This window comes from Paenibacillus amylolyticus (genome assembly GCF_050990605.1).
GTDB classification, from domain to species: Bacteria; Bacillota; Bacilli; order Paenibacillales; family Paenibacillaceae; genus Paenibacillus; species Paenibacillus amylolyticus_H.
The window spans coordinates 4,321,117-4,551,802 of record NZ_CP158832.1 but is presented as its reverse complement, the minus strand read 5'-3'; the positions used below and the strand labels follow the sequence as shown (position 1 = coordinate 4,551,802).

Sequence of the window (230,686 nt, the reverse complement as noted above, 5' to 3'; positions counted from 1 at the left end):
TATGTTCAATCATGTTGCCGACCGGACACTTCGGATTCGGATGTTTGTGAAAGTTAAACAATTCCCCATCCTCCACCACCTCAAGCGCTCGATATACATCAAGCAGGGTAATGTTCGCCGGATCTTTCAACAAGGAAGCACCGCCTACACCGGGTCTGACGTCAATCAGACCAGCCTGTTTCAGCTTGGACATAATCCGCCGAATAATCACGGGATTTGTATTCACACTCTGCGCGATCATATCTCCGGTGCATTCATTGGGCATAACAGCGATCAGGGACAGGGTATGAACCGCAATGGAAAAGCGACTGCTGATTTGTCTCATGGGATAATCACCACCGTTGTAACTATAATAGTTACAAAGTGATCGGAAGTCAATTCTTTTTATGTCATATGTTAATTGATAGTTGCTATTATCCTGTAATTGTAGATGATCAAACAGATGATAATTGAACTATCGCTTTTGTCAAATAAATGAGTTGTGGTTCTTTTGAAGCGTTAAAAAAGAAGTAGAATTCAAACCGTTTAATGTAATATTAGGGCTAAATTCCTATTATTTTCAAGTTAAATGGAACTATATGGTTTTCTTGTTTGCGTACAGAAGAATAAAAATGACAAAAGCTTCGACATGCTAGAAAATTATGTATGAATTGACAAATGTAAAAGCGATTATATAATGTGTGTATCTACAAGATTGTACATTTAGTTACAAATGATTCCAAATAACAAACGGCGGGAGTGGGACAGGCATGTGGTTTTTGGTTCTATGGTTGTTAGGTCTAATTTCAGGGGGAGTACACCTATATGTGTTAGGTTTTCCTGGAGAAATGAGCGAGATTAGCAGAGTATTGCTGCTTCATCAGTTTGTGGTTACGTTTGGATTGGTTGGAGTGATTGGTTATGTTGTCAACATTGCCAGAGCGGATCAGACAGCCAAAATGTTAGGATGGCCTGGTGGACCATTTCAGGTTAAATACGGTTTTTCCCAGGTAGGGCTTGGAGTTATGGGGATTATGGCCATCTGGTTCCAGGGGAACTTTTGGGTTGGTGTATTGGTAACGATGTACATATACGGATTAAGTGGTCTTTGGTCACATACTTATGTCATGATTAAAAATCGCAAGGCAGATGGAGACAGTATCGGGAATCTCATTATGGATGTGGTGTATCAAACGTTTATCACGGTTCTCTCCGTATTGGCTGGTGGAATCTGGGTAATGCACTAAGCTGTAACTGATTTTTTGCCTTACACAGCTTGAATCTCAATTAAACGATGAGGTGTGGTCGTGATGGTACAAAAAACCGTTGAACTTTCCGAAACACAAAAGGGAATCTATTTTGATTGTCAGGTGAATGATCCCACTTCGTATAACATCTCAGCTTCAATACAATTTGATTATCTTCAAATGGAGATATTTCGCCGGGCCATCGAATTGCTTATGTATGAGCAAGTGGTGCTGCGTACTCGGATTGAGATCCAAAATGATGTACCCGTGTTATCCGTTCATGAAGATATGGATTATTCACTTGTCTTGTGGGACCTAAGTAGCGAGAATCAGGAGAATTCAAAGGAACAACAGTTAGAAGCACTGGTGGATGAATGCATCGGGACATCTTTTGAGCTGGAGAAAGGTCCTCTGTTCCGTATAATGATTGTTCAAATGGATAAATACCGATATATTCTAACCTTATGTATACATCATTTAATATGTGATGGGATATCGCTTGAACTGATGAGAAACAAACTTATCCAGTCATATACGTGTCTTCTTGAAGATCAGCCTGTGGATGTCATGCTGGATGAAGGATTCATCTCTTATGTTGAGGCAGAGAACAAGAAACTACACGAAAACAAGTACTCCAGAGAGCGGGTTTACTGGTTAAACAAAATGAAGGGAGCGGAACCTCTTTCTCTGAAGCACGACTTTCCAGCAGGTTCTGTACAAGAAGGAATTGGTCATGAACTGCGATTTGATATTTCGGAATCGTTAATGGCTGATATTACACAGGTGTCCAAAGAAAATGAAGTAACCGTTTTTATGTTCTTTATGGGTGCCTTTGGCATTCTTATGAGTAAATATGTCGGTACAGACGATATCACCTTTGCCTCCCCATATTCTCATCGTCCCGGTATGGACTTGGAAGAAACAATTGGGTGTTTTGTCCATATGCTGCCCATGCGATTCCATATTGACCTCGAATCAACTCTAAAACCTCTGCTGCAACAAGTAGCCACAACCTGGATGGATACGTACAGGAACATCGGATATCCCAATAACCTCATTGTCAGAGACAGCGTGTTACAGGCTCAACCCGGATCACCATCGTTGTTTGATATCTCCTTTGTTTATGATTCCTATGAGGAAGATATGCTCGGAACTCGTATTCTGGATCAGGATAAGGTTACGTTTCCAGGAGATCTAATGGTGGTGTTGAGTCGTTTACCGCAAGGTGCTCAGTTGAAGCTGCAATATAAACCGAGCTTGTTCCGTGAAGATTCAATGGAACGAATGGGCCAACGATTTCTATACTTGCTGAATCAACTAGTAACCAATTCTGATCAAAAAATCAGTGAGTTCAGCCTCCTGATGCAGGATGAGAAAGAAAACCTACTGTATCGATTCAATCAAACTTCTTATTTTCCCTACACTCCACAACATATTATGGATATATTTCACGATAAAGTAGCACGTTTCCCGGAGCGGGTAGCTCTAATGGAAGGCAAGCAGCATCAAACCTATGCGCAGGTCAACGCAAAAGCGAATCAATTGGCTAGACAGATCGTTGCGAGTAAAAAAAGTGATAACGCGGCAGTTGGCTTGCAGATGCCACGTTCCTTGGATATGGTCATTGCCCTATTGGCTGTATTAAAAGCCGGATGTGCTTTTGTGCCTGTAGACCCTTCCTATCCTTTATCCAGAAAGGCCTATATTATATCGGATGCAGACATATCCATAGTGCTGGCTATACAGCCCGAAAAAGATGACGAGACGCTGGATGTCCAGTACATCTACGTTGAGGGAGATCAGGCCTATACGGGGGATGCCTCAAATCTCGAAGAGGCGCTGAATCCGCATAGCCTTGCCTATATCATGTACACATCCGGATCAACAGGCAAGCCAAAAGGAGTCATGATTGAAAATCATAGCGTAGTCAATACACTGCTTGATCTGGAGCGTCGTTTTCCAATGCAGGCTCAGGATGTTTACTTGCTGAAAACAGCATATACCTTTGATGTGTCGGCCACGGAACTTTTCGGTTGGTTCATGGGTGAAGGCGCACTAAGTATTCTTGAGCCTGGAGCAGAAAAAGACCCTTCTCGTATTGTGTCTACGGTGGCATCACATAAGGTTACGCACATCAACTTTGTTCCAACGTTATTCCGTCTTTTTCTGGAAACGATGGAGCTTCGCTCCGATCTGTCAGCATTGGACACGCTGAAATGGATGTTTGTTGGCGGAGAGGCAGTCACGCCAGACATCATTGAGAAATTTAACAGGTTAGGCATGAGAGCAAGTCTTGAAAATGTATATGGTCCAACCGAATGCACCATATGGGTTTCTCATTATCCGTTAAGCCATTACGAAGGCTTGGGCAATGTACCGATTGGCTACCCGCTCAATGAGTCCAGATGGTATGTCGTTGGAAATCATGATGAGCTTCAGCCATTAGGTATTCCAGGGGAGCTTTGTCTTAGCGGTGTTGGGCTTGCACGTGGATATTTGAATCTGGAACAGATGACCCGAGAGAAGTTTGTCCCTAATCCTTTCTTTCAAGAAGGACAGGACGCAGAGCATTTCAGGTACATGTACCGCACAGGTGATCTGGTGCGTTCACTCCCAAGCGGCACGATCGAATATCTGGGACGCATTGACTTCCAGGTTAAAATTCAGGGAGCCAGACTGGAGACAGGCGAGATCGAGAATACCCTGTCATCCTATCCGGGTGTCATTCAGACCGTGGTAGTGATGAAATCATTTGAAGGTAGGTCCGGCTTGTTGTATGCCTACTATCTGTCAGAGCAGGAGCTTCCTTCTGTCGAATTGAGAGAGCATCTGTCTCGTTTGTTACCGGCATATATGATACCATCCGTTTTTGTACATAAATCCGAATTTCCATTGAATAGCAGTGGAAAGATTGACCGGAAGGCACTCATGGCAGATATTACGCATGCTCACGCTTCCAGTACGTTCTATACCGCCCCGTCTTCTGAGCTTGAGAAGGTTATAGCCGAAGTGTGGGCCGAAGTGCTCGGTGTTGAGAGAGTAGGGCGCGATGACCATTTCTTTGAATTGGGCGGAAATTCATTTTCTGTCATTCAGGCTCACAATAAACTAAAACATTATACCGATGTGGAGTTCCCTGTTCCTCGTTTTTTCGAATGCCCGACATTGCGTCAATTTGCCGCGCTGGGTCCGAAAGATGAGAGACTTCCGATACCGACTGAACGGGAAAAATTGTTTCAACGAAAAGACGGCATTATGCGTGAGGACATTGCAATTGTGGGCATGGCGGTGAATGTGCCGGGCGCTGAGGATATAAGGGAGTTTTGGAGTAACCTTGTTGAACGGCGGGAAAGCATTCACTTTTATAGTGATGATGAATTGAGGGAGATTGGCGTGGAGGAGTCGCTGCTGCGTTCACCTCGTTATGTTAAGGCAAAAGGACGTGCCAACGGCATCGATGAGTTTGACGCAGGGTTCTTTGACTATACTCCCGGTGAAGCCAAAATGATGTCTCCCCAATTCAGACTTTTGTACCAGGGAATATGGGAAGCGCTGGAGGATGCAGGCTGCAGACCCGATGAAGCGGGTAAAGTGGGTGTGTTCCTTGGCGGGTCCGATGACTTCGAATGGTACCGTCAAGTGCTTTTTAACGATGCTAACTATAGCAGTAAATACGAAGCATTTACCCTCAGCACCAATCATTTTCTCGCTACCCGAATGGCTTATAAGCTGAACTTAAAAGGGCCGGCCTATACCGCTCTGACGGGATGTTCTACTTCATTGGTTACACCTCATCTGGCATGTCAATCCTTGATCGTTGGAGAATGTGATGTGGCCGTGGCTGGGGGGATCACCGTGGAGTTACCCAATGAAGGGGGGTACATATTTGAAGATGGCATGATGTTTTCCACAGATGGTCACTGTCGTCCATTTGATGCGGCAGCCAGTGGAACCGTCTTCTCCAATGGTATGGGAATTGTGGTGCTGAAGCGGGTAACCGATGCTCTGCGGGACGGAGATCATATCTACGGGGTCATCAAAGGCTCAGCAATTAACAATGACGGACAAGAGAAACTCAGTTTTCTTGCTCCAAGCGTAAGCGGACAGGCTGAAGTCATTCAGGATGCTTATAAGGTAGCCGGAGTAGACCCGGAAACGGTGAGTTATATCGAAGCACATGGTACGGGAACGTTGCTTGGTGATCCAATTGAAGTAAACTCGTTAACTCGTGCCTTTGCTTCCGACCAAAAGCAATTTTGCTATCTGGGTTCGGTCAAGGGCAATGTGGGACATATGGATACAGCCGCAGGTGTGGTTGGTTTAATCAAGGTAGCGCTCAGTCTTGGACAAGGTTATATCCCTGGAACAGCGAATTATGAGCAGCCTAATCCCAAAATTGATTTTTTGAGTACCCCATTTAAAGTCAATGCACAAGGGGTGGACTGGAAACAGGGCAATGTTGGAGTCATGCGCGCAGGAATCAATTCATTTGGTGTGGGGGGCACGAATGCTCACATGGTATTGGAGGAGGCTCCCGAGATGGAGAAGTGCAGTCCGGATGATGACGTAAATATATTGCTTTTTTCCGCCAAAACAGAGTACTCGCTGAACCGCACCGCTGAACGGATTATGGAACTTCTGACTCAACATCCGGAGCAATCTGTGTCGAACGCAGCGTGGACCTTGCAATCAGGTAGATCTGTTTTTGCGTATCGTAAGGCTCTCATTCTGGATAAGACATGGAAGGATGATCCGGACAAGCTGATACAGCAGGTGGGGAAAGCACGCGTATATCATTCAGCTCAAGGCACCCGTCCCGTATACTTTATGTTCCCCGGACAAGGCAGTCAGTATCAGGGAATGGGTGCAGAACTATACAGATCTACAGAGCAAGCAGGCCTAGCTCCAATCTTCAGAAGTTATATTCAGGAAATATTGGACCTTCTGCCTGCGGAAGAACGAGAAGATATGCTGTCCGTTGTATACGGGGATCAGCAGCCTGAGCGAATAAACCAGACGGAGTACAGCCAATTCGCACTGTTCATGACCAGTTATGCGCTGGCCAAGTCGCTGCTGGATCTGGGCATCAAGCCAGATGGCATGATCGGGCACAGCATTGGTGAATTGGCGGCCGCAGCGGTAGCGGGTGTATTCGAACTCGGAGACGCTGTCAGGTTGGTTCGACTTCGCGGACGTCTGATGCAGCAGCAACAACCCGGGGTCATGCTTGCCATTATGGCGGATGTACAGCAGGTGAAGTCACAACTGGAAGAAGACATGTGGCTTGCCCTGGTGAATACTACAGGTTCCAGCGTGATTGGTGGGACAGCTGAAGCCATTTCACGAATGGAAGCCAAGGCTGAAGGACTGGGCTGGAAGTGCATTCGTGTGAAGACTTCCCATGCATTCCATACGCCAATGATGAATCAGGCCGCTGAGGAATTTAGATGTTATTTAGCAGAGCATTCACTTCATACGCCACAGATCCCATTACTGTCCAACACCAGTGGAACATGGGCGCTTGGAGATGAAATCACACAACCTGACTATTGGTCCCGTCATATTTTACAACCGGTGTTGTTTGAATCAAACCTGGCTGAAGTGTTAAAGGATGAGCGGGCTGTATTAATTGAAGTAGGTGCAGGACGAACGCTAAGCTCCTTTGCCAGACAGCACAGTCAATCAAGAGATTCCCAGACGGTACTGAATATGCTGCGTCACGTAAGGGAAACGGAGCAGGATAGTATCTATGTGAACCGCAGACTTGCGGAGTTATGGTGCGAAGGCATTGAACCGGACTGGAAGGTACTCAAAGGGCAGACGGTACGACGCAAATGCTCTCTGCCTACTTATGTTTTCAACAAACAATCCTATCCTGTCAGTGTTTCTCTTTCTGGCTTATCAGCAGCGGAAGGTATGGGTCCCGGGGATAATAGGCAGCATGCAGAGCAGGGTAAGGGAAGTGGCTCTACTCTAGTAAAAGGGACAGTTTATACAGGTGGTTCCGATCAACTGAAACAGATTGTCCTGGACGCATATCGAACGATTTTTGGCATCGATGATCTGGAGGAAGAGGTTAATTTCTTTGCGGTCGGAGGAGATTCTCTCAAAGCAGTCAGCTTGTCTGCATGGATCCGGTCTCATTTAGGAATTCAGCCTGAGGTAGCAGATATTTTCAATCATTCAACGCCTATTCAACTGGCGGAGCATCTGTATGTCACGGCGAAACCAAAAGTGGACCAACAGACGATTCAATCTGCACCCACTATGGATGCGTATCCAATCTCTTCTGCACAGATGCGTATGTTCACACAAGCGATGCTTGATCCAGGCAATACGGCCTACAACCTACCGTCTGCAACCATTATTGAAGGCGAATTGGACCGTATAAGAGTTGAGGCTGCTTTGCAGCAGTTGATGCAGCATCATGAGGCGCTCAGAACATCGTTTGAGATACGGGGTGGTCAGATCGTTCAGATCATCCAACCTTCGGTTCGCTTAAGTATGGGCTATGCAGAGCAGCATGTGGCAGATGACCAACAGTTGCCTGCGATGATCGAGACATTGATTCGTCCTTTTGATCTGGGGAGTGCTCCGCTTATGCGGGTTGAACTGATTAAGATAGGCGAGCGCAAGCATCTGCTATTCTTTGATATTCACCATATTATCGCAGATGGTACATCTGTCGAAATCATCACACGTGACTTCAATGATTTATATTTTGGCAAAGAGCATGCAGTTCGATTGCAGTACAAAGATTACGCGGTATGGCAGCAGCAGCGTCTCGCTTCACAGGAATACAATGCACATCAAACGTACTGGCTGGACCAACTTGGCCCTTCTTTACCTGTGCTGCAGCTTCCACTTGACCATGAGCGTCCATCACAGCGATCTATGCAAGGGGGACGTCTACATTTCACGTTAAATCGTTCGTTGACACAACACTTGCACGAGCTGGCTTCCTCATCGGAAGCATCCATGTATATGGTAATGCTAAGTGTGTGGAATCTTCTTCTCGCTCACCGCTCAGGTCAGCAGGATATTGTAGTGGGAACGCCTGTTGCAGGAAGGATGCAAGAGGAGTGGAAAGAGACGGTAGGCATGTTTGTCAATATGATTGCGATGCGAAATTTTCCAACGTTTGATCGTACGTACACTGATTTTTTACGCGAACTCAAACAGCATACACTGGATGCTTTTGCGTATCAGGAGTATCCGTTTAATGAGCTTGTGGCACAACTGGGCGTGACTCGTGAGTTGAACCGTAATCCGGTATTTGATGTTTGTTTCGATTATCAGAATATGGATTTGCATGGACTTGAACTTCATGGTTTGCAATTCAGTTCTTTTCCGGTGGAGACGGGTACGTCTACTTATGATCTGTTAATGACCTGTCAAGAAAACAGGGAGAAGCAGGTGATTGAAGGATATATCGAGTACTCGCTGGATCTGTTCCGTCGGGACACAGTTGAAGATTTCATGCAGGAGTTTATCGGACTGTGCCAAGAAGTTGTTCAACAGCCCAATCTGTCTCTGAGCGAACTGTTTGAGAGTAACGGACGTTCTCATGAGCACCCAGTCCATCGACTTGCTGGTCCACGTCTGGATTACAATCCTGCGGGTGGTCTGCATCGGCTGTTCGAGCTGCAGGCAGAGCAAACACCAGACAAGAAAGCTCTCCTTGTATCATCCGGAGCCGCTTTTACCTACAGGCAGCTTAATGAGAAAGCTAATACGCTGGCTTGGAAGTTGATTGATCAAGGTGTGCGCCGAGATGAGCCTGTGGGCATATTATCCAGACGAGATGAATCGTTGATCATTATGCTATTGGCGGTGCTGAAAGCTGGGGCGGCTTATGTGCCTCTGGACCCTGCCTTTCCGCCGCAGCGTATCCTGAATATGATCGAAGACAGCCGGATGAACGTATTGCTGTGTACCCCTGAGGAAGAAGATACAGTGACTTTTAGCGGAGAGCGATTCGTGTATGATCCAACTGCCCAGGATGTGCGCTCATCCGTTAACCCGGACATAAGCTTCCTGTCTTCGGACCTGTCCTGTGTGATTTTTACCTCAGGATCGACGGGGCGTCCCAAAGGGGTCATGATTACTCATGAGGCGATGGTCAATTTTGTTGAGGACATCAGGCACCGACATATTTTTGCACATGAGACAGATCGCATCATCAGTGTAACGACCATATCTTTTGATATTTTCGGATTTGAAGTGTGGACACCATTATGCACCGGATATTCGCTGTATCTCGCCAGTGAGCAGGAGCAGCTTGACCCGGCTCTTGCATCACGTCGAATACGTGAACATGGTGTTACACACATTCTTAGCACGGTCTCACGCATTAAGGCATTTGTCGAAAATCCGGAATTCGCTCAGGCGCTGGGCAATCTGCGGTGTGTGCTTACCGGAGGGGAAAATGTCCCTGTGGGACTCCTCACCGATCTGAAGCGGCTTACGCCTGCTCGAGTCTTTAACATGTATGGACCCACGGAAACTACGATCTGGTCAACGACCAAAGAATTGAATGACACAGCCGCGATTACCATTGGCAAGCCCATTACCAATACAGAGATTTATATTCTGAATGATGAAGGTGAAATACTGCCACCTGGCAGCTATGGAGAGCTGTGCATTGCAGGAAAAGGATTATCCCGCGGTTATCTGCACAATGCAGCTGAGACGGATGCCCGATTCATGGCAAACTCCAATGTTTTGGGAGGCCGTTTGTACCGAACTGGCGATCTGGCCCGTATACTGCCGGATGGGGATGTTGAGTTGATGGGACGGTTGGATCAGCAGGTGAAGATTCGTGGCTACCGGATTGAACTGAACGAGATTGAGCAGGCAGCGATGAACCATGAACGAGTAAGAGAGGCTGTCGTTAAGGTAGAAGGGGCCGAGCCACATTCATTGCAATTAATCCTTTTCTACAGTCTGAAGCCTGGGATTGGGCCGTCCGTTATGGAAGATGAAGATGTACAGCTTCGGACCTGGTTAAAGCAGCGGCTCCCACAGTACATGATGCCTTCTCGCTTGATTCGTCTGGAAAATCTGCCTGTGCTGCCTAATGGCAAACTGAATCGCAATGCCCTTCGTCTGGCTGATTTTGAAACGGGAGAGAAGGCTAATCCGGCTATGGTTTATGGCTCATCGATTCAAGGAATGGAGCGGGCAAAAGTTGATCTGGAGCAGATGCTCATTGCAACGTGGAAGGAAATATTGAATCTGGATACAGTTACTATCCATGATCACTTTTTTGACATCGGAGGCAACTCGCTGGGGCTTATCTTGATCAATAATCGGCTGAATGCCTATCTGGATAAAAGCGTTCCGCTGGTGCAATTGTTCGAGCACTCCTCCATTGCATCACTGGTCAATCATCTGGTGGCTGAGCAGATGCTGCCGACAGTTATCCAACAGGTACGAGAGGAGAGCGGGCATATCGCTTCGGCTGGATATCCTGTTACGAACCCGGACCTGACAACAGCTCCAAAAGAGTATGTGATGAGCACAGTTGAACACAGCAAAGTGGAGCAGAGCAGACCAGAACAGAGTATCTCGTTGGCTTCAGAACACAGTAGCAGAATTTCTTCTTCGTCGGATATCGCAGTCATTGGCATGGCAGGGCATTTTCCCGGTTCAAAAAATATTGATGAGTTCTGGGATAACCTAATGGCAGGTAAGGACGGTATCACCCGTCTGAATGAGGAGGATCTAACCGCTGCGGGTGTACGACCGGAAGACTTCAAACATCCCGATTATGTACGAGCCAAAGGTGTACTGCAAGATACGGAGTATTTTGACTCCGGATTTTTCGAATATCCGCATCAGGAATCCAACATGATGGATCCGCAAATACGGCTGCTGCATCAGTGCTCATGGGAGGCGCTTGAGCATGCCGGGTGTGACCCTTACAGTTATGAGGGATCTATAGGATTGTTTGCCGGAAGTGGACTGAGCTTACCATGGATGGTGCAATTTCTCGGTCGTTCCGGTAATTTGCTACAGGCTTTTGAAGCCATGACTTTAAATGAAAAGGACTATATTACAACCCGAGTATCTCACAAATTAAATCTGAGAGGGCCGAGTATGGCCGTACAGACCGCATGTTCGACTTCTTTGGTCGCTATCCACCAAGCTGCTGAATCGCTGATTCGGGGAGAGTGTGATGTGGCACTTGCGGGAGGTGTCTCTATCTCCTATCCGCTCAAAGAAGGTTATCACTGGCATGAAGGCATGATTTATTCAAAGGATGGTCATTGCAGACCGTTCGATGAGCAGGCATCTGGTACGGTGTCTGGTAATGGATGCGGAATGGTTGTGCTCAAGTCACTTCGCGACGCGCAGAGAGATGGAGATCATATCTATGCAGTCATTAAAGGTTCAGCGATTAATAATGATGGCATGGACAAAATTGGATATACGGCACCGAGTGTGGCCGGGCAGGTCAAGGTTATTCAATCTGCCCTGCATCGTTCGGGAGTGTCTCCAAAAGAGATCTCCTATCTGGAGGCGCATGGAACAGGAACCAAACTGGGGGACCCGATTGAAATCGAAGCGCTCAGGCAGTCATGGGGAACAGATCGTAGAAATTATTGTGCTTTAGGTTCTGTGAAAGCCAATATTGGGCATCTTGATGCGGCAGCAGGTGTTGCCGGTTTTATTAAAACCGTATTGACGCTTTATCACCGGGTGGTTCCGCCACAGATTCACATGAATCGGACGAATCCAATGTTGGAGCTGGAGCATAGTCCCTTCTATATCAACAAGGAGCCACAGTCATTAGAAGACGCGAAGCATATCCTGCGAGCAGGTGTCAGTTCGTTTGGGATCGGGGGGACCAATGCTCACGTCATTCTGGAGCAGCCGCCCGTCCAAGAGAGCCAAGCCAATTATGAATCTTTGCTTCTGCTGCCTTTCTCGGCCAAGAGTGAATCTGCGCTGGAACGCACGTACGATTCAGTCCTACAGGCGATTCATGTATTGCCGGAGCAGTTGCCCAATGCTGCGTGGACTCTGCAAAAGGGAAGAAGCAGATTCATTCATCGTAAAGCACTAATCGTTGTGGACGGTTATATTCCGCCAAGCGAGCAGTCTGTAGAGTTTGAGACACAGGCAAGTGTGATGAATGGGAAGCCTAAGGTCATGTTTTACCTTAGCGGGAATGCAAGTTGGGAAGCGCGCAAGATTCGGGAACTATATGCTTCTGTGTATCGCAGCCAGGTCTCAGAGATATTCAAACAGCACTTTGAAGAGATACTGAACCTCTTTGAGTCCAAGGAACAGTATGCCATTCGCCAAGGCATAGGGCGATCGTTAACCGATTCAAGGCTTGGGCGCATGCAGTGCTTTGTTGTGCAATATGCTCTTTATAAAACCGTGATGCAGCTTGGTATCAAGCCGGATGCTGTCTGTGGACAGGGCGTTGGCGAACTGGTGGGGTTGGTTATTAGTGATGCACTTGATTCAGTACATGCCGTGGGGCTTTTATACAATCTGGAGGATTGGTCACTAGAAGAAGGAGCATTGTCAGATGCATTGACAGGAAGGATGACAGATGCAACTGTAACAGACCATGCGTCGAGTATTGCACCACTGTTATCTCCAAATCTCTTGTTTACCTTGCTAAATCGCAAGACTCTTTCTGAATCTGCTGGGTATACGCTGTGGATCGTTTCGAATCAGCTGCAGGATACAGAACAAATAGCCCCGGATTCATTTTCAGACCCAAACATCATTGCTCTTACTGGAGATCGTCAGAGCTTGCTTGAGGCAGATGTCTATTTAATGAAAGTACTTGCTTTTTGCTGGTGCTCTGGCATGGAGCTGGATTGGGAACAATTAAACGGAACGGGGCGTAGGCAAAAAATCTCCCTGCCGACGTATTCCTTTGATCCCATTGTCCATCAACATGATGTTGCGTTGTATCAGCTTGCAGGTATGTCGCAGGTTGCGGCGGGTTCTAACGCAGTATTAGAGCAATCTCCATCCGGGAAAGTCAGGGTTCAACGGACTGGTGAGGAGATAAGGCATGTATTGTCGCAATTGTGGCAGGAGTTGCTTGGTAATGGGGCAGTCAGCCTTGAAGATGATTTCTTTGAGCTTGGGGGTCATTCATTAAAAGCGATTTCCTTGGCGTCGAGGATTAAAGAAATGTTTGGATTAAATTTGGGGCTGGAAGAGGTTTTTGATCATTCTGTGTTTGAACACATGGTCCAATGGATTGTTGAACATCAGGCTACAAGTGACTCTGATTCAGTGAACCCAATCTTGCCCGTAACTAAGAAAGAGAAATATAAGACCACTTCTGCACAGCGAAGAATGTATGTGGTGCATGAGTGGATGAAAGGTGAGAGTACGGCGTACAATCTCGCCAGTTCCTATAGGGTAAGGGGGAAACTTGACCCTGCCCAATTCAGAGTAATAATGGATGCACTGGTAGAGAGACATGAAGCATTCCGTACCAGGTTTGAAATGATTGACGGTGAGCTTTTCCAAATTGTGGAGGATCAGGTTCCAAGCGTTGTGGAGTTGCTGGAATTAGAAACAGCAGGGTTAGAGCAGGTCATGGAATGGATCAAGCCTTTTGATCTGACCAGCGCACCATTGGTTCGTGTTAAGCTCATTCGCCTTTCTCAAGAGGAACACATCTTATTCATCGACATGCACCATATCATTTCGGATCAGAGTTCCATTGCGATCCTGATGCAGGATTTTGCACGCATGTACAGAGGAGAAACATTGCAATCTCTTGACATTCAGTATAAGGATTATGCGGAATGGCGTGATGAAGCTGCGTCACATGGACAATCTGTTGAAGACGCCGAGTTTTGGATACGGGAATTCGAGGACATGCCTGCACCGGTTGAATTGCTTACAGACTTCCCAAGACATGGTGCGTCATCCTACAGGGGAGACAGACTTTCCATTGAACTTGATGAGTCGTTAAGCACACAGATCAATGATTTCTGCACTCAACAAGGGCTTACACCCTACATGTTGTTCATGGCAACTTTGAATCTATTAATCTGGAAGTATACGGGTCAAGACGACTTGGTTGTTGGTACAGCGGTTGCTGGGCGTGAGAAACCAGAACTCGATAACGTTATGGGGATGTTCGTGAACATGCTCGCCATTCGCACCAGCATGGACAGAGAATGGTCCACAGAGGCGTATTTGAATGAGATGCGTGGCAAGCTGTTATCCTGTTATAAGCATCAGCATTATCCTTATGAAGCACTGGTGGAACAACTCGGTCTATTCGGTGATTTAAGCCGCAACCCCCTATTCGATGTGGTGCTAAATTACATTAATATGGGGACCGATGATCCTGAAGCCGGGGAAATGATACTTGAACCATGGGTGGAAGGTAAGGTGGATGCCAAATTTGATCTGACTTGGACACTGGTCGAGCATAAGCAATGTTACACGGTTGAACTTGACTATCGCTCGGATTTGTTTAAAGCGGAGTCCATGGAACGGATGCTGGATAAATTCCGGTATATCCTGTCTCAGATCATAACAGGGGATAATGAACGAATTGGACAGATTAAGCTCACTACACCGGAGGAAGAGAAATGGCTGCTGTACGGAGTCAATGATAATGCCGCTCAGTATCCGCGAGATGCGACCATTTCCCAATTATTCGAGGAACAAGTTCATGTACATGCACAGAAGACAGCATTGGTCTGGGAAGACGGTGAATGGAACTATGCGGATCTGTATGAACGTGTTCAGTGGCTGGCGTTCAGGTTGCTTGGACAAGGGGTAAAATCAGGCTCCAGTATTGCTCTCATTCTGGACCGTGGACCGATCCAGATGATCAGTATTCTTGCTACACTCAAAGTGGGTTGCAGTTATGTCCCGATCGACCCGGCTTCGCCGCCATCGAGAGTTGAATTTATTTTGCAAGATTGCGATGCGGCTGTGTTATTGACTGAAACTGCTTACGTCTCGACATGGCAATCTGTAGTTCCTTGTATCGTACCGGCAGATGAACTGGCAGCATTTGATTCAGGAGACATGCAGGAGCCCGTTGAACATATGAACAAGACTGCTCTTGACCCGGCTTACATCATTTATACATCAGGGTCAACAGGAACCCCGAAAGGGACTGTGATGAGTCATCGCAATGTGACCAAAGTCATGAAAAATAGTAATTTTGTCACCGTCGTGCCGGAAGATCGTATCCTGCAAATTTCTAACTATGCGTTTGACGGTTCCATTTTCGATATTTTTGCTTCATTTATGAATGGAGCTACTCTTGTATTAATCTCGAAAGAGACCATTTTGGATATGGCTCGTTTGGCTGATGTCATCCGACAGCAACGGATTTCAGTATTTTATATTCCAACATCCTTGTTTAATATGCTGGTGGATTGGGATGCTGAATGTTTGAAGAATGTGCGTAGAGTGATGTTTGGTGGTGAAGCTGCATCGGTGAGTCATGCCAACAAAGCGCTTGCATGTGTGGGGCCGGGCAGGTTATTAAATGGATATGGACCAACGGAAGCAACCTTTTTTGCCTCCTACCACTTATTAGAGCAAACAGAGCCTTATACTGGATCATTGCCTATAGGTTTTCCCCTGTCCAACACAGCCTTGTATGTTCTGGATAATGAGCTGAAGCCTGTGCCACCCAACGTTCCAGGTGAACTGTATATCAGTGGAGATGCGGTGGGTATTGGATATCTTAACCGTGAGGATCTTACCCGAAAACACTTTCTTGATGATCCCTTCCGCAAGGGAGAACGAATGTATCGGACAGGTGATATCGTCAAACGTCTGATTGACGGCAGTCTGATTTTTATTGAACGTTCGGATTTCCAGGTCAAGATTAGAGGTTTTCGCATTGAGTTATCAGAGATTGGCAATTGCTTGGAGCGTCTTTCGGGAGTTCGTGATGCCTATGTCATGACGGCTACAGAAACATCAGGAAGTCTATACATTGCCGCGTTTTATACAAGCAACACTGGGGCAGATGCTGAGTTTATTCGAAGAGAACTTCACCAGCAACTGCCGGAGTATATGGTGCCTGCACGAATTATTCGAATGGATCATCTTCCGATTAATGCCAATGGTAAAGTGGACCGAAGAGCATTGTCCGAGAGTTTGGTTGAAGAGCAGCAGAGGTCTCTGGAAGTGAGTTCACCTCGGACAAAAACGGAGCGTGTCATTCTTGCAGCCATGCGACAGATACTCGGTAATCCAGGCATTGGTGTGGAAGATCACTTTTTTCAAAATGGGGGGCATTCACTTAGAGCAATTGCATTCACTCAAATTTTGTCAAAAGAAGGAATTGCCATCAATGTGAACGAATTATTCCAATATCCGACAGTTAGAGGGCTTGCCAAATTGGTAGACATTACTCCTCCGGCGTCAGTTTGGTCAGATGATAGCCTGCATATTCAGTCCCCGATAGTCATACCACAGGACATAACACTTCATGAGAAACAACTGGACAGCCTGGTCCTGCACGTTTTAAACAGCTGCAATCAGGTTTCATCTTTTATGGCGGGCATGACCCCTATGGGGCGATTCCCCCTATCTCCAATTCAGCAAGCACATGCTTCTACGACTTCACGAGCAAGCGGATTTACAACAACGCTGGAAGGCGAATTAAATGAACAAGCTGTAAAACACCTGATCCTTGGGGTTATATCCCGGCATCAGTTGCTGCACAGCATGATATATGAGGAAGAACAATTGTATTGGCATCCATGTGATATGTCGTTAGCGGCGGACATGCTGCAACAGCTTATCCCATATCTTGATATTCGTCATTATGCTTCGGCTACAATGGAGCAGCTGGAGTACAAACTGGTTCAGTCTTTGCTACACAAAACGTATAAGTTGAAGGAACTGCCTTGGCGTCTTTGTATTTTGCGTACAGGAGCCACAGAGCATAAGCTGATTTGGAGTTTTGATCACCTTGCGTTTGATGGGATGAGTGCCCAAATCATCAAACAGCAACTTGAGTCGAAGGCATTATACAGACAGCAAGGTGTAGAGATCGAGGGCGATCTTCTGTACCAAGTACGAAATTATGAGGATTATGTAAGTTTTCTGTCTCAAGGCCCCATAGGGGTATCTGAAGATGAAATGAAGAAACAATTTTCACTTCAGGCATGGCATAGATGTAACACCACCGTCATGAACAAGTTGAAGGAAATGGAAACATTGTCGCCTTCAGCGATGACTGTGGAGTTGTCCCTTGCAGGGAAGGAGCCTGCAGATGTTTGGTGGACATGCTTTGAAACTTTTGCCAACATCATTGCGGCTTATCTGAACATAAGCGAATTGCCAATAGCCCTGGTTCATTACGGAAGGGAGTATGGCGAAGAGACCTACTATGATTATGTGGGAGAATTCCTTGATCTGATTCCAGTTCTGGTAGACAGTGAATTCACACAGGATGATCTGTTGAAACGTCTGGAGCTTACGAAGCGACACTGCATTAACTTTATGGCACTTACACATGATTCTTCCCTCTCGGCACAATATGATGGCATACAGGAACCATTGGGAACTGCCTACAGGCAAGCAGAACAGGAGCCGCGTCAGATGATTCTGTTTAATTATCAAGGCTTCATCTCCAGCAGAGAGGTGATCCCAGTGTCGTCTCAGTCGTCGGATGACCAAGATTCGAATTCGGGACTCGCCCAATTTGAATGGGTTATTCACTACGACGAAGAGTGTCTGTACGTACAGCTGGACTGTCAGGCTGGTCTGGATATCAATCGTATGAAACAGCTGATTGATGACAAGCTTGGTAGCGATGTGAAAGTGGTAGTTCACAATGAGGCAATGGAGGTGCAACATGTCCAGTAAATCCATACAGCGAGGACCCGAGCTGATTGTGCCAGAGCATTATTCAACAGTGGCTGAGATGCTAATCTACATTGCAGATACTCATCCAGAAAAGGGAATGACCTATATCAGCTCTTCAGGTGATGAACAGTTTGAATCTTATCCTGAATTACTGATGCAGGCGCGCAAGTACCTGCAGTCTCTTCAGGAGCAAGGCATTCAACAAGGACAGGTCGTTATTTTGGAGATTGACCAGTCACAGGAATTTTACCGGACATTTTGGGCTTGTATGCTGGGGGGCATTATTGTCGCCCCGGTTAGTCCTCCGGCTGCCTGGGAACCAGGCTCAGCCGGTCTGGAGAAATTCACGAAAGTGTGGGATGTACTCGGGTGTCCGGTAGTGATCGTCGAGGAAGCCTACATGCCCAAGTATAAGCAGCTTGCGGAAAGTCCGGTATTCAAAGGTCTTAGGTTGATTAGCGTGAACCAGCTTCAAGCAGGCCAGCAGATGGCTGATCTATGCCCAACCTCTCCTGATGACATTGTGTTCCTACAGTTCTCATCAGGAAGCACGGGAATTCCCAAAGGCGTGCAGTTAACAAATCACAATATTATCGCCAACAGTATTGCATGCAAGACTTTTCTTGGAGCCGAAGAAGGAGATAATGTGTTTACCTGGTTGCCGCATACGCATGATATGGGGATATTTGGACAGCACCTGACACCCGTCCTGAGTGGAGCCAACATCATGGTGATGTCACCTTATACTTTCGTACGGTCGCCTTATCTGTTCTTGCGCAAGATTACGGAGCATCAGGGAAAATGGTTTTGCTGTACCAATTTCGGTTTCGAATGGATGGTTCAGAAGATCCCGGATTCCAAGCTCTCAACGCTTGATCTGTCTTCACTGCGTATGACCTTGAATGGTGCAGAGCCTATATCAACGTCTGTTATCGAGCGATTTGTCAAAAAATTCAGCTCTTGTGGCTATCGTCCCAATATGATGTTTCCTGCGTATGGCATGGCCGAGGCCACAGTAGGTGTATGTACCTCCAGACTGGGGGAAGAGCCGCGAATTGAACGTATTTCGCGTTCGCGGCTGGTGCAGGAAGGACTGGCTGTGCCAGTCCAGCTGCCTGGCAGTGATAGCCATACTTCGGATGTGATCGAATTTGTCCATGAAGGATATCCCATGACAGGAATTCAAATCCGGATTGCGGATGAACAGGGTGAAGTGCTGGATGAGCGGGTCGTCGGCGAAATCCAGATCCGTGGAGAATCGGTAACCTCCGGATATTACAGTCTTCCGGAGATAAATCGTGAAATGTATGTGGATGGGTGGCTTCGCACTGGAGACTTGGGTTATATGGCTGATGGCTCCCTGGTTGTAAGCGGACGAATCAAGGACATCGTGTTTATTCGGGGACAGAACTATTATGCACATGATCTTGAAGAAATTTTGTACCAGAATAGCAGCATTCCGAGAGGAAATCTGACGGTAGTCGGGCACTTTAACAGCCTCAAACAAGTAGAGGAGCTGCTTGTATTTGTTAAATACAAATCGGGCACTCCACAGTTTCTGGATGTACGACAGGATCTGATCCAACGTATGAGGGCTGGATTGGGTATTGAGATCAACCATGTTCTCCCAATCAAGGTTATTCCCAAAACCACGAGTGGCAAGGTCCAGCGATTCATGCTGAGAAACGAATATGAGCGTGGAGTATTTAACAAAGACATCGAGGCCATTGAAGAGCTGATTCGCGAAAACACACAACAGCAACGACACGAGACGGTTTCCGCATCGTCTTTGGAGCATACCGTACGTAAAGCCTGGGCTGAAATTCTTCAATTGCCCGCAGGAAAGATTGAGATGGATACTTCTTTTCTTGCACTAGGCGGCAATTCCATACTCTCCTATCAATTACTCGACAAGCTGTCTGCACATATCGGGCGTGAGTTAGGACAAGAATTACTTGTTTTTTGCAGTACAGTACGTGAGATGGTGGAATATCTGCAGGAACTTCCAGCAGAGACGAAGCACTTTGAACAAGCTGTAACAACAGATAATCACCTGAATGTACATCGTGCTATTGCTATTACCGGACTGTCTCTGCGTCTGCCTGATGCTGACACCCAAGAGCAGTTCTGGAGCAATTTGGTTAACGGGTTAGATAGTGTTGACCGGGTTAGCTTAGAGCGTGCAACACGTTCCAAGGAACCCGATTGGGATGACTGGATTGGGGAACTGAAGCAACCGGATACGTTTGATCATGAGTTCTTTGAAATCCCGTCTGAACAAGCTGCATTTATGGATCCGCAGCATCGCAAGCTGCTGGAAGTTGCTCATGAGGCGCTGGAGGATGCGGGGATGCTCGTGGACCATGACGATAAGCGTGATGTGGGTGTGTATGTAGGAATTAACCCAAGCACATACTTCGATCTGGTTGTTGATTATATGAACCGGAGTGTTGGAAAGGCTGTTCATTCTCACGCTATGGTAGGCAATATGTCCAATATTGCAGCGGCCTCCATTTCACACATGTACAATTTTACAGGGCCGGCACTGTCCATAGATACGGCATGTTCTTCTTTTCTGGTAGCACTGACGCAAGCTGTGGCGGCCATTCAGGACAAGCGTATCTCTGGGGCAGTTGTAGGTGGAGCGAACATTTTGGCTACACCGCATGTTCATCAACTATCACGCAATGCTGGAATCTGTTCTTCCACTCAACATACGAAGGTATTTGACAGGGAAGCAGATGGTTCAGTCCTGGGGGAAGGTGCTGTTGTGGTATATCTGGAGCCGCTAACAGAGGCAGTTCGCAACAATAAGCATATTTATGGTGTGATTCGCGGGACAGCGGTGAATAACGACGGATATTCCTTGGGCATTATGGCACCCAACCCTCAGGGGCAATATGAGGTACTCCGTGCCGCTTATCGCGATGCCAACCTAAACCCGAGCGAGGTCTCTTATATTGAAGCACATGGATCGGGGACAAGAATTGGAGATCCAATTGAGGTGAATGCCTTGCTCCGACTGTTCCGGGAAAAGGGATATCCAAGCGACAATTCGATTGGATTAGGTTCAGTCAAAACCAATATTGGACATTTATTTGCAGCCTCCAGTGGAGCCAGTCTTGCCAAGGTTCTGCTCAGTATGCAGCATGGGGAACTGGCACCAAGTCTGCATATGGATAATCCGAATCCGGCCCTCCGACTGGACCAATCGCCGTTCCATATCGTTAGCGAGCATAGATCGTGGGATGTACCTGAAGGGAAAACGCGGAAGGCAGGCATCAGTTCATTTGGCCTGGGAGGTACGAATGCCCACATTGTGCTGGAAGAATGGAAAGCCCCTGTCCGTGCAGATGCCCCGGCACGCGGTCAGTTGTTAACGTTCTCTGCCAAATCAGAGCAGGCTTTAAAAAAGCTGATTGATAACACGGAGCAATATGTGAAGAAACATGCGGACCTGGCACCAGAGGATCTTTGTTTTACCCGGAACAGATATAGAAAACATTATCGGTATCGTGCAGCAGTAACTGTCAGCTCAACCGGAGAGTGGAACATTGAAGAGATGGAATTTGGCTTCAAGCCTAGAAACCGAGCTGCTCGTGTCAGTATTGTGGTTGGGGGGCATGAGATTCGCCGAGAAGATGAAGCTCATGCACGTCAAGTAATCAGGCCAGACGATTCTAATGAAGATATGGTAGCAACCTTGAACTACTGGGTGACCTTGCTTGAGACACTTGTACGTCTGGTGCCTTCCATTCAGGAGATTCGAGGAATAGCTGCAGGAGAGGAACTGGTATCCAGCTTACATCTGGATGACGAGGAACATCACAGCGCTCATACAAGCCAATCCATTCCAGTGAACAACAGAGTGACGTTAGACAGTCTGCAAGTCACACCTGGCAAGATGGCAAACGCCGACATTGTAATTATGATTGCTGCAGATCAGACAGTGCAGCAGCTTGAATACAGTGGCAAGGAGAGCTTCATCCGTCTGTCTGCCAAGCCGACACTTGCCATGGAGGATCAGCTTGCTTTATTGCTGGGACAGCTTTATGTACGTGGTGCTGCGCTGGATTGGGAACAGTTACATCCGAATGGCTCTGGCCAGATTGTACATCTGCCAGCACATCCATTCGAGCCGTATGTTCATTGGATAGATGTGAATCAGGGAACGGAGGTCATGATATGACAAAAGAAGAAATTGAGCTTTTTCTCAAAAGCGAGATTGCTGCAGCGTTGAATCAGGAGCCAGAGGATATCGATGAAGAGATGAATTTTTTGAAAATAGGTGTCTCATCTGTACAGGCGCTCAAGATCATTAACCGTGCGCGTAAGCATCTTCAAGTTGACATCAGTCCGGTTGCGTTGTTTGAATACAAAACAATTGCCGAGTTTGCTGCCTATCTCAATGAATCTCTTCTTCAAGAGGGGGTTGCCGAATGATTGAAGTGGATAAGGAGCAAGAGATTATTCATGAAGCTGAATTGTTTGCTGCCCGTGAGATTCGTCCTTATGCTCAACAGATTCAGGAGCAGCAAGCCATTCCCAGAACATTGATCCGTGCCATGGCTGAAAAAGGTTACTTGGCTGCCTCGATCCCGGCTGAATATGGCGGCATGGGTCTCGGTCCTAAGGCGTACGGGCTGTTGACTGAAGTATTTGGCAAGGCTCTTCCAGCCGTTCGCAGCTTGTTAACGGTACATACTTCACTTGTAAGTGAAACTTTGGTACGTTTCGGAACGCCTGAGCAAAAATCGTCCTGGCTGCCCAAGTTGGTGAAGGGAGAATGGATTGCTGCCTTTGGCCTGACTGAACCGGAAGTTGGTTCGGATGCCAAAAGTGTAAAGACCGAGTGGAGAGAAGAATCGGACTGTTATGTTTTGAATGGAAAAAAGAAGTGGATCACGTTTGGACATCTGGCAGATGTATTTATCATTATTGCCTCGAATCAGGGACGAAGCACTGCTTTTTGGGTCGAACGCCAGTTTGAGGGTGTACAGACCAAACCTATTGAAGGTGTCATGGTTGCCGGAGAGACAGGTATAGCTGAGATTGATCTCCATGAGGTGCGTGTACCAAAGAGTCACATTATTGGACGTCTGAATGAAGGTTTTGAGTACATCGTAACCGGAGCACTGGACCAGGGCAGATATAGCATAGCCTGGGCAGGGCTGGCGATTGCGCAGGAAGCGCTGGATGCCATGGTGACTTACTCAAGGAAGCGGAAGCAATTTGATCAGAAGCTGAGTCATTTTCAACTGATTCGCGGCATGATTGGAGATGCGGTGACAAAAGTCCATGCAGCACGAGCATTATGTTTACGGGCAGCCGAGCTGAGAGAAGCCAAGGACCCGCAAGCCGCCATGGAGACAACGATCGCCAAATATTTTACGTCCAAAGTTGCTGTTGAAGTTGCAAGCGATGCACTACAGGTGCATGGTGCGAACGGAATTAGTAACCAATATCCTGTTGCCAGGCTGTATAAGGAAGCCAAAATTCTGGAGATTATTGAAGGTTCTTCTCAGATGCAGCAGGAGATGATCTCGCATTACGGATTAAAAGCCTATAACAAGCGTGGCGGTGGCGTATGACGTTCTGTGCACTATTTCCCGGCCAGGGAAGCCAGTATATCAGAATGTGCAGCGAGTTGTTGGACAGTGAGCCGGAGGCGAATCAGATCTTTGCGGAAGCGAGCGAGGTGATCGGATTTGATTTGAAGGCACTGGTTATGGAAGGGACCCTGGATCAATTGACGGTCTCTGAATATGCTCAACCTGCTGTACTGACAGCAAGCTACGTTCTATTTGACTCATTTGTTCGCAGGACAGGAATGACTCCAGATTATGCAGTAGGTCATAGTTTGGGGGAGATTTCGGCTTTAGTAGCGGCGGGAGCATTGCGATTTGCTGATGGAATCCGTTTTACAGCTCAGCGTGGTGCGTTGATGCATCGCTCCATTCAGGAGCAAAAAGGAAGAGCGGGTATTGTTGTTGATATAACCCAAGAAGCGCTTGAAGAACTAGTCGAGAATATTCGTCAGAACCAGTATGTAACGATCTCCGGTTATAATTCACCGGGACAGTTTGTCGTCGCAGGTACTGCGAAGGGTCTTCAACTGCTGGATGATCAGGTGGATGGCTACGGTGGGGAGTTCATTCCTTTTCGCATGATGCCAATGAAGGCAGATGCACCTTATCATAGCGAGTTGATGCAATTCATTCAGCCTGAGCTTGAAGAGATGCTTGCAGGAATTTCCTTCTCTGCACCGGTGTTTCCCATATGCTCTACAGTACATGGTGAGTTCATTCGCGGAGCCGAGGACATTCCTCAGCTGCTGAGCAGCCAGCTTTTGCAACCTATTCGCTGGAATCAGGCATTGGCACGAGTTCAAAATCTAGGAGCGACGGTATGGATCGATATCGGTCCAGGCCAGAGCGTAAGAAATATGCTGGCTGAGAATAAGACCTTGCCTGCAGCCTATTCGCTGGATGATCCGCAAGATCGGTTCAGGTTATTGGAGCGATATGAAGCAGTAAACCAGACAAGTGGGGGAGGCGATAAGGGATGACCACGGAGATGATGCAGTACAATCAGCGGGTGAAACAATGGCTGCCTGGAGGTGTGCACTATAATTTTCACCTTCCTTGGGAAGAGACGCCGCTCCATTTCAAGCATGCTTCCCGAAGCAGAGTGACGGACATGAACGGCAACGAGTATTTGGATCTATATGCCCGCTTTGGGGCCCTCATTGTTGGTCACGGCAACGAGGAGTATAACGAGTGTCTGAAGGAGACCATTGACCGTGTTCTTTCCGTAAGTCATTGCGATCTGGATGCAGAGGCTCTGGAACTGATCCATCAATATGTACCTTCAGCAGAGATGATTCGTTTTGGATTATCAGGCACGGAGATTGTCCAGAATGCACTTCGTCTTGCCCGGGCGTGGACAGGCAAAAATCGCTTTGTACGTTTTGAAGGCCATTATCATGGCAATGCGGACAATATTATGGGTGGCAAGACTGCACGTACAGGTCCGCCTGTACCTTCAGACTATCCTGGTGACATGAAAGGAACAAAGGGGAGGGCAAGGGATGCCATGGAATCTCAATCCTACCTCTTGCCATGGAATGACTCAGCCTGTCTGGAGGAACTATTTCGCCAGCATGGAGACGACATTGCAGCAGTAATCATGGAGCCGGTTTGTGTAAATGGAGGCGGAGTCATGCCTGCTCCGGGTTATCTGCAAAAAGTCAGACAGTTATGTGATCAGTACCAGATCGTGCTCATTTTTGATGAAATTATAACAGGATTCCGGATGGGACTGGGGGGTGCCCAACAGTTATTCGGTGTAACGCCCGATCTGACTACACTTGGGAAGGCAATCGCCGGGGGCGGAGTTCCGGTGTCAGCCCTGGTTGGCCGAGCGGATATCATGAAGTTGCTTGTAGACAAAAAAGTAATTCATGCGGGTACGTTTAATGGCTATCCATTAGGTACAGCTGCTGTAAAAGCTACGCTGGAAATGTTGGGCCGCAATGGGGGACAGGCGATGAACAGCATGAACCGCCATGCTGAGATGATGCATGACATACTCTGCCAGGAAGCAGTGAAGGTAGGTCTGCCTTTAATTGTTCAGGGTCCGTCTGGCTGTGCTTCTTATCACTGTTGCACGGAGCCGCTTACGGATACGGCTGATTATACGTTTGAATTGATGTCTTTTGATATTTTGTTAAATAGCAAGCTTGCTGAGCACGGTGTTCTGGTATCTACGCTCTCGCGGATGTATCCGAATATCCTGCTCGATATGCAGGATGTTGCCTGGTTCAGTGAGCGTGTCCCAGCAGCACTTGCCGAAATGAAAGAGCTCTACGACGAGCTGATCTGATGGTAGCTCAATAAGGAGGTGATTAGGTATGCATAATCGACTCATTGCAATCATTGGCGCAGGGGTGATGGGATGTGCCACAGCACTGGATGTCGCGAGGGCTGGCTATCGTGTAATTTTGCAGGATATTTCGGCGTCGGTCATCGAACATGCCCCTGATGTTATACGTCGTGAATATCGTTCAGCTTGCTTTCTGAAGCAAGGGTACGGTCAGGTGCCTCTGGATCAGATCATGGAACGAATCTCATTTCAGACACAAGATGAAGGTGTGGAAGAGGCAAGTGTCATTATTGAAAATGTAACCGAGAACCTGGAGTTGAAAAAGGAAGTTTACGCACGACTATACCACAAGGCTCGTCCGGATGCTTTATTTGCGCTAAATACAAGCTGTATTTCCGTGACAAAGCTCGCTTCATTTTTGCCTGACCCAGGTCGAGTCATTGGGGTGCATCTGATGAATCCGGTTCCCGTTAAATCCATGGTGGAGGTGATCAAAGGACATCATACAACGGAGGATACGGAACATGAGATGGTAGCGTTTTTGGAAACCCTTGGTAAAAGTCCGATTGTCATAGAGGATTTGCCCGGGTTTGTCTCTAATCGCCTCTCGCACTTGTTAATGAATGAAGCGGCGTACATTGTACAGGATGGAATCGCTACACCCGAGCAGGTGGACGCCATTATGAAGAAGGGCTTCAATTATCAGATGGGGCCGCTGGAGACGGCGGATCTGATTGGTCTGGATACGGTCGTGCATTCATTAAAAGTATTGTACGACAGCTATCAGGACCCCAAATTCCGATGCTGTCCGATGTTGCAGAAAATGGTTGATGCAGGACAGTGGGGGCGGAAGACGGGTCGAGGATTCTATGCCTACTAAGATGAAAGGTGGCATGACCATGGAAAAGCTCAAGGATATCAAGTGTATCGTTTGGGATCTGGACCACACCATATGGGATGGAGTTTTGCTTGAATCTGCAGATGTTCAACTGAAGCCGGGCTTAAAGGAGGTGATTGAAAAACTGGACCAGCGAGGTATTTTGCATTCTGTTGCCAGTAAAAATGATGCAGAGCTGGCTTGGACGAAACTAAACGAACTGGGCATCGCCGAATATTTTCTGTATCCCGAAATCCATTGGGATGCGAAGTCCGTCTCTGTTCAGCGGATTCAGCAGAACATTAATATTGGCATGGATGCCATTCTGTTTGTGGATGATCAACCTTTTGAACTGGAGGAAGTCCAAAGTGTACATGCTGACATCCAGGTACTTCATGCGGATCAATATGAAGCCATGCTTGATGACCCAAGGCTGATGCCCCGATTCATTACAGCTGACTCTGCGTGCAGAAGGCAGATGTATCAGGCGGATACACTCCGTAAACAGGCTGAGGAGCAGTATGAAGGACCTTCAGAACAATTTCTGGCTACACTCGGCATGAAATTTTCCATCTACGAGGCTACTGAGGATGACCTTCAACGTGCAGAGGAACTTACCGTCCGCACCAATCAGCTAAACGCAACGGGAATTACCTACAATTACGAGGAGCTGCATCAACTGATGACCTCGCAGGACCATTTGTTATTGGTGTGTGAACTCGAAGACAAATACGGGACGTATGGCAAAATTGGGCTCGCACTTATTCACATGCAGCAGAAGGTATGGCGGCTAAACATGCTTCTGATGTCTTGCAGAGTGATGTCCAGAGGAGCAGGGAGTGTACTGCTAACGTATATCATGCGTGAAGCTCAGAAGCAGGGCAAACAGATGCTTGCCGACTTCAGGGATACCGGAAGAAACCGGATGATGAATATCAGCTATCGCTTTGCCGGTTTCAAGCAGCAATCTGCAGATCAGGAAGGAAGAGTACTGTTTTATCATGATTTACAGCAGGCTGTAGCGTTTCCAGATTACATTGAGGTTTTAGTGCCCGAGGGGCAACATCAATAACAAGGGGGAAGGGCAGTGGATTATCGTCAGGAAATTCGGGAGTTTATCGGGAACAACCTCACCATGGATCATGAGGACACTCAAATTAATGATAATGACAATTATTTTGAGCAGCGGTTCGTCAATTCGCTCTTTGCTATGCGTTTGGTGGACTTTGTAGAGCGTAGATTCCAGATTGAGATAGCGAATGAAGATCTGGATTTGGCTAATTTCTGCACGATTAACCGTTTGCATGATCTTATTGAGAGAAAGTTGACTGAGAAGGAGGCGGCACTATGATTACAGCTAATCAGGCATCCATTCGTCCAGTCACAAGTCCGGCAACCAGCCCGTCCAACAAATATATGTATTTGTTTTTGGGAATTTCCTTTGGCACATGTTATGGAATCGCAAGTTTGTTCATGTTCTTTGCGGATTTTATTGTACCCATAACAGGTGAGTTAACCTTGATGCATCCACTTGCGATCGTTGCTCTGTATTCACCTTCCATTGCCGGATTAATTACATGTTATGTGATGGGCGGCACGGAAGCATTAAAAGGAATGTTTATGAAGCTGGTTCCGCGCAGACAGGATCTGTTCTGGATACCGCTCATTATTGGTATTTCCATCATCTTCGCATCAACAATGCACTTTGGTTCCTTGTTATTCGGCATACCGGTCCCTGAGTTGACATATAGTGTACCTGAAATGATCTGGTTGGGGATTGTGAATCTGATCAAGGAGACGGGGCTGATTGGTGGGCTGTTTGGCTGGATCGGATTTTTGCTTCCATTCTTGCAAGGGAAGTTAAAAAATAATATAACAAGTGGTCTGCTTACCGGCCTGTTGTTCGGATTATGGGTGCTTCCGGGGTACTTGATTTCCTCTTTTGGCACCTCAACCACGTACATATACTACGTTGTTCAGCTTATGGCATTTATCGTGTTCCAAAGTTATATCTTCAATGCAACCAAAGGTACACTTCTGTTTTATCTGCTTGCATTCTGGCTTGTAGCCACAGGAAGTCAAATTGATTTGTACTACTTTAATCCGCAAGTTCAAATTATGCAATTCTTCTTTTTTGTAATATCGGCTATTGTCATACATGTCATCTTCAAGCGTAAAAATGTGGATACTTCACTTCAGACATTCCCTGCATATGTTCTGGAAAGAAAGTAAGCCTGGTTATGGTGGTGGATAAGTGATGGAACCGATCTATTTGGAGCAGCTACAAAAGGGGGAGGGGAACAGACAAATGGTCTGTTTTCCTTATCTCGGTGGCAACTCCAACAGTTTTCAGCCCCTAGTGCCGTACCTTCCTGACACGGAAATTTGGGCGTTTACGCCCCCGGGTCATGGTCTGAACACCGAAACTCCCCTGGAGCATATGCAGCAACTCGTAGAACTGTATACCAGCAAACTGCTGGATGTTATACAGCCGGGCAGTCTGTTATTTGGACATAGTCTGGGAGGGATTACAGCCTACTTCGTTGCGCAGCGCTTATGTCAGGAACGTCCAGATGTGGCTAAAACGCTACGGCTTGTGTTATCTGCCTGCAACACGCCTGACGAATGCGGGATGCAGAATTATGATCGGATGTCAGACGAAAATCTGATTGATCATCTGTTCTCCTATGAAGGTCTTCCGCAAGAATTGATACATGAAAAAGAATTGTTGAATTATTTTCTGCCCGTCATCCGGGCGGATTTCAGGATGCTGGAATCTGCAGCAACGCTTGAATATGAGCCGCTCTCATTGCCGGTGTTGTATCTGTGGGGAGAACGAGATCGTACCGTTACCCTTCAATCAGCGTTGAGATGGGGCCGATATTTTGACACACCCTTGAAGCTTCAAACCATCAAAGAGGGTACTCACATGTTCATGATGCATCAACCTTCAACGGTGGCGCATTGTCTGACAAGCTTTATGACTCCAGATAAATAGGAACAACTTGTAGATGAGAGGAGCCATGTTCGTTTATGCTGCTACGAATGCTGAGAAACGATATAACGAGAAAAAAAGGGATTACGGCTGCGTTATTTATTTTTGTACTGCTGGCCGCCTTGCTGGTATCTTCGGGGTCAAGAATGATTATGGAACTGACGAGTTCCATTCAATATCTATTTTCTGAATCCAAAACACCACACTTTGTGCAAATGCATGCCGGAGAACTCGATCAGGCCAAAGTGAACACGTGGGCTGAAGAAAATGCCATGGTCCAGCAGCATCAGATTGTGGAAATGGTCAATATTGACGGCTCTAATCTGTTTCTCGGAGCAGAGTCCGAGAAGAACAGCGTTATGGACATTGACTTTGTTACACAGAATCAGGGTTTCGACTATTTGTTGAATCTGGATAGTGAGATTATTCAGGTTAACGATGGCGAGATCGCGGTTCCGGTATATTACATGCAGCAAAATAAATTGAGTGTGGGCGACCAGGTTCGGATCGATAATGGTCAATTTGAGCGTTCTTACACCATCGTTGATTTTGTCCGTGATGCTCAGATGAATCCATCGGTTGTGCATTCCAAACGTTTTATTGTGAGTGATGGGAATTTGCAGGAACTGAAGCAGAGTATCGGAGAGATGGAGTATCTCATTGAATTCCGGTTGACGGATCCCGGACTGACGAGTGGATTTACCCAGGCTTACCAAAATGCCGGACTTCCCGACGCGGGTCCCGTCGTAACCTATGGGCTGTTCCAGGTACTGAATGCCATGACCGACGGAGTTATTGCAGCCGTTATTATTTTGGTCAGTCTTGTGCTGATTCTGATCGCGATGCTCTGCATCCGATTCACGATGCTTGCGACCATCGAAGAGGATTATCGTGAGATTAGTGTCATGAAAGCGATAGGGATCGCAGAGAAGGATATTAAGAGACTGTATCTGATGAAGTATGTATTTATGGCGGGATTCGCATCCGTGCTTGGTTACATTGCATCACTGGGCGTTAACAGACTATTTGTTTCCAACATCATGTTGTATATGGGAAAAGCACCTGCAACCCTGTTGCATTTCGCGATTCCGTTATTAGCCGCTGGAATAATATTTGCCATGGTTGTTCTGTTCTGTCGAACGGTACTGCGGCGTTTTCGTTCCATCTCCGCGGTGGATGCTCTCCGTACCGGGAGCCTGGGAGATACACAGATCATTCGAAATCGGCTCAGTTTGTCCCGCAATCGCTGGTCCTCCGTACCTGTCTTTCTTGGTCTGAAGGAAGTCATACAGCGAATCAAGATGTTCCGATTATTGTTATTTGTCTTTGTAGTCAGTTCATTTATCATGATTGTGCCGGTCAACTTCCTGAACACTTTGCAGGCGCCAAGTTTTATTTCTTATATGGGTGTTGGACAAAGTGATATTCGCATTGACTTGAGGCACACAGACGATGTGGAGCAGCGTTATGACAATCTGGTTGCCCAGATCCAAAATGATAAAGACATCAAAACGTATTCCCCATTGGTAACAAGCCAGTTCAAGATTAAAAATGCGGAAGGCAGTTACGACAATCTGAGTGTAGAAACTGGAGATTTCAGTATTTTCCCATTGTCTTATGTTAGTGGTAATGCGCCAACAACCGAGAAGGAAATTGCGTTATCTGATGCAAACAGTAGCGAGCTTCGCCTGAAGACTGGTGAACAACTTACCTTGCTGGTTAATGGCAAGGATCAGATAATGACGGTCAGCGGAATATACCAGGACGTTACGAATGGTGGGAAAACGGCGAAAGCCTTATTGCCCTACAACAAGGATAGTGTGTTGTGGTATGTGGTCAGTTTGGATCTGAATAATCGCGGGGACATGGCTGCCAAAATTGCTGAATATGAGGCGGCTTTCTCGCCAGCTAAAGTAACCGATCTTCAAGGTTATCTGGATCAGACGTTAGGCGGAACCATCCAACAATTGAAATTGGTGACGATGCTGGCCTTGGTCATCGGTGTATTCATATCTATTTTAATTACAGCACTGTTCCTTCAGATGTTAGTAGCCAAGGACAACAACGACATTGCTGTACTAAGAAGCCTTGGGTTTGCCTTGTCTAAAATCAAGTTCAAGTATGTCGTGATGTCACTTGTCATATTAATCTTAGGGGTTGTTACTGGAACGATATTGTCCAATACGTTGGGTCCGTTGCTGGTTAGTGCCATTATGTCGACGTTTGGAGCTTCCAATATTGTTTTTGTTGTTAACCCGTTACAGGCATATATTTTGTGTCCATTGTTACTTGCGGGCACGATTGTACTGACAGCATGGATTAGTATCCAATCAATCAAGGAAACGAGCATATCCAAAATGATTGTCGAATAGGGAGGAACAACGATGACAACTATACTTGAGGCTAAAGACGTGAATAAATCCGTAGCGATCGGCGAGAATGAAGAACATAACATCTTGAAAGATATCAACCTTCAATTAAAGAAGGGAGAATTTGTTTCCATCATGGGGCCATCTGGCTCAGGCAAGTCTACCTTGCTGTACAACATAAGTGGTATGGATCAGATTAGTGCTGGAAGTGTCTATTTTAATGGCAAAAAAATATCGGCATTTCAGGAGAGGGACCTGGCAACTCTACGTTTGACCAAAATGGGGTTCATCTTTCAAAATATTCATCTGCTCAAGAATCTGAATCTGTTAGACAATATCGTACTTTCCGCGTATCTGGCCAAGAATAGCAGCAGAGAAACGATTAATACAAGGGCGATGTCATTAATGAAAAAAATGGGGATTGATGAGCTGGCTGGGCATAACATCACCCAAGCCTCAGGCGGACAGCTTCAACGGATTGCCATCTGCCGTGCGCTGATTAATAATCCAGATATTTTATTCGGTGATGAACCAACGGGGGCGCTGAATTCCAAATCAACGTATGAGATCATGGATATTCTGGGCGATATTAATAGAGCGGGTACAACCATTCTGCTGGTGACCCATGATGTGAAAGTCGCTGCCAGATCGGAACGTGTACTGTTTATGATGGACGGCAAGCTGGTTGCAGACAGAAATATTGGAAAATATGCAAGAGAGCGTCAGGATCTAAAAACAAGGGAAAGCCATTTGGCGCAATGGTTGACTGAAATGGGGTTCTAAAAAAAGAATTCCATGATTACAATAGACCGACAGTCGGTCGAACGTATCGGAGGCCAGGATATGAGACTGATAAAAAACCCGGAAGAACGCAGGAACGAGATTTTGGATGCCGCCGAGATTCTGTTCGTGACAAAAGGATATACCAAAGCTACGGTCATGGATATCCTTCAGGCGTGCAACATAGCCAAGGGTACATTTTATTATTATTTTCAGTCCAAGGAAGAGGTTATGAACGCCATCGTTATGCGTTTTATTCTGAGCGGGGAGGCATCGGCCAGGAACGTGGTGTCCGACCCCAAACTGAACGCCCATGACAAAATTTTTCGCATCATGATGGCGCAGAATCAGCCAGACGGCAGAAAACATGATCTCATCGAGCAATTACACAGCGTTCATAATGTGGAGATGCACCAAAAGAGTCTGGTAGAGACGGTAATTCGATTAAGTCCCATCTTGGCCGAGGTGGTAGAGCAGGGAATTCAGGAGGGGGTATTTCATACGCCTAACCCAAAGGAATCCATCGAATTCCTGCTCGTATCTTCACAATTTTTGCTGGATCGAGGCATCTTTCAATGGGAGGAGGAAGAACTCCAAAAAAAGGTTGAAGCATTCACACTTATTTTGGAACGTGTGCTGGGAGCAGAAAAAGGAAGCTTCGCCTACGTCACTCGTCTTTATTTTCCGAATCAAGCTTAGCCGAGAAGGGAGTAACATCCATGGAACATACCGTTCAAAAATCATTTAAAAAGTTTCTGGTAGTATGGTTTGGTCAGCTCATCTCCATGATTGGGATTGGACTTACAGCCTTCTCCCTGGGGGTGTATGCCTTCGAAAAAACGAATACGGCAACAAGTGTTGCATTGATTACCTTATTCACGTTTCTGCCGAATATCCTGCTTCGACCTATTGGAGGTGTACTCGCCGACCGATTCGACCGTCGAACGATGATGATTATCGGCGACCTGGGGTCGGCAGCCGGTTTGATTTTCATTCTCTCCATTATGCTCACAGGTGATATCCAATTATGGCATATCTATGTGGGAGTGGCCTTTAGTTCGGTGTTTTCCGCGTTGCAGAGCCCGGCATATAAGGCCTCTGCTACGGACCTGCTGGATAAGGATCAATTCTCGAAGGGAAGCGGTCTTGTACAACTGGCTGAATCCTCGAAGTTTCTGTTTTCACCCATCATTGCGGGCATTCTGCTTAGTATAACAACCATTGAAGTCATTCTGGTCATTAATATTCTGACATTCCTGGTTGCCATTCTGGCTGTGCTGGTTATTCGTAAGAGCATGAAGGTGGAGCGAGAGGATCAAGAAGACAAAAACTGGATCACCGATATGCAAGAGGGCTGGAGGGAAGTTGTAACCAACAAGGGAGTACTGTTGCTGGTGGTGATTATTTCGCTGGTCACCTTTTATCTGGGATTCCTGGAGACACTCATTGGTCCGATGCTTCTGTCATTCACGGATGCAAAGACACTTGGAACGTTTCAGTCTGTTAGCGCTATCGGTATGCTGATTAGCAGCTTATGCATCGGCATATTTACAATAACAAAGAGATACGCAAGTGTGCTTGTGATGGGTCTGATTTTATGCGGCTTGTCCTTTTCACTTCTGGGGATCTCCACCAACATTTATTTTATTATCTTCGCAGGTTTTCTGTTCCTGTCATCGCTGCCGTTTGTCAACATGAGCGCAGATGTGCTGGTGCGAAACAATATCGCGAACGAAAAGCAGGGCAGGGTATGGGGAATCATTGGTATTCTGTCACAACTCGGGTTCATTATTGCATATAGTTTGGCTGGATTTCTGGCCGACCATGTGTTTAATCCGCTGCTGATGGAGGGGGGAGCACTGGCTTCGTCCGTTGGTCAAATTATTGGAACCGGGCCAGGCAGAGGTATTGCCTTTCTGTTTATCATCGCGGGTCTGTTTGTTATTCTGATCGCAATAATCACATCCCGTTTGAAAATGATCAAATCTCTGGAGCAGAGCCCAGATATAAAGGCTCCATCCGATGTTGGCGGGTTGGCGCACGATTAATTCGAGTTCAATAGCGTAAGCCCTTGTCCGCAGCAGCGTGCGATACTTCTTCTGTACAAAGAAGTTATTCACATGATGAGCAGACAAAGGCTTTTTTTGTGCTGAGGAGTCAGCAGATGTAACTTAGACAAGATGTGTTTGTGAATTTGGATTGTCGGTGGGCTTATCCTTTAACCGCCCCTGAAGTTAGTCCTCCTACTATATACTTTTGCCCAATGAGGAACACAATCAACACAGGCAATGACGTGAGCACGATATCGGCACTGACCAGATTCCACTGGGCACTGAATTGTCCAAAGAAGTTATATACAGCCAGTGTCATCGGCCACATCTCCACTGTATTCAGCATATAGAGTGGGGCAGTAAACTCATTCCAGACACTCAGGAAATTAAGAACAAATACCGTTACCAGCACCGAGGTTAACAAAGGTACAATGATTCTCAGGAACAGTTTGATCCCATTACATCCGTCCATGATCGCGGCTTCATCCAGCTCCTTCGGGATGTTAGACACAAACGCATACGTAATGAACAGCGAGATCGGAATGCCCATGGCCGTATAGAGCAGAATCATGCCGACATGTGAATTGATCATGCCCATCGACTTCATGACTTCCATCAGCGGAATGTAGTTGAGAGGAAGTGTAATACCAAGGATCAGGAAGAAGTACAGGAACTTGCTGAGCTTTGAATGATTACGGGATAACGTGAAAGCCGAGAAGGCCACAACAAATACCAGTAGCAGGGAAGAAGCCCCGGAGTGAAGCAGACTGTTGAAAAAGGAACCTCCCAAGTGTCCTTGTTCATAGACAATTTTGTAATTTTCGAAGATAAACTTCTCGGGCAGCGTCAGTTTAAGCACTTTGGCCTCGGCGTCGGATTTGAAGGAATTCAATACAATGACGACAAAAGGAATCAAGACCACCAGGCTAAGCAGCCAGGCGAGTACATTTAACCCGATCGAAGCCAATCTTTTTCTCAATCGCATGTCAGTATTCCACCTTTCGGTTCATCAAACGAATGATGAAAAAGGAGATGATCGCCATGATGACAAACAGAATGGTAGATAGCGCACTCCCCAGTCCCCAATACCCTTTGGCAAAAGAGGAATAGACCGCCGTGTTAATCACATCTGTCGCGTTACCGGGGCCACCATTGGTTAATACGTATACGGCATCGAATACTCTCAGCCCGTATGTAATATTGAGTACTGTGGCGATAGTAATGGTAGGCATCAGCATCGGAATCGTGATTCGGAACAGCTTCTGCCCGAAGCCGGCGCCATCAATGGATGCTGCCTCGTAATAATCGCGGGGGATGGCGAGCAGTCCGGCGATGAACAGCACCATGATGTACCCCATGCCTTTCCACGTGTCCACTGCCATAATGGATGGCATGGCCCAGGTCAGGGAGCCCAGCCAATTCTGGGCGAGAACGTCCAGTCCTAATGAACGCAGGGTCACGTTAACGAACCCGTTGTTGGGATCAAGCAGACTTTTGAACACAAGCCCAACAATCAGGAACGACAGTACCTGCGGGGAGAAAATGATCATCCGATGCAGATTGGCGGCCTTTACACCGCTGACCAGGAGCAGAGCCAGGAACAATCCCAGAACAGTCTTGGCGATGGACGTAACGAGGGTGAACAGGACTGTGTTTTTGATAAAAAGAAGATATGTAGGATCACCCGCCAGAATGGTACGGAAATGCTCCAGACCGATAAAGTTCTTCTCCGAACTATAACTGTTCCAGTCGGTGAAGGAATAATAGATGCCCAGCAGAGCGGGGGCAACGATGAACAGCAGATATAACACAATCGCTCCAGATGAGAAATACCAGGGATAGATTTTGTTCGCATTCATAACCGTTAACACCTTTCCTTCCTGCCAAAACAAAATACATGAGCGGGCAAATGCCCGCTGCATGTAAAGCTGATCAGCATGTATGTTTATCTGCAATTTGTGCTATTACTGCCACTTCTCATCTTTCAGCACTTTGGCTTGTTCAGCACGGCGTTTATCAATGTTTTGCAGAATCTGATCCGGTGTCATTGCACCGGCGAACATACCTGATAAGTCTTTGCCAATATCCATCCATTGTGGATCGATATATTTCACAGCGGCCTGCATGACCGTACCTTTTTCATGATTTTTCTCATAATCAATATAATCCTGTGTCAGCTTGGGTTCGATTTCCGGCCAGCAGATCGTCAGGTTACCTTCACCTTCATCGAACACACGTTGCAGATGATCATGCTCGGTAATCCAGCGGAAGAATTTCAGCACTTCTTCAGGATGTTTACTGTTTTTGTTACCGAACATCGCAGCAGAACCACCCGGATTCACACCAATCGTCTGATTATCTCCCCACGGCATCACGAAGAACCCCATATTATCTTTCATTGCCGGATACGCTTCGGAGACTTCCTTTTCCGTCCCTGGAACCCGCAGCAGCATAGCCGCTTTCTCTTGGCCAAATGCTTCAATTCCCGCCTCTACCGTATTGGACAAGAAGTCTTTGCCGAAATAGCCGAGATCCGCAAATTCCTTCAATTGTTCAATGACCGTCTTAAGCTGCGTCATATCTGCGACTTTCATCTCATTGTTGTTTAATTTCTCGTAGGTTCCCGCTGTGGTTTGCTCATAGTTAGGCCCTGTTTCGAATAAAGGCAGAACCTGATACCACCCGCTGGCAGGTGCCTGATAGAACGGAATGATGTCTTTATCCTTAATTTTCTGGCTGATTGCCTTGAATTCGGCATAGGATGTAGGAGGCTCTATGCCGAGTTCTTGGAAGATCCGTTTGTTATAGTACACATACCAGATTTTCGTTGGCGCAAAAGAAACCCCGTACACCTTGTCATTGTGACTGACAGTTGGCAAAATTTCTTCGGACATCCGACCTGTGAATTCCTCATTGGTCAGGTCAATGGCATTTTCCTCCGGTCTTACGTTGGCCGGCATGCTTAGTGGGTCCACATCGACATTGAAAATGTCAGGAGCTTCGCCTGAGGCCAGCTTCACCTTGATCAGGTCACGCCACTGTGCGTCAGGTACGACCTGAAAGTCAATTTTGACGCCGGTCTCCTGCTCATATTCCTTGGCCATCGTCTGCATGATGCCTGTACGCGGAATACCGGATTGGCTTGTTCCAAACGTGAGTGTCACCTTACCTGAGCCTTCCGTACTTTTCCCTGAGTTGCACCCGGCAAGCAGCAGAGTGGAGAGCAGGAGCACACTTGCAAGCGAAAATAGAAACCGTTTTCTCATCATTGAACCTCCCGGAATATAAAGAAAATTGTCACTTGCCGAAACGCTTAATGTAAGCGTATTCTTATGTGGATAACTTTACTGTGAACAGCGAATACGCTCAATAGACAAAAGCGTTCTGTTGGGTGGACATTTTCGAATGGTGTAACAGATATCATCATAGGACGAGGTGCGTGGGGATTGAGGTATCGATTTGGAACGCTTCAGCAAAGTCTGTTTGCCTATTACTCTGCGGTATTTATTATCTTTTCGCTGATTGTGGCGGGGCTCCTGTATGTTTTTCTTGCGAGTGACATCCGTCATCGAAGTGAAGAACAGCAGAGACAACTGGGGGTATCGATCGTCAGTAATCTGGATCAGGAAGTGGTGAAAATGAACAACTTTTCCATGAACATTGTGTACTCCAATCTGGTCAAAGAACACTTCAGTCACTACTTGGCACCAGCGGAGGATAGCGAGCAGACAATGACGAGTGATCCGGCATTGTATAAGGATACAACCACACTGATTGATGTCATTCTCGCGATTATCAGCAGCTCCAATACAGCCAAGCAGGCCAATATCTATGATGTGAACGGCAAGATGCTGGGAGCGGGTGCATTCAACGGTCAACTGTCGGTGGACCTGACTCAGCGACCGTGGTACAAGGAAACCTGGGAGCGGAGTGGCTGGCGGGTGATTCAACTGTTAGAGGGGGGAGCTTTGCCCATGCCAACAGGGGAGGGGAAGTCAGATCAACCCTACATTTCCCTTACCCGGGTATACAAAGATGGCAATTATGTCAGCCAGGGCGTCGTTGAGATTTTGCAGGATGCCGGAACTCTGTTCCAGCATTTGAATGATTTGCAGGCGAGTAACGAGGATCTTCGCATCTATGTGATGGATGAACATAATACACGGTTGTATCCACTTTCTGCGGTTGATGATGCTTCTCAAACAGGCCACTTCAATGTTGTGGATTTGATTCAAAATCTTTCATATCCACCTGATACGATGCAGGAGATCACCGATCCTTTGAGTCATTCCAAACAAATGATGACGTACATGACGTCACAGGAGACGGGATGGACCGTTGTTGTCATGCAGTCCAAGCAGTCCCTTTTCGCGAGTCTCAACCGGATGGCTGTGATGTTTATCGGTGCCACGTTAGCTACGTTGATGCTGATTCTGGTTCTCTCGTATCTGATTTCCAAAAGGGTCACTTTGCCACTACATCGCTTGCAGCGCATTATTCAGAAAACAGGTGAGAACGATCTGGTATCAGGTCAGGATTCGGCGCATTTGTTCAAGCTGGAGCATCCGGGATCCATCCGGGAGATGGATGAGCTGAATGATACGTTTATCCGGCTGAATCAGCAGCTTGTGCAATCTTTTCAGGACAGACTCGCGATGAAATCCCAGGAGACAGAGGCAAGATTACTCGCGTTGCAGTCCCAGATGAACCCGCATTTTCTCTACAACAACATCACGAATATCAGCATCATGGCGGAAGAAGGCATGAATGAGCAGATTGTCGCGTTCTGCGGTCATATCGCGTCTATGCTGCGTTATATTTCTACTCCCGGCAAAAACGGGGTACCACTGTCCCAAGAACTGGATTATTGTGAGCGATATCTGGATTGTATGAAGATTCGGTTTGAAGATGATCTGCACTACGAGTTTCATATTCCGGAAGAGATGCAGCATATCCAGGTCCCGATGCTGATGGTACAACCACTACTCGAAAATGCCATGAAATATGGACTGGGTGATACCCCGCCATGGAAACTGAATATTACTGGAAATATGGATGAAGTACAGCAGACCTGGCAGATCCATGTGGAAGACAACGGGCCTGGCATGGAACCCGAAGCACTTGCCAAGATCATGCATTACATCGAACAATCACAGGAGTGGGAGCGTATGCCTGACCTTGAAATTAACGGCATGGGACTCAAGAATATATGGGTCCGATTGAAATTATGGTATGGCACGGCAGCCCACATGCAGATTACGAACAAGCCTTCCGGCGGTGTCCAGATTACAATAGGTGGTTCCATTGGAAAGGAGCATGACTAAACCGATGACAATCAAATATAGAACGATTATTGTGGAAGATGAGGCCCTGATTCGCCGGAATGTCTCGCGCAAATTCAGAGAGCTCGGCACCCGGTTTGAGGTGATTGGTGAAGCGCGGAATGGTCAGGAAGCGTTACAGCTCATTGAACATTCCGTCCCTGATCTGGTTGTAACCGATATTCAGATGCCGGTGATGAACGGATTGGAACTGGCCAAATATCTGTATTTTGCCTATCCGCATGTGAAGATTGTGATTCTGAGTGGTTACCATGAATTTGAATATGCACGACAGGCGATCAGTTACAAGGTGGAGGATTATCTGCTCAAACCATTATCGGAAGAGCAGCTTCGCACGCTGCTGGATGCGATGGAATTGAAGCTAGGGAGCGCTGTGGATTCGCTAGCCCATGTCAGTGCTGGGCTGGATGAGCAGGTGAAACCGGAGGATATCGCAGAAGCTGTTAAGCTGTATTTGAAGCAGAATTACATGCATGAGATTACACTTCAGGACATGGCGGGACAGATGCATTTTAGTGTGGACTATCTGGGAAAGTGTTTTAAGAAAGTAACGGGGGAGACTCCGCTGAAATATATGACAGGTCTGCGGATCAATGAAGCGAAACGTATGCTTGTCACCCATGAGAATATGGATATCAAGACGATTGGTGGAGCGGTAGGGTATAGTGATTCCCACTATTTCAGCCGGATCTTCAAAAACAAAACGGGCATGTATCCTAGTGAGTACCGACTGCAATTGCAGGAACGAAAAAAAGCCCTGTCCATGGATGATGAGAACCATGTTGACCTGAGCTGATTACTGGGCCAGAGCTTCTTCGGTTATTTTGCGGATATCAAACGGGGAGCGAATGCCTTCTTCAATCATGTCGGGGAGAATCTGTTCCAGAAAATACTGCACACAGTGGAGGTCGATATTTTTGATTTTGACCAAGGCATAACGGTACATGACGATAAATTCTTTCTCCGTATTGCCACGCTGGAGTTCGGCAAAGGCTTCATATACCTGATCCATCTTGTCTGCGACTTCGAGAATCAGTCCTTCAACCGATTGGTCTTTGCCCTCACGTAGCTGTCTGCGAAAAATAGGCTGGAACTCTTCAGGAATATTTTCATTAATAAAATGTTCAACCATGCCTTCTTCCACCTTTTGCAGCATCGAACGCAGCTCCAGTGAATAATGTTTGACTGGTGTTTTGATATCACCGATGAAGATTTCACCATAATCATGACTGCTCGTAATTTCGTATAACTTTTTCCAATCAATGGTGACCCCATGCTGTTCCTCAATATCTGCGAGCGTTTTGGCGTACTGTACCACTTTCCAGGAATGAGCGGATACGCTGTGTTCTTCGAATTTGAATTTGCCAGGTGTACGAATAATACGTTCAAGATCATTCAGTGACCTGAAGTACGTATGGATTCCCATATAAGCGATCATCCTTTGCTGATTGAGTATAAGTGTGAGTATCCATCGACTATACGCCAGTTATGTCAACTGTGGATTAACGCGGATAGCAACGAAGGTAAAATGAAGCTATAAAAGGACGAGAGGAAGAAAGGGAGATGTAGGAAAAAGTACGCAGCTTATCGACAAACAATAAAAAACCACGATGTGTGACTGAACGTGAGTTCAGCATCCATCGTGGCAGTTGAATCAAGGATTATGATTTTTTACGTACCGGTGAAGTATACCAGTAAGCCATTCCGACAAAGAGGGCACCGCCGATGATATTACCAAGCGTCACCGGGATCATGTTATGAAACCAGCCTGCCAGAGTGATGGTATCTGGGTGGTTTGGCAACAACCAGGACAAGGACAGCAAAGTCATATTGGCAACACTGTGCTCATACCCACTTGCAATAAAGGCGTACAGACACCACCAGATGAGAGCAATTTTAGCGATATCCTCTTTTGTGCGAGCAGCCATCCAGATCGCCAGACAGACAAGCCAGTTACAGAGAATGCCACGGAAGAACAACTCCGATACGGGAGCGGCCATCTTTTTAGCAGAAGCGACGAATAAAAGATGTTCGGGTGCAGCCATTTTGAATAGGCCGCTGCCTACAATAAGCAGGCTGAGCAGGATCGCACCTAGCAGGTTGCCGAGGAAGACGAGCCCCCAGTTTTTCAGTGTATCTTTAACTGTGGTCCGGCCTGCGAGCGTGCTCATGGTGAAAAACATGTTGTTACCTGTAAACAGTTCTGATCCGGCAAAAATGACTAGCGTGAGAGCGAGTCCGAAGGACATGCCCATCAACATGGTTTGCAGTGGTGACTGTGCCGCAAGGAGCGGGGCACCAATACTGAAGATCAGTACGATGCCAAGTCCAACATAGGCACCCGCCATTAAGGCAGCAACCATGTAGCGTGAAAGATTTGAGTTCATCTGATCCCGTTTTTTAACCGCAGCTTCAATAATTCCCTCAACACTTGGTGTATACATCACGGTTTCCCCCATTATTTTGCATCAATCTTTGAACGTTTTGATGGAGCTATATTTCAATCCAGACCTGGCCATTCTCTACCTTCACCGGATACATCTGCACCTGACCATTGTCCGGTGCTTGCACAAGACCGGTCGTCAGGTCGATTTTCCAATCATACAGTGGATCGTACAGATAATGTCCGGACACGATGCCTTCTGCCAGCGGCCCACCCTTAGGGTGGGGGGTTTGATTATCCGCAGCGAAGATGGTACCATCCGATGCAAGAAAGACTGCAAGCTGGTGATTCTGAATCTCAACTACTCTTCCGATTCGTGGCAGGAATTCTTCAACTCCTCCGGCAGGGAAGTAGGTGCCTGATTGTTTTGTCGTCATCTTAAACCACTCCTTTTATCTATTTAACGTTCCGCATTTGTTGATCTTGCGAGCTTGCTTATGGACGAGCCGATACTTCGATGCCGTGGAACATTTTGCTTTGGCCTTCCTCATTACGAATCGCTTTTTGCCATGGTTCTTCCACATGCTCAAGTGCAAATTCAATCCGCTCCATCAAAGCTTTACGTTCTTCAAGGTTATCCACGACAACCGAGCGAATATGTTCCAGACCCATGCGTTCCACCCACTCGGACGTCCGTTCCAGATAGTTACCTGTCTCGCGGTAATATTGCATGATGGCTCCGCACAGTTCAATCAACTCTTCATCTGTTTTCACTTTGCATAAGGAATCAGCCAGTCGTGCTTTAATACCGCCGTTACCGCCGATGAAGATTTCCCAGCCTCCGTCGTTACCAACGATACCGATATCTTTTGTACATGCCTCTGCACAGTTTCGTGGACAACCGTTGACGGCATATTTAAACTTGGCTGGCAGGTCCAGACGTTCGAATTTACGTTCAATCCGAGCGCCCATGGCCATGGAATCCTGTGTACCGAATCGGCAGAATTGGGAGCCGACACATGTTTTGACCGTACGCAGCGATTTGGCATATGCATAACCTGAAGGCATATCCAGTTCCGCCCAGACTTTAGTCAGATCTTCTTTTTTAACACCAATCAAGTCGAGACGCTGACCGCCGGTCACTTTGACTGCTTTCACATCATATTTGACGGAAACGTCAGCGATACGTTTGAGGTCCGCTGGTGTAGTCACCCCGCCATACATCCGAGGTACAACCGTATACGTTCCATCCTTTTGAATATTCGCGTTCATACGTTCGTTAACAAAACGGGATTCTTTCTCGTCTTCGTGCGTATCCGGTGCAATCATGCCAAGGTAATAGTTGATCGCCGGACGACATTTGGAACAACCTTCAGGTTGACTCCAGCCCAGTACATTCATGACTTCTTTGGTCGTTTGTAATCCTTTTGTACGAATCTCGGCTACGATCTCATCCCGTCCCATGGAAGTACATCCGCATATTCCCTGTTTGGCTCCACTGCTGAAGCCGTCTCCCAGCACATATTGCAGAATCTGTTCCACAACCGGTTTACATCCACCGCAAGAGCGGGTTGCACCGGTACAAGCTTTAATTTCATCTACAGTGGTCAGGCCCTGATTGGTAATGACCTCAACAATGGTTCCTTTGGTTACACCGTTACATCCGCAGACAATCTCGTCCTCGGGCATCGTTTCAACAGAGGTTACTTTCTTATGACCACCGCAGCCTGTACCCATGAGTGAACCATACAATTCTTCGGTCATTTCGGTCTGATTTTTAATCAGTTTTTGCAATTCGGCAGAATCCGTAATGTCACCGAAGAGAACGGCGCCGACCATTTTATTATCACGAAGCAGAATTTTTTTGTAGGTCCGTTTCCAGTCATCTTTGTGCGAAATGACGGTGTGCTCTGGGCTGTCGATGAATTCACCAGTTGAAAACACATCTACACCCGAAATTTTCAATTTCGTGGATACTACAGAACCTTCATATGGAGCCGTTTCGACACCACAGATATGTTTTGCGAGAATCATGCCTTGCTCGAACAATGGGGCAACGAGGCCGTAACATACCCCGCGATGCTCTGTACATTCACCGACTGAATATACATTCTCAAGTGAAGTCTGCATGTAGTCATCCACAACAATACCCCGATTTACTTCCATACCGCTTTCGCGGGCTACAGCCGTATTGGGTTTAATGCCCACAGCCATGACAACAAAATCAACATTGAGTACGGAATCATCGGCAAAACGAATTCCTTCAACCCGTTTGCCGCCCAGCAGCTCGGCAGTTTGCGCACCCATCTTGAACCGGATACCCTGACGTTCGAGTTCCGCCTTCAACATGGCTGAAGCTTGCGGATCAAGCTGACGCTCCATCAGATCTTCCATCAGATGCACTACGGTAACTTCCATGCCAAGTTGTACCAAACCTTTGGCAGCTTCAAGACCAAGCAGTCCGCCCCCGATGACAGCTGCTCTTTTGTACTGTTTAGCAGCGTCAAGCATGACGTTACAATCGGCGATATCGCGGAAACCGACAACACCCTCTTTGTCATGTCCCGGTACGGGAAGAATGAAGGAGTTGGAGCCGGTTGCAATGATAATTTTGTCATAAGGAACGCGAGTTCCATCTTCAGTCACAACTTCTTGTGTCTCGGCATCAATTCTTGTAACCGTTGTGCCGGTGTGTAGCGTAATACCGTAATCTTCATACCAGTGAAGGTCGTTCAGCACGATATCGTCCAGTGTTTTGCTTCCTTCCAGCACATAAGACAACATAATGCGGTTGTAGTTAGGATAGGGCTCTGTGCCAAAAACAGTAATATCAAAACGCGTAGTTAATTTCAAAATTTGCTCAACAGTACTGATTCCTGCCATACCGTTACCAATGATAATGAGATTCTCTTTTTTTCCGTTCATGTGTGTATGCCTCCTTGGATAGACGCTGTACATTACCTGCAATTTTAGTGGTTTATATTTGAAATTATACAAGGTGTTGCGGACAATTTATGTGATTTAATTCACTAATAAAGATAGAAGAGTGATAAATTTAATAGTGTGAGCCCCATCACAGAAAGTGATATTTATTTTCATATAAATAAGAAATACGAACTATTGTTCTTGTTTTGGTTTCGTTGTACTATCAAAAGTGGGCTATGTATGTTCCCGATTTCTTCGAAAGGACGTTTTTGCATCATGATGGGAAGATCCCACCTTATTATCGGGACAGGCGTATCGCTATCTGTACTTCAGTTGGCCGGTATGCCGGTGACTGCGCCGGCAGTTACGGTTGCTCTGATTGGTTCGTTATTGCCTGACATCGATGAGCCGAATTCGCTGCTGGTATCCAGAGCTTTGCCTAACAGTCTGATCAGGTTGTTACAGACGATTCTGTTGCCCACAGCTGTATTCGTGTATTTCTATGTTCATGCCAAACCATGGAACCTGTTGCTTGCGATCCTCATTGCGCTCGTGTCTTTCCTGCCTTCGCGTTCGCTTCGCAAAGTGTTGATGTTTGCGATTGGAGTCGGGCTGGTGTTTTACGGTCATGCATTTGCCCCGTGGAATCTGATTGCAGGTAGCCTGCTTATGCTGTGCACCACACTAACTCATAGGGGATTGACGCATACCCTGTACGGAACCGCAATATGGGCGGGCTTGTTGTACAGCACGACCCAGCAGCAGGGACCGGAGATCTGGGTAGCGGGAGGTACGGCGTATGCGATGCACCTGTTGGCCGATTCATTAACCAATCGGGGCATTCGTCCATTACCACCGCTCAAGTGGCGTATACGGGTGAATCTGATGAGTACAGGGACCAAGCGTGGATTCGTTGTAGAGAACGTCTGCATTGTGCTTACTCTTATTTTGGCCTGGATTGCATTTTCACCGCTATTTCTATAGCCATGCAAAAACGCCAGCTCGCATATTTCGGGCTGGCGTTTACAGGTATGCATTTTCATAATGAATGGATCGTAATAACCTAGCCAATTCAGGACTGAGAAGGAGAATCAGTCAGATCGTCAATATCGGAAGAACCGAATACAAATAAAACAACAAGAATGACAATGATCAGTAGCTCAGCGAACCCATTTCCGTCAAAGTTAGACATCACTTCAACCTCATTTCTTGGCGTTTAGGAATTGATTCTCTGTTGGAAAGCCCCTATAACGTCATTCAACGTCATATCGCCACCGATTTCATCCAGGAATTGCACCAGTTTGTCTTGATTCGATGGTGTAATATTTTGTAACGTTTTATACTGCCCGACCAGTTCAACGACCAGTGTAGCTTCTCGAAACAAAGTGACTGCATCCACTCTTAACTTCCCGCTTACCAGTAATGCTGCAACGATAAGTTCCAGATTTCTTCCTTTAAGGTTGCCATTGAGAAGGGTGTTTGCGGCATTTGTTTTTTTGGAACTTTTATTCGATTTTCCATTCCTTCTCACTGCCATAACAGGTCCCCCGCTGCTTGGTGTGTTATTCATCTTTCGTTATTGTATCTTATGTGTAATCCTCTATAATGTTCGGCCTATTCATTTATTGGGGGATACCAAAAAGAGACATCCCAATAAAGTCAGGACATCTCTTGTTTTGGAACATTAATTCCGATGTTAGGCGTTATTAATTAAGGTATTCATCGTTGTCCGATCAAGACCCTTGACCAGTTTCACGATCAGTTCTTTGGCCGCATCGTAGTCATCCGTATGAATGATGGAAGAAGAGGTGTGGATATAACGTGCGCAGATACCAATCACTGTGGATGGCACACCAATTCCACTCAGGTGAACTTGACCTGCATCGGTACCGCCTGGTGAGATGAAGTACTGCATTTTAATCTGATTGGATGAAGCCGTATCTTGAACATATTCCACCATTCCGCGATGGGTGAACATACCCGGGTCAAAAATACGAAGCAATGCGCCTTCTCCGATATGTCCAAATGACTGTTTGTCACCAGTCATATCATTCGCCGCGCTACAGTCAAGTGCGAAGAAGATGTCCGGTTGAATCAGATTGGCCGCTGTACGTGCACCGCGAAGCCCCAGTTCTTCCTGAACCGTTGCTCCAGCATAGAGTATGTTAGGCAGTTTTTCCTTGTGAAGCGCTTCAACCAGTTCAAGTGCAAGTCCTACGCCGTAACGATTATCCCAAGCTTTAGCCATAATTTTCTTTGGATTGGCCATAGGTGTGAATTCACAGACCGGCACGATCTGCATCCCTGGATGAATGCCCCAGGATTCTGCTTCTGCACGGTTGTCTGCTCCAATATCGAGATACATGGAATTTAGATCAACAGGTTTGTTCCGCTGGGACTCGTCCAGCAAGTGCGTAGGTGTAGAACCTACAACTCCGATAATCCGGTGATCTGGTGCGATGATTTCCAGTCGTTGAGACAGTACAGCCTGACTCCACCATCCACCCAGTGGACGGAATTTGATCATACCTGTTTCGGTAATGCCTGTAGTCATGAAACCCACTTCGTCAAAGTGTCCGGCTACCATAACTTTAGGACCGGATTCCTCCCCGCGTAATACACCAAATAGACTCCCCAGGCGATCCTGGACGAACTCATCGGTATAAGCGGAAAGCTTATCTTTCATCCAGCCGCGAAGCTCACGTTCAAAACCGGATGCGGAAGGAAATTCCGTCAACGTGCGAAACATATCCATCGTTTTTTCATTCATGTGTCAACAACTCCTCTGGTGGTATGTATTTCAGGTCACAGTAGAACGGCTACCCGCCTGTTGTCCTTTAAATGTAGTTTAAAAAGTCTTTTATCTTCATCCCATCTTCTCGGTACTGAAAACGAGACTTTTTGAACATGCACACTAATATGCTGAGGACTTGTTATTTAACCACTGGTCACATTACAGTATGAACCTTGCGCAAGTGATTGTCCATGTTTATGTCACGTATTTAAGGCATGTTTTGGGAGATTACCGTGTCCAAGTTTTATGACTCTATCCGCTGTAGTCGCAGTCCTGATGTCACTTCAATGAATATGAATATATGGAGAGATGTCATCATTTTGTGATGTGCCTTATGTTCAATATTTGTTTGTCTGTTTACAGGAAGGAGCTATATATCCAATGAAGCCTCCAGAAGAGGGCACGGAAAAAGTACTGTTTATCGTTCTTTTTATCTTGCTCGTGATTGTTCTTCTTTATTTATAGAACTTATCTAAAAGTCTTCAGGTCCGGCGTAATCCATCCTGCTTCCACAACATGATCTTGTTGGAAACATATACTGTCTGTCGTCGGATACATAACCTTCCGATGATTAACAAACAATGAATATAGGATTACACACATTGGCATTCAGCCGTAGCTTTGAACCATTTTCACATAGAGGAGGTCTTGTATCTTGCCAGCTCAATCTGCATCCGGAAGCGAAAAAAAATCGTCGTCCCTGTCCATGGATGAAAAGGAGTACAAAAAAGTCGCAAAAAAACATGAGCCGCCTCGTCCAATCCTGAAAAACTGCCTCAAAGCATTTCTGGTTGGGGGTACCGTCTGTTTGATTGGACAGGCCATTCAAGAGGCTTTTATGGCCGGTTTTGACATGACATCAAAGGAAGCTTCCAGTCCTACGGTGGCGGTCATGATTCTCATATCGGTTATTCTAACTTGTCTCGGCGTATACGATAAGATGGCTCAGTGGGCAGGAGCAGGTACTGCAGTGCCGGTTACCGGATTTGCCAATTCCATGTGCTCTGCTGCATTAGAACATCGTGCTGAAGGACTGGTACTCGGTGTTGGTGCCAACATGTTCAAGCTTGCTGGCTCCGTTATCGTGTTCGGTGTCGTGGCGGCATTTATCGTGGGAGTCGTGTATGCCTTTTTGGGATTCGGAGGTGGGCATTTATGAAGCGATTGGGTCGACAGACGTGGCAGTTTGAGAATCGTCCGCGAATCATCGGTAAAGCTGCAGTTGTAGGACCAGAAGAAGGTGAGGGTCCATTGTTATCTGATTTCGATTATGTCTATGACAATCTTGAGATCGGCGAGAAGACGTGGGAAAAGGGAGAACGAAAACTGCTCGAACAGGCCTCTCAGCTGGCTTTGGTCAATGCAAATATCACCAAGGAGGAGCTTCAATTTTTTGTTGGTGGAGATCTGATGAATCAGATTATCAGTAGTTCCTTTTCAGCACGAAAACTGGGCGTGCCTTACCTCGGTGTCTTTGGCGCCTGTTCCACATCCATGGAAACCCTAGCACTTGCCTCCATGATTGTTGATTCCGGAGCTGGCGATTATGTCCTTGCAGGAACAGTTAGCCACAATTGTACGGTTGAGAAACAGTTTCGTTATCCGACCGAATATGGCTCCCAGAAGCCGCCTTATGCGCAATATACCGTTACGGGTTCAGGGTGTGGCGTGGTGTCCCGCACGGGTGAAGGCCCTGTAGTTACCAAAGCCACCATTGGACGAATCATGGATTTGGGTATCAAAGATCCCTTTAATATGGGTTCAGCGATGGCACCGGCAGCAGCCGACACCCTGATCTCGCATTTCAGAGATACGGGGCTTGAACCTGGTTATTACGATCTCATTGTAACTGGGGATCTGGCGTCCGTCGGTCTGCCAATTACGAAAGAACTTCTGCAAAAAGAAGGCATTTCCATGGAACAGACGGTATTCAATGATTGCGGTCTGATGATCTATGATCGGGAGAAACAGCCTTATGTTGTTGCCGGAGGGAGTGGCTGCGGATGTTCTGCCACCGTGACCTATGGTCACATTTTGAATCGGATGCAGAAGGGTGATCTTAAGCGGGTGCTGGTTGTTGCTACTGGGGCGCTCTTGTCTCCGCTCTCGTACCAGCAGGGTGAAAGTATTCCCTGTATTGCACATGCCGTAGCTATAGAAAAGGAGGGATAAATCGAATGCAGTTCTTATGGGCATTTATCGTTGGCGGTTTAATCTGTGTTGTCGGACAGCTTCTAATGGATGGTGTCAAACTGACACCGGCACATACCATGAGTACATTAGTTGTGGCGGGGGCGGTTGCTGATGCATTTGGCGTGTATGACCCCCTGGTTAAATTCGCAGGTGCGGGTGCTACCATCCCCATCACAAGTTTCGGTAATTCCTTGGTGCATGGGGCGTTGACCGAACTGGAGAAAGAGGGATGGCTGGGTGTCATTACAGGGATCTTCGACCTGACTGCGGCGGGGATTTCATCAGCGATCATCTTTTCTTTTCTCGCGGCATTGGTGGTTAAGCCAAAAGGCTAGTATAGCATGGAAGTTCTACTTGAACATATGCGATTCAGTAAAGGCTTCGGATTACTTCTATCCGGGCCTTTTTTGTCGTATTCATGCGAGAACTGCGGTGAATCTGACGGGCTGGAAACAAATTGTGAGTTCCTTCGAGTGTACTCGTGACTCTGGATCATGTACAATAAAAGGAAATCTGTATGCTTTTTTAGGAGGTTAGACCACATGCCTGTGCGCAAAGAGTCGATCCAAATCATATCCGCAGTTCGTTCGAATCTGGAATCCTGCATTATGGGGAAATCCTTTGAAATTCAACTTTTACTTACAGCTTTGCTTGCAGGCGGGCACGTTCTGATTGAAGACGTACCTGGAACTGGAAAAACACAATTGATTAAGGCACTGTCGAAATCCATGCGTGGGGAGTACCGACGCATTCAATGTAATCCTGATATTTTACCTAGTGATATTACGGGCGTATCTGTGTTCCATCCGAAGGATGAGCGTTTTTATTTCCGGCCAGGTCCTGTTATGACCAACATATTGCTCGCTGATGAAATTAATCGGGCCACAACAAAAACCCAATCGGCTCTGCTCGAAGTGATGGAAGAGCGCAGCGTGACCGTTGATGGCGATACGTATGATCTGCCCCATCCGTTCATGCTCTGTGCAACCCAGAATCCGATTGATTTTGAAGGTACGTATACCTTGCCGGAAGCACAACTGGACCGGTTTATGTTGAAAATAAGTCTCGGTTATCCCGATAAGGAAATTGAGAAAATTCTGTTGAAACAGCATCAGCTGGGTCAGCCTGTAGATCGCCTTGAATCCGTGACTCATATGGACCAGATCTCGGCAATCCAGCAGGAGATTAAAGAGGTCTTTATCGGTGATCCGGTTATGGACTATCTGCTGGATGTTGTTCGTCAAACCCGCTCCCACCCATCTGTATTGCTGGGTGCCAGCCCACGGGCAGCCATATCGTTCATGATGGCCGTAAAAGCTTTTGCTTTCTTGCAGGAACGTGATTATGTGCTTCCCGATGATGTCAAAACGATGGCGCCTTATGTGATCTCTCATCGTATTGTGCTTCGTCCCGAATCGAGACTGGACAGTATGAGTTCCGAGGCCGTTTTGAATGCCGTACTCCAGCAAGTACGCGTGCCCGTCTCCATGGGGCAATAGTTCATGAAGCCGCTTTTGAGAACAGTCAATAGAGGGTTACGTCACCCACGCGTATGGAGCATCGCAATGGTGTGGATGTGCTGTCTGGCTTATGTTTTGTTTCAGGGCGGGAAGACATCCCTTATGCTGCTGTCGATGGTGACCCTGCTCTGTGTATACCTTGCCATTGCTGGATTTAGCGGGGTAAGACGTGCTCAAGGAGTGCGCAAGTTATCTTCTGGCCCGGACCACGAAGAATTACTGCATGCGGGTGACCAGGTTCAAGTACAGCTGCGTCTGACGATTCCGGGATTCCTCCCGCTTCCCTATGTGGTTGTACGTGAAATGCTGCATCGGCATAATGGAGAATCGTGGTCGTTCAAGGAAAGCTTGATTCCGAATATGCGAGGTAATGGCGAGTTGTCTTTCCAGACACCGCCACTTGAGCGGGGAAAGTATGTTTTTTCAGAAACGGAATGTGCCAGTGAGGACATATTTGGACTGATTGAACATCGAGGAAAGTTTAAGGCCAGAGGTGAGTTTCGCGTACTGCCAAGAACGGTATTTATCCCATATTGGCAGCTCTACGACCGTAAATCACGGTTATCCGGTCCTCAGACGGCGTTAACCCGTTCACGGAGAGAGACCACTCAGATCAATGGTGTGCGTGACTACGTATACGGAGATCGACTTTCCCGCATTCACTGGAATGCAACGGCAAAGACAGGGAACTGGAAGTCCAAGGAGTTTGAACATGAGTCTGTGCCCAAAACCATTCTGGTTCTGGATGCGCTGGCATCAAGTTATGAACATGGGGATGCTTTTGAAATTGCCGTTTCCACGGCTGCTTCTCTGCTGGAGTATGGTGTCAGGGAACGAATGGGAATGGGGTTGTTGACATTGTCAGACCAGACATCCTTCATGGCCCCCAGTGAAAGTCTGATGGAACGACAGAAGATGATGCATCATCTGGTGGATATTCAATATAACGGTCAGGACACCCATCTGTTGCCCGGCGTGGAAAGAATCACACGTCTACTGCCTCAGGGAGCTTACTTTGTCGTGATTTCTCCCCAGAAGGATGAAAAAATAATGGAACTGTTGCGCTGGGCCGATACGCGGGGCATGACGCCATGTCATATTCTGATCGATACCAGTGAATCCCGCCGGAGTGCGGAGTGGAATGCCATGTTGCGCGGAAGAGGCACGAGGTCATTCACGGTTTCTCACTTGCAGGAGCTTCCAACGGTGATGGGGGGAGGTTCTGTATGAGTACAAAAGGAAATGAAAGTGTTGCAGGCAAACGATCCTGGTATCATGCAGCGTCATTGCTATGGATTTTCCTGATTGGAATGCAGTGGATTTCATTTACGCAGGAATCGTGGTACACGGAGACCACTTCTCTGGTGTTATGGACACTTGCAGCGGTCAGTGTGCTGGAGGTCATTCTGCCCTTCAAAACGATGTATCGGGCGATCATCAAGGCGGTTGTCGTAGGTTACATTTTGCATAAAACGCTAATTGATTATACGGTGTACATCCCTTATGGCTCTTTAACGGACCGAGCGGAGCAATTCATACTGCATATGACGCCGTACATCTGGTTCTCCCTGTGTGCATGGGTGATGCTTGAAGCTGCGCTTCGACTTGTGACCACAACACGTCGCATTCTTGTTTTTCTGGGTGTCAACATCATTTCCATGGGGATTCTCGATTCTTTCACCCAGATTCCACTCTGGATTGAAATCGCATGGGTGATGTTTGCGGGGATGGGATGGCTCGTATGTCAGCATTTCCGTAACTATCAGCTGCAGTATCCACAAGGTTGGAAACGAATCATCCGGTATCCTTATAAAGTCCTGGCCAATATTGCCATTATCTTTTCTTTGATTATTGTAGCCAGCGTCAATATGCCGGAGATTCCACCCACCTTGACGGATCCATACACAGCTTGGCGTAACTATACCGGAACTTCCACAAGTCAGGCTGGTAACGGAAACCTTGATATTCCGGCGGCTACCGAATCGGGATACAGCAGGGAAGACAATCAGCTTGGTGGAGGATTTAACTTCGACTATACCCCTGTCATGTCTGTCACCACCAATGAGCGCAGTTACTGGCGCGGTGAGACACGTGCAGAGTATACAGGCACAGGCTGGGATGACCGTGGACGGGGTGCGACAGAGAATGTTGAAGCCGGACAGCCTTTGGAGAACCAAGAATCCGGTAATGTGAATACTAAACAAGTGACTCAGAACGTAACGATGCTGAATGACAATGTCTATCCGATTCTGTTCGGTGCTTATTCGATCTCGGAAGTGAGCTCGATTAATGGTGAAGACAGAACGGAACGGATGTTGTGGAATGCCGAGCAGGCCGAACTGCATGTGGTGACAGACCGTCAGCAACCACAGTATCCCAAGACGTACACGATCGTATCGGAAGCCCCTGTGATTGTGGAAGATGAGCTTCGTACAAAGTCATTTGAAGATCTCTATAACAGTAATCCGGCAGATGATATGTACTTGCAATTACCATCCCGTTTCCCTGACCGGGTCTCGAATCTGGCAGCCGAGATAACGGCATCTGCGAATACTCCGTATGAAAAAGTCGCATTACTGCAAAACTATTTACAAACTAATTTTGAATACACGAACAATCCGGACTTATCTCGAAAAGTAAGCAGCGACTTTGTGGAAGGTTTCCTGTTCGATATCATGGAAGGCTACTGTGACTACTTCTCCACTGCGCTGGTGATGATGGCGCGCTCGGAGGGCATTCCTGCAAGATGGGTTAAAGGTTATGCGCCTGGACAACTGTCCCTGAATTCGGACATGCAGGCTCCACGTCAACCTGGCGCGGAGATTGAGACGACTTACACCGTTACCAATGCAGATGCGCACTCCTGGGCAGAGGTGTACTTTGGTGAGTATGGCTGGATTCCTGTTGAAGCAACGCCGGGCTTTGATATGCCGCTGCTGACGGAACAGCCTGATGTACAGCCTGTAGATGAGCCTGAAGAAGAGACAGAAGAGGAGCCGGTCCAAGAGGAAGAGCAGACCCCTGCACCTGAGCAGACATCGTCTGCCATCCCTACTTTTGTTATCTGGGCTGCAGGAGCCATTATTGTATTGTGGGTAGCATATATGTTCTGGCGTAATCGTTTCTCCATGCGCTTCTTCCTGCTTCGTTTACGGACAGGTGGACCGCTCACCCCTGAACAGAAGGTAGTGGCTGAGACCGAGCGTTGGATTCAGTATGTGAAACGCAAAGGGTTGACCCGGAGCGGAGACGAGACACTTCGTGAATCGGTAGCCCGCTGGAGCCAGGCAAAACCTGCTGCAGAAGCTACATTGTATGAGCTTCTCACGAAGTTTGAACAGACTCGTTACAGTCCGGCGTCCGTAACTGCCGACGACTGGAAGGGCGTCTATCAGACCGCCTTGAAGCTGCGGAAGGAACTGAAAGCGGAACGGGCATAGTTGTTGCCCGTCCCGTTTTTCCTTTTTTCCTATGCCATCAGGCGCTGTATGCATTTTCAGGAAAGACGGATTTGTGATATAGTGTGTCGTATGAAACTGAGGTGACTTCTTTGTTTAAAATGTTAATGCCCAAGCTGCGTGTAGACACGGTTTTTGACATTAATCTGGAAGAGCTGTACGCTCAAGGCTACCGTGGAATTATAACTGATCTGGATAACACACTCGTTGGAGCCAAAGCCCCTGACGCTACGCCTGAACTGATTGAATGGTTTGCGCGTGTGAAAGAGGCCGGTTTCAAGCTGATGATTGTGTCCAATAACAATTTGAATCGTGTATCCCTGTTTGCGACCCCGCTGGATATCCAGTTTGTGCATAGTGCACGCAAACCATCGAATGTACCGTTTCGTAGAGCAATGAAAATGATGGAGTTAACTCCTGAAAAAACGATTGTAGTAGGTGATCAGATGCTTACGGACGTCTATGGAGGGAACCGACTGGGACTATATACCGTTCTGGTACTGCCAATCTCCATTGGGGACGAAGGCTTTATGACACGCTTCAATCGACGCGTGGAACGGATTGCTCTAACGAGTTTACGCAGGAAAGGCTTATGGCTTGAGGAGGAAAAGAAGAAATGACAGAAACGCATAACGGCAATCTTGCCGTAAGGTGCAGTGGATGCGGCGTGCATCTGCAAACGGAAAATTCGGAATTACCCGGGTATATCCCCGAGAAGGCACTGGATCGTGAACCGGTTATATGCCAGCGCTGTTTCCGCATCAAAAACTACAATGAGTCATCATCCGTTACGGTGGATCAGGACGAATTCCTGGCGCTGCTTAGCAAAATCGGGGATAAGGATGCACTTGTCATCCATATCGTTGATTTGTTTGACTTTGATGGCAGCATTATCTCCGGTCTGCAACGTTTTGTAGGCAACAATCCGGTATTGCTTGCTGTGAACAAAACGGACTTGCTTCCAAAAGTAACCAACTGGAACAAGGTTCGCAACTGGGTACAAAAGCAAGCCAAAGAACAAGGTTTGCGCACCGTGGATGTCGTCTTGTGCAGTGCCAAGCAGAATCAGGGCTTCGACCGATTGCTTGAGCTAGTGGGAACGTATCGCGAAGATCGTGATGTATACGTGGTTGGCGGTACCAATGTGGGTAAATCCACACTGATTAACCGTCTGATCCGTGATTACAGCGATCTGGAGCAGGAACTGACCACATCCCGTTATCCGGGAACAACGCTGGATATGGTGAACATTCCACTGGATGATGGGAAATATATTATTGATACGCCCGGAATCGTATACCCATGGCGTTTCAGCGAGATTGTTTCACGTAAGGATCTCGCTGCCATCATGCCTGAAAAGCCGCTTAAACCGGCTGTGTATCAGTTGAATTCCGGTCAGACGCTGTTCTTCGGCGGCATGGCTCGATTCGACTTTGTGGAAGGTGATCGCCAGTCGTTCACTTGTTTTATCAGCACGGCGCTTGATATTCACCGGACGAAGCTGGAGCGTGCAGATGATCTTTACCGCGACCACCTGGGAGAATTGTTATCTCCGCCAACCCGGGAGAATGCAGCAGAGATGGCTGAATGGACCAGACATGAATTCCGCATCAAACGCGGCAGTCAATCGGATGTATTCATCTCGGGTCTGGGCTGGATTAAGGTTAATGGCGATATTGGAGCGCTGGTTGCGGTTCATGCTCCAAAAGGCATTCGTGTACAGATCCGTCCATCGTTGATCTAATCAATTCTCAGAATCTGTACATCAGATGGATCGGAGGCGGACCTATGTCTGAGCAGAAAAAGTTCAATTCTTCACTTCCCGTGTTGCTTGGCGTCATGGGTGATCCGATTGCTCACTCCAAGTCTCCGGCAATGCACAATGCGGCTCTGCAGGCTGCAGGAGTGAATGGAATGTATATGCCACTGCATGTTCATCCGGATCAACTGGAAGCAGCAGTTCGGGGGATTGTGGCACTTGGCTATCGTGGTGTCAATGTTACCATCCCGCACAAAGAGCAGGTCATGCAGTATCTGGATGTGATCGATGAAAGTGCTCGCCTGATTGGTGCGGTGAATACCATTGTCAATGAAGGTGGAACACTGACAGGGTACAATACGGATGGTATTGGCTATGTCCGATCCCTGAAGGAAGAGGCAGTGCCTAAGCTTGCGGGTAAACGTATTGCTGTACTGGGAGCAGGTGGAGCAGCGAGAGGTGTCATATATGCACTTGCACTGGAGAAGCCTGAACGGATCCATATCCTAAACCGTACAGCGGACAGGGCTATTGCACTTGCTTCGGATTTGCGGGGCCATGGCTTGGGAGAAATCTCGGGTAGTGGCATGGAAGAAACTGCAACGGTACTGGCTACGGCTGATATTGTGATTAACACAACGGCTGCCGGAATGCATCCACATGTTGATGACGTACCGGTTGACCCTTCATTGATCCGTGAAGGAGCAGCGGTAAGTGATCTGATCTACAATCCGATGGAGACCCGTCTGCTTCGGGAGTCGCGGATGCGAGGATGCACGGTGCACGGTGGTCTGGGGATGTTTGTATACCAGGGCGCAGTGGCCTTTGAGCATTGGCTTGGCATCCCGGCTCCAGTGGAGACGATGAGACGAGCGGTGTTAGAAAGTTTTGAAATGTGAATGATAAAGGGATCAGAAAAATCTGGGGATAACAGCGATCGGAAGATGGTACTGCAATCGGAGTCACCTTGTGTACTCAGTGATCATTTTCACCAGTGAAAAATAATAATTGAACGGTCAGGTCCGGGCAGTCTTTGCGCTGTCGATCAGGGCCTGCTCAATATAAGGAGTATGGAGTATTCATGTTAAACGGTAAACAAAAGCGCTTTTTGCGGTCGCAGGCACATCACCTGACCCCTGTATTTCAGATTGGTAAAGGTGGAACGAATGAGCACCTGTTCCGTCACATCGAAGATGCGATTGAGAAGCGCGAATTGATGAAAGTGCAAGTGTTGAACAACAATGACGAGGACAGAAAAGAGATGGCTGAAGAAGTTGCCCGTGAAACGGGTAGTGAGCTTGTACAACTCATCGGTAACACAATCATCCTGTACAAAGAATCGCGAGATAACAAACAAATCGAACTACCTAGATAAGGGAGCGTGACGCGGGTGAAGATCGGCATCATGGGTGGTACGTTTGATCCGATCCACATGGGACACCTCCTGGCAGCTGAAGCAGCAAGGGATTCACATGCATTGGATGAGATCTGGTTCATGCCTTCCCATGTTCCACCTCACAAACGCGGAGCCGGAGCTTCAGGACAGCAACGTCTCGATATGACGGAAGCGGCTGTGAAGGGTGTGCAGCAATATGAGGTGCTGGGTATCGAGATGGAACTGGGCGGAGTGTCTTATACAATCGATACGATGAAGGAACTGTGGCGTCGCTATCCGGAACATGAATTTTATTTCATTATCGGAGCGGACATGGTGAACTATCTTCCCAAATGGGAGCAGATTGAAGAACTTGCCGAACGGCTAACCTTTATCGGGGTTGGTCGGCCAGGCTTTCAGTTACATCTGGATGATCTTCCAGACGAGTTACAGGATCGGGTCCTGCTGGCCGAAATGCCCTTGGTGGATATTTCATCGACAGCCGTCCGCAGACGTCTTGCCAAAGGACATTCGGTACGCTTTATGATCCCTGATGAGGTGCACCAATACATTGTAAGGAGCGGTTTATATGGCACTAAGCCGTGATGAACTGATTGAAGCCGTATCCGGACAAATGCCGGAAAAACGCTGGAAGCATACACTGGGCGTGATGGAATCGGCCGTGATGTTGGCTGAAAAATATGGTGCTGATCCTGTAAAAGCAGATTTGGCAGCGATATTGCATGATGTGGCAAAATACTGGCCCGTAGCGGAGATGGAAGCAGTCATCCGCGATAACGGATTAAACCAGGAACTTCTGCAGCATGACAAGCAGCTCTGGCATTCGGAAGTCGGTGCTTTTGTAGCCGAGCGTGATTACGGTGTAGAGGATTCCGAAGTTATTCATGCCATCCGGTGGCATACCTCAGGTCGGGTAGGCATGAGCTTACTGGACAAAGTGGTATGTCTTGCCGATTACATTGAGCCGGGACGAGATTTCCCGGGAGTGAATCACATTCGCGAACAGGCTGAACGTAGTCTGGAGGAAGGTTTAATTGCCGGATTCGATTCTACGATCAGCTTGCTGATCTCGCAACGACGTGTCATTTATCCTTTGACCATGCTGTCGCGGAATGACTTGATTGCACAATTATAGAGGTTGTTCAAAAAGTCCACTTTTGATTACGAAGGATCTTTTTGAACACACAATTACAGATTATGGAGGTTGGTTCATGACAGTATCATCGAAAGAACTTATGAATATGGCGGTTGCTGCCGCTGACGACAAAAAGGCATCCAATATTGTAGCGTTGGATCTGATTAATGTTTCCTTGGTGGCGGACTATTTTGTTATTTGTCACGGGAATTCCGATACACAGGTACAGGCCATTGCCACAGAAATTCGCAAACAGGCTCATGCAGCCGGAGCGACGATCAAAGGTATCGAAGGTATGGATTCCGCACGTTGGGTACTGATGGACATGGGCGATGTTGTTGTTCATATCTTCCACCGCGACGAGCGTGAATACTACAACATTGAACGTCTATGGTCTGATGCCAAAGTGGTGGAAACGGTATGAGTTTGATTGCTGGAACAGTCGTCTCTTTGCCGGTTTCACGTGAAGTGTCTCCATTTGGCTTCTTTTTGACGACAGGATCGGAAGATGTACTGCTTCACTATACCGAGTTAACGCGGGATATTAAGATTGGTGAGACGCTTGAGGTATTTGTATTCTTTGATACCGAAGATCGTCTGGCCGTAACGATGAAGAAGCCTTATCTCATGCTCGGCGAAATGGCACGACTGGTTGTGGCTGATGTTCACCCACGACTGGGCTGTTTCCTGGAAATGGGACTTGGACGGCAATTGCTGCTTCCTATTCGTGAACTGCCTGAACTGGAAGAACTGCGTCCTCAAGTGGGGGATGAAGTCTTTGTAATCATGGAACATGACAAGCAGGGACGTCTGCGTGCCAAATTGGCCGGGGAACGTGAACTTTCACCATTGTCTTTCCATGCGCCAAGTTCATGGTTAAACGAGTGGGTTGAAGCGACGGTATACAAGCCACTGCAGATGGGTACTTTTGTACTTGTAGAAGGCGGTGTACTGGGCTTTGGCGCGATTGGCATGATTCATTCATCTGAACGTAGTCATATGCTGCGTCTTGGTGAGAAAGTGAAATGTCGGGTGACACTGGTTCGTGAAGACGGACGTGTGAATCTGGCCATGACTCAACTCAAACAAGTTGGACGTAACGAAGATGCAGACAAGCTGCTCGCTTTTATGAAAGAACGTCCTATGGGCGGCATGCCTTATTCTGATGCAACTCCGCCGGATATCATCAAGCAGCGCTTTGGCATCAGCAAGTCTGCGTTCAAGCGTGCCTTGGGCAAATTGATGAAAGACGGATTGGTGGTCCAAAAGGAAAGCTGGACGTATCTGTCCGAATCTGCTCCTGCGGATCAAAGTGAAAACAAGTAATCTTCCTGATTAAATAGTTGTAATATGGAACTCGGATAAGGCAGGGATAGGCTGGGTAACACCGGATGCCCCTGTCTTTACTTTTGTTATATAAATTGAACTAAACATTTACACGAAACGGAGAGGACAGAAAGAACCTGAAGAAGTGTAGCTACAAGCTTTCTATGGAAAGCTACTTCGTAAGCATAAACCCGCCTTTATCCCCGGATTTAATCCTTTATAAAAGGAATCAAAAAAAATCTAGGGATAACAGCGATCGGAAGGTTGTTCTGTCATTGGAGTGTCCAGTGTAAATACTCTTTAGTTCAACTTATATAGACAAGGATTGGAAAATGAAATTGAAAGTGCGGTGCCTGACATGTCTTACCGGAAATTTGCCTATGTGTATGATGAATTAATGGAAGATATGCCTTATCCGGACTGGATAAGGTTTGCAAGAACAGCATGGGAAAAGCATGGAATGCCCAAAAGTGTCGCTGAACTTGGCTGTGGAACGGGCTCCATTACGATCCCGCTCGTGAACTCCGGTTTCGAAGTTATCGGCATTGACCTCTCATCAGATATGCTGTCGGTTGCGCGAAGCAAGATGGAGGCTACGCCTCAGGGTCATCGCTTGTATCGCGAGGGCAGTGTTCGTTGGGTGCAGCAGGATATGCGGGAATGGCGAGTTCCGGAACCCGTGGATTCGGTGATATCTTTCTGTGATTGCGTCAATTATCTGCTTGAACAAGAAGATGTTGTTCGAACATTCCAGCGGACATATGAGATGTTGAAGCCTGATGGAACGTTTTTGTTTGATGTGCATCATCCCAATACCCTTATCCGTTATGATGAAGAGCAGCCTTTTGTACTGGATGAGCGCTCCGTATCTTATATTTGGACTTGTGATCTGGACCAGGATCGCTGTGAGATCGAACATCATCTCAGTATTTTTTCGCGTGTGGATGATGGTAGCAAGGATATGTACCAGCGTTTTGAAGAAGTTCATGTCCAGCGTGCATATAACCCGGACTGGATGAAGCTGGAGTTGTCCAAGGCAGGTTTTAGAGATGTGAAGGTATACGCGGATTTTGAATGGAAAGAGGCCGGAGACAGCGCACAACGCTTGTTCTACGTTGCTGTGAAATAAGAGCAAATCACGAGAACTGTCCTTATGTTCGGTACATAAGGACAGTTTGTTTTGTTTTATTTTCCATAAAGAAAGATGGACAATGTTACTGTAATCGGGCAAACCAAATGTTGGGAGAAACTTACGAGAGTGACAAAAAGTATTGCCAGTTAAAGTAAAGGAGGTGATAATAGTCGGATAGAAAGCGTTTTCTGAGGAAAATCCATAGTCGAGGTGAGGTGTAGAAGTGGAAAGTACATATAAAACAAGACTCTCGTCAGAACAACTGAATGCCATCATAGAGCAGCATTTCTCTGAAAGTATACAGGACTACAAGGAAATGGTGGATGGCTGGGCCAATCATGCATATCTCATTACACTCAGTGACACACAGCGAGTGGTACTCAAAATTGCTCCTTCAGCTTCGACAAATCTGATGCGCTGTGAACAGGATCTGATGATCGCCGAGGTTGAGGCACTGCGCCTCATCAGCGAGTTGCAGGATGTTCCCGTACCCCAAGTACTGGTTTATGATGATTCGTTAACTATGGCTTCAGCGCGTTATTTTATCATGGAGTACATGTCTGGAACACCCTATAATCAGGTTAAGGATCAGTATACTACGGAAGAACAGGAAGCCGTTGAACAACAACTGGGGCGTTACAATCGTCGAATTAATGAAATCAAGGGCGAGAAGTTTGGATATTTCACGGAGCAAAAACAGCGATATTCCACATGGAAAGAAGCATTTATGAATCTGATGGATGACATTCTTGCGGATGGGGAAGAGGCCGGGATTACATTTTCGATGGATTACCCAGAATTGAGACGTTTGATTGATGAAAAATCGGATGTGCTGGACGATGTAAAACAACCTGTTCTTGTCAGTTGGGATCTGTGGGATGGCAATGTTCTAGTAGACAAAGGTCGCATTACAGCGATGATTGATTTTGAACGTTCACTGTGGGCAGACCCTCTGATGGAGCATTATTTTAGTCATTTTAACTATACACCTGGTTTTGTGAAAGGGTATGGGCATGCGATTACGACTGAAAATGAGCTGAAAAGAAGAAGTCTCTATGACTTGTACTTTGATCTGGTGCTGCGCATAGAGTGCGCTTATCGTCAATATGATCATCAGGAACATGTGAATTGGACCATTCATAATCTGGAGGAAGGCATCGAGCGCTTTCGTTTAATCTGACAGCAACCAGCGTTATGAACGGTTCGGGCCGTATACTTCAAGATGGCGATTATAATGTGTAATATTGACTTTAGGCTTGCTTTTTTATATAATGGTCGCTATATTGTATACATATTTCGATGATAAGGATTAGTAGTAATTCCTGTTCATAACAGAGAGCCGGCGGTTGGTGCAAGCCGGTTGACAGTAATTTGCGAACTCGCCTTGGAGAAATGCGGTGATTACACCATTCTGTTTAACTTGCTTGTATAAAGCTTGGATCAGGAATGGAAATCCGCATCGGTTAACCGCCGTTACAGGTCCAAAGGGAGTGGATGACGAAGCACGTTCGTCCGCTAACTAGGGTGGTACCACGGGAATTCAACCTCTCGTCCCTAGCGCTGCAAACGCTACGGGATGCTGAGGTTTTTTTGTTGCAATTAAAGCTAAAACGAATAACCTGAAGGAGGAACAATAGATGAGTGAGAATAACCAGCCAAAACACGGCTATCAGCCACAAGTCATGGAAAAAAGTTGGCAGCAATACTGGGATGCAAATAAAACGTTTAAAACGGGTGAGGACCCTGCCAAACCGAAATTTTATGCACTGGATATGTTCCCGTATCCATCCGGTTCAGGTCTGCACGTAGGTCACCCGGAAGGATATACGGCAACGGATATCGTTTCCCGTTACAAGCGTATGCGCGGTTACAACGTATTACACCCCATGGGTTGGGATGCTTTCGGTCTGCCTGCTGAGCAGCATGCACTGGATACAGGTGAACATCCACGGGATATTACATTCCGTAATATCGACAATTTCCGTCGCCAGATCAAATCGCTCGGTTTCTCCTATGACTGGGATCGTGAGATCAGCACAACGGACCCTGAGTATTATAAATGGACACAATGGATCTTTATCCAGTTGTACAATAAGGGCCTCGCTTATGTGGATGAAGTCGCAGTTAACTGGTGCGAAGCACTTGGAACGGTACTGGCTAATGAAGAGGTTATTGATGGCAAGAGTGAACGTGGTGGACATCCGGTAGTACGTAAACCGATGCGTCAGTGGGTCCTGAGAATTACCGAGTATGCAGAGCGTCTGTTGGAAGACCTGGAAGAGCTGGATTGGTCTGAAAGCATCAAAGATATGCAACGTAACTGGATCGGTAAATCGACAGGTGCGGAAGTGGTATTTGCCATTGAAGGTCGCGAGGAAGTTATCAAGGTGTTCACTACCCGTGCGGACACATTGTTCGGTGCGAGCTTTGCAGTACTTGCTCCGGAACATGAATTGGTAGAAGTAATTACAACCGATGATCAACGTGAAGCGATTCAGGCTTATCAGGAGCAGGCTTCTCGTAAGAGTGATCTGGAACGTACGGATCTGGCCAAAGACAAAACAGGTGTATTCACTGGCGCTTATGCAATCAATCCTGTTAATGGTGCAAAACTGCCGATCTGGATTGCTGATTACGTTCTTGCAGGTTACGGTACAGGTGCGGTTATGGCTGTTCCGGGTCATGATGCACGTGACTGGGAATTTGCGAAGCAGTTTGGTCTGGATATCATCGAGGTTATTCAAGGTGGAGACGTTACACAAGAGGCATATTCCGGTGATGGTGCGCATGTGAATTCAGATTTCCTGAACGGACTGAACAATGAAGAAGCGGTTGCCAAGATGATTGCTTGGCTGGAAGAGAACGGTAAGGGGCAAGGGAAAGTAACTTACCGTCTGCGTGATTGGCTGTTCAGCCGTCAGCGCTACTGGGGTGAGCCAATCCCGATTCTGCATCTGGAAGACGGAACGATGAAGACCGTACCTGAAGATCAACTTCCACTGCTGCTGCCTGATATCGACCAGATCAAACCTTCGGGTACCGGAGAATCACCACTGGCGAATGTTACGGAGTGGGTGAATACGGTAGATCCGGAAACAGGAATGAAGGCACGTCGTGAAACCAACACCATGCCACAATGGGCAGGTAGCTGCTGGTATTACCTGCGCTTTATCGATCCACACAATGACAAGGAATTGATCTCCAAGGATAAACAGCAGCAGTGGCTGCCGGTGGATCTGTACATTGGCGGAGCAGAGCATGCGGTGCTTCACTTGCTGTACGCTCGTTTCTGGCACAAAGTGTTGTATGATCTGGGTGTTGTGGAAACCAAAGAGCCTTTCTACAAACTGGTGAACCAAGGTATGATCCTGGGTACCAACAATGAGAAAATGAGTAAATCCCGTGGTAATGTCATTAACCCGGATGAAATCGTAAATGAATTCGGTGCAGACACATTACGTCTTTACGAGATGTTCATGGGACCATTGGAAGCAACAAAACCGTGGAATGCAAACGGGGTTGAAGGCATGCACCGCTTCCTGTCACGAGTATGGCGTCTCTTCATTAACGAAGACACAGGAGCCATCAATGACAAGATTACGGTGGATGGTGGAACGGACGAGTTCAAGCGGACTGCTCACAAAACGATCAAAAAAGTTACGGAAGATCTGGAACATCTGCGCTTTAATACATCCATCAGTCAGCTGATGATCTTCATCAACGATGCATACAAAGCCGATACGCTGCCTCGTGAAGCGATGGAGAACTTTGTGCAGCTGTTGTCACCACTGGCACCACATATGGCGGAAGAACTGTGGAGCCGTTTGGGTCATGAAGGTGGAATCTCTTACGTGGCTTGGCCTGAATATGATGAGTCCATGACAGTGGATGCGGAAGTAGAAATCGTTGTTCAGGTAAACGGCAAAATCGTAACTCGTGCTACGATCGCGAAGGATCTGGATGCACAGGGGATGCAGGACTTCACGATGGAGCTGGCACCTGTTAAGCAGGCGCTGGAAGGCAAGACCATTCGCAAGGTCATTGCCGTTCCAGGCAAACTTGTTAATATTGTTGCCGGTTAATCTCGCCGGCTCGGAATAGTTCATCCAGCTTTAACAAATCTTCATCATATTTGTCATGTGTCGTGTGGATCAGGCTGTCGAAAACACCGTCGAGGCTAACCTTCAGCAGTGCAAGTGCCTGAGCGGTAATACCGCCAGGTACAGCCACACGAGCCTGAAGCTCTTGCGGTGTGTATCCTCCTTCGGTGAGCAGCTTGCCTGTTCCCAAGAGCATTTCGCCAGCCAGAGCGCAGGCATCTGCCCTTTTGATGCCTGTCAGCTTCACTGCGCTTTCGATCCACTGTTCCAAAAAGAACGATATAAATGCAGGTCCGCAGCTGGAGAAGTCGGATGTAATTCGTGTACAGGCTTCATCCACTTGGAACGGCCTGCCTATATGACTAAGCAGACTTTCCAAGACAGCGCGGTCCTCACTGGTCATTCGTTCGCCGTGTATACACAGGGACGCGCCGCTGCCAACCTGGTGTGTGACGCTGGGAATAACCTTGGAGACTTTGCAAGGAAGTGAAGATTCCAGATGGCGCAGCTGCACGGGACTGGTGATCGAGACAATTATATGATTGGGATTCACGACAGGCAGGATGTCGTCAATGACATGTTTGAATTCAAGCGGCTTCACGCACAGGAAGATGATATTACTTCGGATCACCGTTTCCCGATTGCTCTGGGATTCATGCAGACCGGGGTAACGGAGGGATAACTGCCGTACTTTGGACGGGGTTCGATTACTGGCGGCGATCTGCCGCGGTTCGAGTGCACCCGATTGGATCAGGGCATAGATCAGCAGGCTGCCCATGCTGCCGGTTCCGATAAATCCAACCTTCATTGTTTCAGGCCTCCTTTCATGCTTTACGGTACTGGCGCAGTTCATTCCCTCTATTCTATGCGTGAGGACCTGTTTCACATGACATGAAAAATACACAACTTGTTTGATCAGGGAAGTTCAACGGTTCGGAAGCACCGCCCGTGTTCGAAATGAATGATTTTGAATTCAGGGAGAGGTGTGGAAGAAATGAGATGGAACAAAGGAATGACCATTGCTGCTGCGGTGGTTGGAAGTATACTTATATTATGGTCGGGCAAAAGTGAACAACCACCTAGTGGCTGGGAACCCTTGCAGCTCGGCACCGAGAAGCCGACGATAGAGCAGGAACTTCCTGCTGTACAGTCGGCTACTTCGGTTCTGGGCAATACAGGAACATCTTCAGGAACGGATGCAAGTGGGATGCAGACTGGGAATGATGCAAAGGCAGATGAGTCTAAAGAGCTTGTGAGCGTTGGGGTTGAAGGTGATTCAGTTGTTCAAACTACAAGTCAGACGAATGATAATCCACCGGACACCTCAAATTCGATTGAACCAGTTGCGCAAAGTACGAATTCGAATCCTTCGGTTACCTCCGAGACGGCATCAAGCAGTAATCTATCTGTAGTTCGTGAGGAAGCTAGCGACAATGGTAAGATTGATGTGAATACGGCACCTGTCTCCAAGCTTACGGAGCTTCCCGGTATTGGAGAGAAGAAAGCTCAGGCTATTGTGGACTATCGAAATGCACATGGTCCTTTTGCGAAAGTTAGTGATCTGACAAAGGTCAAGGGAATCGGCATGAAGATGCTGGAGAAGATGGCACCGTATGTGCAGATCCGGTAATATTAGAATAAAAATTGTGTTGAGCGGGAGGAAAGCAGCATGAGTACAGTAGAGGTACGCAAGGACTGGGATACGTATTTTATGGACATCGCGTATATGGTTTCCACCCGTTCCCGCTGTTCGCGTCGTCACGTAGGTGCCGTTCTTGTTCAGGGAAAAAAACTGCTGGGAACAGCCTATAATGGCGCACCCACCGGTGTTCCGGATTGTTCTGAAGCAGGTTGCATGATATCGGAAGAGTATGAGTTGGTCGTGACCGATGGACAAGAAGAAATGGTCAAAAAGCAACGCTGCATTCGCACAATCCATGCGGAGCAAAATTTGCTTTTATTCACAGATCGAATCGACCGCGAAGGCTCGTCCGTGTATGTGACCGACGAACCGTGCTGGACATGTGCCAATATGTTGGCAAATAGCGGGATTACAGAAATCGTGTTTCATCGTTCTTATCCTAAAGATACCGGCAAGGTTACGAATATGATGCAACAGAAGGGCATAACGTTCCGCAGGCTGGAGAATTACCAGCCCCCGCGGGAAACGATGATGACCGTGAGCAATTAATGTGAATATGGTTGAATACGTGAGGGAGAACCTCCGGCAAGCCTGAATTGGCTTTCCGGGGGTTTTTCTGCGTTCAACGGGTGAAATGAAGGAGGGGTAGAAATGAAAGGCAGACCGTTACTAAGTTTTACGATTTGTTGGCTGTGCGGGAGCGGGATAGCATGCGCGTTAACAGGCTGGACGTTAATCTGGGGGTTAATTGGAGCTCTGGCATGTCTGCCACTTTTACTTCGTTTTATTAATGTACGTGGATGGTCTGTTTTATTTTTACTCGCTGCCTTTATTGGAGGTGCTGCACATTGGGAGTGGAATGACGCACGCAATCATAGCAGTCTGCCGGAGACCATGAATGTTGCTGCTGATGAGACGGACGGTATGGCAGCCGAAATTCAGGGTGAGCTGGTGTCAGATGTACGCATTGATGGAGATCGGGCTGAATTTAAGATTCAGATGTCTTCAATATTACCAATATCGAATTCATCAACAGATACAGATCTGGCAGCATCATCTGCATCCAAAATTGATGAACAATTGATGGTACAAGTCAGACTGTTGGAGGAAGAAGAACAACAGGTAGCAGCGGGCTGGAAGAGGGGCGATTTGATTACGCTTAATGGTTCTTTTGTCCTTCCTGGTGAAGCCAGGAACTTTGGCGGGTTTGATTATCGCAGTTATTTGCGAGCCCTGCATATCCACTGGTTGTTCAAAGTGAAGGGAGCTAGCTCAGTCACAGCTACGCCTCCTGAGGGGCTTGGACAATTCAATGTACTACGGTGGACAGATTGGACAAGGAATAGGTTAGCTTCAGCGGTCGAGCAGTTATTTCCCGAGCCTCATGCAGGATATATGAAGGGTCTTATTATCGGGATGGCTACTGATATCGATCCTGGCACCTATGGTCAGTTTTCACAACTGGGTCTAACACATATCCTGGCAATCTCAGGAACCCATGTCGCTGTATATGTAGCTTCTCTTCTCCTTATTCTATCCTGGTTAAGGCTTACCAGAGAGACGGCACTCACGATTGCTCTGATCCTGGTGCCAGCTTATGTACTGTTGTCCGGTGGTTCACCTTCAGTGATTCGGGCAGGAATGATGTCCATGATTGGGTTGTACATGGCACGTCGTGGCCTCGCCAGAGACGGTCTTCAGATGATTAGTGCAGCAGCATTGCTAATGATGTGGTGGAACCCGTACTTTTTGCTAAGCGTGAGCTTCCAGTTATCCTTTCTCGTGACCGCAGGTTTGATGATCTATATGCCACTGATTAACCGACTGTTTAGCAGTTGGCCGAAATCTCTGGCAGCAACAGCATCGGTTACAGTGACCGCTCAGCTGATTTCGTTCCCGGTAACCATTCTCTATTTCAATCAGTTCTCATTACTCTCATTTGTGGCCAACTTCCTGCTTGTTTCTTTGATTAGCGCCATTGTATTACCCCTGGGGACGGTCACCATGCTGTTATCATTTATATGGATTCCCTTGGCGAAACCCCTCGCATGGATAGCGATGCAACTGAATCAACTGACATTTGTAAGTGTGGAGTGGATGAACAGCCTGCCAGGTTTTGTGTTGATCTGGGCAACACCTTCCTTGTTGTGGATAGCCGCATATTATGCAGTGTTGTATGCCTTACTCTATCTGTTGCATCGTGGCAATGGTGCGCAGCAAGAAACAGCGTTTGTTGAGGAAGAGACGGCTCCTCTTGTGAGGCAACAACCTGATAAGAACCGTGTAGATGGAAAAGAAACTTCATTAACGACTTTAGGAGCCAGTATCGCATGGCCGGAGTATACAAGTGCATTTACTGCACGAGGTGCAGGTTATTATACGCATCAACGAATGAGTAAATTTCAGAGATGGTTGTGCGGGTTGCTCGCGCTCAGCTTTATTGCTGGACTGTGGTGGGCATATCAGACTCCGCAGCCCGCTGGAACCGGCATTGTGCAGTTTTTGGATATTGGTCAGGGAGACAGCACATTGATTACTACACCGGAAGGCAAACACATTTTGGTGGATGGCGGAGGCACGGTGAGCTTTGGGAACACCGAACAATCTTGGAAAACAAGACGTGATCCGTATGAGGTGGGAGCCAAGGTCGTTGTTCCTCTATTGAAAAAGAGAGGCATCCATCGACTGGAAGCTGTAATTGTAACACATGCTGACCAGGATCATTTTGGAGGACTGCAGGCAGTTCTGGAACAGATTCCGGTTAAACGTTTCATGTTTAATGGCACAACCAGTGGTAAGGATAACTTTGATAAATTATTGGACACAGCCATGGAACGGAAAATTCCTCTGTACGCCATTCAGCAGGGGATGTCCTATAAGGCTGATAAAGAGACAAGTTTACATTTTATGGCTCCAGATCTGGCACATATGGATGTAAATATATCGGGCAATTTGCCTGTATCTGAACATCAGAATCATGATTCCGTTGTCTTTTTGCTGGACATGGCCGGGGCTTCCATGTTGTTCACCGGAGATATGGATGCAGCAGCTGAGCAGGATCTGCTCTATATGATTCAGGATGGCGCACTATCTGCCCAGTTTGAGCAGAAAGGTGCAGATATTGGAGTTACAGAGGGAGTTGTACAACGTGTACTTACACATCCGTTGCAGGATAATTCAAATGATGTTTCAGCATCTATATCCATTGACGTGTTAAAAGTCGCTCATCATGGTAGTAAAACGTCGTCAACCGAAGCTTGGCTCCAATACTGGAACGCCAAAACCGCCGTAATATCTGCTGGTATTAACAATACATACGGGCATCCCAATCCGGGAGTCATGGAACGTCTGGAGGCTACCGGATCAGATATTTATCGGACAGATCAGATGGGTGAGGTCCAGATGAGAGTGAAGGATGGAAAGATTGATATCAGGTACAAGTTGGTTGCAGTTGAGTGACGGCACGCGATCTATTTATCGGTGTGAAGATAAGTGAAAAAAGCTCCGATTTAATACCAACTGTAAGGCAAAAAAAACAAGAGAGCTTACAATAATGTGGATAGTCTGAGCAGAAAAAGTAATGAAGTTAAGTGTAAATATCGAGTAGATGACCCCACCTATGAAGCCTAATAGACCATATGCCGCAATAGCAACGAGCAATCTCATATACGTTTTATCTTTTTTTCTGTATAAAAGTAGTCCATCCACCAATATGGAAAGTGGCATAATTAAGAAAAGTAAAATAGCGAGGTTAATCAATAATCCAACCGCAAATGTATATCCGAATGAATAATAATGAGTATTCTCTATTCTTTCATCCAAGGGAACGTAGTGATATAACCCCATTACAAGTGAAATTACAATTGCAGTTAATATAGCTGCAAGTATTTTTCCGCGCGGTCTATGGATTCTATACGATTTTGTCATGACGGGCTTTAACCTCCATTCTGAACATCTATTTTTTAACAACAGATCGACTAAGCAGTTACTATATTTTAACATATACAGGTTGAGGAAAAAGTGGGAAATAGAGAAAGAGAGTACTTCATTGACCGCAGAAGAAAAGAGTCGTTTCGTTGCGAACGACTTTTTTTCTTGAATTGCATGATAGTGACATTTTTCAATGTCTATGCAATTTAAGGACTTCTCGACTGTTACTTAGAGGAGTTGACTAAGAATATGTTACTTTCTTGCTTTTAAAATACTAATCGGCAAACTAATTATAATTGCGCTGAAGAAGTTGAGTATGTGATCAATTTGATCGCAACTTTTATGCCCTATTATCATATTAAATGCAACAAGTAACACACTAGAGAGTAGAAAGATTCCCAAATTTAGTTACGAATACGTTCATATGTTCCATTTTAAATGAGTGAATAGAATTATTTGTATGTTGTTCGTTAATCATATGTAAAAATATGGCTTTGATTGCGTTTTTATTAGTGTTAAGTAATTTTCGTTGCAGGATTATGGTTATTTTTACCGAATAATAGTTAGGCCCACCTTAGAGGGGGATAGAGATACTTAGTGATCGTAGCACTATACATAATAATGAGGGGATCAAGAAAATGGAACTTGTAAAAATGGCACAAAGTAAAAGTAACAGTAATGCGACTCAGAACTTTAGAGTGAAATGGATAAGAAAAGCGATAGCCCTATGGATTGGACTTTTAGTTGTCGGTTTGATCGCAGGACAGTCCTCTGCTTTGGCATCATCTGGATCGGGTAACTCCATCACTTCAGTTCTTGACCGAAATGACTATTTGCTGGACGATGGTACACTTTGGTCTAAAGGGATGACAAGTGGAGTATGGACACAAAATCGAAAACTGATTGGTATCTCAAAATCAGACGACCATTCCATCTATGGTTGGACTGCCGATGGCCAAGTCATTCGGTGGGATAAGGACAATGCACATATACCAGTATCGAGACAATTCAATGGAGTGATTAAGGTATATGGCCATGGTTGGGTTCAGCTTCAGGATGGAAATCTTTATAATTTTGATGATCAGGCTAAGGTTTTGGATTCGATTATCGATGTGGATTCTTATCGCGATAGTTCTGGAAGAGATTCTTCTTATAGCGCATTATCTTCATCAGGAGATGTATATTATGAGAAATACAACAAAATACGTAAAGCGGGAAATGTAGTTGGTGGTAAAGCAATTGCAACGAATGGTGTTTACGCAGCAGTGCTTAAAAATGATGGCTCGGTAGTGATTGTAAGTATGCTGTATGAGGATGACCAGATCACGGTTGCGAATAATGTGCAATCTTTGATTTGGTGGGGGAGTACGCATAAGCTGCTCACGGTGAAGCAGGATGGAACCGTCTGGAGCTACGATCGAACTGCCAAATATAAGGGCGAGCAACTGCCGGGTTTAAGTAACGTATCGCGGATGGTGTATGCGCCTAATCTGGATGAACTATATGCACAGTTACAGGATGGATCATGGGCTACATATGATAATGGGAAGTTAACTCCTCTATCAGCTCCCGCGTTAAATCAAGTGACACTCACGGCATCTTCCAAGGACGCTAATATTGGGGATACGATCACCCTTACCGTTCAGGAGAATTATAGTAATGGTTTCAAGAACAAACGTACGCCATTGCCTGAAGAGCTTATAGTGGAGCAGCCCCAAGTTGCACAGATTCAGCCAGGAGGCAAACTAAAGGTTACGGGCATGGGAACAACCAAAGTGACGTTGAAGATAGGAGATTTGGCTTCAAGTCTTCAACTGAACGTTGATTCACAGCAAAAGTTAACAGGCGCCACATTGTTGGATGGAACTGTATACTTGCCAGTTCAGTCGGTGTTCAAAACTTTGGGAGCCAAAATTGATGTGAAGGGCTCATCTTTTGAAATTCAATTTGGAGATGACAGTATTGCTTTGCAAAAAGGGAGTGCTGTTGCGCGATTAAACAACAAAGAGCTGAAGTTGAAAGGGAAAGTACAAACCATTGGAGAACAGACGGTATTTCCTGCGGACTTGTTAAGACAGGCTGCGGGTATTCAGGTTCGATGGGATGCTGAGCTAAAGCAGGCCAAGGTGCTGGTTGGAAATTCTTCTATTCTGGTGGAATCGAAGGATACACTTGCACTGATCAAGAAAAAAGAGTTGGGGAATCTTGCTCGCTTCATTGGCAAGTCCTACTGGATCAACAGTGATACGAGTTTAGGGCAACGTTTCAGTAAAGTGACCATATCAGATATCAGAATGGAAAAGAGTAAATACGGTGATCGAAGTTACTCTATTGTCTTCCGCAATGCAAAAGGAAAAACCGTTTCTGCTTACGCAGGAGGTGCGCCTTCCAGTGTGACGGAGATGCTTGCCGATTCCAACCAATTCTTCTCCTCTGATCCGCATAAAAAATACAATTGGTCCAAGTCTACTTGGAATAAAATTATTGCCGGAGAAGTAGCTCTAGGAATGAACATAACGCAGGTGCGCTTTGCGTGGGGAGATCCATCGAGTATTTCGTATGAAACGAGTTCAAAAGGCAAAATCGAAGTTTGGGTGTATGGCAGCTCAGCAGGCATAAGAGCTTTAGGGTTTCTCAATGGCAAACTGATCGTGATTTACTGATGAATACACCAATTCATCACTTCATTTGATTGCAAGTCACAGTACAAAAAAGCCCGCTTTCCGTTACACTCCACGAGGGAGAATATCGGAAAACGGGCCATTTTTTCAAAATGTAGAAGAGATATAAGAACTATTCAACGCCGTCCTTAAAATGTTTGTTCCAGTGTTTGTCGCCTTTGTGCAGCAGATCTTCTACCGTTTTCTCAAGAGTCATCAACAGCTGTGCTCTGACATCAAGTACGGTTTCTCTGTACAAGCGTTCTTCCGATCCAACGATTTTATCGCCGTATAATGCCTGTGCAGCTACGTACTTCCGATGTTCCTCGACTAGAGTATCAATGGATTCCAATGCATGTTCCACAAAGTGGGAAATGCTTTGATATTCTTTGGGCATTTGTTCTTTTAAAGCTTGAATTTTCGCTAGAGCTGGCATGCTCATCACCTCGTGTTTATGAATGTAAATTTACAATACACTATTTTCATGAAAATTGCATTAAAATCAGCTTAAATTTGGACAAATTTCGACTTTTTTTATTTTCAGAGCCAAAAAAGTGCTTATCTATAATGTATGCCATTGCATTTGAATTGAGTCGTGTAAGTAATGGAATCCCTTTTGGATACGTTTGGTGACTCGTTATGCAATTTCTGTTATTCTAAGAGAAGATTTCAGCGGCCCTAATACATACGCCGTTATTTTGTTATGGCAAATTAAAAAAATACTTAACTTTGCAACAATTTTATTGATGATCACGTCTGTAAGGTTGCAGGGAGAGGGGGATCCTTTGTGGTAGAGCCGGAACTCATCAGAGCCGCTCAATCGGGCGATCGCGACGCTCTAATTACCCTATTGCGGGAGATTGAACAACACGTCTATCGGACCGCATATTACATTCTAAATAATGAACAGGACGCTTTGGATGCTGCTCAGGAAGCGTTGATCCGAATTTACACCAAAATCAACTCATACGAAGAAAAGGCCCAATTTAAAACATGGGTACAACGCATCGTCACAAACATCTGTATTGATAAATTCAGAAGAACCAAACCATCTGTCTCCATTGACGAACATGACATGGTTTTTCAGGATAATCAGGATGTGGAGTACGAGGTCATGTCTACATATGTGGCCCAAGACATTCAGGATGCGATCAACAAGCTTCCCGAGCATCATCGTACCGTTATTGTTCTAAGATATTTGCAGGACTTATCCTACAATGAAATTGCGGATTGTCTCGATCTTCCGTTGAATACGGTGAAATCTTATTTATTTAGAGCCAGACAGCAATTACAGAATCTACTACAGGAATATCAGAAAGGTGGTGTGACAGGATGAAATGCGAAGAGGTGGTGGAATGGATGCACCGCTATCTGGATCATGATCTGGGCGAGGCGGAAACTGCGCAGATGCTACAACATGTGGCGAAGTGTCCGGAGTGTGCCGAGAATTTTAGTTTACTCAGAGCTCTTTCCAGAGAACTGGAAGAATTACCGCAAGTAAGCCCGAGATTCAGTCTGGTTGATGCGATTATGCCACAACTTGATGCCATTGACGAAGCGCGGAAAGAACAAAGTAGCACCATACAGGAAATGAATCCTGTCCCCGCTACATTTGAGAATTTGCAACGTTCAAGTGAGCGGAAAACGAAGCAAAAATGGCTCAACTCGATGGCAGGACGTATGTCCATGGGTGCAGCGGCTGCAGCAGTTATATTGGGATTCGCCATCTGGGGAAATCCGCCTGAACAGATTGAGAATGCCGATTCCATGCTGATGAGCTCTGGAGCTTCTCAAGAGAGCGGTAATGTGGATGAGAATCCATTGAGCAAGAATATTGAGAATAATGATCCAGCAGCTTCTTCCACACCAAGCACCAATGATGTTTTTGTGGATCAATCAAATGCTTCACCAACTGAACCGGATAACCAGGGGGGAGAAACAACTCCTGAAGAGAACGGTGGAGAAAAGGTGCAGGAGCCTGAGGTTAGGTCAGATCCGACTCCTCAAACACCGGCTACTGAATCAACGCCTTCTTCAAATAAAGGAACACAAGACAATTCGTCCAAAACACCTACGACCGATAATCAGAGGAATGAGGTTCAGAACCAAGATGCTGAGCAGCGAAATCAAGAATCAGAAGATGCTCCCAAATCTCCTGCAGATGCGGAAGAGAATGGAGCAACAGAAACAGAAAATGGAGATACCTTCACTTCTCAGACAATCGTACCAAATGTAAATGAAGATGCTCCGGTGGAAGGCAATTCTGCTCCTGATTCCGGTGCAGGTACTGACGCCTCTGGAGGAAACAAAGGTTTTGCAGCAGGACAGGATCAGGAAATGACAACAACAGCAGCACCAAAAGAATGGAAATCCCCTGACGGCTCTTATGTAGTTATGCTTATTGGTGATCAAATCAGCATATACTCCAAACCTGTGGGCGAACCGGATGTTCTAAATTTGGTTGAACAACGCAGTATAGAGGGGACACTGAAGTCAGCGAGTTGGTCAAAGGATGGTACTCTGTTTAATTACGAAACGGACAAGGACGGAGCAACGGCGAAGAACTCGTTTAATGTAACAGCTGTTTCAGGTGGAGCTCCTGCGAAATAATTAAAATGGGGAGAGCGCTTCTCTAAACAAAAGAACATTTTCAGTATGACAAGCATATAGTGGAAGTAACAAACCGTCCTATCTCAGTTCAAACAACTGACGTCGTATGACCGCGCACCGGCTTTTTCTAGAACTGCTGGTGTATGCGTTTATATAGATGTAGGACAGGGGACCTTCATCCGTAACTGGATGTAAGGTCCCTTTGTTGTCTTGCGCTTTTTCTGGTAGGATAAGAGGGATAAGGAGGCGCCGTGAATGGATGTAAAAAGTGCAACAAAGGCAATACGGAATGGAGAAACGGCACCGATCTATGTGCTGTACGGAACGGAGAAGTACCAGATACAGCAATTTACGGATATGTTAAAAGAACAGGTTATTGAAGAAGAGCATCGTGATTTTGCGATTATTCCATATGATTTGTCTGAAACGGCTGTGGAGGTTGTTATTGAAGAAGCAGAGACCGTACCTTTTCTGGTTCCTCGCAAATTAATTATTGTAAGGGACGCGAGCCTGTTCACCGCAGGTAAAGAATCCAAGATTGAACATCAGGTTGATCGTCTGCTTACATATATGGAAAATCCGGCAGATTACAGTACGATTGTTTTCCTGGCCCAAGGGGATAAGCTTGATGAGCGTAAGAAACTGGTGAAGGCTGTCAAGAAACAGGCAGTCGTTCTTGCTTTTGCTCCACTCAGTGGAGATGAGTTATTGAATTGGATCGTGAAACTGGCGAAGCAGCGGGATGTTTCCTTGGAGACGGGAGCGGCGGAAACGTTGATCAGCTATGCAGGAACAGGTCTTCAGACGCTGTCTGCTGAAGTAGACAAGTTATGTTTGTTTGCGGGGAATGGGGGGACAATCAAGCGTACTGATATCGAGTCGCTGGTTGCCCGTAGTACAGAGCAGAATGTATTTTCATTGGTGGAAGAACTCGCTAATTTGCGACTGGAGAAGGCATTGGCTCTGTTCTATGAGTTGCTGAAGCAGCGGGAAGAACCGATTAAAATTGCGGCTTTAATCGCACGCCAGTTTCGGATCATGATCCAGGTGAAAGAGTTGGGCCAACAAAGTTACTCCCAACAGCAGATTGCCAGTCAGCTTGGTCTGCATCCATATGCTGTTAAGATTGCAGGTGAACAAGCGCGTAAATTTCAGCCGGAACGTCTGAGAATGATTTTGAGTCACCTCAGCGAACTGGATTACCAGATGAAAACAGGAGCGGTGGATAAAGTACTTGGTCTGGAGCTGTTCTTATTAAGACTTGGTGCGTGAATGGATACGTAAACGTAATAGATTACTGGTGTGAATAACAAACAAAGCGACCTTTGCTCCATGATCGTTAAATCATTGGAATAAAGGTCGCTTATGTTTGTGTCTTATACTTATCGAATCAGATACTAAAAAATCCTGAAAGCCTATGCTGTTCAGGATTTTTCCATTGGATCGTATAAGTAACGCTTCTTACGCTTGTGCGGAAAGAGCGTTCAGTTTTTTCGCCAAGCGAGACTTTTTGCGTGCTGCAGCATTTTTATGAACCAGACCTTTAGTTACAGCCTTGTCCAGCTTTTTGGAAGCAGCTTGAATCGCAGCTTTTGCAGTATCAACTTCGTTACTTACCAGAGCAGCATCAGCAGCTTTAACAGCTGTACGGAGTGCAGACTTCTGGGAAGCGTTGAGTGCGCGGCGCTTGTCGCTCGTTTTTACGCGTTTAACAGCGGATTTGATGTTTGGCATTACATTCACCTCCTGTAAGGCATTTGCATGAATACAAACGTTTCACAACTTAAAATATTCTATCACGCTAGCATGTAAAATGCAACAGATATTCCTACGATGTTCGACATGCTGTATAAAGAAACCCTTTTTCCCACACAATATGCTCAAATGCGGTAAGGGAGGCAGGGACAGAATGACACTGGATTTGCAAAACTATACAGTTCGTACCGATTTGGCAATTGACTCCAAGGAAATGGCGCAAGGTGGACAGCAACAGACGATTCCCGGACTACGGGAAGATGTAGAGAAAAAAGAGGGTATTACGATTACACGGATTGACGTCCTGAATGAAGAAGCAGCCAATGCCATTGGACGGGTGAAAGGTCATTATGTCACTTTGGAGGTACCTTCACTCCGGAATGGTGATACCGAATTACAGGAGCGAGTTGCCGCTGAGTTCACACGTGAGATGGAAGATTTTATGGTGAAGGCCGGAATCAACAAAACATCCAAAGTTTTGATTGTGGGTCTCGGTAACTTGCATGTCACGCCGGATTCACTTGGTCCACTTGTTGTGGATAATCTGATGGTGACCCGTCAGTATTTCGAATTGGTGCCAGATCAGGTTGCCCCAGGGTATCGGGAAGTCAGCGCGATTGCTCCCGGCGTGCTCGGTACAACGGGCATTGAATCCAGTGACATTGTACAGGGGATTGTAGACCGCACCAAGCCGGATGCCATTATTGCGATTGATGCCCTGGCCTCCCGTTCCTTGGAACGTGTAAATACAACGATTCAGGTGGCGGACATTGGTATTCACCCGGGTTCCGGTATTGGAAACAAACGACGTGGCCTGACTCGTGAGATATTAGGTGTGCCCTGCATCGCCATCGGAGTACCAACCGTATGTTATGCGTCCACCATCGTGAATAATGTGATTGAGATGATGCGCTCACACTTCCGCGAGGAAACGGATCAGACCAAACAGATCATGGGCATGCTGGACGACATCGGTGAGCAAGATCGCTTGAGTCTGGTGAAAGAGGTACTGGAGCCACTAGGTCATGACCTCATTGTTACCCCAAAGGAAATCGATGAGTTTATCGAAGGCATTGCCAATGTTATCGCTACAGGGCTTAACGCCGCACTCCATGATGCCGTGAATCCGGATAACGTTGCTGCCTATACACATTAAAACTTAAAACTGCTCAGAAGAAGGTCCGAATCTATCGGACTTTCTTTTTTTTGTTTCTGGAATCTTTCATTTACCTGTTCTATCAAATTGGGCCGGCTCATAGAGTTGAAGTATAAGAGTTGTCCAGCAGGGAAGGAGACAGCAGAATGAACAAGATATTGGCCTGGAATATTGGAAAGTGGAAAAAAAGATGTCTGCACGTGCTGGCCATGGGCCGTACGTTGTTGTTGCTTATGATCATATCTGCCTTGTTTTTTGTCGTACTGGGCCTGGGGGGCATGGCGGAGAAGCGTTTAAACAATTCCCCCGTTTCTTCCATGAAAGGATTTGCGAGCGCCGTCTCAAGCCGGTTTTTTGTCGATATGTTAGGCATGGAGATGCCTCACCTCACCCAGAAGGAACAGACCTCTGCCATATCCGGTGAAAATCTCACCTCTTTTGTTTTCAAATTGCTGACGAATGTAAATCCTCAAGATCCGAAGAGCCTGATTGCGAGAGAAATGCCGGGCATGGGCTCGAACCAACCTGTTCTGCTCCGTCCTGGCTCTGGTAACGAAAAAGCCGAAGCTCCCGAAGATTATCAGCCCGGTCCCGGTCTTACGGATACGGCTTCCGCAGGTGGAGGGAAACCCGGTAGTGAGCTGCATGTTCCACCAGGTCAGGACAATACGGATCCACCTGATTCGAGCGAATCTGGAGATGGAAAAGGTAAGGAAGATCCACCAGCGAAGAATGGCGAGAAAGATAATTCAGGCACACCGACAATAGGCAAAAAATCAATTCTTATCTATCATTCCCATCCACGGGAAGGCTACAACCCATTACTAGGTACGAAAAGTGATAATCCATCATCAGGCAAATCAACAGGCAATGTGTTTCAAGTGGGAACCTATCTCTCAGACAGTCTGGAGAAGCTCGGAATCGGCGTAGAACACGCCAAGGATGATTATCCAACCAAAGTAAAGGACTATAACTGGAACTATTCCTATAAATACTCCCGTCAAACGGTAAAAGCGGCACTCGCTCAAAATGACGATCTGACGTATCTCATCGACATTCATCGCGATTCACAGCGTCACGGCAAAACAACAACGACCATTAATGACCTGGGCTATGCCAAAGTGTATTTCATTATTGGACATGAAAATCCGAATTGGAGGCAGAATGAAGCCTTTGCAGCGAAAATTCATAAGAAACTGGAAGCCAAGTATCCAGGTGTATCCCGAGGTGTCTGGGGCAAGGACGGCGGAGGAGCTAATAACGGAGAGTATAACCAAACCCTTTCACCCAACAGCATTTTGATTGAGATTGGCGGGATTGACAACACAGGAGCTGAGTTACAACGGACATCGAAGATTCTAGCAGACATGATTGCCGAAGTGTATTGGGAAGATCAGAAGGTGGACAAAGCCAGTGCGGAAACATCGTCGCAGGGTGGATAGGAACCATATATGTACGAAGAAAAAATAGTAGAGATTGACAGGAGGCAATACACATGTCCAGATTCGGTAAAAGACTGTTATCCATCGCTGTATTAATGATGCTGGGTGTTCTGTTTGGAATGCAGCTGGCTGGTAGCAACTTTCATATGGGCAATCCATCAGGAGGCACGCCAACCGTGGTGACAACTGAGCCAACTTCCTCGGTTACCGAATCTGTTCCAGCTGCACCTGTGCAAAAGGAAATCAAAGAACGACCATTTGTACCTGTTCAGTCACCAAGCCAAGTGCTTGGGGCAGATCAAAATAAGGCTCCGGTTGATGTTTTGGCAGACAAAACGGCTGGACTATTGCAAAATCTCTCACATAGTGGAATCAAGTGGGTGGTCTCTCTTTTTAGCGGCGTTGCTGAATAAAATACCATGATTTAAAGGTACAATATAACCTCTGGGAGTGCATGATAACACTTTATTATAAAGTTGAGACATCACGGGATTGATGCACTGTGCTTCAACTGTTATAATGAAGTGATTGACACTAGGCTGTTTCTGGGGGTAAGGAATGACTGACATTCGGGCAAGACAACGTAAAATTCGTAACTTTTCTATTATTGCACATATAGATCACGGCAAATCAACACTTGCGGACCGGATCTTGGAGCACACAGGTGCGCTCACTTCACGTGAAATGCAGGAACAAGTTCTGGATAAGATGGATCTTGAACGCGAACGTGGAATAACGATCAAGCTACAAGCAGTAGCCTTGACTTACAAAGCGGATGACGGTGAAGAGTATTTATTGAATCTGATTGATACACCGGGACACGTAGACTTCACGTACGAAGTATCACGCAGTCTTGCTGCATGTGAAGGTGCTTTGCTGGTTGTGGATGCGGCTCAGGGAATTGAAGCCCAAACACTTGCCAACGTGTATCTGGCATTGGATAACAATCTTGAAATTTTACCGGTTATCAACAAAATTGACCTTCCGAGCGCTGATCCTGAACGGGTGAAGCAGGAAGTGGAAGATGTTATTGGTTTGGACACAAGTCATGCGGTTTTGGCTTCGGCCAAGTCGGGTATCGGGATCAAAGAGATTCTGGAGCAAGTGGTGCAAAGTGTTCCGGCACCGACTGGTGATCCTGACCAGCCTTTGAAAGCGCTGATTTTTGACTCGCACTATGACCCGTACAAAGGTGTAATCGTATATGTACGTGTTGTGGATGGCAAAATCAAATCCGGTTCCAAAATCAAAATGATGGCAACAGGTAAATCATTTGAAGTCATTGAAGTTGGAGCGTTCAAACCTCGCATGACCATCGTGGACGAGCTGAACGTCGGGGATGTTGGATTTATCGTTGCAGGTATCCGGCATGTTGGCGATACACAAGTCGGGGATACGGTAACGGATGCCAAAAATCCAACACCGGAACCTCTGCCGGGTTATCGTAAAATTAACCCAATGGTGTATTGCGGTCTCTATCCGATCGAAACATCGGACTATGTTGATCTGCGTGAAGCGTTGGAGAAATTGCAGTTGAACGATGCGTCTCTGAGCTTTGAACCGGAAACATCCAGTGCACTCGGTTTTGGATTCCGTTGCGGATTCCTTGGACTGCTTCACATGGACGTGATCCAGGAGCGAATCGAGCGGGAGTTCAACATTCCGTTGATCACAACGGCACCAAGTGTAATCTACCACGTCACGTTAACGAATGGTGAAGTGATGAAAATCGACAACCCATCCAACTATCCTGAGGTGGGACGGATTGATTACGTCGAGGAACCATACGTCAAGGCAGATATTATCGTACCGAATGATTATGTAGGTACCATTATGGAGTTGTGTCAGAATAAACGCGGTGAATATGTGAATATGGAATATCTGGACACGACCCGGGTTACCATTACCTATGAGATTCCGTTGTCCGAGATTGTATATGACTTCTTCGACCAGTTGAAATCAGGTACCAAAGGATATGCATCCCTGGATTATGAGCTGTCCGGTTACCGGCAGTCCAATCTGGCGAAAATGGATATTGTACTCAATGGGGAACAAGTGGATGCTCTGTCCTTCATCGTTCACCGTGACCGTGCCTATAACCGCGGACGCATTGTCTGTGAGAAACTGCGCGAGCTGATTCCACGGCAAATGTTCGAGGTGCCAATTCAGGCATCTGTAGGAACCAAGGTCGTTGCTCGTGAGACGGTAAAAGCCATGCGTAAAAACGTACTTGCCAAGTGTTATGGTGGTGACATCTCGCGGAAACGGAAACTGCTTGAGAAGCAGAAAGAAGGTAAGAAGCGGATGAAGCAGGTTGGTAACGTTGAGGTGCCACAAGAGGCATTCATGGCGGTACTGAAAATTGATGATTAAAAACGCAATCTCCGGGTACATCAAGGTTTTGTGTATCGGAGAATGCGTCTAAACAATCTAATTTGAGGTACAGCACAGAATGTGTGTATTCAAATTAGATTAAAGAAAATTCAAAGCTGAAAGGGAAGCCGGATGGCTTTCCTTTTTTCAAATAGAGGGGGACTTGCCATGACATTGGCAGCACACAGCCGGAAGACAGGTGCGCCCCAAGCGGTGTATCTTCACATTCCCTTTTGCACGAATAAATGTTTTTATTGCGACTTTAACTCCTACGTTCTGAAAGATCAGCCCGTGATGCAATATCTCGAAGCGCTGGAACGGGAGATGGAACATACAGTCAAGGCCAATCCACCGGGTGAGATCAAGACCATATTTGTAGGTGGGGGTACGCCAACAGCTCTGAAACCGGATGAAATGGCAGTATTTCTTCGTTCCGTGAAGACATATTTTCCAAATTGGGCGGACGATATTGAATTTTCAATGGAAGCCAACCCGGGAACAACGGATGCGGAGAAGCTCGCTGCGATGAAAGAAGGCGGCGTCAACCGTGTTAGTTTTGGCGTGCAGGCTTTTCAGAATGATCTGCTGACAGGCATTGGCCGTATTCATAATACAGATGATGTGTATCGAAGTCTGGAGAACGCTCGAAAAGCGGGACTGAATAACCTGTCCATTGACCTGATGTTTGGGTTGCCGAACCAGACCGTCGAAATGTTGAATGAGAGCATCGACAAAGCGCTGGAACTGGATTTGCCGCATTACTCCATCTACAGCCTGAAAGTGGAAGAGAATACCCTTTTCCATACACTGTATCAGAAGAACCAGTTACCTCTTCCTCATGAAGATGATGAGCTAGAGATGTATCTTCTATTAATGAGACGTATGAAAGAAGCAGGCTATGGACAATACGAGATCAGCAACTTTGCCAAACCGGGCTTCGAGAGTCGTCACAATATTACGTACTGGCGTAATGAGGACTACTATGGTTTGGGTGCAGGTGCACATGGATATGTGGGCCGTGAACGGCATATGAATATTAAAGGTATAAATCCTTATGTTGAAGCTTCGCGAGCAGGACTGCCTCGTCTGGATCATTTTGAGATCGCTCGCCCGGAGGCTATGGAAGATTATCTGATGGTGGGACTGAGAATGTTGGAGGGGGCTTCGGCCTCACGGTTTAGCGAACAGTTCGGAGAGTCCATGGAAGAAGTGTTTGCGAAGCCTTTGGGCAAAATGTTGAACGCAGGGTTGCTTGAGCGTACGGCAGACGGCTTCCGCCTGAGCGAGCAGGGTATCCTGTTCGGAAATGACGTTTTTGCGGAGTTTATCGGGTCCATATCGCTGAATTCGTAGCTTGAAATTCTATACGCTCTGTTGTATATTTATTCATATTGATTTTACAGAGCGTGTTAATTTAACAACTACGAAGTCAGCTTTCCTCTGGAAAGCTTGGTAATAGGAGGAGAGCAGGATGTCGGTAATATGCAGAAAAGCCGTGCCGGAAGATGTTGAACCACTGTATGAAATGATTAAGGGCTATGCAGAGCGTGGGATCATGCTTCCGCGATCACGGGAAATACTGCACCGGCAGCTGGAGCACTTTGTTGTAGCGGAAGTTGATGGTGAAGTGGTGGGTTGCGGATCGCTTTGTCGTCTGGGGAATGATTTGGTGGAAGTCAGATCACTCGGTATCTCGGAAGGCCACAAAGGGCTTGGTATTGGCTCCCGATTGCTGGACCGACTGGTAGAAGAGGCGGAGAAACAACAGATCCCCAAGGTTATGGCGTTGACATATGAAGTATCCTTCTTTCTCAAAAATGGCTTTGCTGTGGTGGAAAAAGAGATTTTCCCCGAGAAAGTATGGACCGACTGTGTTCATTGCAGTAAGCAGGATTGTTGCGATGAGATCGCGGTATTAAAAGAGCTTAATGTTTCAGCTTAACAACTGAATGGACTGCATGGATCGAGCCGAGTCAGCCTCTGCCCTACATGCAGTCCTTTTTACTTTAAAAGATGTACAATAAAGTTGTTAGGACTCGTTGACATTGGTCTATACTATAAATAGATGAACCCACTCATCAAACTCACTTGACAATCTTCACGTCAGTTTGGTATTTTTGTATTACCGCTTAGCACTCATCTAACTGGAGTGCTAACGACATGGGACAGTACAGTCAGAAGGAGGGAATACTCACCATGTTAACAGAGCGTCAACGAATGATTCTGAACGCTATAGTGGATGACTATATCCGTTCAGCTGAGCCCGTAGGGTCCCGGAGCATTTCCAAAAGGGGAGATGTTGGATACAGTCCGGCGACGATCCGTAATGAAATGGCGGACCTTGAAGATATGGGTTTCCTGGAACAGCCACATACATCGGCAGGACGCATTCCTTCCCATAAAGGCTATCGATATTATGTCGATCATTTGGTTCCCTGGAATCAGGTGGAGCCTCAAGAGTTGGATGATCTGAAGTCGTTCTTCGCCGAAAAACTGAACGTCATGGAACAAGTTATTCAGCATGCATCCAATATTTTGTCACATATGACGAATTATACTTCGATCCTGCTCGGACCTGAAGTATTCCATACTTCCCTTCGTCACTTCCAATTGCTTCCGCTAAATGAGAGTGAAGCTGTGGCAATCATCGTGACCAATACAGGTCAGGTGGAGAACAAGACAGTCCAGATTCCACCTGAAATCTCGGTAGCCGAGATGGAAAATGTGGTTCGCTTGTTAAATACCAAGCTTGTGGGCGTACCCATCTACAAATTGAAATCCCGTCTTTATACCGAACTTGGGCAAGAGATGGAGCGGCATATTACACGTTACGAGGAAGTTATGCAGGTACTGAACAGTGCCTTTGACAACGAACATGACAATCGTCTGTTCCTCAGTGGTGCCACTAATATGTTGACTCAACCGGAGTTTAAAGATATCGAAAAGGTAAAAGATATTCTTGACCTGCTGGAAGAGACACCAACACTCATGAAATTGATGATGCCCGTGCCCGGTGGATCTGGTATTCAAGTGCGAATCGGCACTGAGAATGATCATGAAGCCTTTGCTAACTGCAGCCTGATTACAGCCTCCTATTCATTGGACGGTGAGGCTTTGGGTTCGATCGGTATTCTGGGACCCACTCGGATGGATTATGCACGTGTCATTCATATTCTAAATACACTATCCCGTGACTTGACGGCGATGCTGACGCATCGTTTCAAATAAAAGATTCGGGAATGAACCATTTCATTCGTATAAGGAGGTGAACATCTTGAAAGAGGAGCAATCATTTACAGAAGAACAAGAGGTAACAGCAGCTGAGCAGGAGCCTGTTAATGAAGCTGGCGCTGCAGAAGCACAAGCTGAAGAGATCGCTGATCAGGAGCAGGATGAGCTTGCGCGTCTGAAGGCAGAAGCTGAGGAGCAACAGCAGCGTTATGTCCGTGCACAAGCTGATTTTGATAACTTCCGTCGTCGTACGCAGAAGGAAAAAGAAGAATTGGCTAAATACGCTTCGATGAAGCTGGTCACCGAACTGGTACCGGTTATTGATAACTTCGAGCGCGCCATGGCTACTGTACCGGAAGGAGCAGAGGTCGAATCTTTCTCCAAGGGCATGCAAATGATCTTCCGTCAATTGGAAACGGTGATGAATAACGAAGGTCTGACGGCTATGGAATCGGTAGGACAACCGTTTAATCCTGAATTCCACCAAGCCATTATGCAAGTGGAGAGCGACGAGTACGAAGAAGGTATCGTTGTTGAGGAAGTCCAAAAAGGCTACATGCTGAAAGATAAAGTGCTTCGTCCAGCTATGGTTAAAGTCAGCTCATAATTTCCTTATAGGAAGGGACGAGTCGATTCCTTTGGTTGAACAATGTGGGCGAAGTTTAATATAAAGATTTGTACACATAGAGCACGATTAGCAACATGAACATCGAATAAGGGTCAGATTGATCCATTCATTTTAAATTGTTGAGGAGGAAATTTTCGGATGAGCAAAGTAATCGGTATTGACTTAGGAACAACAAACTCATGCGTAGCAGTAATGGAAGGCGGCGAGGCTGTCGTAATTCCAAATCCGGAGGGCGCACGTACAACCCCATCCGTAGTCGGTTTCAAAAAAGATGGAGAGCGCGTTGTTGGTGAAACAGCAAAACGTCAAGCGATTACCAATCCGGATCGTACGATCATGTCGATCAAACGTCACATGGGTACTTCCCACAAGGAAACAATCGATGGCAAAGACTACTCTGCACAAGAGATCTCTGCAATCATCCTGCAAAAATTGAAATCCGATGCTGAAGCTTATCTGGGTCAAACGGTAACTCAAGCCGTTATCACGGTACCAGCTTACTTCAACGACAGTCAGCGTCAAGCGACTAAAGATGCGGGTAAAATTGCAGGTTTGGAAGTTCTGCGTATCGTCAACGAGCCTACAGCAGCAGCTTTGGCATACGGTATGGAGAAATCCGAAGACCAAACGATTCTCGTATATGACCTGGGTGGTGGTACGTTCGACGTATCCATTCTTGAACTGGGTGACGGCTTCTTCGAAGTTAAAGCAACTAGCGGGGACAACCAACTGGGTGGCGATGACTTTGACCAAGTGATCATTGATTATCTCGTAAGTGAATTCAAAAAAGATCAAGGCATTGACTTGAGTAAAGATAAAGCGGCGGTTCAACGTTTGAAAGATGCAGCGGAAAAAGCGAAAAAAGAACTTTCCGGCGTATTGACTACAACGATCTCCTTGCCGTTCATCACGGTAGCTGATGGCGTTCCTCAGCATTTGGAGTTGAACCTGAGCCGTGCGAAATTCGAAGAAATCTCTGCAGGTCTGGTTGAGCGTACGCTTGAACCAACTCGTCGTGCATTGAGCGATGCGGGTATGACAGCTAACGATATCGACAAGATCGTATTGGTTGGTGGTTCCACACGTATTCCTGCAGTACAAGAAGCGATCAAAAAACTCACTGGTAAAGAGCCTCACAAAGGCGTTAACCCGGATGAGGTTGTAGCCTTGGGTGCCGCTGTACAAGCGGGCGTACTGACAGGTGACGTGAAAGACGTTGTATTGCTCGACGTAACTCCATTGTCCCTGGGTATCGAAACAGCAGGCGGCGTGTTCACGAAAATGATTGAGCGTAACACAACGATCCCTACAAGCAAATCTCAAGTATTCTCCACGTATGCAGACAATCAACCAAGTGTTGAGATTCATGTTCTGCAAGGTGAGCGTGAGATGGCAGCGGGTAACAAATCGCTTGGACGTTTCATGTTGGGTGATATTCCACCAGCTCCACGTGGCGTTCCACAGATCGAAGTTAGCTTTGATATTGATGCCAACGGTATCGTTAACGTATCTGCAACAGATAAAGGTACGAACAAAACTCAAAAAATCACAATCACTTCTTCCAGCGGTTTGAGCGATGAAGAAGTTGAGCAAATGATGAAAGATGCTGAGTTGCACGCTGAAGAAGATAAAAAACGCAGAGAACTCGTTGAAGCGAAAAACAGTGCAGATCAACTGATCTACTCTGTTGACAAAACGATCAAAGATCTTGGCGAAAAAGCAGATGCTGGCGAAGTTGAAAAAGCGAATGCGGCCAAAGAAAAACTGCAAGGTGTTCTGGCTTCCGACAACCTGGAAGATATCAAAGCTGCTACAGAAGAACTGACAGAGATCGTTCAACAACTGTCCGTGAAACTGTATGAGCAAGCTCAGGCGCAAGAGCAAGAAGCGCAAGGTGCTGAAGAGCAACAAGGTTCCGCTAAACGTGATAACGTCGTAGACGCTGATTACGAAGTTGTGGATGAAGATAAAAAACAAAACTAATTCGTAGTTCTACGCGAATTAAACATCGGTGACGTTCGAATTAGAGGGAAAGTCATAGCCGGGGCTCCCGCGCTTTGGCTTTCCTTTTGTCACGATGTGCGATATGGTGAATGATATGGGGGTGGAAGAGTGGCTGAAAAGCGTGATTATTATGAGGTGCTTGGCGTTAGTAAAACGGCTAACGACGATGAAATTAAAAAGGCTTACCGTAAGCTTGCCCGTCAGTATCACCCTGACGTAAACAAGGCTGCTGATGCGGAAGCTAAATTTAAAGAAGTTAAAGAAGCTTATGATGTAGTGAGTGACAGCCAGAAGCGTGCACAGTATGATCAATATGGTCATGTCGATCCGAATCAAGGTGGATTCGGTGGTGGCGGTGATTTTGGCGGCGGCGGATTTGGCGACATCTTCGACATGTTCTTTGGCGGCGGTGGCGGTGGACGACGTGATCCCAATGCTCCGCAACGGGGGAATGATCTGCAGTACACGATGACGATTGAGTTCAAGGAAGCGGTATTCGGTAAAGAAACCGATATTACGATTCCGCGTACTGAAGGCTGTGACACCTGTCATGGCTCAGGTGCCAAACCTGGAACGAAACCGGAAACCTGCTCGGTCTGCCACGGTAGCGGGCAGCAGGAAGTCGTGCAAAATACACCGTTTGGTCGTATGGTGAATCGTCGTGCATGTTCGAACTGTAGCGGTTCGGGCCAAATTATCAAAGAAAAATGTACAACGTGCAGTGGCAGCGGTAAGGTCCGCAAGCAACGCAAAATTCATGTTCGCATTCCAGCGGGTGTGGATGACGGTGCGCAACTGCGTATGACAGGTGAGGGCGAGGGAGGTCTGCGTGGCGGACCAGCCGGAGATCTGTATATTGTCATTCGCGTCAAGACCCATGATTTCTTCGAGCGTGAAGGCGATGATATTTATTGCGAAATCCCACTTACCTTTGCTCAGGCAGCTCTGGGAGATGAAGTTGAGATCCCAACGTTGACGGAGAAAGTGAAGTTGAAAGTACCAGCTGGTACACAAACGGGAACGTATTTCCGCCTCAAAGGCAAAGGCGTACCACGTCTGCGTGGAATGGGGCAAGGGGATCAGCATGTGAAAGTGGTTGTCGTTACACCTAGTAAGCTGAATGACGAGCAGAAAGATCTGCTTCGCCAAATTGCTGCGCTGGATGGAGAGCAGACACATGAGCATGAACAATCTTTTTTTGATCGAGTGAAACGCGCCTTCCGCGGCGACTGAGAATAAAATAAAGCAAACCCAAAGGACACCACAGCGGTTTTCACCGCAAGGTGTCCTTTTTTGTACGCCTTTTTTAGTGGTTTTTGCAAAATCCATGAATGTTGGATACGAGGGCAGCAGCAAATTGTGGGAGCATTTCGGTATATTCTGAGCAAACTTGCGGAAAGATAGCATGGCGAGAATGATATGCATAGCTGATATGCGAGAAATTAGGAAAGCAGGTGAAGCGGATGACCGAGAAAAATATTTTGGCGTACTTTCACAGCCCGGAGCAGGCTCAAGGGGCAGCCAAAAAACTGGAGGCATTGCGAGTGGAGGACCTGTCCATTAATCGATTCAGCCGATATGCGGGTGTAGGACCAAGCGGGGCTTCCTACAAGCCGGGCGTTTCCGGCAGTTTTTCATCATGGGTGCCCGATTCGATGCAAACCAATGCCAGTGCTGGCATCATGGCTGCGGCGGACCCTTCTGCAAGCGGCATGAGTGATGGTGGACAGGGTGGACCTACAGGCAGGGATGTATTACTCACCGTCATCGTAGATGAATCGGTACATCACCGCGCGATGTCCATTATCGAACAAGCCGGTGGAATGATCTAGTTTCAAGAAATCTATATTTAGATCACAATATAAGATTCAATTTAAACATTTACACAATAACGGAGAGGACAGAAAAAACTGAAGAAGCGAAGCGTTCGCCTAAAAGCTTTCGTAAGAAAGCTACTTCGGAAGCATACGCTATCCCCGGATTTTCCCTTTGGAAGAAGGGAATTAAAAAAATCTGGGGATAACAGCGATCGGAAGGTTGTTCTGTCATCGAAGTGTCAGTGTAACTACGATTAGTTGAACTTATACAATATGAAGGAGGAGCATTACAATGGCAGAACATGAACGTCCAGGCAAGATTCTAACCAAAACGGAAAAGATGAAACGCATGCAATCCGCGAAAAATGAGGACGTGGAATTCAGCGCTGAAGCTGCGGATCATGAAGATATAGAAGCATTACGCCGCAGTGAAGCGGCTGATCGACGTCAGGGACGGGAGCTTCATGACTGAAGATCGCTCGGCAGTGACCCTCGAAGCTGTTTTTACAAGCTGGACTGAGGCAGAATCTGCACGCAGAGCCCTGGAGTTGTTGCACCCGAACCAATTGAGTATTGAGAGCCTTGGCAATGAAGCGTCTGCATTGGATTCAAACGATGTTAAGGGCTTCGATAATTCCCCTACAGCCGTCGTTGGAGGATTTAGTGGAGAACTGAATGTACTTGCCCTGATTAGTGATGAAACGGAAATGTTGTCCAATGGTCAGGTGTATGATACACCCGAAGAGGATTCGGCAAACAGGCTAAAACAAGAAATTTTGCTGACCGTGTCCGTATCCAACGATTCGCTCCCGCAAGCCGCTGAGATGATCACACAGAATGGTGGACGTTTTTGCTAAGTGGGATTCAAATTATGCAAAATGTTGAAGTAAATGAAACTGATATGTATGAATAGATGACAGGATATTCGAGCAGTCAGGCTGCGGATATCCTGTTTTGTTTTTCTTTTACTGATGCGGCTTTGTACTCGGACTCGCTTGTGTAGTACAATAGTTGGGATGTTTGAAAAATGAGGAGGAAAAACCAAGTATGTTATGGCATGAACTAACAATACATACCACAGAAGAAGCTGTGGAGATGATTTCAAATTTTTTACATGAAGCGGGTGCTGGAGGGGTTTCGATCGAAGAGTCCGGTACTTTAAATAAAAAACGGGACACCACATATGGTGAGTTATACGACGTTCCTTTGAATGATATTCCGGAAGGGTTCGCGGTCATCAAAGGGTACTTCTCCGAAGGTACAGATATGGTTGCATTGCAGTCAGAAGTTCATCCCAGAATTGAGGAACTCTCTGAATTCGGAATTGATACAGGTGAGGTTCGTTATGAGACACGTACAGTGGATGAAAATGACTGGGCAACAGCCTGGAAGCAATATTTCAAGCCAGTACGTGTATCGGAGCGTCTGACCATTAAACCAACGTGGGAAGAGTATACGCCAGAAAGTCCGGATGAGAAAATTATTGAGCTTGACCCAGGCATGGCTTTTGGTACAGGAACACATCCAACGACCTCCCTCTGCTTGCGCACACTGGAAACGGTTATTCAGGGCGGCGAGGAAGTCATTGACGTAGGTACAGGTTCGGGTATTTTGGCTATTGGCGCGATTAAGCTTGGGGCAAAACATGTACTGGCGCTTGATCTTGATCCGGTTGCGGTAATCAGTGCCAGGGAGAATGTGGAGCTGAATGGGCTGGAGCAACAAATTACGGTTAAAGAGAGTGATCTGTTGTCCGTCCTTGGGAGTGAGGACCCTGCACTGGGTGTACAACTACCAGTTAAGGTTGTCGTCGCGAACATTCTGGCTGAGATCATTTTGTTGTTCGTAGACGATGTCTATCATGCGCTTGAGTCTGGTGGGACCTATATTGTATCAGGCATTTGGAAGAACAAAGAGCAGGTTGTCCATGATGCACTGGTAGCCTCCGGGTTTGAAGTGAGTGCGATCCATCGTGATGAGGATTGGCTTGCGTATGTAGCCAGAAAGGGGTAACGTATGGACTTTTGGAATTCGTTCTTTCGTTATCCGATCGATCAGCTTCCGTTTTTCCTGCTGACGATCCTGATCGCATTTACGGTGCATGAATTCTCGCATGCGTATTTTGCCAATAAATTCGGTGATCCGACAGCCAAGCTGTTGGGTCGGGTTACGCTGAATCCGGTTGTACACTTTGACTTGTTTGGTGTGCTGTTGCTCATTATTGCCGGCTTTGGTTGGGCACGTCCGGTCCCGGTTAATCGGGCTAATTTCGACAAGCCGAGATTGATGGGCATCATCGTATCCGCAGCAGGGCCTCTGAGCAATCTGTTGCTCGCGATTATCGGGACAATCATCTATGCTTCACTGGTTGGTTCGGGAGCACTCGGCGGTATAGATAATGAACGGTTGCTGACAGCAATCACAACGTTCTTCGCTATTTTTAACTTAACCAACTTTTTCCTGTTCCTGTTTAACTTGATTCCGTTGCCCCCGCTTGATGGTTATCGGATTCTGGAAGATGTAGTGCCACCTTCAATCAGCCGCAAGCTGCAAGGGGTGGAGCAATGGTCCATTTTTATCTTCCTATTGATTCTTGTTATACCTCCGTTGCAAAATGTAACGATTCAACCTTTGTATGAGTTTGCGCAAACGATGTATGTGGATCTGGCAAAACTGGTTATTGAGTTATATCGCTAAAAGCAATCTGGTATTGGACCGGAATACTGGTCAGAAACACGTAAAAGTTGTATGATCATCTGTGGCGATTGGATTCACGCCTGTCATTAGGCGGGGTGAATTCCAGTCATAACAGGACAGAATGGGTGGATTGACTAATGCAGCGATATTTTGTATCTGCAGAGCAGTTTAATGAACACGCTGTGATCATCACAGGTGATGATGCACGCCATATCGGCAAGGTCATGCGTGGTAAACCTGGAGATAAACTGATTGTCAGTGACGGAAACGCCAGAGAAGCACTCGTGGAAATTGAGACCATTGAAGCGGGTCAAGTGACAGCCAATATTGTAGAGCCCCTAATTATGGACCATGAAGCACGGATTCGTGTAACTGTGGCACAGAGTTTGCCCAAGGGCGACAAGATGGAAACAGTTATCCAGAGATGTACTGAGATTGGGGCGGTATCATTTATACCCTTCCTATCAGAGCGTACAATTGTGCAATATGATGCCAAAAAAGAAGGCAAACGACTGGAGCGATGGCGGAAAATTGCCAAGGAAGCTGCCGAGCAGAGTCACCGGAATCGCATTCCATCCGTGGAGCAGCCGCTTTCCTGGAAAGGGCTGTTATCTTCTTTTGAGGGCTATAACCTGGTATGTTATTGTTATGAGAAAGAAAACGGTAAACAGCTGAGAGATGCGCTGAAGCCGTTTGTGGAGCAGCTTGCACCTGGTGCAAGTGCAGAAGTACTGATTGTTGTTGGACCGGAAGGTGGATTTTCTGAGAAGGAGACGGCAGAGGCTGATCAGGCAGGTGCTGTATCTGTTGGACTGGGCAAACGCATATTGCGTGCTGAGACAGCTGGAATGGCAGCACTAACTTGCGTGTTATATGAATCCGGAGAAATGGGAGGAATGTAATTATGCCATCCGTGGCGTTTTACACCTTAGGCTGCAAAGTTAATTTCTATGATACAGAGGCGATTTGGCAATTGTTCAAAAACGAAGGTTACGATCAAGTGGACTTTGATGAACAGACAGCGGATGTATACTTGATTAATACTTGTACAGTAACCAATACCGGCGACAAAAAGAGCCGTCAAATTATTCGTCGTGCCATTCGGCGCAATCCGGAGGCGATCGTGGCTGTTACAGGCTGCTATGCGCAGACTTCTCCGGCAGAGATTCTGGACATTCCTGGGGTGGATCTGGTTATCGGTACACAGGACCGTGACAAGATTTTGCCATATGTTCATGAAATTCAGGAGTCCCGTCAACCCGTTAACGCGGTGCGTAATATTATGAAGACCCGTGTATTTGAAGAAATGGACGTACCGGATTTTGCTGACCGTACCCGCGCATTCCTGAAGATTCAGGATGGTTGCAATAACTTCTGTACATTCTGCATTATTCCGTGGTCTCGTGGTCTCTCACGCAGCCGTGAGGCGAACAGCATTATTCAACAGGCGCATCAACTCGTACACGCCGGATACAAGGAGATTGTTCTGACTGGTATTCATACAGGTGGGTATGGCGATGACATGGAAAATTACGATCTGACCGATCTGCTGTGGGATTTGGACAAGGTAGAAGGTTTGGAGCGTATTCGAATCAGCTCGATTGAAGCCAGCCAGATCGATGACCGCATGCTAGACGTGATCCAACGTTCGGATAAACTCGTTCGACACTTCCATATTCCGCTGCAAGCGGGCGATGATACGGTGTTGAAACGCATGCGCCGCAAATATACGACAGAAGAGTTCTACAATAAGATGCTTCGCATTCGGGAAGCGATGCCGGATGTAGCGATTACGACAGATATTATTGTTGGATTTCCGGGTGAGACCGATGAGATGTATCGTAATGGGTATGAATTGATGCGGAAGATCGGTTTTTCCGAAATGCACGTATTCCCTTATTCCAAGCGTACAGGTACGCCAGCAGCGCGAATGGAAGACCAGGTGGACGAAGAGGTCAAAAATGCACGTGTGCATGAACTGATTGAATTGTCTGAGCAGATGCAGCTGGAGTACGCTAAGCAGTTTGTCGGACAGGTACTGGATGTTATTCCTGAAGGTGAAGCGAAGGGCCGCGAGGGAAGTGGCAAGCTGCACGGTTATAGCGACAACTACATTCAACTGGTCTTTGACGGAACCATGGATATGGTCGGTAAAGTGTGCCGAGTTAAAGTGGTTGAAGCTGGTGTCAACGAGAGTCAGGCTACACTGGTACGTGTGTTGGAAGAGAATCTGAAGTCCGCCGCGATGTGATCGAGGCGACAGAAACAAGGATTTCATTTCCTTGGGGAGCTTACCCGGGGAGATGAGGTCCTTCTTTTGCAAAAAATAAGATAAAGATATTGAAGTCGATGGGGGAGAGCACGATGAACAAAAAAGAAATTTCAGCAGGCGGAGTTGTTTATAGAACAGGGGAAGACGGACATCTTCAAATTCAGCTTATCGTAGATCGTTATGGTAAAACAACTCTCGCCAAGGGCAAAATGGAAGATGGAGAAACAATCGAACAGACGGCACTGCGCGAGATCTTGGAAGAGACAGGTATGGTGGGCCGCATTGTAGAGCCCGTTGATATCATTGCTTATACGTACCAACATGCAGATTTTGGCCCGGTGGACAAGGAAGTTCATTATTATCTCGTTGAAGCCAAGAGTGGAGATCTGCAGCCTCAGATTGAAGAAATCAAGGGTGTGGATTGGTATGCTCCGGAAGAAGCATGGTCCAGACAGCAGCAGAGCGGATATGATAATAACGATGATATCTTGCGTGTAGCCCTGAACAAGTTAGGCATTAACGTATAACGCAGTATAGTTCTAGTCTTGGTCAGTTAGCCGCGCGTTCAGTGGGCCTGGATAGGAGATCATCAAGCCACGGGTGACTTCGCCGCGGGGGCGTGGACCGGTGGTTTTTTGTGCCAGATTGGCAAGTAACAGAACGGCAAAGCAAGCAGTGAACTGGTGATGTTAAAAAGGGTCTGGGCATGAGCAATCTGTGCCCCATTGTCCGCTGACAGCCAGGCCGAAGCTGCATGCAGCTGGCCGATCAGCGGCATGAACAGCAGTGCTCCCGCAATGTTTAATACCACATGGGATGCTGCGACAAATTTGCCTGCGGATGCTCCGCCCGCGGCAGCAATCACAGCGGTGATGCAGGTTCCCACGTTGGACCCGATCACAATGGCGATGCCGATCTCCACAGGTAACACCCCTGTGGCTGCGAGCGTAATCGCCATGCTAATGACAGCGGCACTGCTGTGAATGAGCGCTGTCAGACAGGCGCCTGCCAGAAAGCCCCACCACAGGCTGTCGGCCGAACGGTCGAGAAACCATTGAAATACGCCCATGCTCCGCAAGGGTAAGGCAATGGATTGCATCACCTGAATGCCTGTCATAACAAGTGCAAATCCCGCAGCTGCGAGGAAGCTGTACTGGATGTTAAACAGAGTTCGGCGCGTCCGCTCAGGAGCGGCCAGATTACGTTCACCAAGTACAACAAACATGGCCCAGCCCGTCAGCGACAGGACAAGCAGCGGCAGGGAAGCGCGTCCGATCTGTAGTCCCACCAGCTCCGTCGTCAGACATGTCCCGATGTTGGTGCCAAGGATGATGCCGAGTGTGCGTCCATAGGTAATTAATCTGGCATTAGCCAGTCCAATGGTGAGTACGGTGACCGCAGTACTGCTCTGTAACAGGGCCGTCGCGCCTGCACTGAAGGCCATGCCTTTCCATGGAGCAGAGGTGGCGCGATTGAGCCAACCTCCCAACATGGGCCCTGCCATGCGCTGCAAGGCCGTTTCCATCAGCTTCATGCCACCAAAAAAGATAATAAGCCCGTAGAGTAGGGGCAATATCACATCTCTAAACATAGAAACATCATTCCTTCCGTCCGGTTCCTTAACTCATCCTATGAGTAAATAGAGACAACCATGACAAGCCTAAAGGAATTCAGAGGAAGCGAACCTCCCTCAATTCAAGTATTTTAATTGCCGCACCCCAATTCGAAAGATACGGTGATTCGTGCAAACGTAGTGGAGAGGACGAAATCGAATCTGAAGAAGCGAAGCGTGCGCCTAAAAGCTTTCTGAAAGAAAGCTACATCGGAAGCATATGCTGTGTCCGGATTTTCCCTTTTAAAAAGGGAATCAAAAAAATCTGGAGACAGCAGCGATCGGAAGATCGATTCGTAACCGAAACGCCACCTAATTGCTGCACCCCAATTCAAATGATACGGTGATTCGTGCAAACGCAGCGAAGAAGACGAAATTGTTACCGAAGAAGCGAAGCGCTCGCCTTTATCCCCGGATTTTCCCTTTTAGAAAGGGAGTCAAAAAAATCTGGGGATAACAGCGATCAGAGGAACAATTCGTCGCCGTAGCGTCTCCTTTGCACCAAACCTATCTTTTGAACTATTAAATTAAAGGAAGTGAATCTACCTTGCCATCAGTTACACTCGAACGCAGTCGCAAAAAGCGGCTTGAACATGCACATCCATGGATATTTAACAATGAAATTGCCTCGGTTGACGGAAACCCGGAGCCGGGAGATCTGGTCAATGTATTGAATCATCAAGGTCGCTATCTGGCGACAGGGTATTACAATCCCGCATCTCAGATCACGGTAAGGGTTGTAGCTTATCAACCCTTGGAGTCCGAACAGATGGATACGGCATTCTTTGCATCGCGTTTCCGCGATTGCCTGCGTCATCGGGAACGTTTTATCCAGGATGGAGAGGCGTACCGTCTCGTTTATGGCGAAGCTGATTTTCTGCCAGGATTAATTGTTGACCGATTTGGCAGCATCCTCGTTGTACAGTTGCTTACACTTGGCATGGATCGTTGCCGTGAAGCCATCGTACAGGCACTCATTGAAGTGATGCAGCCTGAAGGCATATATGAGCGCAGTGATGTCTCGATTCGTGAACTGGAAGGTTTGGAGCAGACCAAAGGTCCATTGTACGGAGATTGCCCGCGACATGTCACCGTTACCGAGAATGGACTACTCATTAAAGTGGACATCGTGGAAGGTCAGAAGACAGGTTACTTCTTCGACCAACGTGAGAATCGTGCAGCGATCGAACCGCTCATGAAGGGTTGGGGTTACAAGAGTGGCATCACACTTCAAACGACCGAGCAGGATGGCACAGAGCAGCTGTTACCTGTGAATAAAAGCGGTAAGGTAGTTACATTCCCTTATTGGGATGGTGCCACCGTACTGGAGTGTTTCTCACACACAGGCAGCTTCACGTTGAATGCCTGCAAGTATGGAGCCAAGAAAGTGACTTGTCTTGATATTTCGGAACATGCCATTGAGAGTGCACGAACAAATGTGGAGCTGAACGGTTTCACTGACCGGGTCGAGTTCGTAGTTGCTGATGCATTCCAGTACTTGCGTGAACAAGTGAAAGGGCTGGATGAACGTACCGCACGTGCACGTGCAGGCGAACAAAAAGTGGATACATCCAAAGCGCTTGCAGGTGGCGGTAAAACGTTTGATGTAGTGATCCTCGATCCCCCAGCGTTTGCCAAAACGAAATCAGCAGTCAAAGGTGCATGCCGTGGATATAAGGATATCAATCTGCAAGGAATGAAACTGGTCAATGAGGGCGGATATCTGGTAACAGCTAGCTGTTCATATCACATGCGTCCAGACCTGTTCCTGGATACAATTGCGGATGCAGCGGAAGATGCAGGCAAAGTGCTGCGTCTGATCGACTGGAAGGCAGCAGGTAAGGACCACCCGCAAATTTTGGGCGTGGATGAAGGACATTATCTGAAGTTTGCTATTTTCGAAGTGCGCAGTAAAAAGAATTAGAAGAGTCTCTGTTCACTTTTTTAATCTCTTGTGAGATAAAGTGAACGTTTATATGAATGATACTTTCGGTCAAAAGTCCACAGTGTGAACAACTGCGGGCTTTTTGCCGTGTTAACGGAGAGAATCTCCGGTTTTACCGGATAGTGGCAAACGTATGTTCCGAACCAAGTCAGATATGTTATACTGGGAATTAAAATCTTGTACGTGTGGTTTGGAGGATTAGACATGTCCGTTCGTTTTGTTATTGGCCGGGCAGGCAGCGGTAAAAGCTCGCTGATTACCCGGGAAATTACATCTTTGCTTCAAAAGGAACCGCAAGGCAAACCTTTAATTTTACTTGTACCCGAACAGAGTTCTTTTCGAACAGAGCAGGCATTGGTGTCTTCTGGAGCAATCAAAGGTACCATGCGTGCAGAAGTGCTCGGCTTTCGACGTCTAGCCTATCGTATAATGCAGGAAGCAGGCGGTTCTGCTCGTATTCCAATCGGAGCCGAAGGCAAAAAGATGCTGCTCTACAAAGTCATCCAGCGCCGTAAGGAAGAATTGAAGCTGTTTGGTGCATCCGGCAGCCAGCTGGGTTTTATAGGTGAATTAAATGACTTATATAGTGAATTTAAACGTTATGAAGTAGATCCATCATTGCTGGAAGAAGGGCTGACTGGAGGGTATACCTCATCCTCTTCACCAATTCTGGAGGACAAGCTGCATGACTTGAATCTGATATATCGTGACTATGAACAGGAACTAACCAATCTATATATTGATGATGAAGACACGTTGACCGAACTGACAGAGCGTTTGTCGGAAAGTACATTGCTGCAGGATGCCCAGATCTGGATTGATGGTTTTCAGGGATTCACACCACAGGAGATGAGTGTGATCGGCCGGCTGATGTTGCAGTCGTCTTCCGTGACGATTGCACTGACCTTGGATCGTCCTTATGATCATGGAGCGCTGCCTGGAGAACTGGAACTGTTCTATCCTACGGCGAGTGCCTATGCGCGTCTCAAAGGGATGGCTGAAGAGCTGGGTGTACCGAGTGATATCACCGTGCTGGATTCAGAGATTCCACCGAGATACAAGGATCGTCCGGGACTTGCTCATCTGGAGGCTGGGTTCGACCGCCGAATCCGGTGGAAAGGTGAGGGTCTTGATTCCGGAATTCGTCTGATTGCAGCGGAGAACCGACGAGCTGAGATGGAGGGAGCACTGCGTGAGATGCGGCGCCTGGCGCAAGACGAAGGTGCACGTTATCGGGATATGGCGGTACTTGTCCGCCAGTTGGATACTTACGCTGATATAGCCGAACCGCTATTCAGGGATTATGGTGTACCTGTCTTTTTGGACCGCAGAAGAAATGAACTGCATCATCCATTATCCGAGTTTATCCGTTCCGCATTGGATATTGTTCGTCGCCACTGGCGTTACGAGGATGTATTTCGGTGTGTCAAAACGGATCTGCTGCTTCCGCGTGATGGTTCCATCACCCGTGAAGATATGGACCAGCTTGAGAATTATGTACTGGCTTGTGGTATTCATGGATATCGCTGGACTGACGGCAAACCGTGGAAATATGTACCCAGCCTGTCGCTTGAAGACAATGGTCAGGATGGACGTAGTCGAGGACGGGACCAAATGCTTTCTTTAATGGAGCGTTGTCGAGCGGTCATTACAGATTCCATGGGTGCGTTTGAGAAACGGATGAAAAAGGCAAAGACAGCCAAAGCCCAATGCGAGGCACTGTACAGATTGCTGGAAGAGGCTGAAGTCCCAGGGAAGTTGGAACATATGTCTGCTGAAGCTAAGGCGCAAGGTGACCCCGAACGATCGAGAGAACATCGGCAGATGTGGGGAGCTGTGCTGGATCTATTGGATCAGATGGTCGATATGATGGGCAATGAACTGCTGGATATCACGCTGTTTGCCGGAATGATTGAGACCGGATTGACGGAACTGAAGCTGGGTCTGGTACCGCCAGCACTGGATCAGGTTTTGGTTGGTTCCATGGACCGTACACGTCTTCAAGACATCAAATACGTATTTATCCTGGGTGCAGTTGATGGTGAATTGCCCGCCGTACCTCAGGATGATGGTGTATTAACGGAACTGGAGAGAGCGTTACTGACGGAACGAGGCGTGGCGCTTGGACCGGGTGCAACGAGGCAAATGCTGGATGAACGTTTTCTGATCTATACGGCACTTACAGCGGCAAGCAGCCAGTTGTGGCTGAGTTACCCGGTTGCTGATGATGAGGGAAAAGCACTGCATCCTTCCGAGATTGTCCGCCATGTACGGAAAATGTTTGGTCTGCAAGAACAGCCATTGCTCGCTCAACCACCGGTTGTGAACTCGGAAGAAGTGCATTGGTCCTATGTCACCCATCCAGGTCAGAGTCTGTCTGCGCTGATTGGACAATTGCGCAAATGGCGACGCGGAGAAGACATCCCTGAAATGTGGTGGGCGGTCTACAATTGGCATGTATCTCGGGAGACAAGCAGACCTCAGCTGGAGCGGTTACTGGGATCGATCTTTTATCGTAATCGGGCATTGCCACTACGGACAGCCACCAGTCGCAGATTGTATGGCACAGAGGTGAGGACGAGTGTTTCGCGAATGGAGCGGTTCGTAGCTTGTCCGTTCTCCCATTTTGCTTCGCACGGGCTGCGTCTCAAAGAACGGCAATTGTACCGCCTTCAGGCTCCTGATATCGGACAACTGTTTCATGCTGCACTGAGCCAGCTGGCTATGCGGTTGCGTGAAGAAAATCGTAGTTGGGGCAGCTTGACCCCAGACCAATGCCGCAAGGAAGCCGAGCAAACGGTGGAGCAGATTGCACCACAGCTGCAAGGGGAGATTTTGCTAAGCACCAAGCGATACGGTTATATTTTCCGCAAATTGAAGGACATTGTTAGCCGGGCATCCGTTATTCTTGGGGAACAGTCCAGACGTGGAAGTTTTGAACCGATTGGGTTGGAGCTTGATTTTGGACCGGATAAAACGCTGCCCCCACTTCGTTTTGAACTGGAGAACGGCTGTGTGATGGAAATTGTGGGTCGGATTGACCGTGTGGATGTGGCAGAAGGAGAGAATGGTCTGCTCCTTCGTGTAATTGACTATAAATCAAGCCAGACGGACCTCAAGCTTCATGAAGTGTATTATGGTCTGTCATTGCAGATGCTCACCTATCTGGAGGTGCTGCTTAGTGCTGCCGAGGAATGGCTTGGGGAAACGGCGATGCCGGGAGGAACGTTGTATTTCCATGTGCATAACCCGCTATTGCAATCTGCAAATGGTATGACATCGGAGCAAGCCGGACAAGAACTGCTGAAACGGTTCAAAATGAAAGGTTTGCTGCTGGCGGACCGGGATGCTATCGCGCAAATGGACAACACCCTGGATAAGGGATATTCAGCCATTATTCCGGTTGCCCTTAAGGCAGATGGCAGCTTTTATAGCAGTGCTGCTGTAGCTACGCCAGAGCAATGGGATACGCTGCTTGCTTCGGTTCGCAGTAATATTCGTGAGATTGGTACCCGGATTACGGATGGGGATGTGGCTATTGAGCCTTATCGCATTCAGCAGGAAGTGGCATGCACGTTTTGTCCTTATAAGTCCGTTTGTCAATTTGATGAGAATATAGAAGGAAATGAATACAATCTGCTTGCCAAACCTGGCAAACAGCAAATCTGGGATATGTTATCTCACACCAAAGGAGGGGAAACATCATGACGAATATGCCCAAACCGGAAGGAAGCTTCTGGAGTGACGACCAGTGGAGTGCGATCTCGGAAAGTGGAGAAGACATTCTGGTTGCCGCTGCGGCGGGATCGGGAAAAACAGCCGTATTGGTTGAACGTATTATTCGCAAGATCGCAGATCCCTCCCAAGGATTCAGTGTGGATCGGTTGCTTGTAGCTACGTTTACCAAAGCGGCTGCCGCCGAGATGAAACAACGGATTCGGGAAGCGCTGGAACGTGCGCTGGAAGAACAGCCTGGAGAAGAACATTTGCGTAAGCAGCTGTCCCTGCTTGGACGGGCATCCATTACAACATTGCATTCATTCTGTATGGAAGTCATTCGCCGGTACTATCAGCAAATTCCGTTGAACCCGGCTTTCCGTATCCTGAATGAAAATGAAGCGGAAATCATGCGGCAGGAACTGCTCGAAGAACTCTTTGAGGAAAAGTATGGCGAAGAAGATGAAGGCAGTACATTCCGCGAATTGGTGGACTGGTTCAGTGGAGAGCGAAACGATGATGCGATGCATCGACTGGTACAACGGTTGTATGATTTCTCCCGCAGTCATTCCTGGCCGGATCATTGGCTCTCAGAGATGGCATCCGCTTTTCAGGTGGAAAGTGTGGAGGAACTGGGACATTCAGCTTGGGTCCAGAGTATTTTGCGTGATGCGGCTCTTGCTCTAAGTGGTGCAGCAGGACTGCTTCGTCAAGGGATTCATATTTCCATGCAGCCTGAAGGCCCGGCACCTTATGCAGATACGTTAAAAGAAGATCTGGTGATGGTGGAAGAGCTGCTGTCTGCGGTCCAGGTTATGCCATGGGAGAGGTTGCCTGAAGTGTTTCAACCCGCTGCATTTGGCAAACTGAAACCCTGCAAAAAGGATCAAACGGATCCGGCTTTACAGGATCAGGTGAAGGAACTTCGTGAGGCTGCGAAAAAAGCAGTTACCGATCTGAAAGGCTCATTGTTTGGAAGAAGTGCGTTTTCGTTCTGGCAGGAGCTGGAGCAGGCGGCACCACTTATGCAGGAGTTGTCGAGGATGGTTAGTACATTTGGTGAACGTTATCGGCAGGCCAAACAGGAACGTGGGCAAGTTGACTTCAGTGATCTGGAGCATTATTGCCTTCACATTTTGCGACATGAGGATTCAACGCCTGAACTGTCGATGCCTTCCGATGCGGCTATGGAATACCGTTCGCGATTCGATGAAGTGTTGCTTGACGAATATCAGGATACCAATACGGTTCAGGAAGATATCGTGAAACTGATCTCCAGGGAAAACCCGGGTAACCGATTCATGGTAGGTGATGTCAAACAGAGTATCTACCGTTTCCGGTTGGCCGAGCCAGGTCTGTTTATGAACAAGTATCGTCAGTATGGAGCGAGCACACGTAATGATGACTTGGTTGGAAATCGTACAGGTCAACGTATTGATCTTGCGCGAAATTTCCGCAGTCGTGCGGAAGTCGTGCATTCGGTCAATATGATATTCCGGCAACTCATGAATGAAGGTGTTGCAGAGATTGCTTACGATGAACGTGCTCAACTGGCATATGGGGCTACGTTCCCGTCAGAAACGCTTGGCGATGAGGCGTATACACCTGAACTCATCCTGATCGATCGTCAGGGCGGTGGGCCTGATCTAACAGAGAATACGGATGAGAACGGAGATGCAGCGGTCTCCGCAGAACTGGAGAGTGCCGAACTTGAAACAGCCCAGTTGGAAGCACGGGCGATCGCAAGGCGTATTCGTGAGATAGTTGGAGATACGGACAAACCTGCCCTCCATGTATATGACAAAGCCCTGCAAACGATGCGCCCGGCACGTTACGGTGACATGGTCATCTTGCTCCGTTCAACCTTGATGTGGGCTCCGCTCATGATTGAGGAATTCAGACAGCAGGGAATTCCTGCTGGCGGAGAACAGAGCAAGGGCTATTTTCAGGCTACGGAAGTGGAAATCATGATGTCTCTGCTTCAGCTTGTTGATAATCCAAGGCAGGATATTCCGCTCGCTTCCGTGCTTCGTTCCCCGATTGTTGGACTGGATGAAGAAGAACTGGCACAGATTCGGCTCGGTGACAAAAGACAGTCTTTCTACGATGCAGTTATAACAGCTGCTGGAGAATGGGGCAATTCCTCCACTAATGCCGTACAACAATCCGGGCAGGAGAATCATCCTGATTCCAATATCGTCCAGCGGCAGTGGCCGGAAGCCTGGTCAGAGATGGAGCAGGGACAGCGGGAGACAGCAGCTTCAGTCGAGGCAGAGATCCTGGATGATGTCTATGAATTCGATGTGCATACAGATGGAATTCAAGATGCTGGTGTTGATGGACATGCAAGCGAGGATATGGGCGTTACGGAGATTTCAGGCTCGGAGTTGCAGCAGAAGTTAATTCGCTTTATGCGTCAATTGGAGCAGTGGAGACTTGAAGCAAGACAAGGCAGTCTAAGTGAACTGATCTGGCGTATGTATCGGGAAACCGGTTATTTAGACTGGGTTGGGGGTCTTCCCGGAGGACTGCAACGTCAAAGTAATCTTAAGGCATTGTACGATCGCGCAAGACAATATGAGGAATCAACTGCGAATCGCGGCTTGTTCCGCTTCCTGACCTATGTTTCCAGACTGCGGGAAAACGGGGGAGACCTCGGGACTGTAGCAAGTAGTTCTGGTGAGCAGGACAACGCCGTACGGATCATGACGATTCACCGGAGTAAAGGTTTGGAGTTTCCAATTGTCTTTGTCGGTGGCATATCCAAGATGTTTAATCAGCAGGATCTGAACGCACCCTTCTTAATGCATAAGGAACTGGGATTTGGTCCGAGGTTTGTGGATCGTGAGAACAGGGTTGCCTATCCTACATTAGCCAATCTGGCGATTCGCCGTCGTGCGCAATTTGAACTGCTTGCTGAAGAGATGCGTGTGCTGTATGTTGCGTTGACCCGTCCCAAAGAGAAAATGATACTGCTGGGTACCGTAAAAGATGTCGCGAAAAAAGCGCTCGCGTGGTCTCAGGTCAAGGACAGCCCTGAATTGGCATTGCCAGATTATCTTCTCGCTGCGGGACGGAGTTACCTGGACTGGATTGGGCCATCCCTGATGAGGCATCCAGATGCGGCCGTGCTGCGTGAACTTGCAGGAAGCAATGATTCGTTCTCGACCTGTCTTGCAGATGATGAATCACGATGGGCGATTTCTATTATTTCCGCCGATCAGGTATCCCGTGATCATGTGTTGGATCAGACACTCGGGGAAGAAGACGGGATGACAGAGGTGCGGAAAGAACGAATTGCTGCACTAAAGGCGGTTCAGCCTGTGGAGCTGATTCCATCCTCAACTGTAGAAGAACTGACGAAGAGTGCACAAGATACGGCTAACCATAACATTCAAGATGCAGGTGCAGTTCCAGAATCCTCTCAAGAAGAGCAGACACGTCTGATTCGCGAGGTTGATCAGCGGCTTTCGTGGACGTACCCCTATGAAGCAGCAACTCAAGTGGCAGCCAGTACATCTGTCACGGATTTGAAAACGTTACTTGCGATGCAGGATATCCAGTCCGTAGAGGTGATGGAGGAACTGGGAGAACAATCCGAGACATTATTGGATCACAACACGTCAGGAATCAATTACACCAAAGATGAATCAGGCCAGGCACTACGCGGCTTATCCGGTGAGTTGAACGAGCATGAGACTGGATCAGGGTCAGATTCAAACGGTATGGTGAACGTTTTGGATGTGGGGGCTGCGAGTACATCTTTCAAATTGCATCTGCGTCGTCCCAAATTTATGGGAGAGAACCAACTGACAGGAGCAGAACGGGGGAACGTGTATCATACGTTGATGCAGCATCTTCCTATAGATGGATCGGCCATTGATTTACAGCTTGTTGAGCAGACCATTCAGCGACTGGTGGAGCTCCAGATTTTGCTGTCCCATCACACGGAGGTGATCGAACCGGAAGAGCTGGTCGGATTTTTTGATACAGAACCAGGGAAAGAGCTGTTGCGTGTAGCGTGGGTGAAAAGGGAGATTCCGTTTGTGTATGGACTTCCGGCACATCAGTCCCCTGCGGAGTGGTTACATGAACGGGCAGCGAACTCAACAATTGAAAATGAAACCGTGCTTGTACAGGGGATTATCGATTGTCTGTATGAGGTTGATGGTGAGCTTGTCCTGCTCGATTACAAGACGGATCGGGTGTTGGAGCATCGTGGTGGTTTGGATGAACTCACCAAAAATTATCGCTTCCAGCTGGATCTGTATGGACGGGCTATCGAAGATATATTAGGTCGGAAAGTGGACCGGAAATGGCTGTACTTTTTTGATGGTGGACATGCAGTGAAATTATAAAAGACTGAAATTTTAAACGAATTGGATCGGAATTTAAAGCCATGGATTTCATATGGGAGAGGGGTGGAACGGACGATGCGTATTTTGCATACAGGGGACTGGCATTTGGGAAAAACGCTGGAAGGACGAAGCCGACTGCGTGAACAGGAAGATTTCGTGGATGAACTCGTCAGACTGGCGGATGAGCAGCAGGCGGATGCCATATTGATGGCCGGGGATGTGTATGATTCGGTGAATCCTCCCGCAGCAGCGGAGCAGCTTTTTTACGAGGCGGCAGCGCGTTTGACAGCAAATGGAAGACCTCTTGTGGTGATTGCAGGAAATCATGATCAGCCGGAGCGTGTAGCTTCTGTCACTCCACTTGTGAACAGGCAGGGCATTACACTCGTAGGTATGCCTACTTCAGAAGCAGTGACCATCCATGCAAAGCGGACCGGAGAGACTGGACAGATTGCCGCATTACCTTATCCTTCTGAAGCCAGATTGAATGAATTGCTGACAATGGATGGGGATGAAAATGTGCTCCGTCAGGCATACAGTCAACGGGTGGGTATGTTAATGCAGCGGCTGGCCGCTTCTTTTCGCCCGGATACCGTGAACTTGGCCATGAGTCATATCTATGTGCTTGGCGGACTTGAGAGTGATTCGGAACGCCCGATTCAGATCGGTGGGGCTTACACGGTGGACCCTTCATCTCTATCGACTGGTGCGCAATACACGGCGCTTGGGCATCTTCATCGTTCACAGGCTGTTAAAGGAGACGGTGTGATTCGATATAGCGGTTCTCCTCTCGCCTACAGCTTCTCGGAAGCAGGACAGAGCAAGTCTGTCACGATGGTTGATCTCGCACCGGGCGGAGCAGCACAGGTAGAAGAAGTTTTGTTGACGTCCGGGCGTCCGCTTGTTCGCTGGAAGGCACGTGGCGGTCTGGCAGAAGTATATCGCTGGCTGGAAGAGGGACGTGATCCGCAGGCTTTTATTGACATGGAAGTATGGCTGGACGAGGCAATGTCCCTGAAGGAGATTCAACAGCTGCGAAAATCACATGAAGGGATCATTCATATTCGTCCGGTGTATCCCGAGATGGCTGCAGCAGGGCTTATGGAGCAACGATCCGAGCTACCGGTCCACGAACTATTCCGCAAATTCTATCAGCGTCAGACGGGTGGTGCACAACCGGAAGACAGCCTGGTGAAGCTTTTCCTGGAACTTGTGGATGAAGACGAGCCGGGTGTGCGTGAGGAGGTCGAGGAAAGATGAAGCCAATTCTATTAAAAGTTGCCGGACTGCAAAGCTATCGGGAGATGCAGGAGATTGATTTTACCGTGCTGACGGAGACGGGGCTATTTGGTATTTTTGGTCCAACGGGTAGCGGTAAATCTTCCTTGCTCGATGCCATCACCCTCGCCATGTACGGAAAAGTGGAACGTGCGGTGAACGGGACGCAAGGCATTATGAATCATGCAGAGGACTCGTTGTCGGTTGCTTTTACATTCGAACTGATGTCGGCGGAAGGCACTCGAAGGTTCCGGGTAGAGCGACGTTTCAAACGAAATAATGAAGTGTCGGTGAGTAACACGATCAGCAAATTCATAGAGACGGTCCATGGCGAAGAGCAGGTACTTGCCGACAAATTGGCAGATGTGAATCGTTGCGTTGAAGATGTGATCGGTTTGAAGATGGATGATTTTACACGGGCAGTTGTGCTTCCTCAAGGGAAGTTTGCCGAGTTTTTGTCACTCAAGGGCAGTGAACGTCGCCAGATGTTGCAACGATTATTCCATCTGGAGAAGTATGGGGACCAGTTGGCTATCAAATTAAGTCGGCGGGTCAAGGATAATGATATGGTTCACCAATCTCTTGCTGCGGAGCAACAGGGACTTGGCAATGCCAGCAAGGAGACGCTGGATGAAACGAAACGTCTTCTTCAATCTGCTGTTCAGCAGTCTGAATTATCCCGCAAAGTGCTGGATGAAGCTACAAAGGAAGCCGAACAGCTTGGTAGAATACGTGAGCTAAGTAATGAACGGCAGGTCCGTATGGATGAACAGCAGAAACTGAAAGCACTGGAGCCACAGGTGGAAGCAGGTGAACAACGGCTGAAACAATCCGTTGCGGCAGATGCCATACTGCCTGCGTTGCAGACGGTTCGAGATGCTATGGCTACGCAGAAGCAGCGGCAGATTGCCGCCGAGACAGCTCATTCGCAAGCACTGGAACACGAACGTCTGGCGGTTCTTGAAGCAGAGAAAGCTGAGACGGCGAGTAAGCAGGTGACTGAGGAAGAACCAAAACTTTTGCTGCGACTGGAACAACTTGAACAAGCGAAAGAGCTGCAACGGGAACGGGACGGGCTTCAAGCCGATTGCTCACGCCTTGCGCAGCTTTTGGAACAGGGGCAAGGTGAACAGACTGCGCTGGGTCAGCAGCTTGAGAAAGAAAAGGAGTTGCAGCAGCGCGGGCGTAAACGGCGTGAGGAACTACAGGAGAGCCTCAAGCCAAATGAGGTGAAGTCAGAGGAACGCAGGCAACTTCAGGCTGCGCTTGAGCTGAAGCATCGTGTGGATACTGCTGCGGAGCAGTTGCAGCAAAACAAAGCTGACATGCAAGCCTATAAGCAGTCGGCAGAACAGGGAGCCGATAAGCTGAAGGCGGCGGCTGAAGAAGAAAGACGCCTGAGTGATCAGCGTCAGCATCTGGTAGAACAGGCGTCAGCAGGTCTTGAGGCCTTGCTTGCCTGTGAGCAGGACCTCAGCCGCGAACAGAGCCTGCTGGCCCTTGCGGAGGAACAGTTGCGTGGCACGATGCGCGAGCAGGAGCTGCACCGGCTGTCCTCCGCCTTGCGCGCCGAGCTGCGCGATGGCGAGCCATGCCCGGTGTGCGGCTCGCCGCATCACCCGCTCCCGGCTGCGCCGCCGGGAGAAGGTCCGCACGCAGGCGATGCGGACCTGGAACTGCTGCGCAGCCTGCACGCGGAGCTGCAGGAGCTGCGCTTTGGGCTGCGCCAGCAGCTGCACGAACGTCGCAGCCTGCTGACGCAGCTTGGCGCTGCGGCCGGCGAAGCTCCTGCCGCAGCCGAGGCCGCGCCTGCGGCAGCGGAGCCCGAGCCCGCCGGGTCGCCCGAGCACGGGCGCTCCCCGGCAGGCTGGGCATCGCGTGCCGCTGCGCTGCGCGAAGCCGCGCAGGCGCTGGCTGCCGCAGCAGCGCCGCTCCAGGCCGAAGCCGCCGCTATTTAGGTTAGCAGGCGGCTGTGGGCGCGCAGCAGCGCCGCATGGAAGCGGCAGCTGCGCAGGAGGCCGGCCTTGCCGGGCTCGCCCAAGCGGAGCGCAAGCTGGCCGAGAGCGAGGCTGCAGCGGCTGCCTGGCAGGGCCGCTGGGCCGCGGAACTGCCAGGCATCGCTCAGGAGGAGGCCAAGGCCCTCTATCAGGCGATGCAGGAGCGCGATGCGCGCGCCGAAGACATCAAGGAACGTCTGAACAAAAGCGTGACGTTCCTTGAGGAAAAAGACCAGACCATCCAATCTCTCCAGCAGAAGCTGGTGGAATTGGACAAACAACTGATCCAGTGGCAGACGCAGTGGCAGGGCAATAGCAAACAGCTGGCTGAGAAGGAGGAACGCCTGCGTCAGTGGGTTGGGGAGCAGCGGGTAGAAGACCTGATTGCTGCGGCTCAGGGTCGTCTGGATGGATTGCGGAAAGCAGCTACGGATTCTGCGCAACGCTTCAAAGAAGCGGACACGCTGAAACAGGAGTCAGCCAAGAAAGATGTCATGGCTCAGCAGGTAGCCGCCTCGGCCGCAGAACATCTGCAACAGGCACAGGAACGCTGGCGGCAATTGCTGGAACAATCCCCGTTTGACTCGGATGATGCTGTTGTATCCGCCGCGATTCCTTCCCAGGAAGCCGAACGTCTGGCAGGGGAAATCCAGCAGCACCGTGAACGTGAGCGTGAACTGGCATCCCAGTTGCGCGAACTGGAACAGAAGCTGGGTGGTGCTGTTGTATCGGAGGAACAGTGGTTAGCCTGCACCGAACGTTTGCAGCAGGTCCGAATTGAGGACGAGGCTGCCCTTCGTGCCAAAGCACGTGCAGAACGTGATCTGGAGGATGTGGAGCAGCGACATGTTCGCTGGACCGAACTGGAGAACAAGCGGGTGGAGGTAAGCCGTCAAGGCGAACTGCTCAGCAAACTGCAATCCGCGTTCAGAGGCAATGCTTTTGTGGAGTATATTGCCGAAGAACAACTGATGCAGGTTAGTCATGCGGCATCTCAGCGTCTGCGTTTCCTGACCAAACAGCGTTATTCACTGGAGGTGGATTCCGGCGGTGGTTTTGTAATCTGTGATGATGCCAACGGGGGAGTCAAACGACCGGTATCAACGTTGTCAGGTGGCGAGACGTTTTTGACTTCGTTGTCACTGGCCTTGGCACTGTCGGCCCAGATTCAGCTGCGAGGTCAGTACCCGCTTCAATTCTTCTTCCTGGATGAAGGGTTTGGTACCCTTGACCCTGAGCTGTTGGATACCGTCATTACGTCTCTGGAAAAATTGCATGACGACCGATTGGCTGTTGGTGTCATCAGTCACGTGCCTGAACTGCGTGCACGTTTGCCGCGCAAACTTGTGGTGATCCCGGCAGGTGAAGCCGGTAACGGCTCACGTGTGGTCTTGGAGACCTTGTAGAGGGAAACGTGTATGATGTATGTTTGTCTGCTGGAGGAGTGCCCTGTTACCGCTTATAAAGCAACTGAATATTGCCCGAATTGATATTGTAAATATATTTCTTTTCTTGCTTTTATAACATAGCGGAGTGAGTTACATCACAGATACAGGTTCATCCAGCTGTTATACTACAGTTAAGCCGACAAACTTTATTTAAGTACCCCGGCGGACATCTGATCAGGACGTTTCCTGAATAGATGTCCGCGCAGCAGCCTTCCAAGGAAGCCGCTCACGGGGTGCTTCTTTTTTTTGTGTTTTCTCGTCAGTAGTGTCAATTCGCCCAGTTCTGAATACCATGAAAAGGTGATCAAGAGCAGAATCAGGGAGGCGTTGGCAAGTGGAAAAAGTGGAAGCGAAGAAATTATGCAAGGAACACATGCACCGTTATGTATGTGTACAGATGAATGACGGTATGCACTATGATGGCATTATGGAAAATGTGGATGACGAAATGATCTACCTGGCTGTTCCCGTTGGACCGGAAGCCATGGTGAATCATGCGAACTGGGCTCCAAATGCAATGCCTGGAGCGAACTATCCGATAGGTCATACTCGCGGATTTTATCCTGGATACGGCTACCCTGCTCCTTATCCGTATTATGGTTATGGCCGTAGACGTTTTAACCGACTGGTGCTCCCGTTATTTGCGCTTACAGCGTTAACCCTTTTACCGTACTATTGAAATTGAAAAAAACAGGCATAACTACAGTGATTCATTCTCATGCTTCTTATGAAAAATTTTGAAAATAACAAGCTGAGGATGGATGTGTTTCATTTAAGATACCGTACATCATGAATAGGGAAGTCTTATCAGATAAATGTGGAGTCTCAGTCTGATGTATAGCGACAGTCCTTGCAATATAACGGGCAACATACCGAACATCCAAAAGGTCATGCCTGTGCAGAAGCGAACTTCTGTAAGGCATGACCTTTTTTTGAACCTGATTAGTGTAAGATCGAAGATGAATGGGTGCCAGCATCGACTTCAAAACGCCCTTAACTTAATGCAGATTTCAGATCCTCAAGTAAATCTTCAACATCGTTGATCCCAACGGAGATCGAATCAAACCATCCGTGGTCCCTTCTGATGTGGGTGTGTTCACGACCAAAGCTCCGAGGGCGTTCATCAATTGCTGCTTCTCGATGCTGAACTTCTGAGGTACCGTGAAAATGACCTTTAAATTCAGGCCTATAGCCGCCATTGCAAGACCAATTCCTGTATTGCCTGGGGTAGCTTCAATCACAGTTCCATTTGGCTTAACATCTCCTCGTGCCAAGGCCTGCTCCAATAAAAACTTTCCGATCCGGTCTTTCACACTCCCTCCAGGATTCATGAATTCCAGTTTGGCGAACAGGCGGATTCCTTCCGGTAATGGATAACGAGTTAATTCAAGCAGAGGTGTACTACCTACAAGTTCCTGTACATGTTGATAAACGGTCAAATTAACCAATCTCCTATTTTTGAATTCATTAACCATACATATTTGTTTAATTGGAAAAAGTGCGTGATAAAACCATATTCGATAAAATGGGTAGTAATATATCCAATGTCGTATAGTGGTCGGCTTGATGATAGATGGACAGTTGACCCTGGATTACCTGGTTATGTGTCTAGAGATTGGACGTAGGTTTTTACTTCTAGTATGATAGAAGGGAATACATACATTGGAATACAAAGGAGGGTATGAACTATGGATTGCTTATTTTGCAAAATTGTAGAGGGCAGCATTCCCTCCAATAAAGTACTGGAGAATGACCATGTTATCGTTTTTCATGACATCCAGCCCGCTGCACCGACACATGTTCTTGTCATTCCGAAGAAACATATTGCTTCCATGAATGAAGTTACTGCAGAAGATCTGCCATTGATCGGCGAGATTCATCTGGCTGCTCAAGAAGCGGCGAAGCGTCTTGGCGTGGAGGAAAAAGGATATCGCTTAATCAACAATTGTGGTAAGGATGGAGAACAAACCGTTCATCATCTGCATTACCATTTGTTGGGTGGTACCAGACTTGGCGCGTTGACAAGTCTGTCCGATTCTCACAAATAAACGAGCTGACGGGTACTAATATTGAGGATTTAGTCATAACATTAAATCCACGAATATGTGACCAAATGCTTATATAATGAATTCATTTCATAATACCTTTGAGTTATAAAATGGATTCAAATAAGTGATCATTACATTGAGGTTGACACCTTTATTACCTTTCGCCTATAATGAAAGATGATGAACCGTGTTATTGCTCTTGGACGGTCTGGTCGGAGGGAGGGAAAACTGGTGTCTGAAACTAAAGTTCGCAAAAACGAGACTATTGATGCTGCACTTCGTCGTTTTAAACGCTCCATCGCTAAAGATGGCGTATTGGCTGAGGTGAAGAAACGTAAGCATTATGAGAAGCCAAGCGTAAAGCGCAAGAAAAAGTCCGAGGCTGCTCGTAAGAGAAAGTTTTAGGAGGATTTTAACTACATGAATCTTAGCGAACGATTGAACGAAGATATGAAGCAAGCGATGAAGAGTAAGGACAAGTTCAGACTCTCCAACATTCGGTTGATTCGTTCGACGATCAAGAATCTTGAAATAGATTTGAAAAGAGATTTGGATGACAACGAAGTGCTTGATATCCTGAGTCGTGAAATCAAACAGCGCAAAGATGCCCTCCAAGAATTTGACAAAGCGGGCCGTGAAGATCTCGCGGCAAATGCAAAAGCGGAAATTGAAGTACTCATCCAGTACCTTCCCACACAGCTTACCGAAGAAGAAATTAAAGTTATTGTACAGCAGACCATCCAGGAAACCGGTGCTTCTTCGAAAGCCGAGATGGGGAAAGTCATGGCTGCCCTTATGCCGAAAGTTAAAGGCAAAGCGGACGGCAAACTGGTAAATCAAGCAGTTCAACAATTTCTGCAATAAAGCAAATCAATAAACACCTCCTGACCTTTCAGGAGGTGTTTTTTCCATTTATCAGAAGGCAGGATATGTCCTTGGGATAACTAAATTTCTTTTTAATGGTTAATATATATTATTATGGTTTTTTATTCTTGCGTTTGATCGAGTTTTCAAATATAATTTTAAGATTTTGAAACGAAATGTTGCATTGCACGTAATAAATACCATAAGCTGGACAGTATAACGTTAATGGAAAAGGGGGGACTATTGTGAAGGGAAAGCGCCGGAAGAAGCTTACGGGGCCATTGATGCTCTTAATGCTGCTGACGCTGTTGCTTCCTGTCTGGATTGGATCACCGTCAGCGCATGCAGCTGAGAAGAGTGGCGCCGTATATATTATTCCGGTTGACAAACCAATCGAGCAGGGACTTGGCAAGTTCATGGAACGCGGGTTCAAGGAAGCGGAAAAGATGAACGCTGGCCTGATCGTTCTTGATATCAATACGCCGGGAGGCCGTGTCGACACTGCGGAAGCATTGGGTACCCTGATTAAGGAAAGTCCGATTGAGACTGTTGCATTTGTTCGTGGAGATGCTGCTTCAGCCGGGAGTTTTCTGGCTCTGAATGCAGATAAGATCGTAATGTCACCAGGCAGTATGATTGGTGCGGCAGCAATGGTGGACAGTACGGGTAAACATGTGGATGATCCAAAGCTTGTTGCATTCTGGAAAAGCAAAATGCAGGGAGCAGCTGAGATTAGTGGTCGTGATGGCAAGATCGCAGCTGGAATGACGGATGTTAACATCGTTGTTGAAATGCCAGAGATCAATAAAACCAAGCAAAAAGGTGAAATTATTGCTCTCTCGGCTGAAGAAGCACTGAAAGTTGGTTATGCCGACCATATCAGTAACACACCTGAAGAAGCGGCAGCTTGGCTTGGTTACAGTCAGGGTGATGTATTTAAGGTAGAACGGACGACAGCAGAGAATATCTCATCCTTTCTTACCAATCCGGTTGTCATGACCGTATTGTTGTTCCTCGGAATCGCGGGTGTAGCCATTGAACTGATCGTTCCTGGGTTCGGAGTGCCTGGTATTGTCGGTATTGTTTGTTTTGTCCTGTACTTTTCAGGAAATTACGTTGCCGGTTTTGCAGGAGCAGAGACGTGGGTATTATTCACTGTCGGACTCATCTTGATGATTCTGGAGATGTTTATACCAAGCATGGGTATTTTGGGTATTCTGGGATCAATTGCGCTTGTAGCAGGTGTTGTAAGGGCTGCTTATGATACGAGTGATGCATTTGTATCTCTGGGTATCGCTTTTGGAGCAGCATTGGTAGTGATTGCGATTATCGCAGTACTGTTTAAAGATCGAGGCATATGGAATCGATTCATATTGAGTGACAGTTTGTCTGCGGAACGTGGCTATTCATCCGCTACCGAACGTAAAGAGTTGATTGGAATGCAAGGCATCAGTCTGACACCGCTTCGCCCTTCTGGCACAGCGATGTTTGAAGGGGAACGAATTGACGTTGTGGCCGATGGAGATTTTATTCCCGTCGATACTCCGATTATTGTGATTAAAGCGGAAGGTACCCGGATTGTGGTTCAGCAAGCTTTGCCGGTGTAACTCGCTCTGTTGTCGAGGTGTTAACACTTCGACAATGTACATAGTCCTTATGCGAAGTTGCTAGCAGAAGGGTACCAATTTTTAACTCAGCAACAGAATCTCAAAATGTCTATTATGATATAATTCACAAATCAAAGCGAAAATGGAGGAATTTTTATTATGGAACCAACCATGATTACGGTTTTGCTCATTGCGGTAGTTGCTATTATCGTATTGAGTGTATTCTTCAGCTTTTTCCCGGTCATGCTCTGGATCTCGGCAATTGCATCCGGTGTGCGTGTTAGTATTATTACGCTGGTCGCGATGAGGCTCAGACGTGTAACACCTAGCCGAATCGTAAATCCAATGATCAAAGCAACCAAAGCAGGTCTTCAATTGTCCATGAATCAACTAGAGAGTCACTTTCTGGCGGGTGGTAACGTTGACCGTGTAGTTAATGCTTTGATCGCTGCGCAACGTGCAAACATTCCACTAGAGTTTGAACGTGCTGCTGCGATTGACCTTGCTGGTCGTGACGTATTGCAGGCGGTTCAAATGAGTGTTAACCCACGTGTTATCGAAACGCCTGTTGTATCTGCGGTGGCAAAAGATGGTATCGAAGTCAATGTTCGAGCAAGAATTACAGTTCGTGCGAATATCGATCGACTCGTCGGTGGTGCTGGTGAAGAGACAATCATTGCCCGTGTCGGTGAGGGGATCGTAAGTACCAATGGTTCAGCAGAAACGCATAAAGTGGTGTTGGAAAATCCGGATCTGATCTCTCGTACAGTCTTGTCCAAAGGACTGGATTCTGGAACTGCCTTTGAGATCCTGTCCATTGATATTGCGGACGTGGATATCGGTAAAAATATTGGTGCATTCCTGCAAACGGAGCAGGCAGAAGCTGACAAACGAATTGCTCAGGCGAAAGCAGAAGAGCGTCGTGCGATGGCTGTAGCCCAGGAACAAGAGATGAAAGCGCGCGTTGTGGAAATGAGAGCGCGTGTTGTTGAGTCTGAGTCCGAAGTGCCGCTCGCCATGGCTGAGGCTTTACGTAGTGGTAAGATCGGTGTTATGGATTACATGAACCTGAAAAATATTGAAGCGGATACTCAAATGCGTAATACACTGGGAAAACCTGTTGAAGGTTCGAGTTCCAACGATCAGGGTGATTCCAAAAACGGAAGATAGGCGGTGAGTGCATATGGGCCTATTTGAATGGATTTTTGATAATTTGTATATTGTAGCCGTTATCGGCTTTATGCTTTTCTCCTTTTTGGGGAAAGCGGCCAAATCGGCTGATCCGAACAAAAAGCGCCCTGCCAACGGGATGCCTACGTTCGGAGGCGGCGGTGATTCAGACCGGGAAGAACGCTCAAGAGACAATTCATCTCCGCAGCAGTCTTCCGGACATACTGATCCCCGTTATGATGAACAGTATGACGATCGGTACGAGGACGAACAATATCAGAATCAGTATGGTCAGCCATATTCGGAGCCTGCTCCTTCTTCTCCGTCCGCAAGTGACTATAGAAGTGAGAACTCTTTGAGTGGCATGGAAAGCTCGCTTGATCAACAAAAGAAAGACCTGGAACGACAGGAACGATTGATTCAAGAGCGATTAAATCGCTTCTCTTCTGCAAATAAACCTGTTGTGTCTGATTCCAGTTGGGATATACCCGACACAGGTGAACAAGTGTCTCCACTTCGACCTGAAGATATTCGTACAGGTGTCCTATGGGCAGAAGTACTGGGTTCCCCGCGTTCCAAGCAACCGTTTGGTACAAGAGGGAAGCTGTAAATAAGTTAAGTTGTTGAACGGAAATAGAGCCGTCTCTGGTGAGCAGAAAGTCGCCGGAGACGGCTTTTTCTGTGTTCTTTCCTTTTTTCTAAACATTCGTCCCTAACACGCCCCGGAATTTTCATAAATTCATGAATCTGCGCATAAGTTGAACTGTAGAGGAAGGGGGAAGACCTTCGAATGACCCGGATCAGCCGCAAGCTGCGCAGATGGACCAGTGAAGTGTTGGATCTGCCGCAGGATGTGCTTTATGATATGCCACGGTTAACCCTGATCGGCAGTAAGCAACTGTATATAGAGAATCATCGCGGTGTCATCCATTTCACCCCGGATCGCATCGTGTTGGCTCTTTCCCAAGGTCAATTGGAGATCAGAGGAAATGCCTTGGTGATAAGAAACATTTTGCCGGATGAAGTAGCTGTTGAAGGAACGATTCTGGATATTCATATGAATGGAGTGGAGGGGAACGGATGAAGCAGCCCAGTCTGTACAAACTGCGGGGAGCAGTCCGAATCACGGTCACTGGGGGAGACATTGAAACATTGATCAACACGGTGGCAGAGCAGGGACTGGAAGTGTGGAACCTGCGTGCTCACGATGGACGCGTGGCAGAGATGAACATTCTGCTGCCGCATTTTTTCAGGTTGCGTCCTGTGTTGAAACGGACAGGCTGCAGGGTGAAAGTAACCCATCGCAGCGGTTTCCCTTTTTTTGCGGCCCGATTATTGCGGAGGAAGTTCTTTCTTGGGGGGATGCTGTTTTTTGTAGCAGCTTTGTTTGCGTTGTCGTCCATGGTATGGAGTGTGGAGGTTAAGGGTAACGTCACCATTCCCACCGACGAGGTGCTTGCAGCTGCGAAGAAAGAGGGCATATATCCTTTCCAATGGGGGTTCCGCTTACAAAGCCAAGACAAGCTCTCCAGGCAGCTTGCACTTGCTCTCCCGGATGTAACCTGGATTGGCGTGAGCAAAGAGGGGACAACCATTACCATTCAGGTCGTGGAATCAGCGCAACCAAAGCGCGAACCATTACTGAATCCCAGACATCTGATCAGCAAAGCAGATGCTGTCGTTACTCAAATCTACGCAGAGCAGGGACGTCCTGTTGTTCAGAAGGACATGCGTGTCAAAAAGGGGCAGGTATTGATCTCGGGGATTCTCGGGGATGAGGAGAACACCAAAACCATCGTTGCCAAAGGCGAAGTTCGTGGTCTGGTATGGCGTGAGTATCAGGTAGAGGTTCCGCTGGTGCAAAAACATAACACAATGACAGGTGAGAGCAAAGAACGTTTTTACATGGTGCTGGGGAATTGGGCGATCCAACTGTGGGGGTACGGAAGTACTCCATTCAGTTCATTTGATACCGAGAGTAATCACAAACCATTGACGTGGCGATCCTTTACACTTCCTATGGGGTGGCTGACAGAAAAAGATCTGGAGACTCGAGAGCATGAGCAACAACAGACGATAGAATGGGCCAGAACGAAGGGATTGGAAGGAGCAAGGAACGATATTATCGCCAAAAACGGCAAAGGAACAAAAATTATAAGTGAAAAAATTTTGCATGAGAAGAAAGAGAATGGTAAAGTTTATATGAAAGTCTTATTTGAAGTAGAAGAAAGCATTGCGGAAGAACTTCCGCTAGTCCATAGTCAAGGAGAATGAGGATATTTGTCAGAGCAAACACGCAGCATACAAATCTCCCTCCAGAGTGCGGGAGAGGGCCAATCTCTTTTTGGACCCCAAGATACTTTTCTTAAACTGATTGAATCCGAGATTCCCGCCCAGATTGCATCCCGTGAAGCGGAGATTGTGATTTTTGGCAACGCACAGCAGGTGGAATCGCTTGAACAATTATTTGATGTGTTACTGCAATTGATACGCAATGGATATGTGTTAACCGAGAGAGATGTGAAGTATGCGATTGAACTTGCCAAGGATATGCGGGCAGACCAGTTATTGGATCTGTTCAAGGGCGAGATTACAACGACATACCGAGGTAAACCAATCCGTGTTAAAACCATTGGACAGAAGCACTATGTAACTACAATTAAAAAACGTGATATTGTATTTGGCATTGGTCCTGCCGGTACGGGTAAAACCTACCTTGCTGTTGTACTGGCTGTTGCCGCAATTAAAGAAGGCAGCGTCAAACGCATTGTACTCACTCGGCCTGCTGTTGAAGCGGGAGAGAGTCTTGGATTTTTGCCAGGTGATCTTCAGGAGAAGGTAGACCCTTATCTGAGACCGCTGTACGATGCCCTGTATGACGTTATGGGACAAGAACAGACCGCTAAGGCACTGGAGCGTGGGTTAATCGAAATTGCACCACTTGCCTACATGCGGGGGCGTACCTTGGATGACTCCTTCATCATTCTCGATGAAGCACAGAACACAACGCCGGAACAGATGAAGATGTTTCTGACCCGTCTTGGTTTTGGCTCCAAAATGGTCATTACCGGAGACGTGACGCAGATTGATTTACCGCGTGGTAAGAAATCCGGGCTTGTGGAAGCGAATACGATCTTGAACGAAGTTAACGAGATTGGATTTGTCTATTTTGCCGAGCAAGATGTTGTACGGCATTCTCTCGTCCAGAAAATTATCGTGGCTTACAACCACGCCGCAGAAAATCAAGCATAGAAAGGGATTGTCTAAAGTGACCTCGAAGGAACCGTCAAAAGGCAAATCTTTTCAGAATAAGGCTACAGGATGGAAGTATAGCGTGTGGGCACGCTATCTTCTGTTTTTGTTTCTGGTGATTCTTTTCTACGTGAGTCTGGCTTCCAAGTTGCTCCCTGAGCGCTATGATATCCAGGAAGGGACACGGAGTGAGGTGGACATTGCTGCGCCCATGCAGATTCCGAATAACAAGGCCACACTCAAAGCACAGGAAGAAGCTGCTGAACGGGTACAGCCGATATTTCAGATTGTCCAGTTGCGAAACGAAAATTTGATGACTACCCTGCTTGACCGTGTAGATCGACTAAATCAGGATGATCAGATTTCAAGTCAGGACAAGATTGATATTTATCGGGATGAAATTCCGCAGCGCCAGAAGGACTTTGTGACCAACTATATCAATAATAATCGGAAAGCCGGTACATACTCCGAGACTCTGCTGGAAGAGATCAGAAATGTGGTACAGGAGCAAAGCTACCGTATTCCCGAAGAAACCTACATCAAAATCTCACGTCTGACATCGGACGATATCCAGGAGATGAAACCCGTTGCGAGGGATATTGTTGTCCGGTTAATGACGGATCAGATCAGTGATGCAACCACTGCCCGTGCCAAAGTAGCCGAAATGGTGAGTGTCAGCTCTCTTAGTAAGCGTACGCAACGTGAGGTCGTGCAGGAGCTTGCTCGCCTCGTGGTGACCGCTAACCGCTTCTACGATGAAGAGGGAACCAAGGAAGCGAAAGTCCAGGCGCGTGAGAACACGCAAACCGTCTTTATCAAGCAAGGGGACACATTAGTTGCCAAGGGTGAGATGATCACCCCGGAGATGTATACTTTGCTGGATGAGAATGATTTGCTGAAAAATGAAGTGAACTACTGGCCACAGCTTGGTCTTCTTATGTTTTCCTGCCTGTTGTCAGCAGCAATTCTGATGTATATTCAGCAATGCAGCGGAACGCATTTCAAATATAATAATGCGCAGCTGTTGATGCTTGTTCTCATTTTTATTATTACGATTGTGGTTATGCATGTGACGGCGATTATCCAAACCAATGAGAGGTCTTATGTGGGCTTCCTTGCACCTGTTGCGGTTGGGGCGATGTTAATTGCGCTGTTGCTGGATACGTCGCTTGCCTTTGTATGTTCGATATTGATCGGTATGTTGTCCAGCATCATTTTGAACACGCATCAGGGTCAGCTTTTTGATTTCGAACTCGGGTTCTTCGCCGTGGTAGTTTCGTTTGTTGCCATCTTTGCAACTCATCGGGCTAGCCAGCGATCAACAATCCTGAAAGGGGCCATAATGGTCTGCCTGTTCGGATCGATAGCCGTCTTCACCCTGGCGTTGATTGACTCGGGAGATTGGAATCGAACCACAACACTGTACGGTGTTGGGTTTGCATTTGCGGGTGGTGTACTAACTGCGATTCTGGTTATTGGACTGATGCCATTTTTCGAAACTTCATTTGGCATTTTGTCAGCGCTCAAACTGGTTGAACTGTCCAATCCGAACCATCCGCTTCTGCGCAAGTTGCTCACGGAGACACCGGGTACCTATCATCACAGCGTTATGGTAGGGAATCTGTCCGAAGCAGCAGCAGAAGCCATAGGAGCTAACGGATTGCTCTGCCGAGTGGGTTCGTATTATCATGATATTGGCAAGACGAAGCGCCCCATCTATTTTATTGAAAATCAGAACAATATGGAGAATCCGCATGATTCAATTGATCCAAAACTGAGCAAATCCATTATCGTTGCTCATGCGCGCGATGGGGTGGAAATGCAGAAGGATTACAAGCTGCCCAGACCTATTCGGGATATTGCGGAACAGCATCACGGCACGACATTTCTCCACTACTTCTATCACAAAGCACTGCGCCAGGCTGAAGAAGCAGGCGTTGAGCCTGATTTCACGGAAGAAGATTTCCGTTACCCTGGGCCGAAGGCTCAGTCCAAGGAATCGGCTATTGTTGGCATTGCTGATAGTGTGGAGGCTGCTGTGAGATCTTTGCGCAAACCGACAGTGGAGCAAGTGGAATCCATGATTGAGAAGATTATTAAAGGACGATTGGACGATCATCAATTCAATGATTGTGACCTTACGATGCGTGAACTGGATATCGTCGCCAGAACATTGAAGGAAACGGTGATGGGTATCTTCCACTCCCGGATAGAATATCCGGAGGAGATTAAGAAACCAAAGCCGACTTCACCTGAAGCGGGTTGATTTCACTTTTTGAACAACCTCTAATATGAGCAGACAGGAGTTATGAAAGAATGAGTCTTAATCTGGCATGGAATAATGAACAACAGGATAAAGAAATTACAGAACCGATGATTGCGATGCTGGAACAGTTGCTGAATCTCGCCGGAGAAGCGGAAGGTGTTGCAGATGGGGAAGTGGCTCTGACTTTTGTGAACGATGAGCAGATCCATGAGTTGAACCGTGATTATCGCGGCATTGACCGTCCTACGGATGTACTGTCTTTTGCAATGCACGAAACGGTAGATGAAGAGCTCGATATTATTTATGAGCTTGACGACGATGAAGAAATGGAAGAAATGCCAGATGTTCTTGGAGACATCATCATTTCCGTACCACGGACCATCCTGCAAAGTGAGGAGTATGGACACTCATTTGAACGTGAACTTGGTTTTCTGTTTGTCCATGGTTTCTTACACCTGCTCGGATACGACCATCAGGATGAGGCAAGTGAGGCTGAAATGATGGGCAAACAAGAAGCGGTATTGGCCCAGGCCGGGTTGACACGATAATGAAAAGGCGCTCCTGGGGTCTGGTATTCCGCAATGCTGCGGAAGGAATCGCATATGGGTTGCGGACTCAGCGTAATGTGAGAGTTCACACGGGAGTGGCTATTTTGATGTGTGTAGCCGGCTTTTTTTTCAGAATTTCAAGAACGGATTGGATGTTTGTGCTGACCGCTGTCTTTTTGGTCCTCGTGACTGAATTGATGAACACGGCTGTAGAGGCAGCGGTTGACTTGGCACACCCCCATATCCATCCGCTGGCAAAAGCGGCGAAGGATACCGCGGCCGGTGCAGTTCTTCTGGCTGCGGTATTCGCCGTAATCATCGGTTGTATCGTTTTCATTAAGCCGGTGATGAGCTGGCTGGGTTTTACTGATGTTGTTTTAACTTTGTTTTAATTCGTTTCGATTTGCTTTGCTTTTAAATACTACACACTAATATAAAGTTGGATCTTTTTTAAGTTGAACTTTTGATTTACGCGATAACGTAGAGGCCAGAAATAACTTGTAGAAGCGCAGCGTTCGCCTTTATCCCCGGATTTTCACTTTAAAAAAGTGAATCAAAAAATCTGGGGATAACAGCGATCAAAAAGTTATTCTGGACGCGGAGTGGCCAGTGTAAATGATCTTTAGTTGAACTTAACTTATAGAGCGCAGCTTTATATTGCACCCTAAGGGAGAGAATATGATGGATAATGGTTTGCTAATGCAAGAAGCAATTAAGGCACGTACGAAGGCGTATACGCCTTACTCCCATTTTGGTGTAGGTGCAGCTTTGCTTGACAGTGAAGGACATGTGCATCATGGTTGTAATATTGAGAATGCTGCGTATACTCCAGGTAACTGTGCTGAGCGTACAGCGATGTTCAGCGCCATTGCAGGTGGGCAGAAGCCTCGAAGCTTCAAAGCGATTGCCATTGTGGGAGACACGGATGGTCCGATTGCTCCGTGTGGCGTATGTCGTCAGGTCATGTACGAACTGTGTGAACCCGATATGAAAGTCATCTTGGGGAACATGAAAGGTGATCTGCAAGAGACTACCGTTGCTGAACTGTTACCTTGGGCTTTTGGGCCTTCTGATCTGAACTCTGCCAAAAAATAAACCAATATTCCAGGCCTAGGCGCCTGAGGAGGAACATATGAAAAAACAAGCATTTAAATCCGGTTTTGTAGCCATTATTGGACGTCCAAACGTAGGTAAATCCACACTGATGAACCAGGTGATCGGACAGAAAATTGCGATCATGTCGGACAAGCCACAAACCACACGTAATAAAATTCATGGTGTGTACACATCCGAACATCAGCAAATCGTATTCCTGGACACACCGGGGATTCACAAGCGACAATCCAAACTTGGCGATTACATGAACCAAACAGCTCTGAACACACTTGGAGAAGTAGAGGCAGCGCTGTTCCTTATTGACGCTTCGGAAGGTATGGGTGGCGGTGACCGTTACATTGCGGAACAGTTGAAAAATATTCGTACACCTGTCATTCTTGTCATGAATAAAATTGACAAAATCGAGCCGGAAGCGCTGCTTCCTCTTATTGAGGAGTATCGTAAGTTACATGATTTCGCTGAAATCGTGCCTGTTTCTGCCATGCTCGGCAGTAATGTAAGTACCTTATTGGAACAGCTCGGCAAGTATTTGCCAGAAGGTCCACAGTACTATCCAGATGACCAGGTTACTGATCATCCAGAGCAGTTTGTATGTGCGGAATTGATCCGTGAGAAAATTTTACAGATGACTCGTGAAGAAGTACCGCACTCCATTGCCGTAACGATTGAGGATATGAAAGTACAAGATAACGGTGTCGTTTATATCTCAGCTGTCATTTTTGTGGAACGTGATTCGCAAAAAGGGATCATCATCGGGAAGCAGGGTGCCCTTCTGAAAGAAGTAGGCAAACGAGCTCGACATGACATTCAGAACCTGCTTGGCTCCAAAATTTTCATGGACTTGTGGGTTAAAGTGAAAAAAGACTGGAGAAATCAGGATCGGGTTCTGCGTGACCTTGGCTTTGGTCGCGAATAATCCATCGGGATTGTATCCAGTAATTGCAACACATAGTTTACCTTGCAAGACTCCATCCTATTTGGTAGATGCAGACGTCATTTCCGAAGAGAGGATGAAATTCCGATGCGAGATTTTTCGTGGAAGGTTTTTGCGATGACGGGGGATGTGGAGTCCTATTTGTTATATACCGAGGCATGTAACTCGTTAGGGCAGGAGTCGGATCATGCAAGGGAAGTGATTGAAGATGAAGAAGCCGAAGGATAATTGGCTAATTCGGGAATGGTTAGGTGACGAGGCATGCTATACAGGGTGGAAGGGATTGTCATCCGCAGCATGGACTACGGCGAAGGGAACAAAATCATTACGCTTTGCACCGAAAGCGGCGGGAAAGTAGGTGTACTCGTCCGCGGTGCCAAAAAGCCCAAGAGCCGACATGCTGCACTGGTGCAGCCGTTTACGTATGGTCAATATGTATATTTTCGCAATACAGGTCTAGGCACACTGAACGCTGGAGAAATTGTTGAATCCTATCATGAGTTGCGTGAAGATCTGGTCAAGGCCTCTTATGCCTCTTATGCCTGTGAACTATTGGATCGTGTGCTTCAGGATGAAGAGACAGGTACGTTTTGGTTCAAACAATTGAAGGCTTGTTTGCAGGCGTTAAAAGAGGACAAAGATCCGGTTGTTATTACAAGTCTGTACGAAATGAAAATATTACAGGCGTCGGGTTATGGTCCACAGTTCGATGAGTGTATCTCTTGTAACCAGGGGCGACCGGATGAGCAGTTGTTTGTAAGCCCCAGACTTGGTGGCGTCTTGTGTCGTGCATGCAAACATTTCGATCCTCCGGCGATGTCAGTCAGTCCGAAGGCTCTAAAGTTGTTACGTTTGTTCGCACAGTTGGATCTGCAGCGCCTGGGAAATATATCAGTGAGTGACTCTACCCGTGATGAGATCAAAAAGCTGATGCGTGCTTTTATGGATCAGCAGCTTGGTCTGAATCTTAAATCCCGTTCTTTCCTCGATCAGATGGAGAAGTACGGGATTTGAGGCGTTTACGTGAATGTGAAACTATATCTTGACTTCATACTAGATTTTATATATTATGAAATATAATTTCTCTTTATGAGACATGCATTGAACGAGAAAGTAAAAGACTGGATTTATTACATTGGTGGGGACAAGTTGTTGTATAACACTTGTGAATCATGAATGAGCGAGCCGGGGATGGTGGGAGCCTGGTTGAATCGGTCTTTGAAACGGCACTCGGGAGCATGAATGGACACGGAAAAAGTGGGCTGGAACGGACAGGATCATCCTGTTTGATCCAAGCCAAGTAGGGTGGAACCGCGGGAATAGCTCTCGTCCCTACGTCTGTACAACAGGCGTAGGACGGGGGCTATTTATTGTTGTCTTCACCGTTCTAAGCTTGCTAATAAACCATCGAAAAGGAGCATGATTATGAATTTTCAGCAGATGATTCTAACGCTGCAACAATTCTGGGCCGAGCATAACTGTATTATTGTTCAGCCATATGATACGGAAAAAGGGGCAGGTACGATGAACCCGATGACCTTTTTACGTTCGCTTGGACCCGAACCTTGGAAAGTGGCCTATGTGGAGCCTTCCCGTCGTCCTTCGGACGGACGTTATGGTGAGAACCCGAACCGGCTGTACCAGCATCATCAGTTCCAGGTAATCATCAAACCTTCGCCGGACAATATTCAGGAAATTTACCTGGAAAGTCTGAAGCGTCTGGGTATTGATCCGCTCAAGCATGATATTCGGTTTGTTGAAGATAACTGGGAGAATCCTTCTCTTGGTTGTGCAGGTCTTGGTTGGGAAGTATGGTTGGACGGAATGGAAATTACGCAATTTACGTATTTCCAACAGGTTGGCGGAATCGAGACAAATCCGGTAGCTGTTGAGATTACGTATGGTATGGAGCGTTTGGCTTCTTACATTCAGGAAAAAGAAAATGTGTTTGATTTGGAATGGGTGGAAGGTATCACTTATGGTGATGTATTCCGTCAGCCAGAATTCGAACACTCTAAATATACGTTTGAAGTATCTGATGTCAAAATGCTGTTTACACTTTTCAACATGCATGAAGAAGAAGCAAACAAGGCCATGGCGCAGCATCTGGTATTCCCGGCATATGACTATGTGCTGAAATGTTCCCACACATTCAACCTGTTGGATGCACGTGGAGCCATCAGTGTAACGGAACGTACGGGTTACATCACACGTGTCCGTAATCTGGCTCGCCAAGTCGCTGCAACATATATGGAAGAGCGTGAGAAGCTGGGCTTCCCGCTGATCAAGAAAGGGGGAGCCGAGCATGTCTAAGGATCTGTTGTTTGAAATCGGACTGGAAGAAGTACCTGCACGTTTCATGCGCGCAGCGATCGCACAACTGCAAGAGCGTGTCGTGAAATGGCTTGATGCATCCCGCATTGCCTATGGTGAAGTGAATGCGTATGCCACACCGCGCAGACTGGCTGTTTTGATCCAGAACGTGGCTGAAAAGCAAGAAGATATAGAGGAAGAAGTAAAAGGTCCTTCACGCAAAATTGCCCTGGACGACAGTGGAAATTGGAGCAAGGCTGCACTCGGATTCGCCCGCAGTCAAGGTGTTGAACCGGACCAATTCACATTCAAGGAACTGAACGGTGTCGAATATATCTATGCAATGAAGTCCAGCAAAGGTGTGGAGACGGCTTCTGTGATTGGCGAAGGATTACTTTCTGTATTACATGCCATGACGTTCCCCAAATTTATGCGTTGGGCTTCCTATGATTTCAAATTTGTCCGTCCAATCCGCTGGATTGTGGCTATGCTTGGCAGTGATGTCATTGATCTGGAAGTGACAGGTGTTAAGTCGGGTAATGTAACTCGCGGACATCGTTTCCTTGGTAAGGAGGCCGTGATCTCCACTCCGTCTTCATACGTGGAAGTATTGCGTTCCGAACATGTCATTGCAGATATCCAGGAACGTGAACAGATGATTGTATCCCAGATTCAGGCACTGGCTGCTGAGAAAAAATGGGATATTGCGATTAAGGAAGATTTGCTGGAGGAAGTCCTGTTCCTGGTCGAAACACCTACCGTATTGTTCGGGACATTTGACTCTTCATTTTTGAATATTCCACAAGAAGTATTGATTACTTCCATGCGTGAGCATCAGCGTTATTTCCCTGTATTGGACAATGAAGGACAATTGTTACCATTCTTCGTGACGGTACGCAACGGTGGAAGTGATTCACTGGATGTTATTGCAAAAGGGAATGAAAAAGTACTGCGTGCACGTCTGTCTGATGCCAAGTTCTTCTATGAGGAAGACCAGAAACTTCAGATTAAGGATGCATTGTCGAAACTGGAAAGTATCGTCTTCCAAGAAGAGCTGGGAACGGTTGGAGATAAAGTACGCCGTATTCGCAAAATTGCTGATGGACTTGCTGCCAAACTGCAAGTATCCGGTGATGTTGCCGAATCCGTTAGCCGCTCAGCAGATATCTGCAAATTCGATCTGGTGACATTGATGGTGGGTGAATTCCCGGAACTGCAAGGTGTGATGGGTGAGGATTACGCTCGTAAAGCCGGCGAAAAAGAAGAAGTGGCTAAAGCGGTATTTGAACACTATCAGCCACGTTTCGCTGGAGATCAATCCCCTGCTTCTCTGGTTGGTGCGATTGTGAGTGCTGCGGACAAAATGGATACAATCGTGGGTTGTTTCTCAATCAACATTATTCCAACGGGCTCTCAAGATCCGTACGCGCTGCGCCGTCAGGCTGCAGGTATTGTACAGATTTTGCTAGATCACAAGCTTCCATTGACATTGTCAGACGTGTTCGGAGTAGCACTTCAAGTGCATGCCCAGATGAACTTGTTGAAACGTGCAGACGAAGAGGTTCGTAAAGACCTCCAAGACTTCTTTGGTCTTCGTGTGAAAAAATTGTTGTCCGAAACCGTTCGCTACGACGTAGTGGATGCCGTAATTTCTTCCGGATTCGATGATATCAGCGCTGTGGTTCCAAAAGGTGAAGCGTTGATGGCAGCTGTTCTGACAGGAGACGCATTTAAAACAACGGTTGAATCGTTCAACCGTGTTGGTAATCTGGCTGCCAAAGCATCCAATGCTTCGGTACATCCTGAACTGTTCACAGAAGATGGAGAGCGTCAGCTACACGAGTCATGGAGCAGAACGAATGCAGAATATCGTCAGGCGTTGACTCAGCATCATGCTGCTGAAGCTCTGGCTATTGCATCTGCTTGGAAAGATGGTATTACTTCTTTCTTCGATTCGGTCATGGTTATGGCTGAAGATGAGGCTGTTCGGGCGAATCGACTTGCGTTGCTTGCGGCTATTGATCGTGACTTGAAAGGATTTGCTGATTTTTCCAAGTTGGTTTGGTAAATCGGGCATATTTCATGAGTCCTTTTCCACAGACTTGGAGTAAAGCTAAAATTCAGTATTAAAGAAGGATATATGAGGGTATAAATATACGGAACGGGTTGTGAAATGTATTTTTGACAACCGCTCCGTATTTTAGCCTTTGATTTCCCTCGTTCCGGCAGAAGGATTTTGCCTGGCCGGGGTCGTATATTACAATATGCAGCTATTTTATGAAACCGGGTGGTCTGGGTTTGAGTGAGTTAAATATACGTCATATTGTTGTGGATGGTGATGCTTGCCCGGTCAAAACCGAGATTGCGCAAACCGCTCGCCTTTTCAACATCCCTGTACTGTTAGTCTCTTCATTTGATCATTTGCTTCAAGGAGGAGAAGGGGTGCGTACCGTGCAAGTGGATCGCAGCGATCAGAGCGCAGACCTCTATATTGCTAATCATATTAAGCCATACGATGTGGTTATCACTCAGGACTATGGACTTGCGGCACTTGCGCTCGGCAAACGTTGTTATGTTTTATCCTTTCGTGGTCGTGAGTTCAACGATCGTGACATTGATTTCATGTTGGACTCTCGTCATACTGCGGCCAAAGCACGAAAAAGAGGCCATTACGGGAAAGGCCCAAAGCCTTTCACAGAGCAGGATCGAGAAATGTTTCAACATAAACTGACAAAACTTTTAAAAGATTTGCAGGAGAATGTGTAAGTTTATCGAATTATATTTACGTGTTGAAGAGATGAAGGTGGCCAGAGATGAGTACCGGACAAGGCGGTATACCCGAAAGTATTATTGAATCGGTGTTACAGCAGAATGATATTGTCGATACGGTGAGCCGATTTGTGCATCTGACCAAGCAGGGGAAGTATATGAAAGGCCTCTGTCCTTTTCATTCCGAGAAGACGCCTTCGTTCACCGTTACACCTGAGAAACAAATTTTCTACTGCTACGGTTGCGGCACGGGTGGAAATGCCATCAAATTCAGGATGGAAATCGAAGGGTTATCCTTTCCCGAGGCTGTCAAGACGATGGCGGAAGAAAGTCACATCTCTATGGGGGACTGGCAAGGGCGTGAATCTGCTCATGTGAATCCAGAGACTGAACGTCTGTTGGAGGCTTATGAGCTTACCGCGAAGCTGTATCATTTTTTGTTGAAAAATACAGAGCACGGCAAGTTAGCCATGGAGTATTTACGCTCAAGAGGTTTTGGCGACAAGTTGATCGACCAGTTCCAGATTGGTTTCGCGCCAAATCGTTGGGACACGCTGGTACAATTTCTTGAAAAACGTAACTATTCGCTCGAAGAAATGGAAAAGGGTGGACTTCTGTCACCGCGAAATGAAGGTCAAGGATATGTGGATCGATTCCGAGACCGGATTATGTTCCCGATTAATGGCAGGAGCGGTAAGCCAATTGCATTTGCAGGACGCATATTGGGAGATGGGCAACCGAAGTATCTAAATTCACCGGAAACCCGGTTATTTAACAAAAGCCGTGTTCTCTACAATCTGCATCAGGCCAAAAATGCAATTCGCAAACAAAGACAAGCCATTTTGTTCGAGGGATATGGTGATGTCCTCTCCGCATGGGATCAGGATATTCAGAATGGTGTAGCGGCAATGGGTACTGCGCTAACCGAGAATCAGGCACTGATGCTCAAAGGGATGTGCGACGAAGTCATCATATGTTATGACGGCGACAAAGCAGGACAGGCTGCTGCACTCAAAAACTTTCCTATTCTTGAGGAAGCTGGATTGCAGGTCAAAGTGGCTCTCATTCCCGAGGGACTTGACCCGGATGATTTTATCCGGAAGCATGGTGGTGAACGGTTCCGAAACCAGATTGTGGATGGTGCCGTGACAACTACAAAATTTAAACTTATAAACTTAAAAAAAAGCCATATACTGCTAGAGGGTGGCGGACAAATCGCCTATTCAAAAGAAGCAGTAAAATTGATTGCCCCCATACCTTCTCCAACAGAGAGGGAAGTGTATCTTCGTGAACTGGCTGCAGAAGTGGACGTATCGTTTGAAACATTGAAGCAGGAGTGTAATGAAGAACGGGAGGCAATGAAAAATAACCTCCAGTATGGGGATAATAACCCGAAAAGGTGGAATAATGGTAGGCAACAAAATAGGCAGGTGCCTACACCTAATCTGTTGCCGGCTTATCACGCTGCCGAACGCAAACTGATTGCCTGGATGTTGCAGGATGATGAGGCTGCCCAGTACGTGAATGAGCATCTTGGTGAAGCTTTTAACTTGGATGATCATGCAGCTATTGCTGCTTATCTATATGCCTACTATGCGCAAGGCAAACCGTCGGATACAAGCCGTTTTATGTCTTCACTGCATGACGATCGCTTGGAAAAAACGGTCAGTTCAATCTCGATGATGGATGGTCCAGGTGAATGGAGTGTTCAAATGCTCGATGATTGCATCAGGGAAGTGCTGAAGTATCCGCGCAAGAAAGAGTACGATTTGAAAAAAGAAGAAATGATTGCTGCAGAGCGGGCAGGTGATTCTGTACGCGCGGCACAGATTGCAATTGAAATGATTGCCCTAGAGAGACAGTGAACGTCTGATGATTAGATGTTTCTAGGGAGGAGGGAGTCGAGTTATGGCGAATGATCAGCATACTGAACTAGAAACAGAATTGACACTGGATCAGGTTAAAGATCAATTGATTGAATCAGGTAAGAAAAGAGCTTCGCTGAATTACAAGGAAATTATAGAGAAACTCTCTCCTTTTGAGCAGGATGCAGAGCAAATGGATGAATTCTATGAGCAACTGAGCGATCTGGGTATCGATGTAGTGAATGAAAATGATGAAGAGGTTACACTTCGTCCTAGTGAAGATTCCGAGAACAACACCAGAGAGGGAGAGGACGAATTCCACTTTGATGATGATCTGAGCTTGCCGCCAGGTATCAAAATCAATGACCCTGTCCGTATGTATCTCAAGGAAATTGGTCGTGTGCCACTGTTGTCGGCAGATGATGAAGTACAACTGGCCAAACGGATTGAGAACGGGGATGAAGAAGCCAAGCGTCGTCTGGCTGAAGCGAACCTTCGACTCGTAGTCAGTATCGCCAAGCGTTACGTTGGACGTGGAATGTTGTTCCTTGATTTGATTCAGGAAGGTAATATGGGTCTGATCAAAGCGGTAGAGAAGTTCGACCACAAAAAAGGATACAAGTTCAGTACGTATGCTACTTGGTGGATTCGCCAAGCGATCACTCGTGCTATTGCTGACCAGGCGCGTACAATTCGTATCCCTGTGCATATGGTGGAGACGATTAATAAGCTGATCCGGGTATCCCGTCAGCTGTTGCAGGAACTTGGGCGTGAACCAACACCGGAAGAAATCGCTGCGGAGATGGATCTGAGTGTAGAGAAAGTTCGTGAAATCACGAAGATTGCACAGGAACCGGTTTCTCTGGAAACACCGATTGGTGAGGAAGATGATTCCCATCTGGGTGACTTCATTGAGGATCAGGAAGCACTCGCTCCGGCTGATGCGGCTGCGTATGAGTTGCTGAAAGAACAGCTAGAAGATGTATTGGATACACTAACTGAACGTGAAGAGAACGTGCTTCGTTTACGTTTTGGTCTGGACGATGGACGGACGAGAACGCTGGAGGAAGTCGGCAAGGTATTTGGTGTTACGCGTGAGCGTATTCGTCAGATCGAAGCCAAAGCTCTTCGTAAATTGCGTCACCCGAGTCGTAGTAAACGACTCAAGGATTTCCTCGAATAATCGAACTATGGAGACTTTCCGCAAGACGCTTTAGCGGCGGCGGGGTCTCCTTTATTTTTAATTTAAACGTCTTGATTTCTTGGTTTTGGAAATTCATCCTTGAAATGTTTTATTGGATTTTATTTTATCGCTTTTCCTTGTTCAATGCAAATCAATAAATTAAATGAATGGTGTAGGTGCTTCATGAAACTTTCGAATCGATTACAGCGAATACATGATCAAATTCCCGATGGCAGCCGCATGGCTGATATCGGTTCAGACCACGCTTTGCTGCCAGTAGCCGCAATCCGCAGTGGGAAAGCTGCAAGTGCAGTAGCCGGGGAAGTCAATCCTGGCCCTTATGATGCTGCATGCAAACAAGTCAGCGATGCTGGTCTGAAAGAAAAAATAACGGTACGCCGTGGAGACGGATTGGATGTAATCTCTGCAGGAGAAGTGGATGTCATCACCATTGCAGGCATGGGTGGCGCCCTGATTGCCTCTATCTTGGACCGAGGTTTATCCAAACTGGAAGGAGTCCAGTTACTTATTTTGCAACCAAATGTGGGAGAGGATATCCTAAGACGCTGGTTGCTGGAGCATCACTGGGTTGTTGTAGCAGAACAGTTGCTCGAAGAAGATGGCAAGATTTATGAGATTATAACGGCGATGCCACAATCCGTAAGCCCGATTGCAAATGTTGAGGTCTATCGTGCACGTCCGCTTCAAGGCGGGGCAGAATTGACTGAAGATTTGTTGCTGCGGATGGGGCCATATTTGGTGGATCGTCCAACGGATGTATTCTTTACCAAATGGGAAAGTGAGATCATCAAACTGCAAGGGGTTGTAAACTCCATCTCCAAATCCGATCAGGATTCTTCCCGGGACAAGGCGATTGAGGTAGAGCGTCTTATCGCAAACTTGAAGGAGGTTTTGGCATGTTTGCCAAAGGTCAAACTGTAATTCAACTGATGGAGCAACTGGCTCCGAAACATCTGGCTGTACCGGATGACCGCATTGGTCTGCAGCTCGGCAGTTTGCAAAAAGAAATCAGTCATGTGTTAGTTGCTTTGGATGTGACGGATGAAGTGGTGGACGAAGCGATTCGCATCGGAGCCAATCTGATTATCGCTCATCATGCTATCATTTTCCGTCCGGTTAAGTCACTGAGTACAGATACACCTATGGGTAAATTGTATGAAAAGCTGATTAAGCATGATATTGCTGTCTATATCAGTCATACAAACCTGGATGTGGCCGAAGGTGGTATGAATGACTGGATGGCCGAGGCACTTGGCATCGAGAGTAAAGAATCGCTGGAAGATGTACACACAGATCATCTGTTCAAGCTGGCTGTGTTTGTGCCTCGTACCCATCATGAACAGGTTCTTCAGGCCATTCTGGAAGCCGGAGCGGGGAGTATCGGTCAATACAACAAGTGCAGTTTTAACACGGAAGGTACAGGAACGTTTGTACCTGGTGAAGGGACTCAACCGTTTATCGGTACCCAAGGGCAGATGGAACGTGTGGAAGAAATGCGGATTGAGACCATCGTACCCCAAAGTCTGAGAAGTAAGGTCGTTCAGGCGATGCTTAAGGCACATCCGTATGAGGAAGTGGCCTATGACCTCTATGCAATGGATTTAAAGGGCCGTACGCTCGGTTTGGGACGCTTGGGACCCCTTAGGGAGCCTAAGTCATTAGGTGAGCTAGTGGAGGTCGTGAAGACCCGATTCAATGTGCCTCATGTACGTGTTGTAGGAGATCTGAACAAGCAGATCAAAAAAGCAGCGGTTCTTGGCGGCTCTGGCAGCCGTTACGCGCTCACTGCCCGCTTCAAAGGTGCAGATGTTATTGTGACCGGAGATATTGATTATCACACGGCTCATGATGCGTTAATGGCTGGTATGTGTATTATTGACCCAGGGCATAATTCCGAAAAGATTATGAAACCGAAAACGGCCGATTGGCTTCGCTCCCGTCTGGAAGAGAAACGATATGATACGCAAGTTACAGCTTCAGAGGTCAATACAGAGGTATTCCAGTTTGTCTAAAAAGACAGTGGATGTGAGATTTCCAGTAATATTAAGCTTGTCTGGGAAACCAAATGCCTGTATACTATGTAATGTTGTTCGGAAAGTTTGACAGACAATCGCTGGTGGCCTTTGTTGCCACGAGAGGAAAGTCCGGGCTCCACAGGGCAGGATGCTGGATAACGTCCAGTCAGCGCGAGTTGAAGGATAGTGCCACAGAAATGGACCGCCGATGGCCGGATTTTCCGGCACAGGCAAGGATGGAACCGAGGTGTAAGAGACCCCGAGGAACGCTGGTGACTTCGTTCCTGGTAAACCCCATCTGGAGCAAGACCTAATGGGACACAGTCCCCTCTTCGGAGGAGGCAGCCTTAGCCCGAGGTGTGTCTAGGTTGGTCGCTTGAGCTGTGCAGCAATGCATGGCCTAGATAGATGATTGTCGCTTCTGGTGGGAGGGTAGTTCCCGTATGAACCACGAAGAGCACAGAACCCGGCTTACGGTAAGCTTTCCTAACTGCAACAACAGCATTCAGAGTAGTCCACCTATCAGTCGAGGACAATCCGTGTCATTCACCGATGGCCTGACTGATCAGAAGGACCCATGCATATCTAAAAAAATATAATTCCTGTGGATACAGGTTCTATACTATAAAAAAGGCGGCAGTTCCGATATTATCGGGTCTGCCGCCTTTTTTGTTTCTCATATCAAGTTTGGACATGTCTGGTGTTTTCAGACACGTCCTAGTCAATCTCATACGCTAAAATATCGCGCAACGTTTATGACAGTTCATTACAGTGTAACAACACTGTCGGAAGTGAACGAAGCATGCCAACGTTGGATGGCGCGATCCATTCGTTCCACGGCTTCCGGAAGAAGCTCAGGGTCCGTATGAGTAAAGTTAATTCGCATGCGGTTCAACTCCGGTGTACCTGCATAGAAGGAATCCCCCGGAACAATGCACACCTTCTCCTGGATACCATAAGTGAACAGATTGCTTGCCAGCATGCCTTCAGGCAGTTGCAGCCACAAGAACATGCCACCTTGTGGTGAATTCCACGAGATGCCTTCCCAAGCTTTGGCTGCCATAAGAGTAGTCAGTGTTTTCATGCGTTTTTCGTAATCCTCTGAAATATGGCGGATATGCGCATCCAGATCGAAGGATTCAAGCAGTGCATGAAGCGCTCTTTGGTCGATGCTGCTGGAATGCAAGTCGGCACCTTGTTTGGCTCGTGCTGCCATTTTGACAATATCGGGAGCAGCCAGTATCCAGCCCGTACGAAGGCCAGGTGCTACCGTTTTGGAGAATGTACTGGTGTAGATAACATTGGAAGGGCCGTCATAGGAAACAGCATCCAGTTCTGCGAGAGCAGGGACATCCAATTGCTCCGGATTGAACCGGATTTCACCATAGGGGTCATCTTCCAAAATGAGCACACCGTACTTGCGGCACAAATCCACTGCCTGTTGTCTTCTTTCTCTCGACCACACTTTTCCCGTAGGATTGGAGAACGTGGGATTAATATACACAAGTTTTGGACGATTCAACTGGAGCTGTTCCTCCAGAGATTCAGGCAACATGCCGTGATCATCACAGGCTACGCCGTGAGATTCAGCCTGATAGGAATGAATGACTTGCAGAGCAGCGAGGTAGGTTGGTGATTCAACCAATACGCGGTCGCCCGGGTCGAGAAGGATGCGGCAAACCAAGTCAATGGATTGCTGTGAACCCGTAGTGAGAAGCATGTGATCGGGTGAAGCAGGAATGCCCTTGGATTCAAGGCGTTCGGCGATTTTGGCGCGAAGAGGACGGTAACCCTCAGTTTCCGCATATTGAAGAGCGGCTGCTCCGCTCATAAATACTTTTTCATATGCAACGCGGATGGCTTCCAGCGGGAATGAAGTCTGGGCTGGTAATCCACCGGCTAGAGAGATCATTCCAGGTGCCTGAGCGGCCTGGAGCATGTCGCGAACGACAGAGGACGGGGTGTTTTGTGCCATTTTGGACCAAGGGATACTCATGTTATTCTCATCTCCTGTTATTCACTGTTATACTGATATTATAAACTATAATAGACGGACTACACTATAACAGTAAAATGAAGATCATAACAGTTGGGGGAGCAACCATGCATATTGAATTAAAGCGGGGAAGCAGTACCAAATTGTACGTGCAGATTGCGCTAACGATTGCCGATCGCATCAGATCAGGACTCATTGAACCCGGAACCCGACTTCCTTCTGTTCGTAAAATGACCGCGGATTTGGGTGTCAGCCTGGTCACTGTATCCAAAGCGTATGCTGAACTTGAAGCGATTCAACTGATCACCTGCTCCCAGGGGAAAGGTTGTTATGTGAGAGGGACATTGAACGTGGATCAGATGGAGGATGTGGACCGAACGCAGCGAAACCATGTCAACAGTGAATCCAGTACGTCATGGAATTGGCAGATGGCACTGGTGGATTATTTACCGCGAGCCCAGCTCTGGAGACATTTTGATACGTCACCTCAAGTGCGGTATGAACTTCATATGTCAGCAATTCAGCCTGAACTGTTGCCTACACGCGAGATTATCGACAGCGCCTACCGACTCTCCTCTGATCATACAGAGCGCATGGCGGCGTACGGATCTTTTCAAGGAGATCGGGAGCTTAGACAGATCTTTGCCGAACATTTTGCCGAGCGGGGACTACAGGCTGCACCTGAACGCATGTTAATTACAAGTGGTGCTCAGCAGGGAATTGATCTTGTGGCACGGACTTTTGTCGGACCTGGGGATGTTGTATACATGGAGGCACCAAGCTATACCGGAGCCATTGATGTATTTACGAGTAGAGGTGCAAAGATCATTACGGTCCCGATGGATGACGAAGGCATGCGTATTGATCTCTTGACCCGATTATGTGATACCTATCCGCCCAAGCTGATCTATACGATCCCGACCTATCACAATCCAACAGGTATCACGATGAGTGCAAGAAGGCGAGCCCAACTTCTGAATCTCGCGCAAAGCTACCACTGCCTCATTCTGGAGGATGATCCGTTTGCAGATCTTTATTTTCGGGACCCTCCCCCGGCGTCCATTAAATCGATGGATGGGACAGGTCATGTCGTATATATCAAAAGCTTCAGCAAGGTGCTCTCTCCCGGTTGCCGTATAGCCTGTGCCATCGCAGACGGAAGTGTATTGACCCGGCTTGTGGCTGCGAAATCTACGGCAGATTTGGGCAGTCCGCTGCTTACACAAAAGGCATTGCAATCTTTTATTCAGAATCAGTACGGTGCGTATGTATCCCGATTGAGGGATGAGTTATATTCTCGCTTGTGCGCAGCATCCGAAGTGCTGGAACAGCTTGCTCCTACGGGTATGCAATGGCGCTTGCCAGAGGGAGGACTCAATCTGTGGCTTCAACTTCCGAGTAACTTGGATATGCGTGAGTTGCATCATCAGTCACTGGCTGCAGGGGTTTCTTTCCTTCCAGGTTCCGCCTGTTATGTAGGAGAGATGGATACACCAAGTCTGCGTATCTGCTTCACGGTAACAAACGTTGGGCTTTTGTGTGAAGGCCTTCGTGTACTGTGCAGAGTCATTGACAGAGTAACACCTGGGCAGGGTGGGACAGTGGCGGACAGGCTACCGCTCATATAATTTTTCGGAGTATGGACATACATCCAATCCACTTTCGATTTGTTGCAATAGGTTATAGTATCACCAGAAAGGGAGTTGGTTTTGAAATGAACCATTACTGTCCACCGCTCTGCCCGATTGTCTGTGACCCGATCCAGGTTGTTGAGGATTATTACATCCCACAAATCGTGCCTGTAATCCACCCGATTGAAGTGATCAAAAAACATCACTGTGTTCCGATTCATCACCACATGTATCCTGTTGTTGTCAAAGAAGAAGACCCTTGCTATGTATCCAGCCATAATCCGAAGAAAAAATCCGTGAAAAAATCAAGTAAAGCCCGCACATCTTCTCGCAAGCGCTAAGCGCAGCGGGTGCCCCGGGGAATTGGATATAAACCAAAAGAGCAGCGTACGCCCCGGGGCGCAGCTGCTTTTGTATTTTTACGGAGTAGAGTTATTACGATTAATGAGTATACTTTTTCATCGTATTATCCATTTGTTGTCTGACATGTTGCGGCCAGAACTGCAAAGGAGCGCTGTTGCCTGATGCGGCTTGCAGTGCCTTATAGACATCGATTTGCCCATAGCCAAAATACTTATCGTGACCCGGATCACCGAGGTCAATAACACTTTGACGCATCAAATCCATTACTTCCGTGTTGGTCAAGTCCGGGTTCAACGAACGAATCAAACCTGCAAGTGCCGCTACATGAGGGCTAGCCATGGACGTTCCAGACAAGGCCGCATACTGATTGTTTGGATAGGTACTGGCGATGCTGGACCCCGGGGCCATCACATCCACATAATCCCCGTAGTTGGAATAGGAAGCTTTGCTCATATTCGGGTCCGTAGCAGATACGGCAAATACTTCCGGATAAGCAGCAGGGTATCCTGGACGCTCTGTATTATCGTTCCCCGTGGCTGCAATCAGGACGATATCCCGGTCAAAAGCGTATTTAATGGCATCATGAAGAAATTGCGCATCAGCATAATTGCCGAGACTCATGTTGATCACTTTGGCTCCATGATCGGCTGCCCAGATAATGCCTTCGGCAACGGCATACGTGGTACCAGAACCTGAGTTGTCGAGTACTTTAACCGGTAGTACCTTGTTATACCAGCTCATGCCTGCCACGCCTTCGTTATTGTTGACAATAGCGCCGATAATGCCTGCGACGTGTGTCCCATGTCCCACATCATCCATTGGTTGGCTTCCCGGCTCGACCACATTATAACCCTCAAGGAGCTTGCCCTTCAGGTCAGGATGATTCATATCAACCCCCGTATCAACCACCGCAACGATGACATCTTTGTTTCCCTTGGTAATATTCCAACCTCTGTTTGTCTCAATGGCGGGCAGGTTCCACTGATAATCGGAGAACAAAATATCATTGGGTATCGTTACATCTGTTTGTTCAGTTACGGTATCATTGGTTAAATACATATAGTGGGGTTCCATATAGAGTGGATTCCATTTGCTTTCGAAATAGGTATGCAATTGCTTGTAACTCATGTGTTCTGACCGGAAAACATACGTGTATCCCAGCTTGCGCGCAGATTGCGCTCTCAGATCAGATTTAATGATGCGCATATCACGTTCACCGGGATCCTGGCGAAAACGGATGACGATTTCATTTTCATAAAAATGACTTGCATTTGCATTATCGTGTCCGGTTTTCACTGTGATTTCGTTAAGCGTATCTGGGTGAACAGACTCAATTTTGAATTTACCCTCACGCGGATAAGGGATCATGCGCAGATTTTTGCGCTGATGTTGTTCAACAGCATTTAATACGTTCTGGCTGAACAAGGCAATCACAGCTCTTTTGCCATCTTTGGAGGGTTGCCCCATAACAAAATATTTTTCTTTTCCTAAAGGAAAAGAAGAAGATTCAAAACTTTGACGTTTGTTTACCGCTTTTTTGGCAAGGTTGAGCGAATGTTGAAGCTTCTGTTGTTCCAATTTGCTTCCTTGTGTGGAGGACTGATCAAAGGGCTTGTTAAAAGACCCATTGGTATTCATGAGATGAATGGATCTGATATGTTCATGTGAACTTTGGAGATCATTCACATATCGGCTAACCTGCGCAGCATTCATTGTAGCGGTTTTCTCCAGCATGATACTGAGATGTTGCTTGGCATCCATACGGGTCAGAAGATCGGTGGCTTTGACATCCTGTACTTTCAGACGCTGCTTACTCGTGTGCTCTTCATGAGCAGAGTCAGACAGGGCACCTGGCTTAGGTTCGGGACGATTGGATGTTGGAAGCAGGAGCGTCAGGGCGAGTGCACCCGCACCAGCTGCAAGAGCCCAGTTAATCCATTTCGGTCTGGACATGGTGGATGGAACCTCCTTCGTTCATTTTGGACAATCATTAACAGTGCTTCATCGTTGTCACTGGTTATATCTATCGTTAGAAAAAGCGGATATTTTTATGCAGGCGAGTTCCAGTCTGACTGCGTATAATAGGCATGTTTAACGGCAGAAGCGGAAAGCATGATTAAGGGATACCGCTCGTCATCTTTTTATGGTAGGATTATAGCTGAGAATTCAAAGGTCAGGGGAAAACCACCGTTGGCCGACCTATATGTAAGGACTTATTTAAGGGGGAGCTACCTTTATGTCAGCAGCCAATGTACAGAAAACATGTGAGTCAACTAGGGAAAAGTTAAAACCGGCTATCGATCGGATTGAAAAATTTTTGAATGAGAATGCTTTGCCTGAACTGGATCAGAATCAGACGGAAGAATCAACTGCCTTCTACAAAGGATTTCTTTCAGATCTCCGTCATTTGCTCGTTTTTTCTGAAGTTTCTTACGAAAAACTTGGCGTTGTGCTGCGTCGTGCCAACTTTGATGTCGATTTTGCCGAAAAGGCTCTTTATAATACGTATCACCAATGCGTAAACAGCTTTTTCTATCCCAAAAATGAATGTTATTCCGAAGACGGAAGATACGCTTACACAGGACAAGATGCCATTCGTTTCCGTGACAAGCCAATCCGTGCAGTACGGGATGTCATTCTGGAGGTTTCCAAAACGTACGAAGAATTGCGCGATGATCTGGCATATTATGAAAGTGATTACCTGACTCAGCGCCGTATGCAAAATCAACGGAATCACGCCTAATTAACGTTTAAACCTGAATATGAAATTGGACGAAACCGCCCTTGTGGCGGTTTTTTTTTGTATTTTTATTGCAAAGTAAAATGAGGTGTGATCATGTCATCATCTGGCATTTTGGCGGAGAATATCGGGTTTGTGGCGGGGAGACAATAGTAGTCGAGGTGATAAAAAATGAGCCAAGACAAACCAATTGTCAAATGCAGCGTCTCCAACTGCAACTTTTGGGGAGAGAACAACTTCTGCCAAGCTGATGCCATCATGATTGACATTGACCAACATGCCACCCGTCGTTTGCATGAGGAATTTGCCGGTGAGACATTTGACTCCGATCACCATGATCATGCACGCACATCCTCTGCAACATGCTGTCACACGTTCAAACCCAAGTGAGCAGTCATCCCTATTCATAATGGAGGTGCTTCCAAATGAAAAATGACGATAATAATTTTAATTCTCAGGATCGTCCTAAAATCAATGTTGACGGTGAAAAACAACGTATGCGTGTCGACTATCCAAGAAAAGTACATCGCGAAGAGTATGGTGCAGAGGTCGCTCCTCCGACTGTTGTAAGAACTGGAGGTACCGAACGTTCAGAACCTGTGCCTGAGAAGCATGAGGCAGATCGTGTCATGGAGTCAACAGGCAAGGTCGCAGGTTATATGGGGCTGGCCTTCGGCATCGCGTCCTTGTTCATGTGGTCAATCGTACTTGGACCAGCGGCAGCCGTTCTGGGTTACTATGCGTATGTCAATGGTCGGAAAACAGCGGGAGCCTGGTCCATTGGACTGGGTATTGTAGCAACGCTGAGTTATTTTTTCATGATTCCATTTGCTCGCTAGAGTATAAAATGGTCATCCAAAAGCCTTCTGTTCTCACCCAGATGTGGTGAACTACAGAAGGTTTTTTTCGTATATGCGCAGGTTATGTGGAGAGATTCAACTATTTTCATGAAAACAATGGAACCTTGTTGTAAAACGATGTAGAATAAGGTCATAATACGCTTAATTATACGGGAGTGGGTATAACTCATGCAGATTGATCCAAGCGGATCGCGGCAGTTGTTGGAACTGCAATTGTCCAATGTGAATAATCAAATCAGTGGATCACAATCAGATGCTGGTTCAACAGTGGATTTCGCCAATGTGATGGACGGGCTGTTAGCTACGGGTGCCGATTCGACGAGCAATAGAGATTCCACCGCTACGGTCTCCAAAAGATCCAGTGATGGTTTGTTGTGGTTACAACTTGGAAGCACGTACAACCCGGATATAAGTACATCAGGATTATCCTCTGCCTCCAATAATATTGTTGAGTCTTTGTTATCTGTATCCAATAAAGGGATTTTGGATTCCGGGGCCTCTGTACCTACGGATTATGAATCTTTGATTGCCGAGGCAAGTGCCAAATACGGTGTTCCTGAATCATTGATCAAGGCCGTCATTGACACAGAGTCCAATTTTAACCCAAATGTCGTGTCGTCTGCGGGTGCTAAGGGGCTTATGCAATTAATGGATGGCACAGCTGCAGGGCTGGGTGTGCGTAATTCATTTGATCCTGCCCAGAATATTGATGCGGGTACGAAGTATCTTTCCCTTCAGCTCCAGCGTTTCGGTGGAGAAGTGAAGATGGCGCTTGCCGCGTATAATGCAGGACCGGGCCGTGTTTCACGTCTGGGCGTGTCTAGTGACAGCGAACTGATGAGTGTACTTAACCGTTTGCCTTCAGAAACACAGAATTATATCTCCAAGGTGGAGAAGGCGCAGTCGAAATATGTGATCTAAACTCACAGATAGACATTTGCGATAACCATCATATGCAGGATGAGATCAAATGTGGGAGCAGTAGCGCTTGAAACGCCTGTTCCCGGTTGGTCTTTTTGTGTTGTATGGGTATCGTGTTACAATGCTCACTGTAGGTTCATGAACGAAGAGATAAAGGGAGGTCTAACCTCATTTGAAATATTTTGATTATGCTGCAACTACACCTCCCCATCCCGATGTGATTCGTACGATGGCCGAAATTATGGAGACACAATTCGGTAATCCGTCCTCCATTCATGGATATGGAGAGCGTGCCGATCAGTTGCTGCGTCGTGCTCGATCCGGATGTGCTGCGGCAATCGGCGTTAAGCCGGAAGAGATTGTATTTACTTCCGGTGCGACCGAGAGCAATAATCTCGCGATAAAAGGTGCGGCATTACGTTATCAGTCACGAGGCAGACACATCATCACAACAGCTACCGAGCATGCCTCGGTGTACGAAAGTTTTATGCAATTGCAGCAGTGGGGATGGGAAGTGACATTAATTCCCGTGAATTCCGATGGAGTGGTCAACGCTCAGCAGGTTGTAGACGCGATCAGGCCCGACACGGTGCTTGTGAGTCTGATGCATGTAAACAATGAAACAGGCGCCATCCATCCGATTGCAGAGATTGGCAATCAGCTCAAAAAGAAAGCACCACGGGTGCTTTTCCATGTAGATGGTGTTCAGGGTTTTGGGAAAATGGAGGTGACACCTGCCGATTGGGGTGCAGATCTGTACAGTCTGTCTGCTCACAAGATTCGTGGACCGAAGGGAGCAGGTCTACTGTATGTGCGAAGTGGAGTGGAGCTTACGCCACTATTGTCAGGAGGATCACAGGAGCAAGGCCTAAGAGCAGGCACAGAAAACGTGGCCCTGCTGGTAGGAATGGCAAAGGCCATGCGAATGGCAGCAGAAGATCAGGTTAATTTTGCCCGGCGTACAACAGTGCTCCGTGATCGATTGATGGAAACGATACATGTTATTCCTGAATTTGAATTGAACAGTCGCACAGAGGGTGCGCCTCATATTGTGCACTTCTCCTATCCCGGGATGAAGGCAGAAGTGGCGCTGCACACTTTGGAGCAACTTGGCGTAACCATTTCGACCCAATCTGCCTGTTCTTCGCGTTCCGCTGAACCGAGTCGGGCTCTACTTGCGATGGGCAGAGATGCAGCTTGTGCTGGTGGCGGATTACGTATTAGTCTTGGAGATGAACATACAGAAGAAGATGTAGCCTTGCTTGAACGGGCTTTACATCAGATGGTGGCGCAGTTGCGGCCCCTCGAAAGGCGGATGTAATGGATATGAAATATGATATGCTGCTTCTCCGTTTCGGAGAGTTTATGTTAAAGGGGAAAAATCGGGCCCGATTTGAAAAAACGATCATTACACAGGTGAAAGCTTTGCTTAAACCTTATCCAGGAGCGAGCCTTCGCAAAGAATATGGCCGTGTCTATGTGGATCTTGGCGGTGAATCACATACTGAACTGATTAAGGTGCTAAAGCGGGTATTCGGTGTGATGTCGATTAGTCCGGTTAAAGTTACTCCATCCGAGCTTGATGAGATTGTGAAAACGGCAGTTGCTTTTATGGACGAAAGGGAAGACGAATTTAAGGAAGGCACCACATTCAAGGTAAATGTAAGGCGGGTATGGAAGGAGTTCCCGAACTCTTCACATGAAATGAATCATTTGGTTGGTTCCCCGATTCTTCGGAAGTTCCAGCAATTGAGTGTTGATGTTCGCGAACCTGATATTGAATTGCGAGTGGAAATTCGGGATCAAGGCACGTATATTTTCAATGAAACTATTCCTGCAGTGGGTGGGTTTCCGCTGGGGACGAATGGCAAAGCAATGGTACTGCTATCAGGTGGGATAGATAGCCCTGTTGCTGCCTGGTCTTCCATGCGTCGTGGACTGGAAGTGGAATGTGTACATTTTTACAGTTATCCGTTCACAAGCCAGCGGGCCAAAGAAAAAGTCGTCGATTTGGCGCGTGCTCTTGCTGATCATGCAGGAACAATCAAGCTGCATCTGGTTCCATTTACGGAGATCCAAACGGCATTTACCCAACTGGGTCAGGACAATCTGATTATTACCCTGATGAGACGTTCAATGCTGCGAATTGCATCCAAACTTGCCGAGCGTGAGCGGGCACTCGCACTGATCACCGGGGATAGCCTGGGCCAAGTAGCGAGTCAGACTCTTCCGAGTATGAATGTCATTGGTCGTGCGACAGATCTGCCACTTTTGCGACCACTGGTTATGATGGATAAACAGGAGATCATTACCCTGTCCAAACAGATCGGAACGTATGACATATCTATTTTGCCATATGAGGATTGCTGCACTCTCTTTGTGCCCAAGTCTCCGTCAACCAATCCAAATCTTCGAATTGTGGATAAAATTGAATCAACAATGAGCCATCTGTCAGAATGGGTGGATCAAGCGGTGGAACAAACTGAAACGATCACACTGCACGCTGGTGAAACTTCTGTGTTAACGAATCAGACAGGAGACAATGGCATGAAGGATGATTGGTTCTAAACTCAATAAAAATTAGCATGGCTGACATAATAAGGGCTATGTTAACTGCATAAAAGGACTGTCCGATGATATATCGTTCAGTCCTTTGCTGTATTCAGATGAAATTTTTAGTTTAAATTAGCCTACGAATAGGAGCGCTGCTGTTCCCCGCCAGTTCCCTTGTGACTGGAACTGCTGGAGCGTTTGCGATAACCTGCAAAGACTACGCCTGCAATAACCACAACGATGAAGAGAATGCGCAATGCCGGATGTTCAGTAAAGTAAGGCAAGAGTCGCTGTTCCTCAGTGATCATATTGGAAGCCGTATACCCGAGAACAATGGCTCCGACATAGATGATCCAAGGAAAGTGATTAATTAGCTTGATAAACAGGGTACTACCCCAGACGATAATAGGTACACTAATCAGGAGTCCAAGGATGACAAGCACGAGATGCTGCTGCGCTGCTCCAGCAACTGCAATCACGTTATCGAGTCCCATGGCTGCATCCGCAATGACAATGGTACGAATAGCGGTCCATAAGGAAGTTCCCGCCTGGACATCATTGTGTTCATCTCCCTGATCCGCCAATAATTTATAGGCAATCCAGATCAGAAGTATGCCTCCCACAAGCAAGAGCCACGGAACTTTAAGCAACCATAAAACAACAACTGTTGCTAAAATTCGAATCAAAAGTGCGCCGCCAGTTCCATATAGAATCGCCTTTTTCTGCACGGAAGGGTGCAAATTTCGAGCTGCGAGACCTATGACGATGGCATTATCTCCAGCCAGAATGAGATCAATAAAGACAACGTTCAGCAAAGCCAGCCAAAATGTGGGACTAAATAGCTCCATGAGATATGTCACTCCTTATATACGGTTCAATCATTAAGAATAGCATGGACAACTCTCACATACAAGTTAATGTGGGGGGATGAGGACATGGATACACTTTGGCTGTTAACTGAAATTTTAATGATCAATCTGGTACTGAGTGGAGATAATGCGGTTGTTATTGCCCTTGCAAGCAAGGATCTGCCACCGATCCAACGCAAAAAAGCGGTATGGTGGGGGGCTTTTGGTGCGGTGTTGTTGCGCTGTGTATTAACCTTCGTAGCGGTATTATTGCTGGGGATTCCCTTTATCCAAGCGGCAGGTGGGCTGTTGTTATTTTGGATTGCAGTGAAGCTGCTGCTTCAAAATGATGATGAAGTACATATTCGAGAAGCTTCTACGACGTGGAAAGCCATTCAAACCATTCTAATTGCCGATTTTGTAATGAGCCTGGATAATGTTTTGGCCATAGCGGCTTTGGCAGATGGAGATTTGGCTTTGATTGTCATCGGGATTGCGATCAGTATCCCCATTGTTGTATGGGGGAGTGGGTTAATTGTTGGTTTGCTCAAGCGATTTCCGATTCTGGTATTCGTCGGCTCTGGTATTCTTGCCTTCACAGCCGGTGAGATGGTCATGAAAGATCCCAAGTTGGGAGAGTGGCTGGGAGGTATGGCATCAGAAGTGCACACGCTGCTACCTGCAGCAATGGCTTGTCTCGTGGTTGCGGTTGGAGGGGCGCATAAATTTGTAAGAAAGAACGCATAGCTATAGCTACGTATTGGGTAAAAGCTTGAACATATGACCGTCTGAACCATCCGGTTTAGGCGGTTTTGTTTTGAGAGAGTACACTTTTCAATACAACTCCCATTTGGCTAGTCATAAGTTGCACATTTTAGGGTAATACAGGTAAAGGACGCACGCAAAGTGCGACATAAAGTATAGTTTTTTGCCGAAACATCGGATACACTAGAAGCAGGATTACAGGTTTGAAAATCAACAGTCAGCATGGAATGCGTAATCGTTTATTAAAAAATAAAGTACATAGCCATAGTATAAGAGGTGATTGCAAATGAGGATGAGAAATGAGAAAGCGATTGGACTATTTATTGTAGCTGCGGGAATTATTATTCTGCTTGGCAAGTTTGGCGTGTTTGGATTTATTGGTCGCAATTTCTGGCCTTTGCTGATCCTTCTGCCAGGCATCGCCCTTCATGCGTTATATTATGCGCGTATTTCACCATCGTGGTCACTTGTTCCTGCCGGTATACTAACGGTGTATGGTGTTTTATTCAGTATAACGAATACATGGGGCGCTGGACTTATGAGCAGGCTGTGGCCAGCATTCTTGCTTGGGATCGCCATAGGGTTACTCGAATATGGAATGGCTGAGCGACGAAGACCGGAATATGTGTTACCCGCAGCTTTGATCATTGGTGCGGTGTCCATCATTTTATTCGGATTTACCTTGCTGCAAACGGGAATAATCTATATACTTGCTGTCCTTTTGATCCTGGGCGGAATCTGGTTATTGCTTGGACGAGGACGTCAAGGGAGAGGCTGGTAACAATCCCAGTGGTCTTTTCGTGCGAAATATCTTGATTTTTACCTATAATAAACTATAATATAAGGGATATAGACATGCGTCGGGATATCACCGACGCTTATTTTGTGAGTAACCTGCGAAATTGCGGGAAGTTTAGTAGATAAGAATTGAAATTGGAAAGGATATGGATACAAACCATGCATTCAAGAGAACACATTCGCAATATTGCGATTATTGCCCACGTCGACCACGGGAAAACTACGCTCGTCGACAAGTTGCTCCAGCAATCCGGTACTTTCCGTGATCACGAAACGGTACAGGAGCGCGCAATGGACTCCAACGATTTGGAGCGTGAACGCGGTATTACGATTTTGGCCAAAAACACGGCTATAACTTATAAAGATTACCTGATCAACATTGTGGATACACCAGGACACGCCGATTTCGGTGGCGAAGTGGAACGTATCATGAAAATGGTTGACGGCGTATTGCTCGTTGTTGATGCTTATGAAGGTTGTATGCCACAAACGAAATTTGTACTTCGTAAAGCACTGGAGCACAACCTGACACCTATCGTTGTTGTAAACAAAATTGACCGTCCAGCGGCTCGTCCGGCTGAGGTGATTGATGAAGTATTGGACCTGTTCATTGAACTGGGTGCCAACGATCAACAACTTGAATTCCCTGTTGTATATGCTTCCGCATTGAACGGAACATCCAGCATGGAAAGTGATCCTGCTAAACAGGATGACAACATGATGGCGATCTACAATACCATCGTTAGTCATATCCCACACCCTACCGAAAATGTTGAAGAACCACTTCAATTCCTCGTTACTTTGATGGACTACAATGAATACCTTGGCCGTATTGCCATTGGTCGTGTTAACCGCGGTGTGATCCGTCAAGGACAATCGGTAACGGTTATTATGCGTGATGGTAAGAGCAAAACTGCACGTATCGAGAAACTGTTCGGTTTCCAGGGTCTCAAACGTATTGAGACGGAAGAAGCAGGAGCAGGTGACATCGTTGCCATTGCAGGGATCAAGGACATCAACATTGGTGAAACCATTGCCGACCCTAACAATCCAGAAGCACTTCCAGTTCTGAAAATCGATGAGCCTACACTGCAAATGACGTTCCTCGTGAACAACAGTCCATTCGCAGGTCGTGAAGGTAAATGGGTAACTTCCCGTAAACTTCGTGAGCGTTTGTTAAAAGAATTGGAAACAGATGTTTCCCTTCGTGTTGACGAAACGGAAAGCCCTGATGCATTTGTCGTTTCCGGACGTGGTGAGCTTCACTTGGGTATCCTGATTGAGAATATGCGTCGTGAAGGATATGAACTGCAAGTATCTAAACCGGAAGTTATCATCAAAGAAGTTGACGGTAAGAAAATGGAGCCGGTTGAGCGCTTGTTGATTGATATCCCTGAAGAAAGCATGGGTTCCGTAATGGAGAGCCTGGGCGCACGTAAAGCAGAGATGGTTAACATGGTCAACACAGGTAGTGGTCAAGTTCGTCTGGAGTTCTTGATTCCAGCACGTGGTTTGATCGGATATAGCACAAACTTCCTGACATTGACTCGTGGTTACGGTGTAATGAACCATGCATTTGACAGCTACGCTCCAGTAGTATCCGGTCAAGTTGGTGGACGTCACCAAGGTGTACTGATCTCAACTGAAACGGGTACGTCTACGTTCTATGGCATGATGGGCGTTGAGGATCGCGGTACGCTCTTCTTGGAGCCGGGTACTGAAATCTACGAAGGTATGATTGTTGGTGAACATACACGCGACAATGATATCGTTGTTAACATCTGCAAAGAAAAACAACTGACTAACGTTCGTTCTTCCGGTAAAGATGATACGGTTAAAATTAAAACTCCGATTATCTTCTCGTTGGAACAGGCACTTGAATATCTGAATGAAGATGAATATTGTGAGATCACACCAAAATCTATTCGTCTTCGTAAGAAGATCCTGAATAAATCCGAGCGTGAGCGTGCAGAGAAACAACGCAAAATGGCTTCCAAAGCCTAATAACAACAAAATAATATATATAAGTTAAGTTTGATGGAACACAGAAGTTAACGATGTTATGCACAGTGGAAGTAGTGGAGGGATCGGAATCGATTCTGAAGAAGCGAAGCGTTCGCCTTTATCCCCGGATTTTACCATTGAAAATGGATCAAAAAAATCTGGGGATAACAGCGATCAAAGAACGATCCGATACCGGAACGGTTACCTCCGATGTGTGTTTTACTCAGAGTTATCGAAAGGTCACACAAGAGTTAACTTATATCCTAGCATGAACACGAAAGGAGCTGGCTGTGCATGCAAGCATGGTTCGCATCACACCCAATCGTAGCCTACATCGTCATCTTTGTATTGATTACTTACGTATATAACAAGGTGTTTCGGGTACGTCAGAAATTGCCACTTGGTAAGGAAATCGTTCTCTATATTTTGATGGCGATGGGCACATTCATGCTTCTTATTTTTCAGATCGACAAGCTGCCCATCATTCAATGTTTGTTGGTCGCGGTTGGTTTGATGTTGTTAGTGAGAGTGCGTTATTTTATTGAAGGTCGTCAAAAGAAAAAAGCGGAAGCTGCCGCTCGAAACTCATAAATCCTGTCTTGTACAGACCATCCGTTTTCCTTAGGGAAAGCGGTTGTCTTTTATTTAGACCAAAACAGATGTGATAAAGGTGTTGAAGATATGAACTCAAATTCGAACGGACTGCCTCCACGGAGACAGGCACCGACGCAATCCGGTGCTTCTGAGTCGAAGAAAGGCAAGGGCAAACAGCCTAAGAAGAAAAAGAGAATGAATGCTTTTGGCAGAATTCTTTTAAGTCTATTGGTTATTGCCATTGTGGTAGGCGGTGGATATGCGTACTGGGTATACAATCAAGTCGTGGATACAGGCATCGATAAACCGGTACCTCCCGGGATGTCAGCCACAACCAAACCGATCACGATGCTGTTATTAGGCACAGATAACCGTCCTGAAACTGGCACATATCTCTCGGATGTCGTTATGGTGGCTTCGTTGAATCCGGAGACCAAGACGGCAACCATTGTATCTTTGCCTCGAGACACGCGTATTCAATTGGACGGGTACAAAGCGAACAAGCTGAATTCCTATTATCCAAAATTCAAAGCACAGGAAAAAACTACTGGCAAAAATGCAGAGGATCAGATGAAAGAAATGATGGGCAAGTACTTGGATGTAGATATTAATTATACAACCGTCCTGAATTTCCAGGCATTCCGTGATGCTGTCAATGCCGTGGGTGGCGTGGATGTGACTGTGGATAAAAATATGTGTTATAGAGATACAGCCGATGGTACAGATATCAATCTGGTCGCAGGCGCACAACATCTTGATGGTAAAGCGGCACTGGATTTTGTGCGTTACCGCAAATCCAATTGTAATCCGAAGACTGCTGAATCCAATGACTTTGACCGTAACAAACGTCAAAACCAAGTGCTCAACTCCATGTTGGATCAGATGAAATCTCTTGGAGGCATTACAAAGATCAGCAAAGTGATTGGTGCAGTTGACAAGAACATGACGACAGATGTGGAATCGGAACAAATGAAAAACTTTATCTCGACGTATTGGAACATTTCCACTTCAGATGTACATTATACTCCGGTTACCGGAGAGTGGAGAAGTCCATATGTGTATATTAATGAGACGGAACTGGCCAATGCGAAGCAGGCTTTACAAGATACGCTTTCTGGTAAAATAACCACTTCACCTTCAAGTGAATAACCTTCATTCTTTTGGGATTGGAAGCACGTTAATTGGTATGCTATAATAACATAAACCAAGATTAAGAATTGCATAAAGAAGTTTAGGGGGCTGGTTGAATGTCCGAAGCCGTCACACAATTAACTGAATCTCTTTTACAGCAATTCAAGAATGAGACCTTTGTGCTTCTGAGCACCGTGGATGTAGAATCCGGAGGTCCGACTTCAACAGCCATCTCCTGGATCTATGCCGAGAATGCTTCAACTTTTCGTGTGGCGATCGATCATCGTTCACGTCTGGTGAACAACATGCTCACTAATCCGCTCATTACGATTACTGTCTTTGGAGAAGAGACGGTGTACGCAGTGAACGGGCGTGCGACGGTACGGCAGGATCCGCTGCAGGATGTTCCATTTAATATGTGCTGTTTCGACATTACAATTGAAGCGGTGAGGAATGCTCTGTTTTATGGCGCTCAACTGTCTTCTGTGCCTCAATATGTCAAAATATATGATCAGCGTGCTGCTGAGAAATTAGATGGGCAGGTTTTTGCTGCCATGAAAAAAGCCTAGTGAGAGATCACTGGGCTTTTTGCTGTCTTTTGTCCGATGAATGCTGCTGCATTTGTTGTTCCTGATTCTGGTGTTCATCCGGATTTTGACGGACTTTTACGTCTTTTGGGAGTTGTGGAATAATTCGTCCCACCATGTCTGCGAGTTCTGAAGCAAAGCCTGAGATCGGGTGCCCTTGTCGAATATGTTCACCAATTTCTTTAATTCGTTCAGTGACATCCGCATCTGCAGTAACAATGGAATCTACACCTTCAGGGTCTTTGCGAAGTGCTTCGGCTACAGCGTACTTAATGGTACCGACACGAGCACGTTCCAGTTCCCCATCTACATCAATGCCAACTACAGCAGTATTACCAAGTATGACGCAGTTCGCATCTTCAACACCTTCCACTTGCTTGGCAAGGGCTTTCAGGTGATTGACTCGTTTCTCATTTGGCATTCGTCCACTTTTATCATCTTCAACAATGTTCATGTCATGGACTTCACCAGTATTTTCGTTGAATTGATCCAGACGTGAAGGGTTCATTCGATCGTCTTGTGTGTAGATCGGTTGGGTCCCATTCTGTTGATTTCGTGTTTCAATATTGCCTCCATAACTTCTTGGATGTGATGTATACGGCTCTTGTGAAGCACTTCGTGACGTGTTATTACAACCGGTAATTAATAAGATTAGAAGCAACGTGCAAACCCATTTTTTCATAAATGTTCATCCTTTCTTGGAGTTTTTCAGAATGGTTGACAATTATTTTGCCCTAGTCGAATACATTTATGTATGGGAGCATGATTGTCCATGCCGCTACTGATAAGATCATACGATCAAGATAAACTCGGGAATGAAGGGAAACGTGCTTCCTTCGAGGATAAATACAAGGTTTAATCCGACATTCCCGAGTTTTATGTTCCAGCCCATGCCTTTAACGACGCCGCTTTGGAGGGGATTGAATGAAAAAGATTTTTGTATTGGATACCAACGTGCTTCTGCATGACCCCAATGCCATATTTGCCTTTGAGGAACATGAGGTAATCATTCCCGCGGTTGTATTGGAGGAGATCGACTCCAAAAAAAGAAATGCCGATGAAATTGGGCGTAATGCCCGTAATGTATCGAGACTGTTGGATGGATTACGTGAGCTGGGTCACCTGCACAGTGGGGTGCCTTTGGCTAATGGAGGTAATCTGAAAGTAGAGCTGAATCATCGGAGTTTCGTTAAAGTTCAGGAAATGTTTGGTGAAGTGTCCAATGATAATCGCATTTTGGCTGTCGCACTGAATTATCAGATCGAGGAAAATGAAAAGGAAATAGTCGAACGTCAGGTCGTGCTTGTCAGTAAAGATGTACTTGTGCGTATCAAAGCGGATGTACTTGGTCTGTTCACACAGGATTACTTATCAGATCGGACGGCAGGACTCAGCGAGTTATATCCAGGTTATACGGCCTTAAAAGTTCATCCGTCTGTGATTGATGAGTTTTACACATATCGTTTTTTACCAATCAAACCGTTGCAGTTGTCTTATTCGTTGTATCCGAATGAATTTGTCATTCTCAAGGATGAGATGGGAACCAATAAATCGGCTTTGCTTAAAGTGAACACAGAGGGAACAAAGCTGGAGCCGCTTTTCCTCAGTAATGACAATGTTTGGGGCATTAGCGCACGTAACGCACAACAACGCATGGCACTGGAACTGCTTTTGAATGATGACATCCCGCTTGTTACCATCACCGGAAAAGCTGGGACAGGGAAAACCTTGCTGGCACTTGCAGCAGGTCTGCTTAAGGTAGAGGATGATCATAAGTATAAAAAACTGTTGATCGCTCGCCCTGTCGTTCCGATGGGGAAAGATATCGGTTACTTGCCTGGTGAGAAGGAAGAAAAACTTCGTCCATGGATGCAGCCGATTTATGATAATTTGGAGTTTTTGTTTGACACCAAAAAAGCCGGAGATATCGATAAAATATTAATGGGGCTTGGCAGTATTCAGGTGGAGGCTTTAACGTATATTCGTGGAAGATCGATACCTGGACAGTTTATCATTATTGATGAAGCTCAGAATCTGTCGCGCCACGAAGTGAAGACCATTGTATCAAGGGTCGGTGAAGGCAGTAAGATTATTTTGATGGGAGACCCCGAACAGATAGACCATCCGTATCTTGATTCCGCCAGTAACGGTCTGACGTATATTGTGGAACGGTTCAAGCAAGAGGGAATTAGCGGACACATCATGCTCGAAAAAGGAGAACGGTCCAAGCTGGCACAGCTTGCAGCTGATTTGTTGTAAAATTCAGGGGATTTATTTCCCGGAAAATGTTGGTATTGAAGCCGGCTCCTGGAGCCGGCTTTTTGCTGAAAAATTAAGTAAGCGTTATTACACAGAACTCGATATGCTCGTATTATGCGAAAATCCGAAAAAGTGTTTTTCGGCAGGGTAGGACAAGAGTACTACTTGTTTGTTACAATAATTGTTGCAGGAAAAAACTAGGTGAACAGGGAGGGAAGTTAATGAAGCGTAGACATCAGGTTGTTTTGTTTGCGGTATTGCTGCTTTCGTTAACGATCTTGTCACCGAGTTTTGACTTTAGAGGTTCGCAGCTCAATCAGGAACGCGAACAGGAGAAGGATACCTTCCCGGGTTCTTTGTCCCGTAATGAAGATGCTCAAGCTCCGCTTGAGATTGTAGTGGCCATGTCGGATGAAGAGTTTCAAGCCTTTCAAAAGATAGCCAAAGAAGTAGCTGCTTCCCAGCTGGTGGAGATTAATCTTCGGAATGAGAAGCCCGATACATATAAGCGTGTTTTGGATCTTGAATTTTCACTACGGGAGAACGGTGATGTTGTTCTGCTGGATAGTGAGGAAGTGCAATACTATGCCCGAAAAGGGTACCTGTATCCGTTAAACGGAACAACTTTATCGAAGTCGCTGGGAGATACGGTAGTTGAGTTACGGGGGATGACAGAGTGGAATGGTTATCAATGGGGGATGCCTTTTGATTTCGATCCGTACATTTTGGCTGCACAATCTTCATTTCTGAAGAGAACTGGTCTGGAGTCGTTACCTCGCAATAAAGATCAGTGGGTCAAACTTACTCAGCAAGCCATTGCGGAAGGCATCCCTTTAATTACAATGAACATCAATGATGTGTACGGGACGAATGCGTGGCTGAATCATTTGGAACCGAGGATGGCACCAGATCAAGTTAAACGAACACAAATAGATTCGCAAACGGGGGATCTTCAGCAGGGGATTAAGTTGATGAATCAGATTCAGCCCCTTATTAGACTTGAGTCTACCAATCCAGAGTTCTCTCCAACTGCTGACCAGAACTACACACCAATGGTCGTATCATTGTTATCTCAATTATTAAGTGCGGATCAAGCGAGTATAGTTGATGAAGATTCTTTGGAGCGGATTTCTTTCGAAACCTTGGAATCTGTAAACTCCAGAAGTCTTGTCATTACTGCGGGTTCGGTTGAGGCAGAGGAGGCCAGTAGATGGATTGAAGGAATGACGTCCGCTACGACACAGTTGAAATGGTACCAACAGGTTAATCGGTTGCCCGCAAAGCAACAGGAACTGGATTTGGAGTCTGAGAAACTCGTTGGACGTTATGACATGACAAAGGGACAATCCTGGTTCTCACACACCCAAGATGTCCCCGCTGCAACGACCGAAAGTCATGCTCTAATAACTCGTTTTCATCAAAAAGTACAACAATTCTTAAAGGGAGAAATTACAGCGAATCAATACGTAGACAGTATTAGAATCACCTCTTTAAAATGATATAGCTAGTTTTACTTCCAATATGCCTTCACTTGTTGAAACATCGGTGGCTTTGACGAAGGACAAGATTTTCTGCGGATAGAATCCGAGGTCGAACTCTCTTTCCAGCATTCGGCGAGTGGTGTCTGGTAATTCAAGCTGGTTGAATACAAGTTTGTCCACATGAAAACGAATGGAGTTTTGAGGTTCATTTTCTACCGTATAATGTCCTTCAATGCTTAAATGCAACTGATCCCGCTGACCGGAAGCTATAATCTTATCCTGGTTAAACTGAAAGGCAAAGTCTTCAAAGATTGAATTTTGGGAACGTAAAAATGTATTAAGCTCATCCTGCCCAATTCGAATCGTATACGTTGTTCCAGTCGTGGATATGCCTCCGTTTTGTTTTTGGATAAAATCAGGCAGGTTCTGCATGGCAGATGCCAATGCTTTGAAATATCGTTTCACCTCATAGATGCCGATATTCTCCCAATAAAGGGTCAATTCATCCATCAGTTTCTGAATCGCTGCCGCATCTCCGCTGGTGGCTATTTGGGCCTCCACTTCTTTTTGCAAGGTGACTACACGTTCCCGCTGGTTTTGAAGATTAGTCTTCATTTCGGTTAATTCTGTTGTAGTCTGACGAATCTGAGTGGAAGTCTGTTGCAGGTTGCGATAACGATCCTGATACTTGTCCAGCACAGCCTGATCCCGTCCGATAATAATCTGGTAATAATCATACAGTACAAACAGGTCTTTGAATGACCTGGCTCCCAGGACCGTCATGAGGAGGCTGTCGCGTTCTCCTGTATAGTAGGACCTCACTACAGCTCCGGCCCGATCTTGCTGAATATGTATCTGCTCTTCCTGTTCCTGAAGCTGGACGGATAATGTCTCGTATTGTTGAGCCAGCTGCTTCTGCCTTTCGGCGATGCGTTCGATCTCGTGATCGATTTCGACGATGGATAGACTTTTTTGCAATATCTCACGTGTATCCTCAGGTGAAGACTCTCCATAGGCATGGGCTAAAGGTAGCTGGAGGAATAAAATGATGCATAATATAAAGGCTGAAATGCCGTATTGACGTTTCACCGATCCATTCTCCTTTCCACTTCTTAAATGACAATCGTACAGGCTTGTTGTCTTCCAGACAATATATGAAACAAATACGTGAAATATCCTTAGTGGTTACATAACACCATGAACATTCATTTAATCTGAACACAACAAAAAAGCAACCCGACAGATATCGGATCACTTTGATGCTGCAGGTGGATTAGAGCGGCAGACCCATTTCGAATACGGTCCAGTAGCTGAACCCCGTGAATGTTACGATCATATAACCCCAGAAGAGCAATATGTACGTTCGCTCGGTAAATTTCAAGTATCCTAAAATGACAAAAAACGCAGTCTGCAGGAAAAAAAGCAAAGCCATTTCGACCAGATCTCCCGCAAAAGCCATAAGGCCAATTGCAAGCGTGAAGAACCCGAGTACCCGAAACATGCGTGCCACGGTAAATCCTCCTCTCCTAAGTACGTTCATAGATTGTCTACACAACATTATACCGGGAAAGGAAAAACGTGTAAACAAATTTGGATATGAAAGCGAATTCTTTTTTGCTCAAAGTAAGTATAGATGGATATGTTTTACGTATATCACGTATGAGCACGCCTGAATGTGGAAATACATTTTAGTATGAAATCAATTCTATGAACTCTATGAGAGGCATAAGAATGAATGAAGCAGCTTTTATACCTAATTCACATACCGGGCTTCCGGTAATGCGGACGGTTATTTTAGGATGTTGTTAGGAGGGTATTATAGCATGACTGCAGTGAGACAGGATGCTTGGAGTACAGAGGACGATTTGATATTGGCTGAGGTTACTTTGCGTCATATTCGGGAAGGCAGTACACAATTGGCCGCTTTTGAAGAGGTGGGCGAGAAGATAGGCAGAACATCTGCCGCATGCGGTTTTCGCTGGAACAGTTGCGTGCGTAAAAAGTATGAGTCTGCTATTAGTAACGCCAAGGCACAAAGACAAAAACGAAGTTATCTCAGAAAGCAGCCAGCTATGCTCGGACCACAGGTTGCAGCATTGAGTACACTGGACACTGAAGAACAACTGTACAAATCAGATGGGATTTCAGACGATTCATTATCGATGGATGCAGTAATCCGCTTCCTGCGACAATGGAAGGGAACCGTGCAGGAGAGTAGTCGTCAACTCAAGATGCTGGAGAAGGAACTTCGGGAGAAAGAAGATGAATTGCTTGAACTGCGTCTTGAGAACGACCGCCTCTCCAAGGAAGTGAATGAAGTACAGACGGATTACCGTGTGGTGAATGACGACTATAAAGCTTTGATTCAGATTATGGATCGGGCTCGCAGACTCGCATTTTTGTCAGAAGAAGAAGAAGAACTTAAAACACGATTCAAGATGGATGCCAACGGCAATCTGGAACGAATTGAATAGCAAGTTCAGACGTCTGATTTGTGAGAGTCAGGTATGAACCCGCCACACCTCCGTTACACAACGGCAGGTATGACGGGTTTTTAGTTTGGTCTTTTTGTTCTATTATAGATAAGAGAAGAGCAACTACTGAAGCGGATAGGAGTGCAGCGTATGATCATTGATATCGTAGGAGCGGGGGCACTGGGTCTTTTGTATGGCGGGAAACTGCTGATGGCAGGTAACGAGGTCAGATTTTGGACCAGAACAACTACTCAGGCAGATCTCCTCACCCATTATGGTGTAACTATTGTGGAACGAGATGATGAGATGCATATCCTACCGGATCAAATACAGGCGAAACCGATAAGTGAGCTGACTGACACATGGAAGAACACACCAGGAGATTGGTTGCTACTCATGGTGAAGCAGACAGGCATTGATGGTTTCATCCATGAGGTTAATCCATTACAAGACCACATGTTAAATATCGCTTGTTTTCAAAATGGGATGGGCCATATGGAAAAACTTCAAGCAGCTTTGCCAAAATCGCTTCTGTGTAGTGCGATTACAACAGAAGGTGCGAAGCGTGTACAGAGTAAGGTGAATCGTGCAGGTACAGGTGAAACCAGGCTGGGAAGATACAACCTACATATAACGGATTCTACCTCTATAGAAGAGACGGGAACATTTACTCTGGCGGGATTGTTGCAGCAGGCAGGATTTGACTGTACAGTGTCGAATGAAATCGATAAGCTGATATACAGGAAACTGTTGATTAATTCGGTCATTAACCCGCTTACAGCACTATGGCGAATCCCTAATGGAGAATTGCTCATCACAGAAGAACGCAAGAGGTTAATGCGCCAGTTATATGATGAAGTATGGTTAGTCTACTCTGGAAGTGGAATAGGTTTGGATCAGGATATGTGGGATCAACTGATATCGGTCTGCCGCTCTACTGCCACGAACACTTCCTCCATGCTTGCAGATGTCCTCGCTGGACGTGGTACAGAAGTGGGATCAATTAACGGTCATATTGTAAGGATGGCACAAAAGTTGGACCTTGCTGCACCTACACATGAAATACTGCTTCATCTGATTGAAGGAATGCAACCGGAAGGAGTGAATTAATGGGACTTTTTATCGTGTTGAGCATATTACCCTTTTTTCCGTTCTTTCTTGTCTATTGGGGCATGTACGTATGGAAAAAAGACAAACGGAACGCCATGCGGATGGCAATGGATGTAACCACTTTTTTTCTTGTTTTTTCAGTATCGGCGTTATTCAACTTAACATTTGATTCGAATTTTGGTTTTTATCTGACGCTATTACTCATACTACTAGCACTTGGATTTATCGGAGGTGCGCAAAATCGACTAAAGGGGAAGGTTGACGGGGGTAGAATGTTCCGGGCCGTTTGGCGCATGGCTTTCGTAATCATGAGTTTTGGGTATGTTTTGTTTACTTTATTTGGATTAATTAGATACTTCATGCAACAGATGTGAGGATACATAACGCAAAAGGGCTAAAAAATGTGTCGATTTTGTCGAAAACTGAAAAAAACATTACTTTCTGAAAAAGTAATGTAGATTTTTTTGACCGGTGGTTGTATAATCTATAAACATATAAACCATATCAATTTAGGGGGAACGTGTTAGATGAAAAGGAAAAGTCTATTAGTCCTTTTGACGCTGATTCTGGCGTTCGGTACCGTACTTGCAGCGTGCGGATCGAAAAACGAAGGCACAGGTAACACCGATACTGGTTCTGCAAGCGAAGGAAATGGTCTTGCTAAAGATCAAATTCTGAAAATCAACCTGTCAGCTGAACCTCCTACGTTGGACCCGGCTCAAGCAAAAGACAGCCAAACCAACACAGTTCTGAAATTCTTGTACGAAGGTCTTGTACGCATCGATGCTGATGGTAAAGAACAAGCAGGCGTAGCTAAAGACTGGACAATCTCCGAAGATGGTTTGAAATATGTATTCAACCTGAACCCGGATGCCAAATGGAGCAATGGTGATGCAATCACTGCCGAAGACTTTGTTCGTTCTTGGGAACGCGCTTTGAAACCGGAAACAGCTTCTCCATATGCATACCAATTGTACTACATCAAAGGTGCTGAAGGTTACAACCTGAGCAAAGACGAAACATATAAAGGTACTAAAATCACAGACTTCTCTCAAGTAGGTGTGAAAGCTACTGATGAGCACACGCTTGAAGTAACGTTGGAAAACCCAACACCTTACTTCTTGGGTCTGACAGCATTCTACACGTACTACCCAGTACATGCATCTGCTGACACAAATGACAAATTCTTCACAGACTACAAAAACATGATCGTTAACGGACCATTTGTAATGGATTCATACGCTAAAGGTCAAAAAATTGTTGTGAAGAAAAACGATGGTTATCATGCAGCTGCCGACATCAAATTGGCTCAAATCGATATGTCTCTGACGAACAGCAGTGCTTCCGAACTGCAAGCTTACAAATCAGGACAATTGGACTACACTGGTGCACCTAACGGTGAAATTCCATCCGACCAAATTCCTTCTGTAAAAGCGGAATTGCCGGACGAGTTCAAAGCTACTGGTATTGCAAGTACGTACTACTACCAGTTCAACGTAAACGAAGCACCATTTAACAACGTTAAAATCCGTAAAGCATTTGCAATGGCAATTCAACGTCAGTTGATTGTTGACAAAGTAACACAAGGTGGACAAATTCCAGCATTCGGCTTTGTACCTCCAGGTATCCGTGGTGAAAACGGCGAATTCCGTGATGAGCACAAAGACGATTACTTCACAGAAAATGTGGACGAAGCTAAAGCGTTGCTTGCTGAAGGTATGAAAGAAGAAGGTTACACAACATTGCCAGCTGTTACTTTGATCTACAACACTAGTGATGGTCACGCGAAAATCGCTTTGGCGGTTGCTGACATGTGGAAACAAAATCTTGGTGTTGATGTGAAAACAGAAAACCAAGAGTGGGGCGTATTCCTTGAGAACCGTCAAAATCAAAACTTCCAAGTAGCTCGTGCAGGTTGGTCTGCTGACTACAACGATCCATACAACTTCTTGGAAATGTGGACTACTGGAAACACAAACAATGATTCCAAATTCAGCAACGAACAGTATGACAAAGATGTTAAAGACACTGTAAAATCTGCTGATCCAGCTGCACGTATGGCTGCATTTGCTGACGCTGAGAAAATCCTGATTCAAGATGAAATGGGCGTTATGCCAATCTATTACTACACTAACGTATCTTTGACCAAGCCATACCTGAAAGGCGTACAACTTGATTTCAGTGGAGCTATTGACTTCACGCGTGCATATCTGGAAGAGAAATAAGTTGTTCTGAAGTCTAATATGATTACTTCGGGATATATATGTGGAATTCCATATATATCCCGATTTTTTTGTATGTGCACCGATTTTCCTTATAATTCTTGAAATTTCCGATAAATGGATTGGACTTTATTTCTGTCTAATTCTACAATCGATTTGTATACAAAATATTGTTTGTGGAGGTGTGCAAGGGTTGGTTAAGTATGTGTTGAAAAAACTATTATTTATGCTGCTATCGCTTTTCATACTCGCATCTGCAACCTTCTTCCTGATGAAGGCTATTCCGGGTGACCCTTTTACATCCGAGAAAAAAGTATCGCCTGAAATTCGGGTCTTGCTGGAACAGAAGTATGGATTGGACAAACCAATGTATGAACAATACCTGAAGTATATGGGTGGAATCATTAAGGGAGATTTCGGAGTCTCAATGAAATATCTCAATCGAGATGTAGCCGGAATGATCGGCGAAACATTTACCGCTTCGCTGAAGCTGGGAGTGTTTGCAATTGTTATCTCGATTATCGTGGGTGTTTTGCTGGGGCTTATTGCTGCAGTTTACCATCGTAAACTCATTGACGATATCACGATGATCCTCGCTGTCATAGGTATAGCTGTTCCGAGCTTCTTGCTTGCGTCACTATTGCAGTATCTCTTTGCTACTAAATTAGGCTGGTTTAACGTTATGGGCTTTGATGGTCCATTGGATTACGTTCTTCCGGTTGCAGCGCTATCTGCATCTCCGATTGCTTTTATCGCTCGTTTGACGCGTTCGAGCATGCTTGAAGTCTTACATGCAGATTATATTAAAACTGCTAAAGCCAAAGGTCTGAATTGGCCTGCAATTATGTTTAAACACGTTGTAAGAAACGGTATTCTACCAGTAGTAACTTATGTTGGTCCAATGACAGCGAATATCATCACAGGTTCCGTTGTAATTGAACAGATCTTTAACATCGGGGGAATTGGTAAAGTATTCGTAGAGAGTATCACAAACCGTGATTACACTATGATCATGGGGATTACGATTTTCTATGGTATCCTCCTGATGTTGGCTCGTTTCTTTACGGATATCGCTTACGTGCTGATTGATCCTAGAATTAAGCTGGAAAGCCGGAAGGGGGCATAACGTTGTCTGGCACGAATAATAAAAACAATGAAACGGCGAACACTGACCTGACTAGTCAGGCAGCGGTTAAACCGCAAGAAAGTGTATCCCTTTTTAAAGATGCCATGTACAGACTTGCAACCAATAAGGCTGCAATGATTAGTCTAGGTGTATTGGTTCTTGTCGTGATTTTCTCTTTGATTGGTCCAACTTCTTTGTTTACTAGTTATAATTATTATTCTAATGATTTGATGAATGCCAATGCAGCACCGAGTGCGGAGCACTGGTTCGGTACGGACGAGCTTGGTCGGGACGTGTGGGTAAGAACTTGGGTAGGAGCACGTGTATCCCTTACTGTAGGTTTGGCCGCAGCCTTGATTGACCTTGTGATCGGGGTTATTTATGGAGCGATCATGGGTTTCTACGGTGGACGTGTAGATGGAATTATGAACAAGTTTTCCGAAATCCTCTACTCCTTGCCGTACATGCTTGTTGTAATTTTGTTGCTGGTTGTACTGGAACCAAGTTTGACAACGATTATCATTGCCCTTACCATCACAGGCTGGATCAGCATGTCATGGATTGTGCGTGGTGAAATTATGCAACTCAAAAACAGAGACTTTATTCTTGCTGCAAGGTCCATGGGAGCAAGCACAGGGCGTCAATTGTTCCGTCATTTGCTGCCCAATGCAATAGGACCGATTCTTGTAACATTGACGTTGTCTATTCCAAATGCAATCTTTGCCGAAGCGTTCCTGAGCTTCCTTGGATTAGGTGTATCTGCACCAAGATCTTCACTCGGTTCTATGATCAATGATGCACTTACAGGCTGGACGCTATTCCCGTGGCGGATGTGGTTCCCAGCAGGTCTGATGGTTCTTACAATGCTTGCATTTAACTTGCTCGGAGACGGTCTGCGTGACGCACTCGATCCGAAATTACGTAAATAGAAATAGGAGGTGGGATTATGGAGCCGATTTTAACAGTCAAAGACCTGAGTGTGTCGTTCTCAACACGTTCTGGTGAATTTGATGCCGTTAAACATGTGAGTTTTGAAATTGGCAAAGGAGAGACGCTGGGGATCGTAGGTGAATCGGGTAGTGGTAAGAGTGTTACCGCCCAAACCATCATGAAATTGATTCCCTCCCCGCCTTCGAAGGTCAAAAGCGGAGAAATTACTTTTCATGGGCAAGACCTGCTGAACAAGACAGACAAACAAATGGAAGCGATTCGTGGTAAAGATATCGGTATGATCTTCCAAGATCCAATGACTTCATTGAATCCTACCATTAAAATTGGTAAACAAATTACTGAAGTATTGCGCAAGCATCAGAACATGTCCAAACAAGCGGCGAATAAAGCGGCTTTGGAGATGCTGGAACTTGTAGGTATTAAAAATGCAGCTATTCGCATGAATCATTATCCTCACCAATTCTCTGGTGGTATGCGTCAGCGTGCCATGATTGCGATCGCGCTTGCATGTCGTCCATCCCTTCTGATTGCGGATGAGCCGACAACTGCACTTGACGTTACAATTCAGGCTCAAATTCTGGATGTTATGAAAGATATGCAGCAAAAGCTTGGAACGTCAATCATGCTCATTACGCATGACCTTGGTGTTGTGGCAGGTATGTGTGACCGTGTTGTTGTTATGAAAGAAGGCGAAGTTGTTGAAACAGGAACAACTGCTGAAATCTTTAGTAACCCTCAACATCCATATACGATTAAATTGCTGAATGCATTGCCTCGCCTGGACGAGCCCAAAAAGGAGAAACCAACTCCGGCTGGTATTATCAAAGGCAGCAATAAGCCTCTGGTACAAGTGAAAAACTTGAAACAGTACTTTAATTTGGGTAAAGGTAACATTCTCAAAGCGGTCAATGACGTGAGCTTTGATATCTTTGAAGGTGAAACACTTGGCGTTGTAGGCGAGTCTGGCTGTGGAAAATCCACAACAGGTCGTACCATTCTGCGTCTTTATGAGCCGACTGGTGGAAGTGTTAACTTTAACGGAACGGATATCTACAAGTTGTCCCCGCGCAAAATGAAAGAAATGCGTAAAGATATGCAGATGATTTTCCAAGATCCGTATGCATCTCTTAACCCGCGTTTCAACGTTATGGATATTATCGGGGAGTCCCTTGATATTCATGGTCTGGCTCCCAGCTCTAAAGAGCGCAAGAGACGAGTGGAGGAGCTGCTTGATCTGGTAGGTTTGAATCCAAGTCATGCTCTTCGTTATCCACATGAATTCTCCGGTGGTCAAAGACAACGGATCGGGATTGCGCGTGCACTTGCTGTAGACCCTAAATTCATCATCTGTGATGAGCCATTGTCTGCACTGGATGTATCCATTCAGGCACAGGTCGTTAATTTGCTTGAAGAACTACAGCAACGTCTCGGCTTGACATACCTGTTTATCGCGCATGACTTGTCGATGGTTAAACATATCAGTGACCGTGTTGCTGTAATGTACATGGGCAAAGTGGTTGAGCTCGCAGAAAGTGAAGAATTGTATGCGAACCCTGTCCACCCTTATACCAAAACATTGCTTTCAGCAATCCCTGTACCTGATCCGGAAGTGGAAGCGAACAAACGTCGCATCTTGCTGCCGGAAGAGCATATGAGCCCGATTCAGAATGGATCTGGTGGTCCTGCAAATGACCCGTACAACCTGGAAAATGCTCAATTGATTGAGGTTTCCAAAGGTCACTGGGTGGCAGAACCTTACGTATAATAGAAATATTAAAGCGATATGCTATTATTGATGTATTAAGTGCCGCCGACATGTTCGGCGGTTTTTTTCGTATTTTAATCACTTTCTTTTGACGAAGCGGCCTTGAATTCGGTACAATCAAGAAAGGCTCTATGAAGCAGAATAGGAGGCAGACCTCATGAACGGTATTACCGAGGCACTCCGCAGCGGATCAAGACTTGCAGAAGATTATATCTGTTCAAGAGATGCTGCGCGTGGCCTTTACGAGTATGACATTCGCTGGGAATCAGAACTTCAGGCGCGTGCCGAGTGGCTGGACCAATCGGAAAACACACGTATTGATCGTTGTGATCTGGCAGAGTATTTACGTATATATAATAAGCGGGTGAACGACCATGGAGAGGTTCATGCGTCCATCACACGTCTTGCAGAACAGGATGCACTAGTGGTTACAGGAGGACAGCAGAGCGGTCTGCTTACCGGACCACTGTTCGTCATATACAAAGCCGCCAGCGTAGTGGCAGCTGCGCGTGAAGCGGAAAAAAGACTTCAACGCCCGGTAGTCCCCGTATTTTGGATTGCTGGTGAAGACCATGACTGGGATGAGGTTAACCACACGTATCTACCTGATCATCAGGGAGACATGAAGAAGGTCAAGTTACAGGGACGATTCGCAGGAAGGGATTCTGTGAGTAATGTTCATGTGGATACGCAGCAGTGGATGAATGTACTCGAACAGGTGGAACATCTGCTACCTGATACGATACATAAACCAGAACTGATGAAATGCATCACGGAGATCCATCAATCCAGTTCAAATCTGAGTGATGCATTTGCCCGCATGATATCTGCCTTGTTTGCCAGTAGTGGACTTGTTCTAATGGATGCATCGGATCCAGATTTACGCAGGTTGGAACAGCCCGTGTTTGAGCGGTTGATAAGAAAAAATGAATTGTTGCGCAACGCATACACACAAGGTGCTTCGCTGGTACAACAAGCTGGTTATGCTATGCCTGCCGAAGTAGCTGAGGATGGAGCCAACCTGTTCTACATTCATGAAGGTACGCGTCTGCTCTTGTTATTGAAGGACGGTTTATATAGTGATCGCAAAGGTTTGGTTTCTTTCACAGAGGAACGTTTGCTACAGGAACTGGGAGAACATCCGGAGCGCTTCAGTAACAACGTATTGACACGACCATTAATGCAAGATTCCGTACTACCTGTAGCCGCTGTTATTTTGGGACAAGGTGAAATTGCATATTGGGGTTTGACTCGGGAAGCATTCCGTCAGTTCGGACTGCAAATGCCCATTTTGTTGCCGCGGTTGTCCTTCACCATTATAGAAGATATTCATCACAAACATATGAAACAATATGGACTTTCTTTTCAGGATGTTCAATATCATATGGAAGAAAAGAAGGAGCAGTGGCTCGCACAGCAGGAGACGTTCCAGGTAGATGAACAGTTTGACAAGGTTCAGGAAGCGTTTCTTGATCTGTATGGACCGTTGTTAGATGAGATCGCGGAGATTCATCCGGGGCTGGAACGGATTGGCGATACCAATTTGAGTAAAATCAACGAGCAAATGCAGTATCTGAAACAGCAGACTCACAAAGCTATCGAAGATAAACATAATGTGAGTCTAAGGCACTGGAACGGCATTCAGAACTCCTTATTCCCAATGGGCAAACCACAGGAACGAGTACATAATGCACTCTTTTTCCTGAATCGTTATGGCATCGCGTGGATCGATGAACTGATTAGGGCCTCAAGCGAATTTCTTGGAGAGCACAAGGTTATTGCGCTATAGAGCCCTTTATAATAGAAGAAACACATAAACGAGGAGGATATGGAATGACTACATCTGCATTGCAAAACAGTATTGTTAAAGATATGGGACTCGCTTCAGAGGGTCACCTGAAAATTGATTGGGTAGAAGCACACATGCCGGTATTAAACCGCATTCGTCGCCAGTTCGAACAGGATCTGCCCTTCAAAGGTTTGAAGGTTGCCATTTGTCTTCATCTGGAGGCGAAAACAGCTTACTTGGCAAAAGTAATTCAAGCCGGTGGTGCAGAAGTAACGATTACGCACAGCAACCCATTGTCTACACAAGATGATGTCTGCGCAGCATTAGTGGAAGACGGTGTTACAGTTTATGCGAAGTACAATCCGGAGCCTGCGGAATTCAAATCACTGCAACTGCGTGCGCTTGAGGTGAAGCCTGATCTCATTATTGATGATGGTGGAGACTTTGCAACCATTATTGCATCCGAGCGCCCTGATCTCGCAGCAACAATTCGTGGTGGAGCAGAAGAAACGACAACGGGGATTATTCGTTTGAAAGCATTGGCGAAAGAAGGCCAATTGAAGTTTCCGATGGTTGCGGTTAATGACGCATACTGCAAGTATCTGTTTGACAATCGCTATGGTACGGGACAATCTGCATTCGACGGGATTATTCGTACAACCAACCTGGTTGTCGCTGGTAAAAACGTAGTGGTAGCAGGTTATGGCTGGTGTGGTAAAGGTGTAGCGATGCGCGCCAAAGGTCTTGGAGCGAATGTGATTGTAACCGAGATCGATCCAATTAAAGCGGTAGAAGCACACATGGATGGGTTCCGTGTCATGACGATGGTGGAAGCCGCCAAATTGGGCGATTTCTTTATTGCAGTTACAGGCAATAAGGATGTTATCACGGGTGAGCATTACGATGTGATGAAGGATGGAGCGATCCTGAGTAATGCGGGTCACTTTGATGTTGAAGTGAATAAACCTGAACTGGCTAAACGTTCGGAATCGATTCGCACAGTTCGCCGTAACATTGAGGAATATCGTTTCAAAGATGGTCGTAAAATGTATCTTCTTGCAGAAGGTCGTCTTGTAAACCTGGGTGCAGCAGATGGTCACCCTGCCGAAATCATGGATACGACGTTTGCCCTGCAGGCACTTGGTCTGCGTTATGTGAGTGAGAATTATGAAAACTTGGGTAAAAACGTTGTTAATGTACCTTATGATATTGACCAGCAGGTTGCCAGCTATAAACTTGAAAGCCTGAATATCGGCATAGACTCTTTGTCGGCTGAGCAAGAAAAATACCTGGATAGCTGGAAGTTTTAAGTGCTATCCAATAATTACAAGCTGATGAAATGATTCGATAGGTATAGAATGGTTTATTGATGATATGGCTCATGTGCGGGTAAACCTACGATTGCCCGTTTACGGGAAGCGTCTTTGATCCTGAGTGACAGGATCAAGGACGTTTTTTTATGCTGAAAAATTAAAAAATCAAGTAATGCAAGAAGGGTTTTGATTTTTTTGTGCGAATCTATTATGCTTAGGTGGTGGAAAGTGGGGCAAAGTGGGAGAAACGGGTGAGGAGTGAGTGGGCCAATGTTTATGGGGGAGTTCCAACATAGCATTGATGATAAGGGTCGGGTAATCATTCCGGCTAAATTCCGCGAATCTCTGGGACCGTCTTTCGTTGTCACACGGGGTTTGGACCAGTGTCTTTTCGTGTACCCCATGGAGGAGTGGGGGGTCATGGAACAGAAGCTCAAAGCACTGCCATTGATGAAATCTGATGCACGTGCGTTTACCCGGTTTTTTTTCTCGGGTGCAACCGAATGTGAACTGGACAAACAGGGCAGGGTAAATCTGCCGGGCAATTTAAGAGAGTATGCCAAGCTGGACAAAGATTGTGTTGTTCTTGGCGTGTCGAACCGGGTGGAGATTTGGAGCAAAGACATATGGGAGAGTTATTTCAATCAATCCGAAGAAGCATTCAACGACATTGCCGAAAAGCTGGTCGATTTTAATTTTGATTTATAAAGTCAGGAGGGGTGCAGGTTGTTTCACCACATAACCGTACTCAAAGAAGAGGCAACAGAGGGATTAAACATCAAGCAGGACGGTATATACGTGGACTGCACTTTAGGCGGTGGCGGACATAGCTCCGTGATTGCGTCCAAGCTCGGTCTAGGGGGACGTCTGATCGCACTTGATCAGGATGATTGGGCTTTGGATAATGCTCGTGAGAAGCTCGCTGCTTATGGAGAACGTGTAACATTGGTGAAAACCAATTTTCGAGATCTGGAACAGGTACTCAAGGATCTGGATGTACCAATGAAGGATGGTGCACCACAGGTCGACGGTATTTTGTACGACTTGGGTGTGTCATCTCCGCAATTTGATGAAGGAGAACGTGGATTCAGCTACAATCACGATGCTCCGCTCGATATGCGAATGGACCAGGATGCAATGCTGACGGCCAAAGAAATTGTGAATGAGTGGCCAGAAGAAGAGATTGCTCGAATTTTGTATCGCTATGGTGAAGAGAAGTTTTCGAGAAGAATTGCCCGTGTTATCGTCGAAAAACGAGCGAAGTCCACCATTGAGACGACAGGTGAACTCGTGGAACTGATCAAGGAAGGCATCCCGGCTGCAGCTCGCCGTACTGGTGGACATCCTGCCAAACGCAGCTTCCAGGCATTACGCATTGCTGTCAACGATGAGTTGGGTGCGTTCGAAGAAGGCTTGCATCAGGCTGTTCGTTGTCTGGCACCAGGAGGACGTGTATCTGTTATTACCTTCCACTCCCTTGAGGATCGGATATGTAAACAGATTTTCAGCAGTTATCTGGAAAAATGTACATGTCCACCCGATTTTCCGTTGTGTGTATGCGGTGGCAAGGGGACCCTGCGTTTAGTTAACAGAAAACCGTTGATTCCAACGGAAACGGAATTGACCGAAAATTCACGTGCTCGTTCAGCTAAACTGCGCGTAGCCGAGAAATTGTAGATTAAGAGTGGAGGAGAGAATCGGAGTATGGCATATACACGTGGTAATCTCGCTGTAAAAGAAAAAGCGTCCCAGGAACGTGTGACCCAGCAACGATACAAAGAAACCACCAAAGTGGTGACCCGTCGTACGGGTCTTCCGGCACGCGAGAAGATTTTGTATCTGATTACCCTGGTTGCAGTTATCCTTGTAGGAGGTGCCTTGATGTCTCGTTATGCTCATATCTATGATCTGAACAAGCAGGCACAGTCCACTATTTCGGATATCAAGGGGTATGAAAAGACGATTGCAGACCTGCAGGTGGAAAAAGAGACATTGAACAACCAGGTCATCGAGAATGCAAAACAACTTGGTTACGTTGAAGCTTCCGGTAAGGATGTCATTTATGTACCTCGCTCAACAAGTACGAAATCAACTGGTACTGAGTCTTCCTCGAATACAGCAAGCAGTAAGTAAAGAGGTGTCCCGATGATAAAAAGAATAAAGATGCGCACGTTGCTTATAGGGGGATGTATTACCCTCTTTTTTCTTGTACTCGTAACCCGAATCTTTTTCATTCAAGTTGTGAATGGCGGTGTATGGCAGGAACGGGCAGCTGGTTTGGTAGAGCGGGAACAGACGATTAAAGCTGCACGTGGGACGATTACGGACCGCAATGGTAACATTTTGGCTACCGATGCCCCTGCGTATACGGTTTCCGTTAATCCCTTATTAATTAATGAACTGGGAATTCAGGATGTTGTTACGGAGAAGCTCTCTGCCCTTCTTGGGAAAAATGAGAGTGAGATGCGTGCTCTGGTCACAGCGAAGAAAAAAGATGGTGATTTTTTTCAGCAACGCGAAGTACGCAGTGAAGGATACAAGATCAGCCCTGAGCTTGCGGCACAAGTCAACGAGTTGCGTGAAGAACTACAAGAAGAATACAAGGCTCGTAATGCAATTGTGATGACTCAGGAGTCGAAGCGCTTCTACCCTGAAGAAACACTTGCTTCTCACCTCTTGGGGTATATGAGTCGTGATGGGAAGGCAGTCAACGGACTTGAAGTTTCCTATGACGAACAACTGACAGGTACAGACGGTTATCTGCATTACCAGAAGGATGCCAAGGGCATTAAACTTCCGGATTCACAGGATAACTATCTGCCACCTCAAAACGGGAAAATGCTTAAGCTTACCGTTGATGACACAATTCAATTTTATATTGAGGATGCAATGAAAGAAGCGGTTGCCAAGTATAACCCGCTGAGCATGACGGTTATTGCTGCGGACCCGAACACGATGGAAATTCTAGGGATGGCGAACTGGCCAACCTTTAACCCTAATTCGTATGGGAGTACACCTGATCAAAAGAATTTTATCAATCATGCTACGCAATCCATCTATGAGCCAGGTAGTACATTCAAAATAGTTACGCTAGCAGGGGCTGTCGAAGAAAAACTCTTTGATCCCAATGCAAGTTTTGAATCCAAACGCATGTATATCGGCGGTTTCCCGATTAGTGATAATGGTCATGCCTATGGTTGGATATCTTATCTGGAAGGTGTCAAACGGTCAAGTAACATTGCTTTTGTTAACTTGGGTTACAACATGCTTGGTGGTGAACGTCTGCGTCATTACATAGACGAATTCGGTTTCGGCAAAAAGACGGGTATTGATCTGCCGAATGAGGCAGCTTCCCCGATCAAGCCACTGGTTTACAAATCCGAGATTGCTACTGCTGCTTACGGTCATGGTCTTGTGCAGGTAACACCAATTCAACAGGTCGCAGCCATCTCTGCAATTGCCAACGGCGGTAAATTGCTGGAGCCACATCTGGTGAAGGAGATCAAGAACCCGAATGATGGGACAACAGAAGTGATCAAACCTAAAGTTGTCCGTCAGGTGATTTCCAAGGAATCCTCCAAACTGGTGAGTGGTTATCTGGAACAAGTGGTTGCAGACCAAACGATTGGTACCGGTCGTAATGCCTATATTGAAGGTTACCGTGTAGCTGGTAAGACAGGTACGGCAAGAAAGGTTGTTAACGGAGCATACAGCAAGTCGAAAGACGTTGTATCGTTTATTGGATTCGCGCCCGTGAATAATCCGAAGATTGCTATACTTGTTGTCATTGACCAACCTGATGGAACCAACATTGGGGGAGGAACCGCAGCCGCCCCGGTATTCAAAAAGATTGTCAGCCAGACTCTTCAATACATGGGGGTACCCAAAGATACAGCCAAAACTCCTGACAAAAAGTCAAAAGAAGTCTCTGTCGTGCAAGCCAAGGCGCCTGACTTGAGTGGCAAGACAGCCAAACAAGCCAGAAGCCAACTTCTAAGCGCAGGTATTGCTTATGTGACTCTTGGTCAAGGTGATAATGTAATTCGGCAGTATCCGGTTGCTGGCGCATCTATGAATCCAGGTCAACGAATCTATCTGCTAACGGAAGAAAGCAGCAAAATGAAGATTCCCGATCTAACAGGTGAATCTCTCCGTGATGCCCTTGAAGTACTTTCTCTCATGAAAGTGGGGGTTACGGTCAAGGGCGAGGGTTATGTCGTGAAGCAAACCGAGCAGGTCGCAGGTGAGCAGAGAACCGTGCAGTTGGACTTGCAAACTGCCAAAGCTGCAGTGACAGGTATAGCCGATGAGGCTCCAATCTCTTCTGATCCGTCGTCAGAAGCTGAAGTGAAGGAGCAAGAAACTTCGGGCGGAAAAGGTAAAACAGACGAAACAGATAACAACAAGGCCGCTGCCAATGAATCAGAATCCTCTGACGATCCAGCAACAAACGGTGCTTCGCTTCCTTAGGGAGCTCTGACAGCTTGTTCTAACCCCCGGTTGTCCTGAATATTCATGAATGGAACGAATGTCATGATTTTGGGACGAGTGGGGGGATCTTTTCGTGAAGGGATCAAGCGTAAATCTGCGGCGCAGGTTGCTATGGAGTTTAATGATTTTAGTTTTATTATTTTCGGCCTTGATGATCAGGCTTGCTTATGTACAGCTCGGGGAAGGCCCTGAATTGTCAGCAAAAGCAGAAGAATCCTGGCGGCGTAATATTCCTTACTCTGCCAAGCGAGGGGAGATCCTGGATCGAAATGGAACCTCTCTGGCCTATAATGTGACAACACCAACCATTATGGCCATCCCGGCTCAGGTTAAAGAAGCTGAAACGACAGCTAAAGCGCTGGCCCCATTGCTTGGGATGACGGAGGAAAAAGTGCTGGCGACCATCAAGAAACGAGAACTCATTGTACGACTACAACCCGGCGGCCGCAAAATTACGATGGAGAAAGCTCAGCGCATCCGTGATTTGAAGCTTCCGGGTATCGTTGTTGCTGAGGACAATAAACGTTTTTATCCTTATGATGATTTGGCTGCGCATATTCTCGGTTTTACGGGCATTGATAATCAGGGCTTAACGGGTGTTGAGAAGAAATATGATGATAAGCTGAATGGTTTGAATGGCAGTGTGTCCTACTTGTCCGATGCGGCCGGAAGGCTAATGCCGGGCTCATCCGAGAAGTATGTGGAACCGAAGGACGGCCTTAACCTCAAGCTGACCATTGATAAATCCATTCAGTCCATCATGGAGAGAGAACTGGATCAGGCCATGGTGAAGTTCCAGGCGAACTCAGCATTGGCCATAGCGATGAATCCCAAAACGGGTGAAATTTTGGGGATGTCCAGCAGGCCGGGATACGAACCTGCCGATTATCAGCAATATCCAGCGGAGATATACAATCGGAATTTGCCGATCTGGATGACCTACGAACCCGGCTCCACATTTAAGATTATTACCTTGGCGGCGGCGCTTGAAGAGAAAAAGGTAAATCTGCAACAGGATCAATTTTTTGATCCCGGATACGTTGAAGTGGGTGGAGCCCGTCTGCGTTGCTGGAAAAAGGGCGGTCACGGAAGTCAGACCTTCTTACAAGTGGTGGAGAACTCATGTAACCCAGGTTTTGTGGCTTTGGGGCAGAGGCTGGGCAAAGAATCGCTCTTCTCCTATATTAAAGACTTTGGTTTCGGTACCAAAACAGGAATTGACCTCAGCGGAGAAGCCAGTGGAATTCTGTTCAAGCTGTCCAGAGTGGGGCCTGTCGAGCTTGCAACAACTGCCTTTGGTCAAGGTGTATCGGTAACGCCCATTCAGCAAGTAGCTGCTGTGTCAGCGGCCATCAATGGGGGTAAACTTTACAAGCCTTATGTTACAAAGGCGTGGGTCCATCCGGTCACGGGAGAAGTCATGGAAGAAGCCAAGCCGGAACTGGTTCGTCAGGTGATCTCGGAAAATACGTCCAAACAAGTACGTGAAGCACTCGAGAGTGTTGTTGCAAAAGGAACCGGACGTCCCGCGTTCATTGATGGATACCGGGTCGGTGGCAAAACAGGTACAGCCCAGAAGGTTATCAACGGACGTTATTCCTCGACTGAGCATATCGTATCCTTTATCGGATTTGCACCGGCAGATGACCCACAGATTGTGGTCTATACCGCAGTTGATAATCCCAAAGGAATTCAGTTCGGAGGTGTGGTTGCTGCCCCGATTGTGCAGAACATCCTTGAAGATGCGTTGCATTATATGAATGTCCCTGTTCGGAAGGATCAGGTCGCCAAAGAATACAAGTATGGTGAAACCAAAATCGTGACAGTCCCAGACCTGACAGGAGCTACAGTTGAAGATCTGTACGAAGACCTGAACATGAATTTTATGCTGGCGAAGTCTGGCAGTGGTAAATACGTGATTAATCAGGCACCTAAGCCTGGGGCGAGGGTAGATCAGGGATCAACCATCCGCATTTATATGGGGAATGTACTGAACGATGCACATGATCACACAAAGGATGAATAAAGGGGCTTGGGGGTAGTTTGAGGCTTCTAGCGCAACAAAATTCATCCAAGTGCGTTTCATTATTTGGTTGTATTGACGATATTAATAAATACAGACATATGTTAAAACAGAAGTATAATTGGAAAAGTGAGGTTATTCATGTGCTTTTAAAACAATTTGCATCGATGCTGACCACCGCCCGCCTCGTGGGCGAATCAAATACAGAATGCCAAAACCTTCAGACAGATTCCCGGCAGGTAAAACCGGGTGATCTGTTTATCTGTCTTCCGGGACATACGGTAGATGGTCATGATTATGCAGAAAAAGCTGTAAATGCCGGTGCAGTCGCATTGGTGGTTGAACGGCAGCTGGATCTGCCTGTACCCCAATTGCTGGTGAAGGACAGCCGGTTTGCGATGGCTGTTCTGGCAGATTTCTTTTTTGACTCGCCAAGCCAGAAGATGAATATGATTGGTGTAACGGGAACGAACGGAAAAACAACGACCACCTATTTGATTGAAAAAATCATGAGTGATTACGGACGCAAGACGGGATTGATCGGTACTATTCAAATGCGGTATGACGGTCGCACCTACCCGATGTCAGGAACAACACCAGAGGCACTTGATCTGCAGCGTAGTCTGCATGATATGGTTCAGAAAGGTACGGACTGCTGTGTTATGGAAGTTTCTTCTCACGCATTGGAACAAGGGCGAGTTAAGGGAACGAATTTCCGTACTGCGGTGTTCACTAACTTGACGCAGGATCATCTGGACTACCACCATTCCATGGAGGAATATCGCGGGGCCAAAGGATTGTTCTTTGCACGCCTGGGTAACAGCTATACGGAAGATGTTTCACAGCGTAAATTCGCTGTTATCAATGCAGATGATCCGGCTGCGGCTTATTTCATCTCTGTGACTGCGGCTGAAGTGATTACATATGGCATGGGTGAAAAGGCGGATGTACGTGCATCTCAAATTTCAATCACGTCTCAGGGAACTTCTTTCCACGTGGATACATTTGCAGGCAGCACAGATATTCGTTTGCGCATGGTAGGCAAATTCAATGTGTACAATGCAATGGCAGCCATCTCTGCAGCGCTTGTGGAAGGTATTCCGCTGGAAGAGATCAAGCGCAGTCTGGAGACGGTTCCGGGCGTGGATGGACGTGTTGAAGGCGTGGACGAAGGACAGCCATTTGCTGTTATTGTCGATTATGCCCACACACCGGATGGACTGGAGAATGTGCTTCGGACGGTGAAGGAATTTGCCGAAGGACGTGTAATCTGCGTATTTGGCTGTGGTGGTGACAGGGACCGTACCAAACGCCCTCTCATGGGGAAAATTGCTGCGAATTATAGTGATTTTGTACTGGTTACTTCCGATAATCCACGGACAGAAGATCCGGATCTGATTCTCAAAGACATTGAACAGGGCCTGATTGAAGAATCCGTTCCTGCTGAACGTTATACAATGATTGTGGATCGGCGCCAGGCGATTCATGAAGCTATTGAAATGGCAAGCCCAGCCGATGTAGTATTGATTGCGGGCAAGGGTCACGAGACCTATCAGATTATCGGCACAACCAAAACCGATTTTGATGACCGAATCATAGCCAAAGAAGCGATAAGGGGCAAATCCAATTGATAAAAAGAACATTGGCACAATTGGCCGAGATGTGTGGAGGAACATTAAGTGACGTTGCTGTTCATGGCAATGTAATGGTTGAAGGGGTGTTTACCGATTCGCGTAAACCTCTGGAAGGCAGTTTGTTTATCCCGCTAGTGGGTGAAAGGTTTGACGGACATGAATTTGTGCAAGCCTGTCTAGAGAAGGGGGCTGCAGGCGCGATCTGGCAAAAGGATCATGGGATTCCGCCGCAAGGAGCTGTCATTGTGGTTGACGATACACTTATCGCACTGCAAGCACTCGCATCTGCTTATCTAGCGGAGAATAAAGCGGCTGTTGTTGGCATTACAGGCAGCAACGGCAAGACAACAACAAAGGACATCGTTGATGCCATTCTCTCGACGACGTTCAAAGTGCATAAGACGCAAGGCAATTTTAATAATCACATTGGATTACCACTGACTGTATTAAGTATGGACCCGGATACGGAGATTATCATTTTGGAGATGGGTATGAGTGGTCGCGGGGAAATTAACGATTTGTCGGTTATTGCGCAACCTGATGTAGCGATCATTACCAATATTGGTGAATCTCATCTGCTTCAGCTGGGGTCCAGACTGGAGATTGCCAGAGCCAAAGCCGAGATTGCCGCGGGATTGAAGCCTGGCGGATTACTGATCTACAACGGAGACGAGCCTTTAATTGCACAAGTCCTTGAAGAGCCCGCAACGAAACAACCCGATGGATTGCAGCGGTTTACATTTGGTCTGCAAACCGATAATGATGACTATCCTACGGGACTTATGAATGCACAGAACGGCGTAGTTTTCACCACCAAACAGTCTGGAGAACATGCATTTACGCTACCTCTGCTGGGAACGCATAATGTCGTTAACTGTCTGGCTGCTTTGGCTGTAGCCCGTCATTTCAAAGTGACGACGGAGCAGATTGCCACGGGATTGTCTCGCTTGAAACTGACAGGTATGCGTATTGAGGTTACGCAAGGCGTTAGTGGTCTAACCCTGCTGAATGATGCATACAATGCAAGTCCAACCTCCATGAAGGCCGCAATCGATGTACTGGAAGGTCTGAAAGGATACCGCATGAAGGTTGCTGTGCTAGGTGATATGCTTGAGCTCGGTCCTCAGGAGCAGAATCTGCATTTTGGAATTGGTGAGTATATTACATCTGCCAAAATGGACATGGTGCTCGTATATGGGCCGCTATCAGCACATATTGCTGAAGGAGCAAGAAAGCATATGCCGGCAGAGGCTGTGCATGCTTTTATAGATAAAGAAGAAATGACCCGTTATCTACTGGAGAAACTACATCCCAGAGACGTTGTCTTGTTCAAAGCCTCAAGAGGCATGAAGCTGGAGAGCGTGGTCGAAGCACTACAAATAGCACCATTACAGAATCGAGTAGACTAGAGGGGTGAACCCATGGATTTTCAGGTATTACTGTTAACAATCGGCGTTTCATTTATACTGGCGGTGATTGCCGCACCGCTCCTAATTCCGCTGTTACGGCGAATGAAATTCGGACAGCAAGTTAGGGAAGATGGGCCTCAGAGCCATTTGAAAAAAAGCGGGACACCTACAATGGGTGGAGTCGTCATTTTAGTTGCGTTCACATTGGCCTTCTTGAAATTTTCGGCAGTCAAGAATACAGACTTTTATGTCTTGCTCGTGGCTACACTGGGATTTGGGCTGATTGGCTTCCTGGATGATTACATCAAAATTGTGTTCAAACGTTCACTGGGACTGACGGCCAGACAAAAAATGCTGGGCCAATTGTTCTTCAGTGCAGTGATGTGTTTCTTGCTGATCCAGAATGGACACAGCACAGCCATCTCTATTCCGGGTACGTCATTCTCGTTCGACTGGACCGGATGGTTCTATTATCCGTTTGTCGTATTCATGATGCTTGCCATTACCAATGCGGTTAACTTTACCGATGGTCTGGATGGTTTGCTGTCCGGGGTAAGCGCAATTGCCTTTGGGGCGTTTGCCATTGTGGCGATGCAAGCCACGTCGATGCCGGCAGCAGTGTGTGCAGCAGCGATGATCGGAGCCGTGCTCGGTTTTCTGGTATACAATGCACATCCTGCCAAAGTGTTTATGGGAGACACCGGTTCTTTGGGGATTGGCGGTGCGATTGGTGCGGTAGCGATTGTAACCAAAACAGAGCTTTTATTTGTCATCATTGGCGGTATTTTTGTCATCGAGATCCTGTCTGTTATTATTCAAGTGGTATCATTCAAGACTCGTGGCAAGCGTGTATTTAAAATGAGCCCCATTCACCATCACTTTGAATTAAGTGGTTGGTCAGAATGGCGGGTTGTTATTACCTTCTGGGCGGTAGGCGCAATTTTGGCCGCTCTTGGACTTTATCTCAACAAGGGGTTGTAGATCATGAACCATCCTGAATCATATCGCGGACAACAAGTAGTCGTGCTCGGATTGGCCAAAAGCGGCGTACAGGTCGCCAAAGTGCTGGATCGCGCCGGAGCGAAGGTTACAGTAAATGATAAAAAGGAGAGAGATCAATGTCCCGAAGCTTCCGAATTGGAGGCTTTGGGAATTTCTGTTGTATGCGGAGGACATCCGGATAATCTGATTCACAGTGATGTGAAGCTGGTCGTTAAAAACCCGGGTATCCCATACCATGCAGCACCTGTGCAGCAAGCGCTGGCATTGGGCATTGAGGTGGTGACAGAAGTAGAGGTTGCTTATCATCTATGTGCTGCGCCCATGATCGGGATTACGGGCTCCAACGGCAAAACAACAACGACCACTTGGGTGGGAGAAATGTTGGAGCATGCCGGCCTCAAGCCGATCGTTGCCGGTAATATCGGAACACCTCTCTGTGAAGCGGCAGAACAGGCTTCTCCAGATCATTGGATGGTCGTCGAACTCAGCAGTTTCCAGCTCAAAGGAACGGTAGAGTTCCGTCCACGTATTGCGTGCTTGCTTAACGTAACAGAGACACATCTGGACTATCACGGTGGTATGGAAGACTATGTAGCCTCCAAAGCCAAGCTCTTCGCCAATCAGCAACCGGATGATGTAGCTATTTTGAATTGGGATGATGCGGTATGTCGCGAACTGGTTCCTTATATTAAAGGCAGATTGCTACCGTTCTCGATGACCGAGAAATTGGATGCAGGTGTATATGCAGATCCTCCTTATGTGGATGGAGAAGAGGATGATGTGAAGCGTCAAGTTATCCACGCGGATGAAAAGGGAAATCACCACATTATCATCGATATTGAGGACATTGGTATAGCTGGACGATTTAATGTGGAAAATGCAATGGCTGCTGTGGCTATTGCCGTAGCGGCAGGAGCTGATCCAGCGGTACTAGCTGTGCCGCTTGCAGACTTCAAGGCGGTTGAACACCGACTTGAATATGTTCTGGAGCATAATGGATCTGCGTACTACAACAACTCTAAAGCGACCAATTCGAAAGCTACGGTTATGGCCCTGAATTCGTTCAAGGAACCGGTCGTATTAATTGCTGGAGGGCTGGATCGTGGATCAGACATGATGGAGTTGTTGCCCTTGTTCCAGGAAAGGGTAAAAGCTGTCGTTGCAATTGGAGAGACACGGACAAAAATTGCCAAGGTCGCGGAACTTGCCGGATTAAAGCAAATTAAGGTCGTCGATAATGAGGAGGACGCTGCCCGGACGTTAACCGTTGCTGTGCAGGAAGCAGCGAAGCTTGCCAGTGCCGGTGATGTCGTTTTGTTATCCCCGGCATGTGCAAGTTGGGACATGTTTGCTTCCTATGAAGAGCGGGGACGCATTTTTAAAGAGGCGGCGCATAACTTGTAAGTAGGGGGGTGGAAAAGCCCCTACTTCCATGCAAGGGGTGGCCTCCTGATGAAACAGACGCGACCGGCACCAGATATTTGGTTGCTGATTAGTATTTTGGCATTGCTTGCCATCGGCATCGTAATGGTATATAGTGCGGGCTCGGTGCTTGCTTTTCATGACTATGGCGATTCATTTTATTTTGTAAAAAGACAGGCTCTGTTTGCGGTGCTTGGGCTTGTGGCCATGTTCGTCACTGCTAACGTAGACTACCGGGTGTGGAGGAAGTATGCCAAGCCTATATTGATTGCCTGTTTTATTATGCTCATTGCGGTGCTCATTCCTGGTATCGGTGTGGTTCGTGGTGGTGCACGAAGTTGGCTGGGTATTGGTTCGTTCGGTATTCAGCCCTCAGAATTCATGAAGCTGGGCATGATTCTGTTTCTCGCCCATTGGCTGAGCAAGGAAACGGGCAAAATCAAAACCTTTACAACGGGGCTTTTGCCACCGCTGGGATTGATCGGTTTGGCTTTTGGGATTATTATGCTGCAACCTGATTTAGGGACTGGCACCGTGATGATGGGCGCATCGATGCTTATTATTTTTACAGCCGGAGCGCGAATGAAGCATCTGAGCTTGCTTGCTCTTGGCGGCGTAGCGGGGTTTGCAGCTTTGATTGCAGCAGCTCCCTATCGATTGCAGCGTATCACAGCGTTCTTGGACCCGTGGTCCGATCCGTTGGGTGCCGGATATCAGATCATACAATCGTTATACGCGATTGGTCCTGGTGGACTGGCTGGATTGGGGCTGGGTATGAGCCGACAGAAGTACAGTTATGTACCTGAACCGCAAACGGACTTTATTTTTAGTATTTTGGCCGAAGAACTCGGCTTTATAGGTGGAATGATTGTATTATTGTTGTTTCTGGTGCTGGTGTGGAGAGGAATGCGTGTAGCCATGACCGTTCCGGATGCCTTCGGGAGTCTGCTTGGTGTTGGTATCGTAGGCATGGTCGCCGTACAGGTCATTATTAACATTGGTGTTGTCATTGGCATGATGCCTGTCACGGGCATTACATTGCCTCTGATCAGCTACGGCGGATCATCATTGACCCTCATGCTCACAGCACTGGGCATTTTAGTGAATTTATCCCGTTATGCGAGGTGACTATGCGATGCGAGTCGTTCTAAGCGGTGGCGGTACGGGTGGACATATCTATCCGGCCGTTGCCATAGCAAGACAATGTGAGGCGGAGAACCCGGACTCGACATTTCTATATATTGGAGGAACCAGAGGGCTGGAAAGCAAACTGGTTCCCCAGGAAAATATTCCTTTTAAATCCATTGATATTACGGGCTTTCGGCGGAAATTGTCCATCGATAACCTGAAAACGGTCATGCGTTTCATTCAAGGTGTACGCAAATCCAAAAAAATGCTGAAGGAATTCAAACCGGATGTTGTGATTGGTACAGGTGGATATGTGTGTGGACCTGTGGTATATGCAGCAACAAAACTGGGAATTCCGAGTATAATTCATGAACAGAACGCCATTCCTGGTCTGACGAACAAATTTTTGATGCGTTATGTGGATACGGTTGCCGTTAGCTTTGAGGGTTCTGAAAAATCGTTTTCTGGCGCAAAAAACGTGATCTACACTGGTAATCCGCGAGCGACAACCGTAGCTCAGGCTAGCCGTGATCGTGGTTTTGCCACGTTAGGTGTACCGATGAACAGCCGTGTTGTTCTTGTGGTTGGTGGCAGTCGCGGGGCAAAAGCAATCAATCAGGCCATGGTGGACATGGCTCCAATGCTGGAACAACTGGACGATGTACATGTGGTTTACGTGACAGGGGACACCTATTTTGATGAAACGCGTGAAGCCATTCGCAGCTCATTGGGTACGATGCCAAACCACCTGCATGTCCTACCTTACGTGCATAATATGCCTGAGGTACTGGCCTGCACCTCCTTGATTGTAAACCGCGCAGGTGCATCTTTCCTTGCGGAGATTACATCACTGGGTATTCCTTCGATCCTGATTCCGTCACCTAACGTGACTAACAATCATCAGGAAGCCAATGCACGTACACTTGAAGGTGGAGGCGCATCACTCACGATGTTGGAGAAGGATCTTACAGGCAAAGTCTTGTATGAAGCCATCGCCAAGATTATGAATGATGAATTGGGACGCAAACAAATGGCTGAAGCCTCCCGGAAATTGGGGAAACCCGATGCAGCTGAAGTGCTTGTTCATGAAATTCAGCGTCTTGCTGCACGCCGATAAAGTGCGTTTGTGGGCGATTGTCACACTCAAGACGGGGCTGACATAAGATACCGTATAAATCGTGACCATCGTTCCATGGCGCCAGAGCACGGTATGTAGCAACAGAATATACCGTGCACATCGGTTTTGAAGCAAAGGAGGCAGCAAACATGCATCAGTGGATATCGTTACTATCCCAGAATAATGTTGGCAGAGTTCTTGAAAACGAATCGCTAGCCAAATACACCACATGGAAGATCGGCGGTCCTGTGGATGCACTGGTCATTCCCGAGAATAAAGAGCAGATGGTGAATCTCGTTCAATTGCTTCACACATATCAGATTCCGTGGATGCAACTTGGACGGGGCTCAAACATGCTGGTGTCAGACAAAGGAATACGCGGTGTTGTGGTGAAACCAGGCGTGGGTTTTGATTATGCCGAATTTCACGAAGGTGGTGTAACTGCCGGAGCAGCACATTCTTTTGTTAAACTCAGTGTGGTTGCTGCCAAAAAGGAATGGACCGGTCTGGAATTTGGCAGCGGTATTCCCGGCACTGTCGGTGGAGCCGTATACATGAATGCAGGTGCTCATGGATCGGATGTGTCACGGATATTCAAATTCGCTGAGATTGTACTGGAGACAGGGGAATTGGTACGTTACAGCAAGGAGGACATGGATTTTGCCTACCGCCACTCTGTTCTGCATGATCAGAGAGGCATCGTGCTGGAAGCTACATTTGAACTCCAGCATGGAGAGCGCAGAGTCATTTCGGAAACCATGGCGGCTTACAAAGATCGCCGACGTCGCACACAGCCACTGCTGATGGCATGTGCAGGCAGTGTATTCCGAAATCCACCGGGTGATCATGCAGCCCGTCTGATTGAAGCAGCAGGGCTTAAAGGGATGACTAAGGGAGGCGCACAGGTATCCACCATGCATGCCAATTTCATTGTCAATACAGGCCAAGCAACAGCAGAGGACGTTATCACCCTAATGCAGCAGATTCAGAGCACTATATCATCTCAAAACGGTATTAACCTGGTACCGGAAGTCTTCGTAGTGGGTGAACGGTAAACCCCGGAGGTGATACATTGGACAAATTGGTGATTGAAGGCGGGAAACCCCTCTCAGGATCCATACGCATCCATGGAGCAAAAAATGCCGCTTTACCGATCATGGCCGCAAGTTTGTTGGCAGATGGAGAAGTTACACTGCATAACGTTCCACACTTGCTGGACATTGAAGTGATGCTGTATATCCTGGAACGGCTTGGATGCACGTGTCGGCATGAACAGGGAACAGTGACGATTAATACCTCGTCTATCCGGTCATATGATGTGCCAGAAGATCTAATGAAGCAGATGCGCTCTTCCATTTTTTTGATGGGACCATTGCTGGCTAAGTTTGGGCAAGTGTCAGTGTATCAGCCAGGAGGCTGTGCCATCGGAGAACGCAAAATTGATCTTCACCTCCGGGGCCTGGAAGCGCTCGGAGCTTTGATTGAAGAGCAGGACCAACAGATTATCTGTCATGGACGCAATCTGGTGGGTACAGATATTCTTTTGGATTTCCCGAGTGTGGGAGCGACCGAGAATATCATGATGGCAGCCGTTATGGCTAAAGGGACGACAACCATTTGTAACGCGGCAAGAGAACCTGAAATACAGGATCTGCAAAACTTCCTGAATGCTATGGGTGCAAGCATTATTGGTGCAGGAACGGATACAATTACGATCAATGGCGTTGAGGAACTGAAGCCTTGTTCCTATGAGATTATACCGGATCGAATCGTTGCCGGAACCGTGATGATTGCAGCAGCAGCAACACGTGGCAATGTTACGCTTACACACTGCAATCCTGCTCATCTTACTTCTCTTATACATGTATTGAAGCGCACTGGTGTTCAAATCACAGTCTGCAATGATATAATGACGGTGAGCTGTATGAGCCGTCCCAAATCAGTAGACCGTATTGTGACTTCTCCGTATCCTTCGTTTCCGACAGATTTGCAATCGCAAATCATGGTGCTGCTCAGTCTGGCAGACGGATTCAGTGTGATGAAGGAAACGGTATTCGAGGGCCGGTTCAAACATGTGGATGAACTGAATGTGATGGGGGCTGATATTTCAGTCGATCTGAACGCAGCATTTATCCGTGGTGTTCCCCGTCTGTACGGGGCTACAGTAGAAGCAACCGATCTTCGTGCAGGTGCAGCTCTGGTCATTGCTGGTCTGGCTGCTCAAGGCAAAACGGTTGTGGAGCAAGTGCATCATATTGACCGGGGCTACGATCAGATCGAGAAGTTATTCCAAAGTCTTGGAGCATCGGTTGAGCGACAGTCGTCTGTTTCAAAACAGTTGGATTTTGCCAATTAACGTCCTTGGAGTCCCCTTCTTGAAGGGAGGGGACCTGAGGCTTTGTGGAGCGCTATTTATGCCTAAAAGTCAAATTCCGGTTCTGAAGAAGAATCGGCCAAAAGGAAACACAAGCCGCAAAATTGTAATTATTCTCTTATTATTATTTATTGTATTGCTCGCTGTATTATTCTTTCGTTCTTCCATGAGTCGGATTTCGGCAATTGAAATTACGGGTAATGTATATACAGCAACTTCAGAACTGCTGGAGAAAAGTGGACTGAAAGAAGGCGAACAATTTTTTGGGACAAGTACTGCCGAGGTTATTGAGCGTCTCAAGACCATCAAGGCGATTTCCACTGTTACCGTGGACAAGCAATTTCCGGGTATTATCCATATCAAGGTTAAGGAATATGCCACCGTTGCTTATGAGCTTGGTTCTGACGGTACGCTAAAAGCGATATTAGCCAGTGGGACAAGCTTGACGGTCCCGGCAACAATTGGTGTTGCTGTGGAGAAGCCCATATTGACCCAATGGAAGGCTGATGATCCACTCAAAGCTAAACTGAGCCAGACACTGGCTAAAATTCCCAATGAATTGACGACGGATATTTCGGAAATCATTCCGAACCCAACGCCTTCATTTCCGGATCAGATTCGGATGTATACCAAATCGCAATTTGAAGTGATTACAACCGTTTCTCTTTTATCGGATAAAGTGGAGTATCTGAATCAGGTGATTGAGACCGAACGGCCTGGGAAAATTACCATGCTTGAGGCAGATACCTATGTCCCTTTCATCCCGGATGACCCGGAAGATGATGCTGAACCAGGAGCAACCCCCTGATCTTTGCCATTATGAGGGTGGACTGAATATGAAAGCCTAGGCAGGTCGGGGTTTGACCCCGTCAGAGCAATGAAACTTGTTCTTTCTGAGATGAAGAAAAAATGATACACTTGAACGTATGGCACATGAGTTGCCTCCTTCTTTTTTCTTCAAGGTTTTATGTCTGGCAACCAGATTTTGACACCCAAAAACATTGTAGAAAAAAGAGGGAAAGCCTGAAGTGTGTTGAATATGTTTTAAGAGTGTTTAAATTCGAACGTAATTTACTATTGGAGTCAGGAGGTGCCACAGACTTGAGCAACAATGACATCATTGTTAGTTTGGACATCGGTACATCCAAAATTCGCGCTATTATTGGGGAAATGAATAATGGAACCTTTAATATTATAGGAGTTGGATCTGCCGACTCGGAGGGAATTCGCAAAGGTGTAATCGTAGATATCGATCAGACGGTGCAGTCGATTCGCAACGCAGTGGATCATGCAGAACGTATGGTAGGTATTCAAATATCCGAAGTGTATGTTGGAATCTCGGGAAATCATATCGGACTGATGAGCAGTCACGGCGTCGTGGCTGTGTCTAACGAGGATCGTGAAATCGGAGAAGAAGACATGGAACGGGTGTTGAAAGCAGCCGAAGTCATTGCAGTTCCGCCGGAACGGGAAATTATTGATGTTGTCGCCAAGCAATATGTTGTAGATGGCTTGGAGGGCATACAGGACCCCCGTGGTATGATTGGTGTTCGTCTGGAAGTTGAAGCAACGATCATAACGGGTGCAAAAACCGCGATACATAATCTTTTGCGCTGCGTGGAAAAAGCGGGTCTGAAAGTAAGCGATCTGGTTCTCATGTCGCTTGGAGCGGGTCAACTGGCTTTGTCCAAAGATGAAAAAACGATGGGTTCAGTGCTTGTTGATATTGGAGCGGGTGCAACAACCATCGCCATTTTTGAAGAAGACAGTCTTGTTGCAACATCAACGTTGCCTATAGGTGGGGAATTCGTAACAAATGATATCGCCTATGGCTTACGCACGTTAACGGATCAGGCGGAGAAGGTGAAACTGAAATATGGCTGCGCCTGGTTGGATGATGCTGCTGCGGATGTGATGTTCAAAGTCACCCGAATTGGCAGTAATGTAGACAAGGAGTTTTCACAGGAGGATCTGGCAGCAATTATTGAACCTAGGGTTCAGGAAATATTCCAGATGATATCCCAAGAAGTGAAGCGTCTTGGTTACAACGAGCTTCCTGGAGGTTATATACTAACGGGAGGTACGGTCTCTATGCCGGGGGTTCTGCAGGTCGCTCAGCATGAGCTTGCTGCTTCGGTACGAGTTGCAGTTCCGGATTATATTGGTGTGCGTGACCCTGGGTTTACAAGCGGAGTCGGCATATTGCACAGTGTAATTCGCAGTTTGCGTATTCGTCCCTCGATCAATAACGGCGGTGGAAATAACAACAACAATAATAACAACAACAAGAAACCGACCAACCGTCCGAAGCCAAATACGGCGCAGGAATCGGAGCAAAAACCCGGTCTGTTCGAACGGCTGAAGAATATGTTCAGTGAATTTATATAACAGGTTGGATCCATTTCATACATTCTTGAAGCCGTCTGAATGCGCCGGTACTAAAATAAACGCTTTCGTTCGTCGATATATGAAATTGATTCGGTTCAAATCAAAAATTGGACGGGCCATCCATGCACATTGAGGGGGAGATGGAATAATATGTTGGAATTTGATTTCGAGATGGAGAGCTTGGCTCAAATTAAAGTCATCGGTGTAGGCGGCGGCGGAAGCAATGCAGTCAACCGTATGATTGAAAATGGTGTACAAGGTGTTGAATTTATTACGGTGAATACGGATGCTCAGGCGTTACACCTGGCGAAGTCCGAGCATAAATTGCAAATCGGTGATAAATTGACTCGTGGTCTTGGTGCTGGCGCCAACCCGGATGTAGGTAAAAAAGCAGCGGAAGAGTCCCGCGATTTGATTATGAACACGTTGAAAGGTGCAGACATGGTATTTGTTACAGCCGGTATGGGCGGTGGTACAGGTACAGGTGCGGCTCCGGTTATTGCCGAAATCGCCAAAGAGTGTGGTGCACTTACAGTGGGTGTCGTAACTCGCCCATTTACATTTGAAGGACGCAAGCGTTCCAGCCATGCAGAGCAAGGTATTGAAGCTCTCAAGGAAAAAGTCGACACACTGATCGTTATTCCTAATGATCGTTTGCTCGAAATCGTAGATAAAAAGACACCTATGCTTGAAGCGTTCCGTCAAGCGGATAACGTACTTCGTCAAGCGGTACAAGGTATCTCTGATTTGATCGCTGTACCGGGTCTGATCAACCTTGACTTTGCTGACGTCAAAACGATTATGCATGAACGTGGTTCTGCGCTTATGGGGATTGGTGAATCAACAGGTGAGAATCGTGCGGCAGAAGCAGCACGGAAAGCCATTATGAGTCCTTTGCTTGAAACTTCTATTGAAGGTGCTCGCGGCGTAATCATGAACATTACGGGTGGCATTAATCTGTCCCTGTATGAAGTGAACGAAGCGGCAGAGATCGTAACTTCTGCTTCCGACCCGGAAGTAAACATGATCTTTGGTGCCATCATTGACGAAGACCTGAAAGAGGAGATTAAGGTTACAGTTATTGCAACTGGTTTTGAAGATAAACCTGCTCCACCACCACCAGGACGTAAGCCAGCTCCAGCAACAGCGGAGACGACGGATACGCGTTCGCCGAACCTGCGTCCTTTTGGAAATCAGCCGAGCAACGATCAGCTGGACATTCCGACATTTTTACGCAATCGTTCACGCAATAATAACAACGATTAATACGCAAATCAATGTATTGGAAACCCGGTACTCCTTATGGAGCGACCGGGTTTTTTCTATTTATTTAGATATCATAGCATACAGCAATGAACAAATTCTGAACAAAGAGCCTGAGCAATTCCGACAAAAAAAGTTGGAACCACACCCCCATGATTAGACAGACTTTGAACAGGGGGCTCCGTATACTTGTGAATATGCTCATGAATATCAGGATATCGGGTACCGGTATTTCGATATGTTGCGCGCAGGTAGGTGAAGACTTTGGTTGTTTATGTGGATCTAATTTTTTTGACAAACCTGTGTATTGACGGTGCACTCATCGGAATGACCGCCTGGATGCGCAAAACAAAGCTGGTTTGGTGGCGATGGTTGCTGTCAGCCATTGTGGGTGCATTATACGTGGTCATGATGTTTGTACCGGAGTTTGATTTTATGTTCACCTTTTTGATCAAGTTCGGGTTCTCGCTGGTCATGCTTACGATTGCTTTTGGTTTTAAAGGTCTGCAGGCTTTTGCGAGGACGCTCGGTACCTTCTATGTGATTAATTTTGTCGCTGCCGGAGGTATTCTGGGTGTGCATTACATGCTTCAGAGCTCCGGTGAGTTGTTTAACGGCATTTGGTTCACGGCTTCTGGCGGTATGTCATTTGATCTGAAGATTGCCTTCTGGTTCACGTTTATCGTATTTTTTTCTGTCCTGTTTTTATTCAAAGCTGTGCAGAGCTCAAAACGGAAAACGGATCGCATGACGACCTATTTGGGTAAAGTTGAGGTCTGCATCGATGAGGTAGTCATTTCTTGTACAGGCCTTCTGGATACGGGCAATCAACTTACAGATCCCTTATCGCGCATGCCGGTCATGGTGATGGAGGTTTCGTTATGGCAAGACATGTTACCTGCTTCATGGAAGGGTAGACTCAAGGATGAGGCGCCGGACAACCTTATTCTGGAGCTTGATCAGGAAAGTTTTCAGTGGCAGGATCGACTGCGGCTGGTGCCTTATCGGGGCATTAACAAAGGGACTGCGTTTATGCTGGCAATGAAGCCGGACCGGGTGAAGGTGACGATGGAGGAAACATGTTATGAGACGACAAGAGTACTCATTGGGCTGGATGGAGGTGTTTTGTCGTCGGATGGGAAATACCAGGCCGTGATTCATCCTGAACTTGTGCAAGACGCTGCTTCTGCGCAGTCTACGGCTCTCTCTGCGGGAGCAACAGAAAAGCCGCTGAATGTGGTATAGGAGGAACGTACATGCTTGTGAAATGGAAACTGGTGGCGCAGCTGCAATATTACCGTCTGTTATTTTTATTGGGACTCAAAAGCGAAGAGATCTATTATATTGGGGGAAGTGAGGCACTTCCGCCGCCTTTGACAAGGGAAGAAGAAGAATTTTTACTGCAAAAATTATCCTCGGGAGACTCGGCCATTCGCGCGATGCTTATTGAGCGCAATCTGCGTCTGGTGGTGTACATTGCACGGAAATTTGAAAACACAGGAATCAATATTGAGGATCTGGTCTCCATCGGAGCCATCGGACTGATTAAGGCTGTGAATACATTCGATCCGGAAAAGAAAATTAAACTGGCAACCTATGCTTCGCGTTGTATCGAAAATGAAATTTTGATGTACCTGAGACGTAATAGTAAGATCCGAACTGAAGTTTCTTTTGATGAACCGCTGAACATTGATTGGGACGGAAATGAACTATTATTATCGGATGTATTGGGTACTGAAAACGATACAATCTATCGGAATATTGAAGAGCAGGTAGACCGGAAACTTTTGCACAAGGCACTGGAAAAATTAACGGAGCGCGAACGAATGATTATGGAGCTTCGTTTTGGCTTGACGGATGGGGAAGAAAAGACACAAAAAGATGTAGCAGATCTGCTTGGAATCTCCCAATCCTACATCTCTCGTCTCGAAAAAAGAATCATTAAAAGACTCCGCAAGGAGTTCAATAAAATGGTCTGAAATACATGATTGCTCAGAATGGGTATTACTGGCAAGGGTGCCAAGTACGAATAAAAAAGCCTGCCCCGGAGATAATGTACATTAATGTTTCTCCTTGGGAGGTAAATCACGATGACCCGAAACAAAGTCGAGATTTGTGGCGTGGACACCGCAAAATTGCCTGTCCTCACCAACACTGAAATGCGGGAATTGTTTCATTCCCTTCAGCAACACCATGATCGCTCAGCAAGAGAGAAATTAGTGAATGGCAACCTGCGTCTGGTACTCAGTGTCATTCAGCGTTTTAACAATCGGGGGGAGTTTGTCGATGATCTGTTCCAGGTTGGTTGCATCGGCCTGATGAAAGCCATTGATAATTTTGATTTATCCCAGAATGTCAAATTTTCAACCTACGCGGTGCCGATGATTATCGGTGAAATCCGTCGATACCTGCGTGATAATAACCCGATTCGGGTATCTCGCTCCTTGAGGGACATTGCTTACAAAGCACTTCAGGTCCGTGACAGCCTGACGAATAAAAATTCCCGGGAACCGACGATATTCGAAATTGCGGAAGTACTGAATGTGCCGAAGGAGGATGTTGTTTTTGCATTGGACGCCATTCAGGACCCGGTCTCGCTCTTCGAACCGATTTATCATGATGGTGGAGATCCGATCTATGTCATGGATCAGATCAGTGATGACAGAAATAAGGATGTGTCGTGGATTGAGGAAATTGCGCTCCGCGAAGCGATGCATCGTCTTGGTCAGCGGGAAAAAATGATTTTGTCGATGCGGTTTTTCGAAGGGAAAACCCAGATGGAAGTGGCAGATGAAATTGGCATTTCCCAGGCTCAGGTATCACGTCTGGAGAAATCAGCGATACAACAAATGCAAAAACATGTGAAGTCGTAACACGATGCAAGGGCAGAGGACGATCAATCGGGACAGTGTATACCGTTGGTCGTCTTTTTGTATGGAGTCGTTCCCACATTCGATGAAAAACAGGACATTTTTCGCCCCTGAAACATATATTGTATAGAAGCGTGAAGAACGGGCAGAAGAGGAATAACAGGGGGCGGAAATGAATGAAAGTAAATACGAGCGAAGTAGCGGCACGAGGCATGAAAATCTCGGACTTTCAGACAAAGGATGTCATTAACATTACGGATGGTAAACGCCTCGGTCAGATCAGTGATTTGGAGCTGGATCTGAAGCAGGGACGAATTGAAGCGATTGTAGTCCCAGGGTACAGCCGTTTTATGGGACTCTTTGGCGGGGGGACGGATCTGGTGATTCCCTGGAGAAACATCGTGAAGATTGGTTCAGATGTGATTCTGGTGAAGATGGATGAGGTGAGGGAAAATACGTATGACGAGCGTGATCGCGAAGCGCGCCTGTATGATGAACAGCAGCATAACCGCATGGAGCGTGTGGAACGCATTGAACGATCAGACCGGAATCAGCGTCGAACGATATAAAATGAGACAGAATGTAGCTCATTTGGTACACTGGAAGTGGTGAGGTGAGATAATGGAACCCTTCGTATTGGATAAAGAATTACTTGAACGGACCAAGAACCCAAATCCAGATTTCGGTCCTGATCCGTTATTATTATATGTTGAGCCCTGGACACAGCAATTTGAACAGCTGTCTGTCGGGTTTACGACGAGGCATGGTGGAGTCGGAAAAGTTCCGTATGCCACGCTCAATTGTGCTTATCATGTGGGGGATGACCCTGAAGTTGTACTTAACAACCGCAGGCTTGTAACCGAGAAGCTTGGCTTTGCAGCAGAAGCATGGACCTGTGGAGAGCAGGTGCATGGCAAACATGTGGCTGTAATTACCGCTGAAGATCGGAGCAGAGGATTACTTGATCGTCAATCTGCGTTGCAGGATACAGATGGCTTGGTCACGAATGTGCCTGGTGTGCTGCTGACTTCTTTCTACGCAGACTGTGTTCCGCTTTATTTCTATGACCCGGTGCAACAGGCTGTCGGCCTTGCTCATGCCGGCTGGAAAGGTACAGTCGCGGGTATCGCTGTATCCATGGTGGAGACGATGGAACGGGAGTATGGCAGCCGTAGGCAGGACATTCGAGCTGCAATCGGTCCGTCGATTGGGGATTGCTGTTATGAAGTGGATGAGGCGGTCATGCAGCATGTACGGGTTTGGTTTGATGATTCCCCGGTTAATGATAAATACAAGGATTCTGCCCCTAAACAGGCATATCGATCTGTGAATAACGGTAAAACGATGTTAAACTTGAAAGAATGTAATCGACACATTATGATGAAAGCAGGAATAATGCCGGATCATATCGAATGTACAACATGGTGTACAAGTTGTCATCCCGAACTATTTTTCTCCTATCGGAAGGAAAATGGCGTTACAGGGCGGATGGCGAGCTGGATTGGGCTGGAAGAGAGGTGACCTCTGTGTCATTGGAGGAGCGTATACAACAGGTAAATCAGAAGATTGAGGATGCATGTCGGCGCAGTAACCGTCATCGTGATGATGTGAATGTGATTGCGGTCACGAAGTACGTCTCACTGGAAACAACGGGATCGGTGCTGGATCATGGTCTTGAGCATATTGGAGAAAATCGGTGGCAGGATGCACAGGCCAAATGGGAAGCCTTTGGTCAGCAGGGTACTTGGCATTTTATCGGTCATTTGCAGACGAACAAGGTGAAAGACGTGATCGGCAAGTTTCGTTACATACATTCACTGGATCGTTTGTCATTGGCGAAGGAGTTGGATAAAAAAGCAGCTTCACTTGGCATCCAAGTGGAAACGTTTTTGCAGGTGAATATTTCGGGTGAAGAGAGCAAGTATGGCTTACAGCCTGAACAGGCAAGTTCTTTTTTGCGTGATATTCGTTCGTTCAACAATCTCAAGGTCGTTGGCCTGATGACCATGGCACCTCATGAGGAAGATCCGGAGCTGACGCGTCCCGTATTTCGTGGATTGCGTGAGCTGCGGGATCAATTGAATGGACAAGCCCTCACAGCAGAACCATTGACTGAGCTGTCAATGGGGATGTCCAATGATTTTGAAGTGGCCATTGAAGAAGGCGCAACCTGGGTACGGCTAGGATCGATTCTCGTAGGAAAAGAGGAGGGTTCACGATGGGCGTAATGAATAAATTTATGAATTTCCTCGGACTTCAGGAAGAGGAAGAGATTGTGGAACGCGAACGAATGGCTGCGCAGGAGGAGAATGAGGCTGAACATCAGGAAGCTGAAACCTCCAGTCTCGATAAACGTAGAAACCAAAGGGGGAATAATGTGGTGAGCATTCATTCCCAGAAAAATGTTAAAGTTGTCCTGTATGAACCGCGTTCTTATGACGAGGCTCAGGAAATTGCCGACCATCTGCGTTCGCATCGTACTGTTGTGGTGAACTTGCAACGAATTCGCCAGGACCAAGCGCTGCGCGTTATTGATTTTTTGAGTGGCACGGTATATGCATTGGGTGGAGGTATTTCCAAAATCGGCGGAAACATTTTTCTCTGTACGCCAGATACGGTTGAAATTCAGGGATCAATTACGGAAATACTGGCTGACAGCGAGCAAGATTATAACAGAATGAGGTGAGCCACTTTTGTATCAGATTGAAAGCGTGTTGTACACGTTATACCAGATTTACTTTTACATGGTCATTGTCTACATATTGATGTCTTGGCTTCCCAATGCGCGGGAAAGCTTCATCGGTGAATGGCTGGGCAAATTAGTGGAACCATATCTAAGTCCGTTTCGCCGATTTATACCGCCTTTGTTCGGTGTGCTGGATATTTCCCCGATTGTCGCGTTGATCGTTCTGCAACTCGCGCTTAATGGGCTGATCTCCATACTTCGATATTTTGTATATTAGGGTAGGGTGACATAAATGAGCGGTGAAATTTACGAACATTTTAGCCATGATGAGCGGGACTTCGTAGACAAGGCTTCGGATTGGGTTGAGCGGGCAGGCAAGTATCATGACATGAAGCTAACTGACTTCCTTGATCCGAGACAGGTTTTTATCTTACAGACTCTCGCCAATCGCCGGAATGACGTTCAGATTCGTCTGGATGGTGGTTACGAGGCTGCTGAACGCAAGCGTGCGCTGGTTGCGCCTGATTATATGTATCTGGATGATGAAGATATGGGAATGCAGGTGCTCAGTATCACGTCTGATGATCAGAAAATCTCGGAGCTGGAGCATGGGGACTATATGGGTTCCCTGCTTGGGCTTGGGATGAAACGTGGAAAGATCGGGGATATCCAAGTGCTGGAGGACGGTTGCCATACAGTGGTGGCGGCGGAAACCGGCGCTTTTTTATCGCTTCAACTGAATCAGGTGCATCGGTTACATGTGTTCACAGAGTTACTTTCTTTGGATCAGATGCGATGGTCAGAGAGTAGACTGGAGACGATGGATATTACGGTCGCTTCTCTTCGTTTGGATGGAATCTGTGCAGATGTGTATCGGCTTAGTCGCAGTAAAGTGCTGGTGCCGATCAAAGCTGGTCGCTGCCGAGTGAACTGGAAGGTTGAGGAAGATCCCTCCAAATCGCTAAAAGCGGGTGATGTCGTATCCATTCAGGGATTTGGCCGTTTCAAGGTTATGGAACAGGATGGGATGACCAAAAAAGGGCGCTGCCGAGTGAAAATCGGCAAATTTGCCTGAGTCTGTTGCAGGAAAATCCGCTTTCTTGTCGAAATGTTTATCATAAAGGTGTAGAAAATACGCGGTGTATCCGATATACATTAAGTCAAAGATTTATGCTGCAAACCTTCTCTGGACGGGAAGGAACTTTAACAGGAGGTGGACAGCATGCCATTAACGCCGCTGGACATACACAACAAGGAATTTTCCCGACGTTTGCGCGGGTATGACGAGGATGAAGTCAATGAATTCCTGGATCAAGTCATCAAAGATTACGAAGGCGTCATTCGCGAGAACAAAGAGCTGAGCAATCAGTTGCTGTCCGTTCAGGAAAAGCTGGATCATTTTGCTACGATTGAAGAAACGCTCAGCAAAACGATCATCATTGCGCAGGAAGCTGCTGATGATGTGAAGAATAATGCGAAAAAAGAAGCGCAGTTGATCGTGAAGGAAGCGGAGAAAAATGCAGACCGGATCGTGAACGAATCGTTGGGCAAATCACGTAAGATTGCTTTGGAAGTGGAAGAATTGAAAAAGCAGGCATCGATCTATCGTGCTCGTTTCCGCACGCTTGTTGAAGCACAGCTTGAACTGTTGACTCAGGATGGTTGGGAAGTGCTGGAGAGCCGGGAGCAGGAAGTGCGTGACCGTGAGCGGGAGATGAAAGAAATTTATTAGTCTTTCGCCTGGTTGACTTTTGTCTGCAAAGAGGCTATAACTATATTCATAATGAATAGTGATTCCATGACGGGTTCAGTACGTTATGATCTCATCCCTCAGAGAGTTGGTGGTTGGTGCAAACCAATGGATGAGTTATAGCCGAATATCTCCCCGGAGAAGTGACGCTGAAGCGGTGATTGTGATTGCCGTGTGTAAGCCGAACCGTAAGCCGTACGTTATAACGGCACCCTGCAGTAGTACAGCGGGGCTTAAGCGCTGTTGATGACAGAGTATACCCAGGCTTGCTTGGATGTGGTTTGTGATGAACAGAATTAGGGTGGTAACGCGAGTATAGTCTCGTCCCTTTCCAGGGATGGGGCTTTTTTGTGTCCAAAAAAGGCGAACGCCCATGAGGCCCGAAGGGACCACAAGGAGAGAGCCCACCCGCCGGGAAAGCGAAGCGCCCGGCACCGGGTTTTGCTAAGGCGAGCGCCCATGAGGTCCGCAGGGACCTCAAGGAGAGAGCCCACTCGCCGGGAAAGCGAAGCGCCCGGCACCGGGTTTTGCTAAGGCGAACGCCCATGAGGCCCACAGGGACCTCAAGGAGAGAGCCGCCCGCCGGGAGAGCGAAGCGCCCGGCACCGGGTTTTGCTAAGGCGAACGCCCATGAGGTCCGCAGGGACCTCAAGGAGAGAGCCCACTCGCCGGGAAAGCGAAGCGCCCGGCAACCGGGGGTTCGCCAAGGCGAACGCCCATGAGGCCCGAAGGTGCCTCAAGGAGAGAGCCACTCGCCGGGGGAGCGAAGCACCCGGCACCACCCGCCTCGCGGTAAGGCCATGCGGCGTTCACGCAGGGAACAGCCGCAAAATGGCCGCCACCACGCACATAAACCCCCGCCCACAAGCGGCGCAACGTTCCCCCATCGACAACCCATCCCGGGTGTCCAGAGGGCGGAGCGCCTATGGGGTCCCCCTTGGCAAGGGGGATTTAGGGGGATTGAAACGCTTTTTGTGGACGGTCCACAATTTAACCAAAGAAAGGGAAGATAATCCTCATGCAACGAGTTGACGTCAAAGAGAAAGCACGTGCCAGAGAATTACGCGTGTTAGATAAATGGAAAACGGAGAACACATTCAAAAGATCCATCGCAAACCGGGAGGGCAAGCCAAACTTCGTATTTTATGAAGGGCCGCCTACAGCGAACGGTAAGCCGCATATCGGTCACGTACTGGGACGCGTAATCAAGGATTTCGTTGGACGGTATAATACGATGAAGGGTTACCGTGTTGTTCGTAAAGCAGGTTGGGATACACATGGTCTGCCTGTAGAGTTGGGTGTACAGAAAAAGCTTGGCATCTCCCACAAATGGGAAATCGAAGATTACGGCGTGGAAAAATTCATTAATGAATGTAAAGCGAGCGTATTCGAGTACGAGCAACAATGGCGTGACCTGACAGAAGGTATCGGATATTGGACGGATATGGATAATCCATATATCACGCTTGATAACAATTACATCGAGAGTGTATGGAACATCCTGGCGACCATTCATGAGAAAGGACTGTTGTATCGGGGTCACCGTGTGAGCCCGTATTGTCCATCTTGTCAGACAACACTGAGTTCCCATGAAGTTGCACAAGGGTACAAAGACGTCAAAGATCTGAGCGCTACAGCGAAATTCAAACTGAATGACAGCGGAGAATTTGTACTGGCTTGGACGACAACACCTTGGACACTGCCTTCACACGTCGCACTTGCCGTGAATCCGGATATGGACTACTCCCGTGTTCGTCAAGGGGATGAAGTGTACATCATGGCAACCAATCTGGTGGAAAAAGTGATGAAAGATACCAAAGGTGAGTATGAGATCATCGGTGCACTGAAAGGTGCTGACCTGGTTGGCAAAACGTATGATCCTCCGTTCAACTACGTACAGGCTGAGAAAGCCAACATCATTCTGGGCGCAGGCTTTGTAACGGATGCAAGTGGTACGGGTATCGTACACATGGCTCCTGCCCATGGTGAAGATGACTACCGTGTATGCCGTGAGAATGGAATCAGCTTTGTGAACATGGTGGACCTTGAAGGCAAGTTTGTCGCTGAAGTTACTGATTTTGCCAGACGTTTTGTGAAGGATTGTGATATTGATATCGTGCGATATCTGTCTGAGAATGGACGGTTGTTCAGCAAAGAAAAATATGAGCACAGCTATCCATTCTGCTGGCGTTGTGATACACCACTATTGTACTATGCAATGGACAGTTGGTTTATCCAGACGACAGCCATCAAGGACCAATTGATTGCCAACAACAGTGAAGTGGATTGGTATCCGGGTCACGTTCGTGAAGGTCGCTTCGGCAAATTCCTCGAGGATCTGGTGGATTGGAACATCAGCCGTGATCGCTATTGGGGAACTCCGTTGAACATCTGGGTATGCGAGGAGACTGGCGAACAATTTGCTCCACACAGCATTGCAGAATTGCGTGCTCGTGCGGTAGGTGATGTGCCTGAAAATCTTGAATTGCATAAACCGTATGTGGATGACGTTAAAGTCATGAGTTCTTGTGGCAAATATGAAATGAAACGTACACCGGAAGTGATCGATGTCTGGTTCGACAGCGGCTCCATGCCGTTTGCCCAGCAGCACTATCCATTTGAAAATAAAGAAGTATTCGAACAGCAGTATCCTGCTGATATGATCTGTGAGGGGATCGACCAGACACGTGGCTGGTTCTACAGCTTGCTGGCGGTTTCCACCCTTTTGACAGGTAAAGCGCCTTACAAAGCGGTTATGGCTACAGGACACGTTCTGGATGAAAACGGGCAAAAGATGTCCAAATCCAAAGGGAACGTTATCGATCCTTGGGAAGTGATTGAAGAATACGGTACAGATGCTTTCCGCTGGGCTTTGTTGTCTGACAGTGCACCGTGGAACAGCAAACGTTTCTCCAAAGGCATCGTAGGCGAAGCGAAATCCAAAATGGTGGATACACTGGTCAACACCCATGCATTCCTGACGCTTTACGCGACCATTGATGGATTTGATCCACAGGAGCACCCGTTCCAATTGTCCGCACATAAGCTGGATCGCTGGATTCTGTCAAGACTGAACAGCCTGATCCTGGTTGTAGAAAAAGCGTTGCTGGTTAACGACTATCTCAACTCTTCCAAAGCAATTGAAGCATTTGTCGATGAGTTGAGTAACTGGTATATCCGTCGTTCCCGTGACCGGTTCTGGGGAAGTGGCCTGACAGAGGATAAACTGGACGCTTACCGCACATTGACTGAGGTATTGGTAACTACCGCGAAACTGGTTGCTCCGTTTACACCGATGCTTGCAGAGGATATCTATCTGAATCTTGCCACAGGCGAGAGTGTGCACATGGAAGACTATCCGGTAGCTAATGAAGCGCTGATTGATGCAGCACTGGAACAGGATATGGAGACGGCTCGCCGCGTGGTTGAACTTGCCCGTAACGTTCGTAACGAAACAGGCATCAAGACACGTCAGCCGCTGTCCGAATTGATCGTTTCCCTGGATAAAGGCTTTGACCTGGCAAGTTATGAAGAGATCATCAAGGAAGAGATCAATGTAAAAGGAATCCGTACGGAGCATAATGATGCGGAATTCGTTGACTTTACATTGAAGCTGAACCTGAAAGTTGCAGGTAAGAAATACGGTAAAAACGTAGGGTTCCTGCAAAACTTCTTCAAGGGAATGCCGGCCGATGAGACGCGTAAAGTGGTTTCGGAGGGTGTGCTGAACATCGTTTCTCCGGAAGGCGAAGAGCTGCAAGTAACGAGCGAAGAATTACTGGTTGATAAACAGGCCAAATCAGGTTTTGCTTCAGCATCTGGTTACGGTCTGACGGTTGCGCTCAATACTGAAATCACAGCAGCCTTGGAACAGGAAGGCTGGGTTCGTGAAGTGGTTCGTGCTGTGCAGGATACCCGGAAACGACTGGACTTGCCGATTGAGAAAAGAGTACGTTTGACACTGGATGTGGATACATCCCTACAGGAAGCTATTCAGGCGTTTGATGATGTGTTGCGTGAGAATGTTCTCGTAACCGAAGTGACATTTGGCTCGAATGAGTCCATGGAACGTGTTGAAGCTGGAGGCAAATCGATCGGTATCTTCATCGAAGCATAATTCGGAGCATTTCCATTCAACAGGGACAGAATATAGAGCATAAACAAAACGAGCCGCAGAGGCAGGGACATTTTCCCTGGTTCCGGGCTCGTTTGTTTTTTAGGCAAAAAGGAAATGATTCTATAGTGCAGTCAATCTATATTGATCAAAGGAACTGACCAAAACATGAGCGAACATGATAAGCAAACCGCATCCACTCAACAATTAACATCAGATCATCTGAATTCGCATGACAAAATTGAAGAGCTGCATACCCTGACGAACCGACTGGCGAATGAGCTGGAACGTTCACGCATTGCGCAATACACAGAATTGCTGAACAGGCCATGGAAGCTGATTGGACTTAACCTGTTGTCTGGAGCCGCACGAGGTGTGGGGATCGCGATTGGGTTTACCTTTTTTGCAGCAACGATCATTTACGTTTTACAGCTCCTTGGGGCGCTCAATCTTCCCATTGTTGGAGACTACATCGCTGATATTGTGCGCATTGTCCAGCGTCAGCTTGATATGAACACTTACTAAGCGATTAGCAATTAAAGGTGAAAGATATCAAAGTGCATTTAGTACAAGTCATCCGTCTCCATATCCGGTTCTAACAGACCATCGCCTTCACGATTCTGCAGGTACTGTCGATATTGTCGGTTACGCACGATGGATACGTCATGACCGTAGATATCTGTTGCAACAAAGCTTTCGTACGCTTCAACGCAGCCTTCCACTTCATCTGTAGCTTCAATAGCCATAACGTCATAGCTGTCAATATCACGTCCTTCAGCCATGGCTGGTGAATTCGATGTGCCCCAGCTCTCAACGATCTGCCAGGCATCCTCGCCATCGAAGCCATTTTGGTCATCACGTTCGTCCAGACTTGTTCGACCAAAGGCCGGGGCGAGGAACTCTTCTTCTACAGGACGGTTTTCCGAGACCACCGTTTCCGGTTGATGTTTTTTGCAATATTTGGTGTAGGGCACAGCCTCCATACGTTCATAAGGGATGGGCTGCTGGCAAACTGCACATATCCCATAATGTCCTTCTTCGATGGAGTGCAGTGCAGAATCGATTCGCTCCAATTGGAATTCATCATGTTCCAGCAGGGAAATATCTTTCTCGCGTTCATACACTTCCGTGGCTATGTCGCCAGGGTGGTTATCAATTGGTGATAATTCACCTGTCTGTAGTTTAAGGGAGTCTCCAAGACCATAATGCTCGTTTTCCGACAGTCTATGTTCAATATCGCGTTTATCGGACATCAGTTGGGATCGTAAAAATTGCAGCTGTTCGGTAGTAAAATGTGACATGATTTTCCCCTTTCTGCTCTCATGCTGGAATCCGGATTTTGACTCTATTGTAGGATGTGCCATTAAGGGCAAGATTACAGAAGGGAAATGTTATCGTTTTTGCCATAAGCATTGGGATGTAGCGCGTCGTGGACGATTTCCAAACAGCTGTGCTACAATAAACAAGTCTGGCGTAAGCCTGGTATCGTTTGGAAAAGACAAGAACGGAGTGACAAACAAACGTGGTGTATTATATCCTCGCTTTTATCGTATTTTTATTGGATCAGGGAACCAAGTATCTGATTGCAACCCGGATGGAACTCAGAGAAGAAATTCCGGTTATCGGCAATTTCTTTATCATCACATCACATCGTAACTCAGGAGCAGCATTCGGCATTCTGCAAGACCAGCGTTGGTTCTTTATCGTGGTTACGTTGATTGTGGTCGTTGCCTTGATTTGGTATTTGCAAAAGGTAAAAGATACCCCGCACAAATTGCTGCCTGTGGCGCTTAGTTTAGTGCTGGGGGGAGCGATCGGCAACTTCCTTGACCGGGCTTTGACCGGAGAAGTTGTGGATTTTGTACAGCTTAACTTTGGAAGTTACACGTTTCCCATTTTCAACATCGCCGACTCGGCAATCTGTATCGGTGTAGCGTTGATCATTGTGGAGACGCTGCTTGAAGGACGGCGCGAAAAAGCAGCCGCGAAGATTGAAGGGAATGAACATCATGAGTAATCCGAATGAGGAACAGATCAACGACGAAGAACTAATGAATGGCAATGAACGTATGGAATGGACCGTTGCCGCTGAACATAAGAAGGAACGAATTGATAAATATATTACGGAAGCTGTGGACAACGTATCTCGCTCCCAAGTTCAATTGTGGATTGGAGACGGAATGGTTACGGTAAATGGTGCTGTAGTCAAAGCCAATGCCAAGTTATCCGAAGGTGATCTGATTGAACTACAGATTCCTGAACCAACTTCCGTTGAGATCGTTGCCGAAGATATTCCGCTGGAAGTGGTATATGAAGACAGCGACCTGATTGTGATTAACAAACAGCGTGGCCTTGTGGTGCATCCAGCACCAGGACATACGTCGGGTACCCTCGTTAATGCACTCATGTATCATTGCAAAGACCTTTCGGGTATTAATGGCGAGTTGCGCCCTGGCATTGTGCATCGTATCGATAAGGATACTTCCGGCCTGATTATGGCTGCCAAGAACGATCGCGCACACGCATCACTGGCTGCTCAGTTGAAGGACCATACGGTGAACAGACGGTATATTGCACTCGTTCATGGTCATCTTAACCATGATCAAGGTACTATTGATGCACCGATTGGACGAGATACCAATGACCGCAAAATGTATACAGTCACGGAACGTAACAGTAAACATGCCGTTACACATTTTACCGTTACAGAGCGGATTAATGATTACACCTTGCTGGAATTGAAACTGGAGACAGGACGTACTCACCAGATTCGGGTTCACATGAAATTTATTGGTCACCCGCTCGTGGGAGATCCAACTTATGGAAGGAATAAAGGCATCAAAATGCAAGGGCAGGCTCTTCATGCTGCCATTCTTGGATTTGTGCATCCAACAACGGGGGAATACCTTGAATTTTCAGCTCCGCTTCCTCAGGATATGGAAGACGTTCTTGCCTCCCTTCGCAGTCGTTAACCGTTCCAAGAAAGTACAAATGTTCGGATACTTTGTCCATGGCTTTGATCACGCAAATGCTTCATATTAAAGTGTAGAAATTTGCGTCAAATGAGGAGATGAACAACGTTATGAGTATCGATAAATACCAAGAAACTTACATTCAGACTAATTTTGCCGACCGTATCGGTGGCTCCAACTATGGTAAAGACACGAACATTTATAAATTCGAGAAAATCAAACGCGCCAAAGCTTCGGCCAAAAAAGATTTTCCCGATGTGGAACTGATTGACCTCGGTGTAGGTGAACCGGACGAAATGGCGGATGCAGGTATTGTAGCTGCACTTGCAGAAGAAGCTTCCAGACCTGAGAACCGTGGTTATGCCGACAATGGTATTCCTGAATTCAAAGCTGCTGCTGCTGCTTACCTGAAAAACGTATTTAACGTAGAAGGTATCGATGCAGATACTGAAATCGTGCACTCCATTGGTTCCAAACCGGCTTTGGCGATGATGCCTTCATGCTTCATCAATCCGGGTGATGTGACCATCATGACCGTTCCAGGTTACCCGGTTATGGGTACGCACACAAAATATCTGGGTGGAGAAGTGTTCAACATTCAATTGACGAAAGAGAACAACTTCCTGCCTGATCTGACGGCTATTCCGGAAGACATCGCAAAACGTGCGAAGTTGCTCTACCTGAACTACCCGAACAACCCAACAGGCGCAAGTGCAACGGTGGAGTTCTTCACTGAAGTCGTTGAGTGGGCTAAGAAATACAACGTAGTGGTTGTCCATGATGCTCCATACGCAGCATTGACGTATGATGGCAAAAAACCGTTCAGCTTCCTGTCGGTACCTGGAGCGAAGGATGTCGGCGTAGAGCTGCACTCTCTATCCAAGTCCTACAACATGACGGGTTGGAGAATCGGATTCGTAGCGGGGAACCCGCTTGTAGTCAAAGCATTCAGCGACGTGAAGGACAACAATGACTCCGGTCAGTTCATCGCGATTCAAAAGGCTGCTGCTTATGGATTGAATCACCCAGAAATTACGGAGAAAATTGCAGAGAAATATTCCCGTCGTCACGACATGCTCGTTGCCGCATTGAACGAACTGGGCTTCCAGGCTGAAAAACCTAAAGGTTCATTCTTCCTGTATGTGGAAGCACCAAAAGGTGTGGTTGGCGGACGTCGCTTTGAATCCGGCGAAGATTTCTCCCAATTCCTGATCCGTGAGAAACTGATCTCATCCGTACCTTGGGATGATGCTGGTAACTTTGTTCGTTTCTCCGTTACCTTTGAAGCGAAGGGTGAAGAGGAAGAGAAACGCGTTATTGCTGAGATCAAACGTCGCCTGAGCGATGTACAATTCGAATTTTAATTTATCGTATCTGTAGATTAAACATATCAAAACGAAGAGACCGGTAACGGTCTCTTTTTTATGCCCATATTAGATTTTTTTTGATTTACTCCCTTTACAAAATTATACAAGCAACATATGATTAGATCTTTACGTTATTTGTTTTATACAGAAGTTGTTTTTGAAGGGAGTTATTACAATTGTTATCATCACGAACAAGTACGGTGTCCTCACCTGCTACAGGAACAGGCAGTATAGTGTCAGGATTAATCAGATTGTTAAGGCCCAAACAGTGGACTAAAAATCTGCTGTTATTTGCTGCGTTACTATTTTCGTTTGAGGAGATCCGGCCTGAAACCATTCTTGCGACGTTGCTTGGTTTTATTCTATTTAGCCTTGTTGCAGGCTGTGTTTATATTTTGAATGACTTTGTAGACCGGGACAGGGATCGACAGCATCCGATGAAAAAGTATCGTCCCATTGCTTCTGGGCAGGTGAATCCGAGTCATGCTTTGTTGTTTGGCATTATTCTATTAATCCTTTCCGTAGGAACGGCCTTCATGATGAACCCGCTATTTGGGGTATTATGTATCGTCTATTTCCTGTTGAATGTATCGTATTCATTTGTGCTGAAACATCTTGTTATTCTGGATATGATGACCATTGCAGCCGGGTTTGTACTTCGTGCCATTGCAGGGGGTGTGCTGATCCATGTGCAGTTCACACCGTGGTTTTTGATCTGTACCATGCTGTTGTCTTTGTTTTTGGCCATTGGCAAACGCAGAAATGAACTTACGTTGCTTGAGGGAAATACGGGATCACACCGTAAGGTTCTGGATAACTACTCCATTACGTTGCTTGATCAATTCAATACGATTGTGACGACAGCTACGATTATCAGCTACTCTCTATTCACATTCACTTCAGATCGGACCATTCACCTGATGTGGACCATTCCGTTGGTCATTTACGGTATGTTCCGTTACCTGTATCTGATCCACATGAAGAACCAGGGCGGCTCGCCCGATCGTGTACTGTTTGAGGACAAGCCCATATTAATTACGGTAATTTTGTATGTCATAAGTGTTGTTACCATTTTTACTATCTTTGAATAAAGGCTGAGGGGGATCAGGGTGAAAAGCACGAAAGTCGCAATTTTTGATATTGATAAAACGATTATACGCAGTGATTCCATGTTTCAATTTGTGCATTACGGTGTTCGCCGTTACCCGTGGCAGGTATGGAGATTGCCCGTTATTGCATTACATACGGTTTTATTCAAAGCGGGATTCATGACTGTTGAACAAGTCAAACGATCCTACTTTCAAGAAATTGAGCGTATGTCTGAAAAAGATCTCGAACATTTTTTTGATACCCGATTGCGTACGTCCATATTTGCCGAGGCCAGTGTAGAGATGCAGCATCGTAAAGAAGCAGGCTATCATGTCTTACTGGTAACTGCATCTCCGCATGCCTATATGAAATACTTTAAAAACTTTCCCTGGGTGGATCATGTCATTGGAACTGAACTTGTCCGTCATGCGAATGGTTACACATGCAGAATTGATGGCAGCAATTGCAAAGGAGAAGAGAAGGTACGCCGAATTCAGGCTTATCTGAATGAGAAGAATATGGTCATTGACTATGACCAGTCATGTTCCTACTCGGACTCCTTATCCGACCTTCCGGTCATGCAGCTTGTGAGTCAACGATACTTTATTAACAAGCGTGTTCCGGACATGGAGGCATTAACGTGGGGGAAATAAAATCACGACATACCGGTAAATGGTTGATGCTCGTTTCCGCTTTTCTGACAGCAACGGGTCAATTGTTCTGGAAATGGGGACTAACCGAGTGGATTTACCTGGGTGTTGGTTTTCTGTGTTATGGACTTGGAGCGATTTTGATGATTAAAGCTTTTGCTCTGGAAAAACTCTCTGTTGCGTATCCGTTGATGTGTGCCAGCTACGTATTTGCCTTAATCTATGGATATTTTTTGCTCGGGGAAGAAATTACGGTGCAGAAGCTGGCAGCAGTTGTGCTGCTTGGAATCGGGGTGACATTAACCAGTGTTGATCGATAGCTGGATGGTTGCCGTATTAATTGTCATGACGTTGTGTGGTGCACTGGGCGGGGCCGGGTTGAAAGCTTATGCGACTAGTCGCAATCGTCTGCATGTGCTCATGGGACTTGGATTCTACGGAGCGGGTGCGTTGCTGAATATTGTATTGTTGAAGTTTCTTCCATTAACCGTAGTGTTACCTGCGAACGCATTAACATACGTGTGGACTCTCATCATAGCGCGGCTGGTATTTAAAGAGACAGTGGGCTCTTTACGCTGGATCGGTGTGGCATGTATTATGGGTGGCCTATGTTTATTGGTGTTCTAATTTGAACTAATGATTATTTACACGAGCACTACGATGACAGAATAACCTTCCAATCGCTGTTATCCCCAGATTTTTTGATTCCTTTTCTTAAGGGGAAATCCGGTGATAAAGGCGAACGCTCCGCTTTTTCAGGTCTTTTCTGTCCTCTCCGTTTTTGTATAAATGATTAGTTCAAATTATATAGTTTCTTTATAAAAATTATTGGATGTGAAATGATAGCATGAAATTTTTGGACTACTTATTTTATAATCGAAGAGCTAACTGGACAGCCTTTTACCTGTTTGCAGGATTTGCTCTGTTCTATGGTTTAATGAATGGCTCGTATGTTCTGTACATTGAAAATAATGCAGAGATGCTTGGGACATATAGCCCATTTAATACGACGCTGTTTCCAATCAATTTATTCAACTTTGATCCTTCAATGTATTATGGGGACAACAGTTCTTCCGTTATTCATCCGCTGATTTCCTTTCTCGCAGTCACCCTTGCGGCTGTAGCGAAGCTACTGGGAGGCAACTGGTTCTTTCTAATCCTGCAATCGCTGGTGAATGCAGGTTCGGTGGTGCTGGCGTATCTCTTTCTCAGTCAAAAAGAAGATAAACCGACCATCGTACCTTTGCTGTTCGCCTTACTGTTTGGATTCAGTTCATATCTGATGTATACCGCGTTGATCCCGGACTCGTATCCTTATGTACAGTTCGTGATTCTGTTCTCCGTGGTTTACATGCAGTATACGCGTGAGCGGCAGGACGTACGATATATACCCAATGCATTGCTTGCCTCGATTAACTTTGGACTAACCTCGACCAATATCGTACCGTTTGCTGGTGCCACTTTCTTCAATATGCATGCATGGCGCAATAAGGCGAATTTGAAAAAATACATCGGCATCATGGCACTAGCGGTTCTGATTATTATCGTATTAACAGGCGTTCAATATGTTGCATTTGGAGGTCGCAGCTGGGTTAGTAACTGGTTATTGGGCATTCAAAATGGTGGAACAAGCTATGCAACACCATTCCAGTTCGCTGTTCATTGGAAAGCATTGAACATGTTAACCATTAATCCGATGCTGACACCGAAGATGCATTTACTGGACCCGGGCATGGCGGCCTTTGTTACGGATCTATCCCGTTCCAATCCAATCGTTGTGCAGATGACAGGTATCTTTATTTTACTACTGGCATTCATGGGCTTCATTAAAGGCATTCGTGAACGTGAAGTATGGACCCTTGTGCCATACATTTTGTTTGCCTTTTTGCTTCATGTAGTCGTGGGCTTTGGTCTGGCTGTATTTCAATATGATATGTATCTGTATGCGGGGCACTATCTGTTTGCGTTCTTCCTGTTGGGTGGAGGTTTCGTCATCCGTATTCGTCCAGGCTTGGGCAAAAATGCACTAATCGTTCTTCTTATGTTATCGGTGCTTATTACGGCCGGTAATAATATATATCGTCATATCGAGGCCTTATCCACGATTAAGCAGTCCTATGAACAACTGGAGCAGGATCGTATGGTCCTCCAAGATTCAGACTCAGTCCATTAAAAGTATTCTTAACCCTTTACCGCATCGTTGGATGCAGGTAGAGGGTTATTTTGGTTATATCAAATTTCTCATTTGCCTATGGATAAATATGCAGAAATGTTGTATAATTATGAATAACCAATGACATGTATTGTGCATGGATGTTTTTCAGCCTAACTGCTGATTCTAAGAAGAACGTAGCAGAGGATTTTCACCTGCGATGGTGAGGTGTTGACAGGGGGGTGTCTTTCTGTCATAATTCATGAAGACAAACGGACATATTGATTATAGAACCCTGTGAGGTCCTGCAATATGAACGACATGAATAGCACCTTTAAATCAGTCCCGTGAGACTGGCAAGGTAACGTGAACGATACATCGTTTTTTGCTGCGGCAAATGAAGCGATGCATCCCCGAGAGTAAACTTTCTTCAGAGCGGTCTGAAGTTCGGAGACTCCTTGCCAATAAACACGGCAAGGAGTCTTTTTTGTTCTCCTCGTCACGGGGCCATGATGCTGAAGGGAAATCCTGAGGAGGCTGAACGCATGAGCACAGAGACACATGTCATTATGGATGAGACGGCGATCCGCCGCGCACTAACACGGATTGCCCATGAGATATTGGAGAAAAACAAAGGAATCGACGATTGTGTGTTGGTCGGTATCCGTACACGCGGGGTTTACCTGGCAGAACGGATTGCCGCCAAGATTGAAGAAATCGAGGGCGCCAAAGTCCCCTGGGGAGAACTGGATGTGACTCCTTACCGCGATGACCGCTTGGACGAAAATAAAGCGAATCGCAAGGAAATGTTGATTATGACACCTGAATCACTTTCGATCCATAACAAAAAAGTGATTTTGTTCGATGATGTGCTCTATACCGGACGGACGATTCGCGCAGCGATGGATGCCCTGATGGACTGTGGAAGACCGCAGAACATTCAGCTGGCTGTACTCGCAGACCGCGGACACCGGGAACTTCCGATTCGACCTGATTTTATCGGCAAGAATGTACCGACTTCCAAATCAGAGGAGATCGAAGTTGCACTCATGGAAACGGACGGACAGGACGAAGTCAAGATCACTCAGAACCGGGGGGAGCAAGCATGATGATTACACAGACAGCATTGAGAGACCGAAGCTTGCTTGGACTGAAGGAACTTAGTCGAGGAGAAATCGAGTCCATTCTGAACAGAGCGGCTCACTGGGAAGCGCAGAAAGAGAAACTGGTTCCTGTACTGGAATCACGCTTCGTTGCGAACATGTTCTTCGAGAACAGCACTCGTACCCGATTCTCCTTCGAAATGGCAGAGAAGCGCCTGGGAGCACAAGTGCTGAACTTTACGGCAGCTGCATCCAGTGTGGAAAAAGGAGAGTCCATCTACGATACGGTGCGAACACTTGAGTCGATGGGCATTGATGCAGGCGTGATCCGGTTGAAACCGGCAGGCGTTCTGCAACAACTGGCTCAGAAAGTGAGTGTACCACTCGTGAACGCCGGAGACGGCAATAATGAGCATCCCACACAGGCGTTGCTGGATCTCTACACGATGAGGAAAGCGTTTGGCGAACTCAAAGGCTTGCGTGTTTCCATCATTGGTGACATCCTGCATAGCCGTGTAGCTCGTTCCAACCTGTGGGCACTGCAAAAGTTTGGTGCAGATGTACGCTTCTGTGCTCCGCAAACGATGCAGGCACCGGAACTCGCAGAGCATGCTCCTTATGTCGGTCTTGAAGAAGCGCTGGATGCAGATGTAGTCATGATGCTCCGCGTTCAACTGGAACGTCATCAACATGGCTTAATTACTTCAGCTGAGGATTATCGCGAACACTACGGATTGACGGAAGAACGGGCATCACGCCTAAAACCAAGCACTATCATCATGCACCCTGCTCCTGTGAATCGCAACGTCGAGGTAGATGACGCGGTTGTGGAAAGTGAAGCATCGCGGATCTTCCCGCAGATGGCAAACGGCGTTCCGATCCGCATGGCGGTTATGGAACGTGCGATGAAACTGTAACAGGGTCTGGCTGTGGGTCATAGGCTGACGGTACGGTAGTTCTTATAGAGCAATAAGAGAGTACACGATAAAGAAATCATCCGGCTTGCCTGGTAAGCCGGACAGAACCGAAGCGGAGGGCAATTATGCTACAGATTATAAAAAACGCGAACGTCTTGAACCAAAAAGGGGAACTTGAACGGAAAACCATCATTATAGATGAAGGTAAAATTAAAAAGATCGCTGGTCTGGAAGACCAAGCCGTACTGGATGCCGAAAAATCAGCGCAGAGTGTAACAGACGCATCAGGCAAACTGGTCATTCCTGGATTGATCGATATGCACGTACATCTGCGTGAACCTGGATTCGAACACAAAGAGACGATCGAGACAGGTGCCCGTTCAGCAGCACAAGGTGGTTTTACAACAATAGCTTGCATGCCGAACACAAGACCAGTAACAGACACAGCGGAAGTTGTAAAACTGGTATTGGATAAAGCCAAAGAAGCTGATCTGGTTAAAGTGTTGCCTTACGCAGCCATTACGAAAAACGAACTGGGTCGTGAACTCACCGATTTTGCCGCATTAAAAGAAGCAGGCGCTATTGGATTCACGGATGACGGTGTAGGCGTACAAAACGCTCAGATGATGAAGGATGCCATGAGCCTCGCGGCAAGCATGGATATGCCAGTGATCGCTCACTGTGAAGATGATTCACTGGTTGTTGGTGGATATGTGACGGAAGGCGAGTTTTCGAAGCGTCACGGCATCAAAGGCATTCCAAATGAATCCGAGGCCATCCACGTAGGTCGTGATATCCTGCTTGCAGAAGCAACCGGAGTTCATTACCACGTCTGCCATGTAAGTACAGAGCAATCGGTTCGCCTGATTCGTCTGGCGAAGTCCATCGGTATCAAAGTAACTGCTGAGGTATGTCCGCACCATCTGGTGTTGTCGGATGAAGATATCCCGGGCATGGATGCCAACTGGAAAATGAACCCGCCGCTACGCTCACCACGCGATGTGCAGGCGTGCATCGAAGGTTTGCTGGACGGCACGCTGGATATGATCGTAACTGATCACGCGCCACACAGTGAAGAAGAGAAGGCCAAAGGCATGGAGCTTGCACCGTTCGGAATCGTAGGATTCGAAACAGCCTTCCCGCTGCTGTACACGAAGTTTGTGGAAACAGGACTGTGGAGCTTGGACTTTCTGGTGAAACGCATGACAGCTGATCCGGCACGTGTATTCCGACTGGATACAGGCAAACTGGAAGAGGGAGCCCCAGCGGATATCACGATGATTGACCTGAACGAGGAAAAAGCAGTTGATCCTGCAACGTTTGCAACCAAAGGAAGAAACACCCCATTCACAGGCTGGAAGCTGAAAGGCTGGGCCACACAAACATGGGTGGATGGCAAAAGCGTATGGAGCAACACTGTACAACAATAAAACGGTAATTTAGTAAATTGATAAATTAGTAACTCTATATCTTCAACTCTTTAAAACAGTAACAGTAATTCTTAACTCTTTAATCAACAAGTCTTTATAACTCTAAATTTACAACTTCTACACAGTAACATCTTTTCAACTAACTCGAGGCAAATCATGCCGAGAGTCTAACATACGAAACAAAGCAAAGTTGAATAATGCTTTTGAACATGGACAACAACGTAACTGCGGAGAGGGCAGAAAGAACCCGAAGAAGCAAAGCGTTCGCCTTTATCACCGGATTACTCCATTTGAAGAATGGGATCAAAGTAATCCGGGGATAACAGCGATCAAAGGGTCTTCTGCCCACGGAGCCACACCGTACGTAACGTCCCCCATGTTCAACTCAAAGTATTCAACGTTGATAAACACAGAGGAGTGAAATGGGATGCAGGCACAGGCAAGATTATTGTTGGAAGACGGCACACTGTTCACCGGGAAAGCATTTGGTGCTGAAGGTGAAACTACAGGTGAGGTCGTTTTTAATACGGGAATTACAGGCTATCAAGAGGTGCTTTCGGATCCTTCCTATTGCGGTCAAATCGTAACCATGACGTATCCGCTGATCGGAAACTACGGTATTACGCGTGATGACTTTGAGTCGATTCGTCCATACGTACACGGTTTTGTTGTGCGTCGTCATGAGCCAACGCCAAGCAACTGGCGTGCGGAATATAGCGTAGACAATCTGCTCAAGGAATACGGTATCGTAGGAATCAGCGAAATTGATACACGCATGTTGACTCGCCGGATTCGTCATCACGGCACAATGAAGGGAATTCTCACAACAGGATCCAAGCCTGTGGAAGAACTGCTGGAGATGATGGGAGACACCACCATTGCCGAGCTGCGTAACCAGGTGCCAATGACTTCTACGGAGCATGTCTACAACAGCCCGGGAACGGCTGAACGTATTGTGCTCGTGGATTATGGTGCCAAAACAGGAATCTTGCGCGAACTCAGCAAACGTAACTGTGACGTTGTCGTTGTTCCACACGATGTAACAGCAGACGAGATTCGTCGCCTGAACCCGGACGGCATTCAACTGTCCAACGGCCCTGGGGACCCAAAAGACGTACCTCACGCAGTTAAAATGATCAGTGAACTGCTTGGCGAATACCCGATCTTCGGCATCTGCCTGGGTCACCAATTGTTCGCACTTGCGGCAGGAGCAGACACCGAAAAACTTAAGTTTGGACATCGCGGAGGAAACCACCCGGTGAAAGAACTGGAGAGCGGACGTTGCTTCATCACATCCCAGAACCATGGATTTACCGTAAATGAAGAGTCTGTGAAGAGTACAGATCTGGAAGTTACACATATCAACAATAACGATAAGACCATTGAAGGTCTGAAACATAAATCATTCCCGGCGTTCTCGGTTCAATATCACCCTGAAGCAGCCCCGGGCCCTTACGACAACAGCTATCTGTTCGACCGCTTCATCGAGATGATTCGCGAGCACAAGATCACTAACCCGCAAAAGCCGCGTCAAGCCGTATTGGCAGCCGCAGTGAAAGGAGCACAATAACATGCCGATTAACAAAGATCTCAAAAAAATCCTGGTGATTGGTTCCGGTCCAATCGTCATCGGTCAAGCGGCCGAGTTCGACTATGCCGGTACACAGGCTTGCCAGGCTCTGAAAGAAGAAGGCGTGGAAGTTGTACTTATCAACAGCAACCCGGCGACCATTATGACGGATACCAATATGGCTGATAAAGTCTACATTGAGCCAATTACACTGGATTTTGTAACCCAAATCATTCGTCAGGAGCGTCCAGACGGCTTGCTGCCAACACTGGGTGGTCAGACAGGTCTGAACATGGCGGTAGAACTGGCACGTGCAGGTGTGTTGGAACGTGAAAATGTGAAATTGCTCGGAACACAGCTGACTTCCATCGAGAAAGCGGAAGATCGTGATCTGTTCCGTGACCTGATGCGTGAACTGGAACAGCCTGTACCTGAGAGTGTGATCGTAACGACACTTGAAGAATCACTTGAATTTGCAAATGAGATTGGTTATCCAATCATCGTGCGTCCAGCCTATACGCTGGGCGGAACAGGTGGCGGAATTTGTGCCAATGAAGAAGAGCTGCGCGAGACTGTGGTAGCGGGAATTCGTTACAGCCCGATTGGGCAATGTCTGGTCGAGAAGAGCATTGCAGGCATGAAAGAAGTCGAGTATGAGGTTATGCGGGACAAAAACGATAACTGTATCGTTGTCTGCAACATGGAAAACTTCGACCCGGTAGGTGTTCATACAGGCGACAGTATCGTTGTAGCACCAAGTCAAACCCTGTCGGACCGTGAATATCAAATGCTGCGTTCAGCTTCCCTGAAAATCATCCGTGCCCTGAACATCGAGGGTGGATGTAACGTACAGTTTGCACTGGACCCACACAGCTTCCAATACTATGTTATCGAAGTAAATCCACGTGTAAGTCGTTCATCAGCCCTGGCTTCCAAAGCAACCGGTTATCCAATTGCGAAAATGGCTGCCAAAATTGCTATGGGTTACACGTTGGATGAAATCGTAAACCCGGTAACAGGCCAAACGTATGCTTGCTTCGAGCCTACACTGGATTATATCGTGAGCAAAATCCCGCGCTGGCCTTTCGACAAGTTCATCTCGGCGAACCGTAAACTGGGAACGCAGATGAAAGCAACAGGCGAGGTTATGGCCATCGGCCGGACTTTCGAAGAGTCGATTCACAAAGCCGTGCGTTCCCTGGAAATTGGCGTACATCGCCTCTACCTGAAGGATGCAGAAACTTTGGATGAAGCTACGCTGAATGAACGTCTGATCAAAGCGGATGATGAGCGTATCTTCCTGATTGCCGAAGCATTCCGTAGAGGATATACGTTGCAACAACTGCAAGACCTGACCAAGATCGACTGGTGGTTCCTGGACAAAATTGAAGGTCTGATCGCATTTGAAGATCGCATTCGCGAAGAATCCGAATTGTCTTCCGACATTCTGTATCAAGCGAAACGCCTTGGATTCACAGACCGTGCTATTGCCGAACTGCGTGCGCAAGGTCAACCTGGAGGCACATTAACAACTGAAGCGGAAGTTAGAACTCGCCGGGAAGCAGAGAACCTGCGCCCAGTGTACAAAATGGTAGATACATGTGCAGCTGAGTTCGAAGCAACAACGCCATATTACTACTCAACTTACGAGACAGAGAATGAAGTGATCCCTTCAGACAAGCAAAAAGTTGTGGTGCTGGGTTCAGGACCAATCCGGATCGGTCAAGGGATTGAGTTTGACTACTCTACTGTACACGCCGTATGGGCATTGCAAAAAGCAGGATACGAAGCAGTCATTATCAACAATAACCCGGAGACGGTGTCTACGGACTTTAATACATCCGATCGTCTGTACTTTGAACCGCTCTTCTTCGAAGATGTGATGAACGTGATTGAACAGGAGAAACCCGTAGGGGTTATCGTACAGTTCGGTGGTCAAACGGCCATCAACCTGGCAGCACCACTGCGTAATGCAGGTGTAACCATTCTCGGAACGGATCTGGAAAGCATCGATGAGGCGGAGGACCGCAAGAAGTTCGAGCGTCTGCTCTCCCGTCTGGAGATTGCACAGCCAAAAGGTAAAACGGTCATTTCCGTTGATGATGCGGTAGAAACAGCTCAAAGTCTGGGTTACCCGGTACTGGTTCGTCCTTCCTATGTACTCGGCGGTCGTGCGATGGAGATTGTATACTCCGATGCAGAATTGCTGACATACATGGAACAGGCGGTTAAAATCAATCCGGAGCATCCGGTTCTGATCGACCGTTACATGATGGGTAAAGAAGTTGAGGTTGATGCCATCTGTGATGGTGAAACGGTATTGATTCCAGGAATCATGGAACATATCGAGCGTGCAGGGGTTCACTCGGGTGACTCCATCGCGGTATATCCTCCGCAACACCTGTCCCAGGATATGAAAGAGAAAATTGTAGAGATTACAATCAAAATTGCGAAAGAACTGAAAACGGTAGGTTTGGTCAACATCCAGTTTGTTATCCATGATGGCCAAGTGTACATTATCGAGGTGAACCCGCGTTCATCCCGTACCGTGCCATTCCTGAGCAAAGTAACCAACATTCCGATGGCGAACCTGGCAACACAAGCCATTCTGGGTGTGAAACTGAAAGATCTTGGTTATGTTGACGGGCTGTGGCCTGAGTCAGACCATGTATCTGTCAAAGTTCCAGTCTTCTCCTTCGCGAAGCTGCGTCGTGTTGAACCAACCCTTGGACCTGAGATGAAATCCACAGGTGAGGTTATGGGTCGTGACCCGAATTATGCGAAAGCGTTGTTCAAAGGTCTCATCGGCGCAGGAATGAAAATTCCGGCAACCGGAGCGATTGTCGTGACTGTGGCAGACAAAGACAAGGACGAAGCGGTTCCTTTGCTCGAAGGTTTCTACAGACTGGGTTACAAAATCATGGCTACTGGCGGAACAGCAGCTGCGCTTGAAGCAGCGAACATTCCGGTAACGACTGTGAACAAATTAAGCGAAGGTTCGCCGAATATTCTGGATATGATCCGCAGCGGCGAAGCGAACTTTGTTTTCAACACACTCACCAAAGGCAAAACACCGCAACGTGATGGATTCCGAATTCGTCGTGAAGCGGTAGAGAACGGCATTGTATGTATGACTTCACTGGATACGATTCGTGCGCTGCTGATTATGCTGCAAACGATCAACTTCTCTTCTGAAGCAATGCCTGTCTTTGTGAAATAAATACTCACTGATGAAGGACATCAGTCAGTCTGCGGGCTGGCGGGATGTCCTTTATATCGGGCAAAAACGGAAAAAATGAGCAAGTGGAGGGGAGCGCTGGTGATGAATCAAGCGAGTTTCAATGAAATGGCTGGCCGTCTGATGGTGGCACTGGATTATCCTGGAGCGGCAGAAGCTCAAAAATTGGTACAGGCTCTTGAAGGCATTCCCTGTTATCTTAAGGTGGGCATGCAGCTGTTCTACGCAGCAGGACCTGACTTTATTCGGGAGTTGAAATCCAAAGGTTACTCCGTTTTTCTGGATGTGAAAATGCATGACATTCCCAACACCGTTCGTGGCGGTGCTGAGAGTATCACGCGTCTTGGGGTAGACATGTTCAATGTGCATGCAGCGGGTGGAACGATCATGATGCGTGCTGCACGCGAAGGTGCTGAGGCAGCGATTGCTGCTGATCCTTCTTTACAAAGACCTGAGATCATTGCAGTCACCCAACTGACCAGTACAAGTCTGGAAACGATGAATAACGAGATCGGCATCCCTGGAAGTGTGGAAGCTGCTGTGGTTCGTTATGCAGGCTTATCCCAAGAAGCCGGACTGGATGGAGTTGTTGCTTCTCCACTGGAAGTGCCCGCAATTCGGACAGCGTGTGGCAGTGACTTTCACACCGTTACACCAGGAATTCGTCCAGCGGGTAGTGGTCTGGGGGATCAAACACGCGTCTTGACGCCAGGGGAAGCGATCGCCAGAGGAAGTCATTACATTGTTGTAGGCAGACCGATTACAGGCGCTCCCAATCCACGTGAAGCGGCAGAAACCATTTTGAAGGAGATGTTGAACGCATGATCGAACTGAATGAGATTCCGAACCATATTGCTTCCCAATTGTTGAAAATTAAAGCCGTGGCGTTGCGTCCGCAGCAGCCATTTACATGGACATCCGGCATCAAATCACCGATATACTGTGATAACCGCTTAACGATGTCCTATCCCGAGATTCGCAACGATATTGCTGAAGCCTTTGCAACGATCATTCGTAACCAATATCCGGATGCAGAAGTTATTGCAGGTACGGCAACCGCAGGTATCCCGCATGCTGCCTGGGTGGCTCAGAAGCTGAATCTGCCGATGGCCTACATTCGCGATAAAGCGAAAGGACACGGTAAGGAGAACCTGATCGAAGGTCTGATCACTGAAGGTCAGAAAGTAGTAGTTATCGAAGATCTGATCTCTACAGGTGGCAGTTCAATCAAAGCAGCAGAAGCTGTACGTGTAGCAGGTGCAACACCGCTCGCCGTACTTGCCATCTTCAGTTACCAGTTGGATAAAGGCGTAAAAGCATTCGAAGATGCTGGAATTCCGCTTCAGACGCTGTCCAATTACACGGCGCTGATGGATGTGGCTTTGGCTCAGGGAACGATTCAGGAGAGTGACTTTGAGTTGCTCAAATCCTGGCGTGAAGATCCTTCTTCATTTGGTAAATAATATCATTGCATGATACAATATGTGTTCAATGTCAAACGGTATCAAAATTGTAATGATTGCCGTCATAGCGGCAAAACCATCGAATAAGCAAGAGGCACCCCATACATTGGGGTGCTTTTTTCGTTTGTTCATCAAAATATTAACTTTTTCCCTCTACCGTTGTAAAAAGCTTGTAACTTTTAGTTGGGATCGGTCGTTTATAATTCAGTGTAGGTTGGAACAGATTTCTAATTTTAGGTTTTTTGAAGAAGTGAACGGGATATGAAGAAAGGATGAGCGTGATTGCTGGCATGAAGAATTTATTTCTCAGAAAAAGACCTGCCAAGAGCCAGTCAGGCGATGAATATCAACAGGAGGAAGCGCAGCTGGAGGCATCGACGGTTTCGGGAGAAAATACATACAACAATGAACAGGATGGCCCGACGAGTGAACCTCCGTTACCTGAAAGTGAAATCGTTTCAGATGAAGTGGCTGCAACTACTGTCACTACCGTTGATGAACCCCAGAAGAAGATCAAGCAGAAGAAGGACATATTGCCCCCGTATGATGGACCTGTACTGGAGGTACGTAACGTGCATCGCAGTTTCCAGACAGGCAGTCGTATCATCCATGTGCTCAAAGGCATTGATATGGAAGTGAATCCGCAACAACTGGTCATGCTGAAGGGGAGATCAGGCTCAGGCAAAACAACGTTGCTGAATATGCTCGGTGGACTGGATCAGCCTTCAAGTGGAGACATTCTGTTCTCTGGTCAGCCTCTTCAGGATTGGGGAGACCGGCGGCGGACCGCTTTGCGGCGCAAAGAGATCGGTTTTATTTTCCAGGCGTATGCACTCATGCCCTTATTATCTGCTTGGGAAAATGTAGAACTGTCGCTGCGAATGGCGGATGTTCCGCGAGCGGAGTGGAAGGACAGGGTTGGTCACTGTCTGGATCTGGTTGGATTATCCAAAAGGGTGAAGCACCGACCTTTCGAGATGTCTGGGGGAGAACAACAGCGGGTGGCAATAGCCAAGGCGATTGCCCATAGACCCCGATTGTTGCTTGCGGATGAGCCTACAGCGGAACTGGATTCCAAGATGGGTGCTCAGGTCATGGCCGTATTCCGCAATATTATTGAAGTAGAACAAGTAACGATATGTATGACTACACACGATCCTACAATTTTGGAGGTTGCGGACCATGTTTATGAAATGGCGGACGGCAGATTTATCAACTAAGGGGGCCGCTCCGAAGAGGGGGAAACGGGCAGCACTTATTGTACTTGGTGCGATAATGGTTGCAACGATGTCCGGCTGCTCATTGCTGCCGTCAGAAACAGAGGAAGAAGTGCTTCCGCCTATTACACCACCAACAATCTCCAAGAAACCGGAATATGAAGTCCGGACGGAAACGTTGGAGAAAAAAGTAAGTGGCAGCGGCAAGATGATGAGTCAGCGGGAAGAGAAGGTGTACTTCACGCTTGATGGTATGCATATCAAAGAGTTAAATGTTAAACCAGGGGATAAAGTGAAAAAGGGTCAGCTTCTCGCGGTGCTCGATGTGGAGAGTGTGGAGAAGGAGATTCGTGGCAAGAAACTGGCTATTCGCAAGTCCGAAGTTCAGATGAAGGAAACACTCCGCAAGAAGGATGAGATGGACCCGGTGGAGTTCGAAGAATCAACGATTGCGTTTGAAGAACTGCGCCAGGAACTCGCTGATCTGGAGGAACAACTGGGTAAAGCCACATTGACTGCTCCGTTTGGCGGCACCGTTATTGCTGTGCAGGTAGAGAAGGGCGCAGCCGTAAAAGCGTATGATCCGATTGCTACGATTGCGGATACATCGAATCTGGTTGTGGCAGCTACCTTTGCCAAGGAAGATCTGGAGAAGTTCTCAGCCGGGATGAAGGCAGAAGTGGACATTAATGGTGCCGGTAAAGTCGCTGGCAAAATTAAAGTTATGCCTATCGCGGAAGCATCGGGAAGCGGAAGTGGCGAAGGAACGGGTGAAGGCGGTACGCCTCCAACCAAGGAAACGCTGGATAAGTATGTTATCGTTACACTTGCAAAAATGCCAAAAGGCGTGGAACGTGGCACACCACTATCGGTCTCAATTGTAACGCAGCGTACCGAGAACGCGATTGTGATTCCTGTATCCGCTCTACGCTCCATCGGTTCAAGAACGTACGTACAAGTCGTGGAGACTGATGGCAGCAAGCGTGAAGTGGACGTTGAAGTTGGACAGCAGACATCGACAGATGTCGAGATTCTGAAAGGTCTGACCGTAGGCCAGAAAGTAGTGGGACGCTAATGGGGCTGCCATTACTTCGGCTGCTGTTCCGCAAAATGTGGAACACGCGCTGGATGACCTTCAGCACACTGATCGGATTGATTGTGGCGGTAGCGTTCACCGTCAGTATTCCAATGTATGCCGATGGTGCGTTGAAACGGGTCGTCGCGCAAACGCTGCAGGATAACAGTGAAGGGTTGCCAGCCGGTTCGTTGCTTATGAGTTATCAGGCACCTGGTGGCGTAAAGACAGACACACGGGGTCTGGATGAAGTAGATCGTTATATTCGTGAGGATGTTCCTCGCGATATCGGGTTTCCTTTTCATACGTATGTGAATTCCAGATCCATTCGCAGCACAGAGGTGAGCCCGGAAGATCCAACCAAAGTGGATGCCAGCAGGGCGCGCAGTATGAGTCTGGGTACGATGAGTGGGCTGGATGCACAGGTGAATTACTCTGCCGGGGTGAAACCTGGAAACCAGGTCAAAGATGACACGATCGAGGCAGTCATGTTGGAAGAGGGCATGTACCGTAACGATCTGCATATCGGTGACATTCTGGAATATCCGGTGTATAGCGGCCTGGATATCACGTTACGTGTGAAGATTACGGGTTCCTTCAAGGCAGATGATCCGAACAGCCCTTACTGGGTACAAGGATTTGACGGCATGATGAATGGACTCTATGTGGATGAATCGGTATTTAATGATGTTTTACTGAAAGAAAAAGGGATTCCACTTCAAAATTCACGTTGGTATTATGCCTTTGATCTGAAAGAAATTCAAACCAGCCAGTTATCAGGTCTGACTTCCATGCTGGAAAGGCTGGATATCGATCTGTACCAGCGGCTGAAAGATACGAAAGTGGACATCACCTTTGGTGATCTGCTCAAGCAGTTCCGCAGTCAGAGTCTGCAATTGCAGACCATGTTGTTTACCTTGGCAGCACCGATGATTGCGATGGTCTTTTATTTTATTGCAATGAACGCCAGACAGTCATTACAAAAGCAAGAGAGTGATATTGCGGTATTGCGCAGCCGTGGAGCTTCAGCTCGGCAGATCTTCTCTCTCTACCTGCTTGAAGGCATATTTCTGGGCGCGATTGCGCTGGTTATTGGGCCGTTGCTCGGTTGGTTTATGGCCAAGAGTATCGGTTCAGCAAGTGGCTTTCTCTCCTTCGTAGATCGGAAGTCTATTCCGATTGGTGTATCCAAAGAAGCTATCCTCCTGGGCATAGCAGCGGTCCTTGTTGCGATCATCGCATCACTTATCCCTGCGATAACCTATGCACGGGCAACCATTGTATCTGCCAAACGGCGACAAGCACGGACGGACCGCGCTCCAGTATGGCAGCGCTGGTTCCTGGACGTTGTATTGCTGGGTCTGGCTGGATATGGATACTACCTGTTCTATGAACGTCAGATGTTGACCTTCCAGACCGGAATGACAACCGATCAGCTGCAGGTACAGCCGTTTTTGTTCTTTGTACCTGCACTTGCGATCTTTGCGCTTGGGCTATTTTTCCTGCGCTTGTTCCCGTGGATTTTGAAGCTTATTCAGCTAATCGGCCGCAAGTTTCTCCCGGTCCCGTTGTATCTGACATTAACGCAGCTATCGCGTTCATCTTCGTCCTATTATCCGTTGATGATCCTGCTTGTATTGACACTGGGACTTGGGGTGTATAACTCGGCTGCGGCTCGGACGATTGATCTGAACTCCACGGAGCGTACGCTCTACCGTTATGGTTCGGATGTGATCATGCAGACCGTATGGGAAGGAACGCCTGAGATTAAGCCTGGTACCGGACAGAATGGGGGTACGGGTGGAGGTCAACAAGGTGGAGGCGGAGGTTCTACTGGTGGGGGTTCCGGCGGAAGCAATGGCGGCGGAGGTGCTCCAGGTGGAGGCGGCGGGTCTTCGCAGCCTTCCAAAGTCATCTACTCTGAACCTCCATTCGAAGTATTCCGCAGATTAGATGGGGTTGAACATGCAGCAAGAGTGCTGCAGACCAAGAGTAATATCATCGTCTCTGGTAAATCAGGGGGGCAGGGAATGCTGGTTGGAATTGATAATGTAGACTTTGCTCAAGTGGCGTGGTTCCGCAACGATCTGTTCCTGGCACATCCCTACAAGTACCTTGACTTGCTTGGTAAATATGAAGGGGCTGTATTGATCTCTTCCAAATTTGCTGACAAGTTCAAACTCAAAACTGGAGATCTCGTCTCTATGGGTGTTCAGGGACAGGCGATTGAATTCGTAGTCTTCGGGATCATTCCTTACTGGCCAGCCCAGTATCCGGATCAGATGCCATTCTTCGTGGCGAATCTGGATTATATCTATGATCAGGTGCCTTTGATTCCTTATGAGGTATGGCTGAAAATGGAACCAGAAGCCAAAGTGGCTCCACTAATGGAGAAACTCGCAGCAGAAGGCATTGAGTTATCTTCTGTGCGTGATGTACGCACAGAATTGGTATCTCAGGGTAAACATCCTTCACGAGGTGGTGTATTTGGGATTCTGAGCCTTGGATTCCTGGTATCGGTTATTATCTCGTTGATCGGATACGTGCTGTACTGGTTCTTCAACCTGTCCGGACGTGTTGTGCAGTTTGGTGTATTACGGGCCATGGGGTTATCCCGGGCACAACTGAGCGGTATGCTGCTGCTGGAGCAGGTGTTCACAGCGGGGCTGTCGATCCTGCTCGGTATTGGGATTGGTCAGGTATCCAGTCGTTTATTCCTGCCATTCCTGCAAACGACGGATAATGTATCTGCTCAGGTACCTCCGTTCCGGATTGTGTTTGAACAGCAAGATATGTTGCAACTGTATGGGGTCACTGTGGTGATGTTGGTCATTGGTGCAACGATGTTGCTTTGGCAGATTCGCAGATTGCGGGTCCACCAGGCAGTCAAAATGGGAGAGGAGAGGTAAACGTGATCCAATGCGAAGGACTTGTCAAAATTTTTAAATCCAGCGATGTGGAAGTCGTTGCCCTTCAAGGTCTCAACCTGACTGTCAATCAAGGTGAAATGATGGCGATCATCGGTAACAGCGGTAGCGGTAAATCCACGCTGCTGAATATTCTGGGCGGGCTTGATCGTCCTACGGCTGGTACCGCGGTTGTGGGAGACTGGGATTTGCTGAAGATGACAGATGCCCAATTGGTCGAATACAAACGTCATACGGTAGGTTTTATCTGGCAAAATAACGGTCGTAACTTGCTGCCTTATCTCACTGCACTGGAAAATGTGGAGACTCCCATGATTCTGGGAGGCAAGCGTGATCGTGCTTATGCAAAACAGTTGCTCGAATGGGTAGGCCTTAAGGATCGGATGCATAACAAATTGCATCAATTGTCAGGAGGAGAGCAGCAACGGGTAGCGATTGCGATCTCCTTATCCAATCGTCCCAAAATTCTGCTTGCAGATGAACCAACAGGTTCGGTCGATTCTGAGACATGTGATACAATCATGGGCATTTTCCGAAAAATGAACAAGGAACTCGGCGTTACGATTGTCATCGTTACCCATGACTTGACACTAGCTGGCAAGGTAGACCGGATCGTTGCGATCCGGGACGGCTTGACCAGTACCGAGTTTGTGAAGCGCAACCCGAATTTGGACGATGAGAATAACTTGTCCGAAACGGGTATGCCGGACATTCATGAAGCATTTGTCATTATTGACCGTGCAGGACGGCTTCAGGTGCCAAAAGAGTATCTGGAGGCTTTAGCCATTGATAACCGGGCTACATTGGAATTTGACGGTGAACGTATTGTCATTACACCGCCAAGATAATATTAGAGGGGGAATTGGAAATGAAGAATAGTATGTGGGGAAAACGTGTGCTGGCTGTCATCGCTACTGCGACGCTGGCATTGCCGCTGATTGCTGGCTGTACGGCAAGTGAAGCCAAGGATACGGAGCAACGTGTATTGCGTGTGGCTACAATGTGGGGAGGACAGGATGACAGTTACTTCCGTCAGCAATTTACCGATGCTTTTGAACTGACACATCCCAATGTAACGATTGAGATTGTAGCTGCTGTAAATCAAAGTAACTACGGTTATGGTCAGTCAGGACAACAACCAGGATTATCAGATGCATTAGAAAATATGAAGAAGATCATGACTGAAGAGAATCCCGTTGATGTAGTAGTCGCAGATGCTCAAATAATCAAGTCATTAATACAGGATAATATGTTGAAGCAGTTAGACCCTTTAATGGATGAAGATAAATTTAACAAAAGCGATATCGTACCTAGTGTGCTTGAAGGTATAAAAGATTTGGGTGACCAAAATTTATACGCCTTATCGCCGACATTTTCTTCCTCAGCACTTTATTATAACAAAAAAATGTTTCAGGCAGCTGGTGTCGAGCCTCCAACCGACAACATGACATGGGACGATATTTTCAACCTAGCAACACGTATGACTAGTGGTGAAGGTGATAATCATGTATTCGGTTTCTCATTCACTACTTATCAGAATGGATCACCGTACTACTCTATGCAGCAATATTATAGTTCTTTACAATTAAAAGTTTTTGATGACAAAGCGGAAAAAATGATGGTGAATTCACCTCAATGGGAGAAAGTATGGAGTACCATCAGCAAATTGGTCATTAATAAGATTATTCCTAAAGGGGATGAACAATTCGATAAGGGAGTAGAAGGACAATATAGCCCATTACAGGGGGATTTGTTCCTGAGTGGTCAGGCTTCAATGGTTATCGGTGATTATAGCTATATTAATCAATTGATTGATGCAAATAAAAATGCGGATAAAATGAAAGACTTTACGAAATTGGATTGGGATGTGGTTACACCTCCAGTTCACCCGGAAGCTCCCGAAATTGGAGGCAACATCTATTTGAGTAATCTCATGGCGATTAATAGTGCGGCTCAGAATCCGGATGATGCATGGGAATTGATCAAGTATATGAACAGTGAAGATTGGGCCAAAATTAAAGCGCGTAGTAGCTACGAGATGGTATCACGCAAAAGTTTTATTAAACCTAAAGACGGATTGGATTATAATATTGAGGCGTTTTACACACTTAAGCCAGTGCTCCCTCCCAGTAAAAATTTAGAAGAGTTATATCAAAGAATGCCTAATATATGGCAAGTAAACGATAAAGGGATGGAATATTTCAATCAGGTACTTGAGAACAAAAAGACACCAAAAGAAGCACTTGGTGAGTGGGCAGCTAAAGGAAACGAGATGCTGGAGAAATTGAAAAAGGATCCTAAAGCTACGTTTCAGTGAGATTTGATGAAGTAGTCATATCATGATCAGGATATAGCCGCTGAAGATTTTAATCTTTGGCGGCTATTTTTATGAAAATGGGGTATTCTACAAAAAGCAGGAATAAATGACGACTCTGGAAAGGACGAGCGGTATGCACTGGGTATATTTCAGCAAGTTGTATGCAACCAAATTTCAGGCAGGATGTCTGGCCAAGCGTATGGAGCAGGATGGGTGGATTTACGGTCATAATGAACCGGCGGAAGTTGAAGTTTATCGATCACGCAAAGGACGTTACGGTGTACGTTTTATTCCCTGACATTACCCCTTGACTTATTGGGATAGAATGGTGTATATTAATTAAGTCGCTGTTTTAATATTTCTTACTGACGCGGGGTGGAGCAGCCCGGTAGCTCGTCGGGCTCATAACCCGAAGGCCGCAGGTTCAAATCCTGCCCCCGCAATTTAGTTTTACTTGGATGATTCACAGCCATCATCTGCACGTTATACATTTTGTCTAGGGCCCTTAGCTCAGTTGGTTAGAGCGGTCGGCTCATAACCGATTGGTCACAGGTTCGAGTCCTGTAGGGCCCATACTCTTAAAACCCTTGCCTAGCAAGGGTTTTTTTCTGTCTGCATGTAAGCTCTGGAGTAGAAGGTATCTTGTTCGTGGTGTCTTTCTAATATGCCTTTTTTTTTGAATCACGATGTATGTCCATGCCATATCTTAAATCTCGCATATACTACCTTATCCCAACCCATAGGAGGTAGATTTCATGAGTCAATTTCTTGATGCAAGAACATCTCAGAATGCGAGTTTGGCTAACTCTATTGCAATACCAATCCTGGTAATTAACACACCGCAATTATTCGGTCAGATTGGTCTGCAAACAGAAGGAGCAGGGGCAAACCCACGGGTACAACTCAAAGGAACGGTAGCCGTACAACTTCCTTTGGCTCTCGTAGGTATAACAATTACGATTGTCAGAGGAACTTTAGCAACAGACCCTGTCATTTATTCTGCAACGTCTACGTTTAGCTTGAGTGTCCTTGCACCTCAGATCATTACGTTCTCTGCGGATGACTTCAATCCTCCGATCACGCCTCAGTTGACGTACACTGCATTTATTAGCTCCAACTTGCTCGGAACGATCCGTGTAGGCCCTGAGAACTTTGACGGAGCCGTGTATTCCGACTAATGTTGAGCGTCCTTGACTGAGTGAACTAGATCAATAGTCTTTGTAAATGAAAGGCCTCACGGACCTGCCCTCAAAAGCAGGTTTTTTTCTTGTTGAAGGGGAAGACTGAGCTTCATGGAGTTGACAGGGTTCTATGATATAATACATTACAGAGATTGAATGGTATTCGAAGAAATTAGTGATAGAAAGCAGGTTTCCATTTTAATGACGTCAAATGAAAGTCAACGTTTTCGTTACAGTGAAGCTCCGGTCTGGGATTGGCAGAGAGCTTATTATGAACAGAAGGGGCTACAAGCTTGGACTGAGAATCAAGTCCCTCAATATATTACCAGTAATCCGATGATTGCCACGGCTTATGCAGAGATGATCTTTGGGTTTCTTCAGGACCTCTCGAACAAGGGAAAGATCACGGAGACCGTAACCATTCTTGAATTAGGAGCGGGTGTAGGGCGTTTGGCACATCAAGTTCTCCTGAAACTGCTTGAGTTAAAGGAATTTGCCGGAATACAGTTACCGCCTTTCAGATATGTGATGACGGATCTGGTAGCGGAGAATGTGCTGGGGTGGCAGGAGCATCCATCCATGCAATCCTTTATTCAACAAGGTATAGTGGATTTTGCACGTTTTGACGCTGTGGCGGATACGGAATTGAATCTGGTCGTTGCAGGCACGGTTATTCGGCCCGGTGATCTGAAACAACCGTTGTTGTTGATTGCCAATTACTTTTTTGACAGCATTCCGCAGGAATTAATCTACATTGGGGATGGCGAGATATATGAGTGTGATCTGCTTGTTCAGTCTCCGGATCGTCGTCTTGATCTTGATCCTGCTGAGATGTTGAAAAACATGATGTTGAGTTACGAGTATCGCAGGGCGCCTGAATATAGTGCAGATAACTATCCGTATTCGGAACTGATCACGTTGTACAAGGCGGAGCTGGAGGATTCCCACATCCTGTTCCCGGCAATTGGCTTGTCCTGTCTCGAACGGTTGAACAAGTTGTCACAGTCAGGTTATGTGTTGATTACCGCTGATAAAG

General features: G+C 46.9%; 188 protein-coding genes, 2 tRNA genes, 1 other RNA gene, 1 pseudogene and 2 other annotated features (2 of these 194 running past the window's edge). Of the genes and pseudogenes, 170 read left to right on the top strand and 22 right to left on the bottom strand.

Going from position 1 to position 230,686, the window contains the following annotated elements; translation table 11 throughout:
* Positions 1-325, bottom strand: the 5' portion of a protein-coding gene (locus ABTV53_RS20220; protein WP_221821910.1) for an Rrf2 family transcriptional regulator. It extends 101 nt beyond the left edge of the window; only the first 325 of its 426 coding nucleotides appear in the window; it begins with the start codon at positions 323-325; its stop codon lies off the left edge, out of view.
* Positions 326-749: 424 nt separating this feature from the next.
* Between ABTV53_RS20220 and ABTV53_RS20215 the strand changes: the two genes are divergently transcribed.
* The 16 genes from ABTV53_RS20215 to ABTV53_RS20140 all read left to right on the top strand — a co-directional run bounded on the left by ABTV53_RS20215 (position 750) and on the right by ABTV53_RS20140 (position 35,021).
* Complete coding sequence (locus ABTV53_RS20215) at positions 750-1,226, top strand: DUF6790 family protein (RefSeq protein ID WP_026080959.1); 477 nt, start codon at positions 750-752, stop codon at positions 1,224-1,226.
* A gap of 63 nt (positions 1,227-1,289) precedes the next feature.
* A complete protein-coding gene (locus ABTV53_RS20210) occupies positions 1,290-18,068 on the top strand; it encodes an amino acid adenylation domain-containing protein (protein ID WP_433754294.1) in 16,779 nt (5,592 codons plus the stop codon).
* The gene (locus tag ABTV53_RS20205; RefSeq protein WP_433745706.1) at positions 18,058-22,257 is read left to right on the top strand and encodes a beta-ketoacyl synthase N-terminal-like domain-containing protein; all 4,200 of its coding nucleotides are present in this window, start codon (positions 18,058-18,060) and stop codon (positions 22,255-22,257) included. Before ABTV53_RS20210 ends, ABTV53_RS20205 begins: the two co-directional genes overlap by 11 nt.
* Positions 22,254-22,511, top strand: a complete 258-nt coding sequence (locus ABTV53_RS20200) for an acyl carrier protein (protein WP_036668520.1) — start codon at positions 22,254-22,256, stop codon at positions 22,509-22,511. Before ABTV53_RS20205 ends, ABTV53_RS20200 begins: the two co-directional genes overlap by 4 nt.
* Positions 22,508-23,659, top strand: a complete 1,152-nt coding sequence (locus tag ABTV53_RS20195) for an acyl-CoA dehydrogenase family protein (protein ID WP_433745702.1) — start codon at positions 22,508-22,510, stop codon at positions 23,657-23,659. The genes ABTV53_RS20200 and ABTV53_RS20195 overlap by 4 nt, the downstream gene beginning before the upstream one ends.
* The gene (locus ABTV53_RS20190; RefSeq protein WP_433745699.1) at positions 23,656-24,636 is read left to right on the top strand and encodes an ACP S-malonyltransferase; all 981 of its coding nucleotides are present in this window, start codon (positions 23,656-23,658) and stop codon (positions 24,634-24,636) included. Before ABTV53_RS20195 ends, ABTV53_RS20190 begins: the two co-directional genes overlap by 4 nt.
* On the top strand, positions 24,633-25,952 hold the full coding sequence (locus ABTV53_RS20185) for an aspartate aminotransferase family protein (protein WP_433745696.1): 1,320 nt from the start codon (positions 24,633-24,635) through the stop codon (positions 25,950-25,952). Before ABTV53_RS20190 ends, ABTV53_RS20185 begins: the two co-directional genes overlap by 4 nt.
* A 28-nt stretch (positions 25,953-25,980) precedes the next feature.
* Positions 25,981-26,832 carry a 3-hydroxyacyl-CoA dehydrogenase family protein gene (locus tag ABTV53_RS20180; RefSeq protein ID WP_433745693.1) on the top strand — a complete coding sequence of 284 codons (852 nt, stop codon included), beginning with the start codon at positions 25,981-25,983 and terminating at the stop codon, positions 26,830-26,832.
* Between the two features lie 19 nt (positions 26,833-26,851).
* On the top strand, positions 26,852-27,901 hold the full coding sequence (locus ABTV53_RS20175; protein WP_433745690.1) for an HAD-IIIC family phosphatase: 1,050 nt from the start codon (positions 26,852-26,854) through the stop codon (positions 27,899-27,901).
* A 15-nt stretch (positions 27,902-27,916) separates the two neighbouring features.
* Positions 27,917-28,180 carry an acyl carrier protein gene (locus ABTV53_RS20170; protein ID WP_017687156.1) on the top strand — a complete coding sequence of 88 codons (264 nt, stop codon included), beginning with the start codon at positions 27,917-27,919 and terminating at the stop codon, positions 28,178-28,180.
* Positions 28,177-29,061 (top strand): hypothetical protein, encoded by an 885-nt coding sequence (locus ABTV53_RS20165; protein WP_338588050.1) that lies wholly within the window; start codon positions 28,177-28,179, stop codon positions 29,059-29,061. Before ABTV53_RS20170 ends, ABTV53_RS20165 begins: the two co-directional genes overlap by 4 nt.
* 25 nt (positions 29,062-29,086) lie before the next feature.
* The gene (locus ABTV53_RS20160) at positions 29,087-29,827 is read left to right on the top strand and encodes a thioesterase II family protein (RefSeq protein ID WP_433745686.1); all 741 of its coding nucleotides are present in this window, start codon (positions 29,087-29,089) and stop codon (positions 29,825-29,827) included.
* Between the two features lie 35 nt (positions 29,828-29,862).
* Entirely contained in the window at positions 29,863-32,196 is a 2,334-nt protein-coding gene (locus tag ABTV53_RS20155; protein ID WP_433745684.1) for an ABC transporter permease, read from the top strand.
* Positions 32,197-32,208: 12 nt separating this feature from the next.
* A complete protein-coding gene (locus ABTV53_RS20150; protein ID WP_433745681.1) occupies positions 32,209-32,976 on the top strand; it encodes an ABC transporter ATP-binding protein in 768 nt (255 codons plus the stop codon).
* 60 nt (positions 32,977-33,036) lie between these two features.
* A complete protein-coding gene (locus ABTV53_RS20145) occupies positions 33,037-33,672 on the top strand; it encodes a TetR/AcrR family transcriptional regulator (protein ID WP_433745679.1) in 636 nt (211 codons plus the stop codon).
* A 20-nt stretch (positions 33,673-33,692) separates the two neighbouring features.
* Positions 33,693-35,021, top strand: a complete 1,329-nt coding sequence (locus tag ABTV53_RS20140; RefSeq protein WP_433745676.1) for an MFS transporter — start codon at positions 33,693-33,695, stop codon at positions 35,019-35,021.
* 163 nt (positions 35,022-35,184) lie between these two features.
* Here the strand turns inward: ABTV53_RS20140 and ABTV53_RS20135 are convergent, their stop codons facing one another.
* From ABTV53_RS20135 to ABTV53_RS20125, 3 genes are all read right to left on the bottom strand, one after another.
* Positions 35,185-36,009 carry a carbohydrate ABC transporter permease gene (locus tag ABTV53_RS20135; RefSeq protein WP_017687163.1) on the bottom strand — a complete coding sequence of 275 codons (825 nt, stop codon included), beginning with the start codon at positions 36,007-36,009 and terminating at the stop codon, positions 35,185-35,187.
* A 1-nt stretch (position 36,010) separates the two neighbouring features.
* On the bottom strand, positions 36,011-36,883 hold the full coding sequence (locus ABTV53_RS20130; RefSeq protein ID WP_091028318.1) for a carbohydrate ABC transporter permease: 873 nt from the start codon (positions 36,881-36,883) through the stop codon (positions 36,011-36,013).
* 105 nt (positions 36,884-36,988) lie between these two features.
* The gene (locus tag ABTV53_RS20125) at positions 36,989-38,293 is read right to left on the bottom strand and encodes an ABC transporter substrate-binding protein (RefSeq protein ID WP_339305114.1); all 1,305 of its coding nucleotides are present in this window, start codon (positions 38,291-38,293) and stop codon (positions 36,989-36,991) included.
* 177 nt (positions 38,294-38,470) lie between these two features.
* Here ABTV53_RS20125 and ABTV53_RS20120 point away from each other — a divergent pair, with 177 nt between their 5' ends.
* Complete coding sequence (locus ABTV53_RS20120; RefSeq protein WP_433745671.1) at positions 38,471-40,348, top strand: sensor histidine kinase; 1,878 nt, start codon at positions 38,471-38,473, stop codon at positions 40,346-40,348.
* Between the two features lie 4 nt (positions 40,349-40,352).
* A complete protein-coding gene (locus ABTV53_RS20115) occupies positions 40,353-41,162 on the top strand; it encodes a response regulator transcription factor (protein WP_433745669.1) in 810 nt (269 codons plus the stop codon).
* Here ABTV53_RS20115 and ABTV53_RS20110 read toward each other — a convergent pair whose 3' ends face one another.
* From ABTV53_RS20110 to nirB, 4 genes are all read right to left on the bottom strand, one after another.
* Complete coding sequence (locus ABTV53_RS20110; RefSeq protein WP_133385582.1) at positions 41,163-41,792, bottom strand: YfbR-like 5'-deoxynucleotidase; 630 nt, start codon at positions 41,790-41,792, stop codon at positions 41,163-41,165. It lies immediately after the preceding gene.
* A 235-nt stretch (positions 41,793-42,027) separates the two neighbouring features.
* The gene (locus ABTV53_RS20105; RefSeq protein WP_339236147.1) at positions 42,028-42,810 is read right to left on the bottom strand and encodes a formate/nitrite transporter family protein; all 783 of its coding nucleotides are present in this window, start codon (positions 42,808-42,810) and stop codon (positions 42,028-42,030) included.
* A 49-nt stretch (positions 42,811-42,859) separates the two neighbouring features.
* Positions 42,860-43,186: a nitrite reductase small subunit NirD gene (gene nirD / locus ABTV53_RS20100; RefSeq protein WP_433745664.1), complete on the bottom strand. Its 327-nt coding sequence runs from the start codon at positions 43,184-43,186 to the stop codon at positions 42,860-42,862.
* A gap of 58 nt (positions 43,187-43,244) precedes the next feature.
* Positions 43,245-45,674: a nitrite reductase large subunit NirB gene (gene nirB, locus ABTV53_RS20095; RefSeq protein WP_433745662.1), complete on the bottom strand. Its 2,430-nt coding sequence runs from the start codon at positions 45,672-45,674 to the stop codon at positions 43,245-43,247.
* A gap of 276 nt (positions 45,675-45,950) precedes the next feature.
* Between nirB and ABTV53_RS20090 the strand changes: the two genes are divergently transcribed.
* Entirely contained in the window at positions 45,951-46,658 is a 708-nt protein-coding gene (locus tag ABTV53_RS20090; protein ID WP_433745659.1) for a metal-dependent hydrolase, read from the top strand.
* 232 nt (positions 46,659-46,890) lie between these two features.
* On the opposite strand, the gene ABTV53_RS20085 is transcribed toward ABTV53_RS20090, so the two are convergent.
* Together ABTV53_RS20085 and ABTV53_RS20080 are read right to left on the bottom strand one after the other, a co-directional pair.
* A complete protein-coding gene (locus ABTV53_RS20085; RefSeq protein WP_433745657.1) occupies positions 46,891-47,211 on the bottom strand; it encodes a hypothetical protein in 321 nt (106 codons plus the stop codon).
* A gap of 159 nt (positions 47,212-47,370) precedes the next feature.
* Entirely contained in the window at positions 47,371-48,444 is a 1,074-nt protein-coding gene (locus tag ABTV53_RS20080; RefSeq protein ID WP_433745654.1) for a M42 family metallopeptidase, read from the bottom strand.
* A gap of 679 nt (positions 48,445-49,123) precedes the next feature.
* On the opposite strand from ABTV53_RS20080, the gene spoVAC reads away from it, so the two are divergent.
* From spoVAC to leuS, 17 genes are all read left to right on the top strand, one after another.
* A complete protein-coding gene (gene spoVAC / locus ABTV53_RS20075; protein ID WP_433745652.1) occupies positions 49,124-49,627 on the top strand; it encodes a stage V sporulation protein AC in 504 nt (167 codons plus the stop codon).
* Positions 49,624-50,640 carry a stage V sporulation protein AD gene (spoVAD, locus tag ABTV53_RS20070; RefSeq protein ID WP_433745650.1) on the top strand — a complete coding sequence of 339 codons (1,017 nt, stop codon included), beginning with the start codon at positions 49,624-49,626 and terminating at the stop codon, positions 50,638-50,640. The genes spoVAC and spoVAD overlap by 4 nt, the downstream gene beginning before the upstream one ends.
* A gap of 5 nt (positions 50,641-50,645) precedes the next feature.
* Positions 50,646-50,996, top strand: coding sequence for a stage V sporulation protein AE (spoVAE, locus tag ABTV53_RS20065; RefSeq protein ID WP_433745647.1), 351 nt, complete (start codon positions 50,646-50,648; stop codon positions 50,994-50,996).
* A 207-nt stretch (positions 50,997-51,203) separates the two neighbouring features.
* Positions 51,204-52,160 (top strand): AAA family ATPase, encoded by a 957-nt coding sequence (locus ABTV53_RS20060; RefSeq protein ID WP_036615157.1) that lies wholly within the window; start codon positions 51,204-51,206, stop codon positions 52,158-52,160.
* A 3-nt stretch (positions 52,161-52,163) separates the two neighbouring features.
* Positions 52,164-53,411 carry a DUF58 domain-containing protein gene (locus tag ABTV53_RS20055; protein ID WP_433745644.1) on the top strand — a complete coding sequence of 416 codons (1,248 nt, stop codon included), beginning with the start codon at positions 52,164-52,166 and terminating at the stop codon, positions 53,409-53,411.
* Positions 53,408-55,621: a DUF4129 domain-containing transglutaminase family protein gene (locus ABTV53_RS20050; protein ID WP_433745641.1), complete on the top strand. Its 2,214-nt coding sequence runs from the start codon at positions 53,408-53,410 to the stop codon at positions 55,619-55,621. The genes ABTV53_RS20055 and ABTV53_RS20050 overlap by 4 nt, the downstream gene beginning before the upstream one ends.
* 110 nt (positions 55,622-55,731) lie before the next feature.
* On the top strand, positions 55,732-56,259 hold the full coding sequence (locus ABTV53_RS20045) for a YqeG family HAD IIIA-type phosphatase (RefSeq protein WP_433745638.1): 528 nt from the start codon (positions 55,732-55,734) through the stop codon (positions 56,257-56,259).
* Positions 56,256-57,383 carry a ribosome biogenesis GTPase YqeH gene (gene yqeH, locus ABTV53_RS20040; protein WP_433745636.1) on the top strand — a complete coding sequence of 376 codons (1,128 nt, stop codon included), beginning with the start codon at positions 56,256-56,258 and terminating at the stop codon, positions 57,381-57,383. Before ABTV53_RS20045 ends, yqeH begins: the two co-directional genes overlap by 4 nt.
* A 44-nt stretch (positions 57,384-57,427) precedes the next feature.
* The gene (gene aroE / locus ABTV53_RS20035; protein ID WP_433745633.1) at positions 57,428-58,297 is read left to right on the top strand and encodes a shikimate dehydrogenase; all 870 of its coding nucleotides are present in this window, start codon (positions 57,428-57,430) and stop codon (positions 58,295-58,297) included.
* Positions 58,298-58,479: 182 nt separating this feature from the next.
* Positions 58,480-58,773, top strand: a complete 294-nt coding sequence (gene yhbY, locus ABTV53_RS20030; protein WP_017687186.1) for a ribosome assembly RNA-binding protein YhbY — start codon at positions 58,480-58,482, stop codon at positions 58,771-58,773.
* A 15-nt stretch (positions 58,774-58,788) separates the two neighbouring features.
* Positions 58,789-59,379 carry a nicotinate-nucleotide adenylyltransferase gene (locus ABTV53_RS20025; protein ID WP_433745630.1) on the top strand — a complete coding sequence of 197 codons (591 nt, stop codon included), beginning with the start codon at positions 58,789-58,791 and terminating at the stop codon, positions 59,377-59,379.
* Positions 59,363-59,929 carry a bis(5'-nucleosyl)-tetraphosphatase (symmetrical) YqeK gene (gene yqeK, locus ABTV53_RS20020; RefSeq protein ID WP_433745628.1) on the top strand — a complete coding sequence of 189 codons (567 nt, stop codon included), beginning with the start codon at positions 59,363-59,365 and terminating at the stop codon, positions 59,927-59,929. Before ABTV53_RS20025 ends, yqeK begins: the two co-directional genes overlap by 17 nt.
* A gap of 76 nt (positions 59,930-60,005) precedes the next feature.
* Positions 60,006-60,353, top strand: a complete 348-nt coding sequence (gene rsfS / locus ABTV53_RS20015) for a ribosome silencing factor (RefSeq protein ID WP_036615136.1) — start codon at positions 60,006-60,008, stop codon at positions 60,351-60,353.
* Entirely contained in the window at positions 60,350-61,255 is a 906-nt protein-coding gene (locus ABTV53_RS20010; protein ID WP_433745624.1) for a CvfB family protein, read from the top strand. The genes rsfS and ABTV53_RS20010 overlap by 4 nt, the downstream gene beginning before the upstream one ends.
* Positions 61,256-61,613: 358 nt before the next feature.
* A complete protein-coding gene (locus ABTV53_RS20005) occupies positions 61,614-62,384 on the top strand; it encodes a class I SAM-dependent DNA methyltransferase (RefSeq protein ID WP_433745622.1) in 771 nt (256 codons plus the stop codon).
* A gap of 226 nt (positions 62,385-62,610) precedes the next feature.
* Positions 62,611-63,567: a phosphotransferase family protein gene (locus ABTV53_RS20000; protein WP_433745619.1), complete on the top strand. Its 957-nt coding sequence runs from the start codon at positions 62,611-62,613 to the stop codon at positions 63,565-63,567.
* A gap of 110 nt (positions 63,568-63,677) precedes the next feature.
* Positions 63,678-63,946 (top strand) — a binding site (T-box leader).
* Positions 63,947-64,024: 78 nt separating this feature from the next.
* Positions 64,025-66,469, top strand: a complete 2,445-nt coding sequence (leuS, locus tag ABTV53_RS19995; RefSeq protein ID WP_433745616.1) for a leucine--tRNA ligase — start codon at positions 64,025-64,027, stop codon at positions 66,467-66,469.
* Here leuS and comER read toward each other — a convergent pair.
* Entirely contained in the window at positions 66,450-67,295 is an 846-nt protein-coding gene (gene comER / locus ABTV53_RS19990) for a late competence protein ComER (protein WP_421892865.1), read from the bottom strand. The two genes, leuS and comER, sit on opposite strands and share 20 nt — an antisense overlap.
* A 186-nt stretch (positions 67,296-67,481) precedes the next feature.
* Here comER and ABTV53_RS19985 point away from each other — a divergent pair, with 186 nt between their 5' ends.
* From ABTV53_RS19985 to ABTV53_RS19970, 4 genes are all read left to right on the top strand, one after another.
* Entirely contained in the window at positions 67,482-68,117 is a 636-nt protein-coding gene (locus tag ABTV53_RS19985) for a ComEA family DNA-binding protein (RefSeq protein ID WP_433745613.1), read from the top strand.
* 39 nt (positions 68,118-68,156) lie between these two features.
* Entirely contained in the window at positions 68,157-68,678 is a 522-nt protein-coding gene (locus ABTV53_RS19980; protein WP_433745611.1) for a deoxycytidylate deaminase, read from the top strand.
* 102 nt (positions 68,679-68,780) lie between these two features.
* Positions 68,781-71,588 (top strand): ComEC/Rec2 family competence protein, encoded by a 2,808-nt coding sequence (locus ABTV53_RS19975; protein ID WP_433745608.1) that lies wholly within the window; start codon positions 68,781-68,783, stop codon positions 71,586-71,588.
* 1,109 nt (positions 71,589-72,697) lie between these two features.
* Positions 72,698-74,722 (top strand): copper amine oxidase N-terminal domain-containing protein, encoded by a 2,025-nt coding sequence (locus tag ABTV53_RS19970; protein ID WP_433745606.1) that lies wholly within the window; start codon positions 72,698-72,700, stop codon positions 74,720-74,722.
* Positions 74,723-74,852: 130 nt separating this feature from the next.
* Here ABTV53_RS19970 and ABTV53_RS19965 read toward each other — a convergent pair whose 3' ends face one another.
* The gene (locus ABTV53_RS19965; protein ID WP_062835531.1) at positions 74,853-75,155 is read right to left on the bottom strand and encodes a hypothetical protein; all 303 of its coding nucleotides are present in this window, start codon (positions 75,153-75,155) and stop codon (positions 74,853-74,855) included.
* 351 nt (positions 75,156-75,506) lie between these two features.
* Here ABTV53_RS19965 and ABTV53_RS19960 point away from each other — a divergent pair, with 351 nt between their 5' ends.
* The 3 genes from ABTV53_RS19960 to holA all read left to right on the top strand — a co-directional run bounded on the left by ABTV53_RS19960 (position 75,507) and on the right by holA (position 78,601).
* Positions 75,507-76,055 carry an RNA polymerase sigma factor gene (locus tag ABTV53_RS19960; RefSeq protein ID WP_017687205.1) on the top strand — a complete coding sequence of 183 codons (549 nt, stop codon included), beginning with the start codon at positions 75,507-75,509 and terminating at the stop codon, positions 76,053-76,055.
* Entirely contained in the window at positions 76,052-77,329 is a 1,278-nt protein-coding gene (locus tag ABTV53_RS19955; RefSeq protein WP_433745603.1) for an anti-sigma factor family protein, read from the top strand. Before ABTV53_RS19960 ends, ABTV53_RS19955 begins: the two co-directional genes overlap by 4 nt.
* Positions 77,330-77,584: 255 nt before the next feature.
* Positions 77,585-78,601 carry a DNA polymerase III subunit delta gene (holA, locus tag ABTV53_RS19950; protein WP_433745600.1) on the top strand — a complete coding sequence of 339 codons (1,017 nt, stop codon included), beginning with the start codon at positions 77,585-77,587 and terminating at the stop codon, positions 78,599-78,601.
* A gap of 189 nt (positions 78,602-78,790) precedes the next feature.
* Here holA and rpsT read toward each other — a convergent pair whose 3' ends face one another.
* A complete protein-coding gene (rpsT, locus tag ABTV53_RS19945; protein WP_024628504.1) occupies positions 78,791-79,063 on the bottom strand; it encodes a 30S ribosomal protein S20 in 273 nt (90 codons plus the stop codon).
* A 175-nt stretch (positions 79,064-79,238) separates the two neighbouring features.
* On the opposite strand from rpsT, the gene gpr reads away from it, so the two are divergent.
* The 18 genes from gpr (at position 79,239) to ABTV53_RS19855 (ending at position 97,231) form a co-directional block, all read left to right on the top strand.
* Entirely contained in the window at positions 79,239-80,240 is a 1,002-nt protein-coding gene (gene gpr / locus ABTV53_RS19940) for a GPR endopeptidase (RefSeq protein WP_433745597.1), read from the top strand.
* Positions 80,241-80,386: 146 nt separating this feature from the next.
* Complete coding sequence (locus tag ABTV53_RS19935; protein WP_433745594.1) at positions 80,387-81,682, top strand: stage II sporulation protein P; 1,296 nt, start codon at positions 80,387-80,389, stop codon at positions 81,680-81,682.
* Positions 81,683-81,735: 53 nt separating this feature from the next.
* On the top strand, positions 81,736-82,095 hold the full coding sequence (locus ABTV53_RS19930; RefSeq protein WP_433745591.1) for a hypothetical protein: 360 nt from the start codon (positions 81,736-81,738) through the stop codon (positions 82,093-82,095).
* A 145-nt stretch (positions 82,096-82,240) separates the two neighbouring features.
* Complete coding sequence (gene lepA, locus ABTV53_RS19925) at positions 82,241-84,055, top strand: translation elongation factor 4 (protein WP_433745588.1); 1,815 nt, start codon at positions 82,241-82,243, stop codon at positions 84,053-84,055.
* 168 nt (positions 84,056-84,223) lie between these two features.
* Positions 84,224-85,408, top strand: a complete 1,185-nt coding sequence (hemW, locus tag ABTV53_RS19920; protein WP_036668565.1) for a radical SAM family heme chaperone HemW — start codon at positions 84,224-84,226, stop codon at positions 85,406-85,408.
* Positions 85,409-85,526: 118 nt separating this feature from the next.
* Complete coding sequence (locus ABTV53_RS19915) at positions 85,527-85,997, top strand: N-acetyltransferase (protein WP_017687214.1); 471 nt, start codon at positions 85,527-85,529, stop codon at positions 85,995-85,997.
* Between the two features lie 254 nt (positions 85,998-86,251).
* Entirely contained in the window at positions 86,252-87,283 is a 1,032-nt protein-coding gene (gene hrcA, locus ABTV53_RS19910; protein ID WP_036615092.1) for a heat-inducible transcriptional repressor HrcA, read from the top strand.
* A 46-nt stretch (positions 87,284-87,329) separates the two neighbouring features.
* Entirely contained in the window at positions 87,330-87,893 is a 564-nt protein-coding gene (gene grpE, locus ABTV53_RS19905) for a nucleotide exchange factor GrpE (protein ID WP_433745583.1), read from the top strand.
* A gap of 159 nt (positions 87,894-88,052) precedes the next feature.
* On the top strand, positions 88,053-89,897 hold the full coding sequence (dnaK, locus tag ABTV53_RS19900) for a molecular chaperone DnaK (protein WP_278298857.1): 1,845 nt from the start codon (positions 88,053-88,055) through the stop codon (positions 89,895-89,897).
* Between the two features lie 129 nt (positions 89,898-90,026).
* Positions 90,027-91,151, top strand: coding sequence for a molecular chaperone DnaJ (gene dnaJ, locus ABTV53_RS19895; protein WP_433745580.1), 1,125 nt, complete (start codon positions 90,027-90,029; stop codon positions 91,149-91,151).
* A gap of 230 nt (positions 91,152-91,381) precedes the next feature.
* Positions 91,382-91,750, top strand: coding sequence for a hypothetical protein (locus ABTV53_RS19890; RefSeq protein ID WP_017687219.1), 369 nt, complete (start codon positions 91,382-91,384; stop codon positions 91,748-91,750).
* A 277-nt stretch (positions 91,751-92,027) separates the two neighbouring features.
* Positions 92,028-92,207 (top strand): YfhD family protein, encoded by a 180-nt coding sequence (locus ABTV53_RS19885; RefSeq protein WP_017687220.1) that lies wholly within the window; start codon positions 92,028-92,030, stop codon positions 92,205-92,207.
* A complete protein-coding gene (locus ABTV53_RS19880; RefSeq protein ID WP_341130209.1) occupies positions 92,200-92,592 on the top strand; it encodes a hypothetical protein in 393 nt (130 codons plus the stop codon). Before ABTV53_RS19885 ends, ABTV53_RS19880 begins: the two co-directional genes overlap by 8 nt.
* A gap of 190 nt (positions 92,593-92,782) precedes the next feature.
* Positions 92,783-93,748, top strand: a complete 966-nt coding sequence (prmA, locus tag ABTV53_RS19875; RefSeq protein ID WP_433745578.1) for a 50S ribosomal protein L11 methyltransferase — start codon at positions 92,783-92,785, stop codon at positions 93,746-93,748.
* Between the two features lie 3 nt (positions 93,749-93,751).
* Positions 93,752-94,432 (top strand): site-2 protease family protein, encoded by a 681-nt coding sequence (locus ABTV53_RS19870; RefSeq protein WP_074095894.1) that lies wholly within the window; start codon positions 93,752-93,754, stop codon positions 94,430-94,432.
* A 137-nt stretch (positions 94,433-94,569) separates the two neighbouring features.
* On the top strand, positions 94,570-95,334 hold the full coding sequence (locus ABTV53_RS19865) for an RsmE family RNA methyltransferase (protein ID WP_433745575.1): 765 nt from the start codon (positions 94,570-94,572) through the stop codon (positions 95,332-95,334).
* 2 nt (positions 95,335-95,336) lie between these two features.
* Positions 95,337-96,683 (top strand): tRNA (N(6)-L-threonylcarbamoyladenosine(37)-C(2))-methylthiotransferase MtaB, encoded by a 1,347-nt coding sequence (mtaB, locus tag ABTV53_RS19860; RefSeq protein WP_433745573.1) that lies wholly within the window; start codon positions 95,337-95,339, stop codon positions 96,681-96,683.
* 113 nt (positions 96,684-96,796) lie between these two features.
* Complete coding sequence (locus ABTV53_RS19855; RefSeq protein ID WP_421892922.1) at positions 96,797-97,231, top strand: NUDIX hydrolase; 435 nt, start codon at positions 96,797-96,799, stop codon at positions 97,229-97,231.
* A 62-nt stretch (positions 97,232-97,293) separates the two neighbouring features.
* Here the strand turns inward: ABTV53_RS19855 and ABTV53_RS19850 are convergent, their stop codons facing one another.
* A complete protein-coding gene (locus ABTV53_RS19850; RefSeq protein ID WP_433745571.1) occupies positions 97,294-98,295 on the bottom strand; it encodes a Na/Pi cotransporter family protein in 1,002 nt (333 codons plus the stop codon).
* A gap of 568 nt (positions 98,296-98,863) precedes the next feature.
* Between ABTV53_RS19850 and ABTV53_RS19845 the strand changes: the two genes are divergently transcribed.
* The 7 genes from ABTV53_RS19845 (at position 98,864) to ABTV53_RS19815 (ending at position 113,738) form a co-directional block, all read left to right on the top strand.
* On the top strand, positions 98,864-100,240 hold the full coding sequence (locus tag ABTV53_RS19845; RefSeq protein ID WP_433745569.1) for a class I SAM-dependent rRNA methyltransferase: 1,377 nt from the start codon (positions 98,864-98,866) through the stop codon (positions 100,238-100,240).
* 225 nt (positions 100,241-100,465) lie between these two features.
* On the top strand, positions 100,466-103,969 hold the full coding sequence (addB, locus tag ABTV53_RS19840; protein WP_433745566.1) for a helicase-exonuclease AddAB subunit AddB: 3,504 nt from the start codon (positions 100,466-100,468) through the stop codon (positions 103,967-103,969).
* Positions 103,966-108,336, top strand: a complete 4,371-nt coding sequence (gene addA / locus ABTV53_RS19835) for a helicase-exonuclease AddAB subunit AddA (protein ID WP_433745563.1) — start codon at positions 103,966-103,968, stop codon at positions 108,334-108,336. Before addB ends, addA begins: the two co-directional genes overlap by 4 nt.
* Before the next feature lie 75 nt (positions 108,337-108,411).
* Complete coding sequence (locus tag ABTV53_RS19830) at positions 108,412-109,596, top strand: exonuclease SbcCD subunit D (protein WP_433745561.1); 1,185 nt, start codon at positions 108,412-108,414, stop codon at positions 109,594-109,596.
* Positions 109,593-111,572, top strand: a complete 1,980-nt coding sequence (locus ABTV53_RS19825; protein WP_433745558.1) for an AAA family ATPase — start codon at positions 109,593-109,595, stop codon at positions 111,570-111,572. The genes ABTV53_RS19830 and ABTV53_RS19825 overlap by 4 nt, the downstream gene beginning before the upstream one ends.
* A gap of 14 nt (positions 111,573-111,586) precedes the next feature.
* The gene (locus tag ABTV53_RS19820) at positions 111,587-113,017 is read left to right on the top strand and encodes an SbcC/MukB-like Walker B domain-containing protein (protein ID WP_433745556.1); all 1,431 of its coding nucleotides are present in this window, start codon (positions 111,587-111,589) and stop codon (positions 113,015-113,017) included.
* Positions 113,018-113,432: 415 nt separating this feature from the next.
* The gene (locus ABTV53_RS19815) at positions 113,433-113,738 is read left to right on the top strand and encodes a hypothetical protein (protein ID WP_433754293.1); all 306 of its coding nucleotides are present in this window, start codon (positions 113,433-113,435) and stop codon (positions 113,736-113,738) included.
* Positions 113,739-114,114: 376 nt separating this feature from the next.
* Here ABTV53_RS19815 and ABTV53_RS19810 read toward each other — a convergent pair.
* A pseudogene (locus ABTV53_RS19810) lies at positions 114,115-114,534 on the bottom strand (pyridoxal-phosphate dependent enzyme); the annotation flags it as partial.
* Between the two features lie 213 nt (positions 114,535-114,747).
* Here ABTV53_RS19810 and ABTV53_RS19805 point away from each other — a divergent pair.
* The 24 genes from ABTV53_RS19805 (at position 114,748) to rnpB (ending at position 137,519) form a co-directional block, all read left to right on the top strand.
* A complete protein-coding gene (locus ABTV53_RS19805; protein WP_433745553.1) occupies positions 114,748-115,107 on the top strand; it encodes a histidine triad nucleotide-binding protein in 360 nt (119 codons plus the stop codon).
* Between the two features lie 231 nt (positions 115,108-115,338).
* Positions 115,339-115,512, top strand: coding sequence for a 30S ribosomal protein S21 (gene rpsU, locus ABTV53_RS19800; protein ID WP_005547957.1), 174 nt, complete (start codon positions 115,339-115,341; stop codon positions 115,510-115,512).
* A gap of 15 nt (positions 115,513-115,527) precedes the next feature.
* Positions 115,528-115,971 (top strand): GatB/YqeY domain-containing protein, encoded by a 444-nt coding sequence (locus tag ABTV53_RS19795; RefSeq protein WP_017687237.1) that lies wholly within the window; start codon positions 115,528-115,530, stop codon positions 115,969-115,971.
* A 284-nt stretch (positions 115,972-116,255) separates the two neighbouring features.
* The gene (locus ABTV53_RS19790; protein ID WP_433754291.1) at positions 116,256-117,578 is read left to right on the top strand and encodes an NfeD family protein; all 1,323 of its coding nucleotides are present in this window, start codon (positions 116,256-116,258) and stop codon (positions 117,576-117,578) included.
* Between the two features lie 159 nt (positions 117,579-117,737).
* A complete protein-coding gene (gene floA, locus ABTV53_RS19785) occupies positions 117,738-118,748 on the top strand; it encodes a flotillin-like protein FloA (RefSeq protein ID WP_433745551.1) in 1,011 nt (336 codons plus the stop codon).
* 13 nt (positions 118,749-118,761) lie between these two features.
* On the top strand, positions 118,762-119,358 hold the full coding sequence (locus ABTV53_RS19780; protein WP_433745548.1) for a hypothetical protein: 597 nt from the start codon (positions 118,762-118,764) through the stop codon (positions 119,356-119,358).
* A 180-nt stretch (positions 119,359-119,538) separates the two neighbouring features.
* Entirely contained in the window at positions 119,539-119,832 is a 294-nt protein-coding gene (yqfC, locus tag ABTV53_RS19775) for a sporulation protein YqfC (RefSeq protein WP_211080810.1), read from the top strand.
* Positions 119,829-121,022 (top strand): sporulation protein YqfD, encoded by a 1,194-nt coding sequence (gene yqfD / locus ABTV53_RS19770; RefSeq protein WP_433745545.1) that lies wholly within the window; start codon positions 119,829-119,831, stop codon positions 121,020-121,022. Before yqfC ends, yqfD begins: the two co-directional genes overlap by 4 nt.
* Before the next feature lie 6 nt (positions 121,023-121,028).
* Positions 121,029-122,000 (top strand): PhoH family protein, encoded by a 972-nt coding sequence (locus tag ABTV53_RS19765; RefSeq protein WP_017687243.1) that lies wholly within the window; start codon positions 121,029-121,031, stop codon positions 121,998-122,000.
* Positions 122,001-122,016: 16 nt separating this feature from the next.
* Positions 122,017-124,266 (top strand): HD family phosphohydrolase, encoded by a 2,250-nt coding sequence (locus ABTV53_RS19760; RefSeq protein ID WP_433745543.1) that lies wholly within the window; start codon positions 122,017-122,019, stop codon positions 124,264-124,266.
* Between the two features lie 50 nt (positions 124,267-124,316).
* On the top strand, positions 124,317-124,814 hold the full coding sequence (ybeY, locus tag ABTV53_RS19755; protein WP_433745540.1) for an rRNA maturation RNase YbeY: 498 nt from the start codon (positions 124,317-124,319) through the stop codon (positions 124,812-124,814).
* Positions 124,814-125,206, top strand: a complete 393-nt coding sequence (locus ABTV53_RS19750) for a diacylglycerol kinase family protein (protein ID WP_433745538.1) — start codon at positions 124,814-124,816, stop codon at positions 125,204-125,206. The genes ybeY and ABTV53_RS19750 overlap by 1 nt, the downstream gene beginning before the upstream one ends.
* A 289-nt stretch (positions 125,207-125,495) precedes the next feature.
* A complete protein-coding gene (locus tag ABTV53_RS19745; protein ID WP_076211616.1) occupies positions 125,496-125,909 on the top strand; it encodes a cytidine deaminase in 414 nt (137 codons plus the stop codon).
* A 37-nt stretch (positions 125,910-125,946) separates the two neighbouring features.
* Positions 125,947-126,846: a GTPase Era gene (gene era, locus ABTV53_RS19740; protein WP_145151051.1), complete on the top strand. Its 900-nt coding sequence runs from the start codon at positions 125,947-125,949 to the stop codon at positions 126,844-126,846.
* 105 nt (positions 126,847-126,951) lie between these two features.
* Positions 126,952-127,092 carry a YqzL family protein gene (locus tag ABTV53_RS19735; RefSeq protein WP_091013993.1) on the top strand — a complete coding sequence of 47 codons (141 nt, stop codon included), beginning with the start codon at positions 126,952-126,954 and terminating at the stop codon, positions 127,090-127,092.
* Between the two features lie 33 nt (positions 127,093-127,125).
* On the top strand, positions 127,126-127,878 hold the full coding sequence (gene recO, locus ABTV53_RS19730; protein WP_433745534.1) for a DNA repair protein RecO: 753 nt from the start codon (positions 127,126-127,128) through the stop codon (positions 127,876-127,878).
* A gap of 411 nt (positions 127,879-128,289) precedes the next feature.
* The gene (gene glyQ / locus ABTV53_RS19725) at positions 128,290-129,177 is read left to right on the top strand and encodes a glycine--tRNA ligase subunit alpha (protein ID WP_145323243.1); all 888 of its coding nucleotides are present in this window, start codon (positions 128,290-128,292) and stop codon (positions 129,175-129,177) included.
* Positions 129,170-131,245 (top strand): glycine--tRNA ligase subunit beta, encoded by a 2,076-nt coding sequence (gene glyS / locus ABTV53_RS19720; RefSeq protein ID WP_433745531.1) that lies wholly within the window; start codon positions 129,170-129,172, stop codon positions 131,243-131,245. Before glyQ ends, glyS begins: the two co-directional genes overlap by 8 nt.
* A gap of 230 nt (positions 131,246-131,475) precedes the next feature.
* The gene (locus ABTV53_RS19715; protein WP_017687254.1) at positions 131,476-131,943 is read left to right on the top strand and encodes a YaiI/YqxD family protein; all 468 of its coding nucleotides are present in this window, start codon (positions 131,476-131,478) and stop codon (positions 131,941-131,943) included.
* A 47-nt stretch (positions 131,944-131,990) separates the two neighbouring features.
* A complete protein-coding gene (gene dnaG / locus ABTV53_RS19710; protein WP_433745528.1) occupies positions 131,991-133,811 on the top strand; it encodes a DNA primase in 1,821 nt (606 codons plus the stop codon).
* 43 nt (positions 133,812-133,854) lie between these two features.
* On the top strand, positions 133,855-134,994 hold the full coding sequence (gene rpoD, locus ABTV53_RS19705; RefSeq protein WP_062835490.1) for an RNA polymerase sigma factor RpoD: 1,140 nt from the start codon (positions 133,855-133,857) through the stop codon (positions 134,992-134,994).
* A 183-nt stretch (positions 134,995-135,177) separates the two neighbouring features.
* Positions 135,178-135,936, top strand: coding sequence for a tRNA (adenine(22)-N(1))-methyltransferase (locus ABTV53_RS19700; RefSeq protein ID WP_433745525.1), 759 nt, complete (start codon positions 135,178-135,180; stop codon positions 135,934-135,936).
* On the top strand, positions 135,912-137,027 hold the full coding sequence (locus ABTV53_RS19695; protein WP_433745523.1) for a Nif3-like dinuclear metal center hexameric protein: 1,116 nt from the start codon (positions 135,912-135,914) through the stop codon (positions 137,025-137,027). The genes ABTV53_RS19700 and ABTV53_RS19695 overlap by 25 nt, the downstream gene beginning before the upstream one ends.
* 82 nt (positions 137,028-137,109) lie before the next feature.
* Positions 137,110-137,519, top strand: an RNA gene (gene rnpB / locus ABTV53_RS19690) — RNase P RNA component class A.
* A 277-nt stretch (positions 137,520-137,796) separates the two neighbouring features.
* On the opposite strand, the gene ABTV53_RS19685 is transcribed toward rnpB, so the two are convergent.
* Positions 137,797-139,026, bottom strand: a complete 1,230-nt coding sequence (locus ABTV53_RS19685) for a PLP-dependent aminotransferase family protein (RefSeq protein ID WP_433745521.1) — start codon at positions 139,024-139,026, stop codon at positions 137,797-137,799.
* Positions 139,027-139,133: 107 nt separating this feature from the next.
* On the opposite strand from ABTV53_RS19685, the gene ABTV53_RS19680 reads away from it, so the two are divergent.
* Entirely contained in the window at positions 139,134-140,654 is a 1,521-nt protein-coding gene (locus ABTV53_RS19680) for a PLP-dependent aminotransferase family protein (RefSeq protein WP_433745518.1), read from the top strand.
* An 86-nt stretch (positions 140,655-140,740) separates the two neighbouring features.
* Positions 140,741-140,998, top strand: a complete 258-nt coding sequence (locus tag ABTV53_RS19675) for a hypothetical protein (protein WP_076211601.1) — start codon at positions 140,741-140,743, stop codon at positions 140,996-140,998.
* Positions 140,999-141,098: 100 nt separating this feature from the next.
* On the opposite strand, the gene ABTV53_RS19670 is transcribed toward ABTV53_RS19675, so the two are convergent.
* Positions 141,099-142,973: a S8 family peptidase gene (locus tag ABTV53_RS19670; RefSeq protein ID WP_433745515.1), complete on the bottom strand. Its 1,875-nt coding sequence runs from the start codon at positions 142,971-142,973 to the stop codon at positions 141,099-141,101.
* A 283-nt stretch (positions 142,974-143,256) separates the two neighbouring features.
* Between ABTV53_RS19670 and ABTV53_RS19665 the strand changes: the two genes are divergently transcribed.
* From ABTV53_RS19665 to thiI, 6 genes are all read left to right on the top strand, one after another.
* Positions 143,257-143,763, top strand: a complete 507-nt coding sequence (locus tag ABTV53_RS19665) for a YpuI family protein (RefSeq protein ID WP_062835484.1) — start codon at positions 143,257-143,259, stop codon at positions 143,761-143,763.
* Between the two features lie 168 nt (positions 143,764-143,931).
* The gene (locus ABTV53_RS19660) at positions 143,932-144,150 is read left to right on the top strand and encodes a DUF1540 domain-containing protein (protein ID WP_076211597.1); all 219 of its coding nucleotides are present in this window, start codon (positions 143,932-143,934) and stop codon (positions 144,148-144,150) included.
* A 35-nt stretch (positions 144,151-144,185) separates the two neighbouring features.
* A complete protein-coding gene (locus ABTV53_RS19655) occupies positions 144,186-144,599 on the top strand; it encodes a hypothetical protein (protein WP_433745511.1) in 414 nt (137 codons plus the stop codon).
* Positions 144,600-144,788: 189 nt separating this feature from the next.
* Complete coding sequence (locus tag ABTV53_RS19650; protein WP_433745509.1) at positions 144,789-145,541, top strand: lytic transglycosylase domain-containing protein; 753 nt, start codon at positions 144,789-144,791, stop codon at positions 145,539-145,541.
* Between the two features lie 172 nt (positions 145,542-145,713).
* On the top strand, positions 145,714-146,862 hold the full coding sequence (locus tag ABTV53_RS19645) for a cysteine desulfurase family protein (RefSeq protein ID WP_433745506.1): 1,149 nt from the start codon (positions 145,714-145,716) through the stop codon (positions 146,860-146,862).
* 5 nt (positions 146,863-146,867) lie between these two features.
* The gene (gene thiI, locus ABTV53_RS19640; RefSeq protein WP_433754290.1) at positions 146,868-148,109 is read left to right on the top strand and encodes a tRNA uracil 4-sulfurtransferase ThiI; all 1,242 of its coding nucleotides are present in this window, start codon (positions 146,868-146,870) and stop codon (positions 148,107-148,109) included.
* 122 nt (positions 148,110-148,231) lie between these two features.
* Here thiI and ABTV53_RS19635 read toward each other — a convergent pair whose 3' ends face one another.
* Positions 148,232-148,942, bottom strand: a complete 711-nt coding sequence (locus tag ABTV53_RS19635; RefSeq protein ID WP_433745503.1) for a TerC family protein — start codon at positions 148,940-148,942, stop codon at positions 148,232-148,234.
* 87 nt (positions 148,943-149,029) lie between these two features.
* Here ABTV53_RS19635 and ABTV53_RS19630 point away from each other — a divergent pair, with 87 nt between their 5' ends.
* The 6 genes from ABTV53_RS19630 (at position 149,030) to ABTV53_RS19605 (ending at position 154,803) form a co-directional block, all read left to right on the top strand.
* Entirely contained in the window at positions 149,030-149,689 is a 660-nt protein-coding gene (locus tag ABTV53_RS19630; protein ID WP_421885737.1) for a TerC family protein, read from the top strand.
* 304 nt (positions 149,690-149,993) lie between these two features.
* Positions 149,994-150,488, top strand: a complete 495-nt coding sequence (locus ABTV53_RS19625) for a hypothetical protein (RefSeq protein WP_433745501.1) — start codon at positions 149,994-149,996, stop codon at positions 150,486-150,488.
* Between the two features lie 176 nt (positions 150,489-150,664).
* Positions 150,665-152,509: a translational GTPase TypA gene (gene typA, locus ABTV53_RS19620; protein WP_253439360.1), complete on the top strand. Its 1,845-nt coding sequence runs from the start codon at positions 150,665-150,667 to the stop codon at positions 152,507-152,509.
* A gap of 294 nt (positions 152,510-152,803) precedes the next feature.
* Positions 152,804-153,100 (top strand): YlaH-like family protein, encoded by a 297-nt coding sequence (locus ABTV53_RS19615; protein WP_036614990.1) that lies wholly within the window; start codon positions 152,804-152,806, stop codon positions 153,098-153,100.
* A 90-nt stretch (positions 153,101-153,190) separates the two neighbouring features.
* Positions 153,191-154,252 (top strand): LCP family protein, encoded by a 1,062-nt coding sequence (locus tag ABTV53_RS19610; RefSeq protein ID WP_433745498.1) that lies wholly within the window; start codon positions 153,191-153,193, stop codon positions 154,250-154,252.
* Positions 154,253-154,350: 98 nt separating this feature from the next.
* Positions 154,351-154,803 carry a pyridoxamine 5'-phosphate oxidase family protein gene (locus ABTV53_RS19605; RefSeq protein ID WP_433745496.1) on the top strand — a complete coding sequence of 151 codons (453 nt, stop codon included), beginning with the start codon at positions 154,351-154,353 and terminating at the stop codon, positions 154,801-154,803.
* 7 nt (positions 154,804-154,810) lie between these two features.
* On the opposite strand, the gene ABTV53_RS19600 is transcribed toward ABTV53_RS19605, so the two are convergent.
* Positions 154,811-155,503, bottom strand: coding sequence for a YhcN/YlaJ family sporulation lipoprotein (locus ABTV53_RS19600; protein WP_433745494.1), 693 nt, complete (start codon positions 155,501-155,503; stop codon positions 154,811-154,813).
* 242 nt (positions 155,504-155,745) lie between these two features.
* Here ABTV53_RS19600 and ABTV53_RS19595 point away from each other — a divergent pair, with 242 nt between their 5' ends.
* Positions 155,746-157,080: a PhoH family protein gene (locus ABTV53_RS19595; protein WP_405130472.1), complete on the top strand. Its 1,335-nt coding sequence runs from the start codon at positions 155,746-155,748 to the stop codon at positions 157,078-157,080.
* Between the two features lie 221 nt (positions 157,081-157,301).
* A complete protein-coding gene (locus tag ABTV53_RS19590) occupies positions 157,302-158,579 on the top strand; it encodes a hypothetical protein (protein WP_433745490.1) in 1,278 nt (425 codons plus the stop codon).
* Here ABTV53_RS19590 and ABTV53_RS19585 read toward each other — a convergent pair.
* Both ABTV53_RS19585 and ABTV53_RS19580 read right to left on the bottom strand, forming a co-directional pair.
* Positions 158,571-159,650: a coiled-coil domain-containing protein gene (locus tag ABTV53_RS19585; protein WP_433745487.1), complete on the bottom strand. Its 1,080-nt coding sequence runs from the start codon at positions 159,648-159,650 to the stop codon at positions 158,571-158,573. The genes ABTV53_RS19590 and ABTV53_RS19585 overlap by 9 nt on opposite strands.
* A 184-nt stretch (positions 159,651-159,834) precedes the next feature.
* Positions 159,835-160,071, bottom strand: a complete 237-nt coding sequence (locus tag ABTV53_RS19580; protein WP_017687281.1) for a DUF2626 domain-containing protein — start codon at positions 160,069-160,071, stop codon at positions 159,835-159,837.
* 313 nt (positions 160,072-160,384) lie between these two features.
* Here ABTV53_RS19580 and ABTV53_RS19575 point away from each other — a divergent pair, with 313 nt between their 5' ends.
* From ABTV53_RS19575 to ABTV53_RS19395, 37 genes are all read left to right on the top strand, one after another.
* On the top strand, positions 160,385-161,035 hold the full coding sequence (locus tag ABTV53_RS19575) for an RsfA family transcriptional regulator (protein ID WP_278298902.1): 651 nt from the start codon (positions 160,385-160,387) through the stop codon (positions 161,033-161,035).
* A gap of 150 nt (positions 161,036-161,185) precedes the next feature.
* Entirely contained in the window at positions 161,186-162,145 is a 960-nt protein-coding gene (locus ABTV53_RS19570; RefSeq protein WP_433745485.1) for a ketopantoate reductase family protein, read from the top strand.
* On the top strand, positions 162,145-162,519 hold the full coding sequence (locus ABTV53_RS19565; protein ID WP_433745483.1) for a DUF3397 domain-containing protein: 375 nt from the start codon (positions 162,145-162,147) through the stop codon (positions 162,517-162,519). The genes ABTV53_RS19570 and ABTV53_RS19565 overlap by 1 nt, the downstream gene beginning before the upstream one ends.
* Before the next feature lie 153 nt (positions 162,520-162,672).
* On the top strand, positions 162,673-164,370 hold the full coding sequence (locus ABTV53_RS19560; RefSeq protein ID WP_433745480.1) for a peptide ABC transporter substrate-binding protein: 1,698 nt from the start codon (positions 162,673-162,675) through the stop codon (positions 164,368-164,370).
* Positions 164,371-164,560: 190 nt separating this feature from the next.
* Entirely contained in the window at positions 164,561-165,493 is a 933-nt protein-coding gene (locus ABTV53_RS19555; RefSeq protein WP_433745477.1) for an ABC transporter permease, read from the top strand.
* A gap of 47 nt (positions 165,494-165,540) precedes the next feature.
* Complete coding sequence (locus ABTV53_RS19550) at positions 165,541-166,422, top strand: ABC transporter permease (protein WP_433754288.1); 882 nt, start codon at positions 165,541-165,543, stop codon at positions 166,420-166,422.
* A gap of 17 nt (positions 166,423-166,439) precedes the next feature.
* The gene (locus tag ABTV53_RS19545; RefSeq protein ID WP_433745474.1) at positions 166,440-168,209 is read left to right on the top strand and encodes an ABC transporter ATP-binding protein; all 1,770 of its coding nucleotides are present in this window, start codon (positions 166,440-166,442) and stop codon (positions 168,207-168,209) included.
* Positions 168,210-168,366: 157 nt separating this feature from the next.
* Positions 168,367-169,998 (top strand): bacillithiol biosynthesis cysteine-adding enzyme BshC, encoded by a 1,632-nt coding sequence (gene bshC, locus ABTV53_RS19540; protein ID WP_433745471.1) that lies wholly within the window; start codon positions 168,367-168,369, stop codon positions 169,996-169,998.
* A gap of 44 nt (positions 169,999-170,042) precedes the next feature.
* Entirely contained in the window at positions 170,043-171,308 is a 1,266-nt protein-coding gene (locus tag ABTV53_RS19535; RefSeq protein WP_433745468.1) for an adenosylhomocysteinase, read from the top strand.
* Between the two features lie 273 nt (positions 171,309-171,581).
* On the top strand, positions 171,582-172,019 hold the full coding sequence (mraZ, locus tag ABTV53_RS19530; protein ID WP_433745465.1) for a division/cell wall cluster transcriptional repressor MraZ: 438 nt from the start codon (positions 171,582-171,584) through the stop codon (positions 172,017-172,019).
* A gap of 18 nt (positions 172,020-172,037) precedes the next feature.
* Positions 172,038-172,988 carry a 16S rRNA (cytosine(1402)-N(4))-methyltransferase RsmH gene (rsmH, locus tag ABTV53_RS19525; protein ID WP_433745463.1) on the top strand — a complete coding sequence of 317 codons (951 nt, stop codon included), beginning with the start codon at positions 172,038-172,040 and terminating at the stop codon, positions 172,986-172,988.
* Between the two features lie 27 nt (positions 172,989-173,015).
* Positions 173,016-173,444 (top strand): hypothetical protein, encoded by a 429-nt coding sequence (locus tag ABTV53_RS19520; RefSeq protein WP_036674831.1) that lies wholly within the window; start codon positions 173,016-173,018, stop codon positions 173,442-173,444.
* A 12-nt stretch (positions 173,445-173,456) separates the two neighbouring features.
* Positions 173,457-175,781, top strand: coding sequence for a penicillin-binding transpeptidase domain-containing protein (locus ABTV53_RS19515; protein WP_433745460.1), 2,325 nt, complete (start codon positions 173,457-173,459; stop codon positions 175,779-175,781).
* Positions 175,782-175,875: 94 nt separating this feature from the next.
* Entirely contained in the window at positions 175,876-177,828 is a 1,953-nt protein-coding gene (locus ABTV53_RS19510) for a stage V sporulation protein D (RefSeq protein ID WP_036614879.1), read from the top strand.
* A 140-nt stretch (positions 177,829-177,968) separates the two neighbouring features.
* Complete coding sequence (locus tag ABTV53_RS19505; RefSeq protein WP_433745456.1) at positions 177,969-179,456, top strand: UDP-N-acetylmuramoyl-L-alanyl-D-glutamate--2,6-diaminopimelate ligase; 1,488 nt, start codon at positions 177,969-177,971, stop codon at positions 179,454-179,456.
* Complete coding sequence (locus ABTV53_RS19500; protein ID WP_433754286.1) at positions 179,456-180,868, top strand: UDP-N-acetylmuramoyl-tripeptide--D-alanyl-D-alanine ligase; 1,413 nt, start codon at positions 179,456-179,458, stop codon at positions 180,866-180,868. The genes ABTV53_RS19505 and ABTV53_RS19500 overlap by 1 nt, the downstream gene beginning before the upstream one ends.
* A gap of 12 nt (positions 180,869-180,880) precedes the next feature.
* Positions 180,881-181,849: a phospho-N-acetylmuramoyl-pentapeptide-transferase gene (gene mraY, locus ABTV53_RS19495; RefSeq protein WP_047843751.1), complete on the top strand. Its 969-nt coding sequence runs from the start codon at positions 180,881-180,883 to the stop codon at positions 181,847-181,849.
* 3 nt (positions 181,850-181,852) lie between these two features.
* On the top strand, positions 181,853-183,274 hold the full coding sequence (gene murD / locus ABTV53_RS19490) for a UDP-N-acetylmuramoyl-L-alanine--D-glutamate ligase (protein ID WP_433745453.1): 1,422 nt from the start codon (positions 181,853-181,855) through the stop codon (positions 183,272-183,274).
* 48 nt (positions 183,275-183,322) lie between these two features.
* Positions 183,323-184,420, top strand: coding sequence for a stage V sporulation protein E (gene spoVE, locus ABTV53_RS19485; protein WP_433745450.1), 1,098 nt, complete (start codon positions 183,323-183,325; stop codon positions 184,418-184,420).
* A 7-nt stretch (positions 184,421-184,427) separates the two neighbouring features.
* Positions 184,428-185,537: an undecaprenyldiphospho-muramoylpentapeptide beta-N-acetylglucosaminyltransferase gene (gene murG, locus ABTV53_RS19480; protein ID WP_433745447.1), complete on the top strand. Its 1,110-nt coding sequence runs from the start codon at positions 184,428-184,430 to the stop codon at positions 185,535-185,537.
* A 149-nt stretch (positions 185,538-185,686) separates the two neighbouring features.
* Positions 185,687-186,592, top strand: a complete 906-nt coding sequence (murB, locus tag ABTV53_RS19475; RefSeq protein ID WP_433745444.1) for a UDP-N-acetylmuramate dehydrogenase — start codon at positions 185,687-185,689, stop codon at positions 186,590-186,592.
* A gap of 17 nt (positions 186,593-186,609) precedes the next feature.
* The gene (gene murA, locus ABTV53_RS19470; protein ID WP_433745441.1) at positions 186,610-187,893 is read left to right on the top strand and encodes a UDP-N-acetylglucosamine 1-carboxyvinyltransferase; all 1,284 of its coding nucleotides are present in this window, start codon (positions 186,610-186,612) and stop codon (positions 187,891-187,893) included.
* Positions 187,894-187,951: 58 nt separating this feature from the next.
* Entirely contained in the window at positions 187,952-188,719 is a 768-nt protein-coding gene (locus tag ABTV53_RS19465) for a cell division protein FtsQ/DivIB (RefSeq protein ID WP_433745438.1), read from the top strand.
* Positions 188,720-189,012: 293 nt separating this feature from the next.
* Positions 189,013-190,299, top strand: coding sequence for a cell division protein FtsA (gene ftsA / locus ABTV53_RS19460; protein WP_074095848.1), 1,287 nt, complete (start codon positions 189,013-189,015; stop codon positions 190,297-190,299).
* Between the two features lie 150 nt (positions 190,300-190,449).
* Positions 190,450-191,565 (top strand): cell division protein FtsZ, encoded by a 1,116-nt coding sequence (ftsZ, locus tag ABTV53_RS19455; protein WP_091028484.1) that lies wholly within the window; start codon positions 190,450-190,452, stop codon positions 191,563-191,565.
* A gap of 261 nt (positions 191,566-191,826) precedes the next feature.
* Positions 191,827-192,807 (top strand): sigma-E processing peptidase SpoIIGA, encoded by a 981-nt coding sequence (gene spoIIGA / locus ABTV53_RS19450; protein ID WP_036614861.1) that lies wholly within the window; start codon positions 191,827-191,829, stop codon positions 192,805-192,807.
* A gap of 11 nt (positions 192,808-192,818) precedes the next feature.
* Positions 192,819-193,541 (top strand): RNA polymerase sporulation sigma factor SigE, encoded by a 723-nt coding sequence (gene sigE / locus ABTV53_RS19445; protein ID WP_017687308.1) that lies wholly within the window; start codon positions 192,819-192,821, stop codon positions 193,539-193,541.
* Between the two features lie 111 nt (positions 193,542-193,652).
* Complete coding sequence (gene sigG / locus ABTV53_RS19440; RefSeq protein ID WP_017687309.1) at positions 193,653-194,435, top strand: RNA polymerase sporulation sigma factor SigG; 783 nt, start codon at positions 193,653-193,655, stop codon at positions 194,433-194,435.
* A 173-nt stretch (positions 194,436-194,608) separates the two neighbouring features.
* Complete coding sequence (locus tag ABTV53_RS19435; protein WP_433745434.1) at positions 194,609-195,001, top strand: YlmC/YmxH family sporulation protein; 393 nt, start codon at positions 194,609-194,611, stop codon at positions 194,999-195,001.
* A 52-nt stretch (positions 195,002-195,053) separates the two neighbouring features.
* Positions 195,054-195,953 (top strand): peptidoglycan editing factor PgeF, encoded by a 900-nt coding sequence (gene pgeF, locus ABTV53_RS19430; protein ID WP_433745432.1) that lies wholly within the window; start codon positions 195,054-195,056, stop codon positions 195,951-195,953.
* Between the two features lie 5 nt (positions 195,954-195,958).
* Positions 195,959-196,660 carry a YggS family pyridoxal phosphate-dependent enzyme gene (locus tag ABTV53_RS19425; RefSeq protein ID WP_036614854.1) on the top strand — a complete coding sequence of 234 codons (702 nt, stop codon included), beginning with the start codon at positions 195,959-195,961 and terminating at the stop codon, positions 196,658-196,660.
* Entirely contained in the window at positions 196,651-197,118 is a 468-nt protein-coding gene (locus ABTV53_RS19420) for a cell division protein SepF (protein ID WP_036614853.1), read from the top strand. Before ABTV53_RS19425 ends, ABTV53_RS19420 begins: the two co-directional genes overlap by 10 nt.
* 7 nt (positions 197,119-197,125) lie before the next feature.
* A complete protein-coding gene (locus ABTV53_RS19415) occupies positions 197,126-197,395 on the top strand; it encodes a YggT family protein (RefSeq protein ID WP_433745430.1) in 270 nt (89 codons plus the stop codon).
* A 15-nt stretch (positions 197,396-197,410) separates the two neighbouring features.
* A complete protein-coding gene (locus tag ABTV53_RS19410; RefSeq protein WP_433745427.1) occupies positions 197,411-198,193 on the top strand; it encodes an RNA-binding protein in 783 nt (260 codons plus the stop codon).
* 147 nt (positions 198,194-198,340) lie between these two features.
* The gene (locus ABTV53_RS19405; protein ID WP_062835445.1) at positions 198,341-198,850 is read left to right on the top strand and encodes a DivIVA domain-containing protein; all 510 of its coding nucleotides are present in this window, start codon (positions 198,341-198,343) and stop codon (positions 198,848-198,850) included.
* 57 nt (positions 198,851-198,907) lie between these two features.
* Positions 198,908-199,200, top strand: a binding site (T-box leader).
* A 686-nt stretch (positions 199,201-199,886) separates the two neighbouring features.
* Positions 199,887-202,985 carry an isoleucine--tRNA ligase gene (ileS, locus tag ABTV53_RS19400; protein ID WP_433745425.1) on the top strand — a complete coding sequence of 1,033 codons (3,099 nt, stop codon included), beginning with the start codon at positions 199,887-199,889 and terminating at the stop codon, positions 202,983-202,985.
* 165 nt (positions 202,986-203,150) lie between these two features.
* Positions 203,151-203,507, top strand: a complete 357-nt coding sequence (locus ABTV53_RS19395) for a DUF5665 domain-containing protein (RefSeq protein ID WP_433745422.1) — start codon at positions 203,151-203,153, stop codon at positions 203,505-203,507.
* A gap of 38 nt (positions 203,508-203,545) precedes the next feature.
* Here the strand turns inward: ABTV53_RS19395 and ABTV53_RS19390 are convergent, their stop codons facing one another.
* Positions 203,546-204,283, bottom strand: a complete 738-nt coding sequence (locus ABTV53_RS19390; RefSeq protein WP_433745419.1) for a TraR/DksA C4-type zinc finger protein — start codon at positions 204,281-204,283, stop codon at positions 203,546-203,548.
* 221 nt (positions 204,284-204,504) lie between these two features.
* Here ABTV53_RS19390 and lspA point away from each other — a divergent pair, with 221 nt between their 5' ends.
* From lspA to ABTV53_RS19265, 25 genes are all read left to right on the top strand, one after another.
* The gene (gene lspA / locus ABTV53_RS19385) at positions 204,505-204,999 is read left to right on the top strand and encodes a signal peptidase II (RefSeq protein WP_433745417.1); all 495 of its coding nucleotides are present in this window, start codon (positions 204,505-204,507) and stop codon (positions 204,997-204,999) included.
* Positions 204,992-205,954, top strand: coding sequence for an RluA family pseudouridine synthase (locus ABTV53_RS19380; RefSeq protein WP_433745415.1), 963 nt, complete (start codon positions 204,992-204,994; stop codon positions 205,952-205,954). Before lspA ends, ABTV53_RS19380 begins: the two co-directional genes overlap by 8 nt.
* Positions 205,955-206,064: 110 nt before the next feature.
* Positions 206,065-207,318 carry an LL-diaminopimelate aminotransferase gene (locus ABTV53_RS19375; protein WP_433745413.1) on the top strand — a complete coding sequence of 418 codons (1,254 nt, stop codon included), beginning with the start codon at positions 206,065-206,067 and terminating at the stop codon, positions 207,316-207,318.
* Between the two features lie 179 nt (positions 207,319-207,497).
* Positions 207,498-208,412: a decaprenyl-phosphate phosphoribosyltransferase gene (locus ABTV53_RS19370; protein WP_433745410.1), complete on the top strand. Its 915-nt coding sequence runs from the start codon at positions 207,498-207,500 to the stop codon at positions 208,410-208,412.
* An 18-nt stretch (positions 208,413-208,430) separates the two neighbouring features.
* Positions 208,431-209,063, top strand: a complete 633-nt coding sequence (locus tag ABTV53_RS19365; protein WP_433745407.1) for an HAD family hydrolase — start codon at positions 208,431-208,433, stop codon at positions 209,061-209,063.
* A 26-nt stretch (positions 209,064-209,089) separates the two neighbouring features.
* Complete coding sequence (locus tag ABTV53_RS19360) at positions 209,090-209,380, top strand: EamA family transporter (protein WP_197997836.1); 291 nt, start codon at positions 209,090-209,092, stop codon at positions 209,378-209,380.
* Positions 209,367-209,687: an EamA family transporter gene (locus tag ABTV53_RS19355; RefSeq protein WP_433745404.1), complete on the top strand. Its 321-nt coding sequence runs from the start codon at positions 209,367-209,369 to the stop codon at positions 209,685-209,687. The genes ABTV53_RS19360 and ABTV53_RS19355 overlap by 14 nt, the downstream gene beginning before the upstream one ends.
* A gap of 220 nt (positions 209,688-209,907) precedes the next feature.
* Positions 209,908-211,233: a DUF6080 domain-containing protein gene (locus ABTV53_RS19350; RefSeq protein ID WP_433745402.1), complete on the top strand. Its 1,326-nt coding sequence runs from the start codon at positions 209,908-209,910 to the stop codon at positions 211,231-211,233.
* A gap of 524 nt (positions 211,234-211,757) precedes the next feature.
* A complete protein-coding gene (gene pyrR / locus ABTV53_RS19345) occupies positions 211,758-212,321 on the top strand; it encodes a bifunctional pyr operon transcriptional regulator/uracil phosphoribosyltransferase PyrR (RefSeq protein WP_017687330.1) in 564 nt (187 codons plus the stop codon).
* On the top strand, positions 212,321-213,232 hold the full coding sequence (locus ABTV53_RS19340; protein WP_433754284.1) for an aspartate carbamoyltransferase catalytic subunit: 912 nt from the start codon (positions 212,321-212,323) through the stop codon (positions 213,230-213,232). The genes pyrR and ABTV53_RS19340 overlap by 1 nt, the downstream gene beginning before the upstream one ends.
* Positions 213,233-213,357: 125 nt before the next feature.
* The gene (locus tag ABTV53_RS19335; RefSeq protein WP_289389866.1) at positions 213,358-214,662 is read left to right on the top strand and encodes a dihydroorotase; all 1,305 of its coding nucleotides are present in this window, start codon (positions 213,358-213,360) and stop codon (positions 214,660-214,662) included.
* Between the two features lie 427 nt (positions 214,663-215,089).
* Positions 215,090-216,232: a glutamine-hydrolyzing carbamoyl-phosphate synthase small subunit gene (gene carA / locus ABTV53_RS19330; protein WP_062835434.1), complete on the top strand. Its 1,143-nt coding sequence runs from the start codon at positions 215,090-215,092 to the stop codon at positions 216,230-216,232.
* Position 216,233: 1 nt separating this feature from the next.
* Entirely contained in the window at positions 216,234-219,452 is a 3,219-nt protein-coding gene (gene carB / locus ABTV53_RS19325) for a carbamoyl-phosphate synthase large subunit (protein ID WP_062835433.1), read from the top strand.
* Positions 219,453-219,554: 102 nt separating this feature from the next.
* Positions 219,555-220,295 carry an orotidine-5'-phosphate decarboxylase gene (gene pyrF / locus ABTV53_RS19320; protein WP_433745399.1) on the top strand — a complete coding sequence of 247 codons (741 nt, stop codon included), beginning with the start codon at positions 219,555-219,557 and terminating at the stop codon, positions 220,293-220,295.
* A complete protein-coding gene (gene pyrE / locus ABTV53_RS19315; protein WP_036674850.1) occupies positions 220,292-220,933 on the top strand; it encodes an orotate phosphoribosyltransferase in 642 nt (213 codons plus the stop codon). Before pyrF ends, pyrE begins: the two co-directional genes overlap by 4 nt.
* A gap of 272 nt (positions 220,934-221,205) precedes the next feature.
* Positions 221,206-222,153 (top strand): ABC transporter ATP-binding protein, encoded by a 948-nt coding sequence (locus ABTV53_RS19310; protein WP_433745397.1) that lies wholly within the window; start codon positions 221,206-221,208, stop codon positions 222,151-222,153.
* Positions 222,116-223,225: an efflux RND transporter periplasmic adaptor subunit gene (locus tag ABTV53_RS19305; protein WP_433745394.1), complete on the top strand. Its 1,110-nt coding sequence runs from the start codon at positions 222,116-222,118 to the stop codon at positions 223,223-223,225. The genes ABTV53_RS19310 and ABTV53_RS19305 overlap by 38 nt, the downstream gene beginning before the upstream one ends.
* Positions 223,225-226,134, top strand: a complete 2,910-nt coding sequence (locus ABTV53_RS19300; RefSeq protein ID WP_433745392.1) for an ABC transporter permease — start codon at positions 223,225-223,227, stop codon at positions 226,132-226,134. The genes ABTV53_RS19305 and ABTV53_RS19300 overlap by 1 nt, the downstream gene beginning before the upstream one ends.
* Before the next feature lie 2 nt (positions 226,135-226,136).
* Positions 226,137-227,000, top strand: a complete 864-nt coding sequence (locus tag ABTV53_RS19295; RefSeq protein ID WP_433745389.1) for an ABC transporter ATP-binding protein — start codon at positions 226,137-226,139, stop codon at positions 226,998-227,000.
* Positions 227,001-227,020: 20 nt separating this feature from the next.
* On the top strand, positions 227,021-228,469 hold the full coding sequence (locus ABTV53_RS19290) for an ABC transporter substrate-binding protein (RefSeq protein ID WP_433745386.1): 1,449 nt from the start codon (positions 227,021-227,023) through the stop codon (positions 228,467-228,469).
* Positions 228,470-228,575: 106 nt separating this feature from the next.
* On the top strand, positions 228,576-228,767 hold the full coding sequence (locus tag ABTV53_RS19285; RefSeq protein WP_339261571.1) for a hypothetical protein: 192 nt from the start codon (positions 228,576-228,578) through the stop codon (positions 228,765-228,767).
* A gap of 71 nt (positions 228,768-228,838) precedes the next feature.
* A tRNA-Met gene (locus ABTV53_RS19280) sits at positions 228,839-228,912 on the top strand.
* A 56-nt stretch (positions 228,913-228,968) separates the two neighbouring features.
* Positions 228,969-229,042 (top strand) — tRNA-Ile (locus ABTV53_RS19275).
* 182 nt (positions 229,043-229,224) lie between these two features.
* Positions 229,225-229,647: a hypothetical protein gene (locus tag ABTV53_RS19270; RefSeq protein WP_433745383.1), complete on the top strand. Its 423-nt coding sequence runs from the start codon at positions 229,225-229,227 to the stop codon at positions 229,645-229,647.
* Positions 229,648-229,851: 204 nt separating this feature from the next.
* Positions 229,852-230,686 carry the 5' portion of a tetratricopeptide repeat protein gene (locus tag ABTV53_RS19265; protein ID WP_433745380.1) on the top strand. It continues 722 nt past the right edge of the window, so 835 of the gene's 1,557 nt are visible here — the first part of the coding sequence; the start codon lies at positions 229,852-229,854; its stop codon lies beyond the right edge, outside the window.

What these genes read in the sequence shown, in the direction of transcription:
- ABTV53_RS20215 (WP_026080959.1), top strand. Translation starts at nt 750, where the DNA reads ATGTGGTTTTTGGTTCTATGGTTGTTAGGTCTAATTTCAGGGGGAGTA.
- ABTV53_RS20210 (WP_433754294.1), top strand. Translation starts at nt 1,290, where the DNA reads ATGGTACAAAAAACCGTTGAACTTTCCGAAACACAAAAGGGAATCTAT.
- ABTV53_RS20205 (WP_433745706.1), top strand. Translation starts at nt 18,058, where the DNA reads ATGTCCAGTAAATCCATACAGCGAGGACCCGAGCTGATTGTGCCAGAG.
- ABTV53_RS20200 (WP_036668520.1), top strand. Translation starts at nt 22,254, where the DNA reads ATGACAAAAGAAGAAATTGAGCTTTTTCTCAAAAGCGAGATTGCTGCA.
- ABTV53_RS20195 (WP_433745702.1), top strand. Translation starts at nt 22,508, where the DNA reads ATGATTGAAGTGGATAAGGAGCAAGAGATTATTCATGAAGCTGAATTG.
- ABTV53_RS20190 (WP_433745699.1), top strand. Translation starts at nt 23,656, where the DNA reads ATGACGTTCTGTGCACTATTTCCCGGCCAGGGAAGCCAGTATATCAGA.
- ABTV53_RS20185 (WP_433745696.1), top strand. Translation starts at nt 24,633, where the DNA reads ATGACCACGGAGATGATGCAGTACAATCAGCGGGTGAAACAATGGCTG.
- ABTV53_RS20180 (WP_433745693.1), top strand. Translation starts at nt 25,981, where the DNA reads ATGCATAATCGACTCATTGCAATCATTGGCGCAGGGGTGATGGGATGT.
- ABTV53_RS20175 (WP_433745690.1), top strand. Translation starts at nt 26,852, where the DNA reads ATGGAAAAGCTCAAGGATATCAAGTGTATCGTTTGGGATCTGGACCAC.
- ABTV53_RS20165 (WP_338588050.1), top strand. Translation starts at nt 28,177, where the DNA reads ATGATTACAGCTAATCAGGCATCCATTCGTCCAGTCACAAGTCCGGCA.
- ABTV53_RS20160 (WP_433745686.1), top strand. Translation starts at nt 29,087, where the DNA reads ATGGAACCGATCTATTTGGAGCAGCTACAAAAGGGGGAGGGGAACAGA.
- ABTV53_RS20155 (WP_433745684.1), top strand. Translation starts at nt 29,863, where the DNA reads ATGCTGCTACGAATGCTGAGAAACGATATAACGAGAAAAAAAGGGATT.
- ABTV53_RS20150 (WP_433745681.1), top strand. Translation starts at nt 32,209, where the DNA reads ATGACAACTATACTTGAGGCTAAAGACGTGAATAAATCCGTAGCGATC.
- ABTV53_RS20145 (WP_433745679.1), top strand. Translation starts at nt 33,037, where the DNA reads ATGAGACTGATAAAAAACCCGGAAGAACGCAGGAACGAGATTTTGGAT.
- ABTV53_RS20140 (WP_433745676.1), top strand. Translation starts at nt 33,693, where the DNA reads ATGGAACATACCGTTCAAAAATCATTTAAAAAGTTTCTGGTAGTATGG.
- ABTV53_RS20135 (WP_017687163.1), bottom strand. Translation starts at nt 36,009, where the DNA reads ATGCGATTGAGAAAAAGATTGGCTTCGATCGGGTTAAATGTACTCGCC.
- ABTV53_RS20130 (WP_091028318.1), bottom strand. Translation starts at nt 36,883, where the DNA reads ATGAATGCGAACAAAATCTATCCCTGGTATTTCTCATCTGGAGCGATT.
- ABTV53_RS20125 (WP_339305114.1), bottom strand. Translation starts at nt 38,293, where the DNA reads ATGATGAGAAAACGGTTTCTATTTTCGCTTGCAAGTGTGCTCCTGCTC.
- ABTV53_RS20115 (WP_433745669.1), top strand. Translation starts at nt 40,353, where the DNA reads ATGACAATCAAATATAGAACGATTATTGTGGAAGATGAGGCCCTGATT.
- ABTV53_RS20110 (WP_133385582.1), bottom strand. Translation starts at nt 41,792, where the DNA reads ATGGGAATCCATACGTACTTCAGGTCACTGAATGATCTTGAACGTATT.
- ABTV53_RS20105 (WP_339236147.1), bottom strand. Translation starts at nt 42,810, where the DNA reads ATGTATACACCAAGTGTTGAGGGAATTATTGAAGCTGCGGTTAAAAAA.
- nirD (WP_433745664.1), bottom strand. Translation starts at nt 43,186, where the DNA reads ATGACGACAAAACAATCAGGCACCTACTTCCCTGCCGGAGGAGTTGAA.
- nirB (WP_433745662.1), bottom strand. Translation starts at nt 45,674, where the DNA reads ATGAACGGAAAAAAAGAGAATCTCATTATCATTGGTAACGGTATGGCA.
- ABTV53_RS20090 (WP_433745659.1), top strand. Translation starts at nt 45,951, where the DNA reads ATGATGGGAAGATCCCACCTTATTATCGGGACAGGCGTATCGCTATCT.
- ABTV53_RS20085 (WP_433745657.1), bottom strand. Translation starts at nt 47,211, where the DNA reads ATGGCAGTGAGAAGGAATGGAAAATCGAATAAAAGTTCCAAAAAAACA.
- ABTV53_RS20080 (WP_433745654.1), bottom strand. Translation starts at nt 48,444, where the DNA reads ATGAATGAAAAAACGATGGATATGTTTCGCACGTTGACGGAATTTCCT.
- spoVAD (WP_433745650.1), top strand. Translation starts at nt 49,624, where the DNA reads ATGAAGCGATTGGGTCGACAGACGTGGCAGTTTGAGAATCGTCCGCGA.
- spoVAE (WP_433745647.1), top strand. Translation starts at nt 50,646, where the DNA reads ATGCAGTTCTTATGGGCATTTATCGTTGGCGGTTTAATCTGTGTTGTC.
- ABTV53_RS20060 (WP_036615157.1), top strand. Translation starts at nt 51,204, where the DNA reads ATGCCTGTGCGCAAAGAGTCGATCCAAATCATATCCGCAGTTCGTTCG.
- ABTV53_RS20055 (WP_433745644.1), top strand. Translation starts at nt 52,164, where the DNA reads ATGAAGCCGCTTTTGAGAACAGTCAATAGAGGGTTACGTCACCCACGC.
- ABTV53_RS20050 (WP_433745641.1), top strand. Translation starts at nt 53,408, where the DNA reads ATGAGTACAAAAGGAAATGAAAGTGTTGCAGGCAAACGATCCTGGTAT.
- yqeH (WP_433745636.1), top strand. Translation starts at nt 56,256, where the DNA reads ATGACAGAAACGCATAACGGCAATCTTGCCGTAAGGTGCAGTGGATGC.
- aroE (WP_433745633.1), top strand. Translation starts at nt 57,428, where the DNA reads ATGTCTGAGCAGAAAAAGTTCAATTCTTCACTTCCCGTGTTGCTTGGC.
- yhbY (WP_017687186.1), top strand. Translation starts at nt 58,480, where the DNA reads ATGTTAAACGGTAAACAAAAGCGCTTTTTGCGGTCGCAGGCACATCAC.
- yqeK (WP_433745628.1), top strand. Translation starts at nt 59,363, where the DNA reads ATGGCACTAAGCCGTGATGAACTGATTGAAGCCGTATCCGGACAAATG.
- rsfS (WP_036615136.1), top strand. Translation starts at nt 60,006, where the DNA reads ATGACAGTATCATCGAAAGAACTTATGAATATGGCGGTTGCTGCCGCT.
- ABTV53_RS20010 (WP_433745624.1), top strand. Translation starts at nt 60,350, where the DNA reads ATGAGTTTGATTGCTGGAACAGTCGTCTCTTTGCCGGTTTCACGTGAA.
- ABTV53_RS20005 (WP_433745622.1), top strand. Translation starts at nt 61,614, where the DNA reads ATGTCTTACCGGAAATTTGCCTATGTGTATGATGAATTAATGGAAGAT.
- leuS (WP_433745616.1), top strand. Translation starts at nt 64,025, where the DNA reads ATGAGTGAGAATAACCAGCCAAAACACGGCTATCAGCCACAAGTCATG.
- comER (WP_421892865.1), bottom strand. Translation starts at nt 67,295, where the DNA reads ATGAAGGTTGGATTTATCGGAACCGGCAGCATGGGCAGCCTGCTGATC.
- ABTV53_RS19985 (WP_433745613.1), top strand. Translation starts at nt 67,482, where the DNA reads ATGAGATGGAACAAAGGAATGACCATTGCTGCTGCGGTGGTTGGAAGT.
- ABTV53_RS19980 (WP_433745611.1), top strand. Translation starts at nt 68,157, where the DNA reads ATGAGTACAGTAGAGGTACGCAAGGACTGGGATACGTATTTTATGGAC.
- ABTV53_RS19975 (WP_433745608.1), top strand. Translation starts at nt 68,781, where the DNA reads ATGAAAGGCAGACCGTTACTAAGTTTTACGATTTGTTGGCTGTGCGGG.
- ABTV53_RS19970 (WP_433745606.1), top strand. Translation starts at nt 72,698, where the DNA reads ATGGAACTTGTAAAAATGGCACAAAGTAAAAGTAACAGTAATGCGACT.
- ABTV53_RS19965 (WP_062835531.1), bottom strand. Translation starts at nt 75,155, where the DNA reads ATGCCAGCTCTAGCGAAAATTCAAGCTTTAAAAGAACAAATGCCCAAA.
- ABTV53_RS19955 (WP_433745603.1), top strand. Translation starts at nt 76,052, where the DNA reads ATGAAATGCGAAGAGGTGGTGGAATGGATGCACCGCTATCTGGATCAT.
- holA (WP_433745600.1), top strand. Translation starts at nt 77,585, where the DNA reads ATGGATGTAAAAAGTGCAACAAAGGCAATACGGAATGGAGAAACGGCA.
- rpsT (WP_024628504.1), bottom strand. Translation starts at nt 79,063, where the DNA reads ATGCCAAACATCAAATCCGCTGTTAAACGCGTAAAAACGAGCGACAAG.
- gpr (WP_433745597.1), top strand. Translation starts at nt 79,239, where the DNA reads ATGACACTGGATTTGCAAAACTATACAGTTCGTACCGATTTGGCAATT.
- ABTV53_RS19935 (WP_433745594.1), top strand. Translation starts at nt 80,387, where the DNA reads ATGAACAAGATATTGGCCTGGAATATTGGAAAGTGGAAAAAAAGATGT.
- ABTV53_RS19930 (WP_433745591.1), top strand. Translation starts at nt 81,736, where the DNA reads ATGTCCAGATTCGGTAAAAGACTGTTATCCATCGCTGTATTAATGATG.
- lepA (WP_433745588.1), top strand. Translation starts at nt 82,241, where the DNA reads ATGACTGACATTCGGGCAAGACAACGTAAAATTCGTAACTTTTCTATT.
- hemW (WP_036668565.1), top strand. Translation starts at nt 84,224, where the DNA reads ATGACATTGGCAGCACACAGCCGGAAGACAGGTGCGCCCCAAGCGGTG.
- ABTV53_RS19915 (WP_017687214.1), top strand. Translation starts at nt 85,527, where the DNA reads ATGTCGGTAATATGCAGAAAAGCCGTGCCGGAAGATGTTGAACCACTG.
- hrcA (WP_036615092.1), top strand. Translation starts at nt 86,252, where the DNA reads ATGTTAACAGAGCGTCAACGAATGATTCTGAACGCTATAGTGGATGAC.
- dnaK (WP_278298857.1), top strand. Translation starts at nt 88,053, where the DNA reads ATGAGCAAAGTAATCGGTATTGACTTAGGAACAACAAACTCATGCGTA.
- ABTV53_RS19890 (WP_017687219.1), top strand. Translation starts at nt 91,382, where the DNA reads ATGACCGAGAAAAATATTTTGGCGTACTTTCACAGCCCGGAGCAGGCT.
- ABTV53_RS19885 (WP_017687220.1), top strand. Translation starts at nt 92,028, where the DNA reads ATGGCAGAACATGAACGTCCAGGCAAGATTCTAACCAAAACGGAAAAG.
- ABTV53_RS19880 (WP_341130209.1), top strand. Translation starts at nt 92,200, where the DNA reads ATGACTGAAGATCGCTCGGCAGTGACCCTCGAAGCTGTTTTTACAAGC.
- prmA (WP_433745578.1), top strand. Translation starts at nt 92,783, where the DNA reads ATGTTATGGCATGAACTAACAATACATACCACAGAAGAAGCTGTGGAG.
- ABTV53_RS19870 (WP_074095894.1), top strand. Translation starts at nt 93,752, where the DNA reads ATGGACTTTTGGAATTCGTTCTTTCGTTATCCGATCGATCAGCTTCCG.
- ABTV53_RS19865 (WP_433745575.1), top strand. Translation starts at nt 94,570, where the DNA reads ATGCAGCGATATTTTGTATCTGCAGAGCAGTTTAATGAACACGCTGTG.
- mtaB (WP_433745573.1), top strand. Translation starts at nt 95,337, where the DNA reads ATGCCATCCGTGGCGTTTTACACCTTAGGCTGCAAAGTTAATTTCTAT.
- ABTV53_RS19855 (WP_421892922.1), top strand. Translation starts at nt 96,797, where the DNA reads ATGAACAAAAAAGAAATTTCAGCAGGCGGAGTTGTTTATAGAACAGGG.
- ABTV53_RS19850 (WP_433745571.1), bottom strand. Translation starts at nt 98,295, where the DNA reads ATGTTTAGAGATGTGATATTGCCCCTACTCTACGGGCTTATTATCTTT.
- addB (WP_433745566.1), top strand. Translation starts at nt 100,466, where the DNA reads ATGTCCGTTCGTTTTGTTATTGGCCGGGCAGGCAGCGGTAAAAGCTCG.
- addA (WP_433745563.1), top strand. Translation starts at nt 103,966, where the DNA reads ATGACGAATATGCCCAAACCGGAAGGAAGCTTCTGGAGTGACGACCAG.
- ABTV53_RS19830 (WP_433745561.1), top strand. Translation starts at nt 108,412, where the DNA reads ATGCGTATTTTGCATACAGGGGACTGGCATTTGGGAAAAACGCTGGAA.
- ABTV53_RS19825 (WP_433745558.1), top strand. Translation starts at nt 109,593, where the DNA reads ATGAAGCCAATTCTATTAAAAGTTGCCGGACTGCAAAGCTATCGGGAG.
- ABTV53_RS19815 (WP_433754293.1), top strand. Translation starts at nt 113,433, where the DNA reads ATGCACCGTTATGTATGTGTACAGATGAATGACGGTATGCACTATGAT.
- ABTV53_RS19805 (WP_433745553.1), top strand. Translation starts at nt 114,748, where the DNA reads ATGGATTGCTTATTTTGCAAAATTGTAGAGGGCAGCATTCCCTCCAAT.
- ABTV53_RS19795 (WP_017687237.1), top strand. Translation starts at nt 115,528, where the DNA reads ATGAATCTTAGCGAACGATTGAACGAAGATATGAAGCAAGCGATGAAG.
- ABTV53_RS19790 (WP_433754291.1), top strand. Translation starts at nt 116,256, where the DNA reads ATGCTCTTAATGCTGCTGACGCTGTTGCTTCCTGTCTGGATTGGATCA.
- floA (WP_433745551.1), top strand. Translation starts at nt 117,738, where the DNA reads ATGGAACCAACCATGATTACGGTTTTGCTCATTGCGGTAGTTGCTATT.
- ABTV53_RS19780 (WP_433745548.1), top strand. Translation starts at nt 118,762, where the DNA reads ATGGGCCTATTTGAATGGATTTTTGATAATTTGTATATTGTAGCCGTT.
- yqfC (WP_211080810.1), top strand. Translation starts at nt 119,539, where the DNA reads ATGACCCGGATCAGCCGCAAGCTGCGCAGATGGACCAGTGAAGTGTTG.
- yqfD (WP_433745545.1), top strand. Translation starts at nt 119,829, where the DNA reads ATGAAGCAGCCCAGTCTGTACAAACTGCGGGGAGCAGTCCGAATCACG.
- ybeY (WP_433745540.1), top strand. Translation starts at nt 124,317, where the DNA reads ATGAGTCTTAATCTGGCATGGAATAATGAACAACAGGATAAAGAAATT.
- ABTV53_RS19750 (WP_433745538.1), top strand. Translation starts at nt 124,814, where the DNA reads ATGAAAAGGCGCTCCTGGGGTCTGGTATTCCGCAATGCTGCGGAAGGA.
- ABTV53_RS19745 (WP_076211616.1), top strand. Translation starts at nt 125,496, where the DNA reads ATGGATAATGGTTTGCTAATGCAAGAAGCAATTAAGGCACGTACGAAG.
- era (WP_145151051.1), top strand. Translation starts at nt 125,947, where the DNA reads ATGAAAAAACAAGCATTTAAATCCGGTTTTGTAGCCATTATTGGACGT.
- ABTV53_RS19735 (WP_091013993.1), top strand. Translation starts at nt 126,952, where the DNA reads ATGCGAGATTTTTCGTGGAAGGTTTTTGCGATGACGGGGGATGTGGAG.
- recO (WP_433745534.1), top strand. Translation starts at nt 127,126, where the DNA reads ATGCTATACAGGGTGGAAGGGATTGTCATCCGCAGCATGGACTACGGC.
- glyQ (WP_145323243.1), top strand. Translation starts at nt 128,290, where the DNA reads ATGAATTTTCAGCAGATGATTCTAACGCTGCAACAATTCTGGGCCGAG.
- glyS (WP_433745531.1), top strand. Translation starts at nt 129,170, where the DNA reads ATGTCTAAGGATCTGTTGTTTGAAATCGGACTGGAAGAAGTACCTGCA.
- dnaG (WP_433745528.1), top strand. Translation starts at nt 131,991, where the DNA reads ATGAGTACCGGACAAGGCGGTATACCCGAAAGTATTATTGAATCGGTG.
- rpoD (WP_062835490.1), top strand. Translation starts at nt 133,855, where the DNA reads ATGGCGAATGATCAGCATACTGAACTAGAAACAGAATTGACACTGGAT.
- ABTV53_RS19700 (WP_433745525.1), top strand. Translation starts at nt 135,178, where the DNA reads ATGAAACTTTCGAATCGATTACAGCGAATACATGATCAAATTCCCGAT.
- ABTV53_RS19695 (WP_433745523.1), top strand. Translation starts at nt 135,912, where the DNA reads ATGTTTGCCAAAGGTCAAACTGTAATTCAACTGATGGAGCAACTGGCT.
- ABTV53_RS19685 (WP_433745521.1), bottom strand. Translation starts at nt 139,026, where the DNA reads ATGAGTATCCCTTGGTCCAAAATGGCACAAAACACCCCGTCCTCTGTC.
- ABTV53_RS19680 (WP_433745518.1), top strand. Translation starts at nt 139,134, where the DNA reads ATGCATATTGAATTAAAGCGGGGAAGCAGTACCAAATTGTACGTGCAG.
- ABTV53_RS19675 (WP_076211601.1), top strand. Translation starts at nt 140,741, where the DNA reads ATGAACCATTACTGTCCACCGCTCTGCCCGATTGTCTGTGACCCGATC.
- ABTV53_RS19670 (WP_433745515.1), bottom strand. Translation starts at nt 142,973, where the DNA reads ATGTCCAGACCGAAATGGATTAACTGGGCTCTTGCAGCTGGTGCGGGT.
- ABTV53_RS19665 (WP_062835484.1), top strand. Translation starts at nt 143,257, where the DNA reads ATGTCAGCAGCCAATGTACAGAAAACATGTGAGTCAACTAGGGAAAAG.
- ABTV53_RS19660 (WP_076211597.1), top strand. Translation starts at nt 143,932, where the DNA reads ATGAGCCAAGACAAACCAATTGTCAAATGCAGCGTCTCCAACTGCAAC.
- ABTV53_RS19655 (WP_433745511.1), top strand. Translation starts at nt 144,186, where the DNA reads ATGAAAAATGACGATAATAATTTTAATTCTCAGGATCGTCCTAAAATC.
- ABTV53_RS19650 (WP_433745509.1), top strand. Translation starts at nt 144,789, where the DNA reads ATGCAGATTGATCCAAGCGGATCGCGGCAGTTGTTGGAACTGCAATTG.
- thiI (WP_433754290.1), top strand. Translation starts at nt 146,868, where the DNA reads ATGAAATATGATATGCTGCTTCTCCGTTTCGGAGAGTTTATGTTAAAG.
- ABTV53_RS19635 (WP_433745503.1), bottom strand. Translation starts at nt 148,942, where the DNA reads ATGGAGCTATTTAGTCCCACATTTTGGCTGGCTTTGCTGAACGTTGTC.
- ABTV53_RS19630 (WP_421885737.1), top strand. Translation starts at nt 149,030, where the DNA reads ATGGATACACTTTGGCTGTTAACTGAAATTTTAATGATCAATCTGGTA.
- ABTV53_RS19625 (WP_433745501.1), top strand. Translation starts at nt 149,994, where the DNA reads ATGAGGATGAGAAATGAGAAAGCGATTGGACTATTTATTGTAGCTGCG.
- typA (WP_253439360.1), top strand. Translation starts at nt 150,665, where the DNA reads ATGCATTCAAGAGAACACATTCGCAATATTGCGATTATTGCCCACGTC.
- ABTV53_RS19615 (WP_036614990.1), top strand. Translation starts at nt 152,804, where the DNA reads ATGCAAGCATGGTTCGCATCACACCCAATCGTAGCCTACATCGTCATC.
- ABTV53_RS19610 (WP_433745498.1), top strand. Translation starts at nt 153,191, where the DNA reads ATGAACTCAAATTCGAACGGACTGCCTCCACGGAGACAGGCACCGACG.
- ABTV53_RS19605 (WP_433745496.1), top strand. Translation starts at nt 154,351, where the DNA reads ATGTCCGAAGCCGTCACACAATTAACTGAATCTCTTTTACAGCAATTC.
- ABTV53_RS19600 (WP_433745494.1), bottom strand. Translation starts at nt 155,503, where the DNA reads ATGAAAAAATGGGTTTGCACGTTGCTTCTAATCTTATTAATTACCGGT.
- ABTV53_RS19595 (WP_405130472.1), top strand. Translation starts at nt 155,746, where the DNA reads ATGAAAAAGATTTTTGTATTGGATACCAACGTGCTTCTGCATGACCCC.
- ABTV53_RS19590 (WP_433745490.1), top strand. Translation starts at nt 157,302, where the DNA reads ATGAAGCGTAGACATCAGGTTGTTTTGTTTGCGGTATTGCTGCTTTCG.
- ABTV53_RS19575 (WP_278298902.1), top strand. Translation starts at nt 160,385, where the DNA reads ATGACTGCAGTGAGACAGGATGCTTGGAGTACAGAGGACGATTTGATA.
- ABTV53_RS19570 (WP_433745485.1), top strand. Translation starts at nt 161,186, where the DNA reads ATGATCATTGATATCGTAGGAGCGGGGGCACTGGGTCTTTTGTATGGC.
- ABTV53_RS19565 (WP_433745483.1), top strand. Translation starts at nt 162,145, where the DNA reads ATGGGACTTTTTATCGTGTTGAGCATATTACCCTTTTTTCCGTTCTTT.
- ABTV53_RS19560 (WP_433745480.1), top strand. Translation starts at nt 162,673, where the DNA reads ATGAAAAGGAAAAGTCTATTAGTCCTTTTGACGCTGATTCTGGCGTTC.
- ABTV53_RS19545 (WP_433745474.1), top strand. Translation starts at nt 166,440, where the DNA reads ATGGAGCCGATTTTAACAGTCAAAGACCTGAGTGTGTCGTTCTCAACA.
- bshC (WP_433745471.1), top strand. Translation starts at nt 168,367, where the DNA reads ATGAACGGTATTACCGAGGCACTCCGCAGCGGATCAAGACTTGCAGAA.
- ABTV53_RS19535 (WP_433745468.1), top strand. Translation starts at nt 170,043, where the DNA reads ATGACTACATCTGCATTGCAAAACAGTATTGTTAAAGATATGGGACTC.
- mraZ (WP_433745465.1), top strand. Translation starts at nt 171,582, where the DNA reads ATGTTTATGGGGGAGTTCCAACATAGCATTGATGATAAGGGTCGGGTA.
- ABTV53_RS19520 (WP_036674831.1), top strand. Translation starts at nt 173,016, where the DNA reads ATGGCATATACACGTGGTAATCTCGCTGTAAAAGAAAAAGCGTCCCAG.
- ABTV53_RS19515 (WP_433745460.1), top strand. Translation starts at nt 173,457, where the DNA reads ATGATAAAAAGAATAAAGATGCGCACGTTGCTTATAGGGGGATGTATT.
- mraY (WP_047843751.1), top strand. Translation starts at nt 180,881, where the DNA reads ATGGATTTTCAGGTATTACTGTTAACAATCGGCGTTTCATTTATACTG.
- murD (WP_433745453.1), top strand. Translation starts at nt 181,853, where the DNA reads ATGAACCATCCTGAATCATATCGCGGACAACAAGTAGTCGTGCTCGGA.
- spoVE (WP_433745450.1), top strand. Translation starts at nt 183,323, where the DNA reads ATGAAACAGACGCGACCGGCACCAGATATTTGGTTGCTGATTAGTATT.
- murG (WP_433745447.1), top strand. Translation starts at nt 184,428, where the DNA reads ATGCGAGTCGTTCTAAGCGGTGGCGGTACGGGTGGACATATCTATCCG.
- murB (WP_433745444.1), top strand. Translation starts at nt 185,687, where the DNA reads ATGCATCAGTGGATATCGTTACTATCCCAGAATAATGTTGGCAGAGTT.
- ABTV53_RS19465 (WP_433745438.1), top strand. Translation starts at nt 187,952, where the DNA reads ATGCCTAAAAGTCAAATTCCGGTTCTGAAGAAGAATCGGCCAAAAGGA.
- ftsZ (WP_091028484.1), top strand. Translation starts at nt 190,450, where the DNA reads ATGTTGGAATTTGATTTCGAGATGGAGAGCTTGGCTCAAATTAAAGTC.
- sigE (WP_017687308.1), top strand. Translation starts at nt 192,819, where the DNA reads ATGCTTGTGAAATGGAAACTGGTGGCGCAGCTGCAATATTACCGTCTG.
- sigG (WP_017687309.1), top strand. Translation starts at nt 193,653, where the DNA reads ATGACCCGAAACAAAGTCGAGATTTGTGGCGTGGACACCGCAAAATTG.
- ABTV53_RS19435 (WP_433745434.1), top strand. Translation starts at nt 194,609, where the DNA reads ATGAAAGTAAATACGAGCGAAGTAGCGGCACGAGGCATGAAAATCTCG.
- pgeF (WP_433745432.1), top strand. Translation starts at nt 195,054, where the DNA reads ATGGAACCCTTCGTATTGGATAAAGAATTACTTGAACGGACCAAGAAC.
- ABTV53_RS19420 (WP_036614853.1), top strand. Translation starts at nt 196,651, where the DNA reads ATGGGCGTAATGAATAAATTTATGAATTTCCTCGGACTTCAGGAAGAG.
- ABTV53_RS19410 (WP_433745427.1), top strand. Translation starts at nt 197,411, where the DNA reads ATGAGCGGTGAAATTTACGAACATTTTAGCCATGATGAGCGGGACTTC.
- ABTV53_RS19405 (WP_062835445.1), top strand. Translation starts at nt 198,341, where the DNA reads ATGCCATTAACGCCGCTGGACATACACAACAAGGAATTTTCCCGACGT.
- ileS (WP_433745425.1), top strand. Translation starts at nt 199,887, where the DNA reads ATGCAACGAGTTGACGTCAAAGAGAAAGCACGTGCCAGAGAATTACGC.
- ABTV53_RS19395 (WP_433745422.1), top strand. Translation starts at nt 203,151, where the DNA reads ATGAGCGAACATGATAAGCAAACCGCATCCACTCAACAATTAACATCA.
- ABTV53_RS19390 (WP_433745419.1), bottom strand. Translation starts at nt 204,283, where the DNA reads ATGTCACATTTTACTACCGAACAGCTGCAATTTTTACGATCCCAACTG.
- ABTV53_RS19380 (WP_433745415.1), top strand. Translation starts at nt 204,992, where the DNA reads ATGAGTAATCCGAATGAGGAACAGATCAACGACGAAGAACTAATGAAT.
- ABTV53_RS19375 (WP_433745413.1), top strand. Translation starts at nt 206,065, where the DNA reads ATGAGTATCGATAAATACCAAGAAACTTACATTCAGACTAATTTTGCC.
- ABTV53_RS19360 (WP_197997836.1), top strand. Translation starts at nt 209,090, where the DNA reads ATGCTCGTTTCCGCTTTTCTGACAGCAACGGGTCAATTGTTCTGGAAA.
- ABTV53_RS19350 (WP_433745402.1), top strand. Translation starts at nt 209,908, where the DNA reads ATGAAATTTTTGGACTACTTATTTTATAATCGAAGAGCTAACTGGACA.
- pyrR (WP_017687330.1), top strand. Translation starts at nt 211,758, where the DNA reads ATGAGCACAGAGACACATGTCATTATGGATGAGACGGCGATCCGCCGC.
- ABTV53_RS19340 (WP_433754284.1), top strand. Translation starts at nt 212,321, where the DNA reads ATGATTACACAGACAGCATTGAGAGACCGAAGCTTGCTTGGACTGAAG.
- ABTV53_RS19335 (WP_289389866.1), top strand. Translation starts at nt 213,358, where the DNA reads ATGCTACAGATTATAAAAAACGCGAACGTCTTGAACCAAAAAGGGGAA.
- carA (WP_062835434.1), top strand. Translation starts at nt 215,090, where the DNA reads ATGCAGGCACAGGCAAGATTATTGTTGGAAGACGGCACACTGTTCACC.
- carB (WP_062835433.1), top strand. Translation starts at nt 216,234, where the DNA reads ATGCCGATTAACAAAGATCTCAAAAAAATCCTGGTGATTGGTTCCGGT.
- pyrF (WP_433745399.1), top strand. Translation starts at nt 219,555, where the DNA reads ATGAATCAAGCGAGTTTCAATGAAATGGCTGGCCGTCTGATGGTGGCA.
- pyrE (WP_036674850.1), top strand. Translation starts at nt 220,292, where the DNA reads ATGATCGAACTGAATGAGATTCCGAACCATATTGCTTCCCAATTGTTG.
- ABTV53_RS19310 (WP_433745397.1), top strand. Translation starts at nt 221,206, where the DNA reads ATGAGCGTGATTGCTGGCATGAAGAATTTATTTCTCAGAAAAAGACCT.
- ABTV53_RS19305 (WP_433745394.1), top strand. Translation starts at nt 222,116, where the DNA reads ATGTTTATGAAATGGCGGACGGCAGATTTATCAACTAAGGGGGCCGCT.
- ABTV53_RS19300 (WP_433745392.1), top strand. Translation starts at nt 223,225, where the DNA reads ATGGGGCTGCCATTACTTCGGCTGCTGTTCCGCAAAATGTGGAACACG.
- ABTV53_RS19290 (WP_433745386.1), top strand. Translation starts at nt 227,021, where the DNA reads ATGAAGAATAGTATGTGGGGAAAACGTGTGCTGGCTGTCATCGCTACT.
- ABTV53_RS19285 (WP_339261571.1), top strand. Translation starts at nt 228,576, where the DNA reads ATGACGACTCTGGAAAGGACGAGCGGTATGCACTGGGTATATTTCAGC.
- ABTV53_RS19270 (WP_433745383.1), top strand. Translation starts at nt 229,225, where the DNA reads ATGAGTCAATTTCTTGATGCAAGAACATCTCAGAATGCGAGTTTGGCT.